This is a genomic window from Desulfosporosinus meridiei DSM 13257 (genome assembly GCF_000231385.2).
Classification (GTDB): domain Bacteria; phylum Bacillota; class Desulfitobacteriia; order Desulfitobacteriales; family Desulfitobacteriaceae; genus Desulfosporosinus; species Desulfosporosinus meridiei.
On sequence record NC_018515.1, the window covers coordinates 1,413,186 to 1,630,000 of the forward strand.

Consider the following 216,815-nt stretch of genomic DNA (forward strand, 5'->3'; position numbering starts at 1 on the left):
CCGGACGGATAGCTTCTTGCTTTTAGAGAACGAACTCCTGCTGGTGGAAGCCTATGTAGAAATTGAAAAGGCCAGATTTGGAGACCGCCTCACGGTTTTGTACGATGTAGATCCCAATGCTTTGCAGAAGAAGATCCTGCCCCTGACCATCCAGCCTTTAGTGGAGAATGCCATCCGCCATGGGGTGATGAAGCAGGAGGAAGGAGGAACCGTTCGCCTGACTATTCGCTTGGAAGGAGATATGGTCCAGGTTGAGGTATGGGACAATGGAATCGGAATCAGTCCCCAGCAATTAGAGACTTTGCGGCACAGGGATAGTTCCTCTGCCCAGAGACAGGGAGTGGGTCTGGTCAATATCCGGCGCAGGTTGCTGCACTTCTGCACAGAAGAATTGAAGGTGACCAGTCAGGAAGGTGAAGGCACCAGAGTGCAGTTTCGCTTTCAAGGATGACCTTGCTACTGAACTTTTCCGGGCGCGCCAGGCCAATCTTATGAAAAAGAGTAACCCGGGGGTGAATAAGTAATTATGATACGGATTGTGGCCGTCGATGATGAAATGCATGTTCTGGAGCGATTCAGGGGAATTGTGGCGGAGTTTAAAGAGCTTGAGCTATGTGGGCAGTTTAACACGGGTAAACAATTATTAGCATATATAAAAGAGCATCCGGTAGATGCTGTTTTTCTGGATATTGAAATGCCGGGTGTTAACGGTCTTCAGCTTTCCGGGCAGATCCTGGATCTTAATGAGAATATCAACGTTGTTTTCGTCACTGCTTTTAATCAATATGCGGTTGAGGCTTTTGAATTACAGGCCATGGACTATATCATGAAGCCTTTAACCGAAGAACGGCTGGGTAAAACGGTAACTCGGCTTTTGAAAAGCAAAAAAGCGGTTCAGCATCAGGGCAAACCTTTTATTCAGTGCTTTGGGGACTTTGAAGTTTTCCAGGAGGGGAAGGCACTGGCCTGGAAAAACACCAAGGCCAAGGAAGTATTGGCCTTTTTGGTTCACAAAGAGGGTGTGCCGGTTGACTGGGAAAAGATCAGTGATGCGGTTTGGCCGGAATATAATTCAGAAAAAGCCCAGACGAATTTTCACGCGACAACCTATTTGCTGCGCAAAAAATTGACGGAGGCCGGACTGTCTCACATCCTGGAAAGCGGTCGGGGTAATTACCGGATTAACAAAGATCAGGTTATTTGTGATCTCTATCAACTGGAAGGGGCGGTCAGGGGCATACGGCACCCTGGCAATGAAGAGACTCGCTTGCTTGAGCAGTTGAAGCAAAGGGGTTATATGGAAGGGAGCGGCTATAGATGGGCCTATGCCAAAGCTGCTGAACTTGATGGAATATGTAAAAAGCTCTTGAGAATTTATTAATTTGAAAATATTTTTGGTTTAATTGTTTTATGTTTATATAAAAGGTCAAAAAACGTTGATTTATCAGGGTTTAAGCAAGTGCTCCCCAGGACTGATACAGTCCTGGGGAGCACTTTTCATTTAGGGTTCATTTAGGCAGGGGTGTCTAAGATAGAATTTATAAAAAAAAGCGCGAAGATTAGGGGAGGATTTAAAACGTGAGAGTGTTTAGAAAATCAGTAAGTCTATTGATGATTTTGGCATTGGCCTTGACCCTGTTTCCTTTAGGGAATAAAGCAGCACTGGCGGGTACGGCATCAGCTTTCCGGCCGTTTATTCCCGCTCAGCAATGGTTTTTTGAGTCCCCGAAAGCCGTAGCTGTTGACGGCAGCGATATTTACGTCGGTACTTCTGCCGGCGATATTAGTCCCTACCAGATCACCAAAGTAAGCTCCACCGGCGAGCTTCTGGAGTCCTGGGGAATTCAGGGCAGTGAAAATGGTCAAATTGATGAATTAACGGACATCGCTGTAGACGGGGACGGCAATGTCTATGTTGCGGATTCGGGCAATAACCGAGTTCAGAAGTTCAGTTCAGCCGGTGATTTCATCATGATGCTGGAGAGCAGCGGAAATGCTGAATACCCTATGTCTCCCAGAGGGGTTGCGGCGGACAGTGATGGAAACATCTATGTCACCTATGAAACCGATAATCGGGTTGAAAAGTTTGATTCGTCAGGGCAAGTGGACAGTGATTGGTGGAATCAGGCCGCTGGAGATTATCAATTCAGCCAGCCAACGGACATCGCTGTGGACAAGGACGGCAATGTTTATGTTGCGGATACCGACATGGGTCGAATCGTCCAATTTACTTCAGCCGGCGATCTTTTGCTGATGTTTGGCGAAGAAGATGAAGATGGAGAAGACCAGCTTATTGAGCCGATAGGTGTTGCGGTGGACAGCAGCGGAAATGTATATGCAGTGGATGCTCATACTAAGCAAATTCTGAAATTCAATGCTTCAGGCAATCTGCTATTGAACTGGGGAGGCGAAGGCCGGGATGATGACCAGTTTGACGATCCCTGCAGTATTGCGGTGGATAGTGGGGATCAGATTTATGTTGCGGATAGTGAGAACAACCGAATTCAAAAATTTGCTTCATCAGGCGACTTCCTGAAAAAATGGGGCAGGGGCGGCAGCGCTGACGGCGAATTTTCACTGCCCTTTGGAATCGCCAGGGACAGTGAGGGCAATATCTATGTTTCCGATACGACTAATAACCGGATCGAGAAATTTGATTCTACAGGTGCGTTTGTGACAACCTGGGGCAGCTTCGGCAAGGATAATCACCAGTTAGATATGCCCATGGGTATTGTGGTGGATCCAGACGACAATGTCTATGTTGCCGATATGAATAATAACAGAATTCAGAAGTTTGATGCTTCAGGCGGTTACTTAGCAACCATTGAGAGCTCGGAAGAAACGGACTTGAGCATCAATAAGCCAATGGGTTTGGCGGCGGATGGCAGCGGTATTTTTGTCACTGAGCTGATGAACCATCGGGTGCAAAAATTCGCTTCTTCAGGCGCTTCCCTGGGGACCCTGGGAGGGACCGATCCCGGTACCGGCCCCGGCGAGTTTGCCGCTCCCGGCAGTGTAGCTGTGGACAGTGCTGGCAATATCTATGTGCTTGATACCCAAAACAGCCGGGTCCAGAAGTTCAGGGAGTTTAGTGCTGAAGGTTTTGAGAGAGAGTGGGGGAGCTTTGGCAGCGAGGACGGCCAGTTTATAAACCCCAATGGCATTGCCGTGGACAGTGCGGGCAATGTCTATGTTTCCGATGGCGGTAACTATCGGATACAAAAGTTCAGTTCCTCAGGGGAATTCCTTGAAAAATGGGGCAGCCCTGGAGTTGATGCCGGCCAGTTTCTTATGCCAGGTTCTGTAATGGTTGACGGCAATAATAGCATTTATGTTGTGGACAGCGGCAACAACCGAATTCAAAAGCTGGGGGGAACGGCTCCAATCCGGTATAGGGTGACCTTCGACAGCAATGGCGGCAGTACCGTTGCAGCAATCGGTGATATTGCGGCCAATGGAACAGTAACCTTGCCCGCAGCGCCAACGAAGGCAGGCTTCACCTTTGCCGGCTGGTACACCGACAATGGAGCATTTGCCCATGGGTTTACCTCATCGACTCCGGTAACCGGAAATATAACGGTTTATGCAAAATGGACGGCGGTTCCGGCACCCAGCGGCTTTATACCGATCATTCCCAACGGACAATGGTTCTTTGACGTTCCAAGAGCTGCAGCGGTGGATAGCAGCAGCAATATCTATATTGTCGATTCCAATCGGCATCAGATCAAGAAATTAAGTTCGATGGGGGAAATTCTGGCCACATGGGGCAGCTATGGCAATGAAAATGGCCAGATGAATGTTCCGGGTCATATTGCCCTGGACAGTGAAGACAATGTCTATGTCGCTGATACGGGGAATAATCGGATACAAAAGTTCAGTTCCACAGGGGAATACTTGATGAAGTTTGGCAGCAGCGGCAGCGGTGAGGGACAATTTAGGAATCCCAAAAGTGTGACCGTGGACAGCGCCGGGAATATCTATGTTGCAGATACTACGAACAAGCGGATTCAAAAATTTGATTCCGATGGTGCTTTTATTCTGGAATGGGAGACTAGTCCGGCCAGTGGAGATTACCAGCTTAATCAGTTAACCGATATTGCGGTGGATATCCACGACTATGTCTATGTGGTTGATGCCAACGACCAACGGGTGCATAAATTTACCTCTGCCGGCGTTTATGTAGGGGCAATCGGGGGACCGGGCGGTACCGGCGACCCACTGAACCTTCCGCTGGGTTTGACCGTGGATCAAGAGGGATACATCTATGTTGCCGATGCACTTAACTACCAGATTCAAAAGTACAGTGCGGAAGGGGAGTTTCTGGCTAAGTGGGGAAGTCAGGGGGTGGGGAATGTTCAGTTTGGCGCCCCGCAAGATGTTGCGACAGACAGCAGCGGTAATGTTTATGTGGTGGATAGCGGGAATAAGCGGATTCAAAAATTTGACTCATCAGGCAGCTTCCTGAAGAAGTGGGGAAGCAACGGTTCGGATCAAGGGGAATTCAATCGTCCGCAAGGAATTGCTGTGGACAGTGAGGGCAATATCTATGTCGCGGACAGTAATAATCACAGGATTCAAAAATTCAATGCCGCGGGTGCGTTTATGACAACCTGGGGGAGCTTCGGCACTGAGCTGGGTCAGTTTAACTCGCCTAAGGGAATCGCCGTGGACAGTAACGGCAATGTTTACGTTGCCGACGTCGAAAACGATCGCGTTCAGAAGTTTGACTCGATGGGGGGAAATCCGCAAGGGTTTGGCAGCACCGGTACAGACGAAGGAGAATTTAAAAAGCCATCAGGAGTCGCGGTGGATAGTGACGGCAACATATATGTGGTTGAAGCCATGAATCATCGGATGCAGAAGTTCGATTCTGCATTCCAGCCCCAATATACGTGGGGGGGAACCGGTTACGGCAATGGTGATGGTCAGTTTAACAGCCCAAGTGGTGTAACCGTTGACAGCAGCGGCAATATCTATGTGCTTGATAACAATAACAATCGGGTGCAAAAGTTTGATGCCAATGGCGAATTTGTCTTAAAGTGGGGGAGTCCGGGAGCCGGTGACAGCCAGTTTTTATTCCCCCATGGAATTGCCGTAGACAGTGCCGGCAATGTTTATGTTGCAGACACCAGCGCCAATTGGATTAGAAAGTACACTCCTGAAGGTACTTTGTTGGCAAAATGGGGAACCCGCGGGAACAGTGCCGGTCAGTTTGACAATCCGTATGGCATAGCGGCGGATAGTGCCGGCAACGTTTATGTGGCCGATACCAATAACAATAGAATTCAAAAACTGGCACCCGCCTACACTGTGACCTTTGACAGCAACGGAGGCAGTCCGGTTGCAGCAATCAGCAATGTGACAGCCAACGCCACAGTAACCTTACCGGCAGCTCCAACCAAAGAAGGCTACACTTTTGCCGGCTGGTACACAGATAATGGAGTCTTCGCTCAGGCCTTTACGGCAGCGACACCGGTGACAGGCAATCTAACAGTCTATGCCAAGTGGACGGCGGCTTCGGCAACCCATACGGTGACTTTTGACAGCAACGGAGGCAGCCCGGTTGTAGCAATCAGCAATGTGACCGCTAACGCCACAGTAACCTTACCAGTGGCTCCAACCAAAGAAGGCTACACTTTTGCCGGCTGGTACACAGATAATGGAGTCTTCGCTCAGGCCTTTACGGCATCGACACCGGTGACAGGCAGTATAACAGTCTATGCCAAGTGGACGGCGGCTTCGGCAACCCATACGGTGACCTTCAACAGCAACGGCGGCAGTCCAGTTGCAGCAATCAGCAATGTGACAGCCAACGCCACAGTAACCTTACCGGCAGCTCCAACCAAAGAAGGCTACACTTTTGCCGGCTGGTACACAGATAATGGAGTCTTCGCTCAGGCCTTTACGGCATCGACTCCAGTGACAGCAGACCTGACAGTCTATGCGAAATGGACACGGAATTCATCGGGCGGTAACGATGGCGGCGGTGGCAGCGGCGGCTCCACCTCAACCCCCACCCCTGCCACTGTTACCGGAAACGTTAAAAATAGCAGTAACGGCAGCACCGTAGCCAATATAACCGCTGCGGTTACCCGGGACAGCAAAAACCGGCTGACCCTTACCATGCCGGCAGACCAGCTCGTCGTTGTCAAACAGCCCAATGGCACAACCACTCCCTTAATCGATGATGTGTCTAAGGTTTCAATTGTCGGCGAAAATGGGACTGCCCTCACCGTCTCGGCCAAGGGTACCCTTCAGGTCTCCGGCCTGGCACAGGGCACAGACCACACCTATACGATCAGTTATGATTTTGGGAAGGGCCAGAAAATTAACCTGGGCACTCTGGCCATAAAAATTGACAAAAAGGGCAATGTGTCGGAGCTTACCGTCACCTTGATTGACCCCTATGGCATTCTCACAGACGGAGCAACCGGCGAAGTGATTGCCGGAGCCCAGGTGACCCTTTACTATGCGGATACCGCCAGAAATAAAGCTGCAGACAAAACCCCGGGAGCCCTGGTGGAGCTTCCTGTTCTGAAAGATTTTGAGCCCAACAACAACAAAAATCCTCAGATCAGTGATGAGAACGGAGCCTATGGGTTCATGGTTTACCCCACCACGGATTACTACCTGGTGGCCGGCAAAGAGGGGTATGAAGAGTATAAGAGTCCCACCATCAGCGTAGAACAAGACCTCGTCAAATGGGATATTCAAATGATAAAAGCCAGCACAGGAGTCAACCGGTTAGCCGGCTTAAATCAAGTGGATACGGCCTTGGCAATTGCCCAAGCAACCTTCCCCGGGAAACTGAACCAGGTTGTCTTAGCCACTGCGGATAATTATCCGGATGCCTTAGCAGGAAGCGTTCTGGCCTACCAATTGAATGCGCCCATACTCTTAGTGGGAAGTCAAGAAGCTGACCAAGAGAAGGTCATGGAGTACCTTAATAACAGTTTAAATCTAACAGGAGAAGTCTATATCCTGGGAGGTACAGCGGTGGTCAGCAGGGATATGGAAGCCAAAATCCAGGCCGGGGGTTTCAGCCGTATCACCCGTCTCGCCGGAATAGACCGCTATGAAACGGCACTTAAAATCGCGGAGCACCTGGGAGTCAAGTCGGGAACCCCGGTTATCTTGGCCTATGGAGAAAGTTATCCGGATGCCCTGTCGGTCAGCAGTATCGCGGCAAGAATGCAGAGTCCGATTTTCCTGGTGCCCCAGGATGGGCTCAGCGGCGACATTAAGGAAGCCATCGCCAGGATTATGCCCTCCAAAGTCTATATTATCGGCGGCACAGCAGTGGTCAGCCCGGCGGTGGAAGCTCAGGCAGCAGAGCTTACTTCATTAGATAAAACAAAGATCGTGAGAATCGGAGGACAAGATGCCTATGAAACTTCTCTGGCCGTAGCAAACTACTTCAATGAATCGGGAAGCAGCCTTTGCCTAGCCACGGGCAACAACTTCCCTGATGCCTTAACGGGAAGTGTCTATGCCGCTAAGCACAATGCTCCTATTATTTTAGTGGATAGCAGTTTGTCAAACAGTTTTATCGAGTATATAAAGACCCGGAAGTTGAGGGGAATGACCTTATTCGGCGGTACGGCCGTGGTTAATACAGGCATTGAGGAACAGCTCAGGTCTTTGCTTGAGAAGTAGTCCTTCGAGAGCGTCGCCTCAGCTGGATTAAAGAGAGAATCCTTCTCACTAAAGTGAGGGGGATTCTTTACGAGAGAACCACCGAAAATTCCCTCGGGGTGAGGTTATATTCTTTAAAATGGCTAATTTATTATTGTTCTTGGTTTATTAAGACAAAAGGTTTTAAGTTTGTAAAGTAATTGTCATACCCCTAAAGGAGGATATACCAGCGTGAGAATGTTCAAAAAATCAATAAGTCTCTTGATAGTATTAGTATTTGTATTTGCTCTGCTTCCTTTGGGCAGCAAACAAGCGTTAGCTGCAACGAAAGATTTCCGGACCATCGTTCCCGATCAGCAGTGGTTTTTCTTCCCCAACTCTGTAGCCGCGGACGACAGTGGGAATTTTTACGTTGCCGATACCAGCAGCCACCGGATTCTGAAATATGATCCTAGCGGCGTCCTTTTGGAAAACTGGGGACCGTATGGTACCGGTGCGGGCAAGTTTTATTCTCCGGCAGGTGTTGCGGTGGACGGTGCCGGTAACGTCTATGTAGCTGATACCAGTAACCATCGGATTCAAAAGCGCAATGCCGGCACCGGTGTATGGACAACCTGGGGGAGCAGCGGCAGCGGCAATAAGCAGTTCAGTTCTCCGTCAGGAGTTGCAGTGGATGCCGATGGCAATGTCTACGTGGCAGATACTTTCAACTCCCGGATACAAAAGTTTGACTCTAACGGCAACTACCTGACCCAATGGGGGAGCCTAGGTAGCGATGAGGGCCAGTTAAAGTATCCCTTTGATCTAGCCGTAAGCAGCAATGGCACAGTTTATGTGGCTGATCAGAATAACTCCCGGATCCAAATGTTCAGTACATCAGGCACGCCTCAGGGGATGTGGGGAGAAAAAGGCAGCGGTGAGGGTCAGTTTAACATTCCTGCCAGCATAGATATTGACAGCAATGGAGATGTCTATGTCCTTGATAGTGCTAATAGCAGAGTTCAAAAATTCCAACCTGACGGCAGTTTTCTGCAACAATGGGGAAGCGGGGGGCTCAGTGACGGTCAGTTTTTTTCTCCCCGAGGTATCGCGGTAAGCAGCAGTGGCAGCGTTTTTGTGGCTGATACTCAAAATAAAAGGATTCAAAAATTCACTTCTTCGGGCACTTTCCTGGCGAAATGGGGAAGCTACGGGAACAACGACGGTGAACTGTATGCGCCGGTTGGCTTAGCGGTGGATGGTGATGGGAAAATCTATGTTGGCGATTCAAATACCAGAATTTCGAAATTCAATTCTGCGGGTGCATTTGAGATGAAGTGGGGAAGTAGTGGTTACGGCGATGAACAATTTTCCAGCATAAGAAATGTGGCGGTTGATAGCAATGGTAACCTTTATATTTCGAATCTAGGTACGAATTCGATTAAAAAATATGATCCTACGGGCGGATATCTGGGAACGCCGATCAGAGGCGGTACGAATAACGTTGCCCAGCTTTGGAATCCAATGGGGATAGCCTTTGACCATAACGGCAATATGTATGTCTGCAGCAGCAGTAAGTATTTGGTTTTAAAATTTGATTCTAATTATAACTTGGTAAGGTCTTGGGGGAGCCAAGGCAGCGGTAATGGCCAATTTGACAATATGAACGGCATAGGGGTGGACAGCAGTGGAAATGTCTATGTCGCGGATACCAATAATTCCCGGATTCAAAAGTTTACCTCTGAAGGCGGCTATCTAACGCAGTGGGGAAGCGCCGGGAGCACCGACGGCAAGTTTTATAGTCCACGCGGTATAGCAGTGGACAGCCAGGACAATGTTTATGTCGGGGACGGCAACCGGGTTCAAAAGTTCAGTTCTGCAGGAGTCTTTCAGGCCACATGGGGGAGTAGTGGCAACGGTGATGGTCAGTTTTCCGGTATATATAGTTTAGCAGTGGACAGGAATGACAATATCTATGTTGCAGACTCACAAAACCACCGGATTCAAAGGCTGACGAATCTTTATACCGTAACCTTTGACAGCAACGAAGGCAGCCCGGTTGCAGCAATCAGCAATGTGACCGCCAATGCGACTGTCACCTTGCCGGAGGATCCTGAGAAGGAAGGATACACCTTTGCCGGCTGGTACACCGATAATGGAGACTTTGAGAATGAGTTTACAGGATCCACTCCGGTGACAGGGGACCTGACGGTCTACGCCAAGTGGACGGAGCTTTCGCCCAACACGTATACGGTGAGCTTTGACAGCAACGAGGGCAGCCCGGTTGCAGCAATCAGCAATGTGACCGCCAATGCGACTGTCACCTTGCCGGAGGATCCTGAGAAGGAAGGATACACCTTTGCCGGCTGGTACACCGATAATGGAGACTTTGAGAATGAGTTTACAGGATCCACTCCGGTGACAGGGGACCTGACGGTCTACGCCAAGTGGACGGAGCTTTCGCCCAACACGTATACGGTGAGCTTTGACAGCAACGAAGGCAGCCCAGTTGCAGCAATCAGCAATGTGACCGCCAATGCGACTGTAACCTTGCCGGAGGCTCCTGATAAGGAAGGGTACACCTTTGCCGGCTGGTACACCGATAATGAAACCTTTGAGAATGAGTTTACAGGATCCACTCCGGTGACAGGGGACCTGACGGTCTACGCCAAGTGGACGGAGCTTCCGCCCAACACCTATAGGGTAACCTTTGACAGCAACGAGGGCAGCCCGGTTGCAGCAATCAGCAATGTGACCGCCAATACCACAGTAACCTTGCCAGAGGCTCCTGATAAGGAAGGGTACACCTTTGCCGGCTGGTACACCGATAATGGAACCTTTGAGAATGAGTTTACAGGATCCACTCCGGTGACAGGGGACCTGACGGTCTACGCCAAGTGGACGCTGCTCCAGCCCAACACCTATAGGGTAACCTTTGACAGCAACGAAGGCAGCCCGGTTGCAGCAATCAGCAATGTGACCGCCAATGCGACTGTCACCTTGCCGGAGGATCCTGAGAAGGAAGGGTACACCTTTGCCGGCTGGTACACCGATAATGGAGACTTTGAGAATGAGTTTACAGGATCCACTCCGGTGACAGGGGACCTGACGGTCTACGCCAAGTGGACGGAGCTTTCGCCCAACACGTATACGGTGAGCTTTGACAGCAACGAAGGCAGCCCGGTTGCAGCAATCAGCAATGTGACCGCCAATGCGACTGTCACCTTGCCGGAGGCTCCTGAGAAGGAAGGATACACCTTTGCCGGCTGGTACACCGATAATGGAGACTTTGAGAATGAGTTTACAGGATCCACTCCAGTGACAGGGGACCTGACGGTCTACGCCAAGTGGACGGAGCTTCCGCCCAACACCTATAGGGTAACCTTTGACAGCAACGAGGGCAGCCCGGTTGCAGCAATCAGCAATGTGACCGCCAATACCACAGTAACCTTGCCAGAGGCTCCTGATAAGGAAGGGTACACCTTTGCCGGCTGGTACACCGATAATGGAACCTTTGAGAATGAGTTTACAGGATCCACTCCGGTGACAGGGGACCTGACCGTCTATGCCAAGTGGACGGAGCTTCCGCCCAACACCTATAGGGTAACCTTTGACAGCAACGAGGGCAGCCCGGTTGCAGCAATCAGCAATGTGACCGCCAATACCACAGTAACCTTGCCAGAGGCTCCTGATAAGGAAGGGTACACCTTTGCCGGCTGGTACACCGATAATGGAACCTTTGAGAATGAGTTTACAGGATCCACTCCGGTGACAGGGGACCTGACGGTCTACGCCAAGTGGACGCTGCTCCAGCCCAACACCTATAGGGTAACCTTTGATAGCAACGAAGGCAGCCCAGTTGCAGCAATCAGCAATGTGACCGCCAATGCGACTGTAACCTTGCCGGAGGCTCCTGATAAGGAAGGGTACACCTTTGCCGGCTGGTACACCGATAATGAAACCTTTGAGAATGAGTTTACAGGATCCACTCCAGTGACAGGGGACCTGACGGTCTACGCCAAGTGGACGGAGCTTCCGCCCAACACCTATAGGGTAACCTTTGACAGCAACGAGGGCAGCCCGGTTGCAGCAATCAGCAATGTGACCGCCAATGCGACTGTCACCTTGCCGGAGGCTCCTGAGAAGGAAGGATACACCTTTGCCGGCTGGTACACCGATAATGGAGACTTTGAGAATGAGTTTACAGGATCCACTCCGGTGACAGGGGACCTGACCGTCTACGCCAAGTGGACGGAGCTTTCGCCCAACACGTATACGGTGAGCTTTGACAGCAACGAAGGCAGCCCGGTTGCAGCAATCAGCAATGTGACCGCCAATGCGACTGTCACCTTGCCGGAGGATCCTGAGAAGGAAGGATACACCTTTGCCGGCTGGTACACCGATAATGGAGACTTTGAGAATGAGTTTACAGGATCCACTCCAGTGACAGGGAACGTGACGGTCTATGCCAAGTGGACACGGAATTCACCGGGCGGTAATAATGGCAGCGGTGGCGGCTCCAATTCTTCAAAGCCACCCACTACACCATCTGCCACCGTTACCGGTGACGTTAAAAATGGAACCACCGGCAGCACCGTAGCCAATATAACCGCTGCCGTTACCAAGGACAGCAAAAACCGTCTGACTCTCACCATGCCGGCAGGCCAGCTCGTCGTTGCCAAACAGCCCGACGGCAAAGTGACTCCCTTAATAGATGATGTGTCTAAGGTTTCGATTACCGGCGAAGATGGGACTGCCTTCACTGTCTCGGCTAAGGGTACCCTTCAGGTCTCCGGCCTGGCACAGGGCACAGACCACACCTATACGATCAGTTATGATTTTGGGAAGGGCCAGAAAATTAACCTGGGCACTCTGGCCGTCAAAATTGACAAAAAGGGCAATGTGACGAAGTTGAATGTCACCTTAATCGACCCTTATGGAATTTTGACCGACGGTACCACGGGAAAAGTGATTGCCGGGGCCCAGGTGACCCTTTACTATGCGGATACCGCCAGAAATAAAGCTGCAGGCAAAACCCCGGGAGCCCTGGTGGAGCTTCCTGTTCTGAAAGATTTTGAGCCCAACAACAATAAAAATCCTCAGATCAGTGATGAGAACGGAGCCTATGGGTTCATGGTCTACCCCACCACGGATTACTACCTGGTGGCCGGCAAAGAGGGGTATGAAGAGTATAAGAGTCCCACCATCAGCGTAGAACAAGACCTCGTCAAATGGGATATTCAAATGATGAAAGCCAGCACAGGAGTCAACCGGTTAGCCGGCTTAAATCAGGTGGATACGGCCTTGGCAATTGCCCAAGCAACCTTCCCCGGGAAATTAAACAGGGTTGTCTTAGCCACTGGGGATAATTATCCGGATGCCTTAGCAGGAAGCGTTCTGGCTTACCAATTGAATGCGCCCATACTCTTAGTGGGAAGTCAAGAAGCTGACCAAGAGAAGGTCATGGAGTACCTTAATAACAGCTTAAATCAAACAGGAGAAGTCTATATCCTGGGAGGCACAGCAGTGGTCAGCGGGGATATGGAAGCCAAAATCCAGGCCAGGGGTTTCAGCCGTATCACCCGGCTCGCCGGAATAGACCGCTATGAAACGGCGCTTAAAATCGCGGAGCACCTGGGAGTCAAGACGGGAACCCCGGTTATCTTGGCCTATGGAGAAAGTTATCCGGATGCCCTGTCGGTGAGCAGTATCGCGGCAAGAATGGAGAGTCCGATTTTCCTGGTGCCCCAGGATGGGCTCAGCAGCGACCTTAAGGAAGCCATCGCCAGAATTATGCCCTCCAAAGTCTATATTATCGGCGGCACAGCAGTGGTCAGCTCGGCGGTGGAAGCTCAGACAGCACAGCTTACTTCATTAGATAAAACAAAGATCGTGAGAATCGGAGGACAAGATGCCTATGAAACTTCTCTGGCCGTAGCAAACTACTTCAATGAATCGGGAAGCAGCCTTTGCCTAGCCACGGGCGACAACTTCCCCGATGCCTTAACGGGAAGTGTCTATGCAGCTAAGCACAATGCTCCCATCCTACTGGTGGGCAGCAGCTTGTCAAACAGTTTTATCGAGTATATCAAGACCCGGAAGTTGAGGGGAATGACCTTATTCGGCGGTACGGCCGTGGTTAATACAGGCATTGAGGAACAGCTCAGGTCTTTGCTTGAGAAATAGGTTCTTAGCGAATTACTGATTTAGTTGGATTAAAGACAGAAGGGGCTGTTGCAATAAGACAGCTTAACAAGAAGAAAAGACAGCTTCTGGCTTCAGCCTAACGGGTTCCGTTTTGAGGTGCACAGTCCCAAAATGTCATGTGTTTTGACGACCCAATTGACAAAGCAATTAAACAAATTTATTGCAAAAATAAGGATTGGCATTGAATTTGCCAATCCTTATTATTTTAGTTCCTCAGTAAGCGCCACTCAACCATACACTTTTAGATTATTGATTTTCTTGTACTTTTCAAAGGTCTCAGTGAAGCTTAAGTTATCCTCCTCATCATGAGGGCGCACGAGCGGTAATGTTCCCTCCGTACGTGTCTTGAATTCTGATTGCGTAGGAGACTCAAAATTCCCGCTTATCATAATACGCGAGTGATGTCTGATACGATATGACCATTAGCCCGAGCCATAAAATTGCGCCAAACAAAACCGCTATTAGCGGGTTTGCCGCGAACCATTCAAAAAAATCGGCTACCTGTTCTATTGAGAAGGTGTCTTTTAGGAATTTAGTTAATACCAAAATCACCAAGGGAAACCCGACAAACGGTAAATAGGAAAAAAACTTTGCTTTCGTGTATCCGAGCTTGAAAAAGATCGGAAGCTGAATAGCCTGTAAGACGCTGTATACCAAAAACATAACAAGCGTGATTAGCAAAGATTCCCAAGCATTGAAGCCTTCTTGCAGTACAGTGAATAATGCAAAGGATAAGATATAGGCGAATAATCCAGAGCATATATCAACGACTAAAGCAAATAAATATCTGCCTAAAACTACCGTGCTTCGCTTGATGGAAAGCGTGGTATATAATGCGTCGATACCATTTTTCTCGCCCACAGCAAACGGATAGGTAACGTACAGAGATGAATACACCATAAGTATACCGATGGCCGCCGCGCTCACGCCTGAATTGATAATCATAATGAGAGCAACAACGATAAAAATAATAAGGTTTTTCAAGGTTAGGTAAGGTTTAACTGTAATAAAGTCCAGCCGGATAAAAGACAGAGCTTTATTCATGTAATTTCGCCCCCTTGCTCATGTAAATAATAATGTCATCAAGCGTGACCGGCTCAATAAGCAAGTCTTTAGGAAGCCTGCCGATACTTTCAGACTCCGCTATCCCCTCAAAGCCGGTGCCATGTTCACGCAGACCGATAATCAGCTTTCTCTGTTCGGGATTTATTTCCCGCAGGCCTCCTTTTACCAACACATATTTTTCAAGCAGATTTTCTTTCAAGCCGCTGAAAACAATGCGCCCGTTCAATATAAAAGTGATATAATCCGCGATTTTTTCAAGGTCAGCCGTTATATGAGTGGAAAACAAAATGCTTTTGTTTTGATCGATGACAAAATCAGCGAGCATATCGCAAAGCTCGTCACGCGCTACAGGGTCAAGCCCGCTCGTTGGTTCGTCAAGTATAAGCAGTTTCGCCTCATGTGATAGGGCGACGGCTATCATTAGCTTGACTTTCAAGCCGCGGGACAGCTCTTTTACCTTTTTCTTTTTCTCAATCTCAAATCTCTTTAACAGCTCGGCGTATTTTTTACTGTCCCAGTGCCGGTAAAAGGGCGATACCGCCGTTTCCACGTCGGACATCGTCCAATCCTCCACATAAAGCGGCGAATCCATAACTACCCCTATCTGCTCGTTTATCAGAGCCGCTTTGTCCTTGCTGTCCATTTCGAACAGCCTTACCTCGCCCGACTGATAGTGTATCATATTGAGAATGGATTTTATCGTCGTGGTTTTGCCTGCACCATTCGGACCGATAAATCCCATGATGTAGCCTTTGGGAATCTTAAACGACACGTCTTTAAGCGAAAAGGTATCATAGCTTTTGTTAAGGCCGCAGACTTCTAAAACATTATTCATAATTATCCTCCTTGTATAGCACGTTCAGCATTTCGGCAACTTCATCTTTTGCGATCCCGCCAGCTTTTGCGGCGGCAATAGCGTCGGTCAGACCAAGCTCAACCTTGCGAAGCGCATTTTCCCGCGCCATTTCTTTATTTTGAGGCAGTACATAACAACCCTTGCCCTGCACGCTGACGATAAAGCCTTCTTCTTCCAAGTCATTGTACGCCCGTGTCGTTGTAATAACGCTGATTTTCAAATCTTTCGCAAGCTGCCGGATAGATGGAAGCAAATCATCTTCCTGAAGCTCGCCGGAGAAAATCGCCTCTTTAATCTGTGCTTTTATTTGTTCGTATATCGGAACCCCCGAACGATTCGATACTATGATTTTCAAATAACCACCACCAATCATATACACATATATACAGTATAATCACTAATTTCAGTTATGTCTAGAGGTTTTAAAGCAAATCATACCTCTTTAACAGTGCCAATTTGGAGGGGACGAGGGCTTAAAACCTTGATATATAAGGAAAATGGCGTGCAAAAATTGTTGTCAATTTGCACGCCATTTTATGCCATTTTGCCTTTGGCACCTCAAAACTAAACTTGTTAGCTATCAGCCAGTTGCTGTCTTTTCTTCTTTTCTATTGCCGAAGTTCCTTGCCCGTTTGACGGGAATTAAGCTAGCTTATTGAAAGACAGAAAAAACCAAACCTCAAACCTCCCTTTCTCCATGAAAGCCGCCGCTGTCTCTGCGGATGGTATGTTATAGAGTCTGTTATCAATGCCGCCATCATGATAGCTCAAGCCTGCATTGTTCCCCAGATACCAAAGGTCATATCCCTCACAAAAACTGCATCTGCATTTTGCCGTTCACTGTTCAGTCTTTCTTCCAATAAATCAATATCGATTTCTTTCTGAGTAGCAGTACCCGATTGGATGATCCGGGGCAGCATCATCTTTACCACCCACGCAAGATCGCTGCCTGTTTCAGGTGTTTGTAAAACGGCTTCCGCCCTTACCTGGGCAATCGTTAATCCAGCCTGCTTAAATACGCAATATAGATTTGAGCCAATATGAACATTACCGCCTTCTTTTGCCACGGTATCCCAAATCCAGGCTTGAGCTTGGGTATGTAGCGGTAAATCCATATTCTTAAATGATCCCATTGAATCGCTCTCCTGAAAAACAACCAACCCATTTGTTTTCAGGTAGGGTAGAAGACTCTTAACACTGTGAGTTGCATCTGGTTGATACATCAGAACTCTGCGTCCAATAATCGCATCAAACCTTCCAATGTCTTGCGGCAATCCGCCAATTTCGGCCTTAACAAATTTTGCATTAATGATGCGCCTTTCGGCAGCGGCATTTCGAGCTATGTCAAGTGCTGCCTCGTTTGTATCAAAGCCAATTACTTCACCGTCAGCGCCCACAATTTCTGCTGCCAATAAAGTTACATCTCCGGAACCGCAGCCTACATCCAGTATCCGGAACCCTTTTTTAATACCAGCATCCATTAAAAGCCGATAAGTAAAATCTTCGCGCTGATTTATCATAATTGCCTTCAATCCCTTCGCATTCATTATGCTCTCGTTTATAATAATAAGAAATATCGCTTAAATATTCAAATGCCCATTTGAGACGGCATTCATTGCAGCAGAGCAGGACGTATTGACTACAGATAAAGCAATCCATGTTCGGCTCTATTATGTTCTTGTCCTAAATTACACTAGGGTACCGTGACTAATCTAATTAAGAGAGGAGAATCTTCATGTTGTTAGTTACAGCAATTTTGTTTCTTACAATCGGTTTATGGTGTGTACTAAAACCAGAAATTGTTGGAATGTTTGATGGGTTTAAAATCAAACCCTCAACTAATCAGTATTATCATAATTACATTAAACGTTATGGTCTGGCCTTATTTATAGTAGGAATTGGCATGTTAGTGTATGGTTTGTTACCGATTATTTGGGCAGTTCAAATTGGTCACTGGTGACCAATTTAGAAAGGGTTCCAGAACACCTAGGTCTGCAGTAATCATATGCCTGATTTTGGTGTTTTTGAGGTTTGGATATGTTTCGAACTTAACATAACGAGGGGGAAAAATATGACCCGAAAAAGAAAATATATCATAGGGATATTATTAATTATTTGGTTTGCTTTTTTACTTACAGACTTCTATTTAGCAAAAGCAAGTAAATCTCCTGTTTTCGCAATCCCGATAGTGGTGTACAAAGATGGCGGTTCAACAGAATACTATGGATTGGGGTACAAGATTATAAAATATGTCAATCTAACTGTGGAGAGGGGCACAGAGGTAACGAAAATGGATTTTGGAACTTGGTTTATGAGATTTTCACCTGTTATTAACTGAAACTGTTTGGGTGTTTAAACGATTTGCTGGAAGAATTGCTGTAACCAAAAAGAGAAGAGAGAGATGAAAAATGACTGATTCCTTTAGAGCTATTCCGGATCAAGCATTTGGTATCAAACCAATTGTACGCATCAGAGACATTGATGCCGTAGTCGACAATTACCTGTTATTTAAGAATAAGGCGGAGAAAACCAATTCTATTTGTGCCGCCGTCTTAAAAGCAGAAGTTCATGGACTGCAAATGATTGATGTGGCTCCGGCTTTATACAATGTCGGCGCGAGGTATTTCTTTGTTGCCGAACTCTATGAGGCGATAAGCTTAAGAGAAATCTTGCCTCAAAAGGATGCCCAAATATATACTCTGGCCGGAATTCTTAGCAATGAAGAACAATACTTCAAAGAATATAACATTATTCCTTGTGTGAATTGTTTAGAGCAACTGTCCAGATGGAATAAATTTTGCCGGGACAATGGGAAAGGCTCAGTAATCATCCATCTTGATACTCATATGAACCGCCTTGGCTTACTTGATGATGAGATCGAAATTTTAAGCAATAATTATCACGAATATCTTTCCGATCTCGAAGTACATTTTTACATGAGTCACTTTTATGATATCAAAGGAAATGATTTCACTAATTGCCATAAGCAAATTGAGATCCTGAAAAACTATCTGGCCAAACTTCCCAAAGCGCCAATTACCTTTGCCTGCACTGATAGCGTTATATTGTTGGACAATCAACAAGTAAACTTTGATATGATCCGACCAGGGATTGGATTGGTGGGGGGAGCGCCCAATGCGGCTCATCCTATCTCACCTGAAGCAAAGCACACTATAGAAATTTACGCCAAAATATCACAGATCAAGAAGATTCCGAAAGGACAAACCGTGGGATATGGAGGGGCATTTGTAACTAAAAGAGATACGAAGATGGCTCTGGTTCATATTGGGTATAAGGACGGTTACTTAAGAACGTTAAGTGAGCTTGATAGCGATCCCAAAGGGGTGTACATGTGCATCGATGGTTACAGGACTCCCGTGATGGGAAAAATATCCCTGGATGCCTCAACCATTGATGTAACCGATGTCCCAGCGGATGTTTTAGCAAATGCCAAGTATGCGGAAGTTGTGGGGCCTAATGTAGACCTGAAGGTTCTGGCTGATAAATCTGGGTGTTACGAAATTCTTGTAGCTTTGGGCAGAGAAAATAAAAAAGTAAATGATTATACGGTAAAAGAGTTTAAGCGGATTTTTGGCTGAAATTTTCTGGATTATGCCCTTTAGATCAAATTGTAGCCAAAATATGAACTGAGATTGTTTCTTTCAAAATGCAAATTATTCGTTATAAAAAATACGTCGTAATATAATACTGGCTGCAAAAGCAAAAAGTTGGTTGATCTGACCACCCGCGCTCTTTTGATGCCGTGGTTGCCAATCCTCCTTATTCTGCTCATTGGGACAATAGCGAAACGAAATTAAAAGATCCGCGTTTTCGGGACTATGGTAAACTCGCTCCGAAAACTAAGGCGGATTATGCCTTCATTTTACACAGTTTATATCACCTGAATGAGAGGGGAATAATGGCCATTGTCTTGCCTCACGGTGTCTTGTTCCGTGGTGCGGCGGAAGGTGCCATTCGTCAAACCATCATTGAAAAAAACTACCTGGATACAGTGATTGGGTTGCCTGCCAACTTGTTTTACGGTGTAGGAATTCCAACCACGATTTTAGTATTCAAGAAAAATCGTAAAACAAAAGATATCTTCTTTATCGATGCCAGCAACGAATTTGAAAAAGGTAAGAATCAAAATAAACTTACTCATGAAAACATCAATAAGATTATTGCAACTTACAAAAATCGTGGGGATGTTGATAAATACGCGCATGTGGCATCACTTGAAGAAATCAAAGAAAACGAGTTTAACTTAAATATTCCTCGTTATGTGGATACCTCAGAAGAAGAACAAGTCATTGATCTTGATGAGGTGAATAAGCAGCTAGAGCAAGATAAACAAGAAATCGCCGAGCTTGAAGCAAAGATCAATGAACAGTTGAAATTTTTGGGAATTAATGTGTAGGAATTTGCTTGGAAGGTTCAAGGATATGGTTTCTTAACTCTTTTCCATTGATGTTGCGTAGGGAAATTCTCTTCAACCAAGGAACGGGTAGGGCCTCGCGACAAATCATCAGAGCGAGAAGTTCATAAGGCGAAGGTGGCGCGTTTCGTCCTGATCTTCAGAAAATGACGTTTCATTGCTATGAAAATAGGAATATCGTTTGGGTGAAAACCTTACAGGAAAGGACCACGGTATAACCATCTTCGCTTGGGTAAAAGCAAGCGGGGTAAATTAATTTCACCTTAAAATCATCTTTCATATATTATTATTTCTATACTAAGCTCCTTTCTGTCTTTCCCTACCGAAACGTCAATGAATTAGTAGAGGATATGGATAATGCATAATCGGATTGTTGTTGTAAATTCTACACCGATTATTGCCTTGTCAGTAATTAATCAATTACTTCTATATTAAAAACCTTTATGGTGAGATAATTATTCCAAAAGCTGTACAAGATGAGGTAATGGCTAAAGAGGATTCTATCACACGGCTTGCGCTTGAAGAAGCAGAAGCTTGGATAATAACAAAAACGGTTACAAACATTGCGGCAAAGAAATTCTTCAAGGTACAGCTACATGAAGGTGAGGTTGAAGTGATGCTGCTTGGGAAGGAATTAGAGGCCGATTTACTTGTGATAGATGATTATATAGCACGGGAATACGCCAAATACCTCGACTTTAAGATAACCGGGACATTGGGTGTCATTTTAAGAGCTAAAGAGAACGGAATTATTAAAAAGGTTAAGCCATTAGTGTTAGATTTAATAGACCATGGAATTTATATAAGTGACAAACTGTATATAGATATCCTAAAAATGGCTGAGGAAAATTAGAAACTGTCATCCACACCTGAAATTGCAAAAATGGCATGTGGAAGCCATAGCTTTGTTTTGGAAATTGACAGTAACGGATTATTCATGATAACATGACTTGAACTTAGTTACTTAATTATAAGGAGGACATTTTATCTATGCATTCGATTCGTTTAAGATAAGCTGGCAATAAAGAAGCGGTAAGATCATCCATGGTGGGCTTTTTTGTTGTGCTTATTTTGCGAATTGAGACATAGATGGGGAGAAGTGTAACCATTTGAGGTTATACCTTTTGGCCAATGTCTCTTTGTCGTGATAGGCAGACTAAAGCCCGCACTGCGGATTTTAGTCTGTTTTTTTATTGCCCTATATGGAATTGCCGTATTTTTATAAGATGGAGGAACATTTATGGATTACATTTTCATCTAGTCCTTCCTGCTCAAATCGCAGGCTTTTCCTGCGAACAGGTAAACGAAAAGATGCGATTTTCGACAGGAGGAAAGATCATGGAATTAATAGTAAAAGCAAAAGACATTCGTTTGGAATATACAGGCCGTGATGTTTTGGATATCGATGAATTGGAATTATACGAATACGACCGCATTGGTTTGGTGGGAGCAAATGGCGCAGGCAAGAGCTCCTTACTCAAGGTGCTCTTAGGGGAATTAACCCTGCCAGGCTGTAAAATCAATCGTCTGGGCAGGCTGGCCTATATCCCTCAGTTAGAGGAAGCCATTTTAGAAGAGGTCAAAGATTTTGCCCTCATAGGTAAACTGGGTGCTAGTCAGATAGCAGTACAGACCATGAGCGGCGGTGAAGAAACAAGGCTTAAAATAGCCCAGGCTCTTTCGGAACAGGTGCATGGCATCTTGGCAGATGAACCAACCAGTCATTTGGACCGTGAAGGAATGGATTTTTTAATCGGACAGCTGAAATATTTCTCCGGTGCTCTACTCATCATCAGCCATGACCGCTATTTCCTTGATGAGGTGGTTGATAAAATATGGGAACTGAAAGAGGGAAAAATTACGGAGTACTGGGGTAACTATTCTGATTATCTTCGCCACAAAGGGGAAGAACGCCAAAGCCAGGCTGCAAGATACGAACAATTGGTTGCCGAACGGGGTAGATTAGAACGAGCTGCTGAAGAAAAGCGCAAGCAGGCACGTAAACTAGATCAAAAAGCTAAAGGCGCGGCAAAGAAGAATAGTTCCGAAAGCGGCGGACGCCTTGGGCATCAGAAAACCATGGGCAGCAAGCAAAAAACACTGTTTAATGCTGCTAAGGCCATGGAACACAGGCTTGCAGCTTTAGGGGAGGCGGAAGCTCCGGAGAGCATCCGCACCATGCGTTTTCGACAGAGTAAAACTCTTGAACTTCATAACCCCTATCCGATTATGGGTACGGAAATCAAGAAAAGCTTTGGAGATAAGGTAATATTGGAAAAGACAGCTTTCAGCATCCCCCTGGGGGCGAAAGCAGCACTGACAGGGGGTAATGGTGCAGGGAAGACAACTTTAATCCAAATGATCTTAAACCGTGAAGAGGGTATCTCAATTTCGCCTAAAGCTGAAATAGGTTACTTTGCCCAAACCGGTTACAAGTACAACCGCAATCAGGAAGTCATGGAATTTATGCAGGAGGATTGTGATTACAATATCTCAGAAATCCGTTCCGTTCTGGCCTCCCTGGGCTTTATCCAACATGATCTTGGCAAAAGGTTAGCTGTTTTAAGCGGCGGCGAAATGATCAAATTGCAGCTGGCTAAAATGCTCATGGGCAGGTATAATATCCTGTTAATGGACGAACCCAGCAACTTTCTTGATCTGCCGGGCATAGAGGCTTTGGAGGTACTGATGAAGGGATATGCGGGAACTATTGTGTTTATCACCCATGACCAACGGCTGCTTGATAATGTGGCGGACATGATTTATGAAATCAAGGATAATAGATTGAACTTAATCCGCTAAACTGATTTATCTAAGTTTATGGGATTTGAAAAAGGAGGAAGATTCTATGGCCGGGCCGGATAAGAAACAACTTTATCCCAATGAAGCGATCAAGACGGTTTGCTATATAAGTAATCTGCCTAAAAGACCTAATGTCGAGATTGGAGACTATACCTATTATAGCGATAATAAAAAATCTCCGGAGAAGTTTTATGATAATATCGAACACCACTACGAATTCCTGGGGGATAAGCTGATCATAGGCAAGTTCTGTGCCATTGCCGAGGGTGTCAAGTTTATCATGAATGGAGCAAACACTTAACTAAAAAGCAACTTAAATAAATCTGCCTCTGGTAAAATGGCAGTAACAATGAGACTGCCGGCAGCGCCATAGTTGCCGGCAGTCGGTTTTTCTGCTGAAAAGCTATAAGCCTCTGAAATAGAGCTGTCCAATGGTAATAACAATTGTCCCCTTTGCTATTACCCGTATCCTGTATCTTTTCACTCTTTGGATAATTTACGCAGCTTAGGGATATCCCTTCCGGTTGAGGCTCCGAAAAAGCTGCTGTAATCACGGTAAACTGAGAATCACTGATATACCCTACCATTCTGCAGGCGGTTGCTGTATCCATTTGACGGGATGGCATCAGGCGTCTTGCCAGTGCATTAATCATACCGGCATCGGCATTCACTGCATAACCGGCACTCCATTGCTTCACGGGAGGGAGTCCCTGAAGATAGACCTTAAAATCAGCTCAGCAATCCTTTGCGGATCTAGGTCCAGCCGGACAGTTAAGAGCGGTTCGGTCTCGCTTGCCTCGATTACCTTCAGGGCAACGGGCAAAGCAACGGCTTTAAGGATACTAATATTATCTCACGGAGTTTACTATTAAAGGTCTGACCGGCGCTGTAAAACAAGACGAGGATTAAATCATGAGAGAGAATAAAACTATGAAGGAGGCATTATTGCACAGTCTTAAAGGAATCACCGGCAGCTTTAATGAGGAGATTAAAAATTCGGCGGTTTTGAGGCTGACTAATTTAGATTAGTCCAGCTCAAAACCGCCGAATTTTTAAAAAGTTAACATATTCCGCTTGCTAATTCCCGTTTGATCTCTAAAATCTTTTCCAATGATAAGCCGGTAATATCAGCAACATCTTCCGGAGTGATTCCCTTCAGCAAGGCATTGCGGACCGTCTCAAGTTTGCCTTTCATTTCTCCCTCTTTTAAACCCTCTTTTAAGCCTTCTTTTAGGCCTTCTTCCCGGCCTTCTTCTCTTAGCCACTGTTCAATCTGGGTCATGCGTAACACCTCCAGTAATCTTTTCTTGTACTCTTCGGGAAGGAATCTGTCTGTAATTGCCACAATAGCTCCAATAGCGAAGTTTGTGTAGTTACCCGCTGCTGCCTTAGCAAGTTCTGCAGCCTGTATAGCCATCTCGGCTTCCGTTTGCCGGATCTTCATTAAAGGCAGAAAGATTAGTTTTAACAAGTCTGCTTCCTGCAGCGGTTCGAATCGCTCAACTTTTGTCTTGATCCTCTGATATTCCTTGTCTCCATCCATACCTTTAAAATAGACATTGGTAACTCGATAGGTTAAGGATCCCTTCTGCAATACAGCGGGAGCATTTTCAATCCGTCCTGAATATATGATGGCCGTGTTTACCTCACGGTTATGTCTTTCAACTATTCTAGCCCCATAGTAGGCTACCCGGCGCAGGATATCTTCCGGAACCGTAGTCTGAAACTCCAAGTGCAACAGAGTCTCATCTGCCAACAGGAAAACAAAGTCAAGTCTCTTTTCCCGCGCTTCTACTATCGGCAGTACCGTGGGCATGATATCTAGAATTTTTGCCGTCTTCAGGCCAAACGCTTCCAAGGTCTGCTCCTTGAAGATTTCTGCGGTAGCTTTCAAGATGATGTCTTTATTATGTCGGCTAATCTGTGTTTCCAGAGTTATCACCTGCCTTCCTGTAAATATTATACTATAAGAAAAGCGGGGAAACTAACCTTTTCTTCGTTTTATGCAATTGCCTTTATTATGAACAATTCCGGTATTGGCACTTCCGGCCCTGCATGGAAAGTACTTGATCCTTGCCCTCATAGACCAGAAGGGCCGGCTTGTATACTTAGCTGATTGACAAAGAAAAGTTTCTTGGATAATATTATGTTATGCGATATATCGCGATGCATGATATTAAGGAGAGGGATAATGTGTCCTATTCAGGGGGTCCGATGACGGAGGCAATGTATTATATACTCTTAGCCTTAATGAATCCTAATCATGGCTATCAGCTAATGGCAGCCATTGAACAAGTATCCAATGGGCGGATAAAAATGGGGCCGGGAACGTTGTATGGCGTTCTCACAAGACTGCAGAAAGATAATCTCATTGAAATCTTAAGTGATGACGGCAGAAGGAAGACCTACGCTATTAAGGAAGAAGGCCGGGCTGCCCTCAAAGCAGACTATGAAAGGTTAAAAGACATGATTCGGGATGGAAGGCTATTGGAAGAGGGGTGATTAGAGATGGGCAAGATTGTAAAAAGACTGATGCTTGACGATATCTATGCTATCGGCCGGAATGAAAGCTGGTTTTCCGGTATGGCAAGTCAAGGCCTGCATTTAAAGAAATTTGGGCGTCTGTTTGTTGACTTCGAAAAAGGAGAAGCAAAGGAAACCAACTATCGAATCGATTATCTTAAGGAAGCCCCTGCCCAGGAACAACTTGATGTTTATCATGACTGCGGTTGGAATTTTATTGCTAATAACGGTTACTTCTATGTCTTTTTTGCCGATGAGAAAGCATACACCACTGAACTGCATACTGACCCGGTTGAGCAAGGTTTTACCCTGTCGGAATTAAACCAACGGATTAAGAATAATTTAATCATTCTATCCATTGCTATGTTGCTTTTTTTAGGAATGATGATCAGCATCTATTCATTCAATGATGAGCCCTTTTTATTGATGATGGAAGGTCAATTTGTCCAGCAGATATTTCTTGTGCTTGTTGAACTGTACCTTTTTTATTCGATAATACGCAACTATAGAGTAGTTCGCAATCTCAAACAATCGCTGCTTCGGGGTACGGAAATTGATCATAATCAGGATTATAGAAAAGCCAGATTGTGGGGAGGTATATTGGCAGGCATATTTTTACCCATGGCCTTATTTACAATAATCATACCAGTTGTTGAGATTGCTCAAACCAAAGACTATACGCTTCCGGAAGGCAATACGAATCTGCCGATTATCAGGCTGGCGGAAATAGAGAAAAGCCCTGGTTTTCGCCGCGAAACAGATTTTAGCGGTAATAATCTGGACCGGGCAAATCGGGTTAGCTGCGATTGGAGTCTGCTGGCGCCTGTTCAATATGAAATCGATGAACATGGAGTTGTCAACGGCGAAGTGTGGGAAGATAACGGCGGCGTATATTCTCCGAGTATAACCACCCGATACTATAAATTGACCTTTGGCAGCATGGCAGAAAACCTTACTCTTAATCTTATTAATCGCTATGTTTGGCGTGATAACGCCGAAGTTAAGGAGGTTAATCAGCGGTCCTTTGATAAACTGTATATGGTAGAGGATGGTAGCCGCAAACAGATCTTTGCCTATTGGGATAATCAAGTAATCCATGTTACCTATTACGGAAAAGAGCGCATAGAGGATATTATACCGCCGCTTGCGCAAAAGATAAGCTGAAGAGAGTGAATCAAGGTGGAGGTGATCAGCGGATGAGGCGAGTGAGATACCAGGTCGCATGTAGCCTGGATGGCTACATCGCGGGACCGATGGATGACTTTAATTGGATTACGCCAGAGCCCTCGTTTGACTTTGAGGCGCTTTATACGCAATTTGACACGTTACTGATGGGGCGGCGCACCTACGAGATCGTAAGCGCAACGGGCGAGAGCTTTCGAGGGAAGCAAGTGATCGTCGCCTCGAAGTCCCTGCGGCCAGAGGATCATCCTGAGGTCGAGGTCGTCAGCGAGGGCCTTGAAGCACGAGTTCGAGAGCTTCGTGCACAACCTGGTCGAGATATCTGGCTCTACGGCGGAGGGGAGCTCTTCTCCCAACTTCTCACCTGGAATCTGGTTGATACAGTCGAACCGGCGATCATACCGATTCTTTTGGGAGGTGGGGTGCAGTTGCTCCCCCCGCTCGGGGTACGCCGGAATTTGGCCCTGGTCGGGCACCGCGCCTATCCCGGTGGCATGATTCTCCTTGAGTACGAGGTGCAACAGGCTGCGAACCTCCCCCAGGGTAATCAAAGAGCTCAGCTCGCTACGAGCTGACAGAGATAACAGCATAGACTTCCCCTTTGGCGATAATATCATACGCGCTCATAAAAGTGGTGTGAAATATATCGCACAACCAGGCGGGTCTATCAGAGATGATAACGTTATTGATATCTGTGACAAATATAATATGGTAATGCTTTACTGGAATCCGATTATTCCATCATTGATGGGAGGCAATTATCATTCGAAACATAAATTTGCTAAAATGGGTCAGGTATAATAATATAGTAAAATTTCAGGTGAATGAATTTAAAAGCAACAGGAGGCTTTTATGAGTGAATTTTTGAGATTGGAAGATTTGATCATGGGCTGTTCAGAAACTGGCTACGAAGAAGCAGTTGTAAAGCTTTTACAAGACAATGGAATAGCTGTTGATGACTTTGAGCACGTCGGAAAGTGTGATTCAGAGTGCCCAAATTGTGGGGTGGAAAACTTCAGCATTTGGCAAAGGAATATAGGCTTCATAAACAACAATGAAATGGTTACCCTCGATTTAGACAAAGCGGATAACATTTTGGAATTTGAGATATATTTATGTAATAATTGCGGAAAGTGGACTACTTATATTGAGTAATGTGACAGGACCGGCAGCTTACTCATAGCTCCTAGCATATTTTCGAAGTTTACAATGATAACAAAGAGATAAAATCAGGGGCCTGTCGCAAAACGTTTATATATGAACGTCTTGCGACAGGCCCGTTTCAAGGTTTGACGATATTGCCTGTTTTGACGGAAATTAAGCTAGCTTACTGAAAGGCGGAAAAGCCCAAATCTCCAAATTAGCTCAAGCCTGCAATGATCTCTACTGTTATCGCCTACAATTTCTGGTACCAATAAAGTAACATCTCTGGAACCCCAGCTATATCCGGTATCGGAACCATTTTTGAATCTGTATCCTTTAAAGGCCGAAAAGTAAAATCTTCGTGCTGATTCAGCATAAATGTATTTGATCCCTTCTCATTCATTTACTCACTCGTTTATAATAGGAAATATCCCTTTAATAATTTAAACTATTGATTCTATGAAAATCGGATTGATATCGTTTGGGTGAAAACCATACAGGAAAGGAAAATGCTTCTGTGAAAAAATTAAATGATTATTTATACTCAGGCGATACCGTTCTTAAGATATTACAGAGATATGCTGAGGATTTGAAACAGTCGGCGAAAGAAACTCATAATCAGATTGATCTTTTGCACTGTAATTTTCTGCTTCAAATTGCAGAACTCTTGCAGCACAACGAATTTCTGACTTCCCAGTCTCAGCGGATTCGGGAATTCTATAAACTTATGGCAAATGAATATCCTTTTCTGGCCTTTACTTTTAAGGGCCGAATTAAATCTCTGATACGCGCGGAAGCAAAATTTAACGGATACATAGTAGAATATATTTACGAGTATTATATTAAACATGGCAATTATCCGTCTCTTCCTGAACTGAAAAACTATTTAAGCTGTTTTCGGGACCTGATTGCCTACCGAATCGTGATTTCTCTTCCCAAATGTCATTTAAAAGAAGGTGAGATTTGCGCGGATGAAGAAAATAAATATCTATATGATGTTGCCAACAAGTTGCTTGGTTTCCTTGAGGAACGCGGATTTACCGCAGAACTGTCTTCATTTACGGGTCGGAAAAAATCGCCCTTCTTAAAAGAGAGCGTAAGCCCATACTATAGAGATTACGTTGCAAATCCAGAGTCTAGTGGCTATCGTTCGCTGCATATAACATTTTATGATAATATTGCCCGTTGTTATGTGGAAGTACAACTTCGTACCAAAGAAATGGACGATTTTGCTGAAATTGGTCCTGCCAATCATTTAGGTTACGAAAAGCGACAGGAAAGTGAAAGAGTTAAACGAGATGCAATTCCCAAAGGAGAAAATATTTATTTTGATGATGCTTATGAAAGAGGTATCATGTTGCAGCAGCTTGAATTGTCAAAATTGGATGTAAATATGTTTTCGGCAATGAATAATTCCCTGATTAACGATGGTTGCGGCCTCTACCGTGGCAGACTTATTCTTCCCTACGAGCATCTTTCAAAATACCAAAATGATCTTATTGATTAATTAATTAATTGTTGAGCAAGTTTAACTAGATCAATCAGCGTTTTTAGGCAATAAAAAAGCAGCCGGTTAGGCTGCTGAAATTATTTTTATTACGAAATACCCAGCTGATCTTTGAGGGCGCTTTGCAGAACCTGAGAGAAGTTTACATTATTCTCCTCAGCAATAGTGTTTAACCAAGCGGGGATTGTAAGGGTTTTCTTTACAGCTTTATGTCCGTGCTTTTGGGAGTATTCGTCTAAGTCAACACCAATGAGACTAACGAAACCATTCTCATACTCGTTAGGGATTACATTTTTAATATTTGTAGCTTTAGGCAATTGCTTATTTTCCTCAACTTCGCCTAACAGCCAACCAGAAGCTGCGTCGATAGCCATATCCATAGCTTCAGGTAAAGTATCGCCTTCGGTTACGCATCCTGGTAAATCAGGAAAGACCACAGTATAACCATCTTCGCTTGGGTAAAAGCAAGCAGGATAAATAAGTCTCATTGCTTATTCCGCCTTTCGTCTAGTTAATTATTTTCAGCTTCTATGCTTATCGTAAACTTTAGGCAAGGGGGCTTATTTCAGCCCCTCTTGTTTTAGGATAGAGTTTACTGTTTTGGTTTTTAAATCTTTCCCGTGAAATGGGATTGTAACTTTTCCCGGTTTTGAGGGATGTTTATAATGTTTGTGAGAACCTTTGGTGTCAGTGTATTGCCATCCATCGGCTTTAACTATGTTTTCAAGTTCCCGGGGTTTCATTCGTAAACCTCCTCTCAATGTGTTTATTATAACACGTATAGCACGTGTAATAAAGAGCTGTTTGAATAAAATTATAGGAGTGTAGTCTTCCATTACTAATAGGAGGGAGAACATGGCCAGGAGAATGTGGATTTAGTCGGTTTTCATCTGAGTTTTACCGCGTTTTCAGATATGAACAGCCTTTTTCCGATACCTTTGTTTGAATAGCACTCGGTTGTAAGTCTCATCAATTTCTCGTTTTTTGAAAAATATCTTTGAGACTGCTGAGCCCGATAAAAAAGTGGTTAGTGCAGAAATTGCACATGCCGCTTGTCACACATCCTGGGGCAGGCACATATAGTGTAGTGTGGGTGTTAGAAATATATCATTTGGCTATAAGCAGAAACCTGGTGAGATAGGGCACCGGGTTTCTGCTTTTTTGGAATATTGCCAACATCATGGGAGGAAATCTGGGAAAGATGTGGAAATTCATGATTGATGTTCAACAGACAAACGGATGATATTAGTTTCACAAAAGAGATTCTTTTGGAAAGGGTGTTTGCTATGCGTTATGAAGGTATTGTTTACCGACCGCCCAGCGAGGCCGACAGTTTGCTTATCCAGGCGACGATTGGTTGCCCGCATAACCGCTGCACTTTCTGCGGAATGTATAGGACTAAGAAATTCAAGATTCGTCCTGTAGCAGATATCAAAGAGGACCTGAAAAGGGCCCAAGAACTGTACGGAAATGATGTAGAGAGCATCTTTTTCCCGGATGGCAATACGATAGTTATGAAAACTGAGCAATTGGCAGAAATTCTGGAATATGCCGGCCGGTTGTTTCCCCGTCTTTTCCGGATGACAATGTATGGCTCCGCTAAGTTCCTGAAACTGAAAACTTTGGCGGAATTGCAGCGGTTGCGGGCGGCTGGCCTGACTAGGATTCACTCCGGTCTGGAAAGTGGAGACGATATCGTGCTGGCGAATATTCAAAAGGGTTTTACGGCGGCAGAGATGATTGAGAATGGGCGAAAAGTGAAAGAAGCGGGTATAGAATTGAGTGAATACATTTTAATTGGGATTGGCGGACATGAGCGTTCCCAGGAACATGCCCTGGAAAGCGCCCGGGTACTAAACGCCATCGCCCCGGATTTTACACGTTTACGCACATATAATCCGGCAGAAGGAACGCCTTTGGGTGAAGAATACCAGCAGGGTAAATTCCGGCTGCTGAGTCCCCATGCCGCAATCAGGGAGACTCGCCTCCTTGTCGAGAATTTACGGGGACCTGGTCGGCTTATGAGTGACCATATTTCCAACTTTGCCTGGATCAACGGTGAGCTGCCGGCAGATAAACCCACCATGCTTGCTGAACTCGACCGGTTACTTAATGTTTCAGAAGACAGTTTTACGCGGGCTGATCCCCGTTATTTGTAATCACGTGGTATTCACATACATCTGTTGAGAGATAATCAGCACACCGGTTGCGCCTTGCTAAGTTCGATGAACAGTTGAGAATTTTGGGAATTAGTATGTGGGAAATTGATAAACTAATCACGGATAATCCCGTAACTGTTTCCAATAAGCACTTCTTTACCGTGTTGAGTTTTGTAAAAGGATTTTATTGCAACTTCGATATACTAACCTAAACTTGATAGTGGTATATGGGGGCATTTAGGAAAGAATTAATACGGGTATTGCAAGAAACATGAACACAGGAGATGTGGAATATGAAGATCAAGAGAATAGATCATGTGAGTGTAAACGTAAATGATCTTTCAGCAGCTAAAGCGTTTTTTCTCGATTTGGGACTTGAAGTGCAAGGTGAATGGGAAATGGAAGGAGAGTGGTTGGGTCAGGTAGTTGGGCTTACTGACGTTAAAACAGCATGTGTAGGATTGCGAACGCCAGACGGTCAGGCCTGGATAGAGCTAGTCAAATTTCACACGCCGTCAGATGAACAAGATTTCCTGAAACCCTTAGCAAATACGCTAGGTATCCGACATATTGCCTTTGCTGTGGAAGATATTGAAGCTGTTGTTGCCAAATTGAAAACGAAGGGTACGGAAATCTTTAGTGAGATACACCAATATGAAGAAAGTTATAAGTTATGCTACGTTCGTGGGCCAGAGGGAATTATTTTGGAGTTGGCTGAGGAAATCAAATAAATAATAAGGGTAACTTTGATCTGGAGTGCTTGTCAAAGAGAGACTATCCTAATCATTCGGCTCTCATCGAAACGGTGGGGGCCTTTTCTATGGAATTTCTGAATATAACTGAAGAGGAAAAAAGATAATGCGTGCCAGGTAATTATCCTCCTGGGAATTCCCCTGACAGATTGATGGAAATTGCATATGATATTCCAGCATCTCAAAATCAGGAGGAGTGAACTCAGGCCATGCTGTTTGAACGGGAAGACTGGAAATTATTCAGGAATATTGAAACCCTGCCCCAAAAGGCGGGGGTGCCCAAAGATAAGCTGTCACTGCTGGTTTGCAAAGAACTCACGGACAATGCCCTGGATGTGTGCGGTGAGTGTGAAATCGGCTTTGAAGACGGCTTTTTTTATATCAAAGATCAGGGGCCCGGCATGGATCCCGGCTTGTTTGCCATCAACAGGCCCCTTAAATCCTCCAAATACTTGCGCCTGCCCACCCGGGGAGCACTGGGGAACGGCCTGCGGGTGGTGGCCGGGGCGGTGGCGGCCACAGGCGGCCGGCTTTTGGTTGCCACCGGGGGGGAAAACTACCGGATCCATTGCCAAAAGGACGGTTCGGCCCTGACGGAAAGTTTAGGCCCGTACTACGAAGAGGGGACTAAAATCAGCGTTTCCCTGGGCCAAATGGAGATCGATCCGGCCTGGGCCAACTTGGCGCTGCAATATGCCCGAGGTCAAACCTACCAGGGGAAGACATCCCCTTATTGGTATACCAGCGAAAACTTCTTTGAATTGTTTCAGGCCTACAGCGGGCCGGTCCGGGAACTGATTGCCCAATTTGACGGCTGCAGTAAGAAAGCCGGGAAACTATCCCGCAGGTATCCCTATGGGGCCGCCGCCGCTTCCCTGACCTTCGCCGACACGGAAGCACTGCTGGCTGAGCTCAGGACCCTGGTCACGAAAACGAACCCGGAGAGGCTGGGGCGGATCGGTGAGCTGGAGTACTGGAAAGGCTATTACAGAAGCTGCGGCACCTTTACGGTGGGATCCGTCAGAGGGGTCCATGAGGCAGAAATCCCCTTTGTGGTCGAAACATATGCCGACTTTGCCGACGAACCCCAGATCACGGTTCTGCTCAATAAGTCCCCGGTGACGGGAGAGGTTCACATCTTCTGTAATAAAAGTGAGCTGAAGATTTTCGGCTGCGGCTTCAGACATTATTTTAAGGCCAAACCCGCTAGGCTTTTAATCAATGTCATGACGCCTTATGTGCCAATTGTAACGGACGGCAAAGAACCGGACCTGGGAGTGATGACCGAGACTATCGGCACCAGTATTACCAAGGCAGTGAACAAAGTGAAAAAGTCCCTCCCCGCCGCCCAGGCGAGAATGAGGTCTCAGAAAGAAATCGTCGCCGCCTGCCTGGAGGAAGCCATTGCCAAAGCCGGCGGCAATGGGGAATACCGCTTCAGCCTGCGCCAGCTCTATTACGCCGTTCGGCCTTATGTGATCAGGGAACTGGGCAAAGAACCGGATTACGCCTATTTCTGCAAAGACCTGATCGGCGGTTATGAAACGGAGCACGGCGACATCCCAATGATGTACAGGGATGACCGGGGAACTCTGTATCATCCCCATGAAGGCCGGGATATCCCTATCGGCACCATTGCCGTGGAGAATTACCGCAAGCCCGCCTGGACCTTCAACAAGGTTTTGTATATTGAAAAAGAAGGCTTCTTCAATGTACTTAAAGAGAAGAAGCTTCCGGAGAAATACGATATGGCACTCCTCACCAGCAAGGGCTACGCCAGCCGGGCAGTCAAGGATTTGCTGGACGCCCTGGGGGAGGACGGGGAAGAAATCACTTTTTTCTGCATTCACGATGCGGATGCCTACGGCACAACCATCTACGATACCCTGCAAAATGAAACCAAAGCCAGACCGGGCCGCAAGGTGAAGATCATCAATCTCGGCCTGGAGCCGGAAGAAGCGGTGCTCATGGGGCTGGAGGTGGAAAAAGTGGAAGTATCAAGCCGCCAGAGAGGCGTGGCCGGCTATATTAGTCCTGCTTGGAAAGACTGGCTGCAAGAATATCGCGTGGAACTGAACGCCATGAGTACGCCCCAATTCATTGCCTGGCTGGAGGGCAAAATCCGCGCCTATGATCAGGGCAAGGTGATCCCGCCGGAAAAGGTCATGACGGAGTACCTGGACGGCAAGCTGCTGGCCGAACTCAAGGAGCGGATTGCCGACCGGATACTTTTGAAAAATAACCATGAGGCTCAGGCAGCGGCAGCCTTCCGGGAGGTTAAACAAAGCTTCAGTGACCGGCAAATCCGTTTAACGGAGATCGTGCCGGCTGAATTGGCCCGGCAGCCTGTGCAGCTCTGGCGGGAGGTCGTTGCGGAAGTGGGTGGCGAGGTTTTGCGAAATTGCCCTTTTTGACGGGGATTAAGCTAGCTTACTGAAAGGCGGAACAGCCCGAATTTCCAAATCTCCCTTTCCGGAGGCATTGAAAGGCATATATGAGCAGCCACTTGAAACCGGAACTCTCTGGGCCTCACCGGCACGCAAATTTATTATGACATCGGACAGACTTTTTAGAACTCGTTAAACGAACCGCCAGATGAAGATTCCGCACATGACGATACCAATAATCCAAAAAATTACGTACATTACGCTAGCAGTGGAGGAGATTGCACTAACTTTGCATCTCAAATGCTTGCGGCAGGTGGAATGACTATGCAGGGGCAGGGTTATAATACGAGAGATTCATCTTGGTATTGGTCAAATGATGGTATAACTAGATCTTCCTTCCTATTCATGGCTCTTGGTAACTAATTTCATGAAACACTGGGCGAATTACAATGGTTCGGGTTATCAAAGGGCATATAGTTTTAAAACTTACTCACTGTCAGTCGCTATGTCAGAAGATGAATATAATCAAGTATTTAAGGATTTATAGAAGGCGGTTGTCAAGATAGTTGTCGCATTTGACTAAGATTTAACATAAGGACCAATCCCTTGTTTGACGTGTTCCGGATGACAGGCCTTCGCAGTCTCATAGAGCTTGTGCCGGTTCTCAGGTATCTCATCGCACTAATGTAGATTTCATATAGTTATTAGGTTTTAAGTATGGTAAATAAACTCAGGGGCCGTGAGGTCCCTTTTTTCGTTGCATCTTATATCCTGAGTTCCCGGAATTTATAACGAGGGTGCATCTACGCCTAAGGCTTTGTAGATGCCTTCTTGTTTTTTAGTCACCTCACCTAAGATCCGCCCATGCCCGGGAGCTTCAAACAGCTCAATTGTATCCAGTTCATCCAACAGGCCCTGCATGGTCCATGTTTCAAAAAAGTCTTGCATCCTGCATTTTCTTTTTTACATCGGATAGATAAATGAGTGCAATAAACTCAAAAAAAAGCTTGCCGTTTAGAGATAATTCGGATGGAACCTGCATTCTACGGAAATTCAATCTCTCCTTTAGATTACCAAAGGCCTTCTCGACAATGTCCTTGCTTCGGTAAAGGGACAACGCTTCATAGGGGTCTTTAACTTCATTAGAAAGCAAGGCAAAATAGCCGTAATTCTTTGCTTCCTCGCGCATCACATCTTCTTTTGGCTTTACTTTACGACCTCTCTTGGGTGTCTCGGTGACTTCAAAATATTTGGTATAGTCCTTTGCACAGTAATCTCGTAGATTCCCTTCTTTAAGGTCATTATATAGACTTGTTAGATACTCGTTGGTGTCTATCTGATCCTTGGCAGCTTTCTCGGGATTGTAATATAACAACAGGTAGGCTCTTCTTTTATCTTTGATGACATCGCCTTTGTAGGGGCGCTCTTGCTCGTAGTTCCACTCGATTGTCCGACACAACCCGTAGGCACCGAACTGAGTCTGCAGGTTTGACCAAAGTTTTAGGTTTTCTCGGTCTTCATCCAAGACTTCTTTCACATACTTAAGTCCTAACTTTACGCCAATGACGAACTTCTGATGATTCTTATACAGTTCATCAATGTTGCTTTTGCTGTAGAATCCTCTATCCAGAACTACACTGACTTTTCTGTAACCCATGACGTCGAATTCATGCATCAGTTGTTTGACGGTCTTCACATCCGTAATATTGCCGGGGAGTTTCCGATAATAAAATGGAAGTCCTGATTCTTCTCCGAAAAGAAGGGCCAGATTGATCTGGGGCAATCGATCATTTTCCTTATTTTTGCCCTTTTTAACCTGTTTGAGTACCTCGGAATAACTGGAGATTGTCGTGATGTCGAATGCCCAATATTCCTTTTCAATGCGTCGCTTTCCTTGCTTTTCGAAAAAAGATATGCGCTCTTTTTTGCTGATGGATTGAAACAGTTCACTGCTTCTCTGTGATGCAATGTCCTTACCATAAGGATGAATGTGTAACTTTTGCCAATGGGAGAAACGGCTGAGCGAGTTGTTTTCTTCGAGAATCAGATAGTAAGCCAATGACAGGATTTTCTTATACGTATCAGGAAAGCAGGCTTTCAAATCGGCTTCGACACCAGTTCGCCTACCGATTTGATCCAACAAATAGCATGCTCCGAAGAAACTTCGCTGTATCTTTGTCATAGGTATGGGTCCGGGTTTGAGAGAGTTTGTTTCAGCTGTTCCCTTGCTCTTCTTATAGGCTCGTGTTGGAATAATCTCTCCGGTTTCGGGATCGACTTTCCCAATCAAGGTTCTCTTTGCTCTGGACTGTTGTTTTTCTTTGTCCCAAAAAGCTTGGTTCTCATAAGCATATGTAATCCCAGTCGTTTTATTGATTTGATAGATAATGGACAGAACAACCATCTCCTCGTTATATTTTATAATACATAACGAGGAGAAACTCTATATAATTGGGCTAAAACTCTTTGTTTTTCGGCGATTCAACACTTTTCATCGTTAGACTTTTCGGGGACTCAGGTTATATTTTGTAAAAAAGGCTTGTGGTGACCACAAAAGAATTGCGGTATCTTGCAGCATGATTTTCGGTGCAAAAGTATTTAGATTATTGTATAGTAATTTGCAGAAGATGGTTATGTTTTCCAAGAGAGTTGATCTGAGGATATTGGTGTTCATATATGCTGATATCCGGTGGTGCGTCGAGTAGACTTTATTGTATTTAATTGGCTTCGCCATTTAAATAATGACGCCTCCAAATCATCAATACCCGCAAAGTAACAAATGATCTAAAGGCGTTCGCCCCTACACAAATAGTAAGTGTTTTTATATTACACCTACTGGGATATTTGTGAAGGGAGATTTAGAAAAGGAGAGTAATATGTTTTCGTATCCCCAAAAACTATTTTTTAGTCGTTCTATGATTCAATAGGATTTAGCAAGGATTTTGCTATCTTATTCTGTGAATTCCTAATTAAATATAAGTGAGCATTCCTGTAGTAGTCAAAAATGAGCTTTGTCAAAAAGAAGACCTCACGTTACAATTTGAAAGGACTGTTGGCCAACAGAATCCAATCAAAATAACGGAGGTCATCCCAAATGAATTTTACACAAAACGAGAAACTAAATCAACTTTCCGAAAGAAGTATTATTATCGGAGTGGACATCGCCAGCGAGCTTCATTACGCCAGGGCTTTCGACTGGCGAGGAGTCGAGCTCGGCAAGGTATTCAAGTTTGAAAACAGTGCCGAAGGATTCAAGGACTTCTATACATGGATTGAACGGTTGAAAAGGCAAGCCGAAAAGGACTGTATAGTGGTAGGCGCAGAACCAACCGGACATTACTGGTTCGGGCTGGCATCATACCTAAAAGAGCAAAGCATTAAACTAGTCCTCGTAAACCCATTCCATGTAAAACGAAGCAAGGAACTTGATGACAATCACCCCAGTAAAACGGATGCTAAGGACCCCAAAACAATCGCTAAGCTGGTCATCGAAGGTAGATACAATGAGCCCTATATACCGGAGGGGATCTATGCAGAACTGCGAATAGCGATGGCTTGCAGGATGCGCAACCAAAAAGAAATGAGCAGTATAAAAAATCGCATTCAACGGTGGCTCAAAATCTATTTTCCCGAGCATGAAACGGTGTTTGGAAAGTTTGATGCTACGAGTAACATGCTGGTGTTGCAAGTTGCACCGCTACCTAGGGATATTGAAAGACTAGGAGCAGAAGGAATAAATCAGATTTGGAGAGACAACTGTTCAAAGTTCTTATTCGAGTTGGTCTAATTGGGGGTTCAGAACCACACATTTGCTCCTAACTCGACGTTAATCGAGGAATGGCAATACAAGATGCTTCGTACTGATGTTCTCTAATATACGAACCGAGATTATATTTGGAATATGGGGATCTGGATGAGTTATGTAACATAAACAAATTTTACCGATGATGGGTTTTTGGCTACTTTATCATAGTGTTAATTACTGGACTCAACCCCAAATTTAGAAGTTGTTACCTATGTTTTTAAGAATACTAATTATATTGATGCTAAAGAATTCGACAGTATTTACCATGAAATTTGGTATTTTAATGAAAATTTTTTATATAGTGGAAAATAAGCAAGCGGGAGGATTGCTACAAGTTTGGTATAAGGAAACGCTTGTCCCAACAGGAGTTTGGTGAACGATGAGAGTCAATAAAAACACAAGGGGGATATTCAAATGAAAAGGTTATGCTTCTTACTAGCAGTATTATTACTTACTTCAATAGGTACATGCCCAAGTGCACTCGCCGTAAGTTATGAATTTACAAATTCAAATCCAAATGTAAATTCTGAACTAAATAGAGGAAATGCGGCCGATTATGCGGTAGATTTTGCAAGAAAACCGGGGAATACAGACGACTATGCAAGTTACGGAAGTGGTACATTAGGTGGGGATTGTACAAATTTTGTCTCTCAGGTACTAAGAGGAGGGGGGATGAACTTCCACGGAACAAAAGGAAGTAACATATTTACCCAAGATTGGTATTATTACGGGCCTAATATTCCGCCTGCTACACAACCAAGAACTTCAACATGGACTGGAGCACACGAGTTTAGAAAACACTGGGGCACCGTAGATGGAGTTGGAGGCAAAAAAGCCTATCAAATGGTGAAATATACCAATCTTGAAGCAAGTAATAATTTTGACAGTATATATACTGAACTTTGGCCTGGTGATATAATACAATTTACTGACGCTAATGGTTTGACTGGTCATTCAATTGTTATCTGGAAATATGGTATGGTTGATGGTGTGAAAACAATGAATTATGCTCAACATTCTACCGATAATGGGACTTGGGATTGGGCACTTGACTTGAGAACAAGGCTTTCGAATAACAAAAATAATCCTGGCTTTACCTATACTTTAAAAATGAGAAATGGTTCATAATATAATATCATTATGTAAGAATAGTTATACTAATAGGAGGCTTTAAAAATGAAAATTAAATTAAAAGTATTATCAATAGTTACGGTATCAGCAATCTTGCTTAGTCTTAGTTCCTATGCGGCTTTTGCAATAAAATCAGACATTGAAGCTAAAAAAGAAAAACTTGAAAATTATCAAATTGAATACAGGGATAAGCAACGTAAAATTGAGGCAGAAATTAGATCTATGCCCAGAAACTCTGAGGAAGACTGGGAAAAAATTAGGGAGGCTGAACGTAAACTCAAAGATATGCCTATGTCACCAGAAGCTGATCAGTTAGTACGTGAATTATCAACACCAAGCCCTGAACAACCCAAAAAAGACCTAGAAATTAGAATTTTTTATTCAAGAGACAGCCTAGAGACTGCACCAAATTATGCAGGCCTTGCAAAACTTGAAAAAGATCCCGTGAATAAAGAAAAATACGAAAAGTCTGCTAAAATTATGGAGCAGAAAAAACTTCTACTCGATCAAGTAGAAAAAGATTTTAAAGAAGGTAAAGGAACTTTTGAAGAATGGAATAAGCGTATTGATGAATTAATGGCAATTGATCAGTGCCGCTAAAAATTCAATTTTAAAAAATATAACGCTACTACTAAGACATGGCTTTTTGTGACTTGAGTTTTTTAATAACTACGATTATATAGTTAATATATTAATCTATTTAAAATTAATAGCATCAGTAGCGTTCATTTGAACTGAGACCTATATCCCAGACACAACAATTAAAAGCCTTCCCATGGTAGAATTAATCTACTGAGGGAGGGCAATTTTATGGGAAAAAAGGCGAGAAATAAGTTAGTTATCCTCCAGAAATCATACTTGAGGCCATACGGCTTCATTTTGAGGAAGGCATACCTAACTATTAATGGAATAACTAGTGACGTCATTAATGCCTGGTTAAGAGAGTATTAAAGGGAAGAAGAGATTTTTCCACTGATAAGAGTCAATCTCGACTAACATATACGCCGGAAATCAAGTTGAAAGCTGCAAGGTTACATGTGGAAATGTGCCTTAGAGCACATAAACTAATCCTTGTATAAACAATTCCCGTTTATTATGTGGCAAACAGTCAATGTCTGCTTTATCCACTATAAACTAATGCGAGGATGTGTTTATGCTCAAAATTGTTTTTCCTATTTGCTGTGGAGTTGATGTCCACAAGAAGTTTGTTGTCGCAACGATTGGTACTACGAACAAATCGGGGGTTACGGATTACCAAACGAGGCAATTTTCAACCTTTACCGAAAATTTATCACCAACTTTTAGATTGGTTGAAAGCTCAAGCTTGTAAACATGTCTGTATGGAGTCTACAGGCAAGTACTGGCACCCAGTTTTCAATGTTTTGGAAGACTACTGTGATGTTGTCGTTGTCAATCCAAAGTATCTCCCAATCGATTAGTTATTTAATTTTAATTATATATAAAATTCCGACTTATTGGATATGCATTGGTAGAATTTTTGTTAAGTAGAATAAGAGAACTTTACAAAATAATGGATAGAGATAGTTAAATCTTATGCCCCGTCAGATGAACAAGATATTTAGAAACCCGTTGCAAATACGCTAGGTATCCGACACATATTGCCTTTGCTGTTGAAGAAGATTATTGTGTTATTATTGGAGGTAGATAATGAATCGCATTTAATCGCAGAGGATGGAAGAAAAAATGAGTGAGTTTTCGATTACAGATGGGCTGGAGGGTTTAAGTTCCAATGAACTCATAAAGTTAATCATGAATCTCACCCAAAGAGACAGACAGGTAAGATTGCATGTGCTAGAATGGCTCGGAGAAAATTGTGCTACCAATAAGAAAGCTTCAAATTCAAACAAGAAAAGTAAAGCTCCCGAAATTCATGATGAGTTATTATATAGAATATTGGCGCAATTCCCGGAGCATAATTTCTGAATTTAATTGCTACGGAGGAGGACCTGAGGAGGAAGAAGAGGAGGCTTATGAATGGTTAGAGAAGATTTCTGGCTTGATAAGGGAAAATAAGATTACACCTGAAGCAAAGCGCCGTTTTATGGATGAAGCGTTTATTGAATACGATGCAGGTAATTCCGGTTTTGACGACAGTCTGATGGATCTGTTTTTTGAATTGTGCAAAGAAAAGGATGAATGGGAATTTCTTGTGCAAAAGCTTAATAGAGGGAAGTCTGATTGGGGAAAGAAGCTTGTCATGGAGATTTACAGGGATCATCTGAAGGATGATTCCAGGTACTTGGAGGAGAGACTTAAAAACCTTCAATATGGGATGGATTATTGGGATTTAGTTCAATACTATACCGACAAAGGAAATGAGGAATTGGCGCTTGAAATAGCGCATAAGGGCATCAAGCATTGGAAAAGGAAGACTAACCGAGCTGTATGATTATCTTATTGACCATTATTCGCAGCTGCGGGACAAGGACCGGTTGGAATCAATTGCTGAAACCGCAATGCAAAGAGAAAATGATGAAAGCTATGTTTTGGAAAGACTATTTACATTTTATAAGGATGATGACTACGAAAAGGCGAAAGAAAAGTTGATTCTGGTATATAAAACGACCAATCACAAAAAGTATTTTGAAGAATATAAGAGAATGAAAAATTTTCTATCTGAATTGGATTGGGAGAAAATAGAACCGGAGATTGTTAATGAGGCCCAAAAAAATAACATGCATGACTATTTAAGTATTTGTCTTCAAAAGGGAATGAAGGACATTGTTCTTAAAACTATCATATCCCCGCCGGTGAACCAATGGGGATATGCCGGCTTTTCTGATTTCGACATATTCGCGCAAAAGCTTGAAAAAGAACACCCAAAAGAAATTCTGGAGTACTATTACAACAAAGCATATGCTAGAATTCCAAATGGTAATAGAAATACCTACAAAGAAGCTGTAGAATATCTTGGGAAAGTTAAAGTAATTTATTTAAAGCATTTTAAGGACGAGGATAGCTGGACCCATATGCTCAGTAAACTGCTTATGGAGTTTAAGAAAAGACCCGCATTTATTGATGAGATTAGGAAGAGTAAGTTATAAGAGAATGGGTTCAAAAGCTATTGAAAGGCATATGAAACCGGAACTCCCTGGGCCTCACCGGCCCGTAAATTTATTTTGACATCAGACAGACTTTTTTAAACTCGTTAAACGAACCGCCAGATGAAGATCCCGCACAATGTATTATTTTGCCAAGGCATAAATTACTTTCCCCCGCTGAGTCTCTCTTCTGACCTTGCCCATACCTTCCAAATATTTGAGATGAGCAATCGCTTCCCCTGTTGCAAACCATTTCTGCGTAACCGGAAACATCTCCCATGACTCATATGTCATATCCCAAGTCATCTGAGCAGCGACTTGGTAACCATTCAAATCCCCTCTGCTTAATATAGCAAGAATCTCATTCACCCGTTCCTGATGGTGCAGCTTAAGTTCCTGAATTCTTTCCCTGCAGGAGGTAATGATCCCTCTGTGACCTGGTAAAACAAGTTCCACGTCGAGGATACTCACTTTGTCTAAACTTTCTAGATAAACACCTAAAGGATCCCAATCATCGCCCCAAAGGGAAATGTTTGGGGTTATGTTGCTAAGAATATGGTCCCCTGACACAAGAATTTTTTTACTTGAGTCGTAGAGGCACATGTGTCCGGGAGAATGTCCCGGAGTCTCAATACACTTAAAGCTGTAGTCACCGATGCTCAAAACGTCATCCTGCTTAAGGATTTCAAAGTCTACCTTTTTGGTATTGCCGTATTTAAAACCAGGATGCATTGCAATGGCCGCTTCAAGTTCATCTTCGGGAAACCCGAATATCTTAGCGTAGTGTTTCTCTTCTTCCCAAGATGGGAATTTTATCAACTCGGCATCGGGCCCGTTAAAGTATATTTTTGATGTAGAAGAGGCCAAGTTGGACACAAGACCTAAATGATCTGCATGAAGGTGGGTAATAAAGAAGTCAGTGACATTCAGATTCACTGACAGCTCAATTAAGCCAGCCTGCATTGCCTTAAGACATTCTTCCCGGTTCATCCCTGTATCGATAATGAGATTACGTTCCGGCCCCTTGATCACATAGGAATTTAGAGCCTTAAGTGGATTTTTCGGCAGTGGAATTTCTATTCTAAACAAATTGGGTCGTATTTCTTGACACATGGGTTATGCCCTCCTTTAATGCTGTTGGAAGATAATTCATATTCACATTATAGCAGTACTACAGAGGCAAATATAGTAATTTGTTTGAGTATTCAGAACAAATTACTATATTTGAGCTGTATCTAATTTTCTATAGAAGGGGGCGAACCCGTGGCCTTACTCCAATGTATTTAGGGCTAAATGTTTCCGCAGACGGGGCACGTTGGTGTTACTTCAGTGAAGGTTTTTGAGCCAAATGGTCTTGAGCGACCATTTGGATGGGTTAAAAAAACCAACATTATCAAAATGATTGATATGCTGGTTTTGTGTATTTTGAGATATTTTAGGTATATTTTTATAATCCCAAGGGTATCAATACAATATTGCAAACTTCAACATAGTGTAGCTAATTTACAGCATTTGTTTCGCAGATGACACAGTTATCTCTAATACTGCTCGAACCCAAGAGAATTTTTCTTTCATACCCTCAAAGTCTTCACCTGATTTTAGAAAACGGGTAGTTCCTTTCAGGATAAAGCCTGTACCCTTAGCCTTGTAACCCTGGATTTCCTTGCTGGCAATGGAAAGAGTAACCTCGTTATGAACGCTTAGATTCTTTTCCGTTTTGTTATATCCGTAAGCTGGAATTAATAGTTTATCCTCAGGAGTAACCACAACATAGCTATTCCAGGTATTTACTAAATGCGGACCGTCGTCACCGTTGGTCACGATAGAGATGGCTCCGTCTGTGGGATGAGAAAGTACCTCCAATAATTTTTCATTAAGCATAAGAATACATCCTTTCTGTTTTGAAGAAGTGTTAGATAACTCATACTTGGCCACTGGTTGACACAATTATTGTGTCCTCTATTACTGCAATGCACTCAATGAATTTCGAATTACCATCTGCACAAAGTAATCGATGTGTTAGCCACCGGACACCCAGATTATAAGATATAATCCCCCCTAAACACAGGGGCAATTTTCAAATTAAGTATAGGGGCAGTTACCTTTGGCGCAATTTTCCTGAGCCTTGACGCTAGGTATTACCCTATATATAATGGCGGTAATTAAGATCCTACATATAAAGGATTAGGTGAGAGCAATGTTTATATTGGACGGTCAGGGTCGTCAGCCGTTGCATAATAAAATTTATAACCAAATTAAAAATCAAATATTAACAGGGGAATTGCCCCCAACTACCAAGCTTCCATCTATTAAAAACTTATCTAGTGAATTATCGGTAAGTCGTAATACTGTGGAGTATGCCTATCAACAGTTATATGCAGAAGGGTATATACACAGCAAGCCAAGAAGCGGATACTTTGTTTCAGCAATAGACCCTGAATTCCGCCCGGCGCCTCTCCCTCAAGTAGGCACGTCGCTGAAAGAAAGCTCTGAAGACGAAAAATCATTTGCCTTTGATTTTCATCCGGCTCGTCTTTCTCCAGGCAGTTTCCCTGTTAACCTGTGGCGTAAACTTTATATTGATTGTTTAAAGGACGATCAAAATCACCTTGCTTCCGATGGGAATCAGCAAGGTGATTTTGATTTGCGTTGCGAGATTCAAAGATATCTGTCGCGCTCTCGTGGTGTTTCTTGTGATCCTGAACAAATCGTTATTTGCTCGGGACTTCAAGATAGTCTTTCTATCTTAGCGCCCATATTGAAAGAAGATCATTCGAAATTGGCTGTAGAAGATCCTGGCTATTTCGTTCCAAAAGCTGTTTTCCGAAATCATTCCTTTTCTATCGCGACTGTATCTGTAAATTCGGATGGTCTGGACTTGGAGTGTCTACAGAACACCAAGAGTACTGTTGTATATGTCACACCTTCCCATCAATTTCCATTAGGCTATGTTATGCCTGTGACAAAACGATTAAAATTAATTGATTGGGCAGAATCTGTCGGGGGAGTCATCATTGAAGACGACTATGATAGCGAACTGAGGTACTTCGGCAAACCAATTCCTGCGTTACAAGGATTACATCCGCTAGGGAATATAGTCTATGTAGGTACTTTTTCTAAGGTATTATCTCCTGCGCTTCGAATAAGTTATATGGTTCTGCCTCATCGATTACTAACTGTCTATCGTAGGTTATTCAGCGAATATTTTACGAATGTATCTCTATTAGAACAGAGAACACTGCAAAAGTTCATGGAACTAGGGTACTGGGAACGGCATTTGCGTAAAATGCGAACAGTTTATAAAGAAAAGCACGACGCACTTCTACAATCGATTCACCGTCATTTCGGCACTCAAGTTAAAATCATTGGTCAAGGAGCGGGGCTCCACGTTGTTATAGAGCTAGTTGATAATCCTCTCAGTGAAGAGGAGCTTATCAAGCGTGCTGTGGAGAGCGAAGTCCGACTATTCCCGCTCTCTAGGACTTTTCTTCACAAAAACGGTAATAGATCTCAGATAATGATTGGGTTTGGCGGCATGAGTATTGAAGAAATTGACCGAGGAATTGAACTATTATATCGTACTTGGCTGCAGGAAGTACCTTAATAGCATGCCTGGAAAATCAAAAAGGCCTTGAAGTCAGGAGGCGTATATATGCCACCTATACGGATTATAACGGGAATCCCAGCCTACCTACTTTTTTATCAACACACTCTATGTTTTGCTTCAATGTACTTATTTAATTTTAAATAACCCCAGGTCGCCAAAGAAAACCAAAATGTGAAATTAGCCAATCTTAAGAGAAAATTAGGCTCAATAAACATCCCTAAGTTGACTAATACTCTTGAGTAGATCATGCTCATAACTATCCCTGACACAGGAAAGACATATACTAACGGCTTATGTTTAGGCAAAAGATAGAAATACATAATGTAAAATGCGCACCAAGATATTGGTGAGTCTATTGGCAAATAACCATAGCCGAAAGGACCAAAATTAATCCACCTAAAAACGTTTGTTAGATGACCAATTGTGAGTCCTATTACATCATACATGCTACCAAATGTAATTCCATATACAGCAAGACGACGGATTTCGGCTCTCGGAACAAGTACAATAAGTGCGAGAAGAAATATTGATAATTTTATCAGATGCATAAAGTAAACTGACATCAATTTTAAATCTCCTTAATTGGACTTCCTATATTCTGAGGGGGGTTAGATACGATAAAACCAACCTTCGTTTCTTACTCTATTAACCGAATACTCAGTTATTGTATCCAGTACTTATGAAATGATGTAAGTGACTGAATTATTTTAAACAGAGGGTTTTTCCCTGACTTCCATAGTTTACTTGATTAATGAGTTGAATTAACCGCACTTCACTTCACATACCTTCTAGAAATTTATGAGGTTCCTTAAAGAGAAAAAGCTATTTTCAACGCCCTTAAAAAGCAACTGCCACGCGGCTTTTATAACAAAGTGATCTCTAATCACAAATCTTTATAGTTTTTTATTTTTGCTTTATTTATGTTTGCTATGATATAAAGGAAAGCAAAGTAAAGAAGTTGGTGAATAGCTGTGGAAAAGACGATTTTAGTAGTCGATGACGATCCAGACATTGTCAAGCTGATCACGAAAAGTTTACGGCTTGAACAATTTGAAGTGATCGCTGCCCATTCCGGGCCGGAGGCGTTAGCGGTACTTAAAGAAAATCCGGTGGATTTTATTGTCCTGGACATTATGATGCCCCAAATGGACGGTCTGGAAGTCTGCCGAAACATCAGAAACAATTACAGTATTCCCATTCTGTTTTTAAGCGCCCGGGATAGGGACATTGACAAAATTATTGGCCTGGAGATTGGTGCTGACGACTATATGACCAAACCCTTCAGTGTTCAAGAGCTTACTTCAAGGATTAAGGCCCATTTCAGAAAGTTTGACCGATTGTACAACGAATGGAAAGGACTTAGGCAGGAGGTCGAGCCACAGAGATTTCCTTCTCCTTCCCCCCTGATTTTAAATCAAAAGACCTTTGAGGCATACTTAGACCAGGAGAAGATTGAGCTGTCCACCAAGGAATTTCAAATCTTGTCCTTTCTCATGCATCACCCCAATAACGTTCTGACCCGGGAGCAAATCTATGAAAATGTTTGGGCAGGGGAATATGGTGAGATAAATACTGTCACGGTGCATATCAAAAACATTCGCAAAAAACTTGGCAGCAAGTATGACTTTATTAAGACAATCTGGGGTATCGGCTACAAATATACGGAAGGGTAGGAAGGGCTATGAAGTTAAAGATCAAGCTACCGCTGCTGTTCATGTTGGTTTTTGTGCTGATCATCTTTCCGGGGGCAGTATTTATCAAAAATTTCATGCCGGAAAAGCCAAAAATCTTAAAATTACCCATAATGCCCGTGCAATTAGAAGTGGCCTTTTATTTGCTGATTCTCACCGGGATGGTGTTTGCCATTTTAGCCATCTATTTACATTTCAACATTACAAAACCCCTTCAGTTGCTTAATACCCGGCTGAAAAGGGTCAACATAAGCCGGCCCGTGATCTTAAGTTCAAAAAGACGGGATGAAATCGGAGAGCTATACAATCACTTTAATGAAATGGAAGACAGGCTTTATCAAGCCCACAAGGAACAGATCGGGATGATTGCCGCCATGGCTCATGACCTAAAGACTCCCTTGACGACTATCAATGGCTTTGTGGAATTGTTAGCCCTGCAGAAAAATCTTTCTGAAAAGGAAACCCAGGAATATTATGAGCTGATCCTCAAGAAAACCAAGCATATTGCCGAGCTGATTAACACCTTTTCTTCCTATACTAAGGGGGAGGTGGAATTGGATGCCCTGGATATGAAATCCGTCCCGGCCCAGAAGTTATTTGCCAGCATTGCCACTGAATATGAGACGGAATTATCCGGTTTTGATTTCGAACTGGCTTGGGAAAATAGCTTCAAAGCCAACCAGCCCATTATGATTGACGAACACATGATCCGCCGGGTTTTCGGGAATCTCTTCAGCAATGCCGTGAGGTATGGGGAGAGAAAAGACTTAAAGGTCTATATGCGGGGCTATGTCCGCGGCGAGTATGTCTTTTTTCAGGTGGAGGATAATGGTGCAGGTGTGCCGGAAAAGGAACTGCCTCTGCTGTTTCAGAAATTCTTTACTGTGGATAAATCCAGACAGAACCAAAACGGGGGGATGGGATTAGGTCTGGCCAGCTGCAAATCGATTATCGAGCATCATGGCGGTGAAATATCTGCCTTTCACTCCCATTACGGAGGATTGGGCATCCGCTTTGCCTTACCCCTTGTGAAGTGACCGGAAAAGGTCACTTCATTATTTTTTAGATTTGCTTTACAGATAATTATTTTCTCTTTAGCTGGATTTTACCTTTGCCTTGTATAATTCCATTAAAACCAAGGGAAGAGGTACATAATCATGAGTATTACTGAGTTATCGGTAAAGAGGCCTTCGGCAGTCTTTGTCTTGCTGGCCTTATTTATTGGTATCGGTATTTTCGGCTATAAGAGTCTGGGCGCGGATTTATACCCCTCTATCAACGTACCCATCATCACTGTCACCACCGTTTATAACGGTGCAGGTGCCGAAGAGATAGAAGAGGACGTTGTCAAGCCTATTGAAGATGCAGTTTCCGGGATCAGTGGAATTGATACCCTTAAGTCAATATCTAAAGAAGGTATTGGACAAACAATTATAACCTTCACGATGGAAACGGATATGAATTCAGCCTTTTTAGACGTTCAAAAGGCAGTAGATGGCGCCTCAGGCAAATTGCCGGAGGATGTCAATTCCCCGATTCTCAGGAAGATTGACGCGGATGCCCAGTCTGTCCTGACTCTGGGCCTCACCGGCACGATCCCCTATTACCAACTCCAAAATGAAGCGGAAAAGATTAAAGAGGATTTAGCGAAGATACCCGGCATTGGCCAGGTCAGCCTTCAGGGTGCCGAGGATAAGCAGCTGGCCATTCGCTTAGACAAAACGGCCATGGATTATTACCGAATTAATGTCAATAGCTTGCTGACAAAGCTAAAGACGGAAAACAGCAATCTTCCTGCCGGCCGGATAAGTCTGGATACCAGCGACCAAGCCGTTAAGGTAGTGGGACAGTTTAAAGATATCGATGAAATTAAGAATTTGTTAATTCCCAACTCGGAAGGAGGGACTGTTCGGCTGGCAGATATTGCCCAGATCCAGCTGGAATATCCCGACCAAGAACAAATCTTAACCTTGAATGGAACCAATGCCTTGGGCATCAGCATTCAAAAGCAAAGTGATGCCAATGTTGTCGAGGCTGTGAATAATGTCAAAGCTGAATTGCTGAAGATTCAAGCACAGCTGCCGGCAGGAGTAAGTGTCACAGTAACCACGGATAGTACTACTTTTATCAACGATTCTCTGGAGGATGTTAAATCCAGCCTTGTGGAAGGAGTCATTACAACAGCTCTTGTACTCTTGCTGTTTCTGCGGAGCTGGCAGTCATCCTTAGTGGTTCTGGTTGCCATTCCCACCTCCTTGGTTTCCACCTTCTTTATGATGTATGCCTTTGATTTCACCTTGAATATGATGACCCTCATGGCTTTATCCTTGAGTATCGGTATTCTGGTGGATGATTCCATTGTGGTTCTGGAGAATATTCAGAGACATTTAGGCATGGGGAAAAACCCGAAACAGGCAGCCATCCAAGGGCGCCGGGAGATAGGTATGGCAGCAATCGCCATAACTCTCTGTGATGTGGTTATCTTTATCCCCGTAGCCTTTATGTCGGGAATGGTGGGCCAGTTCTTTAAAGAATTTGGCCTCACGGTTGCCGTGGCATCCCTCTTTTCCCTTTTAGTCTCCTTTACGGTAACCCCCATGCTGGCTTCCCTATTTCTGAAAAAGAAGAATCCGGAAGAAGCTGGAGAGCTTCAGCCGGAAACTAAAAAACCAAGAAGATTTCCCCCCGTCTTGGACCGGGCAACCGAACTATATAAGAAGCTATTAATCTGGTCCCTGGATCACAGGTGGAAAGTTGTCAGTCTGTTAATTGCCGGCTGTATTCTGGCTGTCTCCTTACTGCCCCTGGGTTTTATTAAAACTGAGTTTACCCCCCAAAGTGATCAAAGCCAGATCTCCATTGAGCTGAATCTTACTTCGGGTTCCGGTTTAAAACAAACAGAGGACAAGGTCAGCCTGGTTGAAAATCAATTGCAGACTATGGCTGAAGTGAAGGATTATCTCACCACTGTGGGATATAACTCAGATAAATCCTCAGCCAATATTATCGTCAAGCTGGTGGACAAAAGTGAACGGCAAAAGAGCCAGACTGAAATTGCCACAGAAATGCGCCAGTGGGGGAATACGCTGCCGGGTGTTCAATTCAGCGTTTCTGAATCTCAATCCGCCGGTGGAAACGGCAAACCCGTTCAGCTAGTCATCAGTGGAGAGGACCCGGCTGTTTTAAAAGAGTTGTCCTACAAAGTAGAGGATATTGTCAAAGCCACCCCGGGGACGGCGGACGTCACTAATTCCGAGCGAACCAGTGAGAGCGAGATCCAGGTGAAGGTTGACAGGCTGGCGGCAGTTCAATACGGAGTAAATACCCCGGATATTTCTACGGTTCTCAGAACCGGACTGCAGGGATCGAAGGCCGGTATCTACCGGCAGAACGGGAATGAATATGATATTGTCCTCCGGTTTATGGATAACCAGATCAAAACTCCCGCTGATTTAGGTGCGGTCAAGGTTCAAAATTCTGCCGGAGAGCAGATTGCCCTGAATCAGGTAGCAGCCATTGAGTACGCCGAAAGCCCCTTGAAACTATCCAGGGAGGATAGAGAGAACATCGTAACCATCTCAGCAAATTTACAAAACAGTCTCCTGGGAGATGTGACTAAGCTCATTGAAAACCAACTGGAGGGCTTTAGTCTGCCTGATGGTTACACGATAGAATTCGGCGGCAGTCAGGAAAACATGGCCGAGAGCTTCAGCGCCCTGATTCAGGCCCTGATTGTGGCGATTGTTCTGGTCTATGCCATTCTGATCATTTTGTATGAATCCTTTTTAACTCCCTTTATTAGAATGCTTTCCTTGCCTTGTGCAATTATCGGGGCCTTTGGCTTGCTGGCTTTATCCGGGGAATCCTTGAATATCCTTTCCATGATCGGCCTGATTTTGCTGGACGGTTTGGCATCCAAGAACGGAACCTTGTTGATTGACTATACTCAAACCTTGATGAAACAAGGAATGCCCCTGCGAGAAGCCCTGATCGAATCGGGAACCACTCGCTTAAGACCCATCCTGATGACTTCAGCAACCATGATTGTCGGCATGCTGCCCTCGGCACTATCCAGCGGGGCCGGGAGTGAAATGAGGAGCGGAATGGCCATCATAATTATCGGGGGTATGATTACTTCGACAGTTCTATCCCCCATTGTTCTGCCGGTAGTTTATACCATGATGGATGATGCCCGGCAGTATCTGGCGAAACGAAAGAAGCCAATTCTAACGATCAGAGAGGTAGAAGATTATGAAGCATATTAAAGGGCTGGGCCTAGGCTTAGGGGTAGTGATCTCCGGAATAATCTTGGTTGCCTTAATATCCGGTTTCGGAAATAAAGAAGCAGAAGTTGTGCCGTCAATTAAAAATGTCACAACAGTGACAGCAAGTGAAGCCACCCTGACAACGGAAGTGGAATATGCCAGTATTCTGAAGCCGGTTCAAGAGGTGACCGTTTCCTCCAAAATAGCGGGCAGGGTTGCGACAGTTCAGGTTGAGGCCGGTGATAGAGTGGAAAAAGGTCAGGTGCTGTTCACCTTAGACTCGGGGGACTTACAAGCTCAGCTTCAGCAGCAGCAGGCCAATCTGGAGGTAAGCGAGGCCAATCTGGCCAAGACCGCAGGCTCCGCTTATGATCAGCAAGTCCTGCAAGCCGAGCAAACCGTGCAAAATAAACAAATCACTTATGAGGATGCCAAGAAAAAATATGATCTGAATCAACAATTGTATGCTAGCGGAGTCATCGCCAAACTGACTCTGGATGACTTCCAAAAACAATACGCCAGTGCAGAGGTTGATTTAAAAACAGCCCAGGATAATCTGAAACTCCTCAAAGAAAAATCCGGGCCGGATTCGGTCAGCGTGGCTTCAGCCCAAGTAAAGCAAGCTGCCGCCGGAGTGAATTATGCTTCTGAGCAGCTAAAAAATACGGTGATTACCGCACCCATTTCAGGAGTAGTCTCCGGGCGGAATGTAGATGAAGGGGAGATCATCTCCGGTTCCACCGCTGCTTTGACAATCATTGATACAGATACCATGATGGCCGAAATCAGTGTACCGGATAAAGTGGTGGCTAAGATTGAAAAAGGAGAAATTATTTCTCTGAAAATGAATGCTCTGGGAAACAAGCTGGTAGAGGGAGTGGTCGACTATATAAGCCCTAATGCGGACAGCAAGTCCAAGGCTTATACGATCAAGATTCTGCTCAATACTACGGATGACTTAAAATCAGGTATGTTTGCCAGAGTTATCTTGCCTGAAGCCGTAAAAGAAAATGTCCTGACCGTACCTAATGAGGCCATTAAAATTGAAAACAGTGGGTCAGTTGTTTATCTGGTTGCAGAGGGTAGTGTGAAAAAAGTCCAAGTGACCACCGGGCTGGCTAATGACAGGTTTACGGAGATTATCGATGGCTTGAAAGCCGGTGATGAGGTCATTACTGAAGGACAGATTTTTCTCAATGAAGGGGAGAAGGTTAATGTGGTGAGTGGTCAGTAGGGGTTGAGCGGGGGTTGGAGTGGTATGGGAATAAGAAATCAAAAAGGTGGGAGGACTGTCGGAGCATCCTGGAATTGGTGTGCCGCTATCTTCTGTAGGAGATATTCAGACTGACTATCGGTTTCTTGTCTGTGCAAATCACCTTATATTTTACAGGTGCGAAGATGGAGTTGTTTTCGTGTCGAGGATCTTGTACTTCCGGCGGGATTGTATGCGGATACTGTTCAATGATTTACAGAAGAGTGAAAAATTGAATACATTGGGGCGACATTTTTTGTTGGTAATGTAATTTTTTGGAGTGAATTTGTTTTGGGCTTACAGGCAAAGGTGCATGAATATTTATTGTAAAGTTTTTTCTATCATTGTAGAATGATGGTAGAGAGGAGATGTTTAATTTGACAAAAAGTAAAAACAATCAAAATGATAAAATGAAGAGACGGACAAACACAGAAATAATGTTGTTTAGTCTCGTTGCAAGTAAACCTAATTTTGGAAAAACATATCAGCCTAATATGAACACTTCACCTGTAAGTTGTTCAACAATACAAACCGATAATGCTACCGCTACAACATGTGCATCAACTACAAACACCGAACAAGAAAATGGTGATGGAGGTGATTAATGTTAAATGGGCGATATTGTTAAAGAGCTAATTAATGGCTTGCCACAAATTGTACAATTCTTCGTTCCAGGTGCGATTTTCTTATCTGTTTTTTATTTTATTACATATACAAAAGTAAAACAGGATGACTCGAAATACTTTATTTTTAAAAGCATAATAGCAAGCTACATAATATTTAGTACTACGAATTTCCTTTCTCAACTAATCTTTAATATATTCAAAATACATATATTGGGGAGTTTTTACCAATTAGTTAGTGCTATTATCATAGGCTATTTAGTAGCAAAATTTTATGAAAGTGTATTGTTTGATAAAATATTGAAGTTCTTAAAAATAGCTAGGAATATTCAGTCTGATTTTTGGAAGGATGTTGTTGATTATAAAAATGGAACATACATAAAAGTATTCCCAAAGAATGATGATAAGGTATATTATGGATATGTATTCAAGGTGGAAGAATCAGAAGGAAGTAGATATATATTGTTAAAAGACTGTGATATTTTTGATAATGGAAATAAACTAAATAATGGTAACAGTGAAGAAGCAGGAGTGATATTTAATACAAGTGATCTTAGTAAAATTGAAATTGAATATTCACCTAATAGCTATAAGAAGAGCCGATAAAAAGGCTCTTTTTCCTTTGAGGAGGTGAGATGAATATGGGTACAAAAGTAAAAATAATACGAAGTGACTGACCAATGTATTTCCACGTTTGTCTGAGATTCGAGACTGGTGCATGAAAGGCAAAATCAATGAAGAGATGTGTGTGCTTTTAAGCATAAGTCCTGACAGTTGGCACACATATATGTACTCCGGCGGAACGTCTAACAGGCTGTCATATATTGTCGTTCCGCGCAGGTTCCAGGTGCCTATGCGAAACGACAATATATGACAACGCTCAAGCATGTTTCGCCGAATAGGGATAATATTATAGGCTGTTTGATGTTCCCTTGGACTAGTAATCCAAGGGAACTTTTGTATAGGGGGGGCGCACTATTACGCGTATATAAACAAATGCGCATAAATAACATATTATTAAAAATTAGGCAAAACGACCCTCCTACGAATTAAATTGCTTCGGTTCTCACATTGAGACCGTGGCAGTGCTATATCGGGGTTGAGTGGAAGACTTGGTATAGGCGGGTTTGAGGAGTGCATGTTCGTTTCGGAGTGACTGAGTGTTTGGGGGAATATACTGGGCCCAATCGCAAGGGCATTTTTTGTTGGATTATCTTTTTATCGCGGGAGGAATTTTTGGAAAGGTGTGGAAAGTGTTAGGAGTGAATTATTCAATGATTTTCAAAACTACTAACACGGATTCAGTTTAATTCGAGAGAAAAGTTAATACAAGAAATTTAACTAATTACATTCCTCCAGGCGAATATCAAAAAGAAAATGATCCTCGAGCACTGTTCAGAGGCGTTGGTGTAAGGGCCAATAAACGGACAAATCGTAAAAGGATTCGTTTTTAATGGATTTTGGAGAATGGCTCTGCTAAAATAGGAGGCAAGCTGAACACTTGACCTTTTTGTGAGTGGTTGTTTAGTAATAATTTTTTTTGCTAGAATAAAAGGTTGTTGTTTGTTTATCATGTATGATCGCTATACCCGTTAAAGTCGAAACTATGAGGAGTGTAAAATAATGGATCAAGTATTAGCAGACAAAACTGAGCAATTGGAAAAGGAAGTTTCTGATGAACGAGCTCGACTCTCAAGTGATAGAATGGATATTTCTTTTGGGGAATTGATTAACTTATATCGTAATAAAGAATTGATAATACGACCAGAGTATCAAAGACTATTTAGATGGTCTTCAATACAGAAAACAGCCTTGATTGAATCAATTCTAGTATCTATACCTATTCCACCAATTTTTGTTGCAGAAGATGAAGATGGTGTGTGGGAATTAGTCGACGGCTTACAAAGAGTTGCGACTTTTATAAGTTTTTTTGGAGAATTAGATGCTGATGTTTCGAAATTGTCATATCAACTTTTAGATAATGAAGACGGCGGTGATGATTCGGAAGATATTGATAGTACGGATGATGAAAAACAGGTTGCCATAGGTAATAAATGGAGATTAGAAGCTGGAGGATTAATTAAGAACCTAGAAGGATTCGATATTGACACTCTTCCCAGTAAGTATAAGATAAATTTAAAAAGAGCTGTATGTAGAGTTGAAATACTAAGAGGCCAAAGTAATACAGCAATGAAGTATGAGTTATTTAAGAGATTAAATTCAGGTGGTTCAAAATTGACACCACAAGAAATTCGTAATGCTATTTATAGAGGTATAAATCCAAAAATCAATGAGTTAATCTTGGAATTAAGCCAAAATGAGATATTCCAAAAGTTAACTGCCCTAAGTAAACAAAAGAAGCAAGAACTTTATGAACAAGAGCTGGTTTTAAGAATTATCGCTTTTCTAAATAGGCTTGATAAAATAAATGACAATACTGAAAATTTCTTAAACTCTTTTATGGAAGAAGCCGTGAAGGATGACGAATTTAATTCAGAATATTACAGAGTAATATTCAATGATGTTATAAATATGATAAATGAAATCAATGATGAAAAAGTCTTTAGAAATTCAAGCAATTTGTTTGTTCCTGCTTATTTTGAAGGTATATTAATTGGCTTAGCTCACAATATAGATTTCTATAGAAATAACATTGAATTGCTGAAATCAAAAATACTTGAACTTAAAAGTGACATTAATTTTAAAAGATTCTCTGGTTCGGCTTCAAATAGTAAAAGTAGAATAAGGACACGGCTTAATAGAGCAAATGAAATATTTGCTTCAGTAAGCGAAGAAGGATAATTATTTATGGAAGATTTTGAGAATAAGCTCTTATTTATGATAGAAGAAAGACAAAGAGTTCTTTTTGAAATAGAAAGAGTATTATTTACTAAGAGATATCATCTTTCACAAAAACATTTAGATATTTTTATGGTTCAGTCAATTACAATGATTTATTCAATTTGGGAAGGTTATATTCAACAATCTTTTCGAATGTATATAAATTTCTTAAACTCATTGAATATTAACTTCAAAGATTATAGTGATGATATTGTGACTTTTCATATGGAAAATACTTTTAAGCAACTTAATGATTATCCCAAAAAAAATAGTAGAAAAATTTATTATTATACAAAGCTAGAAGAACATTTTTCCCAGCAGCGTCACGAGTTGTATTCTTCTGTAAATACTGATAGTAATGTAAGCTTTGATACCCTAAACAGAATATTATGCACCTTTTCCTTAGAACCATTTACCGCATATTGGGAAAACTATATTCACCCCAGTCCTAATTTAGAAGAAACTTTAAGGACTTTTCTAAGATACAGAAACGGAGTTGCCCATGGTGGAGATATCTCTTCTGAAGAGAAAGTTACTAAAGAAGTATTTGAAAAATATAAAAACCTCGTGATTGATCTAATGTATGGTGTGCATTCAAAGATGATGAAAGGCATTAGTGAAAAAACTTATTTAAACAACAGGAATATAAATAATCCTGCATAAATAATTCATCAATTGGAATTGGTATAGGGGGAAAGAAGGTTACTATTGAGGTTGGAATGGAACAAGTAGAGTTGAATAATCCACTTAGATTAAAGATATGAAAGTGGCATCTGATAACCCGTTGCCACAATCTCGTCAAATTCATCCAGCTTTTTCTGATGATGGGGTGGTATAAACTTCTATGCATCGTCTTTGTCATTTTTTCCCGCTACACTTTCTCCCATACCTTGCAATCCCCGGCAAAAAAGCTATAATTAGAAATAGGTGGAAATTGAAAAGTCGCCGTGACCTGAAAGTGTTACCAGCACTTCCAGGCACGAGCAGGTGAGTTGGCACCTACACGTAACAGACTGTCCACGACGACATTTTTATTATACAATGCTGCCCGTTTATGCACAAGCAAGGTGCTTGTACTGCAGGTGAAGTGAGTGTAATGGGGACGTCGGTAGGGAGCAGACTGTGCGGCTTCACGCAGCAGGAGATTCAGCCTATTCCTGACCCAGGCAGCAAGGAACTGTTCGCGTATCGGTTATGCGGACTGCTTTTCTGTTCACAGTCGGTTTGCTTCCGGTTGATGGGGGTTAGGTGTTTGGGATTCAGCAAATAACGAAGCTTAGCGCATGTGTAGGGTGAAAAAAACCTCGCATGCGCTTTTTGATTTCCCCTATAAAAGCAAGACGGCAGGATCGGGTAATGACTTGGAGCTTTGCCGTTGCTTGAAATAGGGGGGATAAATTAGGATGCCTGATTTTAAAACTATGTATTTTCAGCTTGCGGCTAGAGTCGCAGATGCCCTGGATATCCTTTTAAAAGCACAGCGGGATGGAGAAGGGGAATTCATGGATGAAGAGCCGTCTCCTGGGCTCAAAGTCATTGCCATTAAAGATGAAAGCAGTGATTCTGAATAGGGAAATTCAAAGATATTGGAGGAGATTGCAATGCAAGACCCAGTGTTGAATCAAGCGATGGACAAATGGGAAAAGTCAAGCGATGATCCAAAGATACGCGAAGAATATTATGATAGGCGCAAGGCGATCCTGGATGAAATGGCTGCGGTTAGAGAAGCTGAACTGAGGTTACGAGAGGCAATAAGGCAAAGTGAAAAAGAAGGCAGAGAAGAAGGTAGAGAAGAAGAAAAAAAGAAAGTAACAAAAAAACTTCTTGAGAAGGGTATGGATTTTAAGTCAATCTCCGACATTACAGGTATGTCCGAAGAGGAGATAAAGAATTTAAGATGACACCAATCCATGACAGTTTAGACCGAAGAGCGCTCAATTAAGGGTGCTCTTTTTCTACTCAGCGGAACGTCTAACAGGCTGTCATATATTGTCGCTCCGGGTACCGTCAAGAGTTTTTCGCAAATTAGTTTCCGCTTGGTATGATAGCAAGGTCTATCTCCCGTGACCCAATAGCTGACTTGACATGGGGGCGAGGATGCTACCCTTAATCAAGGGATGGGGCTTACCCAAAAGAAATACATCCTATGAGCCTCAGCCCTCGACCCATTGAAGCATCCGAGCAGGGTCCCATGTCAAGTCGACCCCAGAGATTCAATCGTCAATTAACCGGCTATTTGGTTTTTTTCTTTGTTCATTTCTTCAAGATGTTTCATGCTCATATACATTTTTGTTCCCCAAGCTTTACTGGCTACATGTCGCAATCTAGCGCACACAAGCATCAATGCCGAGTTTCCGTCAGGAAATGTACCAACGACTCGAGTTCTCCGACGAATTTCCCGATTTAATCGTTCGATGACATTGTTACTCCGCAGCTTTGTCCAGTGTACTTGTGGAAAATCCATGTAGGTTAGTGTTTCTACGATACTGTCTTCGACCTTCTTTGCCGCTTCTTTCAGCTTCATGTCTTTGAGTTTGACTACAACTGCTGCTGCCTTTTCTTTGGCCGCAGCTTTATCCTCCTGAGCATGAATTGCCTTCAACATAGCTGCGACTTCCTTCGTCTTCGATCGAGGTGTTACTGAAAACACATTTCGATAAAAATGGACATTACATCGCTGGAATTTTGCTTCAGGAAAGGTTTCATTCACTGCCTCCAGGAGTCCCAGGCATTTGTCTCCAATCACCAATTGGACTCCGGAAAGGCCACGCTCTTTTAAGCTTTTAAGGAACTAATGCCAACTGGCCTTGTCTTCTTTCATTCCTTCGGAGGCACCAATGACTTCTCGATAACCGTCTTCATTGACTGCCATAGCAATTAAGATAGCCACATTCTCATACTCTCCGCCCCAGTTGCGTTTGAGGTAGATACCATCAACATAGACATAGGGATACTTACCCTGCAGAGGCCGTTTACGCCACGTGTCTATGTGCCCATAGACTTTTTTATTAAGCTGGCTGACTGTCCCGGCGGATACTTTAGTTCCCCACAGGGCTTCAGTGATGTCCTCAACTCGACGAACTGAAACACCGGCTAAATACATCTCAATCAAAGCTTCTTCAACGGAGCTTTCTCGTCGGCGGTATCGTTCGATAATGGCTGTTTCAAAGGCAACTCCTTTAAGCTTAGGCATTTTCAACTTAACCTCCCCAGAGGTAGTGGTTAGATTTCGCTCGTAATGACCCGATCGGTACCCTTTACGATCCTCAGTACGTTCATATCGACCGGCATTCGTCAGCTCATTAGCTTCCTGATCCAGAAGGTTATTAAGAGTTTCCTCAACACTATGACGGACTAGTTCCTTTAACTCCTGCTTTATGACGCCTTCGTTTAGGTGTATAATTTTCTCAGACATAGTCGCAACCCCTTTCTTGGTAGATTTGGTGTGGTAACTTTATCTTTCCAAGCGGTTGCTTCTATGTCCTTCTTTTTTGGGAACATAATTTTCTATTTGCGAAATTTATAATACCTTATCTCGCTCCGCGCAGGTTCCAGGTATCTATGCGAAACGACAATATATGACGGCCCTCAAGCATGTTTCGCCGAATCGAAGCTTTAAGTGGTGGGAAGCTGTTAACCAAGTATCAGACCTCGAGTATGTGGATGACAGCATGCAGAAGCCTTATGAAGATGATTTTTAACAGCAGACACCCGATGAGAACTGGGATATTTGATATGGAGGAATTTAACCAACAGCTCAAGGTTCCTCAAAAATAACCTTGATATAGACCATCAAATAGATTAAATCGTATATGTTTGGAGGAAAATAAAATTCCTAGCCAAAATAAATTTTTATAAAGTTTTTAAAATTGCTTTATAGTATATTTAAAACTATGAATTAAAATAAACACATCAGAACAGCAAGAGCGGTTTATGATAAAGGGAAAAACAATGTTAAAAATTATCAAGGAAGAAGGTGAACAAAGTTGAGATCAAACCATGATTTTCGTAAGTTTTATCAGCGGCTTCATCAAGAAAAGTTGCATCATGAGAAATATCGTCATTTGAAGCACGGGGAATTCCCGGACTGGAATTACGAGGAATTCCGCAGCATGCGCAGATCCATGAAGTTTTTCCGCCCCATCGGTTTCCTTTTAACTCTGTTTCTTTTATTCCTGCTGTACTATTGGATGGGTCTGAAGGCCATCGGTGTAATTTTTGCACTTATCCTTATTACCAAGGAAATGGTCCACTTTATCCTTTACCAGCGCTTGGAAAAGAAGGTCTTTAAGCCGATCGAACAGCTGAAGAATGTATTCACCGAAATCGGCCAAGGCAATTATAATGTGTCGATTCAGCCAGAGGTTCAAAATGAGTTTGCGCAGTTAATTCATTCATTTAATGAGATGGCCCTTAAACTCCAGGAAAGCGAACGAATCAATCAGGAGTATGAGGAAAACAGAAAGAATTTGGTCGCGAACATTTCTCATGATTTAAAAACGCCCATCACGTCGATTCAGGGCTACCTGGAAATGATCATGGAGGGATATGTTACCCAGCCGGGGCAACTGAATCCGTATCTGAAGACCATTTACAGTAATACCGTGTATATGAACAAGCTGATTGATGACCTGTTTTTATTCTCTAAACTGGATATGGACAAATTAAATATGAATTATGAAATCCTGAACATCCAAGCCTACCTGGAAGATTTGGCAATTGAACTGAAGTTTGAATTTGAAGAAAAGCAACTTGAGTTTTCCTACCGGGATCAGACAGATCAGGATTATCCGGTCAGGATTGACGGAAAACGGGTCTATCAGGCAATCAGGAATATCGTGGACAATGCTGTGAAATATGGTCCGGAGCAGGATTTAAAAGTGGTCATGGAGTTATCTGAGCAGGAGGAGTATGTTTGCATCAATATCGCAGACAATGGTCCGGGAATTCCGGCCGACCGGCTTCCGCACATCTTTGACCGATTTTACCGGATTGACCTTGAACGTTCCAAGGATTTTGTGAGTACAGGGCTGGGGCTGGCGATTGCCAAAGAGCTGATTGAGGCCCAAGGAGGAAAAATAACAGTTGTCAGTATCAGCGGGGAAGGGTCCCGTTTTACAATCAAGCTGCCTGTTCAGAAATAGAGGTCATGAAAGTGGGTAGGAGATCATGAAAAGTGTCCTGATCGTTGAGGATGATTTAAATATTGCAGAGATGGAGCGGGATTATCTGCAGCTAAACGGCTATAAGGTGGATATCGTTATGGATGGGGAGGCAGGGCTACAGAAAGCTCTCACCGGGGTCTATGACATTCTGATAGTGGATTTGATGCTGCCGCAAAAAGATGGTTTTACGATTATCAAAGAAGTCCGGCGGAAGCTGGAGATTCCGATTATCGTTCTGTCGGCCAGGAGTGAGGATATTGATAAAATCAGGGGACTGGATTATGGGGCCGATGATTATCTGACCAAGCCTTTCAGTCCAGCGGAGCTTATGGCCCGCATCAAATCCCATTTAAACCGCTATGAACGCTTGACGGGCAGGAATTCAGCTTTGGAAATCATCAATTACCGCGGGCTGGAAATCAATACAGCCGCCCATAAAGTCTATGTCAACGGCAAAGAAGTGCAGCTCACGGCCAAGGAATACGAACTCTTGCTCTTTTTCGCCTCCAATCCCAACCTGGTGTTCAGTAAGGAGCACCTTTTCGATAAGCTTTGGAGTGCGGAATACTATGGTGATCTGGCAACTGTGGCCGTTCATATCCAAAAGATCAGGAAGAAGATTGAAAAAGATCCGGCCAATCCGGAATATATAGAGACCCTCTGGGGAACCGGTTACCGCTTTAATTCCTGAAGACTTATAAGTTCAAGTTATCAATCATGCATCTAATGAGCATTAAAAGAAAAGTGCAAAGTAGTCAGAGGAGTGTTGATTTATGAGTGTAAACGTTAATTTGAATCGCTGCGATGGCTGCGGTGTCTGTGTCAGCAAATGCCCGGCTAAGGTACTGGCCTTAAAAGAAATCAAGCAGGAGGACTATGACCGGCTTGGTATGTTTGGGAGATTGAAAATCAAAGTCAAGGGTAAATCAAGAGCTTATGTCATCAAGGCATCGGCCTGCACCCAGTGTGGAAAATGTCAGATTAACTGCCATGAGCGGGCGATTAAAGTTGGGTGAATCTCCTAACACCTAATGTCAAAGGAGCATGTGCGCCTATGTAACCATGAGGCTCAGGCAGCGGCAGTCTTCCGGGAGGTTAATCAAAGCCTCAGTGACCGGCAAATCCGGTTAACGGAGATCGTGCCGGCAGAATTGGCCCGGCAGCCTGTGCAGCTCTGGCGGGAGGTCGTTGCGGAAGTGGGGGGCGAGGTTTTGCGAAATTGCCCTTTTTGACGGGGATTAAGCTAGCTTACCGAAAGGCAGAAAAGCCCGAATTTCCAAACCTCCCTTTCCCTAGGCATTGAAAGACATATATGAGCAGCCATTTGAAACAGGAACTCCCCGTGCCTCACCGGCACGAATTTATTTTGACGTCGGACAGACTTTTTAGAACTCGTTAAAAACGGCAGAGCAAACATTTTTTGGTTTTTGGCAATCAATTCGGCTCAAATGCTCTTTAATGTCTCTTTGGCTGCTCCCGATCAGATCGTTTGTACCTATAGCCTGCGACACCCTCATGAATGCCGAGGAGATAAATGCCCCTATTATAAGCAAACGGATAAGGCAACAGAAATTCTTAGCATTTTACTTTCACGCTAAATGTGAAAAAATATGTAATCTTGCGTCTCAATCCTATATAATGATACCAAGAATCCTAGGAAATAAAGATGAATTTTTGAATAACCCAGAGTTAATTATTTATGATATAAATTGTAAATATTTGCAAGATGAAATAAATTGATCTTTGGGGAGGGGCTAGTATGACTTTAGCTCAAAAGATTGAGCAAATCTTAAAAGGTGAATTAAAACCGGAAAGTATTAAAACGATTATAGATTTAGCAGAATTTTTAAAGGTTAGAGATAGCCAAAACAAATGGGATCAAATTAATGAGTCCGAACATGAATTTATTACTGCTGAAGAACAGTCCTATCTTGAAGAAGTAAAAGCGAAAGGTCAATTTATTGATCAAGATGAACTTCTAAAAGAATTGGGGATAAACAAAGATGAGATACAATATTAAGTATGAAAAAGATTGCCTTAAATACTTAAAGAAATTGGACAGAAATACACAAGTTAGAATAATTAATGCTATAAACCAACTTCCGGTTGGTGATGTTAAAAAATTGTAAGAAAGTATTGACAACTACAGATTAAGAGTTGGTAATTACAGAATTGTATTTAGCAAAGATGATGAAAACATAGTAATTAGTATCATCAAAATTGGTCCTCGCGGAGAAGTTTATAAGAAATTATAAGAGACCTGAAGAGGGTCTTTTTTATTGCGCTAAAATAGCATTCTTCCAATGGGACTAGAGAATGATCAACATGAATTTGCCATGATAAAGTCTTACAAACATTGGTAGATTTTCGATGGGAATAAATAATCCGCATAAAAACATCATTGGAAAAAGGAAAAAATTCTAAAATGTTTGTGCTTCGAAAACTTCGCCAACTGTCAATCTCCGACATTACAGGTATGTCCGAAGAGGAGATAAAGAATTTAAGATGACACCAATCCATGACAGTTTAGACCGGAGAGCGCTCAAATAAGGGTGCTCTTTTTTCGATTTAATGATTCGCAATTGTAGTGACATACCTGAGTTAAAGAGAACTTACATTATTCGAAGGTATGAATACTGGTGCAAGGGTCGTTTTTCAAGACGAAATATCTATTTTCCCGGTCAATTATATTAGCAGCTTTAAACTCTTTAAGTGCCTGAATGACCATAACACGCGAAGAGCCGATCATATCAGCTAATTCTTGCTGGGTGATTTTTAGATCTATCAAAGTCGAGGTCGGCCTTTCTTGTCCATATTGTTCAGCTAAACGATAAAAAAGCTGTAACAGTCTCTCTTTAACGGGTAATCCAGATTCTTTTCCTGATTTCAACATGGTTTCATAACGTTTTTGCCCTAAGTAGCCAATAATCCTTAGGGCAAACGAAGGATCTTGTTTGATTAACCCTTCAAATTGGAGTTTACTGAAACAGCATATGCAAACCTCTTCCATAGCTATGGCGCTTGAGTACTCATTTTGTTCTTGATAAAAGGACAATTCACCTAAGACTTCACCGGGGCCGCATACATCCAGTATTGTTTCATGGCCATCCTCGGCAGTTTGTACGAGTTTCAGCTTACCCGATTTTATTAGGTATATGGTACTTGTTGCCTCTCCTTGATGAAAAAGGTAGTGTCCTCTGGACAATCTCTTTCTATTTGTACATTGACACAAGTTAGTAAATTGATCTCGTTCTAGTCCCTGAAATAGGTCCAATTGCTGCAGACAGATAATGCAGTGCTTCATGCTTTTCCTCCTCATGCATAATAACGGTTTGCTAAAATAGAGTGTATCAGAAAAATGCCCAACAATACTAAAACCTGAAATGCACAATAATCCCGCCTGTCATAAGCGGGATTATTGTGCATTCAGGAGATTCTACAGAAGCACCTCTGCCTTTTCTGCCTTAAATAAAACCAGTTTCTCTTCTATGCATGCTTTGCCTGTGAGCCTGTAGCCTTTGGGGCCACCTTCCATGGTTGCTATTACAACCTGCATCATTCCGTTGTCTTTGATGTTTTGTTGAGTGACCTCCATCTTGTAGATACCAAACCCTAGTATATCAGCTTCTCTTATTTCTGCTACTTTTCCTACTACGATCATGTGCGGTTCTCCATGGACAGAAGCAGTAGTGATAGGAATAAACGGAGCCTTTGATATTACATCTTTAATTTCTTGAGTTATAACCATTAAATTCACTCCTTAAACTTTTTTTGCGTATTTAACCGATGTTAGTAAGAATTTTCTTGCCTAATGCTTTCTCTAGCGTTTCAACCACACTCTTTTTAAAAACTGTCAAATCAATATTTTCAATTTCGATTGGTACCTGTGTATATTCGAAAAAATCCAAGATATCCTCATCATTGAACTCGGATACACCAGTGTCTAGGAGCAAGATTTTGTCGTAGAAACCAAAATTCTGCCTAGCATCAATTTCGTCCCAGCCTTGTCCCTGACTAAAAATTTCCCGCCAGTTTTGCAACCAACCTTGAGTAATGTAAAATATCTTATCCGATTTTTCTAGCTCATTCTGCCTCTCCTTACCTAAAATCAATTCAATACAATTCTTAGGTTCCAACTTGACAACATTGTATTCTTCTATGAACTCGTTCATCTCAGGATGGCACATAGAGCCGAAAAAGAGGACTACTTTTTCTTCGGGCGTATTATTATCTAAAGCCTGGGTGATGCCATCTTTCAGTTTATCAAAGTCTACATGCAGAGCCGGAGCTGTGTAGATAACTTTAAACTCAGCATCAGATTCACATTTAGTTCTTATTTCCTCTAGAACTCGCTCAAGTTCCAGTTGGAATATGCCGCAGGCAACTATACGCACCTCCATATTAATATCACCTCTTCTCTGAGCTACGTTATCCTCTAGTCATTAGATCCAACAAGTTATCTCGTCTTATGTAATCTTAACATGGAATAAAAAAGAAGAATGTTAAATAATTAACAAAAATCAAAATAGTTGAATAGTCTTGGCAAAGAGCGTAAAAGTGAAAACAAACAAGAGTATGTCGCTTTTATAGATGGGAATTAGAGATACATTGGTCATGGGAGGCTCTTTTTTGATTTAAAGATTTGTAATTGGAGAACATTCAGTGAATATTTAAAAATAGTTTACCGGAAAATGAACTAATTAGGTAAGATAGAACTCATAGGTATAGAAGTGAGGGGAAAAGCTTTGGAGAATGAGTTTATTCAGATGATAGAACGAGCAAAAAAGGGGGATAAAGAAGTACTGATTGAACTCATTATGCGGCAAAAACAGGATTATTATCGCCTTGCCTATATCTATATGAAGAACCCAGACGAGGCCTTAGATGCCATGGAAGATATGATTCTTAAAGTCTATGAAAATATAAAGAGGCTGAAGGATAGTACTGCTTTTTATAGTTGGAGCAAGACGATTTTAGTTAATTGCTGCAAAAATAACCTAAGAAGAAAGAACAGAGTAATTTTAAGCGGGAGTATTCCCGAAGGTACTTATGCAGACGTCTTTCAGATGAAAGATGAACAACTGGATATTGAGAAACACATGGGGAAAATCAATTACAAGTTCCGGGAAATTCTAAAGCTAAGATATTACCTTGATCTGGAGTATGAAGCTATAGCTGCAATCTTAAAAATCCCTTTAGGAACAGTCAAATCAAGAATTCACACCGGGCTTATAAAATTAAAAGAAAGCATGGGAGTGAGTGAAGAATGAACCAAATTGAAGAAATTCTTAAAGCCAAGAAGTTACAGGTCAGTGAAATGGAAGTTCCCGAAGAGTTAGAGGGGCGACTTCGCAACGCCTTAAACAAGCAAAAACAATTTAGATTTGGAAATAGATTTAGAGTTTATACAGCAGCTATGGCCATGGTTTTCATTTTACTATTATCTTTAAACTATGATGTGGTTGCTTTCTATAGCAAACAACTCCTGGGGTACGATCAAGTTATGAATGCATCATTAAAGCAATTGAGTGCACTCGGCAAAGGACAACCTATAGGTAAGAGTTTTACATTTGACAATGGAATCTCTTTGACCGTGGATTACGTAATGTTAGATGAGAATCAACTTTTATTGTTCTATACCATAAAAGATCCCTCAGGGCACGTGGATAAAAACGATATAACGGCTTTTATGTCCTTAAAGGCTTTCTGGGGCGAATACAATCATCAGAGTTCCCAAGGAATCATTAATGAAGAAAATACAGAAATTAAATATCTTGCCAGTTTTGAGCCACCCAAACTTTTTGAAAAAAACTTAACGTTAAAGTTTTCTCGAATTTTCAAGGGAGGAGAAGATTCTGCTGAGATAAGTTTTACTTTAAATAGGAATACTGCCATGGGACATACTTTAAAAAAGACTCTCAATGAAACGATTGAAGTCGATAAAACCAAACTGAAAATCACTTCAATTCTGGCATCCCCTACAAAAACTGTCATCGAGGGTTCAATTCAAAATATATTCGAATTGGCTAAAGATCAGTTGAATGGAGAGAGATTACGAGCAACTGACCTTACGCTAAAGCTTATTGCCAATGGAAAAGAGGTGGCAAGACAAGGGGGCGGCATGAGTACAGATATGAAAGGGATGACCTTTCATTGTGATTATGATCCATTACCCACAGATTTAGAGGAGCTACAACTAGAACTGGTGAGCTTTGGAGCAGACCATGATATAAACCAACAGTTCAAGTTAATAAATGATGGTGAGAAACAGAGCTTAAATATTCAAGGACAAAAGGTGGAGATCAATAAAATTGAAAAAGTACAGGGGGAGACGCAAATTACATTTAGCAGTAAGGAAGGACTTATCTTAAGTCGAGTTTATTTATGGATTGACGGACAGAAGGTTTCTCTCGAACAAACCATCATGGACGATTATGATAAGTTGCAGGATGGCACCATCATTCATACTAGAACCATGCGTTTCTCAGGTACTGGAGATGTGTTAAAACTCGATGTCCAAAGAATGACTTATACAACAAGCTATGACAAAGTGCTTGAGATTCCGATAAATTAGTGGGGTGTGAATTAACCGAAGCTTGAGATACACTTCAGAGAATGAAGAAATTTTAAAGACATTGGAGGAGATTGCAATGCAAGACCCAGTGTTGAATCAAGCGATGGAAGAATATACAAGGGAGGAAAGAAATGAAAAAAATCTGTAATCAATGTCAAACTGAAATGATAGAGGATTTGACTATTAATGTTGAGTTCGACACATTAGGAATCAAAATTAAGAAGAAAGGTAAAGGACTATTTAATAATATTTCTGCCAAACCTAAAGCAGCGGTATGTCCAAATTGTGGTTGTTTAATTTTCTATATTGATGAATACAAAGAGTTTAGTAAGTAATAAGTAATCAGAAATAACTGGATACAGTTATAAATAAAATGGACTAATATTCTTAAAAGATGGGGTAAGGGAACTCGGGAATGAGTTCCCTTACCCCATCTTCGACCATTGTTTTATTTCTGCAATTTCCTTTTTTGAAAGGCCAAGAGTTTCAAGAAATATTGAATGCTCGGATGGCGAGATCTGTTCGAATTGTACGTGCCACTTTCGCGATGATTTATCATCGAATCCGGATGAATGCATCAGATTATTCCAAGTGCCTTTACTTATTAACTCTGAAGTCCTAAGAAGTTCATTATTTTTAAGCATACTGGCAATACAGCTTTGTTGGTTCCTTAAGTCCTGTATTTCTTGGTTAATTTGATTAAATCTTTGGCTTAATATCGTGTTGTAGCTTGATTCTTCAAAATCCAGTAACTGTTTGATTTCTTCCAATGAAATCCCTGCTCTTCTGAAATTACATATTCTCTCAAGTCGTGATGAATCCTCATCTGTATAAAGACGATAATCTGCATCTGACCTTATACGACATTTAAGAAGTCCGATGGAATCATAATAGAGCAGCGTACTCCTAGATAAATTATATTTCTTACATAGCTCACTTATCTTGAACATAGGGATATTACTCCTTTCACATATTAGGTTGACCTGTCTATAACTTTATAGTTTACACTTAATGCATACAAGTTGAAAGGAGAATCAATATGAAGAATTCATTGAGAAAAGAGTACATCCACAAAATTGATATCCGGGGAGATAACATGACTATTTTCAAATTGTTTTGCCCCATTGCTGAAAAAGACTGGGTTCCAGGCTGGGAATGCAATATGCTCTATTCAGAATCAGGAATAGCAGAAAAAAACTGCGTCTTTACAACGAAACATCAGGCCAATATGACAGATGACATTTGGCTATGTAGTATTTATAATCCAGGTGTGGAGGTAGAATATGTAAGAACAACTCCGGAATATTTTGTGACCGTAATAAATATCAAAACATTACACTTAAACGATGTTACTGAATGCACTGTTAAGTATACACACACCGCCCTTACAGAAGGTGGTGCTATTTTTATTGAAAACCATTTTACTGAAGAAATGTTTATTAAGCAGATTGTTTCTTGGCAAGATGAAATCTCCGCGTATTTGAAATCACAGATAGTTGAGTGTATATAGTTGCCGGACCTCATCTGTGATAAAGCAAAAATTGATGATAAAGGATGCAACGGAGCACCAGATATGATCATTGAGGTCATTTCTCCTTCATCGATAAAAATGGATAGAGTGGTAAAGTTCAATAAATATGAAAAAGCTGGTGTTAAAGAATATTGGATTGTCGAGCCAGATCAGAAACTCGTTAGTGTATTCGTCTTACAAATTAACCTGATTGTCTCTGTTCCAGGCAGGATTAGTACCCAGGTTGGACAACTTCGCTTTGGGCGATGATGGCGACTTCTTGTAGTTCGTCCTGCATAGGCATAGTCAAAAAGGTGAAAGTCCCTAAGACGCCCTGACGGTTACTAATCAGAGATATCTAAATAAAAGTCGAAAGTAATCGACAAAAAGAAGAAAACACTCTTGATTTATAATTAGATTAATTATAAAATATACCCATATTAATATTCTCACAAGATTAAGAAAATAAGACTGGGGGAGGAAAAAGTTATGAAAAAATATCAATGTTCGGTTTGCGGTTATGTCTATGATCCTGTTGTGGGTGATCCGGACTCTGGAATAGCACCGGGTACTTCCTTTGAAGATATTCCGGAAGACTGGGTTTGTCCAACCTGTAGTGTGGGGAAAGAAGACTTTGAACCTGTTGATTAAGGGGCGCTAACCTATTTTCCGGAGGAAGGGGAGAGAATGATGAGCCAAGAACTTCAGAAAGACCTGGAAAAATTACCGAAATCCTATCAAGATTTCTGGGAAGAGGCAGCCTGCTTTATCCCGGCTAATCGGCGATTTTGTGACCCGTTACATACTTTGGCATATGGTATAGATGCCAGTTTTTATCGTTTGATCCCTAAAATTGTGCTGAAAGTTCGCTCTCCCGAAGAGATCACCAAGATTATCAAGATCTCCCGCCAATTTAAAGTCCCTCTAACTTTTCGAACAGCCGGTACTAGTCTTTCCGGTCAAGCTGTCACAGATTCGGTTCTGGTAGTCTTGCAAGGGGCTTGGAAAGGGCACGCTATCCTGGAGCGGGGAGAAAAGATCGTCCTGGAACCGGGAATTATCGGTGCCGAGGCCAATCGCTTTTTAAAAAACTATGCCCGTAAGATCGGACCTGATCCTGCCTCCATTGATCACGCCATGATCGGGGGTATTGCAGCCAATAATGCCAGTGGAATGTGTTGTGGCACCGCCGATAACAGCTATCAAACCGTTGCCGACCTGAAAATCATTTTAGGTGACGGAACCTTGTTGGATACCGGGGATTCCTCCTCATGTTCTGACTTTGCCGCTTCTCACGGAGAGCTTATCCAAGAAATCCTGAAGATCCGGGCTGAAATCATCTCTGACCCTCAGTTGACAGAATCAATTCGACGCAAATATAAAATCAAGAATACCACAGGCTATAGCCTCAATGCTTTTGTGGATTTTGAAGACCCTCTGGAGATTATTAAACATCTGATGATCGGTTCTGAGGGAACTTTGGGCTTTATCTCTGAAATCACTTATCATACTGTGATAGAACATAGCCATAAGGCTTCAGCCTTGATCATCTATCCGGATATGGAACAAGCCTGCTTGGCAGTGCAAAAATTAGATCGGGAAACTGTAGCGGCTGCTGAATTGATGGACAGAATTTCCTTACAAACCATGGAAGAGAAGCCCGGAATGCCCCCTTACTTGAAGACCCTTTCGGCCACAGCCACAGCCCTGCTGGTAGAAGTTCGCGGAGTGGATGCCGAAACTCTCCAGGGAAAAATTGCCCAAGTTGAAGAACTCCTCCGTGAAATACCCACGGTACTGCCCCTGAGCTTTACAGCGGTAAAATCGGAGTATGAGAACCTCTGGAATATTCGCAAAGGGATTTTTCCGGCAGTTGGAGCGATCAGAGCTTTGGGAACGGGGGTTATCATCGAAGATGTGGCCTTTCCTAAAGAAAATTTGGCAGAAGCAACTTTAGCCCTCAGAGAGATTATGGACAAATACTCCTATGGAGATGGAATTATCTATGGCCATGCTTTAGATGGCAATCTTCATTTTGTTTTTACCCAAGATTTTGGCCGAGCCGAGGATCTGCCCCGGTATGAAGGGCTAATGCAGGATGTCAGCGAGCTGGTGGTAGCACGTTTTGGCGGCTCTCTGAAAGCTGAGCATGGAACAGGCCGCAATATGGCGCCTTTTGTAGAATTTGAATGGGGTAAAAAGGCCTATGTCTTAATGAAACGCCTCAAGGCAATCTTTGATCCGGAAAGCTTGCTTAATCCGGGAGTAATCATCAATGACAATCCCCAAGCTTATTTAGAGAACTTAAAGAACATGCCTCAGGCTCATCAAATAGTCGATACCTGTACCAACTGTGGTTTCTGTCAAAATATTTGCACCTCGAAAAATCTAACCTTAACCCCTCGGCAAAGGATTGTCATTCAGCGGGAAATTCAAGAATTGAAACGAACCGGGGATGATCCGGAGCGGCTGTCTCGTCTGGAAAAAGATTTTCTCTATCCGGGCAATGTCACCTGTGCCGTAGATGGGTTATGTGCAACCACTTGTCCTTTAGGGATAAACACGGGAGATTATGTTAAATTCCTGCGTTCACAATCCGTTACCCCTGTCAAACGCTGGGTTGCGGACAGCCTGGCAAATCATATGGGCGGAGTTACCGGAGTTATGCGTTTGGGCTTGGGGGCAGTGAATGGAGTGCATGGTCTTCTGGGTACTAAAGTGATGAAGAATTTAGCCTTGGGTGCCCGAAAAATCTCCGGAGATACTATCCCTCTGTGGAATCCCTGGATGCCCAAAGGGGGGAAAGTTCCTGCACCTTCGAGGGCTGCTAACTCATCAGCTCCTTTGAAAGTTGTTTATTTCCCAAGTTGTATCAGCCGCTCCATGGGGGCAGCGAAAAACGATTTGGATCAAAGAAGTTTAAGTGAAGCGACCCTGTCTGTGTTAAAAAAAGCCGGGTATGAAGTGATCATACCGCCCAAAATTGACTGCCTCTGTTGCGGTATGCCTTGGGAAAGTAAGGGCTTTTTCGAAACCGCGGATAAAAAGAGTGCTGAACTGGAGAAAGTTTTGTTTACGGTCAGTGAAGGCGGCAAATATCCCGTCCTTTGTGACACCAGTCCCTGTCTATATAGAATGAAGCGGGTTATGCACTCCGTAAAGCTTTATGAACCGGTAGAATTCATTCACGACTTTCTGCTGCAACACCTCAGCTTTCAACAATTGCCGGAAACAGTTGCAATTCATGTAACTTGCAGCTCCGTAAAAATGAACTTAAAAGACAAGTTTTATAATGTGGCCCAGGCTTGCGCAGAAAATGTCATTATGCCCAGTGATGTTCACTGTTGTGGTTTTGCAGGGGACCGTGGATTCACTGTTCCGGAATTAAATACCTCGGCCTTAGCCTCGCTCAAAGATGCGCTGCCGGAGAGCTGCCATTCAGGATATTCCAACAGTCGTACCTGTGAGATTGGCTTGTCACTGCATAGCGGTCTTAGCTATCAATCCATTGTTTACTTGGTAGATAAGTGTACCACTGCAAAAATATAATTGAAAATTATATATGGTTGGCAGCTAACAGGGAAATTGGAACACCCATATAGAAGTGGTATATGGAATTGATAAACATAAGTTACCATAACCTTACCCCATAGATTGATCAGCCAAATAAATCTATGGGGTCGTTTTTTATTTGAAGTTGGAGGCCAAGCGCTCTGCTTCCCCGGGCATTCCAGGTTTTTAATTTTAGGCAGCATTTGTAGTATAATGTCTGCAGAGATTTACTAAAGTGATGGTTCAAAAAGGAGAATGAGACAATGTGGATTGACCTTAGAAGCGATACGGTGACGCAGCCAACAAAGGAGATGCGTCAAGCAATGGCCCTGGCAGAGGTAGGGGATGATGTCTATGGTGATGACCCAACAGTAAATAAGTTGGAACTATTAGCAAGCGAGCTATTAGGAAAAGAAGCTGCGCTTTTTGTTCCATCAGGGACTTTCGGTAATCAATTGGCAATCATGTCTCATACTCAAAGAGGTGATGAGATACTGGTGGGGGAAGAATGTCATATTCTTATGCACGAAGTAGGGGCTGCGGCAGTATTGGCAGGAGTACAAACTCGTTCTTTTCCCACAGATAAGGGGCGCGCAGATCTGAAGAAGCTGGAAAAAATGATACGTAGCCAGGATATACATTTCCCCAATACAGGGCTAATCTGCCTGGAAAACGCTCATTCATCAGGAACGGCTGTCCCGTTAGATAATATGAAGGCAGTCTACCATTTGGCTAAGTCTAAGGATATTCCTGTTCATATTGATGGAGCACGTATTTTCAATGCGGCGGCTGCCCTTGGAGTAGAAGTGAAGGAGATTGCAGCTTGTGCAGATTCTATAAATGTCTGTCTATCCAAAGGTCTATGTGCACCGGTTGGATCGATTTTGGTTGGCGGCAATGACTTTATCGTTAAAGCCCGGAAAAATAGAAAACTGATGGGGGGTGGGCTTCGCCAAGCTGGCATTTTGGCAGCGGCAGGAGTCATTGCCCTAACTGAAATGACCTCAAGACTAGGCGAAGATCACAAAAATGCCCGTTATCTGGCAAATCGGCTGGAAGAAATTGAGTCCTGTCATGTTCTCCGCGATCGTTTGGATATAAATATGGTCTTCTTCACCTTGCCGGAGGTAATAATAAGTGAGTCAGCGCTTATTGCAGGTTTGAATAATAAAAAAATCAAGATAAACGGTCAGGAGGATGGTGAGTACCGCTTTGTCACTAATTATGGCGTGTCTATAGAGGACATAGACAAAGTTGTTCAAACTATAAAAGATATTATTGTTAATAAGGAGACGCGGTCATGATAGATAAAGTGGATATAAGTGAAAAAATGAGCTTGTTTAACGAGTATTGGAGCCCTAAAATTGTTGGAGAACTCAATAATTCTTATGTTAAGGTTGCGAAGCTAAAAGGAGAATTTATCTGGCATAGTCACGAGAATGAAGATGAACTGTTTTGGATTGTTAAAGGTACACTATTAATCAAATTTCGTGATAAAGATGTGCTCCTTAAAGCAGGTGAGTTCCTGATAATTCCAAAAGGCGTGGAACATTTGCCTGTGGCTGAAGAGGAAGTAGAGGTTGTTTTGATTGAACCTAAGTCAACACTGAATACGGGGGATATTATTTCCGACAGAACTGTTGAGAATCCGATTAAAATATGAGATTAAAGAAGACCTAGTAATAATCATAGTAGTCATAAGGGCGTTCCTGTCTATAAAAACAGGGACGCCTAGTTTTATTTATTGCCGGATCAATGGACATAATTATTTTAGTTTGTCATTTGCGTGTTGAAGAGGACTGAGCAAAAAAAATATTGAGACTAGGAGAACCTTCGATTATAATAAGTAAGTGTTAATTACTAAAGATAACATATTAGTGATGAATTGAGCTTCTAACTAATTCTCGTAAGGGACACAGATAAACGAAGGGCAGGTTGAAACCATGCGAAAAGTAACCACTCCTGTAATAACAATAATAGTCATAGCCATTTGTTTATTTTTGGCCGGCTGTTCTCAGGCTCAGAATAAAAGTGATCCTGCCGCTGCCGCCACTTCAACAGATCTCTTAAAGGCCAATTGGGATGAGGTGGCAAGCCAGGCTAAAGGGCAAACAGTTAACATGTATATGTGGGGTGGAAGTGAATCAATCAACCGTTACATGGATGAATGGGTTGCCCCCCGGTTAAAAGAGGATTACGAAGTTACCTTGCATCGTGCACCGGTCAATGATATTAACGACACTGTCAATAAGCTGCTTGCCGAAAAGCAGGTCAACAAAAAAGAGGGCAGTGTGGATCTGATCTGGATCAACGGTGAGAATTTTAAAAATGCTAAGGAACAGGATCTGCTCTGGGGTTCTTTCGATAAGCAGCTGCCTAATTTTAATCAATATATTGATGCTAATGCCCCGGATATAAAAGATGATTTCGGCTTACCTACGGAGGGCTTAGAAGCACCCTGGGGTAAAGCTCAATTTGTCTTTATTTATGATTCCAATAAAATAAAGACTCCTCCAACTTCCCTGGCTCAGCTCGCTGATTGGGTTAAGCAAAACCCAGGCAAGTTTACTTATCCTGCTCCTCCCGATTTTACGGGGAGCGCCTTTATACGTCAGGCCTTATATGAAACGACAGGTGGTTATCAGCAATACATGAAACCCCTGGACGCGGATAGCCTTACCCCTAAACTCTCCCCTCTCTGGAATTACCTGAACTCCATGGAGACTTCTTTATGGAGAGAAGGAAAGACTTATCCGGAAAGCTTAGCCAAACTGGATCAGCTTTATGCCAATGGCGAGGTCTGGATGACCATGGGATATGATCCGGCTAGGGCATCTAATGAGATTAAGAAGGGAACCTTCCCGGCGTCCACCCGTACCTTTGTGCTTGAAGCAGGTACACTGGCCAATACCCATTATCTATCCATCCCTTTTAACTCCACCCACCAAGCGGGGGCAATGGTGGCCATCAATTTTATGCTTTCTCCTGAAGCCCAAATTGCCAAATTCGACCCGCTTAATTGGGGGGAAGATATGTCCTTGGACCTCGAGAAACTATCTCCGGAAGACCAAAGACTAGTTTCCGAGATTGATCGAGGGATTGCTACTTTACCGGCAGGAGAATTGGCCAGTCATCGCCTCCCTGAGTTACCCAGCGCCTATGTAGATGTTCTTGACAATGGTTGGCTGGAATATGTGGCAAAATAGTAAGCCCTATTGGCTGGTTCTTCCTACGGTGAGCGTGATTGTGATCTTGTTTTTTGGCGGTCTTGTGGAAGGGTTGGCCCACAGCTTGGGATATTTTCCGGCTGCGGGTCAATTAGATTTTTCTACTCGGGCCTATCATAAATTATTAAACTCTAAGGACTTCTGGTTGTCCCTTTGGCTCACCCTAAGGATTTCCTTATTAGCCACTCTTTTCTCGGGGATTCTTGGTGTGGGAATCTCCCTTTTCTTTTTGAGAAATCAGCAGAGAAAATCAAGGATTTGCCTCTGGCTAGAGGGTTTGTTAAATCTCCCTTTAGTCATTCCGCACTTTGTGGGAGCCTATATTATTGTGCTTTTGTTCATGCAGAGTGGTTATCTGGCGCGCTTACTTTATGCCTTAGGTTTGATTCAGCAGTTTGAAGTTTTTCCTGTCTTAACCAATGACCCCAGAGGGTGGGGGATTATCTTAGCCTATACCTGGAAAGAAGCCCCATTTATAGCCTTGATGCTCTACCCGGTATTAAAAAATATATACTCTAATTGGCTGGAAGTCGCTAAAGTATATGGTGCCAAACCTTGGCAGTTTTTTATAGAAGTAGTGGTTCCCCTGCTCTTGCCGGCCTGGACTTCAAGTTGTTTCATAGTGTTTGCCTTTACCTTTTCAGCTTTTGAAGTGCCCTATTTATTGGGGGTCACCTACCCCCAGATGCTGCCGGTATTATCTTATACTCTCTATACTAATGGAGGGTGGGAACGAATGCCCGAAGCTATGGCGATCAACGTAGTTTTGACTGTTATCACGGCATTATTAGGGATCATGGCTTACAAACTCAGCCGCCGGTGGGGAATGCCGGGAGGGAGAAGTTGATGGAGAAGTTAACCATTAAAGGTCTTAGACATTACCTAGGGTTTCTGATGGGTTTGCTCCTGGCTTTTACCCTGGCGCTTCCCATTATCGCCTTACTGGTCAATAGTCTTTCCGTTGGCTGGCGCTGGCCGGATCTATTTCCCCAAGCTTTAACCAATAGGGCTTGGAGTTATGTTCTGTCATCGACTTCGGGAACTTATGCTTCCATAGGACTTAGCTTGGAAATTGCTTTAGTAGTTACAATTATTAACTTAATTCTGGGAATGCCGGGTGCCTATGCACTAGCTCGCTATAGCTTCAGAGGAAAAATGCTAGTTGAGGGAATCGTCTATGCGCCGATTATCGTTCCCGCCTTTGTTTCGACTATGGGAATTCAGCTGACTTTTCTCAGGCTAGGGTTAACCGAATCTGTTTTAGGTGTTATCTTGGCGCATTTAGCGCCGACCCTACCCTATATGGTCAGAGCCTTAATTATAAGCTTTCAGACACTGGAGCCTTCCCTGGAAGATCAGGCCAGAACCTTAGGAGCCGGTTGGTGGCAGTGTTTTTGGCAGATCAGCTTACCCCATCTTGTTCCCGGCATGGTCGCCGGAGCAAGCTTAAGTATCCTTATCTCACTAAGCCAATATCTGATTACCTTCTTGATAGGAGGTGGTCAGGTGGTAACCTTACCCTTACTCATGTTTCCGTTTATTAATGGGGGGGACTTGGCTATCGGAAGTGCTTACGCCATCCTTTTTTCAGGGATGGCTGGTCTGGCCCTTTATGTAATGAGTTGGGTGCTTAAACATTATTACGGAAAAAGACTGGATTTTCATATCTAAATAGGAATTCACACAATCAGTTCAAGCAGAACAGAAATAACAACAATAACAACAACAGTTGCACTGGAATGGTAGGAAAACCATCCACTGAGCAGGCTTATAGATAGCTTTAAGGAGCAAGACATGAATCATCTTTGTTTAAAGGGAGTCGAAAAAGGTTATTACCACTCCGACTCAGATTCTTTTGAGTTGAATATACCCCAATTGACCATCCAAGAAGGAGAGCTTTTAGCCTTGCTGGGCCCTTCCGGCTGCGGGAAGACAACTCTGCTCAAGGTGGTTGCCGGCTTGCTGGAACCGGATAGGGGGGAGGTCTTGCTTGGTGATCAAACTATCAGTAAGATCCCGACAGAAAAAAGGGGCTTGGGAATGGTTTTCCAACAAGCTTTGCTTTTCCCCCATATGAGGGTGGAGGAGAACGTTGCTTTTGGTTTGAAAATGAAAGGCATCCCTAAAGGTGTTCGACTGGAAAAGGCCAGATTGATGCTTAAAGCAGTTGGACTTTCCGGTTTTGGAGATCGCTTTCCTTCCGAGTTAAGCGGAGGGCAGCAACAGCGTGTATCTTTGGCCAGAGCAATGGTGAGCTGCCCCCAGGTGCTTTTACTGGATGAACCCTTTAGTTCCCTTGATCCGGAACTGCGGGAGGAGATGCGGGATTTGCTCAAAGGATTACAACAAGACTATAAGTTAACCACCTTGTTGGTAACCCATGATGTTAATGAAGCTTTTGTTCTGGCTGATAAGATCGGAATTATGAAGCAGGGGCGAATATTGCAAATGGATCAACCTCAGATACTCTATGAAAACCCCAATAGCCCGGAGATCGCTTTATTTTTAGGGGCTAGAAATGTTATCTATGGGCAACTATCCCAAGGGGTATTCCGAGCAGGTTCATTTAAATTAGCAGTTCCGGGAAAAGAGGAACTCTACCAACAGTCGGGTTGGATCGTGCTTCGACCCGAGAACTTGAAATTATGCTCTGTCCCGGCAAGCACTAAATCCAGTCCAACAAACAGGGATTTAATTCTGAGAGGCAGCGTCGAAAAATCTGTTTTTTCTCAAGGGTCTTATCATGTGACGGTTCAGATAGAATCACAATCAGTAAACCTTAGCTTCCCGGCAGATCAGAGTTCAAAGCCAGGTTTAGGAGAAGCTCTTGAGTTAACCTACGATCCACAGTCATTAGTTTTTATCCCGGAATACTGACCTAAAGGAGATCATTATGCTTGATACACATGCTAGAAGATATATACAGCCGATTATTGATCTGACTGCAGATTTTCTTGATCGCTTAAAGATCACGGCCAATCAGGTGACTATAGCAGCTTTTGTGATGGGGATTGCTTCAGGATTTGCCATTCTCTTGGAGCAGCCGATTTTAGCAGTTTCCTTGCTCTGGTTTTCCGGCTTCTTAGATGCTGTCGATGGTTCGATTGCCCGGAAACATAACGCTGCCAGTCCGTGGGGGACCTTAATGGATATTACCTTTGATAGACTTGTCGAGCTTTCAGTAATCTTAGGACTGGCTTGGTGTTATCCCGGAGTTCGGTTTTTGCTGCTTCTGTTAACCGCGGGAATCATTTTTTCCATGACGGTTTTTTTAACCGTTGGGGCATTGGTTGAAAAAACGGGTATTAAATCATTTTACTATCAGGCAGGACTGGCGGAGCGAACAGAAGGATTTATATTTCTTTCTCTTATGACTTTATTTCCCGGAAGGATCAATATCTTTACAAGCTTGTTCATTCTTGCTGTGACTTTTACGGCTCTGCAAAGATTGAGGGAAGCAAAGAGAATATTATAACTTTTTGCTAAGATCCCTCAATTAATCATAACAAAAATATTATTTGAATATATTATGGTCAGGTTATATAATGATGGATGTTGTGGTTAATACAAGATTAAAGGGAGGTGAAGAATTGTCAATAAATAAGAAAAAATACACAGCTCTCCTGATTGCGGTCTTATCCTTAATCTTCATTGGATTGTATTTATTAATCCCTTCCCTGTCAGAACAACTGAATAAGTCAGTAAGTCTTCTTTCCCGTGCCGACATTAATGGTATGAGAGACTATTTAAGAGGTTTTGGTATCTGGGCACCGATAGTTTCCATGGCTCTAATGGTGTTTCAAGCCCTAGCCGCTCCCTTGCCGGCATTTGTAATTACTTTCGCTAATGCCTGGATTTTCGGTTGGGTTATGGGTGCTCTTTACTCCTGGACTGGAGCAATGATCGGGGCCTCCCTTTGTTATGTCATCGCCAAAGCTTTTGGGCGACCTGTCATTGAGAGAATGGTTGGCAAAAAGAGTTTGGAAACGACGGATAAATTTTTTGAAAAGTATGGTAAGCATTCCGTCATGATTGCCCGCTTATTACCGATTGTTCCATTTGATATTATCTCTTATGCAGCAGGCTTAACAACCATGGGGTTTTGGGAGTTTTTCTGGGCCACAGGCTTGGGTCAATTGCCGGCAACTATCGTTTATTCTTGGCTGGGAGAGAATATGTCTCCCACGGCCAAATACTCACTATGGGCTCTTTGTGGGTTTATGATACTCTTAATTATTAGTCTAGCCATTAAGAAAAGGTTTGATCAAAAGCTCACAGGAGATAATCATGCTTAATAAAAACTTGAAGCTGTTGCTTAAAGTGCTCTTTTCCATAGCTCTTATAGGTTGGTTTATTAAAGCTTTTAATTGGTCTGAGATTATTCTTGTACTCTCAGGAGTTAAACTGGGCTGGCTGGCCGCCGCTGTAGGGTGGATCGTTTTGGCTATGGTCGTCAGTACAGTCAAGTGGCATGCCATAACAAAAGCACTAGGACTTAAACTCAGTTATAGAGAGTTGTGGCGCATTTATTGGGTAGGGATATTTTTTAACAATTTCCTTCCCTCCAGTATTGGTGGAGATGCGCTGCGGATACTTTGGGCAGCAAAATTGAGTGGAGACTCTCCCGGAGCCACATCTTCCGTAGTAATCGAAAGAATTTTGGCGACAACAGGGCTGGCTCTTTTAGGACTACTGGGGTGTATGTTTGTTGACAATCCCGATCAGAAGCTGATTTTCTTGTTTTGTCTGTTGATTATCCTGACTGCTGGCTTATTAGCTTTGGTAATTGGCGGGAAGGCTCCGAAATTTATCTTGGCCAGCCAAAATAAGCTTTGTCTATTCCTAGCCGGAATGACCAAGCATGGTCTGAAAGCTAAAAAGAATCCGCTTATCCTCGTCAGTGCGTTAGGATGGTCGGTAATATTTCAACTTTGTATCGTTGGCACGAACTACGCCCTGTTTCAAGGTCTTTCTCTGAACATGATCGATGTGTTTAAGTCGGTCTATGTCATCCCGGCAACCTCAGTAGCCTCTATGCTGCCTTTAGGAATCAATGGCTATGGCCTGCGCGAGGGCGCCTATGTTATGCTCTTAACACCTTTTGGAGTGCCCAAAGCGGGAGCTTTTAGTGCTTCAGTTATATTTGCTTTCTTAGTTAGCGCTTGTAGCCTTTGGGGCGGTTGGATCTGGTTTACCTCAAGAGAAAAGAAACAACTATATAAATCAGAATCCACAACAGTCTAAATTAAATTTAATAACGAGGAGAGATTTTCAAGATGAAATTCATGTCAAAAAGAACACTAAAAATGAGTAAGGTTTTATTATCCGCGGTTCTTTCAGTCGGTATTATCGCTTCCCTTAGTGGCTGTGGTTCAAATGAATCTGCAAAAAATGCTGCTACCCCCCCGGTGGATTCCTCTAGCTCTAACTTAACAGTAAGCCAAGCGAATCCGATTGTTATTGATAAAGAAGCTAAAACCGTTAAGGTATACACAGAAGTGAATGGCAAATACTTTGTTGAACCAACCCGTCATGGCGTGGTATTTAAAGATGGTTCAAACGGCTCAAAATCTGTGTTAAAAGCTTGGGGAAATCAAAACGACTTCTATAACGGCTTAGTCGATATCGGGGGCAAACCGGGAAATAATTTAAAGCTTGATTCCGTTGGAGTAGCTGTCGAAGGCCAGCCCCTGGATGTTTCTATCACCTGGGCCGGAGCCGGAAAAGAAATTCCTTTTGGAGATGCAATTATCGATTCAACTAAAAAAGATTTTGATTTCCGTTTTGGTGGCAATCAAGAAAATGCTAAGGCGAAAAACACGGGTTGTATTCTCTGCTTAGATAGTTGTCCCGTGGGTATCACCAGTAATGCTGCTCATCCTACTAAGGATTTCGACAACAAAATTGCTGAATTTAAAGGAAACCAAGAGGTTCTGCCGGCAGATGGAACGCCTGTAGTTGTGACCTTTAAGCTTAAATAGGTGAGAATACACTATGAATGTTAAACAAAGGAAATGGTTAAATGTCCTGGGCTCTGGACTGGTAGGATTTAATTTTGGGTTTGTTGCTGCACTTCTCCTGGCTCAATGGACTTGGTTGGAGCTTAGGTGTAACACGGGTTTAGCAATTCTGGTAGGAGTAGGGATCGGCTTAGGCATCGGCTTGTTTAGAACTGTCAAACACCCTTTAGTCGTAGAAGGTATTTCCCTGCTGGCTATGCTTATTTCTACGTTAGCTATCGCCGATGCTCAACTTTCAGCCCTCAAGATCCTCGCTGGGTATACCATCAGGGAAGGGCTTTTAATGCCTGATTTATCCTTGCAAGTTGCTAATATTATCTTTAGCCTCATAACTTTAGGGAGTCTTTTAGTTGCTTTTGTCCTCAATCGCAATAAACCCTTAAACTTTAATGATGGTGAGTATTAGATGATGGGGGAGAGGTCTTTGCAAGAATCTAGAGCACAGGAAAGCAGGGTACATGGACTAAGCGGGCCGGATATAGCTAGAGAGGCCATGCAGCGAGGTCTTAATTGTTGTGAATCCGTTTTAACCGCCGCTAATGAAGTATGGAATCTTAATCTAAGCTCAGACATGTTTTTTGCAGCTAAACTATTTAAAGAAGGAATGGGCAATGGCTGTACCTGTGGGGCTCTTGTGGGAATTGTTCTGGCCTCGGGAGTTATTCGAGAAAGATATGGCTTACCAGAAGATGAAGACCTGGCTAAACGGTTACACTCAAGTTTTAAACAAGAGTACAAGTCTTCTTGTTGTGCTGTATTGCGAAAAAAACAATCGTTTTTTGATCGAATCAGCAAAAAGGGATGCATCCGTGTCACCGAAGGTGCAACTGCCATACTCGTTAAAGAGTGGGAAAACTTGCATCCATTAAAAGAAAAAATAACTTAATATTTATACCAGAAAGAAATACCTCCCGAGGCTTAGCCACGGGAGGTATTTGTTATTTACTTGGCAACGTCATATTTAGCTTCTTGCCAGGTAGTGATGCCACCGGGTAGTCTATATACCTCGTTAAAGCCCTGTTGTTTAGCGAGAACTGCTCCTACGTCGCTTCTGGCACAAGCAACGTATCCACAGTATACAACAACGGTTTTACTCTTATCTTCTCCCAGCAGCTTGATAAAAGCTGCTTTTTGCTCATCGGTTGCATCTGCAAGTGTGGTCTTAGGAAGCTCGGCATTGACGGCCCCGGGGATATGTCCTTTCGCAAAGCTGTCCGCAGGCATGGTATCAATAATTATCAAAGCTTTCTTTTCATTAACCCATTTGTTCAAGTCCTCAGTAGAAACAAGTTTATAGCCGCCGGCTTGAGTATCTTTCATGAACTTCATAGTAGCTTTTTCAATAGCGATTTCACTTCCATCAGGTGCCGTGCCTACCTTGCTGGCAGTTGGGGAGCATCCTGTAAAAGCAAAGATTGAGAGAATAAGTACAATCATTAACCCAAGGGATTTCCGTTTCATCAAATAACCTCCTCTTTTTTTGACAAGTCTCTTTCCTAGTACATTATACATAAGGTGTAAACAAATTCCAATATGTTATTCAATATTTATTATGAATTTACATAACTAATAATGAATAAATAAGTTGCTTTCTTCCACATAACTGAGCCTGACGACTTCACTTCTGTTTTTTTATATAAAATGTTTCGGCTAGATTTCATACGGAAGCTATTGTTTGACCACGTGTTTCGAAATTCGTTCTAATTGGACACTGTTATTAATTAAAAGTTAATAATACTGTGCTCCTTTCGACACACTTCACTACTTCAACATGAGATAATTAGCGAGACCAGAATTGAAGGAGGTATTGAATGAGCAAAAAGATAGTTGCCTTGATCCTTATTTTATGCAGCTGTATTATGTTTGGCAGACCGGGATATGCAGTTGCAATTGAGCAGGATTCAGGCGCTGAAGAATCAGAAAGAGCCGAAGTGGACAGGCTGTCTGGGCTAACAAAATTTGAGACTGCTAAGATAATCTCTGAATATTATTGCAGTGGTAAAGCTAAGAACGTAATACTCTCAACGGGCAATGATTTTGCAGATGCATTATCTGCAAGTGTCTTAGCTCACGAGAAGGAGGCCCCTATACTCTTAGTTGATTATGCAGTGGAAAACTCGAAAGATGCTTTTGATTTCTGCACAGAACATCTTGATAAAAGCGGTACGGTTTATATTATTGGTGGTACCGGAATTATAGGGGAAGAATTCGAAGCTAAACTTAGCGAACTTGGATTTACGAAGGTGATCAGAATTGCTGGACTGGACAGATATGATACATCTTATCAGATTGCCTGTTCTCTTAATAAGGTAATGTCCACAGTAGTTATAACCTCCGGCGAACAATATGCCGATGCCTTAAGTATATCTAGCTTTGCGGCAAATAAAGGATGGCCGATTCTCTTATCCCCCCATGGTGAACTGCCTCAAGAGATAAAGACATTCCTGCAAGAAAAAAAACCTTTGCAAGTATACATAGCTGGGGGAGCAGGGGTGATCTCTGATAATGTTAAATCGGAAATAGAAAGTGTCCTGCCCCAAGCGAGTATCCAACGATTGATGGGAGAAACTAGGTTTGATACAAATGTGGCTATTGCAGAAACCTTCGCACCAAATCCATCAACCATCTACCTAGCAACTGGGTACGGGTTTGCCGATGCTCTAGCTGGGAGTATCGTAGCAGCCAAGTCGGGAAATCCTATTATATTTATCGACCCTTCAGTCCCCACACTGCCTAGATCAACTGCGAGTTACTTTGCGAAACTTTATGCAAATATCCAAAACCCCAGGCTGGTCTCTTTTGGCGGCAGCGGAGTTGTAAAGGATGAGATAATAAAAAGTTCAAGAGACTTGATTTGGGGTGCTGCCAGAGAGACGAGTATCTATTCTATAGATGATATTTCTGCTGCCGTTACTCAAAAGGAAGAGTATTCTTTGCCAACTACCCTTCAAGCAAGGTTATACAACAGTGAAGTTATTGAGGTGCCTGTTCAGTGGAATCCTAACTTCGTGGATACTGGCAAAATAGGATTGCTAATCTATGAAGGAATTGTTGATGGTTATAGTAAAAACATTAAACTTAATTTTACGGTCAAAGAACCGGTGTCAATCCCAATAGCCCAATACACTACTTATTTTGATGCCGCTCATCTAAATCGGACAGAGAACCTTCGCCTCGCTGCCAAGGCTCTTGATGGTAAACTACTAGCTCCCGGAGAACGTTTTTCTTTTAACGAAAGTGTCGGTGAGCGGACAGTCCAAGCGGGTTATAAAGAGGCTATGGTTATCGTGGGAGATGCTTTTGTTCCAGGGCTTGGGGGCGGAGTATGCCAAGTTTCTTCGACACTATATAATGCTGTTACTCTAGCCAATTTGCAAATTATTGAAAGGCACCCTCATTCTCTACCCGTCGATTATGTTCCTCCTGGTCATGATGCAACTGTTAGTTATCCAATCCTTGATTTAAAGTTTAGAAACAATAGAAAGGTTCCTATTCTGATTCGCAGTATCGTTGCTGAAAATACCCTAACCTTTCAACTCTATGAAAAGAGCGAAAAATAATGCAAATCGGCCGTAAAATACGGCCGATTTGCTGTGTTTAAGATTATCCGGTTTTTGCCTCTCCCCTAGCTATTCTATAGTATTTATTTAGTTCTTCATCGAGATCCTGACTTAACTTAATAACGGAGGGATCGGAGATGCTTTTACCTTGCCTCACAGTGTAGCATAGTTCTTTACGCAGATCCTCAATAGTCGCCAGTAAAATCTTCAGATCTTTTGATATTTTCATCCCCTCCTCTTTTAAGGAGATAATAGCAGAAATTGGATGTGGAAAGTGTGACTCAAATCTCAATTTAGCTGTGTTAATTTCATCAAAGTTGTTGGAATATATTAACTAATCCCTTTCAAATAGTTTTCAGCTATTTAGCAAAAGCTAAGCGTAAAGTATTGAAAGGAGCAAGTAAAATGAAAGTACTTGATAATCTTAATAGGGTTGCAAGGTATATGAATGTTAGCAGAAATATGAAAGATTCTATCCCTGTTGGTTTCTTAAGTGGTCTGGTGGGAACACTTGCTATGGATCTTAGCAACATAATCTTTAAGAAATCCGGGGTCAGCGAAAAGACCTATGCTCAATATGCCGGATCTGTCATGATAAGTCCTTTTAGACTATTATTTAAGGAAAATCGAATTTTAGGGCAGATCCTCCACTTGATTACAGGCTCAATTATGGGTATTCCCTTATTTACTGTTCTGAAAAAAACCGGAAAGGATAATTATCTTTTCAAAGGTGCCATATATGGTACATTTACTTGGGAACTTCTCTATTCATTTGGGCTAAGGTATAGAGTTTTCAGAACAAAGGCCTATTCTACGAGAACCCACATGACTACATTAATTGACAACCTGGTATATGGCTTTTCCTCTGCGGCAACTATGGTTTTTTTAACAGATAAGTCAGTTTTCCCACATGCCAGCAAAAAGCAAATGGAGACACGACAAATAAGTGAATTATCCCAGAGCAGCATTGATCCCAGGGATGAATTTTTAGATGATTATAGTGATGAAGTAAGACTTCATTAATGGTTTGCGCTCCTTCAGCCAGTTTGTTGGGAGTGGAAGCAGAACTAATGAAATCAGATACCTCAAACTGAGGTATCTGATTTTATTTAGCCGATATCTTTTGCCAATCTCGAACCCCAGTGTCCTCAATGATTCCTAAGGTAACATCTGTAACATCCTCGGAACTTAACAGTAAATCTCGTATTTTTAGCTTAATATCATCTGCTTGGGCCAGGGTTAAGCCAGGTACTAATTCAACGTAGCTTTCGACATGATAAAAACGTCCCTCCTGGAGGATGCGCATTTTATTAATATCCGTTACTTCCGGAACAGAAAAGATAATCTGAGATACTTTGTCTTCTACTTCTTTTGGAGCGGATACTCCAATGAGTCCGACCATATTGTCGTAGCCAACTCGGAAGGCCACGCCCCCCATCATCAGTCCAATGATAATGGCTGCAATACCATCCAGGACTTTAATTGGAGTAAAGTGGGAGACAAGAATTGCCGCTAAGGCCAGTATGGCCCCGGATGTGGCGACCAGGTCTTCATAAAAAACCAGACGAGTTGCAGGAGAGGCACGATTGACGCCTTTAAGGGCATTGGCGATTATGCCGAATCCCTTTCCTTCAGCTCGAGTTTCTTTAAGAATCTCATGCATTGCTTTAAATAAGACATATCCATCGATGGCGATTGAAACTCCCAGACTAAGAACAATAAGCCATAGGCCCCCAATGGACACTGGGTTACGAATCAAACGAACTCCTTCAAGAATGGTTTCGTAGGCCAGGATAGTAATGATAATTACCGCACCCATACAAAATACATTAATGACCCGGCCGAAACCGGATGGAAAGCGGGTAGTCGGCTTGCGCTCGGCTAAAATACTGCCGATAAATACAAATAATTGGTTAACTGCGTCTGCCCCCGTATGCATCGCTTCGGCAAACATCGCCCCACTGCCGCTTAAGAAGGCAGCTATTCCTTTGAAAACTACCAAGAAGAGGTTGCCTAATACAGCGTATAGAGAGGAGGCGTTTCCCTTTTTAATGAGTTCCAAAAACTTCTTCATATAATCCTCACCATTCATTGCTTTTCGCATTATCTTCCCATAAAGTTCAAAGGTTTATTCTTAAAGTCGTGACAGAGAAGAATAAGCGAACATACCCTATTAATAATTCGATTCTAAGTATTGAAAGCGGTGATCTTATTGAAGTTATATCTGGCTTTAGGGGATTCAATAACGGCTGGGTATGGAGTTGAAAGTCCCTTTTCTTTCCCTATGGTATACGCTAGTTTCCTGCGCAGGCATAATCCGAACTTAAAACTTCTTAATTTTGGCATAAATGGTCTGACAACAAGTGGTTTGCTTAACCAATTGCGTACTAATCAGAACCTGAGAACATCGATTAGGCATGCCTTCTTAATTACACTAACTATCGGCTCTAACGATCTGCTCCGGCTTATTGGTAATCCCAATCAACCTATAAAGACATCTCAGCTGCCCATTATTCAGAGAACTATGAGCAGAACTCTTATGCAAATCGGACAAGAACTTCGGAGTCTCAATCCATATGCAATTATAAAAGTAGCGACTCTCTATAATCCCTTGCCAGCAGGCCCCTATGCCAATTATTACTCTCTTGTCCAAGGAATCATCGACACTGCCAATGCTATGATTGTGATGTGGGCAAAAAGTTATGGATTTATTGTTGTGAATTTAGATCGTGAGATTAAGGGCAAGGAACTGTTATTTATTAGCAGAGATCATGCCCATCCCAATGCGGCAGGTTATCAGATGATTGCTAAAGCCTTTGCAAGGTACTAATTATTCCGAAGTATCTTCTTTAAAACGATTAGCAGAGAAATAGAAATAGAGGCTGGCTAATCCAAAAATTAGAACGCCAATCAATATGGCTAACAAAAAACGGCTGGGGTTTTTAGATATCTGCCAAAAGTCATGACCAATCCATGATTCCCAAACAATCATAGGAATTTTTCCGAGAACCGAGGCAAGAAAAAACCTTGGAAAAGTCATTAAGGATAATCCTGCAGCATAGTTGACTGCAGCTGAGGGTAGAATGGGAATTAGTCGGGATATTAGGATAATGGAAAAGCTATTTCCTTCAATTAAGTTAGCCCATTTCCCTAGCTTCGCAATTTTAGGCTGGGCCCATTCTTGTCCTAGATTGCGGGATAAATAGAAACCCAGTGAGGCTCCCAGCAAACTTCCGACCAGAGAGAGGAGAAAACCGTTAACCCAACCAAAAATGAGGGTGTTCCCCCCCGCGATTAAGGCAAAGGGAGTTATAGGAAAGAGGGCCAGAAGCATTAAGATGAATAGGTCAACAAAGATACTAACCCATCCCCATTGGGTAACAAGCATCTGAAAAGCAGAGGGATTCTGGAGTTCAGGATACAGTAAAACGACAAAGGTTAAGGAGACTGCCAGAGTAAAGAATGAAAAAAATTTCTTGGTCAAGACTTCACCTTCCTTAAACCAAACGGCATGCTATCAAAGGCATGCCGTAATTATACTAATCTGAAAGCATAACGTTTCGGTGCATACTGCAAAAAGGCTAATTCGTGCGAAGACAGCGTCTTCGTGGAGCAGCCGAGTTTCTACCCACTAATAATAATTGGACTAAGTAAATGCTGTTGGCAATTTTTTTGCACTCTACGCTAATGGGGCCTCGTAGGTGACGTTTTCAGGCGAAGGAGCTTACCATGTTTGATAAGGTGAAGAGAGGTGTATCTCTCAGAGGGGGGGAGTTGCCTCTTGAATTTACAGCGAAATTCTTGAATAGAGGCTATCTTATCAGCGAACATAACCAGAAAAGCTTCTTTACTGCGGGGTAGGCGGAGAGTAAGGGGCCACATATGACTTAAAATGATGTCCTTTTCCTTATCACTGAGTTCGAAACACCGTTCTGCATTCTGACAGGCAATTCTTGGATGACGAAAACCATGCCATCTGGATCCATCCGGTCTGAGTTTATGCCAATCGTACAAGAAGAAGTCGTGAAGGAGGGCTCCCCGAGTGACAGCACAGGTATCCAGATTTACTTTGTCTTCCAGTCGGATAGACCAATTATAGGCTATTTGGGCAACCCGGAGAGAATGTTCAAGAGTAGTAAAAGGCCTATGATGGGTGAATTGCCCTAACTGTTGATATTCCTCATGGTTTAAAATGTCTTCCACCTGCTTAGATAGACTCAATGACTTCACCTTCCTAGTCAAGTGAGTGAGTATTGTTTTCACTATCTGGGTTGTAGAATTTATTGCGCTGAAGCTTTAGAAAGTGTTCCATGGCTTCTTGCTTAGCATAGAGTAAGGCCATCTTCTCATGTAAAGTGTGACGCATTTTTGGATAGGTATGCAGTAGTCGATAAAAGGGAGAGCAGGCAATATGGAAGGTTGGTAATTCCAATCGTTCATAACGTTCTTGAAAGGCGGTAACAAAGTGCTCTAAACGGCGTAATAACAAAGAAGAGTGAATTAAATCCCAAATCACATAGACAGACATGATTAGAGCAAAAGCAGTACGAACCGGAAAAGGGGTGAGTTGAATTTGCAGTTGAACCGTCGGATTAATGATATGATAAAACACAAGTCCTAATCCCCCCCAGATCAAACTGAAAGGAAGGGCAATTCGTCCCTGTAAATTAAAAGGAATAGAGTGATAATCCCAGAGTTGCAAGTGATAGAAACGCTCGAAGAACCAACCGGCTACATATTCCAGCAAGGTCGATAAAAAGACAAACCATAGAAATTGTAGAGGTAAGGAGACGCCGCTTATCAGTTCAGAAGTCCAAATTACCAAAGTAGAAAAGAATCCATAAATGGGGAGAAAAGGGCCGCTCAGAAATCCGGGATTTACGAGCCTGCGTTGGTTGGAGGAACGATATAGAGTTTCCATAACCCAGCCTGCAAAGGCATAAATAGAAAAAGTCAGGATAAAATCCGTTAACATACAGATCTTAACCCCCCTGCATTTGATTATGTATAGTTTATCGTATATTAGTAGGGTTGGCAAAATTATATATGGATAAAGGAGATATCCTAACGATAGTTTATGTGCAGGATATCCTCAACAAGATAATCAACTCCTATGGCAGGGCTAGGAATTTGAAATCCTAATGTTTGCAACAGAGCCAGCATAAAAGTTAAGGAGAAGAGGACTGAAAATACCACTAATTCTCGCCAATATTTGTTTCTAATTAAATTCGGGACTTCATAGAGGACAACCCCTAAAAAAGCAGATATTAATAATAAAAGCATGGCAGTTAATTCCTTCCGTTATTTTGGGGTAGTTTTCTTAGTTTCGCTACAATTAAAGACATAAAAGGAAGAACAAGATAAAAATGTAAGCTAACGATGGGTGTATTATACATGATTGAATAGCTTAATTGCATTTTTGATTGATAGGATATAAGAGCTAAAACAATGCTCAGGACACCAATTATTACAACCAGAGGCTGATAGGTGCGGAGTTTTGTCATCTGGGCTATACTCAAAACCGTCGCATAATAAAAAATACACGATAATACAAATAATAATAGGATTTGAGCCATTGCCACGAATATTTCCAGCCTAGTTAATATCTTACCGATATTAATCAAGCGTACTGATTCCATTGAAGGAGAAGTCACTACTGGACTAAGAGGGCCGAGTGTTGCTATGTTGCGTATGGTACCTAATACTAATATAAGTCCCGCACTAATCATTCCTAAGAGAATTGGTTTCTTGGCCTTGCGTTTTTCATCTACTGAGGGAAGAATCATCAAAAAGACAAATACTTGAGAAAATGAAATATGGGTGATTATATGTGTGCTCTGAATCAAATCTCCTATAGGTATCTCCAAAATTGGTAAGAAATTTGTAAACTTCATATCTTTTAAAAGCATGGCAAAGGTTATGAAGACAATTATTGCCGGGATAAAAGCAATCACTACAGACATTCTGGCGATTACTTCAATTCCTTGCCGTACTGCCCAAGCACAGATGAAAGCAAACATGATCATAATGAAGCTCATGGGAGTTTCCGGCATAATAAAGGTCAGGACGAAATCGCCAATAAACCAAAGATATCCGGACAAGGTTATTAGAAAGAAAAGGCTGTATTGTAAAGAGATAAACTTACCCAGATAGGAACCGTAAATAAGATCGTTAATTTGGACAAAGTTCTTGCCGGGAAATAAATTGGCAAGTGAAATATAGACTAAAGCTATTACGGTACCGATAATCATAGCCGCTATCACTGCCAACCAGGTATCGTGCTTAGAAATTGGGTAAGCAAAGGTCAAAGGCAAGAGTGCCCCTTGTATAAAACAATTAACCAAGAAGAACAATTGAAGGCTGGATATTACTCCTTTTTCAAGTCTCATTAAGGTCTATTGCTCCTTTTCTGGTGTTGCAGGTCGCCCGATCAATCCGGATCTGCGTATTTTGGCTTGGACAGTAATTTCTACATCAAGATTGGAGTAGATTTCATCCCAATCATCTTTCATCTGTGTCCACTCCTTCAGGTGTCTTTGGTGGAATATATCCCCAAATCCAAAGATATCTGCTTTAAGCTTTTGGGACTTTTTCAAAGCTGATTCTACTTCGTCGAGGATAGCCTTTTCTGCTTGCTTGGTCAACTTTTCAGCGGCATCAGGGGCTACTAAGTTTGCATCGCAAGATTGATCGCCAATATTGCCTTCTTCTTCGATTTCAATTGTGATCGAGGGCTTACTGTCAATTATTTGAGAGGTGATTTTGCCTTTAGAGCGGATGATTTCTAAACTCGCTATTCCTTGGCAGTCGGGACACCTGACCTTAATGATTCCACTCTTTACCTTATTTATTGCCCATAACAGTCCTCGAGTTTCTTCCTTGGTAAGTTGACCAATCAATTTGTCCTTTTTAAAGACAGCAGTACCTTCCACAGACAACTCGCTGTTAGCCCCTTGGCCCTCTATTTTTATAATAGGTGCGATAGGAGCTGTTGTGGGGCTCATTAAACGGGTGACAAACTCGTTAAGTTGCGTGACACATGTTTGCGAGTTTGCGGACTGCGATTCCATTAATTCTGATATACCCACTGCAGGGATTTTTTCCAGCTTTGGTTGAAAATCTAGGATTTCGCTTGCTTTGTCTTGGGCGACAAGCATATACACCTCCAGACGAGTTTCCTGATCCCGGACAAAGAAATCCAGGTATTCTTGGATGCCTTGTTCGGCCAGAGAATGCCCAAAGATTATCACCTGATTATGAGGCCAGTATAATTTACGGCTTGATTTATGGGTAAAACCTCTAATTGTTGCAAACATACCTTCTCCCGTGTTTTGCAGATTCCAATACGCTCTGGAGTCTCCGCTTCCTCCGCCACCCCCCTCCCCAGTACCCCCAGAATTGAGCTCGGAAGTTTTGATCAGTTGGGCCGTGACCTCTAATTTACCGGAATCCTCGTTCTTATCCAGCCCAGCCCCCATGACAATTCCTAGATTGGGCAATTCACGACGATTCCAACAGCCGGTAGTACCTAAAGAAAGAATTAAGATTGTTGTCAGTAGGGCTGCCGCTTTCTTTACGCTTTTCATCACTACTCCTAAATTATAATTATTCAGATTGACTTTCTTTTTCCGAGGGAGGACTGGGTTTTAGACGAAAATCCTTGCGCTGAGTATCTTCACTGCCCATAAAGCTGGGACGAGTTATCATTGCCCATAAAGGTGCTCTGATAAAGGAATCTTTTAAATCGGCAGCACTAAGGGGAGCTATCGGGGAAAGAAATGGAGTGCCAAAGGATCTCAAAGATGTTAGATGAATGAAGAGCCCGATAAGACCGATGATAATACCAAAACCACCGGAAAACCCAGCCAGGGTGACAAAGACTATCCGCAATATTCCACCGGAGTCTGTTTGAGCCGGCACGACAAAACTAGCGACGGCAGTTAAGGCTACTACAATAACCATAGGTGCTCCGATTAAGCCTGCGGTTACCGCAGACTGGCCAATAACCAGAGCGCCGACAATACTTACTGCTTGCCCCACAGGTCGAGGCAATCTAACCCCTGCTTCTCTAAGAATCTCAAATACAACGCCCATACCTACGGCTTCCACAATTGCCGGAAAAGGTACGCCTTCCTGAGCCGAGGCCATACTAAATAGCAGTGGGGTTGGAATTAACTCTTGATGATAGGTAGTTAAGGCTACATAAGTAGCCGGTGCTAGGATACTAATCAGATAAGCCATAAATCTAATTAAGCGAATGAAGCTGACGAAATAAGGTCTGGAGTAATAATCTTCAGCGCTTTGAAAGTTTTCAAATAAAAGCAAGGGAACAGTAAGCACAAAAGGAGTACCATCTACAAAAATTGCAGCTCTCCCTTCCAGAATTTTAGCCGCCACAGAGTCGGGTTTTTCTGTGTTGCCCACGGTAGAAAAAATTGAGAAAGGAGCGTCTTCAATGAATTGCTCAATATAACCCGACTCTAAGATCGAATCGGTTTTAATGTTGTTAAGTCTGCGCTTGATTTCTTCAATGAGTGAGGGGTTGGCAAGGCCTTTTATATAAGCAATACAAACACTTGTCTTGGTTCGTTGACCTATCTTCATAGTTTCTAGGATTAAATCCGGGTTTTTTATTTTGCGCCTTAATAAGGTAGTGTTCGTTAAGATATTTTCAATAAAACCCTCCCGGGGTCCGCGAACGACAGATTCAGTTTTTGGCTCGTCCACACTGCGGGCTTTCCAGTCGGCTGTCATTATTAATAAGGCCTCAGGGCACCCATCAACTAATAGAATACTTGTACCAGCCATACAATTATCAACGAGATCGTTAATGGAATTGGATTTGCTTACTTCTCCCACTGAAAGCATGGTGGTTCTGATAATTTCGATAATATCAAGTTTTGATGCAAGTGTGGTCTTGTCCAACTGTGATTCAAACATTAAGGGCTTAAGGATACTGTCATTAACTATTTTTGGATCTGTCATCCCTGTAAGATATAGCAATGCCGCATCGACTTGTTTTGGCAGATTAATCGTGAACTCTCTGATGACAACATCATAATTATTACCTAGGGATTCTCTGAAAAGATCCAGGTTGTTTTTAAGACTTGCGGAAAGGTGACTGGTGGTGCTTTTTTCGTCTTTGTCTTTAGAAGCTGTAGAGTTACTTTGGCTCAATTTATAGTTTTGTCCAAGCAGCTTCAGATATTTCAGTCTGCTAAGCAGATAACTGAGCATAACCCCCATCCCTTTCCATACTAGTCAGAAAGTGGTACAGTGCAGTACATACTTTCTGGAAGTTTCTTTCTCACAGATTCAAGGGCCTATGATTCTGAGAAGCCAACTCAGTTGCCTAAGCCCTTAGTTAATATTAACCATTATATCCAAACTTATTTATGGCTTGGGAATGGAGCTAGTTATGAAAATAAAAAGCGTAAGATTTCGGGGACAAAGTCCCTAAACCTTAACGCTTCTATATCTGTTTCTGTATAAGCATTCTAATCGCTGTAGTAACGTACCGGGAAAAATTAGTTCCGTCCTTGAAGAATCACCTAAGGAAGGGAAAAGCCACTAACAAGCAGATAACTTCAGATAGTTCAATAAATGCTCCATAGAGATCCCCGGTTAATCCCCCTAAGAGCGCAGAAATTCTCGAAGACATGAGAGTGATTATTAAGGCCGATACTCCAAAGGCAACCGGGCCGGCTAAACCAAGAAGGTAAAAGGATAGGCCGAATATGACTGCCCCGCCAAGCAGGAAAGTAACCCACTGAGAAGCTTCGTGAAATCCTTTGCCCAGTCCCTGAGAACGAGCATAGGGAAAGGCAATAACCCCTATCTGAAAGACCCAGCGTGCGAGCATAGGCATTATAATCAAAATAGTTAACATTGAGGGAGTCAGGCTGGCAAGTAAGCTGAACTTTAAGAGCAGCAAGCCCACCAAAGCCATGGAGGCATGAGCGCCAACTCGGCTGTCCTTCATGATTTCTAAAATCCTCTCGGGGCTTCGAGCGGATAATAAGCCATCCATGCTGTCCATGAAACCATCTAGGTGAATTCCTCCGGTGAGCATTAACTCAGCACCTAACAAGATAGCCCCTATAACCAAAGGTGGAAAATATGGAATAAGGGCTTTGGCCAACAGCCAGAGGAGCAGACCAATGATCAACCCCACTAGGGGATAGAAGCGATAGCTTCGTGTGAATTCTTCTGTTGTGATGTCTTGGGGAACAGGTAAAGGGATGCGAGTGAAAAAAGTCAGAGCAATCAGAAGCCCGCGCATTTATAATCACTCCTTGTGCAGAGAAGCAAGCAGCTTCTCGCCGGAGGTTTTCAAATCCATAGGTAAACCGGCGATAACCATATACACATGGTCAGCACTTCTGGCCAATATCTGATTGCTTCGTCCGGCTAAATCCCTGTAGGCCCGAGCTAAGGGGTTTTCGGGGACTATCCCTTGTCCTACTTCGTTGCTGACAAAGATGACCTTCGGTTTAATCTCTTGAGCAAGACCTGCAACTTCTTTAACCGCAGCCAAGACTTTCGGCTCTACATGGTTATAAAGATGGGAGTGATCTGGGGAATCGGGAGTTGATTCTGATTCATATGCTTCCTGACTTGAGTGTTCGGCTTGTCCGGCTAGGAGCATATTTGTAAGCCAAAGAGTGACACAATCAAGAAGGATGACTCCCTCCTCATCTTTAAGTTGAGTTAAGGTTTGCCCAATTTCCAAGGGCTCTTCGATGAGCCGCCAAGAGGAGGGACGCTGCTGTTGGTGTTTTTTAACCCGAATAGCCATTTCCCCATCCCAGATTTGGGCTGTTGCAATGTAAATGACCGGACGATTGTCCTGAGCAGCAAGAAGTTCTGCAAAAGAGCTCTTGCCGCTCCGAGCACCACCTGTGATGAGTGTAAACTGAGACATAGGTTCATCGACTCCCCGTAGTTAATATTAGCTGGATTTTTCGCTAACTCCCGCATCGGCGAAGGTAGCCATTTCCTCGATGATACGAAGAGCTGCTTCTACGAAATAAAAGGTCAAGGCTGCACCTGTTCCTTCGCCAAGCCTCATATTAAGGTTGAGCACAGGATCGAGGCCCAGACCGGCCAAAGCTTTACGGTGGCCTATTTCCATTGAACCGTGAGAAGGGATCATATAAGCAATGGATTGTGGAGCAAGTTTAGCCGCAATGAGTGCCCCAGCAGTGGAGATAAAGCCATCAATGACAATGGGAACATGGCTGGCAGCAGCTTGCAGGATGGAACCGGCAATTGCGGCGATTTCTAAGCCCCCGACTTTGCTAAGAACATCTAGAGCATCCGAGGTGTCCGGCTGATTGACCTCAATGGCTTTTTCAATAGCCCGGCGTTTTCTTATGATTCCCTCATCGTCAATGCCTGTCCCCCGTCCGACAACTTCTTCGATAGGAGAATTAGTTAATAAAGCAACAATGGCAGAACTGGGGGTAGTATTGCCAATTCCCAGTTCCCCGGTGGCAAAGAGGTTATAGCCTTCACGAATCTTTTCCTCCGCCACTGAGGCACCGGCCAGGAGAGCTTGCAAAGCTTCATAACGTGACATAGCCGGACCTTTAGTCATGTTTTTGGTGCCATTGGCTACGCGTTTTTGAATAAGTTGTCCCTCTATCGGGAAGGCAATACCTACATCTGTTAAAAAGACCTCGGCATTTGCCTGCCGCGCTAAGACATTGATGGCTGCGCCGCCATTCATAATGTTATAGGCCATCTGAGGAGTTACTTCTTGGGGAAAGGCACTTACTCCTTCTTCAACGACACCGTGATCTCCTGCCATTGTGAGAACGGCTTTCTTTTGAATTATCGGCTTGGAGGTTCGTTGAATCCCACCAAGTTGCTTGGCAATATGTTCTAACTGGCCCAGACTTCCTTGGGGCTTTGTGAGAGAATCTAAACGCCCTTGAATTTGATCCATTGCTTCTTGGTCCAGACCTTTGATGTCCGAAATTAGTTTTTGTAATTGAGTGTAGAGTTGTTCTTCGGTGAAGCTTTCCATATAATTTCCTCCCCCTATTTTATAATAATTTTCAAAATAGAAAAGTCCCGACCACAAATAAACTGTAGTCGGGACTTTACCGTCATCACCGCTGCTTCCCATAAAATAATGAAAAGACATAAACATCTTTAGGCAGGTCTCCTGGCTATCGATTCATCGCTTTGCTCGTCAACCTTCCCGGAAAAACCAGTGGTTCACGAAGCTCATCGAATACAGTGGTGGGTCCGCGTCGGATTTGTTATAGTATAACTTACCGAACTTCCCTATTCTCCCTTAGGGGCACCTAAAATGTAGGGTATTAATTTATTTTAGAATAGCACAACTTTTTTTGAATCTCAAGGAAAATATTAGAGAATTCTTTGACACAGATTTTTACAAGAGAGTTTCCTTCGTATATAATGGTAGGTATTAGTAAGCACGTACTTTTTCAATTTTTATAGACTGTTTTATAGAAAATAGACTGTTATTGGACGAATAGGAGGAACCGGTGTGTTTGAAAGTGATATCCTAGTAGCTGGAGCGGATCCTGGATTTGGAGCGATTAAACTAGATACAGGTGAAACAAAGGTTTTATTTCCCGCTGTCATTTGTAAAGGCAATGAACGAATTTTTTCAACATTAGGTAATACCTTAATTGGTAAGGGGTCTGATTTACAAACTCAAATAGCATCCTTGGACGTGATTGTTAAGAATAACTCCACGGGTGTAGAGAAGCATTATTTTATGGGGAGTTTAGCGGAAAGCTTAAATCCCAACGAAGCCCATTATTGTTGGGACGAGGACAAATCCTCGGATGAAGAAGCTACTGCCTTATTGGTGGTCGCTTTAGCCCTTGCTCAAAAGAGTCCCAAAGCGAATGTCTACCTGGGAACCGGCGTTCCTGTTAAATACTATGCATCCCTAAAGGACAAATATGAAGCTGAGTTGAAAGGCTCTTTTTCAGTCATGTTCCGTTCCGGGCCCTTGGAAGGAATGACCCGTCAGCTCAACATTTTGCGCTCTCGTGTACTTCCCCAAAGTTATGGCGTTTTTATTAAGGAAACTCTTAATGATTACGGAATCCCAACTAGTCCTAAGTTGTTTAGCGGGTACGTTGTGGTCATTGATCCGGGGTTTAGAACTACGGATATTGCTACTTTCTATGATGGAGTTATGCTCGATCCTCCGAACTCCTTTAGTATTGAAAAAGGGTTAAAGTGGGCTTATATTGGTGTGGCTGAAAAGCTCAAAGAACTGACCAGCAGTCATGCTAATCCCCTTGAAACAGATGATAAAGAGCTGGATAAAATTTTCAGGGTTAATGGCGGCCTGTATCCCTGGAATAATGGAACCATCAATCTTAATCCGATTATGAAGAGTATGCTGACCCAGTTGGGAACGGATATTACTCGCGAAGTGAAAAAGGCATTAAAACCGATGCTCGGTAAAATGCATACTGTAATTGTTGCCGGAAAAGTCGGTGAAATGGTTTATGAATATATTCAGATGGAAAATAAAAATCTAATCGAAGATCCTCAATTTGGCAATGCTACAGGCTTTCGGATTATGGCTGCCACTTTGGTCAATAATATTACCAAGAAATCGGACGTACCAGAATAATGCCGTTTCAGCCCTTATTTATACCTCTGTATTTTGATAAATCTTCAGAGGAGGATCTTTGGCTGGCTTTACAACAAATTGATCCGGAGAAGAGGAGCTCTTTTATCAAGGAGACCTTAAAACAAGTATTAGTTCAAAAAGAGCCTTTTAATACTTCTCATCATACCTTATCAGTAGATGTGCCTGAATTTGAGAACATGGATTCCTTGAAGGAGGAACCACAAATCGATAAGCAAGAGGTTGAGGCTGAACCAGAACCAGAACCAGAATCAGAATTAGAATCAGAATTAGAATCAGAATTAGAATCAGAATTAGAATCAGAATTAGAATTAGAATTAGAACTAGAACCGTCACTAGACCTAGAACCTGAACCAGCAATAATGTTTTCTTTAGAAGAATTATTTTTTACTCCTGAGAGTTCAACTACTGAGGATAAACCGGCCGGTTCAATTAACAGCCAAGTGAGTACTTCAATCTCAGGATACGAGTATATGATGAAGCATATCATCGGCATTGAAGAGGACGAAACCGTTCTGAATTTTTTAAGAGGAAAAGAGAAACGGGAAGAAAATCCGTAAATAAGCATGATAATGTATTCCCCCTCTTAATTTAGCATAAGTACAAATAACCGTAATAGATAATAATAGATATAATTAGGTTTTCAGATATTTAAAGGAGGAGAAAAATCATAGACGGTCTGCTCTGGAGTGGCATAAAGGTCTTAATTGCTTTATTGTTAGTCGGATTAAACGGTGTTTTCGTAGCAGCTGAATTTGCAATGGTCAAAGTTCGCAAGACCCGTTTGGCAGAACTTGCAGATAACGGCTCACGTAGAGCAAAGAGTGCCCTTGATGTCACTGCACAACTGGATGCTTATCTATCAGCCTGCCAATTGGGAATTACATTGGCATCTTTAGGTTTAGGTTGGCTGGGTGAACCTGCAATTGCAACTCTGATTGAACCTTTATTTGTTAAAGTTGCCGGCTGGAATACTATTTACACTCATTCTGTGGCTATAGCAATATCTTTTATATTCATCTCGTTTTTACACATTGTGCTTGGAGAACTGGTGCCTAAATCATTGGCCATTCAAAAAGCAGAAAGTATTGCCCTGGCAAGTGCAGGCTTCTTGAAATTCTTTTATTGGTTATTCTATCCAATAATTTGGACCCTTAATAGCATCGCCAATATCGTGCTGCGCATTTGGGGAATTGAACCTGCTAATGAGGCTGATTTGTCCCATAGTGAAGAAGAACTTCGAATGTTAGTCGATGCTAGTCAGAAGCATGGATATTTAGATAAATTAGAAGGTAAGCTGCTGGACAATGTCTTTGAATTTTCAGATCGGATTGCCAGTGAGGTTATGATTCCTCGCCAGGATATGGTTTGCATCTTTATTCAAGATACTTTTGAGGAAATTCTTCAAGTAGTTAAGGAACACGGGCATACCAGATACCCTCTATGTGATGACGATAAAGATCATGTCCTGGGTTTAGTGCATATGCGAGACATTATTTGTTTGCAGGAAAAGACCGGTGTAAAAGATATTGCTCAGATTAAGCGGGATATCCTGGCAGTTCCTGAGGGTATGCCGATTTCTCATCTTGTCCAGAGAATGCGCAGTCAACGGACGCATATGGCAGTAGTAGTGGATGAATTTGGCGGATCAGCGGGACTGGTTACCCTGGAAGACATGTTGGAAGAGTTAGTTGGCGAAATCTATGACGAATTTGAATCAGAACAACCGCCAATCGAAAAAATCGACGAAAACGAATACGTACTCAACGGACGGGTTCTCATGGAAGAGGTCTCGGAAATGTTAGGCATTCAGTTAGAGGAAGAAACAGTTTCAACTATTGGAGGGTATGTTTTTTCTAGAATTGGCAGAAAGCCAGTTAAAGGGGATGTCATATATTTTGATGGCTTCCATTTCGAAGTTATGGAGGTTTTAGGCTTTAGAATCACAAAAGTCCTTGTGAAGAGAAAGCTTCCGGAGACTAAGATGAGTGAGTTGCCGGATGTGCACGAGGCAGTTTAGTCGAAAACGGGTCGCTCGGGGCAGGGAGGCTTCGACCACATCCGTGCAAGACTAGCTAATTCGTGCGACGAAGACACCGTCTTCGCACGGGTTAACACAGCCGAAAAGCGCTCCGCCTCAGAGCCTGACAGAATCGTCCCCTGTCTACCCAGGAGGTTTTTTGATAGTCTCATAATCAGCCTAAATAAATGTGTATAATAGCTGCAATATTTAAGAAAAATAAGTGAAGAAATTTTTTTGTTTTTGAAATTTAAAGGAGGAAATCAATCATCGACGGTCTGCTTTGGAGTATCATAATGATTTTAATCGCATTTTTGTTAGTGGGTTTAAATGGGCTGTTTGTGGCGGCAGAATTTTCTTTGGTCAAAGTAAGAAAGACACGTTTGGCTGAACTCGCTGAGAATGGTTCCCCGAGAGCTCAAACTGCCCTGGATGTTACTTCTCAACTGGATGCTTATCTTTCAGCTTGTCAGTTGGGCATTACCCTCTCATCTTTAGGTTTAGGCTGGATTGGTGAACCGGCAATCGCAGCGTTAATTGAACCATTGTTTACTGGGATAGCTGGTTGGAATATGCTCTATACTCATACCATCTCAATAGCGATTGCTTTTTCAATCATTTCTTTATTGCACATTGTTTTAGGAGAACTTGTTCCAAAATCATTGGCCATCCAAAAGGCTGAATCTACTGCCCTTGCTACCGCGGGGTTTCTCAAAGCCTTTTATTGGATCTGTTATCCTGTTATTCGCTCCCTGAATGGCTTAGCTAATCTTGTGTTGCGCATCTGGAAAATCGAACCTGCCAATGAGGCTGATTTATCCCATAGTGAAGAGGAATTAAGAATGCTGGTTGATGCCAGTCAAAAACACGGCTATTTAGATAAACTCGAAGGAAAACTACTGGATAATGTCTTTGAATTCTCAGATCGAAATGCTAGTGAAGTAATGGTTCCCCGCCAGGATATGGTATGCGTATTTCTCCAGGACACATTTGAGGAAATTATTCAAACCATTAAAGACTATGGACACACTCGATATTTGCTGTGTGATGATGATAAAGATAATGTGGTTGGCTTAGTCCATATGAGAGATATCCTCCGACTGCAAGAGTCGGGAGAGAAGGATATTTTGCTGATTAAGCGAGATGTTCTGGCAGTACCTGAGGGTATGCCAATTTCACATCTTGTCCAGAGAATGAGGAGTCAGCACACTCATATGGCTGTGGTTGTGGATGAGTTCGGAGGAAGTGCAGGGCTGGTCACGATTGAAGATATGTTGGAAGAATTAGTGGGAGAAATATATGATGAGTTTGAGTCGGAACAACCCTCCATTCAAAAGCTAGCTGAAAATGAGTATCTGATTAATGGACGTGTATTAATGGAAGAAGTATCTGAAATGCTCGATATTGAGTTAGAGGAAGAAACTGTTACTACCATTGGTGGATACATCTTCTCCAGGTTAGGGCGTAAGCCCGTCAAGGGAGATAAGATTAGTTTTGAGGGTGTTGTCTTTGAAGTAATGGAGGTTATCGGATTTCGAATAACTAAAGTTAAGGCTTTCCGAAAGTCTGTTGAGATAAAAGGCTAAAATCAAATGGTGCATCGATGCACCATTTGGCCTCTGGACCCTTGCCGGATTGCCCAAAGTCCCAGTTAGATATTAAGGTTATTAAGGTGGAAAAATCGTAAAATTCTGGTTGCCTATGAGAAAAAAAGAAGTAGGTTAGAAAGTTCTATTTAGGAAGGGCCTGTAAGTTATTGCAGGCCCTTCTATTCTATTAACCTACTGCTCTTAGCGGAACTGGATTTTGTTCTCTTTTAACCAGAAATTGGTCTGGATTAGATAGGCAAAAAGCTGGGGAATATCCATTAATTGACCGAACCAAGGGCGACCGGAGGGAATTGTATCCGAGAGCTTCATTAAACTTCTTAGTTCTGAGAGATTGAGAAACGGAAGAATGGGGGAGGTGCTGTCTTCAATAATTTCTTGGAGCCAAGTGCGAACAGAGGATAAATAGTTGGGATGATGGGTTTTTGGATAAGGACTTTTACGGCGCCAGAGTACATCTTCGGGTAAGATGCCCGTCAGCGCATGTCTAAGGAGTCCTTTTTCTCTGCCTTCGATCGCCTTCATCTCCCAAGGAATATTCCAGGCGTATTCAACTAACCTATGGTCACAGAAGGGGACACGCACCTCCAGGCCCGTAGCCATGGTCATGCGGTCTTTGCGATCGAGAAGCGTTGGCATGAAACGAGTTATGGTCAAATAGCTGATTTCCCGAATTCGGGCTTCCCGTTGTAGTTCTCCGGATAAAGTTCTGCTGTCTTGATGAATCGTGCCAGAGCCCGGCAAATTTGGAATTTCTGACAGTGCCTCCTCATAACGTTTCTTTAAGTAGCTATGAGGTTGGAGACGATCAATCAGCTCAGGGGATAGTACCTGCAATCTGTTTTCTACGTGAAGAGCCCAGGGAAAGGTTTGGGCCTCCAGGGATTCTTGCCGATGAAACCAGGGGTAGCCTCCGAAGATTTCGTCGGCACATTCTCCGGATAAGCCCACGGTAATTCTTTGCTTGATTTCTCGGGAAAAGAGCAGTAAAGAGGCATCCACATCGGCCATCCCAGGCAGATCTCGGGCCAGGGTAGAGTCTTTGAGGGACTCAACCAGTTCCGGTATATTAAATTTACAATTTGTGTGCTGAGTGTTAAAGGCCTGGGACATTCTTTCAATCCAAGGTCCATCGGCACCGGGCTGAAAGGCATTAGGCAGAAAATATTTGTCATTATCAGCATAGTCAACCGAGAAGGTGGGCAGTGATCCTTTTTGATTTTCTGCTTGAGCCACTGCGGCTATGGCTGTAATGGCGCTGGAATCTAAGCCTCCCGATAGTAGGGTTCCAATAGGGACATCTGAAACTAGTTGACGTTTTACTGTATCGAGAAAAAGCTCGCGAATTTTTTGGGTCGTAGTATTTAAATCGTCTTCATGGATATTATTAGGTAAGGCCCAATACCTATAAATACTTAGACCATTGGCCGAATATTTAAGTGCATGACCAGGTTTTAACTCGGAAATGCCCTCAAAAACACCTACCCCGGGACTGCGGGCTGGGCCAACGAGAAAGATCTCAGATAAGCCTTCTTGCCCTAAGGTGGGGGAAATATCCGGGTGTTTCAATAAAGCTTTTAGTTCGGAGGCGAAAATAAGAGAGCCGGCCTTTTCAGAGTAAAAGAGGGGTTTAACCCCTAAGCGGTCCCGCGTAACAAATAAGTTTTGCTCTCTGCTGTCCCAAATTCCAAAGGCGAAGATTCCATTGAGACGTTCCACGCAAGAAGGCCCCCACTCCATATAGGACAATAATACTGCCTCTGTATCGGAATGGCCTTCAAAGGAGTAACCACGACTTAAAAGTTCCTGACGAATCTCAGGTGTATTATAGAGCTCACCGTTATAGATCAGTGTATACGTATGTTCTCCCCGTTGACGAATCATGGGTTGAAGACCTCCCTGGGGATCCACCACGATTAGTCGTCTATGTCCAAACGCTGCACGAGGGGAAAGCCAATACCCTTCTGCATCAGGTCCACGAGGAATTAGGGTATTAGTCATACTGACTAGGACCTCTTTTTGTTGAGTTAGATCCTGCCTCCAATTTACCATACCAACGATACCACACATGTTATATGTCCTCCTTTTGTCTGATAACCATTATCAACTACAACCAATCTATGTCTTTGAGGGATAAAGGGTTCCAGCCTTCTATAATCATATTAAGTTTTTTAAGTTTTGTGATGAATTAGAGCTATAAAACAACAATAGCTACTATAGTATTAACAGAATCTTAAACTTCAAAAGCAAGGCTTTTTTGGAGAGACATCAGTGAACTGGTTCAGCTAAAGCTGACCCAAAAATACACCTTGAATTCTTACCTATAAAGTGGTAGCATGAGTGCAAGTACATACTTGCACTCATGCTACCACTTTATAGGAGGTCTAGCTCGTGGAAAATCCTGAACTTAAGAATCCTCAAGATAATACTCTAAGCCTGAACATAATTGAAGCAGCCAGACAATTATTCATGGAGAATGGTTTTAAAGGAACCACTACAAAAATGATTGCTAAAACAGCAGGTGTCAATGAAGCCACCCTCTTTAGGCATTTTAAAAGCAAAGAAGGCATCTTTCTGGAAATATCCAAGGAAATTACTAATTATAGTCACTCAAGACTTAAGAGCATTGTTCAAAGTCAACTTTCTCCGGAAGAAATGTTCTTTCAATTTGGTATGGAACTCTATCAACGCATTGTCGAGAGTAAAGGGGTATTAATAGTTGCAATTATAGAATCCAAAAAGAGATCCGAATTAAGCAGGAATGTAACAAAAACCCTAAAAACGGTGATCGAGATTCTCGAAGAAAAACTCACAGAATTATATAACCAAGGAATACTGAAAGAAAATGACTTCTTTATTGCGGCGCTTATGTACGTTGAATCTCTTATTGGTCTTTTTGTGGTTCAGAGCAGACTCGAAGGAGAGCTGATTCCAGTAGAGATTGAGAGGTTGTGCAGAAGTGCCGCCAAGATCTTTTTAGAGGGATTATTAAACCCTAAAGCTACATAACCTGTTTCACGATCCTTCTTTATTCTTTGCAGGGACATTATTTTGTCAAATGCCTAATCTCTATGTATAGAAGAGCCTTACTATCATTAAAAGAGGTGGATTTTGTGAAAAAAATGATTTATTCCTGCGTTTTAATTTTTTCTTTACTTAACTTTACCGTGGGATGTTCTAATCTTCACAACGAAGAATCTGAAACAGGTTCAAGTATAAAAAACGTAGAAACGGAAAAAGCAAAATTGGTTGAAGTTGAGGATAAGCTTGAGCTTTCTGGAATGTTGCAGCCTATAGAGGAGGCAATTTTATCCTTTGAAGTACCGGGCAGAATTGTTGCTTTAGAAAAACAGGAGAGTGATAACTTAGCAGGTGGGGACGTTATTGCCAGTTTAGACCCCAGTCAATATCAAATTAATACAGAAATTGCCGGTGCTTCTCTTGAACAGGCCAGAGCGAATCTTAACCAAGCCTTAAATGGGGCGAGAGATCAAGAAAAGGAAACGGCTAAAGCGGCCTTTGACAAAGCGAATGCAGTCTATCAAAAAGCATTTAATGACTTAAAGAGAGTGGAAGCTTTGTTCCAGGCCGGGGCAGTTTCCCAAAGTGATTATGAAAAGGCGCAAATGAGCCTTAGTGTATCAGAAAGCGATCTTAGAACAGCTAAAGCTGCCTATGACATGGCCCTTGAAGGTGCCCGGGCCGAACTTAAGGAAGCAGCCCTAGCCGGGTACAAGCTGGCGGAAGAAAACACTAACCAAGCAAAGTTGGCTTTGGAAAAGACTGTCCTCAAGGCTCCCTTTAAAGGGACGGTGTTAAATAAATTGGCCTCCAATGGTCAGCTCGTAGCAGCAGGCACCCCGGTTCTTCGTTTCGGGAATATTGATTTACTCAAGTTGACACTTCCCGTCCCAGACAGCAGCATTGGAGACTGGAAAAAGGGGGATACGGTAACCGTTAGTCTATATGGCCAAAAGAAGCAAGGCACTGTAACTAATATCTTTTCGGCTACCAATGTTCTCACAGGAACAATCGGAGTTGAAGTGACCATAGAAAACAAAGAGCATGATTGGGTTCCGGGTCAGGTAGCCGTTTGCAACCATGTTACCCAAACTCGACAATCTATATTTTTGCCCGTGGAATCCCTTCGAAGCTTAAACGGAAAAAACCCCTATGTATTTATTATTAATGATGGGAAAAGTATCAAGCAAGAAGTGACTGTTGGAGAGATGAAAGATAATAAAATTCAAATTCTCTCACCCCTCAGTGAAGGTACAGAGGTGATCATTAGTGGAGTAGATGACCTTTTTGATGGGGCTCAGGTTAAGGTAACCGGGGGTGGGGATCAGTGATTGAGTATTTGATCAAAAAACGAAAGATCACCCTGCTTTTCTTTATAATGCTGGTGGTCTATGGATTTATAACCTTTTTTCAATTAGCCCATCAAGAACAACCGGATATTGTGGTTGACACGGCAATGGTTCTTACGGTGTACCCAGGCGCTTCACCGGAGAAAGTCGAACAGACGGTTACCAAAAAGATTGAAGAGAAAATTAATGAAATACAAGGACTAAAGTCCATAACTTCACAGTCCAATCCTCAATACTCTAAAATCGTTGTTCAACTTCAAGAAGGGGTGGATCCCAAAGAAAAATGGAATGAGCTGCGCAATAAAGTTAAAGATGTAGAAAGCAGTCTTCCGTCAGACTGTAAACAACCGGAAATTAACGATGATTTAAGCAAAACCTTTATTGAGACCTTTACGGTAACGGCAGACTCTTATCAAGAGGTCTATGCTCTGAGAGATACCTTAAAGGTCTGGAAGGATCAACTTCGAACTCTCCCCAATGTGGCAGATGTAAGCATAATGGGCCTGCCGGACCAAGAAATAAGAATTGATGTAGATACTCACAAAATAAATCAATTGGAAATTCCCTGGACTCAAGTCGCCGGAGCTATAAAAAAGGAGAACGAGCGGACTCCCTTAGGAGACCTGGAGCAGGGAGACAGGCTTTATCAGCTCAAAATCAAAGATACTCATGACCCGGAAGCACTCTATAATACAGTTATCTCTATGAATAACCAAGGTGTTCCCGTATACTTGAGGGATGTTGCGACAATCACTGTTGCTTGCGAAAAAGAGGAGTCCTTAGTCAGTTTTAATGGCCAGCCGGCAATTTCCATCAGCGTCCAAGGAGAAATCGGTAGTGACGTTCCCGGTATGCAGAAAAATGTTGATGAAATGATGAAAGAATTAGAGAAACAACTACCCTCAGGAGCTCAGCTTAATCATGTCTATTCTCAAAATGAACGGATAGAGGATCTTTTCTCAGATCTTACTCTAGAGGTATTGCTGGCTGTTGCTGCTGTGCTCTTAGTGTGCTCTTTAGGCTTGAACTTTGTAACCTCCTGTATCATAGCTATGGCGATTCCCATCTCCCTTTCCATGGGCTTAATGCTGACTCCAAACCTGAATATTACCATGAACTTAGTATCTGTGGCTGCTTTAATCATCGTCTTGGGTATCCTAGTGGATGATGCCGTAGTGGTTAACGACAATATTGAAAGAAGACTTATCGAGCTGGGGGAACCTCCCTTACAGGCAGTTGTGAAGGGAACTAACGAGGTGTTCATCTCGATTCTTACTGCGACTGCCGCAACTATATTTGCCTTTGGTCCTATTGCTTTCTTGCAAGGCAATGTCGGTCAATTTATTAGACCTCTGCCAATTATTATTAGCCTCTCCATGATTTCTTCAATGGCCATGTCTCTGACAATTGTACCCATTTTTAGGCATTGGAGAGCTGAAAAGTTGTCCGTATTTCCAGCTCGGCATTCAAAAAGTAACGGTTTTTTAGGAAAGCAGCTGGACAGATTGGCCCTGTGGTATTCAGAGAAACTCATGCCCCGAATCTTAAGAAAGCCCTTAAAGGTCGGTTTAATGGCAGTGCTAATCAGTACCCTGGCCTACGGCTTATTTCCTTTGCTTCCGGTACAGCTTTTTCCTAATTCCGTGCGGGGGGAAATGTTGATTGATGTAAGAATGCCAAAAGGGGAAAGTTTGGATGGTACCAATCAAAAGGTTCAGGAAATCGCCTCCTGGGTTCAAAAACAAGAGGGAATCACTCTGGTAAACACTTATGCTGGAGATAGTGCACCGTCCATGTTTCGGGGAGATCTTTCGATAGGTAAAGGAAATAACCTAGGGCAAATTGTCGTCAAGATCAATACTGAACAAAAACGCACTGAAGAACTAGTGCCGGAGTGGAATGCTAAGTTTAGTGAAATGTATCCTGGAATTCGTGTCCTGGCTAAAGAAATAAAGTTCGGACCGCCAATCGGTGCTCCTATAGATATTCGCATCTACGGGGAAGATCTATACGTTCTGCAAACCCTGGAAAACGAAGTAAAGGAGAGTTTGCTAAAATATCCCGGAGCCGTTAACATTAATGGCTCCATTGGTCAAGATAAAACAGGGATAGAATTAACCATCAATAAAGCTCAGATGGATCAGAACCTGGTTAAATATGATGACCTGACCAAAACTCTAAGATTAGCCACAGAAGGAATTGAGGTCAGTGAATTTGACAATGGCAAGGACTTGATCAACATTGTAATGTACTCCGATAAGTCAAGCCCAGACCCTAGGTTGGTATTTGACAGGTTATATGTTCCTAATGCCAGTGGAAAGCTGATTCCTTTGAAGGAAGTAGCTCAAATGGAGCCGTCCTTTAGCATTAATACCGTGCCCAGGAGAAATTTGAGCAGACTGGCAGAGGTGACCTCTGATTTAGATGGGGTGACGGCAACGGAAGCTATGGAAAAAATCAGACCGCTGATGGCAGGGATCAAACTTCCTGCCGGGTATACACTGGAGTTTGGCGGGGAAACCTCGGAGCAGACAGACATCTTTACAGATATGGGCAGGCTAATGATTGTGGCGATTTTCTTAATTTTAATTGTCATCGCCATGCAGTTTTACTCTCTAAGTCTGCCAATTCTCGTGATGAGTACTGTTTATCTGGCTTTCGCCGGCAGTATGATAGGACTTCTGATTACCAGGACACCTTTCGGCTTCGGTTCCGTTATGGGTTTAATATGTCTGGTAGGGATTGTGGTCAGGAATGGGATAGTATTAATCGAATTCATCGAGAATGAACGACATGCTGGGGTTGCTTTAGAGCAGGCGGTTATTAATGCAGGAAGAGCGCGGTTAAAGCCCGTTTTATTAACGGCAGGAACCGCTATAGCCGGCTTATTATCTCTGGCAACGGGTAAAGAGCTTATGTTCAGAGCTTTAGCAATCACGATTATTGCGGGACTTTTCTATTCCACAGTTATGACCTTAGTGGTTGTCCCGTCATTCTATACTGTTTTGACTAAATGGAAGGAAAAACGCAGGCTGAGTCGGCAGACTAATAACTTTAATGTTTAATGGTTACTGGTCTGGTTCGGCTTCGTGAAAAGAACTTTCAAGGGTCCCACATATTAATGATTCTAGCAAAGACTTACAAAGAGTCAGCGGGAATTTCTCATATAAGGAGTGAAGCAGCTATGTATATTATTGATCGGTTTGAAGGAGAGTGGGCCGTTATAGAAACGGACAACCGCGTAATGTTCAATTTCCCTCGCAGTGGTTTGCCCCTTGATCTAAAAGAAGGAGATGTAATTAACATCCAGATTCACATAAATCCAGAGGCTACACTACGCCGTCACCAGAAAGCCGAAAGCCTTCTAAATAATTTCTTCGATGAATAAGAAAGGGAGTCTTCATCCAGTGTTAAACCGCATAAAAGAATTTTATATGCCAATTATCATGTTCCTAATCATACTTCTTTCAGGCTGCGGCGCAGTGGTAAATAATCCTGCAGATACTGCTACCAACGCTGGCGCCGGAAGGCTGCAGGTTCACTTCCTTGACGTCGGTCAGGCAGATAGTGCCCTAATAATTCCCCCCAGCGGGCAGTCAATTCTCATTGATGGCGGAAATAATGAAGATGGAGAAAAAATAGTCAACTATTTAAAATCTAAGGGCATCAATGAGTTATCCGCTATTGTTGCTACTCATCCCCATGAAGACCATATCGGCGGCTTAGATGTGGTGATGCAAAGCATACCGACTAAAAAGGTTTACCTGCCTAATGCTGCCTCCAGTTCCAGAACCTTTGAGGACTTTATTGCTGCTGTTAAAAGCAGTGGAGCTAAAAAAATCGAAGCTAAAGCGGGGGTGAAACTCGAAGTTCCTGATTTAAAAGGGATATTTCTGGCACCTAATAGCGGCAGTTATGAAGAACTGAATAATTACAGTGCAGTCCTCAAACTTACTTATGGCCAAGTATCATTTCTTTTCGAAGGAGACGCGGAAGATATTTCTGAAGCGGAAATGATAAAAAGTGGGCAAGACTTAAAGGCAACTGTCCTTAAAATAGGTCATCATGGCAGTAAAAGTTCGACAACGGATGAATTCTTAAAGGCTGTGTCACCAGAAAATGCTATTATTTCTGTTGGTTCGGATAATGATTACGGTCACCCGGCACCTAGCGTCATCAATAAATTGATCAAGGCTGGAGTCGCAGTCTATAGGACGGATCAATCAGGGACGATTGTAGTTACCACTGATGGGACGTCAATAGAAATTGATAAGAATGCATCGGTTCCATCTAATGGATCAGCTTCTACTAAATCCTCTGCTGCTGATCTCACAGCTAAAAGTACTGTAGAACTGTCAAACATTGATTTAAGCGGTGAAATAGTGAGCATAATAAACTCAAGTAATTCAACCGTCGATCTAACGGGTTGGAAATTAGTGAGTGAGGTTGGCAATCAAACCTATACATTTCCGGCAGGTACAACCTTGGCTGGTGGTGGAACCCTAAAAGTTGTCAGCGGAGAAAAAGCGCAATCCGGAGCAGGTATCCTTGTTTGGACCCAATCAAATATCTGGAATAATGACGGTGATCCGGGAGCTTTATTTAATGCCGAGGGGCAGCTGGTATCTAAAAGATAAAGCTTGAGTTTTGAGCCTTGATACAATAGTTTAGAACTTCAGACAAATACCTTCGATTATGGTACAATATAGTAATAATTTCGGAACGAATTTATAATTCTGGAAAACTAAAGCTAAAAGGAGTGATTTCATGAAGGTCAAGGATGTTATGCAAACCAATGTCATAACCATTCGAACGGATATGGAAATCAAGGAAGTAGCTAAGATCTTGTATGATCATCAAATTTCCGGTGCACCGGTGGTGGATTCTGAGGGGAAGCTTGTAGGAATTGTTAGTGAAGGAGACTTGTTACATAAAGAGACAAATCCTCAGATTCCGGGAGTCGTGGGAATTTTAGGTGCACTTATATATTACCGTGGTGTAAGGCAATACCAGTCAGATTTAAAGAAACTAATTGCCTTGCAAGCCTCGGAAATCATGACTTCTCAGGTGGTAAAGATTAATAAAGAAGCATCTATTGAAGAGGCAGCATCTTTAATGGTGAGTAAAAAAATCAAACGCTTACCTGTTATCGAGGATGGCAAAATTGTTGGGATTATAACCCGGATGGATATTATTAAGACACTTATAGATGATTAGAAGAAGGCTTGTCTTTCGCAGAGTTTGTTTTCAAAAAAGCATATAAAGTAAAAAAATGAAAAGTAGGATTCCAATCACTGGAATCCTACTTTTCGACATTATCACCAACATACACCAATGATATCTGATATAATGATAATATTATTCTGCATATAAGCAAATGCTTGTCTCTAATAAATGTCTACGGAAAGGAGGATTGTAATGGATATTCATGGGGTGCAAAAACTACAATCTGGATTACTAAGGATAATTGCCGAAGGGGCTGGAGTAGCGGATATAGCTGAAGCCTTAACAAAGGTGATAGATGCACCAGTGATTGTGACTAATGAATTTCACAAAATTATTGCTTCTACTCATGAAGCTTATCCAAGACACTCCTTCATCAGAAGCAATCAGATTGAAAGGTCAAATAATCCGGGATTGTGTCGGATAAACTTGGGAAGCAATATCAATGAAGCCTATTCGTTTCCGAGTTATATTAAAAATGAAACCTTGGGTTTTTTATATATAATTGAAGAGAAAGCTGATTCAGATTCAACGACCATACAAAGGGTTGGCGAAGCTGCTTCACTTGTTTTTGCAGTTCAGTTAGCTAAAGAAAAGGAGTTCTCCTTATCAGAGAAACGCTATATTGACGCATTTCTCTTTGACCTGCTCTATGGAAATATGGAATCAGGGAAGGATATTATCTCTCGAGGAGAACTTTGGGGATGGGACTTAAGTCAACCGCAATGTGTTTTAGTCTTTGAATTCGATGATTATGACTATTTTTCCGGTGATAAGGAATTAATTGAGGTACTTTTTGACAGCGTACAATCTGTAATGAACGAGTTGGGCGAAAAACCTGTTTTAACTAAGAAAAAGGGAGAGGTTATAGCCATTCTCTTTAAGTCGAAAGACAGCTATCAAGAACAAAGTGACTACACCAAGTTATTAACAGACAAGGTGAAAAATCTTGTTCAAACAAGAATCCCTTCTCGAACTTTGCGCTTAGGGATTGGAAGAATCTATAAAAACCCTAAAGAGATCTTTCGGAGTTACCAAGAAGCAAAGGTAGCCCTGGAACTTGGCAAGTTAATGGATTCTCGCTTAAGAACTCCCTTTTTTGATAAGTTAGGAGTGACCAAGATCCTCTATAACCATGACCGTCAAGAGTTAGCCGAACTTTACAAAGAAACTTTAGGAGATTTAGAACGCTATGATCTTGTGCAGAAAACGGATTTGCTGAAAACCCTGGAAACCTTCCTGGCAAACCGCTGTGATTTGAAGGAGACTGCTAAAGTTAGTTATGTACATCCGAATACCTTGCGCTATCGCTTGAAGAAAATTGAGGAGATATTGGCTATAAATTTGGATGATTTCGATACCAAGTTGGATCTTATGGTGGCCTTTAAGATAAAGTACTTGAAAGCATCAGAAATAGAAAAGTAACCCGATCTCTGAAGCAGGGGGATAGGAGAAGGTATTATGATGGATGATCTTAAGATACATAGGAATGTATGCCCTCGAAATTGTTACAATACCTGTGCTATGCTTTCCCATGTTGTTAACGGCAAATTGATTAAACTAGAGGGAGACCCTGCCCACGGTTATTGTCAGGGACGCTTATGCGCTAAAGGATATGCTTATACACGTTATGTTTATAGTCCCGAGCGGCTAAGATATCCTTTGAGACAATATCCCAGAGGCTCAGGAAATTGGGTGCGGATTACTTGGGATGAGGCCTTAAGTCAAATAGCTGAGAAAATAATTGAGTTGAATCAGCGTTATGGCTCAAATTTTTCTCTCTCCTATAATAAATTCTCGGGCAATGTTGGCTTCATGCATTATGCTACTGAAGGAATGTTTAATAGCTTTGGTTCCCATACTAAGTTAAGAGGCAACGCCTGTATGTCTGCCGGCCTGGATGCAATCGCCTATAGTTCAGGGGAGGGAAGAAACCCTGATCCCGAATCCATGTCAGATTCTAAGTTAATCGTGATTTGGGGGGCTAATCCTGCCTGGACTGCCATCCATCAGTTAAACTTTATAAATCAGGCCAGAGATAAGGGGGCAGTGCTGGTTGTTATTGACCCAGTGTATACTGCTACAGCGGTTCTGGCCGATCATTATATTCAAGTGCGACCAGGATCAGACGGTTTACTGGCCTTAGGGATCTCTAAAATCTTGGTTGAAAAGGGCAAGTTTGATGCCTCCTTTGTTGAGAATCATGTTGAAGGCTGGGATAGTTTTCGCAGATATCTTCATGAGATAGTACGCATTGAAGAAGTATGCAGTCTAACCGGAGTTGAGGAACGCACCCTGCAATTCCTCGCGGACCTGCTTTGGCAATATGATCCCGTGGCTACGTGGTGTGGATATGGCTTACAGCGGTATCAAAACGGAGGACAAAATGTAAGAGCAATCTATGCCTTAAGTGCGATAACCGGGAATGTGGGAAAAGTCGGAGGTGGTTTTTACTACTTCCATCCCGGCATAGATCTATTTCCCTTAAATTTATTAAATCATTCTGGGCCGAATGATGGACAAGTATCGAGAAGCGTTGATATTAATTATTTTCCGTCTCAAGTATTATCTTTGACTGATCCCCCAGTTAGGTTTTTATGGATTGCAGGAAGAAATCCCTTGAGTCAGGATCAAGAGGTTCAAAAGTGGACGTGTTTAATCAACGAACTGGAAATGGTCGTAACCGTTGATTTATTTATGACTAAAACCGGAGAAATGTCTGACATAGTCTTACCTGCGGCAAGTCATTTTGAGGACTTTGACTTGAATATTAGTTATTGGCATCAGTGGTTGGCTCTTAATGAACCAGCCATCCCGCCCTATTTTGAGGCCAAAAGCGACTTGGAAATCGCCCGCCAATTAACTCGCAGGTTAAATGAATTGAGGCCCGACTTTTCTAATTTTCCCTCTGATCGGACAGCAGAGGAGTGGATTGAGAGAGAGTTTACACCTGAAGTCTTGAGACATTACGGCTTATTAAGCTGGAGAGATTTATCTGCAGGGCCGGCAAAATTACTTGAGCAGAACAATCCTTGGTGGGATTTTAACTTTAAAACTAAATCAGGAAAGTTCGAGATCTTCTCTAAAGATGCTAAAGAGGATCAACTACCGGCCCTGCCTAAATATAGAAATGAAAAGAATGACTCCTCTTTTCCGCTGCGCTTATTAACTCCGCAAAATATTACAGGAATACATTCACAGAATTGGGCCCGGGAGTGGCTAGGCAGAGATGAGAGAGAAGATGTGTTAACTATTAATCCTCTTGATGCAGCCGAGAGAGGGATTAAGGATGAGGATGGGGTCATAATCTATAATGGACAGGGTAAGGTCACTCGGAAGGCCAGGATCAATTCCGAACTAGTGCCCGGGATAGTTCTGCTTTACCAAGGCGGCAAGGAGCCTGTCAATAAACTTCTTTCCGGATTATCAGCGGATATGGGAAAAAGGAATAGCGGCAGTGCCGGTGCTGCACTTTATAATGCATTTGTCGAAGTGAAAAAGATCGAGAGGGATTGAGGATGACAGAGCAAATAGGTTTTTTGTTTAACGCCGATCGCTGTGTAGGGTGCAAGTCCTGCGAGATGGCTTGTAAAAATGAGAACTCAACACCTCTTAATGTTAACTGGCGCAGAGTGTCTTCTCTTAAAGCGGGGAAAAATATATCGATATCCTGTAATCATTGTGAAAGCCCGGAGTGCTTTAGGGTTTGCACCCGGAGAGCCTATGTTAAACGCCGGGACGGCATTGTGATGATTGATGTTAACCGTTGCGACGGATGTATGGACTGCGTCTCTGCCTGTCCGTATAATGCGCCTCAATTTGACATCGAAAAAAACAAAGCCAGTAAATGTACATTTTGCTTGCCCCGCAGAGAAGTCGGGCTGCTGCCGGCTTGTGTCAACGCCTGTCATACAGGTGCGCTAAGCACTATTAATATGGAACAGTACCCTAAAGACACGGTTGCCACTATCGAAGGATTCCCGAATATCCGACTAACCAAACCTTCAATTCGTTTTTATCCGGTTAAAGAAAAATTAAAGTATTGGATAAAGACTTAAAGTGGATTTGTTTTTGTAAAATGTCCCAAAGATTCCCTAGTGCTTAAGCTGATGCTTAAAATCGACTTAAACACTAGGGGATTTGCTTATATTTAGCGGCGTTCAGTTCACAGTCTTTTGTTCAATTGAATTTAGTTAGCGAAGTTCCCTTTTTATTAAGTTTCTTTTGTAATTCTGTACAAAAAAACAAGCCAATACATGTACGCCTGTACAAATCAAAATATGTAATAATACCATATGTGGAGGTGATTTGTATGTTAGACAGCATAACGACTCAAACGACAACAAACCAACCGGTTAGTGAAGGTGTATTAGCCCTAATTGAGCTAAGGGCCTACGCTTACGACGTCTTGAGGAGGACATTTGCTTCAGAACCGTCACAAGAGTACCTAGAGTTGATGAAGAATACCATCGTACAATTCCCTTTTGCCTCGGAAAGTGAAGATATTCTCAAAGGAATTAAGGCCGTCGATTCCTCACTCAACCGAAGTTCTGGGCTAAGCAGGCAAGACGTGGATGGGCTGCAGTGGGATTATACCCGCCTGTTTATCGGTCCCGACCAGTTGGCGGCACCGCCCTGGGAGTCGGCTTATGCTAATGAAGATAAACTTCTTTTCCAAAAGGAGACCCTGGAGGTAAGAGGAGCTTATCTAAAGCATTTATTTCTCCCCGCTCAATTTCAGCAGGAAGCAGATGACCATATCGGCTTGGAACTGGATTTTATGTATCAGCTATGTCTGGAGCTTTATGAAAAAGCGAAATCCGGTGAGAGTTTTCAGGAGGTTCTGGAAGATCAACAAAGCTTTCTCCAGCAACACCTGCTAAAGTGGGTACCTCGCTTTGGCCGGGATATTATCAATAATTCCACCACTGATTTCTACAAAGGAATGGCAAGTATCCTTATGGGGTATTTGTCTTTAGATCTAGGGGCTGTTGAGGAACTCTTAACAGTTAACTCTGCAAACTAAAGGTTTTAATTTCTATGGAGGTGAAATCCACTATGGCCAATTTGGTCGAGAAAGCAATTAACCACAAGTTAAACAGAAGGTCGTTTCTTGGTTTATCTGCAGGGGCAGTTGCCGCCGTCACTCTGCCTGGTTGCGGGTTGCAAAAGGTTGACGCAGATAAGGCGGCGGAGTTATCTCAAAAGCAAGGTGAATGGATTACCGCGGCTTGCTGGCATAACTGCGGAGGCCGCTGTCTTAACAAAGCCTATGTTGTCGAAGGGGTTGTTATTCGGCAGAAAACCGATGACACTCATCCCGATAGCCCAGACTTTCCCCAGCAAAGGGGCTGTGCCCGGGGACGTTCCCACCGAAAGATGGTGCTGGGAGCGGATCGTCTGAAATACCCCATGAAACGAAAGAACTGGGAACCCGGCGGCGGCAACAAAGAGCTGCGTGGTAAGGACGAGTGGGTCCGGATCAGTTGGGATGAAGCCTTGGATATTATGGCCAGTGAAATAATGCGGATCAAGGATAAGTATGGAAATGCCAGTTTCTTTGCGCCTGCCGGTGGTTCCGGCGGTGGAATGGAACCCCAACGTCTCTTGAATGCTTATGGAGGCTGTACTGAGCGCTGGGGGAATGTTTCCTGGGGATCATGGCCTGATGTTTATAGTACTGTGACAGGTCTGCCCAACAATGGTGCCTCTTCAGGAAATGACCGCTTTAGATTGCGTGATTCCAAACTCATCATCCTCTGGGGGGCTAACCCTGCTCAATCCAGTCAAGGCTTACCCACCTACAACTATTTACAAGCTAAAAAGGCCGGAGCGAAGTTTATTGTTATTGACCCTCTTTATACTGAATCTGCCCGAACCTTGGGAGATCAATGGATTCCCGTTCGTCCGGCAACAGATACTACCTTGCTCTTAGGTATGGCCCATTATATCATTACCAACAATTTACTCGACCAGAGTTTCTTAGATAATTGCACCATTGGCTTTGATGCTGATCATATGCCCGCAGGTGCAGACCCTAAAGAAAACTTTAAGGATTATGTGCTGGGAACCTTTGACGGAACACCAAAGACTCCGGAATGGGCTTCGGAAATTTGTGGTGTCGGCGTGGACATTATTAAGAAGTTTGCTCATGAATATGCCACAACTAAGCCGGCAGCTATCATTTCCGGAGGAGCACCAGCCCGAATTAATAATGGTGAACACTTGCCTCATGCCATGATGACTTTAGCTTATATGACAGGAAATATTGGGATTCCGGGTGCCGGGGTAAGTCCTAATATGCATAATTCGGCAACGAATGCCGGTCCGGCTTTAGTTCAGCCGGGAGGCAATGGCATTCCTAAAGTTAATAACCCCATCGCGAAAAGTCGAATCAATAGCGGGGAAATGTGGGATGCAGTTCTCGATGGTCAATTTACGGAAAGTAAAGGCAAGAAGGTCGACGTTAATATCCAGATGATCTGGAACTGGTTTAGTCATACCTTGAATCAGAGGGCTGGTGCAACCAGAGGGATTGAAGCTCATAAAAAGGTTGAATTTGCCGTTGCTCAGAATCTATTCTTGACCACTGACGCTAGGTACTCTGATCTGGTATTGCCGGTTACCTCCCAGTGGGAGAGACTTGGCGGGTTACTGACCGGAAACCGGGAAATCCTCATTTACCATACCCAAGTAATCAAGCCTCTATTTGAAGCCAAAAGTGATATGTGGATTGTTGCAGAAATCGCTAAGCGCTTAGGGGTAGACACTAAAATAGTTGACCCAGTTTCAGAGGAACAACAATTATATAATCAGATCGCCGGAGCTACAGTTATGAAAGCTGATGGATCGGGCTATGAAAAACTGGTTACCTTTACCGCTGAAGATATTCAAGCTCTGGGAGCGAAAGGAGCACCCCAGACTGGGCGCATTTCTTATCAGGAATTCAAAGAAAAGGGAATTTACCAAGTTCCCAGATCTCGCGGAGATAAATTGGAATTTACGAGTTTTGAGGATTTTCTGGCTGACCCCGTTGGCAAAAAACTAGCTACTCCCAGCGGTAAATTTGAAATCTATTGTGACACACTCTCTAAGAAGATTGATAAAATCGGCTTTTCAACAAAATCTCCCATCCCGAAATATGATCCGCCTCGTGAAGGATATGAAGATGGGGTCAAAGACGGCTATCCTTTCCAGATTGTAACCATCCACTATTACAGACGATCCCATTCCACCCTGGATAATGTTCCTTGGCTTAGAGAAGCTTTCCCCCAAGAATTCTGGATGAATGCCGGCGATGCGGCGAAATTAGGGATTAAGACTAATGATATTGTTAAGGTCACTAGCCGTCACGGAGTGGTAATCCGTCCTGCCTATGTCACAGAACGTATTATGCCGGGGGTTGTAGCCCTGGGAGAAGGGGCTTGGGTTGAGATGGACGAGCAAGCCGGGGTGGACAAAGCCGGAAGTACTGGGATCATTAATGGACACATTGCCACTGGTCAAGGCCATTCGGGATATAATTCATGTAATGTCAAGGTTGAAAAGTACGATAAGCCCCTTGAGCCAGATTACAAATGGCCTCAACGAATTATTTTCTAAGAGAGGTGAACAAGAATGGCACAACTAGGATTTTATTATGATATGACGATTTGCACCAGCTGCAAAGTATGTCAAATTGCCTGTAGTGATAAGAATGATTTGGAAGTAGGGACACTTTTCCGCAAGGTTTACAATTTTGAAGGGGGAGAGTTTCCCAACCCCTGGGCTTATAATCTCTCGATTGCCTGCAATCATTGTGCAGAACCTAAGTGTACAAAGAATTGTCCTACCGGGGCGCTGTACAAAAGGGAAAAAGACGGGATCGTCATGTTCGACGAAGGAAAATGTATCGGCTGTAAGATGTGCACTTGGTCTTGCCCTTACGGTCAACCTAAATATATTGAATCCAAAGGCAAATCCGGAAAGTGTAATTTCTGTGTGGATCTGATTGACGCCGGGGAAGTGCCTGCTTGTGTAGCAGCTTGTCAAATGAGAGCTCTTGAATTTGGGGATATCGAAGAACTGCGTAAAAAGTATGGCAATACAGCAGACATCAAAGGATTACCCGACTCAGGAATTACCAAGCCGCATTTGACTATTCATCCCAATAAAGAAGCTATGAAGTAGTTCAAGCAAGTGATAAAGGAGGCCTGATCAATGTTTGCTGAAGAATGGCCCTTAATGATGTTTACTCTAATCAGTCAACTAGCAATTGGAAGTTTTATTCTGCTAGTGCTCGTGCGTTCCCTGTTAGCCCCAAAAGATGCCTTGGCAGCTCGAAATCTTACGAATTTCGGCATTGGAGCAGTCGGTCCACTCATGGCCCTGGCTCTAATCTTCTCCCTCTTTCACCTGGGTACCCCATTTGGTGCCTATCGATCTCTCTTGAACTTAGGATCGTCATGGTTAAGTCGTGAAATACTCACAGCCGGAGGATTTTTAGTTCTATGGTTTTTCACTTACAAGGCTTATCAGAAAGAAAGTTCAGGCAACAGTCTGGGGTGGCTTACTTCTTTTGTCGGACTATTAACCATCCTTAGCATGGCAAGTATCTATAGCAATTCCATCCGTCCTGCCTGGTCTAATGCCCATACCTATATTGCCTTCTTTGGCGCTACCTTCGTGTTGGGATGTGCCGGGGCCATAGCTCTGATTGGGCATATAGCCAAAGGACAGACTTTATCCTCGGAGGCCATGGCCGTCCTTAAAAAGGTCTGTTATGTAGGTGCTGTGGCTTTGATTATACCGCTGATCTACCTGCCGGTTTTCCTTGGCAGCCTGAACAGTGGTGACCCAGCTGCCCAAGCATCAAGCATGCTCTTAACCGGCAGTTACCTGATTCCCTTAATCATCAGATGGGCATTCTCACTCGTCGGAGTTATTATGCTTACAAACCTTGTGTTAAAGCAAAGCAAAGCAGGAAGAATTCTGTCTGCAAACAGTATTCTCTTAGCAGTGGCCTTAATTCTTGTCGGAGAATTTATTGGCAGATATGTATTCTATGCTTCGGCAGTATCAATTATGGTCGGCTAATTAAAGAGATTAATAACTAATAATCAAGGACTGCAACAAACTGGAATTCAGTTTGCTGCAGTCCTTTTTTGCTGAAGTAAATTAATATCCTGGTGTGAAGTAGAGTAACTTTTAGCTCCCATTCGCAATAGAATCTTGTTGCAAGTATGAAAAGTATGATGTATCATACTTATAGAGGTGGTAAGAATGATGCATCATGGTAAGTTCTATGGCTCGACAGTTATGGGAGAACGCGGACAAGTTGTTATTCCTGCCGAGGCCAGAGAAGAGATCGGTATCGTACCCGGTGAGAAGTTAATCGTGCTTGGCAACAAAAGAAGAGGGATCGTAATCTTATTTAAATCGGATGTTATGACCAGATTTGCTGACATGATGTTCAGAAAAAGTAGGTTCTTTGAAGAGCTGTTTAATTCTTGCGAAAAGGATTCGGATCCGAATAAAACCAAAGAATAAGGCCTAATCAGGGCATTACCGGGAGGAAGAGGAAGGTTTAAAGTCTGACTCAACTTAAGTAAACATAAAAGTGCAAGGTTGTAACTAGGAGGAATTAGATGCCGATCATTATTAGATTTTTCAAGGATAAACGCTTGCGAAGGATTATCTCCATGTTCCTCCAATTTGTATTTCAGCTCTGGTGGATAAATAAAAAAAAGAGATTTCTGAGTGACGAAAACTATCAGAAGCAAATCAAAGGGGTATATGGGAAACAAGCTTCTGTATTTACAGAGACCGCGACGGAACTGGGTGGGCTGCTTATCAAACTGGGGCAGTTTTTTAGTGCCAGGGTTGATGTTCTGCCAGAGGAATACACCAATGAACTTTCCAAGCTGCAGGACGCTGTTAAGCCGGTAGGTACTGAGGAAATTATTAAGCGAATTGAAGAGGAATATGGCAAACCGATTTCTGAAGTTTTTTTGAATTTTTCCAGAGAAGCGATTGCTTCTGCTTCCTTGGGGCAAGTTCATGTCGCTGAGATTCAGGGACAGAATAAAGTAGCGATTAAGGTCTTGCGACCTGGGATTGAGAAAATCATTCAGACAGACTTCAACGCCCTTCGCTTTATGGTGACCTTTGCCAAGCGCTACCCCAAGATAAGTGCTGCGGTGGATTTGGAGCAGATCTATAATGAGTTCGTAGAAACTACTCAGGATGAACTGGATTACACCAAGGAAGGTCAACACGCGGATATCTTCCGGGCAAATTTCTCAGGGGACTCGAGAATTAGTGTACCTGAAGTCTATTGGGAATACACGACTCAGCATGTCTTAGTGATGGAATACGTCACAGGCTGTAAGGTGAACGATTACGAGAACCTAGCCCGGGCAGGAATTGACAGGGCAGAACTGGCAGATACTTTGATTTCGGCCTATGTTCAACAATTACTCTCTGATGCATTTTTTCATGCTGATCCCCATCCCGGAAATTTACTAGTTAAAGAGGATGGTACTCTTATATTCATAGATTTTGGAATGGTAGGGCGGATTGAAAAAGGCATGCGGGAAGAATTGATGGCCTTTATTCTAGCCGTATTTAAGAAAGATACAGATCAGATGATAACTGTTTTTGAAAACTTGGGATTTCTTCGATCCCATGCTGACAAACAGACTTTGGCGAAGGGGCTAAAATTGATCTTAGCTAATGTCTTTGAAGATCCTAATCTGAGAAACGTCAATTCTGAAGAATTGCTGTTGGAGCTGCGAGAGTTTATGTATTCTCAACCTTTTCAAATTCCGGCCCAGACCCTGTTTTTAGGAAAGTCCCTGTTAACTATCATGGGGATTTGCGGAGGACTGAATCCGCAGCTTGATCTTATTAAGACCCTTCGACCCTATGCAGAAGAGTTGTTGACCGGGGAAGCAGCGGGAAACGGCCCTACAGGCTTTATTATTGACCAGGCCAAAAAAACCCTGACAGAGGTTGTTACTCTCCCCGAAAAATTAAATCGGCTCATTGCCGGTCTCGAAGGCGGCGAGATCAGACTTCATCCTTCTAGGAGTTTTGAGTCGAATCTTTTACAGAGCCAGATGGACCAGACAAGCCGGATTGTGAGGGCGATTATGAGCAGTGGGTTCTTGATTTCAGGAACTGTTTTGCTTGAGGGTTCCTATTTTAAGGTGGGATTAATGCTAATTATTCTTGCCGGGCTTACCTTCGCTTCCTTTCTGAAATCCAACTCAGGTTCCTCGGGAAGAAAGAGAATGGGGCATGGTGGCAGGAGCAGGGGTGCATCTTCAGGATTTCAAAAGCCTCGTTTTCATCCCTAAGCAACAATGTCTGCGCTGAATAGGAGTGGTTCCAATTAGAATGAGGTTCATATCCATTAAAATATAACATTTTAAAAGGAGTGCTTATCAATGAGTCTAGAGAACTTTGAGTTCAGCTTTACTGAAAACGATGAAGGCTTCACAGTGACCCTCAAGGGCAACAAAGAGAAACTAAGAGGGAAATTAGAAGCCTTTGAAGCCTTCCTGAATTTTAGAGAGAAAGCTAAACAAGCCGGGTTCGAACATGCCGGCGGCGAATCCCCGATTCATCAGTTTTTTAAAGTAATGCATAAACATCATGCTCATCATGGCGGAGGGCATGGGCATTGCCAGCATGGACACCATGGATATCATGGAAATCCCCCAAAGAGTGAAACTACAGTAAGTCAGAGCGAGGAAAAGAAAACAGCAGAGTAATCAGATGTCATAAAAAAGTTAAATGCCGACACAAAAGGCCTCTTCCCATAAATGTGGGAAAAGGCCTTTTTATATTCGCTCAATGAGGTTAGTTTTTTGATTTCTTCATAAGAAACTCTTGCATGGCATGAATTGAATCATTGCTGATGACATGCTCAATTGCACAAGCGTCCCGATCTGCAATGGTTATGTCAACTTTTAGGATCTGGGTAAAAAACTGTTCGATGACTTGGTGTTTTTTTGAGGTGAACTCTGCGAACTCACGTCCGGTAGGAGTTAGAAATATTTCCTTATATTTTTCATTGATGATCAATCCTTTTTCTGAAAGGGTCGACATAGCACTGTTGGCGCTGGCCTTTGTGACCCCTAATCGTTCAGCAATATCAGAAATTCTTGCTCCTGTTCCGTCGGTTGACAGTTCATATATCGCTTCTAAATAGTTTTCCATAGCAAATGTTAACTTTCCCATTAAACATTCTCCTTTAAGAGTATGAGCTACTATTATAGTTTTTCATATTTCTTTATAAAAATCAACCTTAAGCTTTAGGATAACTTTATGTTTAAGGTGAGTTTTTTTCGCTCTTGAAAAACGAATAGCGGATATGTAACCCTATTCTACCAGTGCTAACAAAAGATTGTTGGAAAATGTAGTTATCCGATCAACTATTATGCCAGGCAAAATCAGAAGGGAAGAATCAGATTTTGTGCTCTCACGAATTGATTCTCATTACAGAATAATTGCCAGACAAGACAGAGAACCGGAACACGGACAATCCTCGTCGTAATCATTACACTTCACAAGCTCGTTAAAGTTGAATTAGGAATCAATACCCTGAGGCTAGCTTAGTTTAATACTATTTAAAACCATCTCAGAAGCCAAGACAAAAACTATAATTGGATATTGACTTTCATTATCAATTGGGATAAAATTAGTCTACAAAAACAAACTCAAATAGTGTTAATAAGGCAGATCAGTAAGTCGTGTACTTAGTCTAATCTGACTTACGAAGGAGATGAGCATGATGTCTTTATCGAGAGGAAAGTTAAATACAGCTTATACAGTGAACAGTGTTAATACTGATCATGAAGATATTCGTGAATTTTTATTTACACTAGGTTGTTATCCCGGTGAAAAAGTTACAATTATTTCAAAACTAGCATCAAATTTTATTATTACCATCAAAGATGCCAGGTATAGCATAGATGAGGATTTAGCAAAGGCTATTATGGTATAAATATGAATAAATATATTTAAATATATTTATTCATTGTATCTTTACTATAAGCAAACTATTAATAAAAAGTTAGATTAGACTAACTATTGAAGGAGGAACTCATGAAAATTGCTTTAGCTGGAAACCCTAATAGTGGAAAAACTACCTTGTTTAATGCTATTACAGGTAAAATCGAGCAAGTAGGAAACTGGGCTGGGGTCACAGTGGAGAAAAAAGAAGGGGACGTTAAACAGAATCTTAACCCCAAGAACGAGGACTTGGTTGTGGTGGATTTACCCGGTGCTTACTCAATGTCACCTTACACCAGTGAAGAGTCGATAACCAGAGACTTCGTGCAAAATGAAAAACCAGATGTTATCATTAACATAGTTGACTCGACCAATTTAAGCAGAAGCTTGTTCTTTACTACACAATTGCTGGAACTGGGTATTCCCGTCGTTGTTGCTTTAAATAAAGGTGATTTGACAGAGAAAAAAGGCAACACTATCGATATACCGGCGTTGAGTGATGCACTTAAGTGTCCCGTAATTCTAACTGTATCGACAAAATCAACCAACAACGGTTTGCTTGAACTGATGAATGCTGTAATAGCTGTTGGTAAATCCAACAAAAAGCAAATCCCTCCTAATATTGGTGGTGCTAAAAAAGCTTCAACGAAAGAAGAGTTTGAAAAAGCTGATAAAAAACGCTTTGCTTTTGTAAATAACATCGTAAGTGAAGTCGAGAGAAGAAAGGTAAGCTCGGAAAAGCAAACCATACAAGATCAGATCGATAGGATAGTCGCTCACAAATGGTTAGGGATTCCCATCTTCGCGGCAATTATCTGGTTGGTGTTTTCCATTTCCCAGTCTTGGGTTGGACCTTGGCTGGCAGATATTTTTGTCGGCTGGATAGACTTATTGAATGAAGGTGTAGCCTCCCTCTTAGGGGCAGACGTAAACCCGGTTGTTGCTGCCTTGCTTCTGGATGGGATCATTGGTGGTGTAGGTGCGGTGATTGGATTCCTGCCCCTGATTATGGTATTGTTTTTCTGCTTAGCTCTATTGGAAGACTGCGGCTATATGGCTCGGGTTGCTGTGGTTATGGACAGATTCTTTAAGAAAGTCGGCTTATCCGGCAAATCTATTATACCGATGATTGTAGGTACCGGTTGTGGCATCCCGGGAATTATGGCCACCAGAACTATTAAAAACGAAAGACAAAGACGCACCACTGCTATGTTAGCCCCCTTTATGCCTTGTGGTGCAAAACTCCCCATCATTGCTCTTTTCGCGGGTGTTTTCTTCGGGGATAATGCCTGGGTGGGAACTTCCATGTATTTCTTAGGAATAATTGTAATCATTATGAGTGCCTTGATTATCAGACGTATTACCGGAGACTTTTCCAAATCCTATTTTATTATGGAACTTCCGGAATACAGAATGCCCAGCATTAAGAGAGCAATCATTTCCATGTTCATGAGAGCTAAGGCGTTTATCATTAAAGCGGGAACAATTATTCTGGTTTGCAACGCTGTAGTACAAATATTACAAACTTTCGATTGGCAATTGCAAGTCGTTGCTGAGACTGCCCCGGAGACAAGTATCTTAGCCAGCATTGCCTCACCTTTGGCAGTACTGTTCATTCCCCTGGGCTTCGGCCTCTGGCAGTTTGCTGCTGCAGCGGTAACAGGATTTATTGCTAAAGAAAACGTCGTTGGAACATTAGCTGTTTGCTTTAGTATAACGAACTTTATTGATGTTGAAGAATTAGCCCTTGTCGGTGGGAGTGCAGAAGTGAGCTCAATATTTGGTATCAGCGCCGTAGCTGCACTTTCTTATCTGGTATTTAACCTCTTTACACCTCCATGCTTCGCAGCGATAGGTGCCATGAACTCCGAAATGGAATCTCGCAAGTGGTTATTTGGTGCGGTAGGTTTCCAACTAGGAATGGGTTATACGCTGGCTTTCCTAATCTATCAAATTGGTACTTTAGCAACTACAGGAACCCTTGGCGCAGGATTCTTGGGAGGACTCGTAGCTGTGGCTCTTATAGTCGGTTGCGTTGTTTATTTGATGAAAAAGGGCGGTAACAGCACCCAAATGGCTAGCAAAATACAGTCGGTGAAAGCATGAGCACAATTGATTTTATTGTAATAGCTGTAATAGCTGCAATTATAGCCCTAGCCTTGTACAAAATTGTCAAAGATAAAAAGAAGGGCGTCAGGTGTTCGGGATGCAGTGGATGCTGCGGATGCTCCGATGATAAGCTACTTCAAATAGAAGACAAGAACCTTCTCTAAGGAATTAGAAAGAAATGCAATTTAATTCTAGTAGTCAATATAGGCTGTTTGCCCATTTTAATGGGCAAACAGCCTATATAAATTAGTCGAATGCTTGGCAGAAATATAACATTAACATTCTAGATTTTGAGGGGGGTTATTTGCAGAAGATATTAAAGAAAAAGCGCAGCAACTCGCCGGGCTAATTCCCGGTAGGCTGGCAGCATCTTTGCCGGCTCCTCCCGGAGTTAAAACTATCCTTTGAAGATTTAGTGGCCCTGGACACTTATACTGCTGCGGTTACCGGAGTTAGGAGGATTTATTAAAGTCTGAAAGACTTGTAAGAATGGTGCTTGGGTATTTATCTGAAGAGGTCAACAGGACTAAATATCGGACTTTTGGTCAAAAAGCTTCGGCGAGGTCAAATCAAGTTTCAATTCTCTGAGAAAAGTTTCATCTTCGCGTTTTTCCATTACATTGTAAGAGATCCCTATTTCAATCTCCAACTTCTTGAGATCTTTAATCCTTTCTACATGAAACTCCAGAAATTGATAGTCTTCATTAAGGATATAATTAGTATTATGGAGCTTTCTAAAGACCTTGAGGACTTTAGAAATGTCCTCGCCGAACACCTTGGCAGACTTATAAAAGTAATCCTTATTAGAGAAAAACTGGGTCTTAGCTACTCGCTGATCAAGATTCTGCTGATAGATTTGAGCCGTATGCTTGTTTTCTAAAGAACAATACTGGGCACCGAGACTTAGTTTCTCATCGAGGATGAATTCCAAAAGCTGAAGACACTCTATTTCACTGCGGGAGATGGGCAGCCCGCCGGCATACCAGTAGTCATAGAGAACCCGATAGGGAGGATTTTTAATTTGGAAGTTGTTTTTCTGAAAAACCTCCACATTGTTCAAGGGGAAACAGAATTCCAAGAGATTAATCCCAAATATACCTAGAGAATCCAGCTTTAATAGTAAGTCTTTCATTACCTCTAAGGTTCCGGGGATGACGGGCATTTCCACCATTACAGCGGGGATAAAGTTCTTGGCTAAGGACATCTTGGCCAAGATATCCTCCTTTAAGCTTTGCGGATCATCTACTTTAATACTAAAACGAATCTCGTCAAGATGAGTTTCTTGAAGATCCTTTAGAAGAGTCTCATCAATTAAATCCCCGGATGTGTATAAACGTGTATAAACCCGGGGGAATTTTTCCTTGGCTCGCCGAAAGAATTCGACAGTTTCAGGCTTGTGGAGCAAGGGCTCGCCGCCGGTTAGTCCTAAGTGGGCCAGTTTGCCCCCCTGCTGATGGAGGGAGTCCAGTTCTTTCAGGCAGCTTCGCTTATGTTGGGAAAACTCCTCGTAATTATCTTGGTTTTTGTTAAAGCAAAAATAACAATCACGGTGACACATCAGGGAAATAAATAAAGAGACGCTGCCAACCCCTTTTTGACAGGCAACGCAAGCAGGAGATATCTGATTAACATAGATACTTTTATTATCGTTTCTAAACAGGGCCCCTTTAGTGCGGAGACTTTTGAGGAGTGCTGCCGTTTCTTCGGATAGGTCTTTATCCAGGATCAGCCCTGTCTGGTTAACCCAGTCCTTAAATCGATCTGCGATTGAAAGATAGATTTGCCCATATTCTTTGAAAGTAGGGTTTTTTATCCTTGTCAGTTGTTCCGGAGATAAATTTATGAGCATTCTATAAGCCCCTCTCGTGTTTAGCTGGTTATTTTGAGCATTAAGGATGGTGGTATTTCGGCAAGCAATAGTTTAGAAAAGGGTGAACTGATGGCGAAGAGAACTGCCGCCAAAACTGCGGAAAAATCCCTTGGTTTGTTGCTTTCCAGTGACCATCTCAGCAGAAATTATTCTATGTTATAGTTCGTAACAGCTGTACAATAAATTCCCTAGTGAGGATATTTTATAGTATATCGTTAATATTTTTAAATTACAATTTTCAGTGGCTACTGATCATGAAGGGAGCAGCTAATTTGCATTTAACCTTTCGAGGATTAATATGCTATAATAAAGTTAGATTAACCTAACTTTATTATAGCAAGCAAAGTAAAAGGACAGGAGAAAAACATATGAGTATTAAGCAACATCAGTCACCGAATTGTTCCAGCCATAGCTGCAGCTGCCACAGTCATTCTACCGATTCAGAAAAAGACTGCTCTCATGCTCACGACCCTCTCACCTTCACCAAAGGGGAAATAGCGGTTTTGCAGGATCTTGTGCGAAACAGTTACTTGCCCGTCAGCCGCTTTGTCATGAGTAGCAGTAAAGAGAAAGAGGCCAGATTTGCTTCTCTCGCGCCGGTGTATATAAATGCTATTGATGACAGTCTGGAAAAGGTGAAAGAGATCGGAGGGGTTTTGTCAGGGCTTGAGAAAAAACGGCTTATCTCTCTCGACTATGATATTCCCCTCCAGAACTATGACTACACCCTGCATACGAACTCGGTTCTTTTTGCCTACTTCACTGAAACGGTTAATGAGGGAAAGAAAAAACCAAGCTTTCTTTGCGATACTGCAGAAATTGAGCTTGGCAGCATAGCCCTCACTGAGTTGGGGGAGAAAGTCTGGGCCCAGATTAGGCATGAGTATGACTCTGCCGATAAAGCAAATCTGTAATGGTGTGATTGAATTTCATTAATCGAATATCTTGACCAGTGCTTGCTGAGCTGCAAGAGTAGATTGAGGTACTTATCCTAGAGATTGGTTAGTTTGCTAATCACCTCTAGGATTTTTTGTGGATGAATGACTATTATCAGCGAAGAAAATCAGATCCGTTCATAAGGAAGATTAACAAAATTGATAATACTCTGCGAGAAATCTTAGAGGAGTTAAGATTAAGAAACAAAGATATTGAATAATATATTGAACTGTACAGATTTGCCGTAAAGGGGCAGAGAGGGAGGGAGTTATGTGTCTAGCTATTTTTACATGGCAATTTTATGTGCCGTAAACTTATACATAATGGTACGGGAAATTTACAGGTTCAGTAAAGGAAAATATTACACATACTTTACCTGGAACAAAACAGACAGTTTTAAGAAAAAAGTGCTGGATATTTGTTTGCTTATAGTGGTTTGGGTCAGTATTTATAATCTGCCGCCTGAAACTATGCCTAATTTTCTTCCGGCATTCATTCTTATAGCCCTTTGCTTGGTATTTAGTACTTTAAATTATTTAACCTATGTAAAAATTCGAGATTCGAAAATTTTTATTCATGCACTTATCTTGGATATATTAGTTATAGCTCTTTTTTTAATAATTGAATTGATGTGAATTTACCGATCAGACATCCCCAAAGTGGAGAGTGATAATCCCTCTTGACAGAAATATGTGAGGTTAGATAAAAGGTTCTTTCCTTTATTAAGAGGAAAGAACCTTTTATCAATTGACCTGAGTAAGGCTTAACCAGGAATTACTGCGGGAACATATACTCGTTGGGCCAGTTCATTGTCGATCATAAACAGTCCGGCACCATCCCCCTTGATAAGCTTGAGTTTATTTAAAACGCGGCTTACATTTTCCTCTTCTTCCGCCTGTTCAGTAATAAACCACTGGACGAAAATTTCTGTAGTATGGTCTCTGACTTCTCGGGCTATGTCCATGAGAGAGTAGATTGATTGAGTAACGGTTTGCTCATGGGCTAAGGTTAATTCGAATACCTCTAGAGGATCGGAAAATTCGCTTTGTGGTTTTTGTATCTCAGCAAAGGTGAGTTTTCCGCCAATTTTATTGATGTAATTGAAAAAACCCAGAGCATGATCTCGTTCTTCTTGAACTTGAACGCGGAAAAAATTAGCGAATCCGTCCAGGTTAAGTGATGAGAAATAAGCTTGCATCGCAAGATAAAAATAAGCGGAAAAGAGTTCTTTGTTTACTTGGTCATTAAGGGCTTTAACCATTTTTTCGTTATTCAATATCTTCACCTATCCTTTTATACAGAATTATTTATTTCCATTGATCTATACATCTCCCTCCTGTGTCAGGGTTCCTTCTTATTCCCTTCATGGTTTTTATTGTTAACTTCTAAGAAGATGTTGTTTGGGTTAGGATTTAGCTGTGACGTTTTTGTTATTGGCGCTTCGTCATAACCAATGCTTTGTTTGATCAGAGATAATTCATTCATGATTATGATGAAATCTTCCTTTGTTATGGGTTTCTTGTTTTCTTTTAATTCATATCCCAACTGGCCACTAACTTCAATGGTAGCGTATTGAATATCTTCTAGGGATGGTATTCCAGCCTGTCTTACGCGAGTTTCAAGTTTATCAAGAGACAACCGAATTTTTTTTAGATTATTAAGAATGGGTTTGCCATTTTCAATAACCATTACAGCTTTACCTGTAAAGAGTGTCTCCAAAATGTCAATCTTTAGTGAAAGATATTCACTGAAGATCATTAATACTGTCAACAATAAGGCTGCGGCGAAGGTAACAAAAAGGCCATGACCAGCAACGGGTTGAATTAGCAAAGATCCTAATCCAATCATTACGATAGTTTGGGATATGGTCATTTGCGAGATTGATTTTCGCCCGCCAATTCTTAAGATGAATGTTCCTATAAAGAATATTAGAATTACTTCCCAGATCCAATGTAACTCCACTTGTACCTCCAAAGTATAAGCTCATGTAATTAGCATTCAGATTCACTGGAATATGAGCTATAGTGGCATAACCTTCAGCTTGAACCAGTAATTAGGATGCCCTTAATATCTAAACTTAACACTTGAAACTATAAAATTTATCCGATGACTACCAGTAGTAAGACTTCCATCTTCTACAAGTACGAAAGCATCCAGTGACGAAACCCGGGTGAGGGTTTCGCCAAGCCGCCTGCACCCAAGAAAAGCATAACGGCGCAGGTTGCTTTCGCCGAACCGCAAACTCCATCTGAAGCTAAGAATCACTTGATACAATGAGGGAAATAGTTCTTAGATCAATGGATATAAAATGAACTATTGAAAAAAATAAAGAGTGCCCCCCTTTTGTTTTAAACTTTCAAAAAGGAGACTCTTGAAAATGAATGTAATCGAGATTAATGGTCTAACCAAGTATTACGGAAAAGAACGCGGAATTATTGATATTAATTTTAATGTAGAGGAGAAAGAGATCTTTGGCTTTATTGGTCCTAACGGTGCGGGAAAGTCAACGACTCTACGTACTTTATTGGCCCTTCTTTATCCCACAAGCGGAAGTGCCAAAATATTTGGGAAGGACTGTATAAAACATGGCCCGGAAATAAAAAAAGAAATTGGCTACTTACCCTCTGAAGTATTCTATTATGACAAAATGAAAGTTATTGATCTCTTAAACTATTCGGCAAGTTTCTATAAAAAGGATTGTCGTAAAAGGATAAAAGAGTTAGCTGAAATCATGGATCTCAATCTTAACAAAAGGATTGACGACTTATCCTTTGGCAATAAAAAGAAAGTTGGCATCGTGCAAGGGCTCCTCCATGAGCCAAAACTAATTATTCTTGATGAGCCGACAAGTGGTCTGGATCCTCTTATGCAACAAAGGTTCTTCGAACTATTACAAGAGGAAAACAGAAAGGGTTCAACTATTTTGTTTTCTTCTCATATTTTAGGTGAGGTTCAGAGAATGTGTAACCGGGTTGCCATTATTAAGGAAGGGAAAATCATTCAGCTGGAAAAGATCAGTGCTTTACAAGAGAATAACTATAAAAAAATCAGAGTTCAGTTAAATGCTGATTTAGAGCAGGATTATTTCAATATCGAAGGAGTAAGTAATTTAGAGGCAAAGGGAAATGTCATCAGTTTTTTATTCAGAGGGAATATAAATTTGATGCTGAAAAAACTTTCGGAAATCGAGATAGCCAATGTCTGGGTCGAGGAACCTGATCTTGAAGAAATCTTTTTGCATTTCTATGAAAAAGGGGCCTAAGAGTATGAATATGCTTCTACATGAGTTAAAGGTCTATAAAAAGAATACAATAATCTGGTCGGTGACTTTATCAGGATTGGTTCTTCTTTTCCTCTCCATGTTTCCGTCCATTTCCAGAGAAGCAGATGAGTTTAAAAGGTTGATGGAGGGTTTTCCGGAGGCTATCAGAATGGCTTTAGGGATTTCTGTGGAGAATATTGGTTCAATTTTAGGATTCTATTCCTATGTCTTCTTGTATATATCCCTTTTCGGAGCAATCCAAGGAATGCTCTTGGGCATGTCAATCTTATCTAAAGAAGTGAGGGAAAAAACTGCGGATTTCCTATTAACCAAGCCCGTTACCCGCAATCAAATCGTTACTTCCAAGATATTAGCGGCCTTTCTCTCCTTAGTATTCACAAACATTCTTTACTTAGGAGCAGCAACTCTTATGGCCTCTTATGTCGAAACAAATGAGTTCAGTATTAAAATATTTTTGCTGTTGTCGTTAACTTTATTCTACCTGCAGCTTATTTTCCTGGCCTTGGGGATTCTTGTTTCCTTGTTAATCCCTAAGCTCAAATCAGTCCTATCTGTTTCCTTGGGTATGGTCTTTGCTTTTTTTATGATAGGAGCTTTTGCTTCAACAACTGAGGATGTTGCCTTACGTTATCTTACGCCTTTTAAATACTTTGACTTTACCTATATTATTCAAAATTCAGGTTATGAACCTTCATTTATCTTCGTAGCGCTAGGTTTTATAGTGATTGCCATCTTAGCTAGCTATTATATATATGCCAAGCGCGACATCCATGCAGTATAGCAAGGAAAGGATATCTGTTGATGTAAACGGGAGGAGGCTTAACTATGAACGTTTTTGTTCGTGAAATGAGAGCTAACCGAAAAGCTCTGATTATTTGGTGCATTGGTGTCGCACTGTTAATCTCAAGTAGTATGGGCAAATATGCAGGACTTTCGGCCTCAGGTCAATCAATCAATGACCTGTTAAACCAGATGCCCCACTCCCTAAAAGTGGTTATGGGTATGGGCAGCTTTGATTTAACAACGGCTGTAGGATACTATGGAGTTCTTTTTATCTACTTAGCAGTAATGGCTACTATTCATGCAGCTATGTTAGGAGCAAACATAATCTCTAAGGAAGAACGAGACAAAACCGCAGAGTTTTTGTTCGTAAAACCAGTTTCCAGAAACACAATTATCACGTCCAAACTACTGGCCGCTCTCGTTAACATAGTAGTCTTTAATCTTGTGACCTATGCCAGCTCAATCCTCATGGTGCAGCAATTCAGCCAAGGGGCAGGGGGCAGCGGGGAGATAACCAGACTTATGATTGGAATGTTTGTCTTACAATTGCTTTTTCTGGTTGTCGGTTCTGCGATTGCCGCTAAGAGTAAGCATCCTAAGACTGCTCCTGCCCTTGCCACAGGAATACTATTATTTAGTTTTATATTATCGATTGCCATTGATCTTAATAACAAGCTCGAGTTCTTGAGGTTTTTTACACCCTTTAAATATTATGACGCCAAAAATCTTATGTATGACAGAGGTTTTGAGACAGTTTATGTCCTTATATCAGTAGGGGTTATTGCTGTGTCGTTGATGGCGACTTATGCTTTCTATAAAAATAGGGATCTGAAAGTCTAATAGACTAGTGAATATTCGAGAGCCTAAACTAGTTGTTTTCGTAGAGAATCTAGCAGCCAGCTAGCTTTGAACAGATTTTTTCCTGACATTTCTTAATGAGAATACTGTAATTGTTTATAAACTCTTGAAAAGGTTTAAGCCGGAAACGTCATTATTAAACGTTCCGGCTTAAACTTTTTCAAGAATCGAATCCTATTCAGTTTAATCATCCGTATATCACTCAAGCTACACACTTTCCAAAGTGTTTGTAATAATATTTCTATCCTTAATAAAGAGCACACAGCCAAAAATTAGACCGTGACTTTATCCATCCAGCTGAATTCATCAGGGACGCTGCCATACTGAACACCTGTGACGAAATCAAAGAGTTTTTTGGCGAATTCACCTGTTTGATTATTATTAATGTTAATCTTTTGGCCCTTCCAGGAAAGCTCGCCCACAGGGGAAATGACTGCAGCAGTGCCTGTACCAAAGACCTCTTGAAGTTCTCCTTTGGCATGAGCCTCATACACTTCTTCTATTGAAATTTGGCGCTCAGTTGTTTTTAATCCCCAGTTTTGGGCTAATTCCAGCACAGTTTGACGGGTTATGCCACCTAAGATACTCCCACTTAACTCAGGAGTAATAATCTCGTCGTTGATCTTAAAGAAGATATTCATGGTGCCAACCTCTTCAACATACTTTCGATGTACTGCATCCAACCATAATACCTGATCAAACCCTTGCTCATGGGCTTCGGCTTGAGCGTTAAGACTCATGGCATAATTGGCCGGAGTTTTGGCTTGACCCAAGCCGCCTTTAGTAGCCCGGACATACTTATCCTCTACTTTGATGCTGACAGGATTAAAACCATTAGAGTAATAGGCACCTACAGGAGAGAGAATTATAAACAATTTATAAGTACTGGAAACCTTAACCCCTATGTAGCCGTCAGTAGAAACGATAAAGGGTCTTATATAAAGAGAAGTACCAAGTTTACTGGGTACCCATGCTTTGTCCAATTCTAAGAGCTGGAATAAACCTGCTTTTACTTCTTCAACATTAATCTGAGGAATACAGAGATGACTAGCTGATCTATTGAAGCGATTCAGATAATGATTAGCTCTAAATACAGCTATCTGATCGTTTGACGTTCGGAAGGCCTTCATCCCTTCGAAGATTGCTTGCCCATAATGAAAAACTATGGTTGCAGGAAGGAATGAAAACTCACCGTAAGGAACTATCCGTGGGGAATGCCATCCTTTACCCTCCTCGTAGTCCATTATGAACATATGATCCGTAAAAATCTTTCCAAAACCCAATTGATCATCGGTGGGTAATACTCCGGCCTGTTCTACTTTGCTTACAGAAATCTCAGTCATAACTATGCCTCCAAAACTCATTTATGTACCTACTAAATCATAATCCTTGAAAGTTAGTTCTTCAATACCAGAGGAGCAGGAATTTTGCTGAAACACAATGTATATTGTGTACATGTTGATTGTTTAGTGTATCAAATTCTTGAATTATCTTTGCAACAATCCTGCTAGAGTCTAGCTTGGAAAATTTTACTTGCTAAAAATAGTTTATCAGATTTTGGCGAAGGAAGCGAATAGTATTATTTATTGGCGATTAGTTCCCTGATAAGTTATACCATGACGTTATCACTGATCAACAACAAGTATGTAATCTTTGCTTGACAGATTCTCTATAACAGGATAGAATTTCTTAAACATAAAACCTTTGAACAAGAGAAGTACGAGAAGTTGGGTGTATTCAGAGAGTTGCAGGCGGTGAGATTGCAGCAGCATAGATTTTTCCGAATGGGCTTGTGAGGGCAACTTGAAACTGCTGGGCAGGAGTAGACGTTGACGGGAACCCCGTCCGTTATCAGTGGGGTGCATATGATGGTATGCAAAATGAGTGGGCGATTCTTTGGGTCGTCAACTAGGGTGGTATCGCAGAAGTTTAAAAGCTTTTGTCCCTTTATGGGGACAGAAGCTTTTTTGTTTTTTTTCGAGCCAACACTCATACAGCTAACCGTCACCTATTAGGAATGAGAAACGAATTTTAGGAGTTGAAAGGAGTTTTCACATTGTTAGGAAGAGGTGAGAGTGGATGGTCTTTGTACTAAAGCAGAATGTTTCGCCAGAGCAGATAAACCTGTTCGTTGAAAAGATTGAAGCAGAGGGATATTCCACCTTTATAAGCACAGGAACGGAGCATACTGTCGTATGTCTGATTGGCAACACTGCCAAAATCGATTTGGATTTTATTGTTCAAACTAACGAAATTGTGGAATACGGAAAGCGGGTGACTGAGCCCTATAAGGCTGTGAATCGTACCGTCCATCCGGAGGATACTCTGGTTAAAGTAGGCAATATAACCTTGGGAGAGGGATTTTTTCAAGTTATATCCGGTCCCTGTTCAGTTGAGAGTGAGGAACAGATCGTCCAAATTGCCAAAGCTGTTAAGGAAAGTGGGGCGACATTATTAAGGGGAGGTGCCTTTAAACCTCGAACCTCCCCTTATGCCTTCCAGGGACTACAAGAGACAGGTATTAAGTTTCTGCTGACTGCTAAGCAGGAAACTGGGTTGCCTATTGTTACAGAGATCATGAATCAGACACAATTGCCTTTGTTTGAAGATGTAGACGTCATTCAGATTGGTGCCCGTAATATGCAAAATTTCGATCTGCTCAAGGAAGTCGGACGGTCAAAAAAGCCGGTTTTGTTGAAAAGAGGCTTATGTAATACCATTGAGGAATTCTTAATGAGTGCAGAATATATTATGTCTGAAGGAAACTCACAGATCATATTATGTGAAAGAGGAATACGCACCTACGAAACCATGACAAGAAATACTTTGGATATTTCTGCAGTACCACTTTTAAAACAGAAATCACATCTGCCTGTAATTATTGACCCCAGCCATGCAGCGGGAATCCGAAGTTTGGTAGCCCCCTTATCTAAGGCTGCCCTTGCCGTTGGTGCCGACGGTGTTATGATCGAGACCCATTATAACCCTTCCAAAGCCTTAAGTGATGGTGCTCAGACCCTTGATTTAGAACAGTTTGCCTCTCTGATGAAGGATCTTAAGAAGAGAGCTGCCTTTGAAGGAAAGGCAGGCATCTAAACGTAAAAACTTAAATAGAGCTACAAACCATTGAGGCGGAGATAACGTTATTACGTGCCCTTACAGAGAGCAGGAGAAGCTGAGAACCTGCAGAACGCAGTATAGCAAATGGACCGCTGAGGGCGCAATGAAACGGACTTTTCCGGAGTACCCTGCGACGCAGCACAAGCGTTAAGATGTGAGGAATATGATAGTATTCTTTGAAGATTGCCGACGAAATGTCGGCAAAGCAAGGTGGTACCGTGAGTCAGTAATTTGCTCGCCCTTGACAACAATTGTCAAGGGTGAGTTTTTTTATTCGGTCAAACTCATCTAAGCAAAGATTAGCAAAGAAAGGAGTCAATCATATGTTAAGACCAAGCTTAGAGCAAGCAAAAATCATCGCTCCAGGGTATACAATAATCCCCGTATCCCGAGAAATATATGCCGATATTAAAACTCCCATCGCCTTATTAAAAGCTATCAATTCGATCAGTCACCGTTATTATCTCTTGGAAAGTGTTGAGGGGGGTGAGGTTTGGGGCAGATACTCTTTTTTAGGGTTTGACCCAGTGACTCAGGTAACTTGCAAGGATAATAATATCGAAATTGACAATGGAACGATTATTAAGCTCAGGGGATCAGACCCAACCACAGTCGTCAGGGAAATCTTGGCCCAGTATAAATCCCCCAGCTTTGACTTTTTACCACCCTTTACTGGCGGATTTGTGGGCTATTTTGCTTATGATTATATCAAATACTTCGAAAAGACCCTGCAACCTAAAAACAGGGATGAAGATCACTTTAATGACCTGGAATTAATGCTTTTTGATAAGGTCATTGCCTATGATCACTTGAAACAAAAGATCAATATCATCATTAATATTCGAACAGATGCTTTAGAAGAAGGTTATCGCAAAGCCAGCTTTGAAATCGATAACATTATTAAATTAATTAAGCAAAACGTTACTGAAGTCCTTAATAAGCCTGTCTTAAAGTCGGAGATTCAACCGGATATCACGCGAAGTGAATATCAAGAGATGGTCAGAAAAGCGCAAGAGTATATCATTGATGGGGATATCTTCCAAGTAGTATTGTCCAGGCGTTTTAAAGCTGAAATGACTGGCAGCCTGATGGATACCTACAGAGTATTGAGAACGACGAATCCTTCTCCCTATATGTTTTTTATTAAAACCAAAGATATTGAGATAGCCGGGACATCGCCGGAAACTCTGGTCAAGCTTCAAAATGGAAAATTGGCTACTTTTCCCTTAGCCGGAACCAGGCCCAGAGGAGCTACTGAGGAAGAAGATAAACAGATTGAGCAGGAATTGATGGAGGATGAAAAAGAACTTAGTGAGCACAACATGTTAGTCGATTTGGGGAGAAACGATTTAGGCCGGATCAGCAAATTTGGCAGTGTCAAAGTGAACAGCTATCTTAAAATTTTACGCTTCTCCCATGTTATGCATATTGCTTCTGAAGTGAACAGCGAGATAAGAGAGGACAAAGACGCCATGGATGCGATTATGTCGGTTCTGCCAGCCGGGACTCTTTCCGGAGCTCCGAAAATCCGGGCCTGTGAGATCATCGACGAACTAGAGAATACTCGCCGGGGAATCTATGGTGGCGCTATAGGCTATATCGACTTTTCCGGAAACATGGACACTTGTATCGCTATCAGAATGGCTGTAAAAAAAGAGGATAAAGTATACGTGCAGGCTGGAGCAGGTATCGTTGCAGACAGTGTACCGGAAAACGAAAGTCTCGAGTGTGAAAATAAAGCCCTGGCAGTGATAAACGCCCTGAAGCTCTCTCAGGAGGTGATGGATTAATGATTTTATTAATCGACAACTATGACAGCTTTTCCTATAATCTCTTTCAACTAATCGGAGAAATAGATGAGGATATAAAAGTAGTGCGCAATGATGAGCTTAGTGTTCAGGAAATAAAGGCCTTAAAACCCACCCACATCGTTATTTCACCCGGTCCGGGTTTTCCTGCTGAAGCAGGGATCTGTGAGGAAGTTGTTAGTCAGCTAAAAGAAAGCACCCCAATCCTGGGAGTATGTTTGGGTCACCAAGCGATCTGCGAGGCCTTTGGAGCCAGAATAATTCACGCCCGGAAGGTTATGCACGGCAAAAAGAGCACAATCCACATCGCCAATGGCAATGAGATTTTCAGAGGCCTGCCTCCGATCATCGAAGCAGCCAGATATCACTCCCTAATTGCCGAAAAATCGGGTATTCCGGATGAGCTTTTAGTGATCGCAGAGGATAAGAATGGTGAAATTATGGGGGTTAAACATCGGGATTATGAAGTTTATGGCGTCCAGTTTCATCCGGAATCTATCCTGACACCCAAAGGGAAAGTAATTATAGCCAACTTTCTTGGCCTAGGGGGCAGAGAATAATGATTACAAACGCTATCTATAAAATAGTTAACGGACAAGATTTGGATCTGGAAACCACGAAAGCTGTTATGGAGCAAATCATGAACGGCGAGGCTACCAATGCCCAAATAGGATCATTTCTGACAGCTATGAGAATGAAAGGGGAAAGTATCGAGGAAATTACAGCCAGTGCCATGGTCATGCGCGAAAAGTGCACAAAGCTCAAAACAGAAATGGATGTCCTGGATATTGTGGGAACCGGGGGAGACGAAGCTAATACTTTTAATATCTCTACAATAAGTGCTCTGATCGTATCTGCTGCCGGAGTGCCTGTTGCTAAACACGGAGGACGATCTGTCTCCAGCAAATGCGGAAGTGCGGATTTATTGGAAGCTTTAGGTGTCAAGATTGACATCAGCGCAGAAAAGAGCGAAGAAATACTGCGCAAGATTGGCTTATGCTTCATGTTTGCTCCCACATACCATGCCTCCATGAAATACGCAGCACCGGTTCGGCGGGAATTAGCCATTAGAACTCTCTTCAATATCTTAGGCCCCTTAGCAAACCCTGCCGGAGCCAATACTCAACTGCTGGGGGTTTATGACGAAAATTTAGTGGAGCCTTTAGCCAGAGTGCTTTTAAATCTGGGGGTAAAGAGAGCTATGGTAGTGCATGGACATGACGGTCTGGATGAGGTTACCTTATGCAGCACAACCACTGTTTGTGAAGTCTTTGCAGGGAGGTTAAACAGCTTCTTTCTTGACCCGGAACAATTAGGATTTACAAAGTGTTCACCCGCAGAGCTTGTGGGAGGAAATCCTGAAGAAAACGCTCAAATTGCCCGGGATATCTTAAATGGACAAAAGGGCCCTAAGCGGGACATTGTCTTACTAAACACTGCCCTCTGTCTGTATATGTTTCATAGTCATAGGACTCTCCGCGATTGTGTCAGGCTGGCCGCAGAAATTATCGACAGTGGAAAAGCAAAAGCACAGTTGGAAAAATTTATTACTCTGTCTAATGAGGTAGTGCTATGATACTGGATGAAATTGCCCTCTATACCATTGAAAGAGTCAAAACATTAAGAGCAAGTAAGTCATTTGAGGAGATAAGGGAAGCAGCCCTGGCTATTAAGTCTGAAAAGCCTTTTGCCTTTGAAAAAGGACTAGTCAATCCAGACATTGCTTTCATTTGCGAGGTGAAAAAAGCCTCCCCGTCTAAGGGGATAATTAGTGGGTCCTTTGATTATGTAGGTATAGCTGAGGAATATGAAAAAGCCGGCGCGAACGCAATTTCTGTACTGACAGAACCAAAATTCTTCTTGGGCAGTGATAAATATTTAACAGAAATTAAAGATCGAGTGAAAATACCTCTACTCCGCAAAGATTTTGTGATTGATAGTTACCAAATTTATGAGGCGAAAATCATTGGTGCGGCGGCAGTTCTGTTAATCTGCAGCTTACTTGATACGAACAAACTACGGGAATATATCCGGATTTCTGATAGTTTAGGTCTCTCAGCCCTGGTAGAAACCCATACTGAAGCGGAGATTAAGTCAGCTCTGCAAGCCGGTGCCAGAATTATCGGTATTAATAATCGGAACTTAAAGACATTTGAAGTTGATTTGCAAACAACCATCTCCCTCCGGCATCTGGTACCGAAAGAAGTGATACTTGTCTCGGAAAGTGGGATTCAAACAATAGAGGATATAAAAATGCTGGGCCAAAGTAAGGTCAATGCCGTATTGATTGGCGAAGCATTTATGAGAAGTGATAATAAGGCTGAAGTTATGAGGGAGCTAAAGGGTTAGGCGTTAAGAGTTAAGGGGTGATTTGCCTGGTGACCAAAATAAAAATATGCGGACTAACCAGAGAGTGTGACATAGAGGCGGTTAATGAGGTGAGACCAGACTACGTGGGCTTTGTGTTTGCTGAGAGTAAACGTAAGATTACACCGCAAAAGGCTTATAGTTTGAAGAATCTTCTCGATAAAGAAATCCAAACCGTAGGGGTTTTTGTGGATGAGAGCATTCACTATATCCTAGATATCTGTTCCAAGGGTATCATTGATCTGATCCAACTTCATGGCAAGGAAAATAAGACCTATATCGAACAACTTAGGGCGAAAAGCTTAAAACCGGTTATCAAAGCAGTCCGAGTGCGTTCCCAATCTGATCTTAAGGCAGTGGAGACAATGGACTGCAAATACCTCTTGTTTGATACCTATTCCGATAAAAGCCCAGGGGGAACGGGAGAAACATTTGATTGGACAATTATCGAGGGAGTCAAAGCCCCATTTTTTCTGGCCGGTGGCTTAAACTGCACTAATGTTTTGCAGGCCATAAAGACTGTCGATCCCTTTGGAGTGGACATTAGCAGTGGGGTTGAAAGCGCTGGATTTAAGGATAAAGCCAAAATACGAGAAATCGTCTCATTGATTAGGAAAAGAGATTAGGAAAAGAGCCTAAGCATACCAGACAAACAGGAATGACTACAACTCATGGATAAGTGGTTGTTTAGGAGATAATCAGACTTACCAGGTCAAAGCATAAGTAAGCACGCCGAATATTTATTTCGGCGTGCTTTTGTAAAACAACTATACTATTATTTGAAATAACGGTCGAGCAATCCTTTAAACGCTTTGCCATGTCGTGCTTCATCTTTACACATTTCATGAACAGTATCATGAATTGCATCTAAATTGAGCTTTTTAGCTAAAGTAGCAAGATCTTTCTTTCCTTGAGTTGCTCCATATTCTGCATCAACTCGTACCTGAAGATTTTTCTTGGTGTCAGCATCCACAACTTCACCTAGTAGTTCAGCAAATTTGGCGGCATGCTCGGCTTCTTCCCAGGCAATTCGTTTGTAAGCTTCAGCAACTTCGGGAAAACCTTCTCTATCCGCTTGACGGCTCATAGCTAGGTACATACCAACTTCTGTACATTCGCCAACGAAATTAGCTCTTAAACCTTCGATGACTTCCGGGTCTACTCCTTGAGCTATTCCTACTTTATGCTCATCAGCCCATTGCAGGACTCCTTCGACTTTTTCTGAAAACTTATCTTTTTGAGCCTTACATTGTGGGCAATTGTCAGGAGCCTCATTTCCCTCATGGATGTAACCGCAGATACCGCATACAAATTTTTTCATTATTAAATTCCTCTCCTTTTTAAATGTTTTTATCTTTATTGTGTGTTAATCGCTTGCGCTCTTTACATTTATTATTATATTATAATTATTATAAAAGTCAAGGGTTTTTCTAAAAAGTTTTAAATCTTTTTTGGTCGGGCTTGCCAATGCACTTCAAGAGATGATTTTCTTGATCAGAAAGGATAGATTTGGGAGCTTTAATTCTTAGTGGGTTATCGATGAGCGAATGCTATAATAATATTTGACGCCATGAAATATTACCAGTTCCATAGGCAGATTATAAAGTGCCAAAAGCATGATAAGAAAATCTCCATATTAATATTAAAAACCTTTGCTTATCTAACTAAAGATAATAACAAAGGTTTTTGTCTACAAGAATTGTTTTTACAGAGTTATACGCTTCTAATCTCGCTGATTGTAGTGTCTGCACCGCAACTAGGGCATATGTAGTGATACCCTGGGATACTCATTTCGATTGATTCAATGTCATTGTCACTAAAATCGTTGATTTTATTTTGCCCCAATTCTTTTAAGGTGACTGAGTCCCACTCTATTCCGCTGTGGACAGTATGGCAGTAGGGACATTTGTAATTCATCCTTAACACTCACTTTCTTATGGCATTCTTTTGTCCGTCATGATCAATATGCTCGGCTAGTGCTCTCATCATACGACGAGCTTTTCGGTAGCTTTCATAGACTTCATTTGAAGGTCTTTCCTCCCCATAAATCCGCCACCCTTGTGTCCTTGTATAAGGAAGGGGTTGAAGTCCCATGAACCCTAAAACGTCTTTTAACGGATAGCCTAAGAAAACCCCGATTTCATGAGGGAATTTACCTGATACGATCCTATCCTTCAAGACTTGCAAATAGTTGTCTAATGAATATTGGGTTGGATAGCTTAAAGATCGCAGGAATTGTTGAATAGCTCTTTGACTCAATACGGAATCCAAGAGATCCTTTTGATAAAACATTACTTGAAGCTGTCCATTAAGTTTCCGAATTTCTCTAATCTCCAGTGCCTTAGGACGAGTAAATAGAATCTTGAATTTACTCCAGTCCACTTCATCATTATAGGACACGTTCATAAGTACTGAAGGTTTTATTCCCATGACAAGAGGGGCAAGATTTTCTATGAGAAAAAGGCGCTTTTTCTGAGTAGCGTTTTCGTTAGCCCAGGCAATGAGGTCAGTCAGATGTGTGATATCCCGATGTTCTAACTGCTCCAGCATGTCGATCTCCTTTGAATAGTATTTCCTGATCCATACATTAAAGTCCTAGACTATAGCGTTTGCCGACATGCCTTATTTATTCGTCTACTTTGAAAATCGATCTATTTCTTGAATTTGGATCTAATAGAGGATTAAGGCAAGTAATCTCGAAATAATAATAAGGAATTTGTGATTATTGAACTAAAATATATACCATACTAACACTAGAATAACTCAAAGGGGCGCTATCAATGGAAGAAGTCTTAATTAAAACGAATCAATTAACCAAACGGTATGGCCCTGTGTCTGTCGTTAAAGGCCTTAATCTGGAAGTTAAAAGCGGTGAGATATTCGGATTTCTGGGGCCGAATGGTGCCGGTAAAACAACAACCATTAAAATGCTAACGGGCCTCCTGGATCCCAGTGAAGGAGAAGCTTATATTGGCAATTATGAAATCAGCAAGCAGCCTACCCAAGCCAAAGCGCTGATGGCTTATGTGCCAGATCAGCCTAAGTTATATGGTAAGCTTTCGGCACGAGAGTTCTTGTACCTTATTTCTGCACTTTATCGTGTACCTAAAAATGTAATGAAGGAAAGAGCTGACCAACTGCTGGAGTTGTTTGGGCTCAAAGGCCGGGCTGATGAATTGTTAGAAGGATACTCTCATGGTATGCGCCAGAAAGTAGTGTTAGCTTCAGCGCTTATCCATCAGCCTAAAGTGATTCTTCTTGATGAGCCTACTGTAGGTCTTGACCCGGCAAGTGCCCGCCTGTTGAAGGATGTATTGCAGGAGATGGCCAGGCAGGGGGCGGCAGTTTTTGTCTCTACTCATATTTTGGAAATTGCCGAGAGAATGTGTCATCGTGTCGCGATTCTGAAGGAAGGTCAACTCATTGCTCAAGGAAGCCCCGAAGAACTTCGCCGGAAGGTGGGGCATGGAGGAGAAAGCTTGGAAGATATCTTCCTGGAGCTGACAGGTGGTCATGAAAACGCTGAACTTATTAAAAGCCTAGAGGAGGGTTAAACCAATGAAAATAATTTTACCCCCACCTTTGGCAGATCCCCCAGCGGGTCAATCCTTTAGACAAGATTTCGTCTTGCTGCTTAAAAACCAAATGCGTGTTAGTTGGAATAAGATGAGGCATCGGCCAATTGGTGCCTTACTGGGTATGGCTGTTCTGGTATTAGGACTAATCGCTTTGCTTAGCTCCTTAGGCTATTTTGCTTATGGTGCTTTGAAAACAATGCCTCCTCAGACGGTTAAAGGGTTTCTTTCACTGTTATTTATGGGTGGATTAGCAAGTCAGGTTTTTTTCGGAATTACTGCTGCTTTTGCAGCCCTTTATATGTCCGAGGATTTAGAGCTTTTGTTTATGGCGCCGGTCTCAATTAAAGCTGTTTTTGCCGTCAAATCATTAGCTGTTGTTGGAAGTAATTTTCTGACGGCATTGTTATTTGCCTTCTTACCCGGGGTTTTTTATGGATTGCTCTTTCAAGCGGGAGCATCATTTTACATTCTCGTCGCCTTGGTGGGTCTTGGAATTTGGGCATTGGGTACGGCAATTGCTGAGCTGATTAATCTGTTGATCATGAGAATTGTCCCCCCCCATCGAAGCAAAGAAGCTGTAGGTTTTATCGGGGCTTTGGCAGGAATTTTGATAGCAATAGTTTTTCAAATTCCCAATATGTTAATTAACAGCGAGGAAGAATTGAATCTGGGTGCCTGGATAGCCGGGCAGGAGCAAATGCTGGGGATTATGGACTACTTTCCATGGGGGTGGGGTTCACTTGCCTTAGTTTCAGGGATATCCGGGGACTTTATTGCTGGATTGGGTTGGAGTTTACTAATAATGGTTGTCGGAGTACTTCTTTTTCTCCTTGCCTTTAATCTGGTCGAACGGGGTTTTCGCCGGGGATTTATTTCCCTTAGCCAAGGCGAAGGTGGCAGACGGCGCCGAAAAGGGATTTCTGCAGAGCAAGGAAAAGTCCATCCTCAACGAGAGCTTGTTTCATACTCTCTATTCGAAAAAGAAGTCAGCCATACTGCTCCGCCCTGGTTTGGAATGTGGGCGGTGGCTAAGAAAGATTTGCTTTCCATGAAGCGTGATACGCGTGAATGGTTCGGTTATTTAGTGCCCTTAATCATCATGCTGTTTTTTGTTGGGCAATTTCTTTTTTCTCAGGTAAAATCCAGCCAAGCTTCTTTGATAACTGTATTAATCATGTACACAGTTATGTTCAGTGGGAATTTGGCATTGCAGTCTTTTGGCAGAGAAGGAGAATCAGACTGGCTGTTGAATAGTGTTCCCCTTGCCGGTTGGCCTGTGGTCTGGGGGAAATTATTGGCAGCTATTCTGCCGACATTATTGTTAATGGAAACTTTGTTAGTTGGCACTGCCTTAGCTATAGGGGTTTCGACAAGTTTGATCTTTGCCCTGGCATTTGGAGCTGTGCTACTGTCTTTGGGATCAAGCGCCATTGGTCTCTTTTATTCCATCAACAATTGTCGCTATAATCCAGACACTCCACAACAGCGTATTTCTCCGGGTGCCTCCTTGTTTATGTATCTCATTAACCTGTTTTTTATCCTCTTGTTAGCCTTAGGTCTGATCTATGTGTTTCTACCTGAAGAGCTAATAGTCATGCTTAGGGATCTTCCGCCGGTAACCTTTAAAGGAGGTTTTTTATCAGGGTTAAGCTATGTTCTTTATCTTTTGAGCAGGCCGCTTCTCTGGACCACATCATTACGAATAATTTTGGGGATAGTCGTCACCAGTGGGGTGTGGTCGTTAATGTTTTTTGGGTTTATGGCTGCTACAGTTCGGCAAAGCAGGAAAGGTTTTCGAGTTGAATTGGTCACGGGTAGTAAGAAGAAAAAGCTTTGGAAAAAGCGTAAAACACAAATAAGCTAAACGAAAATTTGGAATGAACCCACAGGGAAATGTCCTGTTTAGGTTGGTAGGAATTAAATCAGGGTTCCGCCTGTTTGCTTCTAATAGTTGGCCCCCTAGAAGGATTAAAGCCATTATTTTTAGTGGCTTTACAGTCTCAAATGGCTAAACTTTAATCTTGTTACTATGTGAAAGCCAGATAAAATAAGCTATAATTAGAGAAACACTTTCTCAAAACAAACCAGAGGCACCTGCCAAAAACAAGGGATCTATGTGCTGGTTATTCGTTATACCAAAGATGGTGTTTTTCTAAAAACGAGGTGCTTGTACTGAGCAATGATGATTACTTAACTTTAAAACTGGAATGGGCGAAACTGCGAATCGAGAAATTGGATGAAATTGAAGCAAAACTCCGCAAAATGAAAGAACTTGCTGAGTTTGCCAGAGATTATAAACTTAGTAAGAAGCAAATTGATTTGGTTAACGCGAAGATCCATAAATTTCAGCAGGAAATTCTAGATTTAGATGAACAAAGCCGAACTTTTTGGCTTGATGCTCATTAATTATTATAAGGAGGGAACAAGTTTGGACATAGCTGCCATGTCAATTATCCTTAATCAAAATAAAGTTCAAGAACAATCCAGTCTAGCGGTTATGAAAATGGCCATGGATGTTGCTGCTAATCAGAGTGAATCAATCATTGCGATGGATGGTGGCATGACTAAGGCCATGGAGACATCTATTCAGCCTTTCTTAGGAGCAAACTTAGATATTAAAGCTTAAGAAGGAAAAATTGTATATATTGCATACAAGAGGACATGTAAGCTGATTTGGTAAGTTGACCCTATGTTTAAGAATAATTTAAAAAGAGGCTAAAGAAGGATACCTTCATATCATAAATGTGATGTGAGGGTATTCTTTTCCATTAGAGTGATTAGTGCTTACATAACATCAGTGATTTTGGATAATAATAGCATTGAGAATTAGAACTTAGGAGGTAATATTAATGGATATTAACAATCAACAAGAGGCCCAAAAATTTGAACAACAAGCTCAACAGGCTCAAGATGGTATGCAAAAAGCTGAAAGCTTTGATTCAAAAGATATGAACCAAGGTTCACAGCAGGTACAATCTCAACAGTTCCAAAATGCCCAACAGCTTAATCAAAATATGACACAGGAAGAAATGAATCGGAGACAGCAAGCTTTCCAACAAAGCCAAAATCAACAGAATTTAAGTTAATTACACAAAGGCAAGGGTTAAAACAGCTTGCTATGAATAATGGACAGGTAAAGCTTTGGGGAAAGAAGCCCAAAGCTTTACCTGTCCATTTCTATGTAAAACTAGAATATTTATTAATATCCAGGCTATAATATCTCACATCAAGGAGGGATGATATTTTGAAAGATAGAGTTTACCAAGGATTTATCGGAGGGGTGCTTGGGGCAATTGTCATGAATCTTATTGATTGGACATTGTATCTGATTGGATTCCATAAAGAACGATTGTTTGATTGGGCTTCTATAGTTGTATTCGGTAGACTACAGTCTGGGATAGGGGAATTAATTTTTGCTCAGATAGCGCAAGTTTTTTTCTCGGGATTTATTGGCATTCTCTTTTTTTACCTAATAGTCAATAAGCATAAACTCTTGTTTAAGGGCTGGGTTTTTAGCGTTTTGGTTTGGTTTTTCTTATACGGTTTAGCAATTGGATTCGAAATACCACATCTAAAAGACCGGACTTTGCCGGCAGGTATATCGCATTTTATCTCTGCTTCTGCTTTTGGGTTAACGCTTAGTTATTACCGAATTAGAGCAATGGTTTAAGATTAGCTAAAAATATGAAAGAAAAGAAAAATGATAAAAATATCGAATTGTAGATGAATCTGTAATGTTGTGATAAACTGTGCGAGGTAAAAATAGAAGCCAATGAAAGATGGCAAAAAAATTTTCAGGGTTAATTGAAGGAGAGGGTATCTTATTAAAGAAGTAATGGAAATCAGAGAAAGTTCAATAGCTGACCCAGGGCCCCTGGGGTTAGCAGCCTTTGCACTCACAACCTTTATTCTTAGTATGTCGAATGCTCACTTTGTTCCTAGTGAGATGGGGGCTTTGTTTGTTCCCCTAGGTCTGTTTTATGGAGGAATGTGTCAAGTCTTAGCTGGGATGTGGGAATTCAAAAAGAACAATACTTTTGGTGCTACAGCATTTACAACCTATGGTGCATTTTGGATAGGATTAAGTACTACGGTACTTCTTGAGACACTAGATGTTCTAAATTTCGGTTCTTTTGGGCATGAAGCAATCGGGCTGTATTTGATAGCCTTTACAGTCTTCAATACCTACATGTTAATCGGAACTTTTAGAATTAGTAATGCTTTAGTCGCAGTTTTTGCCTGTCTCGAAGTGACCTTTATTCTGTTAGATTTAGCAGAATTCGGAATTATATCCAGCGTTCCCGGAGGGGTATTTGGTTTAATTACCGCTGCCTGCGCCTGGTATGCCTCGGCAGCAGGCGTTCTCAATCCTTTATACGGACGAGCACTTTTACCTACTGGACCGAGGGGTCAGCTGCCCGGAAAAAATAAGCTGTAGGATATTTAGGTTCATTTATTTGCCTATATAGAACCCCAGGCACGCCTTGGGGTTCTTTTCTTATCCCTTCGGGACAAGAAAACGTTAACAATTGTCGAATAATGTATCTCTCTGAGATAATAGATAGTATTTTCTTTATTAATTATAATATAGTAGAATTCATGTCGTAATTTTTCTACTAGAATAATATAAAAAAATTGGGTAGTGAGGTGCCAGAGTTGTTTTTATTTCGCAAAATGCCGAATGAATCACGTAAGGGACAACATAAAGATTACGAAAAAGATTGCGAGAAATTTTATCAGAGTTTAAGGGAATATGATTTTAACAGTAAGCTGAATGTTGACATCCATTCGTCTAGCCCAATACACCCTATTGTGGAAATCATAAATCGAGTCATGGCTGAACGCCAAGGGGCTATTAAGCTATCCTTGGAAGAGCTCGATAAAACGGTTCAAGACCTTACCAGTATGACATCTATTCGTGAGATGCTAATGCAATTAAATGAACAGACTATTCAACTTGCAAATCTTTCCGAACAAGCTGAACAATTAGGTGCGGCAGCCAATGAGGTTGCAGAATCGTCAACGAACTCTTCGGAATTTGTTGAACAAGCTACAAGGGCGGCTGCCTCTAGTGGAGAAAAAATTGAACAGGCCATTCAATTTGTAGAACTGTCTTTTGATGAGTTTGGAATAGTAAGTCAGAAAGTTCAAGAAGTGTTAAGTTCAATGGAGGAGATAGAGCAAATTGTAGGGGTAATCTCTGGAGTTGCTGATCAAACCAACCTTTTGGCTCTTAATGCTGCTATTGAGGCAGCCCGTGCCGCTGAACATGGACGAGGATTTGCAGTTGTTGCAGATGAAGTGCGTAAATTGGCAGAGTATACAAAAGGCTCCGTCTCAGATATTAGTCGCAAAATTTCTGCATTAAGCAGTAATTCTATAGAAACTACCAATAAAATTCAAGCCCTTTCTCAGACTATGCAGAATGGAAAGGCAGTTATGCAGGAGTCTGCAGAATCAATGCAAAGTATCATTCAAAGCTTCAATGCGGTAACTCAAGATATACATAGTATTGCTGCCGGCAGTGAAGAGCAAAGTGCATCAATTGAGGAGTCCTCCAGAAGTATAACAGGAACTTCTAAGGCATCAGAAGAGATCAATCAGATTGCCAAGAAGACGGGTCAAGGAATTTATAATATCAGCAAATCATTGCAAAAAATAAGGCTTCGGGAGATTACAAGAATTCCTGAACTGGACACACATCAGGCTTTGGAACTGTGCAAAACCGATCATCTCCTTTGGACTTGGCGAATCTATAATATGATATTGGGGTTTGAGAATATCAAGGCAAGTGAGGTTGGCGATCATCATGAATGTCGGCTAGGTAAATGGGTAGATAGTCTTGATACCCAGAAACTTAGCAGCTTGACCTCGCTTAAACGTCTGGAGTCTCCCCACGAAAAAGTTCATAGTTTTGCCCGCCAAGCTGCTCTAGAGTATGAAAAAGGGAATATGGAAAAGGTCGAACAGATTCTAGTTGAAATGACTCAAGCATCCGAAGAGGTTGTGGCTTTGTTAAATCAACTTCAGAACGAGTGCAAATAGGTGACTGTTATAGATGAGAAATGAGAATGGATTAACCTCCATTCTCATTTTTTGCTTTAGGCAGGAAGATTATGACTATTTAAATTTTCAATATTGTTTTAAATAACTTGCTAACAGCTAAAAGGTATTAGGTATTAAATGTCGAATCATAGTGCTAAATGTAGATGCCGTCAAGAGGGGTAAAAATATGACTAGGGCAATTGAGCATAATACTATAAATCAATCTCACATAACGGATAAAACTCAGACTCAGAAAGAACTGAAAGATCACAATGAGCGTTTAGAGTTGGTACTTGAGGCAACGGGAGCAGGTGTTTGGGATTACGACTTGGTCAATAATAGTAATTATATAGACAAACGATGCAAGGCAATTTTGGGCTATGAAGAGAATGAGATAACTGACGAACTAGAAGAATGGAGAAGTCGTTGGCACGTCGAAGACAGCGAAAAAATAGCTGAAGCAATACGCTTATGTGAAGAAGGCAAGACTGATCAATTTGATCTGGAATATCGCCTGCAGCACAAAAATGGCTCATATCTTTGGGTAAGGTCAATTGGGAGATTTATTTATAATGAGCAATTTGAACCGATTCGGGCGGTAGGTACAATTTCTGATATAACTAAATATAAAGAAGCCGAAGACCGGATTATTGAAAGTAAGAACAAGTTAAAAGACTTTGCCCGAGCAATTCCTGATGTGAGCGCAATTGTTGATGAGGATGGGCGATATATTGAGGTCTTTGGTAATAAGAAGCATACTCTTATGCCTAACCTAGAAATGGTGGGTTGTACATTCCACGAACTATTTCCCGCTGAGCTAGCGGATTTAATGCTTGAAGATATCCGACTGGTTATTGCAACTGGGGAGAATCGAAGCATGATTCGCGAAATGGATATTGGGTCAGTGAAGCGCTATTTTGAGGGGCGTACAGCTCCGATGCAATATCAAGTAAATGGGAAGAAGACCGCAGTTGTTGTTGTATCTGACATAACCGAGCGCTATGAAGTTGAGCGCATGTTGAAATTTACCTATGAACTGCAGCGTAAAAGTGACTTTATTAATGATATTCTTAGTGGAAACATAAGCTTAACTGAAAAAACCCTTGGAATGGCTGAAAAATTGAAGATTAATTTCCGGGGTTCTTTATGTTGTTTCTTGATCAATGTCCTTGGACATAGCGATAAAGATCAAAAGGATCAGCGAATAAATGACCATTCTAAGCAGATGGTGAATCGACTTATTTATCTGATTAGTAATAATACTAACTATTTGGTCTGGAATAATTGCGACAAGATTGGAGTGTTGTGGGAAGGTAATTTGATTAACGCTAGCAATACTCCTAAAGATTTGACTCAAAGTAGTATTTTGACAGCATCCGAACTCAAAGCATTTTTAAGCAATGCTGAGCCTGGTCTGACTATTTCAATTGGGATAAGTGATTTCCATTCAGGTATTGACTGTATAAAAAATAGTTATAAAGAGGCCTGGAACACGCTTATTTCAGCCCAATGTCAAATGCACAAGGATGGCGGAATCTTTCATTATAAGGATGTTGGTTTATTCCAGATATTGTCGTTAATCTATGAACAAGATTATTCGTCAGATTTTGTTCGAAAAATGATAGGTTGTATAATAGATTATGACAAAGAAAAAGGGTCCGATTTATTGATTACCTTAGAAGAGATTCTGCAAAGCAACAACTTGAAAGATGCTGCTAACAGATTATATATACACTATAAAACATTGGTTTTCCGCAAACGACGTATTGAAGAGATTCTTGGAGTATCACTGGAGAGTGTTGATACCAGGTTAGCGCTTGCGGCTGCTATCAAATTGTATAGATTGATTAACACATCAATCAGCCTACTTAAAAGAACTCCTGAAAGAGGAGGGTAGAATCGGTAATGACTACACTGACAATTAACAATTACTCTATTCCCTATGAAGAGCGCAGGAGTTCACGTTATCGAAGAATAACTCTTAGTATTTTTGATGACAGAGTTCGTATTTCAGCTCCTGCCAATGTATCTCTTAAGCAACTAAATGACTTGTTAGCTTCTAAGCAAGAATGGATTCTAAAACATTGGCTGGCTAAACAAGCCGCCCTGAAACCGCCGGCTAAGTATATCGATGGGGAGTACTTCTTGTATCGCGGGAATAGAATCGAATTAAAACTTAAGAGGCATACTGGGAAAATGATGAGAGTTTGTCTAGAGGAACAGCTTCTTGTCGTCAATTTACCTCAAGATTTACCCCAACAGGATGCTGAATTGAATATTAAGACGGCTTTGATATCGTGGTATAAAGCTCAAGCCCGCAAGGTTCTAAAGGAGAGACTAGATTGGCATGCCAAACAAATGCAGGTATCCTATAAGGATTTTCGGCTCAAGGATCAAAAAACCAGTTGGGGAAGCTGTTCAAGTAAAGGTAATATTAATTTGAATTGGCGAATTATTATGGCCCCAGATACAGCGATTGATTACATTATAATTCATGAATTGGCCCACTTGACTTATCTTAATCATTCCAAACAGTTCTGGCAAAGGGTTGAGGATTATATGCGGGACTACACAGTGTGGAAATTGTGGTTTAAGACTAATGGACAAAAATTAAGACTTTAATGCAATTAATCGGTCTGATCAAAAGCAAGTAAAGACAGGCTTATTTGTCTGGAATATTCCAGAATCTAAATTATAAATGTGAGGTCTGGATCCTATGAAAAAGCATAGAAAAGACTTAAAGAACTGAGGCGTAGACATTGTTGTCTACGCCTTAGTTGATGGTCTCCATACATTCTTATCGTCCAACAAACATTTGTACAAAAACTTTTCCATAGACAGGGCTGGGTACTATGCCTATACCTATATAGTTAAAGCTGGCATTCAAGATATTCTTACGGTGTCCTTCAGATTGCATTAGAGCATTATGAGCGGCTTCTACAGATGAATTCCCGGCAATATTTTCGGCAGCACTCTTATAGGTAATCCTAAATTTATTTAACATATCAAAGGGAGAACCGTAAGTAGGAGAAGTGTGGGAAAAATAATTGTTATCCACCATGTCCTCTGCTTTTAGCTTAGCAACTTTCATCAGCTCAATATCTGCGCTTAAAGGTTTGACCCCTACTTTTGAGCGCTCTTGGTTAATTAAATCAAGCATCTTTTGTTCTTCTGTTCCGATAGTCGGCTTTTCAGGGGTTGGCTCTGGAGCCGGAGCCGGAGCTGGAGCAGGAGCCGGAGTAGGAGCTGGAGCCGGAGTAGGAGCAGGAGTAGGAGCAGGGGGAGGAGTCGGCATTGGTTCTGGGGCGGGAGTAGGCGGATAATAGGCCTTAGCATAATTAGCTGAAATTAATCCTACAGTGTCATTTTCTAAGTGCACAACCCACCAAGAACCAATCTTGCCAATGCAATCTACTATTTGATCTTTATACAGTATTCCGACTTTAATTTTGTCAACGGAGGGTCCTGATCTTACATTGAGTGAGGCTGCAGTTACCTTAACTTGTGCTGGGATATTTGTTCTACTGAATGGTGTTTGAGCAATAAGATTTGTAGTTAAGACTGTAGCAACTAATACTAGACTTATTACAGGTGCTATTAGAAACTTAATGTGCTTAGAATTCATTGTTTTCCTCCTGAATTTACTTACTCTAGAAACATACTATTTAGTCTTAACAAAGACGTAATTTTTATGTTGTTGAGTTAAGTTAATCTACGGCAAGAAAATAATTTTCCTAACGGTTTTCTGAAATTGAGTTTATGAAATAAAAGGAGCAAAGCTATTTCTAACTTTGCTTCCTTAGGCTTAGCCCAGTGTTAACTTGTCCAAGGTTATTTGAAAAAAACTTGACCATCTTTCAACGCGTCAATCATCGCTAACGATTCTATCTGAACCCCTTTTTCTTCAACGACTTTTCGGCCGCCTTGAAAGGTTTTTTCAATGACAATCCCTACTCCACCTATTTCCGCACCGCTTTGATTAACTAAACTAACCAACCCCAAGAGTGCGCTGCCGCTTGCCAGAAAATCATCGATGATTAAGACTTTATCATTAGCAGACAGGAAGGCTTTGGATACTTTAATGGTATATTCCTGATTCTTTGTGTAAGAAAAAACCTTGGCCTCGTAAACATCAGGGTTCATATTGAGGCCGGCATGTTTTTTGGCAAAAACTACGGGTATATTGTCGAAATATTGAGCGGTTATACAGGCAATAGCGATGCCAGAGGTTTCGATTGTGATAATTTTTGTTATTTCTTTATCAGCAAACCTCCGTTTGAATTCCTTACCTATTTCGTTGAATAAGGAAATATCCAATTGATGATTTAAAAAATTATCTACTTGAATTATTCGATCCTCGCTAATTCTTGCAGTATCACGAATCTTGTTTTTTAAGAGTTCCATAGTGGTATAATACTCCCTTCTCAGTGCGGTGAATGAATATATGTCATTTTGTCACAACAAAATAAAGACATACTTATATAATGTATAGAATATCTTGCTAGGCTCAAAAAATCAATTGAATTATGTAGATAATCGTAGAATTTAATCGTTTGAGTCGATTAATATAGCTGGCTCTTACTTAAGTCTAGGAAAAAAGTAGTTGAGTTCTCTTCTTAGGGTATTCAACGAAGGGAATAATAATGAGTACATTGCTAATGCTAGTTGATAACACTTGCCAATGCTAGGCACTTTTGAGCATATTGTTGTATGCTGTATAACTGCTGCCAAAAGGGGTTTAGGGACAGGAGAAAACCTTTTGATTGTCGAAGTATAAAAACATTGGATTTTAGGATCAGTCCTAGATATTCAAGGAGGTATACTAAGGAGGAAACAGAACCGTGCAGAAAATTCAGATGAAGACCCCGTTAGTTGAAATGGATGGAGATGAGATGACTAGAATCATCTGGAAATCCATTAAAGAAATCTTATTACAACCCTACATTGATTTAAAAACAGAGTACTTTGATCTTGGTTTGCGGAAACGGGATGACACAGAGGATCAAATAACTATTGATTCAGCGAAAGCTACCCAGAAATATGGCGTTGCTGTAAAGTGTGCGACAATTACTCCGAATGCTCAAAGAGTAGAAGAGTATAATCTTAAGGAAATGTGGAAAAGCCCTAATGGCACCATTAGAGCGATTCTTGATGGAACGGTGTTTCGAGCGCCTATTATTGCCGAAGGTATTCGACCATTGGTGCCTACCTGGAAAAAACCTATTATTATTGCACGTCATGCTTATGGAGATGTCTATAGAAATGTAGAGTATAGAGTAAGCGAGCCGGGTAAGGCCGAGCTGGTATTCACCAATGAAAAAGGGGAAGTGTCTCGTCAAACGATTTTTGAATATAAAGATAAGGGTGTTCTCATGGGAATGCACAATCTTGATAGTTCAATCGAAAGCTTTGCCCGCTCCTGTTTTAATTATGCCCTGGATTTGAAGCAGGATTTATGGTTTTCTACTAAAGATACGATTTCAAAGCAGTATGACCACACCTTTAAAGATATTTTTCAAGATATTTATGACCGGGAGTATAAGGAGAAATTTGAAGAGGCCCAGATAGAGTACTTCTATACCCTAATTGATGATGCAGTTGCTCGCGTGATTCGTTCTGAGGGAGGGTACATATGGGCCTGCAAAAACTACGATGGTGATGTCATGTCAGATATGATAGCTACGGCTTTTGGTAGCTTGGCAATGATGACCTCAGTATTAGTTTCCCCGGAGGGAAATTTTGAGTATGAAGCAGCCCATGGCACTGTAACCCGGCATTATTACAAACATCTGAAAGGTGAGGAAACCTCGACAAACTCCATGGCGACGATCTTTGCTTGGTCCGGGGCCTTGAGAAAGCGGGGAGAACTTGACGGCTTGAATGAGCTGGTTGAATTTGCGAATCAATTGGAGGAGGCTTCCTTGAAAACTATTGAATCGGGGATTATGACAAAGGACTTGGCGCTGATCTCCGAACTTCCTAATAAGAAAACAGTCAGTACGGAGCAATTCCTAGTAGAGATTAAGCAGACCTTAGATAGTATTCGCGGTTAATTAAGAGCCAGCTGAGGAAGTAGATACTACTTTCAGCTGGCTTTATTTATTTATCCGATGATTGCCAGCCGTAAGACTCACCTTCTACAAGTACGAAAGCATCCAGTGATGAAACCCGGGTGAGGGTACATAGAACAACTTTAGCGGTGAGGATGAGATACATCTGAAGCTATAAGAACTTGACTTACTTAAAGTACCATTGTAAAAAAGAGCCTAAAGATGTTAGAATATTCTTTAAGTAGGGGGTGATAAAGAGTAACCTGTTTAATAGGTCGGAGCAATCTTGTAAATTCCAAATTCTTTATAGCCTAAGCTCTCCGCTTTGGTTCGGCGTCCATTTGACACAGAAATAATCTCTTCAAATATTCGATTTCCGACTTGCTCAATGGTTTCTTCACCAGAGATAATAGGAGATGCATCTAGGTCAATGTTGTCTTCCATTAGCTCAAATGTCCGTGGATTCGCTGTGATCTTAATAACAGGGGCTATGGGGGAACCGGTGGGAGTTCCTCGGCCTGTGGTAAAGATTACAATGGTAGCGCCTCCGGCTAGCATTCCCGTTATAGATTCAATATCTTGACCGGGGGTGTCCATAACATACAGACCTTTTCCCTTGGGGATTTCTCCGTACTGAAGGACGTCTTGGATGGGAGCATGACCGGCTTTATAGATACAACCTAAGGACTTTTCTTCTATTGAAGTAATACCGCCGGCAATATTGCCCGGTGTAGGTTGACCGTCACGAATGTCGATATTCAAATACTTGGCGCGTTCTTCACAGTCATGGACTATTTTGAATAGCTTTTCCGCAACTTCCGGAGTCTTGGCGCGACGGGCCAGAACATGTTCTGCACCAATAAATTCGGTGGTTTCGGACAGCATGACATTGCCCCCGGCTGCAACTAACAGATCGGCAGCGATTCCTACTGCAGGGTTTGAAGCGAGGCCTGAAGTGAAGTCTGATCCCCCGCATTCAATGGCTAAACTTAACTCACTGATATCAACTTTTGCCGGTTGCTGATGAGAGACTTGACGTACTAATTCACTGGCTTTACGTAAGCCTTCGGCTTCAGCTTTTAAAGTGCCGCCAATTTCCTGGATAATCACCACTTCAATCGGTTTTCCGGAGGCTGCTATTTCTGCGGCGGTTTCCTGTATAGGTATTCCCTCACAGCCTAAGCCAACTACTAAAACTGCTGCGACATTTGGATTCTTGCCAAACCCAACAAGGGTTCGAAGGGTTTGCAGGTGATCTGGGCCTATTTGACAGCAGCCGTGTTGATTGGGAAGGGCAACGGCATCGGGGATTTGGCGGGCGATATTTGCAGCAACGGTGCTTGCACAGACGGATGTAGGGATTATTAAAATATGATTACGTATTCCTACTTTGCCATCGGGACGTCGATAACCTAGAATCTCCATGTATACAGCCTCCTAAGATCAATGATCCTTCACTTCGGAAGTTATCTAACTTTGCTTTACTTATCCTTGCGTCCACGAAGACTTTCCATATTGTGGACGTGAACATGCCGGCCTGGCTGGATTAATTCAGTGGCAGCCCCAATGCTTTCAGCATATTTGATGATATCTTGTCCGGCCTGTATTTCTTGAATAGCAATTTTGTGCCCGAGAGGAATGTCTTCCAGGAGTGTAAGTGCGTGTTCAGTGTGATCAATGAAAAAATGGACAGTTGAATTAGCTGATAAGTCAGCTACAACTGTGGCAACATTATCCTTAGGGTTTATCACTACAGCTTGTTTCTTCAAAGTTCTACCTCCTCTATACGACGGCTTTAAGGGAAAGTAATGAATATGATCTTACCTTAGAATAAGGGCAACAAGGGGGTATTGTAAATAATCAATATCACCAAAAAGAGGCGAGATTTACGGAAATAGTTTATAATAGATGACTATAGTAGCAAACTATAAGAAAAAACAGAGGGACTGCCTCCCTTTAGGAAAGAGGGTTTATATTGCTTACGGTAAACCAGTTAGTGGAAAAATTTAATTTTGAGGTCTTAGCAGGGCATGTGGGATTGGACAAGGAAATTACGGAATATAGCTTGAAACGTCCGAGTGCTGAATTAGCCGGATATTTAGAACACTTGACACCTCAGCGTATTCAAGTATACGGCAGAACTGAATTAGGACTACTTCAGCAATTTGATGATTCAGTACGTCGTTCAAAACTCTCTCAAGTTATGCTTTCGGAAGTACCTTGTGTTATTATTACCCGCGGTTTAACAATTCCACTAGAGTTTATCGAGTTAGCTAGTGAACGGAAGATTCCTCTTTTAACAACTCCTCGCTCTTCAACTCAACTATTTTACCTGCTAATTCGTTACCTAATTAATCAGTTGGCTCCCAGTACCAATGTTCAGGGGGTGTTAGTTGATGTTTATGGAGTAGGATTAATGATCACCGGGGAGAGAGGCATTGGAAAAAGCGAGGCAGCTTTAGAGCTTATAAAGAGAGGCCATTTATTAGTGGCCGCTGATGTCGTCAAAGTTCGCCGAGTGGACGAAGAAAGATTGTTGGGTACTGCTCCTAAACGAATTCGAAATCAGCTTGAAGTGCGGGGCTTAGGAATACTTGATGTAACCACTCTTTTTGGGGCGGGTTCAGTGAGAGAAGAAAAAGTCATTAATTTTATTGTGCATTTAGAAGAATGGCAGCAAGATAAGGATTATGACCGAATTGGACTTGAACCACCTAAAACAAGACAGATTTTAGGAATTTCGGTTCCAGAAATTTTAATCCCTGTGCGACCGGGACGAAACTTAGCTACTCTGATTGAAGTAGCGGTAATTCAAAACTGGAATCATAATTTTAGAGTGCATGTCTCCCCACCGTTAAGGGACTAATAGCAGGGAAATACTTATTACCGTATTACGAAAGCGGGTGTATAACATATTAAAAGTTATACACCCGCTTTAAGATTATTCTGTTGTAAGGTAAGGATAACCTTACTCCAAGATTACAATACTCGTTTTGCTCCGACGTAGGCGGATTGCCAATAGGTTCCCAAAGTATAGATCGTAACCCCTTTAGAACTTGCGGCATTAATAAATTGACCGTTCCCAATATAAATACCCTCATGGTCTACGACTCCGTTTTTAGCCAATGAGAAGAATACTAAATCTCCCGGTTGTAGATTACTATAGGAGACGGAGGTTCCAATTTTATACTGATCCCTAGAAACCCTAGGCAAAGTAATTCCATGCTTAGCAAAAACATATTGGACGAAACCTGAACAGTCAAATCCTGCCGGCGTAGTACCACCATAGACATATTTTACCCCCAGGTATTGTTTGCCGGTTGATATAATGGCACTGGCTTTTGTGGGTTGAGTGGTTGCTTTGGCAGCAGTAGTTTTACTGGTAGTACTGCTGGTACTAGTCGATCTGCTTGTCTGTGGCTGAGCTGTCTTGACTGGAGTACTTGTCGGTGCCGGTGTAGAACTGGAAATTGAAGTAGGGGTATTTGGATTTGGGGTGTTAACAGTTGATTGAGGTTCTGAGGTTGGTTGTTGTTCAGCTGCATTCTTTGGCACTTCTGTTGTCGAGACGGCTATAGTTTGAATTTCTTCTGTATCCATTTTTTCAGTGATTGTTAAAGGTGCGGCTGTGAGAATAGTCACAAACAAAGATGTAGAAAAGATGGGGACTAGAATCAGAGACCACCATTTATTGTTTTTTAAAGTTTTCACACAGTTCATTCCTTCCATTTCAATTTTAATTGATTCGTTTTTGTACAGGACTTTGTATATGGTTACATGGGTGAGAGGGCCGACCGTATTCTTAATTTAGTACTTTGATTCCAACTAAACTGGGTGAAGGGATTAGGCTGACTCACAACCATATGCGCTGACTTAAGTTGTTTCCTTAGTATAACTGATAATTATCAGCTTGTCCTTGGTAGATGTTGGATTATAAGACAATTGAAATGAGTCCATTTAAATATTATTTCAAGAACTAATAAATAAGTTATACCATTTTTGTAAACAATCATTAGTGTAATAAAGATATTAAGAGTTATAATAAAAGGAATAATAATTCAAATAAGGTTCAAAAAGTAAGGAGGAGATGTGGTTGTGAAAGACCTTATCAAAAAGGGCTTGTCCTTGGGTTTAGGACTAGCGGTAGTAAGTAAAGAACAAATTGAAAAGCTAGTAGATGAATTGGTTAAAAAAGGTGAAGTGTCAACTGCTGAATCCAAGGATCTAATCAATGAGCTGTTAGAGAAGGGGGAAGCTGAGCATAAGCAACTGAATGCTCGAATTCATGAGCAATTAGAAAAAGTGCTTAAAGATCTCAATATTCCTAACAAAGCTGATCTGGAGCGTTTGGAAAAGCGAATTCAAGAGCTCGAAAATAAACAGTAATTAGAATCGGTAAAACACCCGGAGAGCGGGACTCAGTTGGGAAAATTTTAGGGCCTGAATAATTCAGGCCCTCTATATATTCTGCACCTATGAATCACGCACTAAGAATAAAGGGGACGAATTCTTATGATTGGGAAAAGAATACGCCATATTAAGCGCTATCGAGATGTTGCTAAGGTCTTAGCTCGCCACGGTTTTGGTTTTTTTGTGGAGGAGATGGGGCTTTTACATATGCTTTCTTTACCTAAGCGACTTTTCACAGACACAGAAGAGATAGATCCGCTGTCAATAGGAGAGAGGATACGCTTAGTTATTGAAGAATTAGGTCCTACATACATAAAAATCGGTCAGATTGCCAGCACCCGAGCTGATATCTTCCCCCAGGAAATACTTTGTGAACTGGAAAAGTTGCAAGAAAATGTCCCGTCCTTCTCCTTCGAGGAAGTAACGACTATTATTGAGGAAGAATTAGGCTCACCTCTATCTGATATCTTCTCATCCTTTGATAAAACAGTAATTGCTGCGGCGTCAATTGGACAGGTACATCGTGCTCGTCTCAGATCTACCGGAGAGCAGGTTGCGGTTAAGGTGCAGCGGCCCCGCATCAAAACAATGATTGAAACTGACCTGGAGATACTTCTTGACCTAGCCACATTGGCAGAACACCGTATGAAACGAATGGAACGTCTTCAACTGCGAGATGTGGTAGAAGAATTTGCTAAGTCATTGCGCAACGAGTTGGATTATTCCATAGAAGGCAGAAATGCGGAGAAGATAGCTAAGCAGTTTAAAAATAATAAAGGTGTTCACATCCCTTCGATTTATTGGGATTATTCCACTCGAAAAGTACTTACCTTGGAATTTGTAGAGGGCTTGAGGCTTAATCAGTTTGAAGCTCTGGAGCAGAATGGGTATGATCATAAAATTTTGGCAGAAAAGCTCGTCCAGGCGCTTTTTCATCAGATTTTAATTGCAGGTTTTTTTCATGCCGACCCTCATCCCGGGAATATATTTCTCCTGAAGGGGGGAGTTATTTCTTTCATTGATTTTGGCATGGTTGGAAGACTTACTTTAGATATGAAACATAATTTTGCTTCCTTAATTATTGCCATGATGCGTCAGAACACAGAAGCTATGATTAAGGCAGTCTTGCGCATCGGCATCGTTCCGGAGGATGTTAATTTACTTTTGCTGAGTAATGATGTGGATGAATTGCGAGAAAAGTATATGGATGTCCCTATGAGTCGGATTAGCCTGGGAGAAGCGATCAGCGATCTTTTTGAGGTTGCCTTTCGCCATCAGATTCGCATTCCTTCGGATTTTACCATGGTTGCCAAATGCCTGCTTATTCTTGAAGGGATTGTGGAAAAGTTAGATCCTCAGCTGAGTATTATGGACATGGCAGAACCTTTTGGGATTCAGCTTTTAAAGGAACGCTACAGGCCAAGTACTATTGCCGGCAGGCTATGGCATAATGTCTCGGATTATGGTGATCTTCTGGTAGAGCTGCCTAAACAAATGAAGGATTTGATGGGGAATCTAGTGCGAGGGCGTATTCGCCTGGAAGTCAGTGTCCCGGAGCTGGATGTTTTTCTGCGAAAATTGGATCGAATTACAAATCAGATTTCGTTTAGTATTGTATTATTGTCCTTTAGCATTGTGATGGCGGGGATTATTGTAGCATCTGCCTTGGGCCAGGAGCCGATTATGTTTTGGCAGATCTCTGTGATTGAGATTGGTGCTGCCATGGCCGGGCTGATGTTACTTTGGCTTTTTGTTTCAATTTTTAAGTCCGGTAAGTTTTAGTTGGGCGCTCTTAGGGTAACCTAAGCCTGAGGTGAAGAAAAATGTCGCTAGAATTCAGACCTACCCGGGTCTTTTACGAGCCAAGTGCCCTGGATTATCCCCTAGGAAAATCCTTAGTAGAACAGTTTCGGAGCCAAGGAGTGCCGATCAAACCTACTTCCTCTCATAATCGTATAACCGGAATTCCCGGGGATACTCCTGCTGCCCAATATGGCGAGGCCAAGAGGACATTAGTGATCGGCGTCCGTCGCAGCGAGAAGTTTCAATCCTGTAAACCCTCTGCTCATTATCAACTGCCTCTGGTCACCAGCTGTCCTGGTATGTGTGAATACTGCTATCTGGCTACTACCCTAGGGAAAAAGCCTTATATCAGAGTCTATGTGAATTTAGAAGAGATTTTAGATATTGCCGCCAAACTGATAGAGGAGCGACTTCCGGAGATTACTCAGTTTGAAGGAGCGGCAACCTCTGATCCGGTTCCGGTGGAGCGTTATACCGGGTCTTTAAAGCGAGCCATTGAATTCTTCGGACGGGAGACTAACGGACGTTTTCGCTTTGTCACAAAGTACACAGATATTCAAAGCTTGCTTGATGCTAAACATGAAGGACATACCCGCTTTCGCTTTAGTTTGAATTGTGATGAGGTTGTGGAGAAGTATGAACACGGAACTCCTGCTCCGGAGCAGCGGATTATTGCCGCGGGTAAAGTTTTAAAAGCTGACTATCCCTTAGGCTTTATTATCGCTCCGATTTTCCGATTTCCGGGCTGGCAGGAAGCGTATCAAAAGCTTATGGAACGGTCAGCTGAAGAACTGGTAAAAAGGGCTCCCTCCGGTTGGTCTGCTCAACAATTATCCCTGGAATTTATCTCTCATCGCTTTACTGCGAGGGCTAAGACAAATATCTTAGATATCTTCCCGAAATCATCCTTACCTATGAACGAGGAAGAACGCAAGTTTAAATATGGTCAGTTTGGTTACGGAAAGTATCTCTATCAACCGGAAGAAATGATCGAGATGAAAGAGTTTTTTCTGGAGCAGGTTAAGAACTACTTCCCCTTAGCTCAAGTTGAGTATTTCGTCTAATGGTCGATAACTATGACATAGACTTCAATCGGTCCGTGTACGCCAATGGATAGATCCATCTCAATATCCGAGGTGCGGCTGGGGCCTGAGATCATTTCAATAGCAGCGGGTGGACTTCCTAAAGCGGCAACCTCTTCAAGGACATTGAAGAGGTTGTCCTGTATCTTGGTACTTTCGATGAAGGAAAGATGCCTGGGGGGAAGCAAACTTATGGCCCGGCCTCTGAAAGGATCACTTTTCACTACAACTGTGCCGGAAAGTGAGATTCCCCAATCAGAACCGGTAATTCCAAGTTCGGCATTGGCTGCGATGGAGTAGCGGTGGTGAGGATCAAAGGCTGATTGACTATAACGAGTAAGAGGCCAATTCAAGGAAGAAAAGGCTGACTCAGCGACGGTGGGGAGTGTATCCCAGGCCAGTAGAGCTTGAGAATTCTCCTTAAACCAAGCAATCGGCTGCTCACCGAACCATTCTTTGAGACACTGAAGAGTTTCGTCGGCAGATCTAACGATGGCTCCTTTACCTCCAAGGGCTTGCCAATTCTGCATAAAAATTGAGACTCGTTCTGCTGTGTTGGATAACCGATACTGAGGTACAGAGAGTTCAACTTGCGGAGGAGGCTCAGTAGGGGTAGGCCGCCCCAGTTTTGCTGCCAAGTTACTGATAAAATCACTGGTATTGCTCATTGCGTTCACCTCTTATTCTTTAAATCAGCCCATAGTTGCATAAAGGGTTTAGGTGCCACCATTGGCAGAGTGCGGCTATTGGTCCAGTTGGAAAGTGGCGGCGGGCCGCCGGTAATTCTCTGATTTCGGACAAAGGGCCACTGCAGACGCGCGCCCAGCCGAAGTGCTCGGCGCAGGGTTTTCTCACGAGTGAAGAAATAACGATAAGCTTTAAAAATCTGGCGCTCAACTTGAGGAGTGTGACCGCTCTGGGTTTTGCGCATTCTTAGCTTGACTAAGAGATCGTGGAGAGGGATGCGGACGGGACAGGCTTCTGAACAAGCTCCGCATAAGGAAGAGAAATAGGGCAGATGCCCCCACTTTTTCCAGTCTTTCTCCAATAAAGGCGTGATCACTGAGCCAATTGGCCCGGAATAGACAGAACCATAAGCATGTCCGCCAAGTTGCCGATAGACTGGGCATACATTGAAGCATGCTCCGCAGCGTATACAGTTTAAGGATGAGCGGAAGAGTTTATCCCCCAAAATCTCGGAACGGTTATGATCCAGAATTACCAGGTGATATTCTTCTGGGCCGTCTGGGTCTGCTTTATCCTTGGGGGGAGTAAGGATGGTTGTATAACTTGAGAGACGCTGTCCTGTGGCACTGCGAGCAAGTAGATTAAGTAAGATGTCTAACTCCCGAAAGGAAGGTACGATACGCTCCATGCCCATGAGGGTAATCTGAACTCGGGGAAGAGTACTGACCATTCTCCCATTTCCTTCGTTAGTCACCATCACAATGCTCCCTGTACTGGCTACGGCAAAGTTACAGCCGGTGATTCCAATATCTCCCCGGAGAAACTTTTCCCTCATTTGGGTGCGTACGAATCGAGTGAGGGTAGGGGTGTCAGAGCTTAAGGCATGACCGGCGATAGGCTCGAATAAATCAGCAACTTGTTGGCGGGTTTTATGCATTGCCGGCACAATGATATGGGAAGGGGGTTCGCTGGCAATTTGGATGATGTACTCTCCTAAATCTGTTTCGACAACCTCCACACCATCCTCCTCTAAAGCATGATTAAGGTGGATTTCTTCAGAGATCATGGATTTTGATTTGAGGACATTTTTGGCATTATGCTCACGAACTATCTTACGTACCACGGCCACAGCGTCTGCCGGAGTTTTCGCCAGATGCACATGAACTCCTCGTTTTTCCATTTGTTCGATGAGTTGATTCAAATAATAATCGAGATTAGAGATGACATTTTTGCGAATTGCTTCACCCGCTGCCCGCCATTCTTCCCAATTTCCCAGTTCGTCAGCTGCCTTATACTTATTGTTTCTTAAACGATCAGTGGCCCGGCGAGTGGCTTGTCGTAAAAAGCTATTGGCGAGGGCCTTATCCACCCTTTCATCGGTGGTTTGGTTGTACATGGTCATGATTTCATCCCCTCCCCGAGTAACTGAATGATGTGCATAGTCTTGACGGGCTTGTTAATCTTCTCCAAGTAACCGGAAATATTCATTAGACAGCCCATGTCAAGCCCCAGGAGAATATCTGCTCCGGAATCCAGAACATGCTGTGCCTTTTCAGCAACCATTGCCTCTGAGATCTTGGGCATTTTAACGGAGAAAGTACCTCCAAACCCGCAGCAAAGCCGGGCTTCAGGTAACGGGAGCAGTTCTAGCCCTTTTACGTGTTGAAGCAATTTTAGAGGCGCCTCTCCAATTCCTAAGAGCCTTGTGGCATGGCAAGAGGGATGGTAAGTGGCTTTAGCTTTGTAGTGTGCTCCCAGATCCGGTTTCTTCAAGACATCGACAACAAACTGGGTGAATTCATAACTTTTATGGATCAGGTCTTCCACCTTTTTAAGGTAAGCAGGTTCGTTCTCAAATAAAGTAGGGTAATAGTGATGAATCATGGCGATACAGGAACCGCTGGGGCCTACTACTACTTCGCTGCGTTCAAAAGAATCGATCAGAGTTCGGGCAACCTCTCGGGCATCATCAACATAGCCCGAATTAAAAGCTATTTGTCCGCAACAGACTTGTCCTTCAGGTACGTCAACGGTATGGCCTAAATGTTTTAGTATTTTGGCCATTGTTAGATCCACATCAGGGTACAAGGCATTCGTAAGGCAGGTTGCAAAAAGTGAAACCTTCATAAACACCATCCTTTTGGAAATGCAAGAATCCTTGCTTAGTTGTCTTAGTATTTCCTAATAAATTGGATTTTGATGCGGGTTAATAGATATATAGGGAAGTGGCTAATTACTTGTCTTTAAAGTGCTTTTGAATGGCCCCCTACTTGTTTATCAAGTTTAGTGGCTTGAGCTGAATGAGTTCTCTCAGGATTAGCTTCTATGGGGTTTTAGACTCTCTTGTCAGATAGTTGCAGGAGCTTAATCAGTTCGTCCATCTTCTGTAAGACTTCTTTATCATTGAGCGCTTTACGCTTGAGAAACTGACTGGCTTTCACCATCATGTAAACAATGAATCCAACGAAAACAAAACTTCCCAGGGAGAAAATTAGGAATAATAATAACTGATAATCAATTATGATGTGGTCGCCCATTATTTGTACCTCATTCATCTCAGTTCAGATTAACTGTGGATTAGTATCTCACTCTAGTCGATAATCATGAATAGTTTCCAATCTTCCTAACTAAAAGGGATCGTCGCTAACCACTTTAAAGTAGCTAGGCGACAATCCCTTTTGGTCGTAAGAAACAGCTCTTAGCCGAGAATCGGCACATTGGGTTCATCATACCAAATCGAGAGAACAGTGGACGCTCCGGTGCTCTGGGTAATATTAAGCACCTTGATCCAATTATTATTCTCTAACCATTGGTTGACTTCCTTTTCTAAGAGACGAGAATCCGGGGAACTGAAAATCCTTACTTTCAACCTATTCATCCTTTCACTGGCTAGTGTTAAAAAGATCGCAGATCACTCTTCGGGGTTTATATAGTAATCATACGACAGCATAAATGTTTGTCAAGAATCAAGAACCGACAGACGCCATTCTTAAAAATACCCTTGTTTCTGCAATAGACCATATTGTCAGAAAAATATTGTGCAGTGATTAAAAATAAAAAGCTTAAAGATTTAATTACTTGTAACCTTTTACCCTCCTTTTATACTCTATATTTTAGAATAATGAAAGGGGCAATATACAATGAAAAAACTTATACCTGTACTTTTAACTATCTTTATGGCACTTGGGTGCCAAGTTGCGCTAGGGGCTGTGGTAAGTACGGAAAGCGCAAGTGGCATAGTAAAACCAGCAGCCTACGAAACCATTTCAGGAGGACAATGTAAAATAGTTAATAACGGCAATGGTACAATAAACATATCGGGATCAACTTCAACCTACAATCCAGTTAAGCAAATAGGGTTAAAGTTAAACTTACAATATTTATCTAGCGGCACATGGCGTACAGTTGATAGCTATAGTTACTCTAAATCCAATTCATCTTTTATATCTGGTGGGGAGCAATTAAGTGTATCAAGTGGGTATTATAGGGTATATGCACAACATACTTCGTTAACCGGCACCATGAGTGAAAGTGGTCAATCCTACTCAGAAGCACTATATATTCAATAGTTGTTCAATCACTACTAAATCTATGAACTAAAAGCAATCTCCCTACCTCAAACCACGGTTGAATAAACCGTGGTATTTCTATTTGATAGAATTTCCGATTTTTATTATTTCTTCTTCTGCTATTTCTCCTGTAATTTGTAGCAAAAGACCTCGTATTTGCCAATTCAATGTATTGAGTCCGTTCTTACTTGCAAATAACATAGCCGGGCTACCATTAACTATTAAATCTTTTGTAACCGTATCGTCCGTATCATATAAAGATCCACGTGAAGTTCCATTAGCACTATTTTGTTGTCTTAAAACAATTACTTTATCACTAAAATTATATTCAATAGAAATCTCATAAACGTCTGCACCTAGCGATGTAAGTGTAACTCGTCCAACATTAGTTTCAGTGGGGAGATAGCTAGGAATAGCTAACTTAAATGGAACCTCAGCCTGAGCTTGATCTAGAGTAACTTCTTTTTCTATATTAGAACCTAGATTCTTTATCTTTGGCATATCTGGATCGTTTACCTGTTTGTAAGTTTCAGTTTGATTTTGCGTTGTTTTTCCAACGATATAGGCAAAAAACTCACCTATCTTCCCACCTAAAGCATTTGCATTATGTGGGTATAGGAAGTTGATTGAACCGATTGAAATGAGGATTGTTGCCGCAACAACAATTCTTTTTCGATTTGAGAAAGGTTTTGCTGTTGTTGGGATACTTTCTGTTTCTAATATCTGCTGCTTTATCTTCTGCCACTGATCATCTATATTTGGAACTTCAATAGCGGCATCTAACTCTTTTGATAAATGACTTTTAATTATTCGCTCAAGTTCTTTTTCTGATAAGGCCATTGAAGATCCACCTCCTGATTTTGATTAATTTCTTGATTTATTAGTTTTCTAAATGCATCCTTTGCCCTATGTAATCTTACTTTGGTATTCGATAGGTTAATGCCTAATAAGTCGGATATTTGCTGCAAGGTTAAGTCAGCATAGTACTTTAGGACTAAGAATTGATTATCATGATGCTTTAATTTAGTTAAAGTATTATTTACATCTTCTTTAAGAATAATATCGTCTTCTTCACTATATAAAAGAGGTTCTATATGAAAATCTGTTATTGATGTGATCTTTTTATTATTTTTATTCTTTAAAATATGTTTTGCCTCATTCAGGGCAATTGAAGTAACCCATGATGCAAATTTATCCTTAGAATTTAGTTGATTTAGTTTACTATAGGCTATTGCAAACGCCTGCTGAACCGCATCTTCTGATACATATTTATCTTTGGTATAGAAGTATATAGTTTTGTATACTTTTTCATAATTTTGCTTAACTAGAATTTCAAACATATCCATTTTTTCCTGATATAACTCCATTATTTTACTCACCTTCTTATACAGATAATTCGAGGCCTCGTTACAAAAACCTGCCTGAACAAAAAAAATGAAATATGGTGTAACCTTTTACCCTGTTCTAGATCTCTATATAGTGAATGGGGACAAATTTATTGAAAGGAGGATCAATAAAATAGCAATGTTTAAAAGCTCTCTGTTCAAAAATTTTAGGGGAGGTTTATTATTATGAAAAAGCTAATCTCAGTTGTTTTAACACTTGTTCTTATGCTGTCATTTACTACAAGTGTTTTTGCCTCAGAATCAAAAATTACGAAAAAAAATGGGTTTGAAATGGAAACTATTGATGACACCAAAGAACACCAAAAAATAAAATTCACTAACTTAGAAACTGGTGAAGTAGAATATGTTGAATCAATTTTAGAAAATGGTAAATACGTATACTTCTCTACTAATGATGAAGGTAAACAAAAAATAGAATCTGTAAATGGAACAATCAAAATAACCGACCAAGAAACAAAAGAGGTTAAATATTTAAAACCTATTAAAAGTACTATTAAGGATGATATAAAAGTTGAAGATGCATCTTCACTTGCTGCGGCATGGTGGGAACAAGTTAATATGTATCGTAGTAGCTATGCGATAGATACTGCTAAGTTATCTTTAGTTGCAGGTATACTTGCAAGCATTTATGGAGGCCCAGTAACAGGAGTAATTACCAGTATTGCGTCTTATTTGATTTCAATAAATGCGCCAAATGTATGGTATATAGTTCGCCAATACCAGGATCAATATGATTTAAACCATTGGATGGATGAAACATACTATTACGCAGACCCAAATTACTCCAATTTCAGAGGTGTAGAAGACCGCATCTATTATACTGATTACAATTATTAAAAATTACAAAATAGAGAAGGAGCGACCATAATTGGACGCTTCTTCTTAAATATTTATTGAGATAGGCAAAAACACTTAACTAATTGAATCATAAACTGATATTATTGGAACATGAACCGAAAAATAAGATAATAGAAACATAACGCAAACTTGATTTTGAAGATTTAATCATGCATCCTATTTGTTGTTATGGGAGGGATATCAATATGATAAGAACCAAAATCTTTGAGTGGCTGGGTTTTTTAATAATTATCTTTTCAGTATTAGCTTATAATTTATTACGATCTAAAGGTTATTCCCAGACTTTTTGGTTTAACATTTCTATCGCTATCGGCGCAACTATCTCTTTTATTTCCTTTTTTATAAGAAAAAGTAGAAAATAATAAATTCATCTATAGATTCAAACAAATTATTTAGGTCGTAGCTCGACTAATCCAGTAGAATGAGTAGCAGACTAGGCCTAGGTTCAACGAAGCTGTCACCAGGGGCAAAGTAGATGAATAGTATTAGCTGATTTTCAGGTTGTAGTTCCTGGGCGTTAAAAGTCACTATATTTCATATACACTTCTGATAAGGAAGAGATTTGACAAAAGCATTGGTTGTTGCATCCCTGCGGATACAATTTCCAGTGCTTTTATTCTAGGCTTACGGAAAAGTATATGTAATCTGAAATCTTTGGAATGAGTATTTTGCGAGTGCCTAACTATGTAACGCACTACTGTGATAACTTTAATTGATTAAAATGGCACTGGTTTTTATATCTGGTTCAGAATCCCTTTTTTATAGCAGCTACAAGATCTGATTTGAAAAAAATTTGTACAAGGTTCTGAAAAATCTATTTATTTTTTTAGGAGGCTATGATATGATAGTCTCACTGAATGGTGATTCATTCATTTCCATTACAAATAGTAAGAGGTGAGGTGCAGGTCCTATGGACGCGCAGCGCGAGGGTAAGTTTCAAAGGATTCTCGATGCTGCCATTGAAGCTTTTGCAGAATCCGGCTTTCACCATTGTCAGGTAAACAAGATAGCCCGCTTAGCAGGAGTCGCCGATGGTACGATCTACTTATACTTCAAAAGTAAAGAAGATGTTCTGATTCGAGTTTTTCAGGAACGCATGGGGGATTTCATTGCCGGTGTAAGCCGGGAACTCTCCCAGTGTAAGACGACGGAAGCGCGCTTAAGGACAATTGTTAAAACCCATTTTACTTATATGGAGCAGAACAGATCAGTTGCAATCGTGACCCAACTTGAGCTTAGGCAATCCGATCCGCGGGTGCGGCTACCCATTAATAGTACTGTATCAGATTATTTCAACCTTATTGAGGGGGTGATCCAGCAAGGGATACAGAGTGGAGAGGTTCCTAAAATCGATACACGCGTAGCTCGTCAAATGATCTTCGGATCCTTAGATGAGGCCACAACCGATTGGGTTATGGCTCGAAGTCCACGGACTTTAACCAGTGGTATAGAGCCAATGCTAGCTTTATTTGAGGGTGCACTTCAGGTAAGAAAAAGTGAGACCAAATAGAAAGAAGTGCTGTTGAACCGAAACGAGAGGAGGATGGAAATGCAGATTCATAAAGTAGCGGTAATAGGATCAGGGGTGATGGGAAGCACCATCGCAGCGCACTTGGCCAATGCCGGAATCCCGAGCCTGTTGTTGGATATTGTTCCTTCCAAACTATCGGCTAAAGAAGAAGCAGCCGGATTGACATTGGAGGATCCCAAGGTACGAAATAGTATCGCAGAAGGTAATAAGACAAAGTTATTAAAAATGAATCCCGCTCCACTATTAGTCCCAGAATTTGCAGAACGCATTGAAGTTGGTAACCTAAGTGACGATTTAGGTCTCTTGAGCGAAGTAGATTGGGTGATCGAGGTTGTCGTTGAACGTTTAGATATTAAGGTGGATTTATTCAAGAAAATTGCTGCTATTGTACGCCCGGGAACAATCGTAAGTTCAAATACTTCGGGAATTTCGTTACAAGCTATGGTGAGTGATTTGCCCGAAAGCTTTACTCGCTATTTCTTAGGCACCCATTTCTTTAACCCACCCCGTTATATGAAACTCTTAGAAATCATTCCCGGACCTAATACAGATCCGGAAATAATGACCTTTATTTCCGAGTTCGGAGAAAGGGTTCTAGGCAAGGGAGTTGTCGTAGCAAAAGATACTCCGAATTTTATTGCCAATCGTATTGGTGTTTTTGGTCTCGCTGTTACGCTTCAGGAAATGCTGCGGTCCGGCTTATCCGTGGATGAAGTTGATGCTCTCACTGGCCCTGTAATGGGACGTCCAAAGAGTGCTTCTTTTAGAACAGTTGACCTCGTCGGCTTAGATACTTTTATCCATACTGCTAACACCGTAGCAGTTGGGGTGCCAGCCGAAAAAGATAATTTCACCTTACCGGAATTTATGCAAACAATGCTGGCCAATGGTTGGCTTGGAGATAAAACTAAACAAGGATTTTACAAAAAGTCTAAAGGACCTCAAGGTAAAGTGGTTGAAGTCCTTGATCCCCATACCATGACCTATGTTCCCAAGAAAAGTGTTAAATTTGCTTCTTTAGAAAAAGCCAAAGCTGCAGGTGGTTTAACGGAAAAGATTCGTACCTTAGTGAATGGCAAAGATGCAGGAGCAGAGTTCGCTTGGAATGTCTTAAAGCCGGTTCTGCTTTACGCAGCAACCATCTCCAATGACATTGCGGATAATATTTCCGGAATCGACGAAGGCATGCGCTGGGGCTTTAATTGGCAAATGGGTCCTTTTGAAATCTGGGATGCCTTGGGAGTCAAAACAATTGCTGATCGCGTAATTGCCGAAGGTGGAACCTTGCCGCCTCTGGTAGAAGAGTTGCTGGCAAAAGGGAATGAACGTTTCTATCAAAAGAGTGAATCCGGAGAAGTCTCCTATTTCCAAGCTGGAGAGTATCACAAAAAAGCCTCAAGTCCTTATGCGATTTCTCTGAAGCAAGCACATAAAGATGGCAAGAAAATCTTAGGCAATGCCGGAGCAAGCCTGATTGACTTGGGAGATGGGGTAGTTTGCTTAGAATTCCACTCTCCCAGCAATTCCATAGGTGCGGATATTTTGACCATGATTCATAAGTCATTAGAAGAAGTCGATAAAAACTATTTGGGCATGGTTATCGGGAATCAAGGCAAGAATTTCTGCGTAGGTGCTAACCTGATGCAGATTCTGCTGGAGGCAGAAGAAGAGAACTGGGATGATCTCGATTACATGGTTCGTCAATTCCAGAACGGCACCATGGCTTTGAAATATGCTAAAAAACCTGTCGTAGCAGCTCCCTTTGGCATGACCCTGGGCGGAGGATGTGAAGTTTGCCTGCATTCTCATGCTATTCAAGCTTCATCTGAAACTTACATGGGCTTAGTTGAAGTTGGGGTTGGCTTAATCCCTGGCGGCGGCGGAACTAAGGAAATGGCTATACGAGCTATGGAAGGTATTCTTCCAGGAATCCAGGTAGCCCCGGATTATTTCTTTGCCAAACGATTTGAAATAGTGGCTATGGCTCAGGTTTCTAACAGTGCAGAAAAGGCTCGTCAGCTTGGTTTCTTACGGGCGGATGATCGTTACAGCATGAATCCTGACCATGTCATCTTGGATGCCAAGGCCAGAGTCATTGACTTAGCCCGCAGCTTCAGACCTAATTTGCCCAAGAAATATAAAGTTGGTGGGCCCGGAGTTCGAGCAACTTTAGAATTGGCTTTGTATGGAATGCGTGAGGGAAATTATATCTCGGAATATGATCAGCACATTGGTAAGAAAGTAGCTTATGCTATAACCGGCGGAGACCGTCCGGCGGGAATGCTCGTAGATGAGCAATATCTCTTAGATATTGAACGTGAAGCCTTTATGAGTTTAGTAGGCGAACCGAAAACCCAGGATCGTATCCGCCATATGCTCGCCAAAGGCAAGCCGTTACGGAATTAGGGGGGGAAAAGCATGCAAGAAGCCTTTATTATCCAGTCTAAGCGGACGGCTATCGGCAAATCAGGCAAAGGTGGCTTGGCTCAGGTACGTCCGGATGACTTAGGTGCTTATGTTATACAGGATATTCTTAAAAGAGTTCCATCATTTAATCCTGCAGAAATTGATGATTGCGTTATAGGCTGCTCATTTCCTGAGGCAGAGCAGGGAATGAATATGGCCCGAATCATGACACTGCGCGCCGGCCTCCCGATTGACGTGGCTGGAGTAACTATCAATCGTTTTTGCTCTTCCGGATTGCAGGCAATTTCCATGGCCGCCGATCGGATTCGCTTAGGCGAGGCAGATGCGATGATCGCCGGAGGAGCGGAAAGCATGTCGATGGTTCCAATGGGTGGGGCTAAACCGGCACCGAACCCCTACTTGGTTCAGCATGCTCCGCAGGCCTATGTTTCAATGGGCATCACCGCTGAGAATGTGGCTATGAAATATGAGATAACTCGTGAGCAACAAGATACCTTTGCTGCTTCAAGTCATCAAAAAGCTTGGGCAGCACAAAGCAGCGGGCGTTTTGAGGATGAGATAGTACCCATTCCGCTTCCCATGTATGGAAAACCCGGTGAAAAGTGGTTCGCAAAAGATGAAGGAATTCGTCCGGAGACCACTCCGGAGTCCCTTGCTAAATTAAGAACAGCCTTTAAAGCAGGAGGTACGGTTACGGCTGGGAACTCGTCTCAGACCAGTGATGGTGCTGCAATGACTCTGCTTATGTCAGAACAAAAAGTTAAGGCCCTTGATCTAAAACCTGTTGCTGTTTGGCGAGGCTATGCAGTTGCCGGCGTCGAACCGGAATTGATGGGTATCGGTCCAATCAAGGCAATTCCTAAAGTTTTAAAGCAAGTGGGATTAACCCTGGATCAAATCGATTTATTTGAGCTTAATGAGGCTTTTGCTTCTCAATCCCTGGCGATCCTAAAAACTCTGGAGATAGATCCAGCAAAAGTGAATGTTAATGGTGGAGCTATTGCTTTCGGACACCCACTGGGTTGTACCGGTGCTAAGCTTACAGCAACACTCTTAAGTGAAATGACTAAGCGGAAGTTGAAGTATGGCATGGTGACAATGTGTATCGGCGGCGGTATGGGGGCAGCTGGGATTTTCGAGCTGCTATAGGGTCTGTGAAAGTAAGGGGCAAATTGGGGTCTTGTGAAAGTAAGGGTCAAATTGCCCTGTTTACACACGTTACGTTCACTGGCTCGTTGGATGCTGAAGGAATTGCGCCAACCTCTGGGTCGCTCAAGGGAGTGAACCTGGGCGCAATTGGGCCTTCAGCATCGGCACTCGCTTTAGCGTGAACTTCACTAAAGTGTTCACTGTGCAATTGGCCCCTTAGTTTCTGGCGACGGGGCTGGGAACGGGGGAGTGTGAAAGTATGGGGCAAATTGCCCTGTTCACGGGCGAGTGGGCTGGGAACCTGGGAAGGACGGTCTGGCTACTTCCGGGAGTTGGGAGCAGGTAAAGTGAAGTCTATTTTTATTAAAGTTTGAAGATAAGATACGTGGTGCGAAGGCGGGAAATTCAGGTTAAATGTTTTGACGTTTAAACTAAACGTCTCTATTCGAACCTCGAGACTCGAACTTCGTACCTCGATTAAGAGGAGGATGTTATATGGAATTAGCATTGCGCGGAGGCGGATTTTTACTGACTGAAGTCGCTCCTGATCAAATATTTGTACGTGAGGAGATCAACGAAGACCATAAGCAGCTGAAGAGAATGGCCCATAATTTTATGACCAAAGAAGTTGCTCCTAAGATTGAGGAGATGGAGGAGCAAAAAGATGGTGTTGTTCGAGAGTTTATGCGTCAAGCAGGGGAATTGGGATTACTGGGGTTAGAAATTCCGGAGGAATTTGAAGGATTATCCATGGATAAATATGCGACGGTAGTAGTTGGCGAAGAGGTTCCTCGTGGAGGGTCCTTTGCCGTTGCTTATGCCGCTCACACGGGAATCGGAACTTTACCAATCGTTTATTTTGGTACACCTGAGCAAAAGGCAAAATATCTTCCCGGGCTTGCTAATGGTTCAAAGGTTGCTGCCTATTGTTTGACTGAACCTGGTTCAGGATCGGATGCCCTGGGTGCCAAAGCTACAGCTGTTCTTAATCCAGAGGGAACCCACTATATACTTAACGGTACCAAACAATTTATTACTAATGCCGGGTTTGCAGATGTATTCTTGGTCTACGCTAAAGTAGATGGAAAAATGACAAACTTCATTGTAGAACGTGACTATCCTGGTTTTTCTCTGGGACCTGAAGAGCAAAAAATGGGTATTAAAGGATCTTCAACCCGTCAAGTCATCTTAGAAGATGTCATGGTTCCTGTGGAAAATGTCGTTGGTGAACTCGGACGTGGTCACGTCGTAGCTTTCAATATCTTGAATGTTGGCCGCTTTAAGCTGGCTGCCGGTGCCATCGGAAGTGTCCAAGTCGTTTTAGAGACTGCTTTAAAATATGCTTCTGAGCGTAAACAATTTGGCGTAGCACTTAATACTTTTGGAGCAATTCAGAACAAGATTGCTGAAATTGCTACTCGGGCATATATGGCAGAAAGTGTTGTTTACAGAACAGCCGGTTTGATGGAGAGCGGATTCCATGATCTTGATCTGACAGGTGACTGCCGCAAGGAAGCCGGTAAGGCCTTAGAAGAGTACGCTATCGAGTGCTCTTTGAACAAGGTCTATGCCTCTGAAGTGCTGGATTTTGCAGTAGACGAAGGGGTTCAGATTCATGGTGGATACGGTTTTATTAAGGAATATCCCATTGAACGTATGTATCGTGATTCTCGTATTAATCGCCTATTTGAAGGAACTAATGAAATCAACCGCCTGCTTGTCCCGGGCACACTTTTGAAAAGGGCTATGACCGGTGAACTACCTTTGCTCCAAGCAGCTCAAGCTGTTAGCAGAGATTTGGTTTCTGTCGGAATGGGCGGAAATGCAGAAGGCTTAGAAGCACTCAACCAAATGACTCAGAAAGCAAAGAAACTTTGCTTAATGGCTGCAGGATTAGCAGCACAAAACTTAGGTATGGCTTTAAAAGACAATCAGTTTGTCTTAACGGGAATGGCAGAGATGGTCAACCAAGTCTACGCTATGGAAAGTGCCGTTCTGCGTGCTCAGAAAGTCCAAACTCTTGATGTTTCCGCTGAGCACAAAGTATTTGTCGAGAAGGCCGCTACTTTAGGAGCCTATGCTGCCTTTAATATTCTTGAGATTCAAGCGAAAGAAGTTCTGTGTGCCGTGGAGAAGGGAGATTCTCTGAGCACAGTCTTGGCCGGAATGCGTAAGCTTGTTAAACGGCCGAACGTTGATATGATTGGCATGCGCCAGGAGATTGCTAAATATATTATTGAAAAAGAGGGCTACCCTGTTAACTACTAATTTTCAAAATGTAGTTAAACTTTAAAGAGTACTCACACTTTTAAGAAAGAAGTGGGAGTACTCTCGGGTGTTGTTCCAACACAAAAGGCCATAGTCTGTAGGACATGGCCTTTTAATGTAAATATTTTGTTTTTGATTTGTTCAGTTGGTATAGGGCTCAATAGTTTCCTCAGTACATTTATCACAAAGGACGGAGATTGTCTCGCCCTTTTCCTCACCCTGATAAAATAAGGTTTTGTGACACCGCTCGCAGACTACCCGATACTGAATAGGACTTTCTTGTAGGGAAGTTAGAGTTGTATTCATTGATTAAAATCCTCCTAATAGTTCTTCGTTTTTTTTAAAACTTGGATAGCGCCTGAATACACTTAGATTATGAATCCTTTACTGCTTACTTATTCAATTGTACTCCATTATTAAATCAATAACAATGAATGTTCATTCATTTCCGGAGGTTTTTTGTTATGATCAATATTAAAGAAGTAGCTGATAATGTGTTTATGTTGAAAATTCCCGTTCCGATCAATGTGGATGCAGTTAACTTGTATTTATTTGCCGGAGAAATTCCTACATTATTGGATGCCGGAACTAATACTCCCGAGGTTCTTGAAGCGGTTCATGCAGGAATGAAGAAGGTTGGGATAAAGAAGCTAGAACAAGTCCTGATTTCCCATTGGCATGTTGATCATGCCGGAGCAGCAAACTCCTTGGCCCAGGAAGGAGCAAGCGTATTTGCCGGTGCACGAGATTACCAAGAGTGGACTAGTTTTGTTCAGGGGGAGGCCTTTACCCGACTTAATCAATGGGCAACTCGAGAGTGGGGAGTGCCGGAAAACGTGATTCCAGGAATGCTTAAGATATCTAAAAGATTACAAACCTTTACAGCCTTGCCCGATCAGGTAAATTTGCTCGAACCCTATCAAACAATTCAGGCTGGAGATAGTCTCTTGCAGGTGATACCTACACCAGGTCATACAGCAGGACATCTTTCATTCTACGCAGCTAAGGACTCTGTTTTATTTTCTGGGGATATGCTTCTACCCGATGAGATTCCCTACCCAGGAATATGGGAACAAGAAGGGATTGTAGTAAGCGGGATGCCTAGTTATCTGGAAAGCCTTAATAGGATAGAAAATTTACCAAGTAGGGTATATTTGCCGGGACATGGTATACCCAGCAATAACTTGAAAGCACGTTGTCAAGAAATTAGAGGCAAATTGAATAAGCAAATGCTTAGACATAGCCCAGCTGAGTCTGTATATGCAAGTGCTTCAAGTCTGGGTGGTGAAGCAATACATCCTGGTTTACTTTTCATACAATTGCATTATGTCTATGGTTGGGAGCAACTTAAGAAAAAGGTGGGCTAATGTAGCGGGCGACAAGACAAAAATGTAGAAGTTCTTATCCGTCCCATAGACAAAGAGGAGTTAAGATTGAATGAATATACAAAATATTCATAATTGATATGTTATGAATTGTCAGCGAATAGAGTCTATACCTAAGGAGGTATTCTGGTATGGAAGCCGTTAGTGAGACGATTGAACGCAAACAGACAATTAGTTTGGTGAAGTATATAAGTCAAACTTTAGTTACAGTGGTTCCTATGGTATCTGTTATGGGTCTTATAATTACTTATCTTATGAATCTTAATCGCGCAAATTCAATCATACTGTTTTCGTGTTTTTTAGTATCCGGTATAGTAATTGGGATATTTGCCTCATTGAAAAACTATGTTCAATTTCTGAAGCCTATTTATGTTATGCAGGAAAAAATCATTCAGGTAGCCCAGGGGGACTTAACCCAAAGAATTAGTTTCTCCCCAAAGAGTGAAGTGGCTGAGTTGGGAAAGGCTTTTAACCACATGATGCTTAACTTTGGAGCCATGATTCATGAAATCCGTGAGATGGCTAAAGCTTGGGTTGTTTCGTCAGAGGAGTTATCAGCCAGTTCAGAGGAAGTAACAGCTACCAACAGTGATGTTGCCGATTATACAACCCACATGGCCAGCGAGGCTCGAGAACAAGCCCAAACTCAAAACCAGATGAAAGTTATGGTTATCGAACTTGAAAAAGCCGCTCAAATGATTGCAGAAAAGGCTACATCCGTTGCTTTTGAAGCGGTAAAATCTGAGCAGCATTCAGAAGAGGGCTTAGTAAAGCTTTCCCAGATAGTAACGACAATGGCTGAAACCAACCAAACAGTCAACAAATCTGTACTGATCATTGAAGAGCTGGCCGAACAATCAAATCGCATCGGTTTGATCACTGAAACCATTGCGCAAGTAGCCCGTCAAACTAATCTCTTAGCACTTAATGCCGCTATTGAGGCTGCCCGGGCTGGCGAACATGGCAAGGGCTTTGCTGTGGTAGCTGATGAAATCCACAAACTTGCCGAGGATGTAGCCTCATCAACGCGGGATGTAACAGAGATCACAACCCTAATTCAAAAAAGTATCGGCCAGGCAGTTAAGGGGATGATGCTCACAGATTCGCAAGTAAAAGATAGTGTAATATCAATACGCGAGGCTCAGGAGGCGTTAGGGGTGATTGCCGAGGCGACTAAAGATGTTTCTGGCAATATTTCGGATATTGCTGCTTCCAGCGAAGAAATGCTGGGCAGTATGGAAGAAATGAATCGCTATGTTGATAGAGTCAAGGAAGTCTCTGAAGAGTCGGTCAAAAAAGCCGAAACTATTGAGGCTTCAACAAAGGAAGTTTCAGCATCTATGCATATTGTTGCCACAACTGCCCAATCTCTAGCGCAAAATGCTAATCAGCTGCAAAGTGCCGTTGAGAAATTTAGGGTTTAACCGAATACAAGAATAATCAAATCGAAGGTATTAGTAAAGAAAACCCGATTATTAAGAAAAAGCTCGATCCATGCATAGAATCAAAGTTATCGACAACAATATAAAGCATAATAAGGAGGTGCTTTATATGACAATTCAATTTTCACAAAAAGAGAAATCTCTGTTAATGGATCAAAAAGAACACGAGGAAAGCTGCGTCGACAAATATGCAAAATATGCTAATCAAGCACAAGACGCTGAGTTAAAGCAGTTATTTACTTCATACTCAGCTCAGGAACAAGAACACCTGAATTCTATTAATCAGATGCTAGCTGGGCAGATACCTGCTATGGGAGGGCAACAGAAGCAAGGGCAACAGGCTCAGCAACAACAAGCCTCTGGTGGCAGCCAAGGTCAAATGCAAGGAAATTACAATCAAGAAGATGCAAAACTTTGTAAAGATATGCTGATGACGGAAAAGTATGTATCAGGTGCCTATAATACTGCAATTTTCGAATTTAGAGATACTAATGTCCGACAAGTCCTGAACCATATTCAAAAGGAAGAACAGGAACATGGCGAAGGAATATTCCAATACATGCAAAGCAAAGGTATGTATCAGGTTCAATAGTTTTATTTACTATTTACTATAATGAATAAAGCATAGCTTCTTAAATAATTGGAATACCGACTTTAAAGGTCGGTGTTTCAATTTTGTTTTGAAGTGAAAAAAGACCATACCCAAAATTAATTTTAGCTAATAAACTGTATTTTGGATTGCCGGGATACGGTATTTTATTTTGTTGTTTTAACCCTATGAAGGTCTTTAGAAAGTATTGATAAATAATCGATTTCTGTTATAATTACATATGAACATATAAACATATGTAAGGAGGTTCCTGCTATGACTCCCGATATAAATGAACATAATAAAAATCCAGAATCGATAACCCAGCCCACGGATAGCCTTGTATGTGATACTTTATGTATTCACACTGATTTGATTGAATCAGCTCGCCAAACTCTCATACCTGCCGGACAGATCCATCAATTGGCTGAGTTATTTAAAACCCTTGGAGATCCTACTCGAGTGAGAATTATGGATGTCTTAGCCAAAAATGAATTCTGTGTGTGCGATTTAGCTGAGCTATTAGAGTTAAGTCAATCAGCTACTTCACATCAATTACGTGTACTTCGCAGCAATCATCTGGTGAAATATCGCAGAGAGGGAAAGATGGTATATTACTCCTTAGATGATGACCATGTAATGGGACTTTATCGTGAGGGTCTTGAGCATATTTCCGAAGGGCATAGATAGAGAAGATAATAAGCATCTCTGAGTGATAATTTGACTAGGTGCCTCGGACCTAGACAGCATTGGATTATTATTGATAGTAGGTTGGAGGAAAAAAGATGAGTATAGATATACAAAGCCAAGAGAAGCTTAAATACCGTTTAGAAGGACTGAGTTGTGCCAACTGTGCCCTGAAAATAGAAAAAGCATTCAGTTCAGAGGTAACGATTGGAGAAACCAGCCTTAACTTTGCAACCCAAACTGTTTATTTGCCTCCTGCTGCTTTAGAAGTAGCTCAACGTATCATTGATCGGATTGAGCCAGGGGTAATCTTAAGACCAATCAATCAATCAAGTAAGAGCCTTGAACAAGAAGAGAATTCCTCAGATGTAAAATGGAAGAAAATAAGAATGTTGGGGGCAGGGATGTTGCTTGCAATAGGCCTAATATTGCCTGTGCTGAATATTAATTTGCCCTTGGCTCTGGAATACACGGTATTTTTAACCGCTTATTTTCTCGTTGGTTATGAGGTGCTTTATACTGCCCTGAGAAATATAACTAAAGGGGCCTTGTTTGACGAGAACTTTCTAATGGCCTTAGGTACCATTGGAGCTATAGCCATCAAGCAACTTCCTGAAGCAGTTGGGGTAATGCTATTTTATACAGTCGGCGAATATATCCAGGACTTAGCGGTTAATCGTTCACGACGCTCTATTCAAGCTTTAATGGATATTAGGCCGGACTATGCAAACTTGGTTCATCAATTAGATGTCCAGAAAGTTGCCCCGGAAGATGTCCAAGTAGGGCAATTAATCTTAGTACGTCCGGGTGAAAAAGTTCCCCTAGATGGAGAAGTGGTAAACGGTTCTTCATTTGTAGATACTTCTGCCTTGACTGGAGAATCAGTCCCGAGAAATATGGAAAAAGGGGATACCATTTTGGCAGGGATGGTCAATTCCAGCGGTGTGCTCACCGTTCGGGTTACTCGGCCTTTTGCAGAGTCTTCAATTCAAAAAATTCTCGATCTGGTGGAAAATGCCAGCTCGCGCAAAGCACCCACAGAAAAGTTTATCACTACTTTTTCGCGCTATTATACTCCGGCGGTAGTGTTCATCGCCTTAGGAATCGCGATAATTCCACCGCTTATCGGAATGGGAACCTTCAGTGAATGGGTTTATCGTGCCCTGACAATCCTAGTAATTTCCTGCCCCTGCGCCTTAGTGATTTCAGTTCCCTTGGGGTATTTTGGCGGAATTGGCGGAGCTTCTCGGCAGGGAATTCTGGTCAAAGGGGCCAACTATCTTGAAGCCCTGACTAAAGTTAAGACCGTTGTTTTTGATAAAACCGGAACCTTAACTCAAGGGGTATTTGATGTAGTAAAAATAAACCCGGCAAAGGGTTTTGAAGCGGAATTCCTTATGGAGATAACAGCCGCCGCGGAAGCTCATTCCAGTCACCCGATAGCTAAGTCGATTCGTGAGAGTTACGGATCCGCCATTGACCAGGGTGACATTGAGGACTATGAAGAAGTCAGCGGGAAGGGGATTAGAGCTAGAATTAAAGGGTACGATGTTCTGGTTGGCAAGGCCGTACTCTTAAAAGATTCAGGAATTCTTATTCCTGACGAGGAACATGGTATTAAGGGAACTTTAGTATATGTAGCAATTTCGGGAAAATATGCGGGGCAGATTTTGATTTCAGATCGCCTCAAGTTCGGCGCTAAAGAGACCATAAGAGCTTTAGAAAACTCTGGCGTTAAAACAGTGATGTTGACGGGAGATCATCAAACCGTAGCCGAAAGTGTGGCCCAAGACTTAGGAGTAGGGGAATTCCATGCTGATTTATTGCCTCAGGATAAGGTTGCTTGGGTAGAAAAACTGATGAATGGGGATAGCCAAGGGAAAGTTGTCTTTGTTGGGGATGGGATTAATGATGCTCCCGTCCTGATGCGAGCGGATGTAGGGATAGCTATGGGGGGATTAGGATCAGATGCAGCTATTGAAGCCGCTGATGTAGTGCTAATGGAAGATCAGCCGGCTAAACTTTTAACGGCTATTGAAATCGCATTTTTTACTAAGAAAATCATCTGGCAGAATATCTTCTTTGCCTTAGGAATAAAACTAGGCTTTGTCTTCTTGGGGGCAATTGGCATTGCCACAATGTGGGAAGCAGTATTCGCTGATGTAGGTGTTGCCCTTTTAGCAGTTTTAAATGCGACTCGAGTTAATAGGCACACAAGTTTAGAGAGCTAAATCATCCCTAAACCACTCAACCTGGTCTTTGTTGATCAACGGATAATACAAGCTCTTTTTAATGGTGCCCAAGGATTACTTTGTTATAGGGGATACGTCTATGTTTAATCTGAAAAATAGTCTTTCATTTTTCTTATTTTTGGTGTTTCTGTTTTCATATTTGTCCAAACTATTACTTCTAAAAAAAAGGTATAGAATTGACGCCAATGTCCTCAGTAAAGGCAGGAAGGATTCGCCCATAAGAGTGGTAGAAGCATTTGTTAAATTCACGACATTTCTTTGGGGTGTTGTTTGGTTGATGCTTTCCTTATTCGAACCTCTAATTTCCCAGTGGAGTGTTCCTTTCGTTAGTAATAGTTATCTCAGCGGTTTAGGCCTTCTTATCAATACAGTAGGGTTAGGAATATTTCTTGTAGCGATGATTACCATGAAAACCTCCTGGCGGGTAGGTATTGATAAAAGTGTCAAAACCTCCCTGGTAACTGACGGGATCTATCAATTTTCCAGAAATCCTGCCTTTGTTGGCTTTGACTTAATGTTTATGGGTCTTTTCCTTACTTACCCTAGTCTTCTAACCTTAGCACTAGCCCTCACCAATAGCTTGGCCATCCATTTATTAATCCTCCAGGAAGAAGTCCATCTCAAAGCAACTTTTCAGGAGGACTATTTAAAGTATTACAGAACTACTGGTCGCTATTTCATCCTTTAACGCCGGTGATCGATCGGATTTGATTACTATTTAAGAAGTTTCTCTTGAAGGATAGTTGTTTCTCGTCTATGATAAGAGTAGGGTCAGCTATTAATAATGAGTACACCAGCTGACATAGATAATAGAATGCTTAGGTTGAATCAGGGGGCTATCATGTTACATTTTTCATCATTAGGAAAAACGGCCTTACTGATTGCAATGGCCGAAGGATCTGAGACTGACGACTACGTTTCTCAGGCTCGATTAAAGGGCTTTGAGGTTGTTACGGGTAAGGTCGGTTCCATGGATGTCCAAAAAATTATTGCTGCAGTGGAAACGGCCGCCAAACGGGCGGGACTCACGGATGAGAGTTATCGTTCCCAGCATGCTCTTTATCACGCCATTCTTGATGCCTTGCAGGGTTTGGGTCGAGGGCCGCTTCAACTGGGGAATATTTTGCGCACAGTGGGACTTCGCTTTGCAGTGGTCAAAGGGCCGCGAACTCTGGAAGATTCAGATGATCTTTGGATTGCTGTCAGCATGTATGGAATGATAGGTGCCCCGATTAAAGGACATGAACATGAGGTTTGTGGTTTAGGAATTAACCATCTCTAAAGATTTGAATTAATAAAGTGCATGTATTTTCGAAAGTTGCAATAAAATAGGGTATGCTCAGAGTTATTAGATGTTAGAGGGCTAAGCTATAGACGAAAGTCTATGGCTTAATCCTCTTTTTTGTACAATCCAGAAAGTATAAAACTTTGTTATTATACTATCTATGCATAAGGGCAACTAAGGCTGCCGCCGCGCCTGCGGCTGCAAGATCGTTAACTCGTGCGAAGACAGTGTCTGCGAGCGCCAGCCAAGTTTTCTTTACTCTAAAAGGAGGACAAAAACATGAGCGTAGTATTAGCAGAAAAGTCTAAAGTTACTTTGGATGGAGAAAACCTGACCTTAGAGCAAGTGGTTGCCGTGGCACGCTTTGGTGCTAAAGTAGAATTACACCCCTTAGCTAAGGAAAAAGTCGTAAAATCCAGAGAATACGTGGATCAATTAATTGCAGGTAATAAAACCGTCTATGGCATTACTACCGGTTTCGGCAAGTTTAGTGATGTTTTTATTTCCAAAGAGGATGCCAAGACATTGCAACGTAACCTTATTATGAGTCATGCAACAGGTGTTGGAGAACCTCTAGCCTCGGAAGTAGTAAGAGGAATTTTACTGCTGCGGGCCAATGCTTTAGCCAAAGGATTTTCCGGGATTCGTCTCTCCACTCTTCAGACCTTAATTAATGTCTTAAATGCAGGAATCGTTCCTGTCGTCCCTGAGAAAGGATCCCTTGGGGCAAGTGGGGATTTGGCACCGTTGTCCCATATGGTTTTAGTTTTACTCGGTGAGGGAGAAGCCTTTTATAAAGATCGTCGGATGAGTGGGCGGGATGCCTTGGCTCAAGCGGGTATAGAACCTGTGGTTTTGGAAGGCAAAGAAGGTTTAGCTCTGATTAACGGCACTCAGGTAATGACAGCCATAGCGGCTTTATCGGTCTGGGATGCTGAGATCTTATGTGAATCAGCAAATATTACCTCAGCTTTGACGCTGGAAGCCTTAGAAGGGATTTTGGCAGCCTTTGATCCCAAAATCCATGCCGTCCGTCCTCATACTGGGCAAATTGAGACAGCGAAAAAAATCCGCCAGCTTACAGAAGGTAGTACTTTCCTTGCTGATGAACATCATCCCCGAGTGCAAGATGCCTATGCTCTGCGCTGCATTTCCCAAGTCCATGGTCCCTCGGGGGATGCGGTTGCCTACGTCAAAAAGGTTGTAGAAACAGAAATTAACTCCGCGACGGATAACCCTTTAATTTTCCCTGATCAAGATTCAGTACTGTCCGGGGGGAATTTCCATGGTCAGCCCATAGCCTTAGCTATGGATTTTCTGGGAATTGCCATGGCAGAGCTGGCTAATATTTCTGAACGGCGTTTAGAGCGCTTAGTTAATCCAAACCTAAGCGGGCTGCCGGCATTTCTGACCCCTAACGGTGGGTTGAATTCAGGCTTTATGATTGTGCAGTATTCTGCCGCGTCTTTGGTGTCGGAGAATAAGGTCTTAGCTCATCCGGCAAGTGTAGACTCCATCCCTTCCTCAGCTAATCAAGAAGACCATGTGAGTATGGGGACAATTGCCGCCCGCAAGGCCCGAAGTATCATTGAAAACACAGGCCATGTTCTGGGAATGGAGCTATTAGCAGCCTGTCAAGGCTTGGATCTGAGATCCGGCAAAGAAAACCTAACTCTTGGCAAGGGAAGTGAGAGTGCTTATCGGCTGGTGCGTTCCAAGGTAGCTACCCTCAAAGAAGATCGGGTTATGTATATGGATATTAATCAGGCCAAAGAACTGGTGATATCCGGTAAACTTGCTAATGCTGTCAAATTTGAATTGGATCGTAAGGGAATTCCACTAGCTTAAAATAGCTTCTGAGAAAATATCAGGCACCTGCTTCAATTGCTGAAGTGGGTGTCTGATTATTTGTTAACGGTGAGCTATCATTTGAACTGAACCCAGTCAGTTCAAATGATGGCTCAGGATAGCAGAGGACTATTTAGGAATACTAAGGGATAATTGTTAAACAGTAAGACTTGACATAAGGGGTAGGGGGGTATACTATATTGATTAGAGGTGATTTACATGGATTTTGATGACAAGCAGACCCAGACCTGTTCAGTTTGCGGTGGTGATTCACAAGGACAAGGAGAGCGGAGGAGTCATCATGATGATAAGACAATTAAAGAACTTGTAACGCGAATGAACCGCATCGAAGGGCAAATTCGCGGCATTAAAGGGATGATAGAGCGTCACGTTTATTGTGATGATATCTTAAATCAAATTTCCTCAGCTCAATCTGCTCTTGATGGAGCCTCTCGATTGCTTCTGGAAAAGCATATGAAATCATGTGTCAAAGAAAGACTGCAAGGGAATGATGATCAAGTTGTTGATGAAGTCCTAAAGACCATCTTTCGCATGATGCGTTAGTAGTGACTATGTTTGGGGGATATAAATGATGGAACAAGCAAACCGCGAAGGTAAAGAGATTAAGATATATGGCATGAGCTGTCAGCATTGTGTCAACCATGTCACCAAGATTCTGGAGAAATTCCCAAGTGTGGAACAGGTTCAGGTATCTTTAGCTGATTCCAAGGCCACTTTTACCTGGGAACCCAGTCAGGTCAACCTAGAGGATGTTCAAAAGGAGATTGAGGAAGGCGGTTATTCCTTAGAACCCCTTGCAGTTGAACTTGAACCGGAAGACCCAGACGATTTAGAGCAGATAAAGCCAGGCAACTCTGCGAGGGATGATGAACACAAGGAGTCTGTGGAGACTAAGGGTGAGTCTTCGATTATAGATCCAAAGCTGCAGTTTAGAATAACGGGCATGACTTGTGCGAATTGTGCTTTAACTATTGAAAAGGGTCTGCGGAATTTACCAGGGGTAAAATCAGCAGCTGTCAATTTTGCCTCGGAAAAGCTCACTGTAGAAGCGGATCCTAAGGTGTTTAAAGACGAGGATCTTTTGGCCAAGATCAAAGATCTGGGGTATAGTGCTCAAAGTGCAGATGAAGGGAAACAACAATTTAAAGTAAGTGGTATGACCTGTGCCAACTGCGCCTTGGCAATCGAAAAAAAACTCAAGGGTACCAGTGGTGTTTACAGTGTGGCTGTCAACTTGGCAAGTGAAACAGTGACGGTAGAGTTCGATTCCAGTGCAGTAACTTTGCAAGAAATTTTTGCCCAGGTAAGAGATGCTGGATATACGCCTATTGAGAATCCGGATGAGAATCAAGATGATCGCACTGCCCTCAGGCAGCGTAATTGGCTCTTTTTCAGTGCAATCCTTTCCCTGCCCATTATGCCCCTCATGTTTTTGCCAATGTCCAGACCAATCATGTATACCATGCTCATCTTGGCGACAATAGTTCAGTTTACTGCCGGTTGGACATTTTATCGGGGAGCATACCATGCCTTAAAGAATCGCTCAGCTAATATGGATGTCTTGGTGGCGCTTGGGATTACTGCTGCCTACGGATATAGTTTGATGACCACCATTCATATGTTTATCCCGGCTGTTTTTTTCGAAGGCCCCAACTTTTTTGATACTTCGGCTTTGTTAATTACTTTTGTTCGCTTTGGAAAGTATCTTGAAGCGAAAGCTAAGGGCAGGGCAGGGCAGGCTCTGAAGAAACTTCTGGAGCTCCAGGCAGATAAAGCCCATTTATGGGTGGATGGCGTGGTTAAAGAAGTGTCGGCTTCGGATTTAAAAATCGGGGATATCACATTAGTGAAATCCGGAGAAAGAATACCCCTTGATGGTGAAATAATTGAGGGCCAAGCAAGTATTGATGAGTCAATGCTGACCGGGGAATCTATTCCCATTGACAAAAGTGTTGGAGACCAAGTGATTGGGGCAACAATTAATCGTTCGGGAAGTATTAAAGTTAGAACCACTAAAACAGGTAAAGACACGGTTCTTTCCGGAATTATTAGAATGGTAGAAGATGCCCAAGGGGTTAAGCCACCGATTCAGAGGCTGGCGGATGTTATTTCAAACTACTTTGTCCCGACTGTGGTTGGCTTATCACTCCTTACCTTTGTTATTTGGTATGTGATTTTCCAGAGTACCTTTGTCTTTGCCTTTACCGCTGCCATAGCTGTCTTAGTTATTGCTTGCCCCTGCGCTTTAGGTCTGGCAACTCCTACAGCTATTATGGTTGGAAGCGGAGTAGGATTAAATCGAGGTATCTTGTTCAAAACAGCGGCAGTTCTCGAAGGAATCGCCAAGCTGCAGGCTATTGGTTTTGATAAAACGGGAACCTTAACTAAGGGTACTCCGGAAGTAACGGATATTGTGGCCTATGGGGATTTTACAGAGAAAGATATTCTTAGGATTGCAGCTGCCGGTGAAAATCCTTCCATTCATCCCTTGGCTCAGGCGGTTGTGGCCAAGAGTAAGCTTGAGGAACTGAAAATTGAAAATGTCGAGAACTATCGGGAAGAGGCAGGCTATGGAGTAACTTGTTCATACCAAGGGAAAACCTTATTGATTGGGAATATTAAATTGATGGATTTACAAGGTGTGGATATTGGCGAATCGGAGCAAGACTTTAGGCGTCTGGCGGAATCCGGCCGAACCACAAGCTTTATTGCCCTTGATGGTAAAGTTATAGGTCTTATAGCTTTGGCCGATGTCATTAAAGAAAGCACTATTGAAGCTATTAAGCGTTTGCACAACTTAGGTTTAAAGACCTTTATGATTACCGGTGACAATAAAAAAGTGGCTAACGTGGTTGGTGAACAGGTGGGGATCGATGAAGTTATTGCTGAAATTTTGCCCCAAGATAAGATTAGTATTATTAAGAAATATCAGGATCAGGGTTATAAAGTGGCCATGGTGGGGGATGGGATTAATGACGCTCCAGCCCTTGCTCAAGCCGATATCGGAATTGCCATTGGCTCTGGAACTGATGTTGCCAAGGAAACTGGGGATGTAGTCTTAGTCCGCAATGACCTGCTGGATGTGGAGAGAGCAATTCGTTTAGGGCGAAAAACTCTGGGCAAGATAAAGCAAAACCTTTTCTGGGCTTTAATCTACAATGTCATCGGGATTCCCATTGCCGCAGGTGTCCTTTATCCGATTACCGGTGAGCTTCTGCCACCTGAATGGGCTGGACTGGCAATGGCCTTTTCCTCGGTTTCAGTAGTGACAAGTTCTATTCTTTTAAGACGATTTGATCGTCAACTTGAGGGTTAGACTACCAGCCGTAAGACTCCATTGTCTATAAGTACGAAAGCATCTATTGACGAAACCCGGGTGAGGGTTTCGAGAACAACTTTAGCGGTGAGGATGAGATAACGGCTGCTACGTCCCTAGATAAGTTCTTCTAAGCTTTAGCTGGAGTAAGTATTCCTCTTAGGCAAACTCTATCTGAGGCTAAGAATTGCTTGATTAAAGTTAGATTTCATCTGAGCTCTGACTTTGATCTCTGACTTCTGAATAAGCGAGGTGATAAGGATGAGTCAAACTATTCTAAAGGTTGAAGGGATGACCTGCAACCACTGTAAAATGAGAGCAGAAAAAGCTTTACAGGCAGTGAGTGGTGTAGAAAGCGTAAAAGTTGATCTTGCGGCTAAGGAAGCGGTTGTAACTGGTGAGGCTAAGCGCGAGAATTTGGTTAAAGCAATCGTAGATGCTGGGTATACTGTCGTTGAATAAGGTGAAAGGGGCCGTTAAGCGGCCCCTTTAGTATTGCTTTACAAAATCCAAAAAAATTGAAGAATAGCTGATTCCTTAACTTCGGAAATTATTATCTCGGATGAATACCTTATCTTTGGATAAACTATTTACTGAGGTGATGAAAAAATGCCCAGAAATGATGGCAACAAGTATAAGAATGAGGAATTAAAGAAGATTGAATTAACTCTCCGCAACATTCATAAGAATGAAGAGTTTCTATTAGAGAATGCTGAAGAGTTAAGTGCTCATCAAATTAAAGATGTAAAAGAGCACTTGGCTTCAAAGAAAAAATTCCTTGAGGAAACAGATGGAACGATTAAATAGGAGCTTTAAAGCTCCTTTTATATTTAATCAGGTTTAATTGCTAAGCTATTAGTTTGGTATGTGAAAGATAGTATGAGTATGTGAAAGTTTTGAAAGAATTTTTTGCCCTTATAAGCTAATACTAGGCATAAAAAATAGTAAGAAGGATATCTTTCGATATCCTTCTTAAGTCTAACAACATTGTTTGAAGTTAGATTTTGCTTCCGCCTTTAAGATGTTCCTCAGCAAACTGAATCATACGTTTGGTCATCATACCGCCGACAGAACCGTTTTCGCGGCTGGTACGGTCACCGCCTAATTGAAGGCCCATTTCATTTGCCACTTCATATTTGAATTGATCCAATTGTTGTGAAGCGCCCTTAGCTGCTGGTTGATTACTGTTTCTTTCTCCTGCCATGATAGGTACCCTCCTTTAAAATTGTGTGTTGTATTTGTGTACTGGAACATTCTTATTATGGTTTTTAATCGATTTTATTACTCAGGTAATTATTTCTACAATATAGAAGGCTTTCCTTTTGGTTCGGGAGCCGGATTGTTATTGATTTTATAGATCGTAAGGTTTAGAATTAAATTACTTAGACTTAGGGGAGGCTTTCAGATGTTTTTAAAGATGAAGGAACCGGTAAACACCTGGACACATTTTGTATTGTTTATGGCTGCAATCGTGGGACTGGTGTTTCTTATTATCCTAAGTAAAAATAATATCTCAAAGCTCATTACAATGACGGTATATGGAGTTAGTATGATCTTGCTTTATGGTGCCAGCTCACTTTACCATTGGGTAAGAACAACTCCTCAGAAAGAACTTCTCCTTAAAAAGGTGGATCATATAGCGATTTATTTATTAATTGCCGGTTCCTATACACCAGTATTTTATTATGGTTTGGAAGGGGCATGGCGTTGGGCGATGCTAAGTGTGGTTTGGGCTCTGGCGTTCATAGGGATGCTATTGAAAATTTGGTTTATTCATGCTCCTCGCTATGTATCTTCAGCTTTTTATGTGTCACTGGGCTGGATAGCTTTAATTCCTTTCCTGCAGCTTGTTAAGAATCTGCCTATGGGTGCAATTATTCTCATGGCGGTCGGTGGTGTCACCTATACCGTTGGGGCCATTATATATGCAACTAAGATTTTTGATTTCTTTCCGAAACGTTTCGGTTTCCATGAGATATTTCATATATTCATTGGGGCGGGAAGTATTGTTCATTACATAATGATTTTGATCTATATTATGCCTATGGCTGAGTAGCTTAGGGTATGAACATTAAAAGGGTTGTCACATAATGAAAACATTCATTATGTGACAACCCTTTTAATAATATTAACTATCTTCAATGCAAAAAGCGACGGCTTCTTCGGCACTGTAATCCCCATATACCAGCTTCATTAAGCCTGGGTAATAAGTATCAAATCCTAATACCCCGTTCCAGACAACATTTAGTATTTGATCTTGAGAGGGTTTGGCGTCAGCAAGATCTAGGTATGTACGGTACCTTATCTCACCGTTATCCATGTCCATTTCAAAGTTGCCATTGACTAACTCGTAATTAACCCGACTCATGAAATCACATACTTCAAGTCTTTTAGAAGGAGGGATTTTTTGATTAATATGGGTATTGCAAAGCAGTGATTCTTGCTCTTCGTCTACAAAAAGAAAAGCGTTAAAATCTGTATTTATGCCTCGAATCTCCAGCCGAATGATTTCGTTTTTATTGTCAAAATCAAACTCCCAACCGTTTTGACTCAGAATCTCATAGAGCACCTTAAATAAGGACATGTTTATCCCTCCTAAACCGGACTGATTTTCAAATAAGTTCAACGCGATAAAGGTAAAATCCTTCCAATTATGGAATAAAAATAAATTGATTAATGGGTAGAGAGGTTTTTATTGGATAGATCCCGAATTAAATGAAAGTATAATTTATCTCCGAGGAGGAGTTTCTTTGCACTCACTAAAACATCAAATTATTATACTTCTGCTGGGGTCGCTAATTGTCCTCGCGACGAGCTTGATTTTTGGCTTAGGTTGGCATTTGAAGCATCGTGCAGTGGATGCTGCTATTGTCAAAGCTAAAACTGATTTAACAACATGCATGGAAATTATTGATTTAAAGACCCCAGGTTCTTGGCAAGTAAAAGAGGGACTTCTGTACAAAGGAGATACTCAAATATCCCATCAAACAGAACTTGTCGATTATTTAGCAGAACTAACCGGCGACACCGTGACTTTATTTCTCGGCGATACTCGAGTCGCTACAACTGTACGCAGTACCAATGGGGAGAGAGCGATAGGGACAAAAGTCTCGGATGCAGTGGCCCAGACTGTCTTGAAAGATGGGCAGATCTACTTGGGTGAAGCGAATGTTGTTGGTCAGCTTTATCAAACGGCTTATGAACCCATTCGTGATAGCAATGGAGATATTGTTGGGATTTTTTATGTGGGCATTTCAAAAAACTATACTCAAGCCTTCATTGTTAATTCGCTAACCTTGTTAGCAGGGTTTGGCTTAGGAATTACTTCCATTGTTGCCTTAGCGACTTGGTTCTTTATCCAAAGAGTAATTATTAATCCACTCCGTGACATAACCCTGGCCACACGTGATGTGGCTACCGGGCACGCTGCCGAGAAAGTTGATATCACCGGCCCCAAAGAGATTGGAGATCTGGCAGTTGCCTTTAACCAAATGGTTGAAAGACTAGGGGATATCGCAGATGAAATGAGTAAAGCCACCATGTCTAGAGACTTACAAGTTGATAATTCTTCTGCGCTAAATAAGGCGGATGAGCCAGAATTAAATATGACTGAAGATCCAAAGAATAGCTGGAAATTTGATCAACAAAGTTTACCTAAAGGACTAAATCAACTTACTTTAATGCAAATCCTTTCATTTATGTGCGAGACAAGGGAACTGGTATCGGCTGAAAACGTCGCCGAAGGGGTAAACCTAACAAGAGTAACTGTTCGAAGATACTTAGAGTTTCTAGAACAACATGGAGCTTTGACAACAGAGTTAAAATACGGAACAGTGGGAAGACCTGTAAAATTATTTCAACCGGTACCTAATCTAAGTGTTACTGATATTGATTAATTAGTTACCTATAACAACTCAGAATAGTAAGGAGTTAGCGTACTTTATATTTACAGAATATTTTCTTTATTTACTTAATTATTTTGGTGATGACTAAAGCGAGAAAGGGTTGTAAGCTTATAATGTGTTGATTCAGAAAATTCTTTCTAATTACTTAATTAAGTCCTCATCCAATTTGTGTCATTCATACCTTACTTGTTAGTTGTAGAACTGATACCAACACATAGGCATGTTATGAACATTTAAAGAGGGAGGAAAAAAGATGGATGTTTCGCGTCGGAATTTCTTGAAACTTTCTGGGCTTTCCATCGCTGCTTTGGCAGCTGGTTTAGGGTTTGACCCTGCAGTAGCTGAGGCCAAGGGATATGTATTGAAGCTGGAGGGAAGTAAAAAGATTCCTAGTATTTGTCACTTCTGCTCTGGTGGCTGTGGGATGCTCTTATATGTCAAAGATGGTAAGCTTATTCATCTTGAAGGTGATCCCGATCATCCAACCAATGAAGGGACTCTATGTCCAAAAGCTGCAAGTTTACTCAGTGTTGCCAATTCGCCGGATCGTGTGATCAGGCCAAGACGGCGGGCTCCCGGGGCCGATCATTGGGAAGAAATTTCCTGGGAAGAAGCCTTGGACATTGTGGCCAAGAAAACTAAAGAAGTCAGGGATGCCAGCTGGAAAGCTGCCGATGAGATTGTGAATGCTAAAACCGGACTACCGGAGAGCTTATTAGTAAACCGTGCAGAGGGAATCGCCTTTTTGGGATCAGCGGAAGTTGATAATGAAGAGTCATATCTAATTTCAAAATTCAGTCGCTTGATCGGCACTCCATATAATGAACATCAGGCCCGGATCTGACACGCTCCCACGGTGGCAAGTTTGTCACCTTCATTTGGGCGTGGTGCCATGACGAATTCCTGGTCTGATCTGAAAAATTCTGAAGTCTTTTTAATTGCTGGCAGTAACTGTGCCGAAAACCATCCTATTGCCATGAAGTGGATAAATCGGGCTAAAGAAAAGGGTGCGAAAATAATCGTCGTCGATCCACGCTTTACACGGACAGCTGCTAAAGCTGATATCTTCGCTCAAATTCGTCCGGGAACGGATATCGCCTATCTCGGCGCAATTATAAATTATATTATTAATCAGAAATTGTACGATGAGAAGTATGTGTTAAATTACACCAATGCTCTGATGATGGTCAGCAAAGATTATAAGTTAGAAGATGGTATCTTCTCCGGTTATAACGAGAAGACCAGAAAATATGCAACCACCAGCTGGGCTTATCAACTTGGGCCGGATAATAAGCCTCTGAAAGCTGAAAGTCTGGAGGATCCTGATTGCGTATTTGCCAAGCTTAAAGTCCACTATGCAAGATATACCTTTGCAACAGCGGAAAACATTTCCGGAATTCCTGCTGCCAAAATCAAGGAAATTGCTGAGGCCTTCTGTAAAGGAAAACCAGGAAGCATTCTCTATGCTCTGGGAATGACTCAACATACTACCGGCGTACAAGGAATTCGAGCGTACGCTATTATCCAACTGTTATTGGGTAACATCGGAAAAGCCGGCGGCGGCATCAATGCTTTACGAGGAGAGCCCAATGTTCAGGGCTCGACGGATATGGCCAACCTGGTCAGTAACTTGCCGGGCTATTTGCCCTACCCGATTAATACAGATAAGACCTTGCGGGATTATCTGGTGCGCAATGGCTCATTTTATGAGAAACATCTGGTTGCCCTGCTTAAAGCTTGGTATGGTGCCAACGCCACTAAAGAAAACAATTATGGATTTAACTATTTACCCAAGACCAATCCTTCAGTGAATGCAACCATGGTCAAAATCTTTGAGATGATGAATAAAGGACAGTTTAAGCTTCTCTTCAATGTTGGCTCTAACTCTCTCGTTTCTATTCCGGATCGCAAGTTAGTCCGTTCGGGTTTAGCTAAACTTGATATGCTCGTGGTATCTGACCTTTTCGAGATTGAGACAGCCCAGTTTTGGCGTGAACCCGGGGTGAACCCGGGGGATATTAAGACTGAAGTTATCATGTTCCCTGCAGCCTTTGTTTATGAGAAAGCAGGAAGTATGTCCAATTCCTCCCGCTGGATTCAGTGGAAAGAGGCGGCGATTAAGCCCCTCGGGGAATCAAAACCGGATCTCGATCTGCTGGATCACCTTTTCAAGAAAATCAGAAAGTTATATGAAGGCAGCACGGATGTCAAGGATGCCCCAATACTCAAGGCCCGTTGGGATTATGGTGAGGGAGAGCCCAGCGCTCTGAAAGTGCTTCAAGAGTTGAGCGGTTATGACGAGACCACCGGAAAACTGCTGCCCACAATTGGGGATTATCTTAAGGCACCAATCGGGACAGCTTCTACAGGCTGTTGGATTTACGCCGGCGTGACAGGGAATGGAAATCTGGCTGCCCGCCGTAAAAATGACGATCCTACAGGATTAGGATTGTTCAGAGACTGGAGTTTTGCTTGGCCTGGAAATGTCCGGATTCTCTATAACCGAGCTTCCTGTGATGAAGCAGGACGACCGGTTGACGCTAAACGTCAGCTTATTTGGTGGGATAGTGCGGCTGAGGTCTGGGCAGGAAACGATGGAGCAGATGTTGTCGATAAAACAAAGGGTCCGAATACACCGGAAGGGAAGCAAAGTTTCCGCATGAATCCCGAGGGGGTAGGCAGGCTATTTGCTGCCACTTATATGAGCGGGTTACCCGTAGCCCCCCCTACAGACGGTTTGCCACCCATCGGGATTCGTCCCGGAGGTCTCTGCGTAGACGGCCCCATGCCGGAATACTACGAACCCACGGAAAGCCCTACGACAAACATCTTACATCCTAAGGTTTCCATCAGCCCAGTGGCTCTGGTTGTCTCAACTCAGCTGGGTAAGTCGGAAGAGTATCCCCATGTGCTGACCACTTACGGAGTGGTGGAGCATTTCTGCGCCGGTGGGATTACCCGCAATATTCCTTGGTTGAATGAAATCATGCCGGAACCCTTTGCTGAGATCAGTAAAAACCTAGGGGAAAAGATTGGAGTTAAAGAAGGGGATATGGTCGAAGTTGCTTCAGCTCGGGGCAAAATCACTGTGCGGGCCTTAGTTACTGATCGCCTGCAGACCTACAAAGTTAACGGAAAAGACACCGAAACCATCGGAATGCCCTGGAGCTGGGGTTTTGCCTCCTTAAGTCCCGGTCCCAGTACCAATGAACTGACCATCGCAGCATTAGATCCTGGAGCCGGTACTCCGGAGTATAAGGTTTGCCTGGTCAAGATAAGGAGGGCATAGCCATGACAAGAAAAATGGTTTTTGTCGACACTTCCAAATGTACTGGGTGCAAAGCTTGCACTGTGGCCTGCAAGGAATGGAACGAGCTTCCGGCGGAGAAAACCCAACTGCTTACCAGTTATCAAACTCAAAAAAATTTCACTTCGAAGACCTGGACGTACATGACCTTTATCGAAAAGTATGAAAACGAAACAATGAATTGGTTAATGCGTAAGGCTCAATGCTTCCACTGCGCAGACCCTGCTTGTCTGAAGGCCTGTTCTTCCGGTGCTATTACTCAGACGGAATCCGGGTATGTGGTGATTAATCAGGATAAATGTATCGGCTGTGGTTATTGTGTGGAGAACTGTCCCTTTGGGGTACCGAAGGTCGACCCTGTCAAGAAAAAATCCTCCAAATGTACGGGGTGTATTGATCGGGTTGAAAATAATTTGTTGCCGGCCTGTGTGCAGACCTGTCAACCGGGTGCCTTAGCTTTTGGAGAACGTGATGCTATGTTGGTTCAAGGAAAGAAGCGTCTTGCCGAGGTTCAAAAAACCCATCCTAAGGCCCAGTTCTATGGGGAAAAGGAAATGGGCGGCATGACCTATCTTTATTTATTGCTGGACAGTCCTGAGGTTTACGGTCTCCCAGCTAACCCAACGGTTCCCCTCTCTCTAACCCTCTGGAAAGATGTGGTTCGTCCAGTAGGGAGTGTGGCAGTGGGTGGCGCGGCAGCGGCAGTAGTCCTCGGAGTTTTTGCTAACCTCTTGAGGGGAAATTATAAAGAAGGAGGGAAAGACTAATGGCTCCTAAAACTGAAGCAGGAAATCAAGCACCTCCAAGAATTGTTGGAGACCGGGTTTTGCGATTTAGTAAAGGTGAACGCCTGAGTCATTGGGTTCATGCCGTTTCTTTCTTTGTTTTGCTTTTTACCGGACTGGGAGTTTACAGTTCTTTATTTCAACCTGCCATGGCTATTGTCGGGGGAATACATGTTGCTCAGGTGATTCACCGAATATCAGCTGTTTTCTTTGTAGTGGTGGTGGGATTACTTTTCTTTGTCGGAAACCCAAGATTTCATTGGCGTTGGTTAAAATTTACCTTTAATTTTACAAAATCAGATTTGCAACATGTTAGTGCCTTCCCTAGAGAGTTTTTCGGCGGGCACGGCAACTATCCGGCCCAAGATAAGTACAATGGAGGAGAAAAAATTAATTCCTTGATCACCATCTTTGGTACCATATTCGTGACTCTTAGTGGGGTTGTCATGTGGTGGGCACCACATTTTCCGCCCAGCTTAGTCCGATGGGCTTACCCGGTTCATGATCTTTCGGTGTTTATCATGACGGCCGCTGCCATCGGACATATATACTTAGGCCTCTTACATCCGGATTCCCGAGTTGCTATGTCCGGCATGCTCAATGGTTATGTATCCAAAAGGTTTGCCAAGGCACATCATGCTCAGTGGTATGAAAGACTGAAAAATGAGCAGCAGAATCTCTGATAGATGATAAGGAGAGATCTATTATGAACAACAAAATTACTTTAAAGCCGGCAGGAGGAGATAGTATGATGGATAACACCTGGCAGATGTATAGCCTCCTTAAGCAAGAAGTCAAGCGATGGCAAGCCGAGCGAGGTTCTTTTTGGAGCGAAAAGCTCAGCCCAGCTCAAGCACCTCCGTACTATCCGATTAATGAACTGCCTGAGGAAGCAATTCTAGAATTATGTCAAAGGTTAAATCGAGTAAGTAATATTATGACCACGGAGCCTGAGTTATTGGAAGCTTGGCACAGGTTTAAAACTTTTCAACTTGTGACAAACCCAGAGCTCTTAAGCCGTCTGCAGCTTGCCTTATGTGGTGTAGCACAGCTGTTTCGCGAGATGTTGGTCACAACCAAAAATAATTTGGGGGATAACCAAGTTAAGGATTATATTGGACTGGCTGCCACTCAAAGTATGGGTTGTCCGATCTGTGGAGAGTTAGCCGCCGTATCAGTTCTTTCTTCACCGATTGGTAAACGATTCTTACATTGTTCGACCTGCGGACATGAATGGTTAGCAAAGCGCGTGGGTTGCATTCGCTGTGGAATTCAGGAAGCTTCAAAATTGAACTATCTTAAGTCAGAGGAGTACCCGAGGCTGGAGGTGGTTATCTGCCAAGCTTGTAGGCAGTATTTTAAAGAATATGATTTACGCGTAAGGAATGTAGAGGATTTGGATTGGGAAAACATCAGAACTCTCCCCCTGGATTATGCGGCAGAAAAATGGTTGGCTGACCATGCTCACAAATTCACCTTTCACCAGCAGGTTGAACTGAACTGAGACTTAGCCCGGAATTGCCGGCCAAGTCAGACTTGACCGGCAATTTGCTGTTTTTATAAACGTTACTCCTCAATCAGCCGGAAATTTTTCCTCAACTGCACGTCCACCAGCTGCTGTTCCGACAGGCTGAATAAGGCCTGAGCCACATCGTAAAGGTCTGCTTCGGTGGCATCGGCCCGCACATAGCTCAGGCTTTTTTGCCTGGTTACCGGGGTTCCAGTGGGAGTCGATCCGGTTTGATAAATTGCTATCAGTGCGGAATTCAAAGATTCGGATATAATGGGCATTTTTATCCTCCTTTCTGATCTTTTTGACAAACCGGCTGTTTCGGCATGTCCCTATATTCTATGAGGTTGTACCCCGGGGGGTTACAATCTCAGTCAGAACTCTTAAAGTCTCCGCTGTAGACATTGCCAAGCCTTCACCATACGAGACCCGTCTACGTATGCTGTATTAAAGCAATTAAAAAGGCGGGAATCAAATGAACGAACTCAGCAAGGAACGTAATCCGCTGGTAATCGCGGCTGAAATTAATAAGATCAAACAAGAGACTTGTAAAATCATGCTTACCAATGCCCTGGAGATCGGCAGGCGCCTGAAGGAGGCCAAGGATCTGCTCCCCCATGGAGAATGGGGAAAATGGCTGGTGGAATCAGTGAGCTATTCCCAGCGCACAGCCAACAGGCTGATGCAGCTCTTTGAAGAATATGGAGACAAACTATTTGCAGTTGACTCTGAGGTTAGCAGGTCAAATTCGTCAGTACTGACGAATTTGACCTACTACCAGGCTCTTCTTCTGCTGGGGATTACGGAAGATGAGCGGGAGAAATTTATCCTGGAGCATGATGTTAAGAATATGACCACTGGAGAGCTAGAACGAGCGCTCAAAGAACAGAAGCAAGCCCCTCCGGAGAAAGAACAGGCCAAAATTACGCCATTGTCCAATTATCCCGAGGATTTAAAAATAGAATATCTAACAGTCAAAAAAACCGAAAAGCCAACAAGCAGGCCAAAAACTGCAGCCTCCCCAACCTTTACTACGAAGTATGAAGAAAGATGCACCGCTTGCTGCCAAACTATTGCTGATAAATTCCAGGAATTGCTGGAAGCCCTTGGCCAGTTGGCCAGACTTGATCCGGCGGTGAAGGAGAAATGCAGTAAAGACGCGAGCGGGCTGGCAGAATATATGGTGGAAAGGCTTAAAGAGTGGCCGCCTGTGCCCACGACGAATATGAAGACGGTTGAAACCTATGCCACCCATGAAAGGTGGTAAATTATTCTCACATGAAAAGCGTTTCTTAGGAGGCGGGTTCTGTATTGGACGGACTTGAGTGTCTAGAATATAGGGCCGACTTCTTTTTTTGTTGAACATAACTTTAATGACTGGAATGACATTATGGAGTATACTAAATTTACGTAATTTTACTTAAATGAGAAGAAATAATAGTTGACTCGTTTAGTTGTTAAAACTGGATACCACAATGACTACCGCGGTGCTTACAACCCTCCCGCAGAACATAACCTGCTCGACAGTTGAGATTAAAGTGAATTTTATCAAACCGGTCAGTGCTGAAAGTAAACTAATACGCTGTGAGGCTAGGATCATCCGTATAGGACGAAAACTAGCCACTGTAGAATGACGCATTAAGGACGGAAATGATGAATTATATGCTCATGGGGTGAGCACCTGCCTGATTTTTAAAGTGGGATAACATTTGTCTTCAAGTTTAAAGAGGGGATGAACAGTGAAATTTTTCATAAAACATTTGGAGCCCGGTGCGGCAATTCCGCACTCCGGGATCTATGCGGGGGGGGCGAAAGTTGCTAGATCATGTCTCTTTAGACGGGTAATAATTAGAAAGAATAGAGTTGAAAAAGGAGTGGATCTGCTTGGGCACTTCGCAAATACCTGGCGATCGGCACGCACTACAAATTCCATACACCAAACGCGAAATTAAAGTTGAGATAGTTGCTGGAATTGGGGTTGTCTTGATAGTAATTATGCCATTTCTTTGGTGGGGAAAAACACCGGATCTTTTTCCAACTAATTTTGGTATGAGTGGAAAGGTTGATTGGGAAGGAAAGGGATCCCTTGTGTTACTTACTGGGATCGGTATTGGGTTATACGTATTGTTAACGTATATCAGTAGATTTCCAAATATGGTTAATCATCTTTGGGTGATAACTCCAATAAATGCCGAAAAACAGTACCGTATTAGAAGACTAACGATCAATTGTATCAAAGTCGAAAGTGTTTGGCTATTTGTTTACTTAACCTGGAACACCATACAAGTAGCTATGAGTAAGGCAATTGGTGAAGAAATGAAACTCCTAAATCAAAAGAACTCCATGCATGCAGTAGCGTTTGTTTATAAGGAAGCTTTATTTGGAATTGAATTTTTACCAATAGTATTCCTAGTGATGGTGGTCACAATCTGTGCAGGTGTTTACTATGGAAACAAGGCAAAACAGCTGAGTGGGTAAAGTCACCCCAAACTTCTGATAACAGAGGGTTTCGCGACATCGGAGAGAATATGAAAGTAGTAACCCGACGTCGCAAACCCTGGGACGCTATATAAAATCGCGCGGGGGTGGCCGCGTCTTGCGGCGATTTTTGCTGAGGATTTTCTTATTGAGTTAATGGGGGGAAATATGAAAGCAAGAAAAGTCTTTAAATGCATGTTGATTGTACTGAGCATTATTCTACTTATAGCAATTATTCAATATATTCCTGCTTTATTTTTACAAACACCCGATATGCAAATTAAAGAAGGAAAGTATGTATGTGTTTATTTTCAAAAGGGCGATGAAAAAGGAGCTCAGGAAGTATTTGACTTATTAGAATTAACATCCAAAGATATTAGGCAAAAGCTTGGGTTTACATCATCGGCATATAAAACGAAGATGTATATTTATAAAAGCCAATCTACCTTTCAAATGAGGAAATTTGGACTTGTAACATTAATTTTTGCACCAAAATGGTATATAGGTGATAACAAGGATGAAATAGCTTTAATGGTCTCACCCTATGCAAAAGTAGAAGTACATGACCATGATGGGATTTTATCAGCTGCTCCACATGAGATGATACATACGATTAACTATCTGATAAATCCTAGACTCTCATATTGGATTGATAATGGTGTTGCAGGATATTTGTCAAATCAAGTGCCACAGAGTGAGAGAATTAGCAGAAAAAGAGTTCCGGCTTTTCAAGATATTCAAACAGAAAATGAAATTAAGTTTGGAACCATTGGTGGATATGATTATTCGTATTCCTACATCGAGTATCTGGACAAAACTTATGGCTGGGATAAGGTAGTAGAAATCGTTAAGGGTGGATCATATCAGGACGCTTTTTCTAAATCAGAAAAAGAAATTTATGATGGATGGGTAAAGTATTTGAAATAAATATGTAAAACTAGTCATCCTAATGTGAATTTAGGGGCCGACGTCCTGTCGGTCTCTGAATCTGGGGGCGTACGTCTATCGTCCTTGCGGAGAAGGGAAGTGGTTTAGTGGAAAAAGTTCTATTAGAATTATTGGTCTTAACTTTTGTAATCCACCTTATTGATACTCTTTCTTATTCGGTTAGGTTGAACTCGGTAAAAAGCGGACAGTTTGCCTTGTCATTTTCTTTGTTCAACCTATTCGTACTTGTCTCACGAACGGCCAATACTTTTCAAGCCCCATTAATTGGTAGCATTATCGACAAAAGCCTTTTCTATGGTATTGACCCAATTAATGACATGCGTAAGGTAATTTTCGCTTCAACAATAGGTTCATTATTTGGTATTCTTCTGATTCCAACATTTCTCAGGGTATTTGATGTTGCAGTAAAACGGCTAGAAACCACTGGATCCATTCCGTCTTTAGTGGTTGAAGCATTGCAAGTAAGCAACCTCAAGCGAATGATGAAAAGTGCAACTAGACCAACTAAAACGATGTTGCAGAGACTCAGGTATCGCGAAATTCCGAAGAGACTGCTTATCATCAATGCATTGGTTACAGGAATATATACAGTAGGGGTTCTTGCAGCGAGCTATTCTGCAATATTGGTTACTGAGCACCAGAGGATAGCAGCTGTTGGTTCATCGGGAATGATTAATGGACTAGCTACAATTTTATTAACCTTGTTCATTGACCCTAAATCCGCTATGATCACTGACCAGGCGTTAAGAGGAAACAGACCGTATGAAGACGTAAAGGCTCTAGTAATTTTACTCATTGCAACTAAACTAATTGGCACATTACTTGGACAGATAATGTTTTTGCCAGCAGCAAAAGTTATAGCTAGTTTTTACGGGTCGTGACGACAGTATCTAACTTCTAGAGGTTTATCAACGTCAATAGCTAAACGGGAATAAACTTGAAGTACGGAAAGCACACCCTCATGAATCTCATGTTGTACTGAACCGACTGCCGAGCAAGCGCAAAGTACACACTATCCTTGGCGCGAACTAAAAGAATTTAAAGTATTTCTTCTAAGGTGCAAGATTTTACGTAGCTGTAGGTAGGATATTAATAGATAATTTTAACGTCTGAGAGGGATATACATGAATCTAAAGTCAATAGGCATTCCGGCATTGCTTCTTTTAATAGTTTTTTTCATGTCTAGCACTATAGGAGTTGGTATAACTACACTGATTTTTGCAGTTGTCTTTTTGGCACAGGCTATCTTATTTAGTATTAAAATAGAATACTACGATAAGTTTCTAAGTTTTACGAATCCTGGATTCTACAGTGCATACAGTGAAAAAGGTAGTGACTTCATAAGGAAAAAGCGAAAGACGAATATTATAAGTTATTATCTCCTCTCTGCCATCACGGGATTTAATGCATACACGCAAATAAGGTTAATGAATAAGTTCGATACTAGGTCTTTATTTAGCTTGAGGCAATCTTTGCCCTTAGTACTAGTAATTGTGGGTGTTATTTTCCTCATGAATTATATTACCATTTTAGTAATGAAGAAGTCCAAAACTGCTAATGAAGATTTAGGGTGGAATATAATCATAGGGATATTATTTACTATTATTTTAGGTGGCATAGTAAGCTTTTATATATTTCACTCGATACTTTGAGGTTCGCTAACAGGTTACATAATGCTAACAGTGATTTGATTTGAAACATTCTTATTTTGCGAATTAGAGGCATTGTAGGTAAAATTCAGGGCAGCGCCGTACATGGCGTTGTCTGAGTCTGGGGACACGATACGACGTACAACTTCGGGATTCTCGACACTTAGAGGATGATGAATGTGGTGTGGCGCGTTGGGAATCCAACACGAGCAGTTTCACTTTGGACACCTTGGGAGGGGAGGTGTTTGTTACATACTAGATGGAAAGGGTGTATCCCCCCAAATAGGATAAATGTGTAGTTTCTAAGGTTCTTGACAGAAATAATATTAGAATTGAGATTTGGGAACGGGGAGAAGGTTATACTTTGGCATCCGGCAGTAGTAGCTGTGCGGCAGCAAGCGCTGCATATAAGTTAGGCTTAGTTGATAATCAAGTGAAGGTACATATGCCTGGTGGAGTCATTGATATAGACACTAATACTGACGGACACGTTCATATGACCGGTAAGGTTTCAAGTATCGCAAGTGGTGCATTTTCAGACGAAATTTGGCAGCGTTTGGGGTAAAGGTGTTACGTTTGTAAAAAGATCCACCATCAAATCCTAATTCTTGCAATGGTTAGTTGATTATAAAATGATACTGGGCATGCTTCCTGTTTCAAGACATTCTCAAATGTGATTAAAAGGAGTGATAGTCTTGAAAAAAAGAAACATCTTAATTGTTTGTTTAGTGATGGTATATCTATTAACAGTTTTAAAAGGCCTAAATTATGATTTGTTTGAAATTAAGATTAGTACAAAAGCACTGTTAAGACAGAATCTTTCTTTGGAAGAAATGAAAAGATCGAGCATTTATAAAGCCTATAACCATATAGAAAATGATACAACAGTAGAGGAAATAGACAATCTTCTTAATAAGAAAAGCAAAAATATCTATAATTTTCTTGAAACATGGTATTATCCTTACGGTTATGTAAGTATAAGGTATGATAGAAACAAGGAATCGAGAGTATTGCATAAGCTTGTTAGTTTCGAATCTCCATACGTGTTAAAACTTAGTGATGAGGAATTATATTCTGTGTTTGAATGTAATTCCCTTGAAAAGATAATCAGCCTTCTTGGAGAACCTACAACACTTGGAAAAGATTATAATACAAATGGAGAAGCTGCTGATTATTATAGTTGGGGGATAAAAACCAGCTACTCCAAGGAATTTATAAAAGATATCGAAAAAAAATACAATGAATATGTGAACGTTACTAAATATGATGAATCCGTTGCTCAACCTATAAATTCGCCTAAAATTGGGGGGAGGTCTGATTTAAGTGTGACAATAAAAGCTGATAATAAGATTGAAGGATATTCACTATTTGAATCACATTAACCTTCAACCAGTACCTTCCCATTGACAATTCTGGTCTATAGTTATAGACTAATCAAAAAGTCTATAACTATAGACCCGAAGGAGGCGTTAACCTTGAACCAGCTTAAACTCTGTGAAAGTGAATATCGTTTTGCGGCCATTGTTTGGCAAAATGAACCCCTTGGCTCCGGCGAGTTGGTGACTCTCTGCGACCAACAGCTGGGCTGGAAGAAGTCCACCACCTATACTGTCCTGAAAAAGCTCTGTGAGCGGGGGATTCTAAAAAACGAAAATGCCCTGGTGACAGCTCTTGTTCCCCAAGCCCAAGTACAGAAGTTTGAAAGCGAACAGTTGATTAACCGTACCTTTGGCGGCTCTTTACCCGGCTTTATTACAGCCTTTATGAATGAGAAAAAATTAAGTTGGCAAGAGGCTGAGCAGCTAAAGAAGCTCATCGACAGCTATAAGGAGGAGTAGGCTATGGAACAATTCCTGCAAGATGTATTCCTAGCTGTTTTGAACATGAGCATTACCGCCGGCTATGCTATCCTCTTTGTTTTGCTGGCCCGGTTATTGTTAAGGAAAGCCTCCAAAATTTTCTCCTATTGCTTGTGGGGAGTGGTGCTGTTTCGCTTAATCAGTCCCGTTTCCTTCTCCTTTGCCTGGAGTTTTTTTGGCTTTATGAAAAAGGATACCATGGAACATATTCCGGCCGGTATTGGGATGATGGCCCAGCCTCAAGTTGATTTAGGGGTTGGTTATGTCAGCCAGGTCGTTACATCCTCTCTGCCTGGGGCAACCCCCATGGCCAGTGCTAACCCCCTGCAGATTATTATTTTTGTGGCTTCCCTGGTCTGGGTGTTGGGCTTTATCAGCTTATTGGCCTATAGCCTGATTTCCTATGGACTGCTGAAAAGAAAAGTCAGCCAGGCGATCCTTCTCAGAGATAATATTTGGGAGTGTCACTCCATCCGGTCTCCGTTTGTGTTAGGCTTTCTTAAGCCTATGATCTATTTGCCGCCGGGCTTTTCCGAAGGGGAAAAAAGCTATATCCTTAAGCATGAGGAAATACATATTCGACGTTATGATTATCTGATTAAGCCCTTGGCCTATTTTGTGCTCTGCCTTCACTGGTTCAATCCCCTGGTCTGGCTGAGTTTTATCCTGATGACTAAAGATATGGAAATGTCTTGTGACGAGCAGGTTCTTAAGGAAATGGGTCAGGGAATTAAGCAGGACTACAGCCGTTCCCTTCTAGCCCTGGCTCTCAGTCACAGGATGATGGTTGGAAGCCCCCTGGCCTTTGGCGAAAGCAGCGTTAAAAGCCGGATTAAGAATGTCCTAAATTATAAGCGGCCCACTTTTTGGGGAATCCTCGCCGGGGCGGCAGGGATTTTAATTCTTTCTTTAGGTTTAATCTCCAATCCGGAAAATTCCCAATCCGCTATGGCAAATTTAACGATCACTGGCAGCAGCCAGGAATCACAAAAGGAGCCTTCACCGGGAGCTCAGACTCAGAAAATCGCCCAACTTATTGAAGACAATCTGCAGACCATTATGTCCTCCCCCGGGCAGTCCTCTAATCCTGACGATTATATCAAAGCTCACGATATGGCTTATGAGAGTATCCTTAAATATGGGGGGGAGAATGCCTTGCTCTATGTTTTAGCTCAGTTTGAAGCAGGAAATGCTGAGGGACTGCGGGGGCAAATCCTAATGAGGCTTGGTAAGGAATTGTTGGGGGTGAGAAATAATGTCAGCGATGAAACCTTATCCCCTCAGGAGTGGTACAGCCGACTTCAGATTCGCCGAGAAGTTAGCTTGCCCGACTTTGCTTACCAAGGGAATGACTCCGTGGCCCAGCTTGTCTATCAGACGGAAGTTCAAAAGCATAAGGGACGGCAGGGCGGATTTTGCGTTGTGGCCCCCCATATCTTTACCAGCTACCGGGAAGACGGCAAACTTAAGGTTTTCGTGACAACCTTTGCTCAAAGCTATCGCTTGTATGACAATGTTCTGAGCGAAGAAGGGGGAGGGATTATTCCGGCGGCCATCACCTATCGAGAAGGTCCTGCCGGGAACTACACTTTGGAAAGCTATGAACAGGCAAAAGACGGGGCTTACTTCGCCTCTTCCATTCGAGAATATTGTGTCATGCCCGGTTCGGGAAAAAAGATTGAGGGGCTGGCAGAAGAAATACTCTCTCACTACGGAGATTATAGTGACATCATTAAGCTGCAGCGGGAAAACTTAACGGAGCATTTGCAAAGGCATAACCGTTCTCGCGTTTTTCTCCATCAGTCTCATTATCAAAAACCGACGGAATTAATTCCTATCACTTAAGAGAAACGACGGATGGAATGTTTTGGGTGAAATACGCCATTATCACTGCCAAGGGGAGGATTTTCCGGCAAGCGGCTTGTGGTCAAGCTAATTCTATTGAGTAACTCAATAGAGGGGAGATTAATGCATTGAAGTATTTTACTAAAGAGTGGTATCAAACATGTCAAAAGACTAGTTTTCATTTGTCTCTGGAGGAAGATAAACAAGCAGAAACTTTCTCGGAAGAATACTTTCACCAGTTATATGATCAAAAATTAAAGGAATGGTTGTCTTTCATGGAACAAATGCCACCTGAACTTATTGAGGAGAGTATGTCTGAAGCTGAAATATTATCTCAACAAGTCTTCTACGCAACAGATCATGAAGAAGTCGAAAATTTCCACAATATATTCATGGATAATCAAGAACGAATTCAGAAAACATTGCCCGAAGCAATTTTGAAGATAATTGCGGACATTAGAGTCTTTGTGTTAGATAAGGCATCAAGTGAAGTTATAGCTGCTGTTACTCAATATTGTGAGGATAATATGAGGTCGGTTAAAAGGGCTATTGAACAGTATCAAAAGCATCTAAAAAATGTATCTAACTCCTTTCAACGAAACATACTTGAAAAGCATAATTTTCATGATTGTAAAGTCACTGGAATAAAGCGAACCGAAGATTCTTTACTTATCTTATTAGATTCAGGCGGTTTTACAGAGATAAAAGAAGTCCTATTTGAGATTTATAAGATAATAAAACAAGACTCTTTATTAGAAAATTCCTGGTGGCTTTATGATGAAATTTATGATGTTGACGGTAGATATGAATGGCATGTGTTACTTCAGGATGAGAATTTGGAATTAGCTGATTTTATTATTTCTGCCGAAAATATTACTTTTAGCCATTAAAACAGTATCAGATACTAAATGCTGCTTCAGATTATTCATAGCCAGCGAATACAGCATGGGAGGTCTTGATGACATCTACTTATGAAAGATATCTTAAACTGAATATTGACAGCTCACGAGTTGGCTTGGAGCACGGCGAGAGTGAAAGCAGCTACTTCTGCGCGCTCTGCTTTTCCTTGGACAAAGAAACGCAAACAGCAAAAAAATGAACTTAATGTAGGGGTGAGCTTTAAATGGACCTAAACTTTTTTGATGAGTTAAAGAAGTCGCAAATAATTCCCGGAGCTTACAAGGAATGGAGTAGTTTTAGATATCAAGTAACAGAATATATTATTTCTAATACTACAGACTTTGAAAGTATTGCAATATTTGGTGCAGGTAAATGTAATGATATTGATTTGAACATTCTTGAATCTAAATTTAATAAGGTAATTTTAATTGATATAGATATGTCTTCTATGAAAGAGGGTATATACCAGTATTCACTAGAAAATAGCAAAAAAATTGAGTTGATAGCTTGTGACTTTTTGGGTATAGAGGATAGCGACTATAGAGAGTATGAATATTTAGTAAGGAAATACTTTTTTACTAGTACGAATAATTTAAATAGTCGACGAAAGATTTTAAGTCTCCTCGATAATCTAACTGATAAAATAGACAAATATCCATTAGTTTTCGGAAAAGATGCTTATAAAAATAGTGTTTTAATAGGAGTCCATAGTCAGTTAAATGTTTATTTACAGCAGATTTGGTCAATATGTCTACAGATAACTGGGAAGACAGATAATCTGGCTCTCGACAAGATGAAAAAGATGAATGAAATTATAGCAAAAAAGCTCAATGCTGCAGTCATAGAAAGCACTGAAGATAAAGTATTTATTGGATATGAGATGGGGATAGAAGGACAGTATGGTGGAATTGAAGGGGCTATTCAAGCTGAAAATGACTTAGAATTAAGATTGGAAAGTGGTTTGATAAATATTAGTTCGGAGTTTAAATTAGTATGGCCTTTTAAGCCTGATTGTAAATATGATATGAGGGTTACATGTATTTGTAAAAATAAAGCATAGTAAAATGAGTGAATTTCCCCAGAATCTATAAAAATCAGGAGGGAACTGACGGGATTGCGCGAATTTATATCGTATCTGGGAATATCTCAGATCATGGAGGCTCACCTCCGGAAAGGATAGTAGGATGTCGAAGAAATATATTATGTTAAGACCTGAAGAAGAAGCCGCAGCGGAAGGGAAATCAACCATTAAAGATATGTTTTGCTTTGGGGAAAACTCCAGCAATTACCGCTTTCCGGATGTGGAGGTTAATGCTGAAAATCAAAACAAATTGCAGGAGCTGGTCAATGAATACAGCGCCCTGATTGAGCAGGAAGAGAACAAGGATCTGGATCTGAAGACCTTCTTCGCAGGGAATCAAATCAACATCGAGCATGTGGATGAATTTGAGGAGCCGCGGGATGTCTTCATCTTGCTGGTCTATTTTAAAGAGATTTGCAAGCTTAGGGATTTTGAGCCTGTAGCCGTTATGGAGACATGAAAACTCTTGACAATGGTAGTTTTTCATATGGTCTGACAATTGAGGATATATACAATATCGTGTATAATTAACTCTTATACTAATTGAAAAACAATTGAACCTTCGAATATGATGTATGACAAAAGATTAGTTTAAGGAGTTAAAACATTGAGTCACACGGATTTAAAATCAGAAATTAATTCTCGTAAAACCTTTGCGATTATTTCCCATCCGGATGCAGGAAAAACAACCTTAACCGAAAAGCTGCTTCTTTTTGGCGGAGCAATTCGTGAAGCTGGTTCAGTAAAAGCAAGGAAAGCAGAACGCTATGCTACTTCGGATTGGATGGAACTAGAGAGACAGCGTGGGATTTCCATTACGTCCAGTGCCCTGCAATTTAAGTACCAAGGATTTGTAATTAATATCCTTGATACACCTGGGCACCAGGATTTTAGTGAGGATACCTACCGAACTCTGACTGCGGCGGATAGTGCAGTGATGCTGATTGACGCAGCAAAAGGGGTTGAGACCCAGACCAAGAAATTATTTGAGGTCTGCCGTCAGCGTGGGATTCCGATTTTTACCTTTATCAATAAATTTGACCGCAATGCTAAGGATCCACTCGATTTGATGGATGAAGTAGAGAAGGTACTGGGAATTGAATCTTATGCGATGAATTGGCCCATCGGGATGGGTCAAGATTTTAAGGGGATTTATGACCGCAAAACCGGACAAGTGGAACGTTTTGTTGAGGGAAGTGCAAAATCCAGCGCTAAGCCACCTATATCTGGTGCTTTTAGTGATCCCTTGGTGCAGGATGGTATCGGTGAAGGTCTAGTCAAACAATTAACCGAGGAGATTGAACTTCTCGACTTAGCTGGAAATGACTTTTCTCAAGAACGGGTAGATCGTGGAGAAGTGACACCGGTATTTTTCGGGAGTGCCCTAAATAACTTTGGTGTGCCTAATTTTCTGCAATATTTCTTGGAACTGGCTCCTGCACCACAACCCAGAAACACAAATTTAGGAGAGCTAGATCCGGAAACACCGAGTTTTTCCGGGTATATCTTCAAAATTCAAGCTAATATGAATTCCCAGCATCGGGATAGAATTGCTTTCATCCGTATCTGTACCGGTCGCTATGAGCGGGGGATGAATGTGATTCACACTCGCTCACATCGACGTCTTCGTCTCGCTCAACCCCAACAGCTGTTCGCTCAAGAAAGAACGATTCTCGATGAAGCCTTTGCAGGCGACATTATCGGGGTACATGATAGCGGGCTTTTGAGGATTGGGGATGTCCTAACCGAAAAAGATGGACTTCAATTTGAAGCAATGCCTTTTTTTAGTCCTGAAAACTTTGCCCGGATAAATATTGCCAATGCCTTAAAGCGCAAACAATTCATTAAAGGAATTCAGGAACTGCAAGAAGAGGGTGCGATTCATGTGTTTCGTGACCTCCACGTGGGGGTAGAAGCTCCGATTATTGGTGTAGTAGGTCAATTACAGTTTGAAGTTTTAGAATACAGGTTGCGTGAAGAGTATGGGGTAAACGTCAATATTCAACACCTGCCCTTTGAAATTGTGCGCTGGGTTGAAAAAGACGAAAAGACGGTTAAACTGCTTACAGAGTCAAGTATGAGCACTGTAGTGATGGATAAAGATGATAACTATGCAGTGTTGTTATTGGATCAATGGAAAGCAAATTGGTTAAGCGAACGTTATGAAATTAAATTTTATAATCAACCCTTTTAGACTCCAAATTGAGCAGTAAAAGTACGATCTAAAAGAATATGACCGCCAATAGAGTCGCCAAATTCTCCATTGACAAGAATGCGAACTCCGGTGATACCTGGGATTTGTGTCACAGACCAGATGATCGATCGAATGGTCATATTTTCCCCCGAAGCACCTCCTGTGAAATCATCTCTAATCTCTTCACTAAAGTTGATTGTCGCTAAGCCATTCTGAGTTGTTACTGAAATTAATTTAGTTGTCGGCGCAATAGTCGGTGATAATTTGCTGGAAACTGGGCCTTGTATGAGCTTACTCATGACAAGGCTCGTTTTTTGCGAAAGATCAAGTCGAGACCATTCGGATCGATTTATATGGCGTATTTCAGGCACAAGACTATCTAAACTATCATCTGAAAAGTAGAGTTTAAATGAGTTTTCACTAATCATAGGAGGACCTTCTTGGGCAACAGTGGGTAAATTTTCTCGTACCCCCTGCGGATAGGCATCAAAATATTTCTCTACCCCTGTTCCGATAGCATTAGCCACTTGATTGCGGTAGTCATCGGAGGATAATAGTTTCCTTTCTCGGGCGTTTGATATAAATCCAACCTCAACTATGACTGAGGGCATTTCAGCTTGGTTAATTAAATAGTAATCTCCGGCTTTGGCCGTACGCTTATTATCAGGTTGAACTTGGCTGAGCTGCTCGTGAATTACTTCAGCAAGTGCTTTTCCGGATGAAGATTTCAGATGGTAATAGGTTTCCATTCCATAAGAATTCCGTTGAGGAAAGCTGTTTGCATGAATACTAATAAATAGATCAGCATTATTTTCTGAGGCAATTTGAATTCTTTGGTTTAGCTCAGCTCTTTTAGCCATTCGACCTTTTACAAAGCCAGGAAGAAAATAATCTTTATCTGTTTCCCGCGTTAGAATAACTTTGCACCCCTTAGACTCTAAAACTTTACCTAGACGTAATGAAATATCTAGATTTATATCTTTTTCTTTAAGTCCTGAATTCTGGGCCCCAGGGTCAGCTCCTCCGTGCCCTGGGTCAATCACAATAACCTTATCCTTTAAAACGGAAGAAAATACGGACGTTAATTTTAATGCGCTGGCTCCCATCAAAAAAATGATTAACGCAATGATACCCGTAATAATAAAGGG

General features: G+C 42.2%; 202 protein-coding genes, 9 pseudogenes, 1 riboswitch and 1 other annotated feature (2 of these 213 cut by a window edge). Of the genes and pseudogenes, 155 read left to right on the plus strand and 56 right to left on the minus strand.

The window, feature by feature from the left end; genetic code table 11:
• The 4 genes from DESMER_RS06495 to DESMER_RS24325 form a co-directional block, all read left to right on the plus strand.
• Window positions 1-451 carry the 3' end of a hybrid sensor histidine kinase/response regulator gene (locus tag DESMER_RS06495; RefSeq protein ID WP_042333457.1) on the plus strand. It extends 2,603 nt beyond the left edge of the window, so only the last 451 of its 3,054 coding nucleotides appear in the window; its start codon lies beyond the left edge, outside the window; its stop codon occupies window positions 449-451.
• A gap of 75 nt (window positions 452-526) precedes the next feature.
• On the plus strand, window positions 527-1,381 hold the full coding sequence (locus DESMER_RS06500) for a response regulator (protein ID WP_014902272.1): 855 nt from the start codon (window positions 527-529) through the stop codon (window positions 1,379-1,381).
• A 197-nt stretch (window positions 1,382-1,578) separates the two neighbouring features.
• Window positions 1,579-7,656: an InlB B-repeat-containing protein gene (locus tag DESMER_RS06505; protein ID WP_014902273.1), complete on the plus strand. Its 6,078-nt coding sequence runs from the start codon at window positions 1,579-1,581 to the stop codon at window positions 7,654-7,656.
• A gap of 216 nt (window positions 7,657-7,872) precedes the next feature.
• Window positions 7,873-13,800, plus strand: coding sequence for an InlB B-repeat-containing protein (locus DESMER_RS24325; RefSeq protein WP_242831098.1), 5,928 nt, complete (start codon window positions 7,873-7,875; stop codon window positions 13,798-13,800).
• A 390-nt stretch (window positions 13,801-14,190) separates the two neighbouring features.
• On the opposite strand, the gene DESMER_RS22555 is transcribed toward DESMER_RS24325, so the two are convergent.
• From DESMER_RS22555 to DESMER_RS06530, 4 genes are all read right to left on the minus strand, one after another.
• The gene (locus DESMER_RS22555; RefSeq protein ID WP_014902275.1) at window positions 14,191-14,865 is read right to left on the minus strand and encodes an ABC-2 transporter permease; all 675 of its coding nucleotides are present in this window, start codon (window positions 14,863-14,865) and stop codon (window positions 14,191-14,193) included.
• Window positions 14,858-15,721: an ABC transporter ATP-binding protein gene (locus DESMER_RS06520; protein ID WP_014902276.1), complete on the minus strand. Its 864-nt coding sequence runs from the start codon at window positions 15,719-15,721 to the stop codon at window positions 14,858-14,860. The genes DESMER_RS22555 and DESMER_RS06520 overlap by 8 nt, the downstream gene beginning before the upstream one ends.
• Complete coding sequence (locus DESMER_RS06525) at window positions 15,714-16,097, minus strand: GntR family transcriptional regulator (protein WP_014902277.1); 384 nt, start codon at window positions 16,095-16,097, stop codon at window positions 15,714-15,716. The genes DESMER_RS06520 and DESMER_RS06525 overlap by 8 nt, the downstream gene beginning before the upstream one ends.
• Before the next feature lie 412 nt (window positions 16,098-16,509).
• Window positions 16,510-17,262: a methyltransferase domain-containing protein gene (locus DESMER_RS06530; protein WP_042334331.1), complete on the minus strand. Its 753-nt coding sequence runs from the start codon at window positions 17,260-17,262 to the stop codon at window positions 16,510-16,512.
• A 215-nt stretch (window positions 17,263-17,477) separates the two neighbouring features.
• Between DESMER_RS06530 and DESMER_RS06535 the strand changes: the two genes are divergently transcribed.
• From DESMER_RS06535 to DESMER_RS06565, 7 genes and pseudogenes are all read left to right on the plus strand, one after another.
• The gene (locus DESMER_RS06535) at window positions 17,478-17,702 is read left to right on the plus strand and encodes a hypothetical protein (protein WP_014902279.1); all 225 of its coding nucleotides are present in this window, start codon (window positions 17,478-17,480) and stop codon (window positions 17,700-17,702) included.
• 111 nt (window positions 17,703-17,813) lie between these two features.
• Window positions 17,814-18,080, plus strand: coding sequence for a hypothetical protein (locus tag DESMER_RS06540; protein ID WP_014902280.1), 267 nt, complete (start codon window positions 17,814-17,816; stop codon window positions 18,078-18,080).
• A gap of 70 nt (window positions 18,081-18,150) precedes the next feature.
• A complete protein-coding gene (alr, locus tag DESMER_RS06545) occupies window positions 18,151-19,341 on the plus strand; it encodes an alanine racemase (RefSeq protein WP_014902281.1) in 1,191 nt (396 codons plus the stop codon).
• A gap of 140 nt (window positions 19,342-19,481) precedes the next feature.
• Window positions 19,482-20,159, plus strand: a pseudogene (locus DESMER_RS06550) (N-6 DNA methylase); the annotation flags it as partial.
• 448 nt (window positions 20,160-20,607) lie between these two features.
• Window positions 20,608-21,030 (plus strand): PIN domain-containing protein, encoded by a 423-nt coding sequence (locus DESMER_RS06555; protein WP_486598924.1) that lies wholly within the window; start codon window positions 20,608-20,610, stop codon window positions 21,028-21,030.
• A 485-nt stretch (window positions 21,031-21,515) separates the two neighbouring features.
• Window positions 21,516-22,979 (plus strand): Msr family ABC-F type ribosomal protection protein, encoded by a 1,464-nt coding sequence (locus tag DESMER_RS06560; protein ID WP_014902282.1) that lies wholly within the window; start codon window positions 21,516-21,518, stop codon window positions 22,977-22,979.
• A gap of 46 nt (window positions 22,980-23,025) precedes the next feature.
• A pseudogene (locus tag DESMER_RS06565) lies at window positions 23,026-23,274 on the plus strand (acetyltransferase); the annotation flags it as partial.
• Here DESMER_RS06565 and DESMER_RS24330 read toward each other — a convergent pair.
• The 3 genes from DESMER_RS24330 to DESMER_RS06575 form a co-directional block, all read right to left on the minus strand.
• Window positions 23,258-23,677 carry a hypothetical protein gene (locus DESMER_RS24330; protein WP_042333461.1) on the minus strand — a complete coding sequence of 140 codons (420 nt, stop codon included), beginning with the start codon at window positions 23,675-23,677 and terminating at the stop codon, window positions 23,258-23,260. The pseudogene DESMER_RS06565 and the gene DESMER_RS24330 sit on opposite strands and share 17 nt — an antisense overlap.
• The gene (locus DESMER_RS24900) at window positions 23,674-23,802 is read right to left on the minus strand and encodes an AraC family transcriptional regulator N-terminal domain-containing protein (RefSeq protein WP_427854270.1); all 129 of its coding nucleotides are present in this window, start codon (window positions 23,800-23,802) and stop codon (window positions 23,674-23,676) included. Before DESMER_RS24900 ends, DESMER_RS24330 begins: the two co-directional genes overlap by 4 nt.
• 237 nt (window positions 23,803-24,039) lie before the next feature.
• The gene (locus tag DESMER_RS06575; protein WP_014902285.1) at window positions 24,040-24,921 is read right to left on the minus strand and encodes an RpnC/YadD family protein; all 882 of its coding nucleotides are present in this window, start codon (window positions 24,919-24,921) and stop codon (window positions 24,040-24,042) included.
• Between the two features lie 251 nt (window positions 24,922-25,172).
• Here DESMER_RS06575 and DESMER_RS06580 point away from each other — a divergent pair, with 251 nt between their 5' ends.
• The 6 genes and pseudogenes from DESMER_RS06580 (at window position 25,173) to DESMER_RS06600 (ending at window position 29,334) form a co-directional block, all read left to right on the plus strand.
• Window positions 25,173-25,481: a PadR family transcriptional regulator gene (locus DESMER_RS06580; protein ID WP_042333463.1), complete on the plus strand. Its 309-nt coding sequence runs from the start codon at window positions 25,173-25,175 to the stop codon at window positions 25,479-25,481.
• A gap of 6 nt (window positions 25,482-25,487) precedes the next feature.
• Window positions 25,488-26,666, plus strand: coding sequence for a DUF2812 domain-containing protein (locus DESMER_RS06585; protein WP_014902287.1), 1,179 nt, complete (start codon window positions 25,488-25,490; stop codon window positions 26,664-26,666).
• Window positions 26,667-26,698: 32 nt separating this feature from the next.
• Window positions 26,699-27,259: a dihydrofolate reductase family protein gene (locus DESMER_RS06590; RefSeq protein WP_014902288.1), complete on the plus strand. Its 561-nt coding sequence runs from the start codon at window positions 26,699-26,701 to the stop codon at window positions 27,257-27,259.
• Between the two features lie 19 nt (window positions 27,260-27,278).
• Window positions 27,279-27,432, plus strand: a pseudogene (locus DESMER_RS23515) (phosphoribosylaminoimidazolecarboxamide formyltransferase); the annotation flags it as partial.
• 104 nt (window positions 27,433-27,536) lie between these two features.
• Window positions 27,537-27,839: a hypothetical protein gene (locus tag DESMER_RS06595; RefSeq protein WP_014902289.1), complete on the plus strand. Its 303-nt coding sequence runs from the start codon at window positions 27,537-27,539 to the stop codon at window positions 27,837-27,839.
• Window positions 27,840-28,344: 505 nt separating this feature from the next.
• Window positions 28,345-29,334 (plus strand): nucleotidyltransferase family protein, encoded by a 990-nt coding sequence (locus tag DESMER_RS06600; RefSeq protein WP_042333465.1) that lies wholly within the window; start codon window positions 28,345-28,347, stop codon window positions 29,332-29,334.
• Window positions 29,335-29,423: 89 nt separating this feature from the next.
• On the opposite strand, the gene DESMER_RS06605 is transcribed toward DESMER_RS06600, so the two are convergent.
• Both DESMER_RS06605 and DESMER_RS06610 read right to left on the minus strand, forming a co-directional pair.
• Entirely contained in the window at window positions 29,424-29,822 is a 399-nt protein-coding gene (locus DESMER_RS06605) for a type II toxin-antitoxin system HicB family antitoxin (protein WP_014902292.1), read from the minus strand.
• A gap of 72 nt (window positions 29,823-29,894) precedes the next feature.
• The gene (locus DESMER_RS06610; RefSeq protein ID WP_014902293.1) at window positions 29,895-30,077 is read right to left on the minus strand and encodes a type II toxin-antitoxin system HicA family toxin; all 183 of its coding nucleotides are present in this window, start codon (window positions 30,075-30,077) and stop codon (window positions 29,895-29,897) included.
• Between the two features lie 477 nt (window positions 30,078-30,554).
• Here DESMER_RS06610 and DESMER_RS06615 point away from each other — a divergent pair, with 477 nt between their 5' ends.
• The 4 genes and pseudogenes from DESMER_RS06615 to DESMER_RS24905 form a co-directional block, all read left to right on the plus strand.
• Complete coding sequence (locus DESMER_RS06615; protein WP_014902294.1) at window positions 30,555-31,493, plus strand: radical SAM protein; 939 nt, start codon at window positions 30,555-30,557, stop codon at window positions 31,491-31,493.
• Window positions 31,494-31,786: 293 nt separating this feature from the next.
• The gene (locus DESMER_RS06620; RefSeq protein ID WP_014902295.1) at window positions 31,787-32,224 is read left to right on the plus strand and encodes a VOC family protein; all 438 of its coding nucleotides are present in this window, start codon (window positions 31,787-31,789) and stop codon (window positions 32,222-32,224) included.
• A gap of 230 nt (window positions 32,225-32,454) precedes the next feature.
• Window positions 32,455-34,659, plus strand: a complete 2,205-nt coding sequence (locus tag DESMER_RS06625; protein ID WP_014902296.1) for a hypothetical protein — start codon at window positions 32,455-32,457, stop codon at window positions 34,657-34,659.
• A 207-nt stretch (window positions 34,660-34,866) separates the two neighbouring features.
• Window positions 34,867-35,055: pseudogene (locus DESMER_RS24905) on the plus strand (amidase domain-containing protein); the annotation flags it as partial.
• A gap of 363 nt (window positions 35,056-35,418) precedes the next feature.
• On the opposite strand, the pseudogene DESMER_RS06630 reads toward DESMER_RS24905, so the two are convergent.
• Window positions 35,419-37,027: pseudogene (locus tag DESMER_RS06630) on the minus strand (IS1634 family transposase).
• 699 nt (window positions 37,028-37,726) lie between these two features.
• Here DESMER_RS06630 and DESMER_RS06640 point away from each other — a divergent pair.
• The 6 genes and pseudogenes from DESMER_RS06640 to DESMER_RS06665 all read left to right on the plus strand — a co-directional run.
• Window positions 37,727-38,389, plus strand: a pseudogene (locus DESMER_RS06640) (IS110 family transposase); the annotation flags it as partial.
• A 462-nt stretch (window positions 38,390-38,851) separates the two neighbouring features.
• Window positions 38,852-39,565, plus strand: a complete 714-nt coding sequence (locus DESMER_RS06645) for an amidase domain-containing protein (protein ID WP_014902298.1) — start codon at window positions 38,852-38,854, stop codon at window positions 39,563-39,565.
• Window positions 39,566-39,613: 48 nt separating this feature from the next.
• Window positions 39,614-40,168 (plus strand): hypothetical protein, encoded by a 555-nt coding sequence (locus tag DESMER_RS06650; RefSeq protein WP_014902299.1) that lies wholly within the window; start codon window positions 39,614-39,616, stop codon window positions 40,166-40,168.
• Window positions 40,169-41,272: 1,104 nt separating this feature from the next.
• Window positions 41,273-41,512 (plus strand): hypothetical protein, encoded by a 240-nt coding sequence (locus tag DESMER_RS06655; RefSeq protein ID WP_148275262.1) that lies wholly within the window; start codon window positions 41,273-41,275, stop codon window positions 41,510-41,512.
• 73 nt (window positions 41,513-41,585) lie between these two features.
• Window positions 41,586-41,978 carry a hypothetical protein gene (locus tag DESMER_RS06660; RefSeq protein WP_042333473.1) on the plus strand — a complete coding sequence of 131 codons (393 nt, stop codon included), beginning with the start codon at window positions 41,586-41,588 and terminating at the stop codon, window positions 41,976-41,978.
• Window positions 41,979-42,021: 43 nt separating this feature from the next.
• Window positions 42,022-42,633: a hypothetical protein gene (locus DESMER_RS06665; protein ID WP_042333475.1), complete on the plus strand. Its 612-nt coding sequence runs from the start codon at window positions 42,022-42,024 to the stop codon at window positions 42,631-42,633.
• 141 nt (window positions 42,634-42,774) lie between these two features.
• Here DESMER_RS06665 and DESMER_RS06670 read toward each other — a convergent pair whose 3' ends face one another.
• The gene (locus tag DESMER_RS06670) at window positions 42,775-43,743 is read right to left on the minus strand and encodes an MBL fold metallo-hydrolase (RefSeq protein WP_014902301.1); all 969 of its coding nucleotides are present in this window, start codon (window positions 43,741-43,743) and stop codon (window positions 42,775-42,777) included.
• A gap of 390 nt (window positions 43,744-44,133) precedes the next feature.
• Window positions 44,134-44,511 carry an FMN-binding protein gene (locus tag DESMER_RS06675; RefSeq protein ID WP_014902302.1) on the minus strand — a complete coding sequence of 126 codons (378 nt, stop codon included), beginning with the start codon at window positions 44,509-44,511 and terminating at the stop codon, window positions 44,134-44,136.
• A gap of 316 nt (window positions 44,512-44,827) precedes the next feature.
• Here DESMER_RS06675 and pdxR point away from each other — a divergent pair, with 316 nt between their 5' ends.
• The 11 genes from pdxR to DESMER_RS23355 all read left to right on the plus strand — a co-directional run bounded on the left by pdxR (window position 44,828) and on the right by DESMER_RS23355 (window position 58,810).
• A complete protein-coding gene (gene pdxR, locus DESMER_RS06680; RefSeq protein ID WP_014902303.1) occupies window positions 44,828-46,234 on the plus strand; it encodes a MocR-like pyridoxine biosynthesis transcription factor PdxR in 1,407 nt (468 codons plus the stop codon).
• 974 nt (window positions 46,235-47,208) lie between these two features.
• Window positions 47,209-47,910, plus strand: a complete 702-nt coding sequence (locus DESMER_RS06690; RefSeq protein WP_014902305.1) for a response regulator transcription factor — start codon at window positions 47,209-47,211, stop codon at window positions 47,908-47,910.
• 8 nt (window positions 47,911-47,918) lie between these two features.
• Window positions 47,919-48,965, plus strand: a complete 1,047-nt coding sequence (locus DESMER_RS06695) for a sensor histidine kinase (RefSeq protein WP_014902306.1) — start codon at window positions 47,919-47,921, stop codon at window positions 48,963-48,965.
• Between the two features lie 120 nt (window positions 48,966-49,085).
• Window positions 49,086-52,193, plus strand: coding sequence for an efflux RND transporter permease subunit (locus DESMER_RS06700; protein ID WP_014902307.1), 3,108 nt, complete (start codon window positions 49,086-49,088; stop codon window positions 52,191-52,193).
• Window positions 52,180-53,427, plus strand: a complete 1,248-nt coding sequence (locus DESMER_RS06705) for an efflux RND transporter periplasmic adaptor subunit (RefSeq protein ID WP_014902308.1) — start codon at window positions 52,180-52,182, stop codon at window positions 53,425-53,427. The genes DESMER_RS06700 and DESMER_RS06705 overlap by 14 nt, the downstream gene beginning before the upstream one ends.
• Window positions 53,428-53,822: 395 nt before the next feature.
• On the plus strand, window positions 53,823-54,050 hold the full coding sequence (locus DESMER_RS06710) for a hypothetical protein (protein ID WP_014902309.1): 228 nt from the start codon (window positions 53,823-53,825) through the stop codon (window positions 54,048-54,050).
• A gap of 6 nt (window positions 54,051-54,056) precedes the next feature.
• Window positions 54,057-54,674 (plus strand): hypothetical protein, encoded by a 618-nt coding sequence (locus DESMER_RS06715; RefSeq protein ID WP_014902310.1) that lies wholly within the window; start codon window positions 54,057-54,059, stop codon window positions 54,672-54,674.
• A 1,017-nt stretch (window positions 54,675-55,691) separates the two neighbouring features.
• Window positions 55,692-56,870 (plus strand): DUF262 domain-containing protein, encoded by a 1,179-nt coding sequence (locus DESMER_RS06720; protein ID WP_014902311.1) that lies wholly within the window; start codon window positions 55,692-55,694, stop codon window positions 56,868-56,870.
• 6 nt (window positions 56,871-56,876) lie between these two features.
• Window positions 56,877-57,572 (plus strand): MAE_28990/MAE_18760 family HEPN-like nuclease, encoded by a 696-nt coding sequence (locus DESMER_RS06725; protein WP_014902312.1) that lies wholly within the window; start codon window positions 56,877-56,879, stop codon window positions 57,570-57,572.
• 740 nt (window positions 57,573-58,312) lie between these two features.
• Window positions 58,313-58,480, plus strand: a complete 168-nt coding sequence (locus tag DESMER_RS23920; protein ID WP_014902313.1) for a hypothetical protein — start codon at window positions 58,313-58,315, stop codon at window positions 58,478-58,480.
• A gap of 15 nt (window positions 58,481-58,495) precedes the next feature.
• The gene (locus tag DESMER_RS23355; protein ID WP_282433057.1) at window positions 58,496-58,810 is read left to right on the plus strand and encodes an Rpn family recombination-promoting nuclease/putative transposase; all 315 of its coding nucleotides are present in this window, start codon (window positions 58,496-58,498) and stop codon (window positions 58,808-58,810) included.
• A 323-nt stretch (window positions 58,811-59,133) separates the two neighbouring features.
• On the opposite strand, the pseudogene DESMER_RS06735 reads toward DESMER_RS23355, so the two are convergent.
• Window positions 59,134-60,324, minus strand: a pseudogene (locus DESMER_RS06735) (IS256 family transposase).
• A gap of 571 nt (window positions 60,325-60,895) precedes the next feature.
• On the opposite strand from DESMER_RS06735, the gene DESMER_RS06740 reads away from it, so the two are divergent.
• The 7 genes and pseudogenes from DESMER_RS06740 (at window position 60,896) to DESMER_RS24340 (ending at window position 64,329) form a co-directional block, all read left to right on the plus strand.
• The gene (locus tag DESMER_RS06740; protein WP_014902314.1) at window positions 60,896-62,053 is read left to right on the plus strand and encodes a HAMP domain-containing sensor histidine kinase; all 1,158 of its coding nucleotides are present in this window, start codon (window positions 60,896-60,898) and stop codon (window positions 62,051-62,053) included.
• 25 nt (window positions 62,054-62,078) lie between these two features.
• Window positions 62,079-62,765, plus strand: a complete 687-nt coding sequence (locus DESMER_RS06745; RefSeq protein WP_014902315.1) for a response regulator transcription factor — start codon at window positions 62,079-62,081, stop codon at window positions 62,763-62,765.
• Window positions 62,766-62,847: 82 nt separating this feature from the next.
• The gene (locus DESMER_RS06750; protein ID WP_014902316.1) at window positions 62,848-63,090 is read left to right on the plus strand and encodes a 4Fe-4S dicluster domain-containing protein; all 243 of its coding nucleotides are present in this window, start codon (window positions 62,848-62,850) and stop codon (window positions 63,088-63,090) included.
• A 30-nt stretch (window positions 63,091-63,120) separates the two neighbouring features.
• Window positions 63,121-63,306: a hypothetical protein gene (locus tag DESMER_RS06755; RefSeq protein ID WP_042333482.1), complete on the plus strand. Its 186-nt coding sequence runs from the start codon at window positions 63,121-63,123 to the stop codon at window positions 63,304-63,306.
• A 207-nt stretch (window positions 63,307-63,513) separates the two neighbouring features.
• Window positions 63,514-63,657, plus strand: a pseudogene (locus DESMER_RS24910) (metal-binding double selenoprotein MbdU); the annotation flags it as partial.
• A gap of 176 nt (window positions 63,658-63,833) precedes the next feature.
• Complete coding sequence (locus DESMER_RS06760; RefSeq protein WP_014902317.1) at window positions 63,834-64,094, plus strand: hypothetical protein; 261 nt, start codon at window positions 63,834-63,836, stop codon at window positions 64,092-64,094.
• A gap of 115 nt (window positions 64,095-64,209) precedes the next feature.
• Window positions 64,210-64,329, plus strand: coding sequence for a type II toxin-antitoxin system RelE family toxin (locus DESMER_RS24340; protein ID WP_282433076.1), 120 nt, complete (start codon window positions 64,210-64,212; stop codon window positions 64,327-64,329).
• A 362-nt stretch (window positions 64,330-64,691) separates the two neighbouring features.
• Here DESMER_RS24340 and DESMER_RS06770 read toward each other — a convergent pair whose 3' ends face one another.
• The 3 genes from DESMER_RS06770 to DESMER_RS06780 all read right to left on the minus strand — a co-directional run bounded on the left by DESMER_RS06770 (window position 64,692) and on the right by DESMER_RS06780 (window position 66,474).
• Window positions 64,692-65,378: a Crp/Fnr family transcriptional regulator gene (locus tag DESMER_RS06770; protein ID WP_014902318.1), complete on the minus strand. Its 687-nt coding sequence runs from the start codon at window positions 65,376-65,378 to the stop codon at window positions 64,692-64,694.
• A gap of 132 nt (window positions 65,379-65,510) precedes the next feature.
• On the minus strand, window positions 65,511-65,822 hold the full coding sequence (locus DESMER_RS06775; protein ID WP_014902319.1) for a pyridoxamine 5'-phosphate oxidase family protein: 312 nt from the start codon (window positions 65,820-65,822) through the stop codon (window positions 65,511-65,513).
• A 31-nt stretch (window positions 65,823-65,853) separates the two neighbouring features.
• Entirely contained in the window at window positions 65,854-66,474 is a 621-nt protein-coding gene (locus DESMER_RS06780) for a DUF1638 domain-containing protein (RefSeq protein ID WP_014902320.1), read from the minus strand.
• A 345-nt stretch (window positions 66,475-66,819) separates the two neighbouring features.
• Between DESMER_RS06780 and DESMER_RS06785 the strand changes: the two genes are divergently transcribed.
• The 3 genes from DESMER_RS06785 (at window position 66,820) to DESMER_RS06795 (ending at window position 68,983) form a co-directional block, all read left to right on the plus strand.
• Window positions 66,820-67,344, plus strand: coding sequence for an RNA polymerase sigma factor (locus tag DESMER_RS06785; RefSeq protein WP_014902321.1), 525 nt, complete (start codon window positions 66,820-66,822; stop codon window positions 67,342-67,344).
• Window positions 67,341-68,648 carry a DUF4179 domain-containing protein gene (locus DESMER_RS06790; protein ID WP_014902322.1) on the plus strand — a complete coding sequence of 436 codons (1,308 nt, stop codon included), beginning with the start codon at window positions 67,341-67,343 and terminating at the stop codon, window positions 68,646-68,648. Before DESMER_RS06785 ends, DESMER_RS06790 begins: the two co-directional genes overlap by 4 nt.
• A 131-nt stretch (window positions 68,649-68,779) precedes the next feature.
• The gene (locus tag DESMER_RS06795; RefSeq protein WP_014902323.1) at window positions 68,780-68,983 is read left to right on the plus strand and encodes a hypothetical protein; all 204 of its coding nucleotides are present in this window, start codon (window positions 68,780-68,782) and stop codon (window positions 68,981-68,983) included.
• 90 nt (window positions 68,984-69,073) lie between these two features.
• Here the strand turns inward: DESMER_RS06795 and DESMER_RS06800 are convergent, their stop codons facing one another.
• Window positions 69,074-69,598, minus strand: a complete 525-nt coding sequence (locus DESMER_RS06800; protein ID WP_014902324.1) for a MerR family transcriptional regulator — start codon at window positions 69,596-69,598, stop codon at window positions 69,074-69,076.
• Window positions 69,599-69,687: 89 nt separating this feature from the next.
• On the opposite strand from DESMER_RS06800, the gene DESMER_RS24345 reads away from it, so the two are divergent.
• From DESMER_RS24345 to DESMER_RS06875, 16 genes and pseudogenes are all read left to right on the plus strand, one after another.
• Window positions 69,688-70,158, plus strand: a complete 471-nt coding sequence (locus tag DESMER_RS24345) for a hypothetical protein (RefSeq protein ID WP_014902325.1) — start codon at window positions 69,688-69,690, stop codon at window positions 70,156-70,158.
• Between the two features lie 9 nt (window positions 70,159-70,167).
• Window positions 70,168-70,365: pseudogene (locus DESMER_RS24350) on the plus strand (Uma2 family endonuclease); the annotation flags it as partial.
• Window positions 70,366-70,647: 282 nt separating this feature from the next.
• Window positions 70,648-70,809 carry a rubredoxin gene (gene rd / locus DESMER_RS06810; RefSeq protein ID WP_014902326.1) on the plus strand — a complete coding sequence of 54 codons (162 nt, stop codon included), beginning with the start codon at window positions 70,648-70,650 and terminating at the stop codon, window positions 70,807-70,809.
• A gap of 36 nt (window positions 70,810-70,845) precedes the next feature.
• Window positions 70,846-73,707: an FAD-binding and (Fe-S)-binding domain-containing protein gene (locus DESMER_RS06815; protein WP_014902327.1), complete on the plus strand. Its 2,862-nt coding sequence runs from the start codon at window positions 70,846-70,848 to the stop codon at window positions 73,705-73,707.
• 266 nt (window positions 73,708-73,973) lie between these two features.
• Window positions 73,974-75,014 (plus strand): low-specificity L-threonine aldolase, encoded by a 1,041-nt coding sequence (ltaE, locus tag DESMER_RS06820; RefSeq protein WP_014902328.1) that lies wholly within the window; start codon window positions 73,974-73,976, stop codon window positions 75,012-75,014.
• On the plus strand, window positions 75,011-75,373 hold the full coding sequence (locus tag DESMER_RS06825) for a cupin domain-containing protein (RefSeq protein WP_014902329.1): 363 nt from the start codon (window positions 75,011-75,013) through the stop codon (window positions 75,371-75,373). Before ltaE ends, DESMER_RS06825 begins: the two co-directional genes overlap by 4 nt.
• A gap of 280 nt (window positions 75,374-75,653) precedes the next feature.
• The gene (locus tag DESMER_RS06830; protein ID WP_014902330.1) at window positions 75,654-76,916 is read left to right on the plus strand and encodes an ABC transporter substrate-binding protein; all 1,263 of its coding nucleotides are present in this window, start codon (window positions 75,654-75,656) and stop codon (window positions 76,914-76,916) included.
• Complete coding sequence (locus DESMER_RS06835; RefSeq protein ID WP_014902331.1) at window positions 76,903-77,784, plus strand: ABC transporter permease; 882 nt, start codon at window positions 76,903-76,905, stop codon at window positions 77,782-77,784. Before DESMER_RS06830 ends, DESMER_RS06835 begins: the two co-directional genes overlap by 14 nt.
• Window positions 77,784-78,608 (plus strand): ABC transporter permease, encoded by an 825-nt coding sequence (locus DESMER_RS06840; RefSeq protein WP_014902332.1) that lies wholly within the window; start codon window positions 77,784-77,786, stop codon window positions 78,606-78,608. The genes DESMER_RS06835 and DESMER_RS06840 overlap by 1 nt, the downstream gene beginning before the upstream one ends.
• Before the next feature lie 123 nt (window positions 78,609-78,731).
• On the plus strand, window positions 78,732-79,814 hold the full coding sequence (locus DESMER_RS06845; RefSeq protein ID WP_014902333.1) for an ABC transporter ATP-binding protein: 1,083 nt from the start codon (window positions 78,732-78,734) through the stop codon (window positions 79,812-79,814).
• 16 nt (window positions 79,815-79,830) lie between these two features.
• The gene (locus tag DESMER_RS06850; protein WP_014902334.1) at window positions 79,831-80,412 is read left to right on the plus strand and encodes a CDP-alcohol phosphatidyltransferase family protein; all 582 of its coding nucleotides are present in this window, start codon (window positions 79,831-79,833) and stop codon (window positions 80,410-80,412) included.
• 121 nt (window positions 80,413-80,533) lie between these two features.
• Window positions 80,534-81,232, plus strand: coding sequence for a TVP38/TMEM64 family protein (locus tag DESMER_RS06855; protein WP_042334342.1), 699 nt, complete (start codon window positions 80,534-80,536; stop codon window positions 81,230-81,232).
• Window positions 81,225-82,181 (plus strand): lysylphosphatidylglycerol synthase transmembrane domain-containing protein, encoded by a 957-nt coding sequence (locus DESMER_RS06860; RefSeq protein WP_014902336.1) that lies wholly within the window; start codon window positions 81,225-81,227, stop codon window positions 82,179-82,181. Before DESMER_RS06855 ends, DESMER_RS06860 begins: the two co-directional genes overlap by 8 nt.
• A gap of 32 nt (window positions 82,182-82,213) precedes the next feature.
• A complete protein-coding gene (locus DESMER_RS06865; protein WP_014902337.1) occupies window positions 82,214-82,918 on the plus strand; it encodes a YdjY domain-containing protein in 705 nt (234 codons plus the stop codon).
• A 13-nt stretch (window positions 82,919-82,931) separates the two neighbouring features.
• Window positions 82,932-83,363 (plus strand): hypothetical protein, encoded by a 432-nt coding sequence (locus tag DESMER_RS06870; RefSeq protein WP_014902338.1) that lies wholly within the window; start codon window positions 82,932-82,934, stop codon window positions 83,361-83,363.
• Window positions 83,364-83,381: 18 nt separating this feature from the next.
• Window positions 83,382-83,843, plus strand: coding sequence for a C-GCAxxG-C-C family protein (locus tag DESMER_RS06875; protein ID WP_014902339.1), 462 nt, complete (start codon window positions 83,382-83,384; stop codon window positions 83,841-83,843).
• Window positions 83,844-83,899: 56 nt separating this feature from the next.
• On the opposite strand, the gene DESMER_RS06880 is transcribed toward DESMER_RS06875, so the two are convergent.
• On the minus strand, window positions 83,900-84,418 hold the full coding sequence (locus tag DESMER_RS06880; protein WP_014902340.1) for a rhodanese-like domain-containing protein: 519 nt from the start codon (window positions 84,416-84,418) through the stop codon (window positions 83,900-83,902).
• A gap of 350 nt (window positions 84,419-84,768) precedes the next feature.
• On the opposite strand from DESMER_RS06880, the gene DESMER_RS06885 reads away from it, so the two are divergent.
• A complete protein-coding gene (locus DESMER_RS06885; protein WP_014902341.1) occupies window positions 84,769-86,517 on the plus strand; it encodes a cell wall-binding repeat-containing protein in 1,749 nt (582 codons plus the stop codon).
• Window positions 86,518-86,560: 43 nt separating this feature from the next.
• On the opposite strand, the gene DESMER_RS06890 is transcribed toward DESMER_RS06885, so the two are convergent.
• Window positions 86,561-86,746 carry an aspartyl-phosphate phosphatase Spo0E family protein gene (locus DESMER_RS06890; RefSeq protein WP_014902342.1) on the minus strand — a complete coding sequence of 62 codons (186 nt, stop codon included), beginning with the start codon at window positions 86,744-86,746 and terminating at the stop codon, window positions 86,561-86,563.
• A gap of 176 nt (window positions 86,747-86,922) precedes the next feature.
• On the opposite strand from DESMER_RS06890, the gene DESMER_RS06895 reads away from it, so the two are divergent.
• On the plus strand, window positions 86,923-87,540 hold the full coding sequence (locus DESMER_RS06895; protein ID WP_014902343.1) for a DUF6789 family protein: 618 nt from the start codon (window positions 86,923-86,925) through the stop codon (window positions 87,538-87,540).
• A gap of 82 nt (window positions 87,541-87,622) precedes the next feature.
• Here DESMER_RS06895 and DESMER_RS06900 read toward each other — a convergent pair whose 3' ends face one another.
• Window positions 87,623-88,591 (minus strand): cation diffusion facilitator family transporter, encoded by a 969-nt coding sequence (locus DESMER_RS06900; RefSeq protein WP_042334347.1) that lies wholly within the window; start codon window positions 88,589-88,591, stop codon window positions 87,623-87,625.
• A gap of 129 nt (window positions 88,592-88,720) precedes the next feature.
• Here DESMER_RS06900 and DESMER_RS06905 point away from each other — a divergent pair, with 129 nt between their 5' ends.
• On the plus strand, window positions 88,721-89,347 hold the full coding sequence (locus tag DESMER_RS06905) for an SGNH/GDSL hydrolase family protein (RefSeq protein ID WP_014902345.1): 627 nt from the start codon (window positions 88,721-88,723) through the stop codon (window positions 89,345-89,347).
• On the opposite strand, the gene DESMER_RS06910 is transcribed toward DESMER_RS06905, so the two are convergent.
• The 10 genes from DESMER_RS06910 to cobT form a co-directional block, all read right to left on the minus strand.
• Complete coding sequence (locus DESMER_RS06910) at window positions 89,348-90,001, minus strand: TVP38/TMEM64 family protein (RefSeq protein WP_014902346.1); 654 nt, start codon at window positions 89,999-90,001, stop codon at window positions 89,348-89,350.
• Window positions 90,002-90,201: 200 nt separating this feature from the next.
• Window positions 90,202-90,747, minus strand: coding sequence for an HD domain-containing protein (locus tag DESMER_RS06915; RefSeq protein ID WP_242831060.1), 546 nt, complete (start codon window positions 90,745-90,747; stop codon window positions 90,202-90,204).
• Between the two features lie 4 nt (window positions 90,748-90,751).
• On the minus strand, window positions 90,752-91,492 hold the full coding sequence (locus DESMER_RS06920; protein WP_014902348.1) for a putative ABC transporter permease: 741 nt from the start codon (window positions 91,490-91,492) through the stop codon (window positions 90,752-90,754).
• Window positions 91,493-91,581: 89 nt separating this feature from the next.
• On the minus strand, window positions 91,582-91,800 hold the full coding sequence (locus DESMER_RS06925; RefSeq protein ID WP_014902349.1) for a hypothetical protein: 219 nt from the start codon (window positions 91,798-91,800) through the stop codon (window positions 91,582-91,584).
• Window positions 91,801-91,805: 5 nt separating this feature from the next.
• On the minus strand, window positions 91,806-92,906 hold the full coding sequence (locus tag DESMER_RS06930) for a GerAB/ArcD/ProY family transporter (protein WP_014902350.1): 1,101 nt from the start codon (window positions 92,904-92,906) through the stop codon (window positions 91,806-91,808).
• Between the two features lie 6 nt (window positions 92,907-92,912).
• Entirely contained in the window at window positions 92,913-94,103 is a 1,191-nt protein-coding gene (locus DESMER_RS06935) for a Ger(x)C family spore germination protein (protein WP_014902351.1), read from the minus strand.
• A 19-nt stretch (window positions 94,104-94,122) separates the two neighbouring features.
• Complete coding sequence (locus tag DESMER_RS06940) at window positions 94,123-95,754, minus strand: spore germination protein (protein WP_042333493.1); 1,632 nt, start codon at window positions 95,752-95,754, stop codon at window positions 94,123-94,125.
• A 310-nt stretch (window positions 95,755-96,064) separates the two neighbouring features.
• The gene (gene cobS / locus DESMER_RS06950) at window positions 96,065-96,799 is read right to left on the minus strand and encodes an adenosylcobinamide-GDP ribazoletransferase (RefSeq protein WP_014902353.1); all 735 of its coding nucleotides are present in this window, start codon (window positions 96,797-96,799) and stop codon (window positions 96,065-96,067) included.
• A gap of 6 nt (window positions 96,800-96,805) precedes the next feature.
• Window positions 96,806-97,441, minus strand: a complete 636-nt coding sequence (gene cobU, locus DESMER_RS06955; protein ID WP_014902354.1) for a bifunctional adenosylcobinamide kinase/adenosylcobinamide-phosphate guanylyltransferase — start codon at window positions 97,439-97,441, stop codon at window positions 96,806-96,808.
• A gap of 27 nt (window positions 97,442-97,468) precedes the next feature.
• Window positions 97,469-98,548 (minus strand): nicotinate-nucleotide--dimethylbenzimidazole phosphoribosyltransferase, encoded by a 1,080-nt coding sequence (cobT, locus tag DESMER_RS06960; protein ID WP_042334350.1) that lies wholly within the window; start codon window positions 98,546-98,548, stop codon window positions 97,469-97,471.
• Window positions 98,549-98,662: 114 nt separating this feature from the next.
• Window positions 98,663-98,849: riboswitch (cobalamin riboswitch) on the minus strand.
• Between the two features lie 188 nt (window positions 98,850-99,037).
• Here cobT and DESMER_RS06965 point away from each other — a divergent pair.
• The 4 genes from DESMER_RS06965 to DESMER_RS06980 all read left to right on the plus strand — a co-directional run bounded on the left by DESMER_RS06965 (window position 99,038) and on the right by DESMER_RS06980 (window position 103,771).
• Window positions 99,038-100,147 carry a ParM/StbA family protein gene (locus DESMER_RS06965; protein WP_014902356.1) on the plus strand — a complete coding sequence of 370 codons (1,110 nt, stop codon included), beginning with the start codon at window positions 99,038-99,040 and terminating at the stop codon, window positions 100,145-100,147.
• A complete protein-coding gene (locus tag DESMER_RS23740) occupies window positions 100,147-100,725 on the plus strand; it encodes a hypothetical protein (protein WP_014902357.1) in 579 nt (192 codons plus the stop codon). The genes DESMER_RS06965 and DESMER_RS23740 overlap by 1 nt, the downstream gene beginning before the upstream one ends.
• A gap of 155 nt (window positions 100,726-100,880) precedes the next feature.
• Window positions 100,881-102,185: a hemolysin family protein gene (locus DESMER_RS06975; RefSeq protein WP_014902358.1), complete on the plus strand. Its 1,305-nt coding sequence runs from the start codon at window positions 100,881-100,883 to the stop codon at window positions 102,183-102,185.
• 296 nt (window positions 102,186-102,481) lie between these two features.
• Window positions 102,482-103,771, plus strand: a complete 1,290-nt coding sequence (locus tag DESMER_RS06980; RefSeq protein WP_014902359.1) for a hemolysin family protein — start codon at window positions 102,482-102,484, stop codon at window positions 103,769-103,771.
• A gap of 204 nt (window positions 103,772-103,975) precedes the next feature.
• Here the strand turns inward: DESMER_RS06980 and asnB are convergent, their stop codons facing one another.
• Complete coding sequence (asnB, locus tag DESMER_RS06985) at window positions 103,976-105,862, minus strand: asparagine synthase (glutamine-hydrolyzing) (RefSeq protein ID WP_014902360.1); 1,887 nt, start codon at window positions 105,860-105,862, stop codon at window positions 103,976-103,978.
• A gap of 321 nt (window positions 105,863-106,183) precedes the next feature.
• Here asnB and DESMER_RS06990 point away from each other — a divergent pair, with 321 nt between their 5' ends.
• From DESMER_RS06990 to DESMER_RS07065, 16 genes are all read left to right on the plus strand, one after another.
• Complete coding sequence (locus DESMER_RS06990) at window positions 106,184-106,801, plus strand: TetR/AcrR family transcriptional regulator (protein WP_014902361.1); 618 nt, start codon at window positions 106,184-106,186, stop codon at window positions 106,799-106,801.
• A gap of 113 nt (window positions 106,802-106,914) precedes the next feature.
• Window positions 106,915-108,144 (plus strand): efflux RND transporter periplasmic adaptor subunit, encoded by a 1,230-nt coding sequence (locus DESMER_RS06995; RefSeq protein WP_242831100.1) that lies wholly within the window; start codon window positions 106,915-106,917, stop codon window positions 108,142-108,144.
• The gene (locus DESMER_RS07000; protein ID WP_014902363.1) at window positions 108,141-111,227 is read left to right on the plus strand and encodes an efflux RND transporter permease subunit; all 3,087 of its coding nucleotides are present in this window, start codon (window positions 108,141-108,143) and stop codon (window positions 111,225-111,227) included. The genes DESMER_RS06995 and DESMER_RS07000 overlap by 4 nt, the downstream gene beginning before the upstream one ends.
• 56 nt (window positions 111,228-111,283) lie before the next feature.
• Window positions 111,284-111,550, plus strand: a complete 267-nt coding sequence (locus DESMER_RS07005) for a DUF3006 domain-containing protein (protein ID WP_345787937.1) — start codon at window positions 111,284-111,286, stop codon at window positions 111,548-111,550.
• 19 nt (window positions 111,551-111,569) lie between these two features.
• A complete protein-coding gene (locus DESMER_RS07010) occupies window positions 111,570-112,799 on the plus strand; it encodes an MBL fold metallo-hydrolase (RefSeq protein ID WP_014902365.1) in 1,230 nt (409 codons plus the stop codon).
• A 130-nt stretch (window positions 112,800-112,929) separates the two neighbouring features.
• On the plus strand, window positions 112,930-113,379 hold the full coding sequence (locus DESMER_RS07015) for a CBS domain-containing protein (RefSeq protein ID WP_014902366.1): 450 nt from the start codon (window positions 112,930-112,932) through the stop codon (window positions 113,377-113,379).
• Window positions 113,380-113,580: 201 nt separating this feature from the next.
• The gene (locus DESMER_RS07020; RefSeq protein ID WP_014902367.1) at window positions 113,581-114,810 is read left to right on the plus strand and encodes a PucR family transcriptional regulator; all 1,230 of its coding nucleotides are present in this window, start codon (window positions 113,581-113,583) and stop codon (window positions 114,808-114,810) included.
• A gap of 36 nt (window positions 114,811-114,846) precedes the next feature.
• A complete protein-coding gene (locus DESMER_RS07025; RefSeq protein ID WP_014902368.1) occupies window positions 114,847-116,901 on the plus strand; it encodes a molybdopterin-dependent oxidoreductase in 2,055 nt (684 codons plus the stop codon).
• Window positions 116,902-116,903: 2 nt separating this feature from the next.
• Complete coding sequence (locus tag DESMER_RS07030; RefSeq protein ID WP_014902369.1) at window positions 116,904-117,443, plus strand: 4Fe-4S dicluster domain-containing protein; 540 nt, start codon at window positions 116,904-116,906, stop codon at window positions 117,441-117,443.
• A gap of 254 nt (window positions 117,444-117,697) precedes the next feature.
• Window positions 117,698-118,411 carry a TorD/DmsD family molecular chaperone gene (locus DESMER_RS07035; RefSeq protein ID WP_014902370.1) on the plus strand — a complete coding sequence of 238 codons (714 nt, stop codon included), beginning with the start codon at window positions 117,698-117,700 and terminating at the stop codon, window positions 118,409-118,411.
• A gap of 32 nt (window positions 118,412-118,443) precedes the next feature.
• A complete protein-coding gene (locus DESMER_RS07040; RefSeq protein WP_014902371.1) occupies window positions 118,444-120,987 on the plus strand; it encodes a molybdopterin-dependent oxidoreductase in 2,544 nt (847 codons plus the stop codon).
• Window positions 120,988-121,002: 15 nt separating this feature from the next.
• Window positions 121,003-121,554 (plus strand): DMSO/selenate family reductase complex B subunit, encoded by a 552-nt coding sequence (locus DESMER_RS07045; protein WP_014902372.1) that lies wholly within the window; start codon window positions 121,003-121,005, stop codon window positions 121,552-121,554.
• 30 nt (window positions 121,555-121,584) lie between these two features.
• Window positions 121,585-122,460, plus strand: a complete 876-nt coding sequence (locus DESMER_RS07050) for a dimethyl sulfoxide reductase anchor subunit family protein (RefSeq protein ID WP_014902373.1) — start codon at window positions 121,585-121,587, stop codon at window positions 122,458-122,460.
• A gap of 186 nt (window positions 122,461-122,646) precedes the next feature.
• The gene (locus DESMER_RS07055; protein WP_242831061.1) at window positions 122,647-122,913 is read left to right on the plus strand and encodes an AbrB/MazE/SpoVT family DNA-binding domain-containing protein; all 267 of its coding nucleotides are present in this window, start codon (window positions 122,647-122,649) and stop codon (window positions 122,911-122,913) included.
• 98 nt (window positions 122,914-123,011) lie between these two features.
• Window positions 123,012-124,724, plus strand: coding sequence for an ABC1 kinase family protein (locus DESMER_RS07060; RefSeq protein ID WP_014902375.1), 1,713 nt, complete (start codon window positions 123,012-123,014; stop codon window positions 124,722-124,724).
• A gap of 90 nt (window positions 124,725-124,814) precedes the next feature.
• Window positions 124,815-125,141: a hypothetical protein gene (locus tag DESMER_RS07065; RefSeq protein ID WP_014902376.1), complete on the plus strand. Its 327-nt coding sequence runs from the start codon at window positions 124,815-124,817 to the stop codon at window positions 125,139-125,141.
• 88 nt (window positions 125,142-125,229) lie between these two features.
• On the opposite strand, the gene DESMER_RS07070 is transcribed toward DESMER_RS07065, so the two are convergent.
• Window positions 125,230-125,610 carry a metal-dependent transcriptional regulator gene (locus tag DESMER_RS07070; RefSeq protein ID WP_014902377.1) on the minus strand — a complete coding sequence of 127 codons (381 nt, stop codon included), beginning with the start codon at window positions 125,608-125,610 and terminating at the stop codon, window positions 125,230-125,232.
• Window positions 125,611-126,160: 550 nt separating this feature from the next.
• On the opposite strand from DESMER_RS07070, the gene DESMER_RS07075 reads away from it, so the two are divergent.
• The 3 genes from DESMER_RS07075 (at window position 126,161) to DESMER_RS22940 (ending at window position 128,657) form a co-directional block, all read left to right on the plus strand.
• Window positions 126,161-126,376: a FeoA family protein gene (locus DESMER_RS07075; RefSeq protein WP_014902378.1), complete on the plus strand. Its 216-nt coding sequence runs from the start codon at window positions 126,161-126,163 to the stop codon at window positions 126,374-126,376.
• A gap of 101 nt (window positions 126,377-126,477) precedes the next feature.
• The gene (gene feoB / locus DESMER_RS07080) at window positions 126,478-128,490 is read left to right on the plus strand and encodes a ferrous iron transporter B (protein ID WP_014902379.1); all 2,013 of its coding nucleotides are present in this window, start codon (window positions 126,478-126,480) and stop codon (window positions 128,488-128,490) included.
• A complete protein-coding gene (locus DESMER_RS22940) occupies window positions 128,487-128,657 on the plus strand; it encodes a FeoB-associated Cys-rich membrane protein (protein WP_014902380.1) in 171 nt (56 codons plus the stop codon). The genes feoB and DESMER_RS22940 overlap by 4 nt, the downstream gene beginning before the upstream one ends.
• Before the next feature lie 362 nt (window positions 128,658-129,019).
• Here the strand turns inward: DESMER_RS22940 and DESMER_RS07085 are convergent, their stop codons facing one another.
• Window positions 129,020-130,342, minus strand: a complete 1,323-nt coding sequence (locus DESMER_RS07085) for a radical SAM protein (protein ID WP_014902381.1) — start codon at window positions 130,340-130,342, stop codon at window positions 129,020-129,022.
• A 33-nt stretch (window positions 130,343-130,375) separates the two neighbouring features.
• Between DESMER_RS07085 and DESMER_RS23745 the strand changes: the two genes are divergently transcribed.
• The 3 genes from DESMER_RS23745 (at window position 130,376) to DESMER_RS07095 (ending at window position 131,934) form a co-directional block, all read left to right on the plus strand.
• On the plus strand, window positions 130,376-130,525 hold the full coding sequence (locus DESMER_RS23745; protein WP_158405960.1) for a hypothetical protein: 150 nt from the start codon (window positions 130,376-130,378) through the stop codon (window positions 130,523-130,525).
• Between the two features lie 206 nt (window positions 130,526-130,731).
• On the plus strand, window positions 130,732-131,277 hold the full coding sequence (locus DESMER_RS07090) for a hypothetical protein (RefSeq protein WP_014902382.1): 546 nt from the start codon (window positions 130,732-130,734) through the stop codon (window positions 131,275-131,277).
• A gap of 294 nt (window positions 131,278-131,571) precedes the next feature.
• Window positions 131,572-131,934: a hypothetical protein gene (locus DESMER_RS07095; protein WP_014902383.1), complete on the plus strand. Its 363-nt coding sequence runs from the start codon at window positions 131,572-131,574 to the stop codon at window positions 131,932-131,934.
• Between the two features lie 128 nt (window positions 131,935-132,062).
• On the opposite strand, the gene DESMER_RS07100 is transcribed toward DESMER_RS07095, so the two are convergent.
• Together DESMER_RS07100 and DESMER_RS07105 are read right to left on the minus strand one after the other, a co-directional pair.
• Entirely contained in the window at window positions 132,063-132,575 is a 513-nt protein-coding gene (locus DESMER_RS07100; protein WP_014902384.1) for a ferritin, read from the minus strand.
• A gap of 65 nt (window positions 132,576-132,640) precedes the next feature.
• Window positions 132,641-133,261 (minus strand): DUF421 domain-containing protein, encoded by a 621-nt coding sequence (locus DESMER_RS07105; protein WP_014902385.1) that lies wholly within the window; start codon window positions 133,259-133,261, stop codon window positions 132,641-132,643.
• 415 nt (window positions 133,262-133,676) lie between these two features.
• Between DESMER_RS07105 and DESMER_RS07110 the strand changes: the two genes are divergently transcribed.
• The 3 genes from DESMER_RS07110 to DESMER_RS07120 are packed head-to-tail and all read left to right on the plus strand — an operon-like array spanning window position 133,677 to window position 136,205.
• On the plus strand, window positions 133,677-134,561 hold the full coding sequence (locus tag DESMER_RS07110; RefSeq protein WP_014902386.1) for an ABC transporter ATP-binding protein: 885 nt from the start codon (window positions 133,677-133,679) through the stop codon (window positions 134,559-134,561).
• Window positions 134,562-134,565: 4 nt separating this feature from the next.
• Entirely contained in the window at window positions 134,566-135,363 is a 798-nt protein-coding gene (locus DESMER_RS07115) for an ABC transporter permease subunit (protein WP_014902387.1), read from the plus strand.
• Window positions 135,364-135,407: 44 nt separating this feature from the next.
• Entirely contained in the window at window positions 135,408-136,205 is a 798-nt protein-coding gene (locus DESMER_RS07120; RefSeq protein WP_014902388.1) for an ABC transporter permease subunit, read from the plus strand.
• A 290-nt stretch (window positions 136,206-136,495) separates the two neighbouring features.
• On the opposite strand, the gene DESMER_RS07125 is transcribed toward DESMER_RS07120, so the two are convergent.
• A complete protein-coding gene (locus tag DESMER_RS07125; protein WP_042333503.1) occupies window positions 136,496-137,566 on the minus strand; it encodes a branched-chain amino acid aminotransferase in 1,071 nt (356 codons plus the stop codon).
• Window positions 137,567-137,918: 352 nt separating this feature from the next.
• Window positions 137,919-138,173 (plus strand) — a binding site (T-box leader).
• Window positions 138,174-138,302: 129 nt separating this feature from the next.
• On the opposite strand from DESMER_RS07125, the gene aroF reads away from it, so the two are divergent.
• The 6 genes from aroF (at window position 138,303) to DESMER_RS07155 (ending at window position 144,144) form a co-directional block, all read left to right on the plus strand.
• Window positions 138,303-139,319, plus strand: coding sequence for a 3-deoxy-7-phosphoheptulonate synthase (aroF, locus tag DESMER_RS07130; RefSeq protein ID WP_014902390.1), 1,017 nt, complete (start codon window positions 138,303-138,305; stop codon window positions 139,317-139,319).
• Window positions 139,320-139,666: 347 nt separating this feature from the next.
• Window positions 139,667-141,133, plus strand: a complete 1,467-nt coding sequence (gene trpE, locus DESMER_RS07135) for an anthranilate synthase component I (RefSeq protein ID WP_014902391.1) — start codon at window positions 139,667-139,669, stop codon at window positions 141,131-141,133.
• On the plus strand, window positions 141,133-141,711 hold the full coding sequence (locus DESMER_RS07140) for an anthranilate synthase component II (RefSeq protein ID WP_014902392.1): 579 nt from the start codon (window positions 141,133-141,135) through the stop codon (window positions 141,709-141,711). The genes trpE and DESMER_RS07140 overlap by 1 nt, the downstream gene beginning before the upstream one ends.
• Window positions 141,711-142,727 carry an anthranilate phosphoribosyltransferase gene (trpD, locus tag DESMER_RS07145; protein WP_014902393.1) on the plus strand — a complete coding sequence of 339 codons (1,017 nt, stop codon included), beginning with the start codon at window positions 141,711-141,713 and terminating at the stop codon, window positions 142,725-142,727. The genes DESMER_RS07140 and trpD overlap by 1 nt, the downstream gene beginning before the upstream one ends.
• A complete protein-coding gene (gene trpC, locus DESMER_RS07150; protein WP_014902394.1) occupies window positions 142,724-143,500 on the plus strand; it encodes an indole-3-glycerol phosphate synthase TrpC in 777 nt (258 codons plus the stop codon). Before trpD ends, trpC begins: the two co-directional genes overlap by 4 nt.
• Window positions 143,501-143,529: 29 nt before the next feature.
• Entirely contained in the window at window positions 143,530-144,144 is a 615-nt protein-coding gene (locus tag DESMER_RS07155; protein WP_042333505.1) for a phosphoribosylanthranilate isomerase, read from the plus strand.
• 149 nt (window positions 144,145-144,293) lie between these two features.
• Here the strand turns inward: DESMER_RS07155 and DESMER_RS07160 are convergent, their stop codons facing one another.
• From DESMER_RS07160 to DESMER_RS07165, 3 genes are all read right to left on the minus strand, one after another.
• The gene (locus DESMER_RS07160; protein WP_014902396.1) at window positions 144,294-144,839 is read right to left on the minus strand and encodes an NADH peroxidase; all 546 of its coding nucleotides are present in this window, start codon (window positions 144,837-144,839) and stop codon (window positions 144,294-144,296) included.
• Window positions 144,840-145,231: 392 nt separating this feature from the next.
• Window positions 145,232-145,435 (minus strand): hypothetical protein, encoded by a 204-nt coding sequence (locus DESMER_RS22945; protein ID WP_083856465.1) that lies wholly within the window; start codon window positions 145,433-145,435, stop codon window positions 145,232-145,234.
• A 9-nt stretch (window positions 145,436-145,444) separates the two neighbouring features.
• A complete protein-coding gene (locus tag DESMER_RS07165) occupies window positions 145,445-146,068 on the minus strand; it encodes a DUF3793 family protein (RefSeq protein WP_014902397.1) in 624 nt (207 codons plus the stop codon).
• Window positions 146,069-146,298: 230 nt separating this feature from the next.
• Here DESMER_RS07165 and DESMER_RS07170 point away from each other — a divergent pair, with 230 nt between their 5' ends.
• The 10 genes from DESMER_RS07170 (at window position 146,299) to DESMER_RS07215 (ending at window position 155,763) form a co-directional block, all read left to right on the plus strand.
• On the plus strand, window positions 146,299-147,072 hold the full coding sequence (locus DESMER_RS07170; protein WP_014902398.1) for an ABC transporter ATP-binding protein: 774 nt from the start codon (window positions 146,299-146,301) through the stop codon (window positions 147,070-147,072).
• A gap of 4 nt (window positions 147,073-147,076) precedes the next feature.
• Window positions 147,077-148,960 (plus strand): putative ABC transporter permease subunit, encoded by a 1,884-nt coding sequence (locus DESMER_RS07175; protein ID WP_014902399.1) that lies wholly within the window; start codon window positions 147,077-147,079, stop codon window positions 148,958-148,960.
• 368 nt (window positions 148,961-149,328) lie between these two features.
• On the plus strand, window positions 149,329-149,502 hold the full coding sequence (locus tag DESMER_RS07180; RefSeq protein WP_242831062.1) for a hypothetical protein: 174 nt from the start codon (window positions 149,329-149,331) through the stop codon (window positions 149,500-149,502).
• 22 nt (window positions 149,503-149,524) lie between these two features.
• Window positions 149,525-149,722, plus strand: a complete 198-nt coding sequence (locus tag DESMER_RS07185) for a YjfB family protein (protein WP_042333506.1) — start codon at window positions 149,525-149,527, stop codon at window positions 149,720-149,722.
• 223 nt (window positions 149,723-149,945) lie between these two features.
• On the plus strand, window positions 149,946-150,182 hold the full coding sequence (locus tag DESMER_RS07190) for a hypothetical protein (protein ID WP_014902402.1): 237 nt from the start codon (window positions 149,946-149,948) through the stop codon (window positions 150,180-150,182).
• A gap of 158 nt (window positions 150,183-150,340) precedes the next feature.
• A complete protein-coding gene (locus DESMER_RS07195) occupies window positions 150,341-150,766 on the plus strand; it encodes a hypothetical protein (protein WP_014902403.1) in 426 nt (141 codons plus the stop codon).
• 165 nt (window positions 150,767-150,931) lie between these two features.
• Window positions 150,932-151,534: an acetate uptake transporter gene (locus tag DESMER_RS07200; protein ID WP_014902404.1), complete on the plus strand. Its 603-nt coding sequence runs from the start codon at window positions 150,932-150,934 to the stop codon at window positions 151,532-151,534.
• A gap of 218 nt (window positions 151,535-151,752) precedes the next feature.
• A complete protein-coding gene (locus DESMER_RS07205; protein ID WP_014902405.1) occupies window positions 151,753-153,141 on the plus strand; it encodes a methyl-accepting chemotaxis protein in 1,389 nt (462 codons plus the stop codon).
• A gap of 187 nt (window positions 153,142-153,328) precedes the next feature.
• On the plus strand, window positions 153,329-155,038 hold the full coding sequence (locus DESMER_RS07210; RefSeq protein ID WP_014902406.1) for a PAS domain-containing protein: 1,710 nt from the start codon (window positions 153,329-153,331) through the stop codon (window positions 155,036-155,038).
• A gap of 8 nt (window positions 155,039-155,046) precedes the next feature.
• Complete coding sequence (locus DESMER_RS07215; protein ID WP_014902407.1) at window positions 155,047-155,763, plus strand: M48 family metallopeptidase; 717 nt, start codon at window positions 155,047-155,049, stop codon at window positions 155,761-155,763.
• 175 nt (window positions 155,764-155,938) lie between these two features.
• On the opposite strand, the gene DESMER_RS07220 is transcribed toward DESMER_RS07215, so the two are convergent.
• The gene (locus DESMER_RS07220; RefSeq protein WP_014902408.1) at window positions 155,939-156,766 is read right to left on the minus strand and encodes a CAP domain-containing protein; all 828 of its coding nucleotides are present in this window, start codon (window positions 156,764-156,766) and stop codon (window positions 155,939-155,941) included.
• A gap of 206 nt (window positions 156,767-156,972) precedes the next feature.
• Entirely contained in the window at window positions 156,973-157,545 is a 573-nt protein-coding gene (locus DESMER_RS07225) for a xanthine phosphoribosyltransferase (RefSeq protein WP_014902409.1), read from the minus strand.
• 437 nt (window positions 157,546-157,982) lie between these two features.
• Here DESMER_RS07225 and DESMER_RS07230 point away from each other — a divergent pair, with 437 nt between their 5' ends.
• Window positions 157,983-159,194 (plus strand): NADP-dependent isocitrate dehydrogenase, encoded by a 1,212-nt coding sequence (locus tag DESMER_RS07230; RefSeq protein ID WP_014902410.1) that lies wholly within the window; start codon window positions 157,983-157,985, stop codon window positions 159,192-159,194.
• Window positions 159,195-159,458: 264 nt separating this feature from the next.
• Here the strand turns inward: DESMER_RS07230 and DESMER_RS07235 are convergent, their stop codons facing one another.
• Together DESMER_RS07235 and DESMER_RS07240 are read right to left on the minus strand one after the other, a co-directional pair.
• Window positions 159,459-160,616: a UxaA family hydrolase gene (locus tag DESMER_RS07235; protein ID WP_014902411.1), complete on the minus strand. Its 1,158-nt coding sequence runs from the start codon at window positions 160,614-160,616 to the stop codon at window positions 159,459-159,461.
• Between the two features lie 56 nt (window positions 160,617-160,672).
• Window positions 160,673-160,960: a UxaA family hydrolase gene (locus DESMER_RS07240; protein WP_014902412.1), complete on the minus strand. Its 288-nt coding sequence runs from the start codon at window positions 160,958-160,960 to the stop codon at window positions 160,673-160,675.
• Window positions 160,961-161,166: 206 nt separating this feature from the next.
• Here DESMER_RS07240 and hprK point away from each other — a divergent pair, with 206 nt between their 5' ends.
• Complete coding sequence (hprK, locus tag DESMER_RS07245) at window positions 161,167-162,057, plus strand: HPr(Ser) kinase/phosphatase (RefSeq protein ID WP_014902413.1); 891 nt, start codon at window positions 161,167-161,169, stop codon at window positions 162,055-162,057.
• Window positions 162,058-162,170: 113 nt separating this feature from the next.
• Here the strand turns inward: hprK and DESMER_RS07250 are convergent, their stop codons facing one another.
• Window positions 162,171-162,902 carry a C40 family peptidase gene (locus tag DESMER_RS07250; RefSeq protein ID WP_014902414.1) on the minus strand — a complete coding sequence of 244 codons (732 nt, stop codon included), beginning with the start codon at window positions 162,900-162,902 and terminating at the stop codon, window positions 162,171-162,173.
• Between the two features lie 384 nt (window positions 162,903-163,286).
• On the opposite strand from DESMER_RS07250, the gene DESMER_RS07255 reads away from it, so the two are divergent.
• The 3 genes from DESMER_RS07255 (at window position 163,287) to splB (ending at window position 166,468) form a co-directional block, all read left to right on the plus strand.
• Window positions 163,287-163,577 carry a phasin family protein gene (locus tag DESMER_RS07255; protein ID WP_014902415.1) on the plus strand — a complete coding sequence of 97 codons (291 nt, stop codon included), beginning with the start codon at window positions 163,287-163,289 and terminating at the stop codon, window positions 163,575-163,577.
• 126 nt (window positions 163,578-163,703) lie between these two features.
• Window positions 163,704-165,383, plus strand: a complete 1,680-nt coding sequence (locus DESMER_RS07260) for an ABC1 kinase family protein (protein ID WP_014902416.1) — start codon at window positions 163,704-163,706, stop codon at window positions 165,381-165,383.
• Between the two features lie 41 nt (window positions 165,384-165,424).
• Entirely contained in the window at window positions 165,425-166,468 is a 1,044-nt protein-coding gene (splB, locus tag DESMER_RS07265) for a spore photoproduct lyase (RefSeq protein ID WP_014902417.1), read from the plus strand.
• Here the strand turns inward: splB and DESMER_RS07270 are convergent.
• The 5 genes from DESMER_RS07270 to DESMER_RS23925 all read right to left on the minus strand — a co-directional run bounded on the left by DESMER_RS07270 (window position 166,465) and on the right by DESMER_RS23925 (window position 170,042).
• A complete protein-coding gene (locus DESMER_RS07270; RefSeq protein ID WP_014902418.1) occupies window positions 166,465-167,154 on the minus strand; it encodes a LutC/YkgG family protein in 690 nt (229 codons plus the stop codon). The genes splB and DESMER_RS07270 overlap by 4 nt on opposite strands.
• Before the next feature lie 5 nt (window positions 167,155-167,159).
• Complete coding sequence (locus tag DESMER_RS07275) at window positions 167,160-168,575, minus strand: LutB/LldF family L-lactate oxidation iron-sulfur protein (RefSeq protein WP_014902419.1); 1,416 nt, start codon at window positions 168,573-168,575, stop codon at window positions 167,160-167,162.
• A complete protein-coding gene (locus DESMER_RS07280; protein WP_014902420.1) occupies window positions 168,572-169,300 on the minus strand; it encodes a (Fe-S)-binding protein in 729 nt (242 codons plus the stop codon). The genes DESMER_RS07275 and DESMER_RS07280 overlap by 4 nt, the downstream gene beginning before the upstream one ends.
• A 206-nt stretch (window positions 169,301-169,506) precedes the next feature.
• Window positions 169,507-169,710, minus strand: coding sequence for a hypothetical protein (locus tag DESMER_RS07285; RefSeq protein WP_014902421.1), 204 nt, complete (start codon window positions 169,708-169,710; stop codon window positions 169,507-169,509).
• A 161-nt stretch (window positions 169,711-169,871) separates the two neighbouring features.
• A complete protein-coding gene (locus tag DESMER_RS23925; protein WP_169315534.1) occupies window positions 169,872-170,042 on the minus strand; it encodes a hypothetical protein in 171 nt (56 codons plus the stop codon).
• 271 nt (window positions 170,043-170,313) lie between these two features.
• Here DESMER_RS23925 and DESMER_RS07290 point away from each other — a divergent pair, with 271 nt between their 5' ends.
• A complete protein-coding gene (locus DESMER_RS07290) occupies window positions 170,314-170,742 on the plus strand; it encodes a hypothetical protein (protein ID WP_014902422.1) in 429 nt (142 codons plus the stop codon).
• Between the two features lie 78 nt (window positions 170,743-170,820).
• Here the strand turns inward: DESMER_RS07290 and DESMER_RS07295 are convergent, their stop codons facing one another.
• Complete coding sequence (locus tag DESMER_RS07295; RefSeq protein WP_014902423.1) at window positions 170,821-171,582, minus strand: DUF4367 domain-containing protein; 762 nt, start codon at window positions 171,580-171,582, stop codon at window positions 170,821-170,823.
• A complete protein-coding gene (locus tag DESMER_RS07300) occupies window positions 171,549-172,109 on the minus strand; it encodes an RNA polymerase sigma factor (protein ID WP_014902424.1) in 561 nt (186 codons plus the stop codon). The genes DESMER_RS07295 and DESMER_RS07300 overlap by 34 nt, the downstream gene beginning before the upstream one ends.
• Window positions 172,110-172,313: 204 nt before the next feature.
• Between DESMER_RS07300 and DESMER_RS07305 the strand changes: the two genes are divergently transcribed.
• The 5 genes from DESMER_RS07305 to DESMER_RS07325 all read left to right on the plus strand — a co-directional run bounded on the left by DESMER_RS07305 (window position 172,314) and on the right by DESMER_RS07325 (window position 180,381).
• Window positions 172,314-172,985: a hypothetical protein gene (locus tag DESMER_RS07305; protein WP_014902425.1), complete on the plus strand. Its 672-nt coding sequence runs from the start codon at window positions 172,314-172,316 to the stop codon at window positions 172,983-172,985.
• A gap of 931 nt (window positions 172,986-173,916) precedes the next feature.
• On the plus strand, window positions 173,917-174,516 hold the full coding sequence (gene fadR / locus DESMER_RS07310) for a fatty acid metabolism transcriptional regulator FadR (protein WP_014902427.1): 600 nt from the start codon (window positions 173,917-173,919) through the stop codon (window positions 174,514-174,516).
• 39 nt (window positions 174,517-174,555) lie between these two features.
• Window positions 174,556-176,943 (plus strand): 3-hydroxyacyl-CoA dehydrogenase/enoyl-CoA hydratase family protein, encoded by a 2,388-nt coding sequence (locus DESMER_RS07315; RefSeq protein WP_014902428.1) that lies wholly within the window; start codon window positions 174,556-174,558, stop codon window positions 176,941-176,943.
• A gap of 12 nt (window positions 176,944-176,955) precedes the next feature.
• Window positions 176,956-178,113 (plus strand): thiolase family protein, encoded by a 1,158-nt coding sequence (locus DESMER_RS07320; RefSeq protein WP_014902429.1) that lies wholly within the window; start codon window positions 176,956-176,958, stop codon window positions 178,111-178,113.
• Between the two features lie 495 nt (window positions 178,114-178,608).
• On the plus strand, window positions 178,609-180,381 hold the full coding sequence (locus DESMER_RS07325) for an acyl-CoA dehydrogenase family protein (RefSeq protein ID WP_014902430.1): 1,773 nt from the start codon (window positions 178,609-178,611) through the stop codon (window positions 180,379-180,381).
• Between the two features lie 141 nt (window positions 180,382-180,522).
• On the opposite strand, the gene DESMER_RS23930 is transcribed toward DESMER_RS07325, so the two are convergent.
• Window positions 180,523-180,687, minus strand: coding sequence for a hypothetical protein (locus DESMER_RS23930; RefSeq protein ID WP_014902431.1), 165 nt, complete (start codon window positions 180,685-180,687; stop codon window positions 180,523-180,525).
• A gap of 158 nt (window positions 180,688-180,845) precedes the next feature.
• On the opposite strand from DESMER_RS23930, the gene DESMER_RS07330 reads away from it, so the two are divergent.
• The 12 genes from DESMER_RS07330 to DESMER_RS07385 all read left to right on the plus strand — a co-directional run bounded on the left by DESMER_RS07330 (window position 180,846) and on the right by DESMER_RS07385 (window position 194,013).
• Window positions 180,846-181,748 carry an MBL fold metallo-hydrolase gene (locus tag DESMER_RS07330; protein WP_014902432.1) on the plus strand — a complete coding sequence of 301 codons (903 nt, stop codon included), beginning with the start codon at window positions 180,846-180,848 and terminating at the stop codon, window positions 181,746-181,748.
• A 149-nt stretch (window positions 181,749-181,897) separates the two neighbouring features.
• Window positions 181,898-183,190, plus strand: a complete 1,293-nt coding sequence (locus DESMER_RS07335; RefSeq protein ID WP_014902433.1) for a methyl-accepting chemotaxis protein — start codon at window positions 181,898-181,900, stop codon at window positions 183,188-183,190.
• A gap of 127 nt (window positions 183,191-183,317) precedes the next feature.
• Entirely contained in the window at window positions 183,318-183,800 is a 483-nt protein-coding gene (locus DESMER_RS07340; protein WP_014902434.1) for a spore coat protein, read from the plus strand.
• A 273-nt stretch (window positions 183,801-184,073) separates the two neighbouring features.
• A complete protein-coding gene (locus DESMER_RS07345) occupies window positions 184,074-184,487 on the plus strand; it encodes an ArsR/SmtB family transcription factor (protein WP_014902435.1) in 414 nt (137 codons plus the stop codon).
• A 95-nt stretch (window positions 184,488-184,582) separates the two neighbouring features.
• Entirely contained in the window at window positions 184,583-186,715 is a 2,133-nt protein-coding gene (locus DESMER_RS07350) for a heavy metal translocating P-type ATPase (RefSeq protein ID WP_014902436.1), read from the plus strand.
• A 100-nt stretch (window positions 186,716-186,815) separates the two neighbouring features.
• On the plus strand, window positions 186,816-187,424 hold the full coding sequence (locus DESMER_RS07355; protein WP_014902437.1) for a methyltransferase family protein: 609 nt from the start codon (window positions 186,816-186,818) through the stop codon (window positions 187,422-187,424).
• A gap of 153 nt (window positions 187,425-187,577) precedes the next feature.
• Window positions 187,578-188,018: a histidine utilization transcription antiterminator HutP gene (gene hutP / locus DESMER_RS07360; protein ID WP_014902438.1), complete on the plus strand. Its 441-nt coding sequence runs from the start codon at window positions 187,578-187,580 to the stop codon at window positions 188,016-188,018.
• Window positions 188,019-188,300: 282 nt separating this feature from the next.
• Entirely contained in the window at window positions 188,301-189,869 is a 1,569-nt protein-coding gene (hutH, locus tag DESMER_RS07365) for a histidine ammonia-lyase (protein ID WP_014902439.1), read from the plus strand.
• A gap of 219 nt (window positions 189,870-190,088) precedes the next feature.
• A complete protein-coding gene (locus DESMER_RS07370; RefSeq protein ID WP_014902440.1) occupies window positions 190,089-190,433 on the plus strand; it encodes a metal-sensitive transcriptional regulator in 345 nt (114 codons plus the stop codon).
• Between the two features lie 25 nt (window positions 190,434-190,458).
• Complete coding sequence (locus DESMER_RS07375; protein WP_014902441.1) at window positions 190,459-193,206, plus strand: heavy metal translocating P-type ATPase; 2,748 nt, start codon at window positions 190,459-190,461, stop codon at window positions 193,204-193,206.
• Window positions 193,207-193,467: 261 nt separating this feature from the next.
• On the plus strand, window positions 193,468-193,668 hold the full coding sequence (locus tag DESMER_RS07380; RefSeq protein WP_014902442.1) for a CopZ family metallochaperone: 201 nt from the start codon (window positions 193,468-193,470) through the stop codon (window positions 193,666-193,668).
• A 147-nt stretch (window positions 193,669-193,815) separates the two neighbouring features.
• Window positions 193,816-194,013: a hypothetical protein gene (locus DESMER_RS07385; protein WP_014902443.1), complete on the plus strand. Its 198-nt coding sequence runs from the start codon at window positions 193,816-193,818 to the stop codon at window positions 194,011-194,013.
• Between the two features lie 190 nt (window positions 194,014-194,203).
• Here DESMER_RS07385 and DESMER_RS07390 read toward each other — a convergent pair whose 3' ends face one another.
• A complete protein-coding gene (locus DESMER_RS07390; protein WP_014902444.1) occupies window positions 194,204-194,410 on the minus strand; it encodes an alpha/beta-type small acid-soluble spore protein in 207 nt (68 codons plus the stop codon).
• 201 nt (window positions 194,411-194,611) lie between these two features.
• Between DESMER_RS07390 and trhA the strand changes: the two genes are divergently transcribed.
• Window positions 194,612-195,262, plus strand: a complete 651-nt coding sequence (gene trhA, locus DESMER_RS07395) for a PAQR family membrane homeostasis protein TrhA (protein ID WP_014902445.1) — start codon at window positions 194,612-194,614, stop codon at window positions 195,260-195,262.
• A gap of 72 nt (window positions 195,263-195,334) precedes the next feature.
• Here trhA and DESMER_RS07400 read toward each other — a convergent pair whose 3' ends face one another.
• A complete protein-coding gene (locus tag DESMER_RS07400; RefSeq protein ID WP_014902446.1) occupies window positions 195,335-195,790 on the minus strand; it encodes a YbjN domain-containing protein in 456 nt (151 codons plus the stop codon).
• Between the two features lie 166 nt (window positions 195,791-195,956).
• Between DESMER_RS07400 and DESMER_RS07405 the strand changes: the two genes are divergently transcribed.
• From DESMER_RS07405 to DESMER_RS07430, 5 genes are all read left to right on the plus strand, one after another.
• Entirely contained in the window at window positions 195,957-197,102 is a 1,146-nt protein-coding gene (locus tag DESMER_RS07405) for a cache domain-containing protein (RefSeq protein WP_014902447.1), read from the plus strand.
• Window positions 197,103-197,364: 262 nt separating this feature from the next.
• On the plus strand, window positions 197,365-200,400 hold the full coding sequence (gene fdnG, locus DESMER_RS07415; RefSeq protein WP_014902448.1) for a formate dehydrogenase-N subunit alpha: 3,036 nt from the start codon (window positions 197,365-197,367) through the stop codon (window positions 200,398-200,400).
• A 2-nt stretch (window positions 200,401-200,402) separates the two neighbouring features.
• On the plus strand, window positions 200,403-201,185 hold the full coding sequence (locus DESMER_RS07420) for a 4Fe-4S dicluster domain-containing protein (RefSeq protein WP_014902449.1): 783 nt from the start codon (window positions 200,403-200,405) through the stop codon (window positions 201,183-201,185).
• Window positions 201,185-201,886, plus strand: coding sequence for a formate dehydrogenase subunit gamma (locus tag DESMER_RS07425; protein ID WP_014902450.1), 702 nt, complete (start codon window positions 201,185-201,187; stop codon window positions 201,884-201,886). Before DESMER_RS07420 ends, DESMER_RS07425 begins: the two co-directional genes overlap by 1 nt.
• A gap of 23 nt (window positions 201,887-201,909) precedes the next feature.
• A complete protein-coding gene (locus tag DESMER_RS07430) occupies window positions 201,910-202,707 on the plus strand; it encodes a formate dehydrogenase accessory protein FdhE domain-containing protein (RefSeq protein WP_014902451.1) in 798 nt (265 codons plus the stop codon).
• Between the two features lie 62 nt (window positions 202,708-202,769).
• Here the strand turns inward: DESMER_RS07430 and DESMER_RS07435 are convergent, their stop codons facing one another.
• Window positions 202,770-202,994, minus strand: a complete 225-nt coding sequence (locus DESMER_RS07435) for a DUF1659 domain-containing protein (RefSeq protein ID WP_014902452.1) — start codon at window positions 202,992-202,994, stop codon at window positions 202,770-202,772.
• 194 nt (window positions 202,995-203,188) lie between these two features.
• Here DESMER_RS07435 and DESMER_RS07440 point away from each other — a divergent pair, with 194 nt between their 5' ends.
• The 14 genes from DESMER_RS07440 to DESMER_RS07500 all read left to right on the plus strand — a co-directional run bounded on the left by DESMER_RS07440 (window position 203,189) and on the right by DESMER_RS07500 (window position 215,667).
• Window positions 203,189-203,980 (plus strand): DUF3102 domain-containing protein, encoded by a 792-nt coding sequence (locus DESMER_RS07440; RefSeq protein ID WP_014902453.1) that lies wholly within the window; start codon window positions 203,189-203,191, stop codon window positions 203,978-203,980.
• 208 nt (window positions 203,981-204,188) lie between these two features.
• The gene (locus DESMER_RS22950) at window positions 204,189-204,347 is read left to right on the plus strand and encodes a PaaI family thioesterase (protein WP_242831063.1); all 159 of its coding nucleotides are present in this window, start codon (window positions 204,189-204,191) and stop codon (window positions 204,345-204,347) included.
• 229 nt (window positions 204,348-204,576) lie between these two features.
• The gene (locus DESMER_RS07445; RefSeq protein ID WP_148275265.1) at window positions 204,577-205,191 is read left to right on the plus strand and encodes a hypothetical protein; all 615 of its coding nucleotides are present in this window, start codon (window positions 204,577-204,579) and stop codon (window positions 205,189-205,191) included.
• A 168-nt stretch (window positions 205,192-205,359) separates the two neighbouring features.
• Entirely contained in the window at window positions 205,360-206,118 is a 759-nt protein-coding gene (locus tag DESMER_RS07450; RefSeq protein ID WP_014902455.1) for a hypothetical protein, read from the plus strand.
• A gap of 107 nt (window positions 206,119-206,225) precedes the next feature.
• A complete protein-coding gene (locus DESMER_RS07455) occupies window positions 206,226-207,020 on the plus strand; it encodes a lipid II flippase Amj family protein (RefSeq protein WP_014902456.1) in 795 nt (264 codons plus the stop codon).
• Between the two features lie 243 nt (window positions 207,021-207,263).
• Complete coding sequence (locus DESMER_RS07460) at window positions 207,264-207,791, plus strand: hypothetical protein (protein ID WP_014902457.1); 528 nt, start codon at window positions 207,264-207,266, stop codon at window positions 207,789-207,791.
• Window positions 207,792-208,152: 361 nt separating this feature from the next.
• Window positions 208,153-208,353, plus strand: coding sequence for a hypothetical protein (locus tag DESMER_RS07465; RefSeq protein ID WP_042333519.1), 201 nt, complete (start codon window positions 208,153-208,155; stop codon window positions 208,351-208,353).
• 130 nt (window positions 208,354-208,483) lie between these two features.
• Window positions 208,484-209,170: a hypothetical protein gene (locus DESMER_RS07470; protein ID WP_014902458.1), complete on the plus strand. Its 687-nt coding sequence runs from the start codon at window positions 208,484-208,486 to the stop codon at window positions 209,168-209,170.
• 93 nt (window positions 209,171-209,263) lie between these two features.
• Window positions 209,264-209,626, plus strand: a complete 363-nt coding sequence (locus tag DESMER_RS07475; RefSeq protein ID WP_014902459.1) for a BlaI/MecI/CopY family transcriptional regulator — start codon at window positions 209,264-209,266, stop codon at window positions 209,624-209,626.
• 3 nt (window positions 209,627-209,629) lie between these two features.
• A complete protein-coding gene (locus tag DESMER_RS07480; protein ID WP_014902460.1) occupies window positions 209,630-211,492 on the plus strand; it encodes a M56 family metallopeptidase in 1,863 nt (620 codons plus the stop codon).
• A 128-nt stretch (window positions 211,493-211,620) separates the two neighbouring features.
• Window positions 211,621-212,382 (plus strand): DUF4085 family protein, encoded by a 762-nt coding sequence (locus DESMER_RS07485; protein ID WP_014902461.1) that lies wholly within the window; start codon window positions 211,621-211,623, stop codon window positions 212,380-212,382.
• Window positions 212,383-212,615: 233 nt separating this feature from the next.
• A complete protein-coding gene (locus DESMER_RS07490) occupies window positions 212,616-213,452 on the plus strand; it encodes a hypothetical protein (protein ID WP_014902462.1) in 837 nt (278 codons plus the stop codon).
• Between the two features lie 124 nt (window positions 213,453-213,576).
• Window positions 213,577-213,933: a hypothetical protein gene (locus DESMER_RS07495; protein WP_014902463.1), complete on the plus strand. Its 357-nt coding sequence runs from the start codon at window positions 213,577-213,579 to the stop codon at window positions 213,931-213,933.
• Between the two features lie 147 nt (window positions 213,934-214,080).
• Window positions 214,081-215,667: a peptide chain release factor 3 gene (locus DESMER_RS07500; protein WP_014902464.1), complete on the plus strand. Its 1,587-nt coding sequence runs from the start codon at window positions 214,081-214,083 to the stop codon at window positions 215,665-215,667.
• Here the strand turns inward: DESMER_RS07500 and DESMER_RS07505 are convergent.
• Window positions 215,664-216,815, minus strand: the 3' portion of a protein-coding gene (locus DESMER_RS07505; RefSeq protein ID WP_014902465.1) for an N-acetylmuramoyl-L-alanine amidase. 36 nt of this gene lie beyond the right edge of the window; 1,152 of the gene's 1,188 nt are visible here — the last part of the coding sequence; its start codon lies off the right edge, out of view; the stop codon is at window positions 215,664-215,666. The two genes, DESMER_RS07500 and DESMER_RS07505, sit on opposite strands and share 4 nt — an antisense overlap.

Coding starts and splice junctions, on each gene's coding strand:
- DESMER_RS07495 (WP_014902463.1), top strand. CDS start 213,577: ATGTCGAAGAAATATATTATGTTAAGACCTGAAGAAGAAGCCGCAGCG.
- DESMER_RS06795 (WP_014902323.1), top strand. CDS start 68,780: ATGAAAAAAATCTGTAATCAATGTCAAACTGAAATGATAGAGGATTTG.
- DESMER_RS06715 (WP_014902310.1), top strand. CDS start 54,057: ATGGGCGATATTGTTAAAGAGCTAATTAATGGCTTGCCACAAATTGTA.
- DESMER_RS22555 (WP_014902275.1), bottom strand. CDS start 14,865: ATGAATAAAGCTCTGTCTTTTATCCGGCTGGACTTTATTACAGTTAAA.
- DESMER_RS06845 (WP_014902333.1), top strand. CDS start 78,732: ATGAATCATCTTTGTTTAAAGGGAGTCGAAAAAGGTTATTACCACTCC.
- DESMER_RS07370 (WP_014902440.1), top strand. CDS start 190,089: ATGGATTTTGATGACAAGCAGACCCAGACCTGTTCAGTTTGCGGTGGT.
- DESMER_RS06775 (WP_014902319.1), bottom strand. CDS start 65,822: ATGGTTATAACTCAAGAAATTAAAGATGTAATATCAAAGGCTCCGTTT.
- DESMER_RS06650 (WP_014902299.1), top strand. CDS start 39,614: ATGAAAATTAAATTAAAAGTATTATCAATAGTTACGGTATCAGCAATC.
- DESMER_RS07030 (WP_014902369.1), top strand. CDS start 116,904: ATGACAGAGCAAATAGGTTTTTTGTTTAACGCCGATCGCTGTGTAGGG.
- DESMER_RS07140 (WP_014902392.1), top strand. CDS start 141,133: ATGATTTTATTAATCGACAACTATGACAGCTTTTCCTATAATCTCTTT.
- DESMER_RS06830 (WP_014902330.1), top strand. CDS start 75,654: ATGCGAAAAGTAACCACTCCTGTAATAACAATAATAGTCATAGCCATT.
- DESMER_RS07065 (WP_014902376.1), top strand. CDS start 124,815: ATGAGTCTAGAGAACTTTGAGTTCAGCTTTACTGAAAACGATGAAGGC.
- DESMER_RS07190 (WP_014902402.1), top strand. CDS start 149,946: ATGGATATTAACAATCAACAAGAGGCCCAAAAATTTGAACAACAAGCT.
- DESMER_RS07440 (WP_014902453.1), top strand. CDS start 203,189: ATGAACGAACTCAGCAAGGAACGTAATCCGCTGGTAATCGCGGCTGAA.
- hutH (WP_014902439.1), top strand. CDS start 188,301: ATGAGCGTAGTATTAGCAGAAAAGTCTAAAGTTACTTTGGATGGAGAA.
- DESMER_RS07300 (WP_014902424.1), bottom strand. CDS start 172,109: ATGGAGTTATATCAGGAAAAAATGGATATGTTTGAAATTCTAGTTAAG.
- trpE (WP_014902391.1), top strand. CDS start 139,667: ATGTTAAGACCAAGCTTAGAGCAAGCAAAAATCATCGCTCCAGGGTAT.
- DESMER_RS06850 (WP_014902334.1), top strand. CDS start 79,831: ATGCTTGATACACATGCTAGAAGATATATACAGCCGATTATTGATCTG.
- DESMER_RS07120 (WP_014902388.1), top strand. CDS start 135,408: ATGAACGTTTTTGTTCGTGAAATGAGAGCTAACCGAAAAGCTCTGATT.
- DESMER_RS06835 (WP_014902331.1), top strand. CDS start 76,903: ATGTGGCAAAATAGTAAGCCCTATTGGCTGGTTCTTCCTACGGTGAGC.
- DESMER_RS24325 (WP_242831098.1), top strand. CDS start 7,873: ATGTTCAAAAAATCAATAAGTCTCTTGATAGTATTAGTATTTGTATTT.
- DESMER_RS06980 (WP_014902359.1), top strand. CDS start 102,482: ATGATTTTAATCGCATTTTTGTTAGTGGGTTTAAATGGGCTGTTTGTG.
- DESMER_RS07275 (WP_014902419.1), bottom strand. CDS start 168,575: ATGACCATGTACAACCAAACCACCGATGAAAGGGTGGATAAGGCCCTC.
- DESMER_RS07375 (WP_014902441.1), top strand. CDS start 190,459: ATGATGGAACAAGCAAACCGCGAAGGTAAAGAGATTAAGATATATGGC.
- DESMER_RS06930 (WP_014902350.1), bottom strand. CDS start 92,906: ATGAGACTTGAAAAAGGAGTAATATCCAGCCTTCAATTGTTCTTCTTG.
- DESMER_RS06675 (WP_014902302.1), bottom strand. CDS start 44,511: ATGCTTAATGAAAAATTATTGGAGGTACTTTCTCATCCCACAGACGGA.
- DESMER_RS06940 (WP_042333493.1), bottom strand. CDS start 95,754: ATGCTCAGTTATCTGCTTAGCAGACTGAAATATCTGAAGCTGCTTGGA.
- DESMER_RS06745 (WP_014902315.1), top strand. CDS start 62,079: ATGAAAAGTGTCCTGATCGTTGAGGATGATTTAAATATTGCAGAGATG.
- DESMER_RS06535 (WP_014902279.1), top strand. CDS start 17,478: ATGTTGTTAGTTACAGCAATTTTGTTTCTTACAATCGGTTTATGGTGT.
- DESMER_RS07055 (WP_242831061.1), top strand. CDS start 122,647: ATGATGCATCATGGTAAGTTCTATGGCTCGACAGTTATGGGAGAACGC.
- cobT (WP_042334350.1), bottom strand. CDS start 98,548: ATGGAAAGCTTCACCGAAGAACAACTCTACACTCAATTACAAAAACTA.
- fadR (WP_014902427.1), top strand. CDS start 173,917: ATGGACGCGCAGCGCGAGGGTAAGTTTCAAAGGATTCTCGATGCTGCC.
- DESMER_RS07035 (WP_014902370.1), top strand. CDS start 117,698: ATGTTAGACAGCATAACGACTCAAACGACAACAAACCAACCGGTTAGT.
- DESMER_RS07450 (WP_014902455.1), top strand. CDS start 205,360: ATGAAAGCAAGAAAAGTCTTTAAATGCATGTTGATTGTACTGAGCATT.
- DESMER_RS06900 (WP_042334347.1), bottom strand. CDS start 88,591: ATGAAGAAGTTTTTGGAACTCATTAAAAAGGGAAACGCCTCCTCTCTA.
- DESMER_RS06895 (WP_014902343.1), top strand. CDS start 86,923: ATGAAAGTACTTGATAATCTTAATAGGGTTGCAAGGTATATGAATGTT.
- DESMER_RS07070 (WP_014902377.1), bottom strand. CDS start 125,610: ATGGGAAAGTTAACATTTGCTATGGAAAACTATTTAGAAGCGATATAT.
- DESMER_RS07320 (WP_014902429.1), top strand. CDS start 176,956: ATGCAAGAAGCCTTTATTATCCAGTCTAAGCGGACGGCTATCGGCAAA.
- DESMER_RS06840 (WP_014902332.1), top strand. CDS start 77,784: ATGGAGAAGTTAACCATTAAAGGTCTTAGACATTACCTAGGGTTTCTG.
- DESMER_RS07005 (WP_345787937.1), top strand. CDS start 111,284: ATGATTCTAGCAAAGACTTACAAAGAGTCAGCGGGAATTTCTCATATA.
- DESMER_RS07115 (WP_014902387.1), top strand. CDS start 134,566: ATGAATATGCTTCTACATGAGTTAAAGGTCTATAAAAAGAATACAATA.
- DESMER_RS06760 (WP_014902317.1), top strand. CDS start 63,834: ATGACTTTAGCTCAAAAGATTGAGCAAATCTTAAAAGGTGAATTAAAA.
- rd (WP_014902326.1), top strand. CDS start 70,648: ATGAAAAAATATCAATGTTCGGTTTGCGGTTATGTCTATGATCCTGTT.
- DESMER_RS06620 (WP_014902295.1), top strand. CDS start 31,787: ATGAAGATCAAGAGAATAGATCATGTGAGTGTAAACGTAAATGATCTT.
- DESMER_RS07200 (WP_014902404.1), top strand. CDS start 150,932: ATGGAAATCAGAGAAAGTTCAATAGCTGACCCAGGGCCCCTGGGGTTA.
- DESMER_RS07335 (WP_014902433.1), top strand. CDS start 181,898: ATGGAAGCCGTTAGTGAGACGATTGAACGCAAACAGACAATTAGTTTG.
- DESMER_RS07425 (WP_014902450.1), top strand. CDS start 201,185: ATGGCTCCTAAAACTGAAGCAGGAAATCAAGCACCTCCAAGAATTGTT.
- DESMER_RS23920 (WP_014902313.1), top strand. CDS start 58,313: ATGCCTGATTTTAAAACTATGTATTTTCAGCTTGCGGCTAGAGTCGCA.
- DESMER_RS07270 (WP_014902418.1), bottom strand. CDS start 167,154: ATGAGCAATACCAGTGATTTTATCAGTAACTTGGCAGCAAAACTGGGG.
- DESMER_RS06725 (WP_014902312.1), top strand. CDS start 56,877: ATGGAAGATTTTGAGAATAAGCTCTTATTTATGATAGAAGAAAGACAA.
- DESMER_RS06860 (WP_014902336.1), top strand. CDS start 81,225: ATGCTTAATAAAAACTTGAAGCTGTTGCTTAAAGTGCTCTTTTCCATA.
- DESMER_RS07215 (WP_014902407.1), top strand. CDS start 155,047: ATGACTACACTGACAATTAACAATTACTCTATTCCCTATGAAGAGCGC.
- DESMER_RS06585 (WP_014902287.1), top strand. CDS start 25,488: ATGGGCAAGATTGTAAAAAGACTGATGCTTGACGATATCTATGCTATC.
- DESMER_RS06520 (WP_014902276.1), bottom strand. CDS start 15,721: ATGAATAATGTTTTAGAAGTCTGCGGCCTTAACAAAAGCTATGATACC.
- DESMER_RS22940 (WP_014902380.1), top strand. CDS start 128,487: ATGAGCACAATTGATTTTATTGTAATAGCTGTAATAGCTGCAATTATA.
- DESMER_RS07330 (WP_014902432.1), top strand. CDS start 180,846: ATGATCAATATTAAAGAAGTAGCTGATAATGTGTTTATGTTGAAAATT.
- DESMER_RS07390 (WP_014902444.1), bottom strand. CDS start 194,410: ATGGCAGGAGAAAGAAACAGTAATCAACCAGCAGCTAAGGGCGCTTCA.
- DESMER_RS07040 (WP_014902371.1), top strand. CDS start 118,444: ATGGCCAATTTGGTCGAGAAAGCAATTAACCACAAGTTAAACAGAAGG.
- DESMER_RS07400 (WP_014902446.1), bottom strand. CDS start 195,790: ATGTCCTTATTTAAGGTGCTCTATGAGATTCTGAGTCAAAACGGTTGG.
- trhA (WP_014902445.1), top strand. CDS start 194,612: ATGTTTTTAAAGATGAAGGAACCGGTAAACACCTGGACACATTTTGTA.
- aroF (WP_014902390.1), top strand. CDS start 138,303: ATGGTCTTTGTACTAAAGCAGAATGTTTCGCCAGAGCAGATAAACCTG.
- DESMER_RS23740 (WP_014902357.1), top strand. CDS start 100,147: ATGCCGTTTCAGCCCTTATTTATACCTCTGTATTTTGATAAATCTTCA.
- DESMER_RS07435 (WP_014902452.1), bottom strand. CDS start 202,994: ATGCCCATTATATCCGAATCTTTGAATTCCGCACTGATAGCAATTTAT.
- DESMER_RS07075 (WP_014902378.1), top strand. CDS start 126,161: ATGATGTCTTTATCGAGAGGAAAGTTAAATACAGCTTATACAGTGAAC.
- DESMER_RS06615 (WP_014902294.1), top strand. CDS start 30,555: ATGTTCAACAGACAAACGGATGATATTAGTTTCACAAAAGAGATTCTT.
- DESMER_RS06890 (WP_014902342.1), bottom strand. CDS start 86,746: ATGAAAATATCAAAAGATCTGAAGATTTTACTGGCGACTATTGAGGAT.
- DESMER_RS06790 (WP_014902322.1), top strand. CDS start 67,341: ATGAACCAAATTGAAGAAATTCTTAAAGCCAAGAAGTTACAGGTCAGT.
- DESMER_RS07125 (WP_042333503.1), bottom strand. CDS start 137,566: ATGACTGAGATTTCTGTAAGCAAAGTAGAACAGGCCGGAGTATTACCC.
- DESMER_RS07305 (WP_014902425.1), top strand. CDS start 172,314: ATGAAAAAGCTAATCTCAGTTGTTTTAACACTTGTTCTTATGCTGTCA.
- DESMER_RS06610 (WP_014902293.1), bottom strand. CDS start 30,077: ATGAAACCCCGGGAACTTGAAAACATAGTTAAAGCCGATGGATGGCAA.
- DESMER_RS07160 (WP_014902396.1), bottom strand. CDS start 144,839: ATGAAAAAATTTGTATGCGGTATCTGCGGTTACATCCATGAGGGAAAT.
- DESMER_RS07085 (WP_014902381.1), bottom strand. CDS start 130,342: ATGCTCATAAATTTATCTCCGGAACAACTGACAAGGATAAAAAACCCT.
- DESMER_RS07285 (WP_014902421.1), bottom strand. CDS start 169,710: ATGGGCGACCACATCATAATTGATTATCAGTTATTATTATTCCTAATT.
- DESMER_RS06770 (WP_014902318.1), bottom strand. CDS start 65,378: ATGAAGCACTGCATTATCTGTCTGCAGCAATTGGACCTATTTCAGGGA.
- DESMER_RS07175 (WP_014902399.1), top strand. CDS start 147,077: ATGAAAATAATTTTACCCCCACCTTTGGCAGATCCCCCAGCGGGTCAA.
- DESMER_RS07380 (WP_014902442.1), top strand. CDS start 193,468: ATGAGTCAAACTATTCTAAAGGTTGAAGGGATGACCTGCAACCACTGT.
- DESMER_RS07260 (WP_014902416.1), top strand. CDS start 163,704: ATGATTGGGAAAAGAATACGCCATATTAAGCGCTATCGAGATGTTGCT.
- DESMER_RS07235 (WP_014902411.1), bottom strand. CDS start 160,616: ATGGAGATTCTAGGTTATCGACGTCCCGATGGCAAAGTAGGAATACGT.
- alr (WP_014902281.1), top strand. CDS start 18,151: ATGACTGATTCCTTTAGAGCTATTCCGGATCAAGCATTTGGTATCAAA.
- cobU (WP_014902354.1), bottom strand. CDS start 97,441: ATGTCTCAGTTTACACTCATCACAGGTGGTGCTCGGAGCGGCAAGAGC.
- DESMER_RS07490 (WP_014902462.1), top strand. CDS start 212,616: ATGGACCTAAACTTTTTTGATGAGTTAAAGAAGTCGCAAATAATTCCC.
- DESMER_RS06590 (WP_014902288.1), top strand. CDS start 26,699: ATGAGGCGAGTGAGATACCAGGTCGCATGTAGCCTGGATGGCTACATC.
- DESMER_RS07480 (WP_014902460.1), top strand. CDS start 209,630: ATGGAACAATTCCTGCAAGATGTATTCCTAGCTGTTTTGAACATGAGC.
- DESMER_RS07015 (WP_014902366.1), top strand. CDS start 112,930: ATGAAGGTCAAGGATGTTATGCAAACCAATGTCATAACCATTCGAACG.
- DESMER_RS06750 (WP_014902316.1), top strand. CDS start 62,848: ATGAGTGTAAACGTTAATTTGAATCGCTGCGATGGCTGCGGTGTCTGT.
- DESMER_RS06800 (WP_014902324.1), bottom strand. CDS start 69,598: ATGTTCAAGATAAGTGAGCTATGTAAGAAATATAATTTATCTAGGAGT.
- DESMER_RS07385 (WP_014902443.1), top strand. CDS start 193,816: ATGCCCAGAAATGATGGCAACAAGTATAAGAATGAGGAATTAAAGAAG.
- DESMER_RS22945 (WP_083856465.1), bottom strand. CDS start 145,435: ATGAATTACAAATGTCCCTACTGCCATACTGTCCACAGCGGAATAGAG.
- DESMER_RS07025 (WP_014902368.1), top strand. CDS start 114,847: ATGATGGATGATCTTAAGATACATAGGAATGTATGCCCTCGAAATTGT.
- DESMER_RS24345 (WP_014902325.1), top strand. CDS start 69,688: ATGAAGAATTCATTGAGAAAAGAGTACATCCACAAAATTGATATCCGG.
- splB (WP_014902417.1), top strand. CDS start 165,425: ATGTCGCTAGAATTCAGACCTACCCGGGTCTTTTACGAGCCAAGTGCC.
- hutP (WP_014902438.1), top strand. CDS start 187,578: ATGTTACATTTTTCATCATTAGGAAAAACGGCCTTACTGATTGCAATG.
- DESMER_RS07170 (WP_014902398.1), top strand. CDS start 146,299: ATGGAAGAAGTCTTAATTAAAACGAATCAATTAACCAAACGGTATGGC.
- DESMER_RS07210 (WP_014902406.1), top strand. CDS start 153,329: ATGACTAGGGCAATTGAGCATAATACTATAAATCAATCTCACATAACG.
- DESMER_RS06705 (WP_014902308.1), top strand. CDS start 52,180: ATGAAGCATATTAAAGGGCTGGGCCTAGGCTTAGGGGTAGTGATCTCC.
- DESMER_RS06605 (WP_014902292.1), bottom strand. CDS start 29,822: ATGAGACTTATTTATCCTGCTTGCTTTTACCCAAGCGAAGATGGTTAT.
- DESMER_RS07225 (WP_014902409.1), bottom strand. CDS start 157,545: ATGGAACTCTTAAAAAACAAGATTCGTGATACTGCAAGAATTAGCGAG.
- DESMER_RS06645 (WP_014902298.1), top strand. CDS start 38,852: ATGAAAAGGTTATGCTTCTTACTAGCAGTATTATTACTTACTTCAATA.
- DESMER_RS07280 (WP_014902420.1), bottom strand. CDS start 169,300: ATGAAGGTTTCACTTTTTGCAACCTGCCTTACGAATGCCTTGTACCCT.
- DESMER_RS06530 (WP_042334331.1), bottom strand. CDS start 17,262: ATGATAAATCAGCGCGAAGATTTTACTTATCGGCTTTTAATGGATGCT.
- DESMER_RS07020 (WP_014902367.1), top strand. CDS start 113,581: ATGGATATTCATGGGGTGCAAAAACTACAATCTGGATTACTAAGGATA.
- DESMER_RS07295 (WP_014902423.1), bottom strand. CDS start 171,582: ATGGCCTTATCAGAAAAAGAACTTGAGCGAATAATTAAAAGTCATTTA.
- DESMER_RS07350 (WP_014902436.1), top strand. CDS start 184,583: ATGAGTATAGATATACAAAGCCAAGAGAAGCTTAAATACCGTTTAGAA.
- DESMER_RS06780 (WP_014902320.1), bottom strand. CDS start 66,474: ATGGAGGTGCGTATAGTTGCCTGCGGCATATTCCAACTGGAACTTGAG.
- DESMER_RS07325 (WP_014902430.1), top strand. CDS start 178,609: ATGGAATTAGCATTGCGCGGAGGCGGATTTTTACTGACTGAAGTCGCT.
- DESMER_RS06995 (WP_242831100.1), top strand. CDS start 106,915: ATGATTTATTCCTGCGTTTTAATTTTTTCTTTACTTAACTTTACCGTG.
- cobS (WP_014902353.1), bottom strand. CDS start 96,799: ATGCGCGGGCTTCTGATTGCTCTGACTTTTTTCACTCGCATCCCTTTA.
- DESMER_RS23930 (WP_014902431.1), bottom strand. CDS start 180,687: ATGAATACAACTCTAACTTCCCTACAAGAAAGTCCTATTCAGTATCGG.
- DESMER_RS06870 (WP_014902338.1), top strand. CDS start 82,932: ATGAATGTTAAACAAAGGAAATGGTTAAATGTCCTGGGCTCTGGACTG.
- DESMER_RS07110 (WP_014902386.1), top strand. CDS start 133,677: ATGAATGTAATCGAGATTAATGGTCTAACCAAGTATTACGGAAAAGAA.
- DESMER_RS06935 (WP_014902351.1), bottom strand. CDS start 94,103: ATGAAAAGCGTAAAGAAAGCGGCAGCCCTACTGACAACAATCTTAATT.
- DESMER_RS06625 (WP_014902296.1), top strand. CDS start 32,455: ATGCTGTTTGAACGGGAAGACTGGAAATTATTCAGGAATATTGAAACC.
- DESMER_RS07165 (WP_014902397.1), bottom strand. CDS start 146,068: ATGCTGGAGCAGTTAGAACATCGGGATATCACACATCTGACTGACCTC.
- DESMER_RS06885 (WP_014902341.1), top strand. CDS start 84,769: ATGAGCAAAAAGATAGTTGCCTTGATCCTTATTTTATGCAGCTGTATT.
- DESMER_RS06920 (WP_014902348.1), bottom strand. CDS start 91,492: ATGTTAACGGATTTTATCCTGACTTTTTCTATTTATGCCTTTGCAGGC.
- DESMER_RS06695 (WP_014902306.1), top strand. CDS start 47,919: ATGAAGTTAAAGATCAAGCTACCGCTGCTGTTCATGTTGGTTTTTGTG.
- DESMER_RS07090 (WP_014902382.1), top strand. CDS start 130,732: ATGAGTATTAAGCAACATCAGTCACCGAATTGTTCCAGCCATAGCTGC.
- asnB (WP_014902360.1), bottom strand. CDS start 105,862: ATGTGTGGTATCGTTGGTATGGTAAATTGGAGGCAGGATCTAACTCAA.
- DESMER_RS06670 (WP_014902301.1), bottom strand. CDS start 43,743: ATGTGTCAAGAAATACGACCCAATTTGTTTAGAATAGAAATTCCACTG.
- DESMER_RS07340 (WP_014902434.1), top strand. CDS start 183,318: ATGACAATTCAATTTTCACAAAAAGAGAAATCTCTGTTAATGGATCAA.
- DESMER_RS06925 (WP_014902349.1), bottom strand. CDS start 91,800: ATGCTTTTATTATTAATATCTGCTTTTTTAGGGGTTGTCCTCTATGAA.
- ltaE (WP_014902328.1), top strand. CDS start 73,974: ATGTGGATTGACCTTAGAAGCGATACGGTGACGCAGCCAACAAAGGAG.
- DESMER_RS22950 (WP_242831063.1), top strand. CDS start 204,189: ATGACTACCGCGGTGCTTACAACCCTCCCGCAGAACATAACCTGCTCG.
- DESMER_RS06720 (WP_014902311.1), top strand. CDS start 55,692: ATGGATCAAGTATTAGCAGACAAAACTGAGCAATTGGAAAAGGAAGTT.
- DESMER_RS07045 (WP_014902372.1), top strand. CDS start 121,003: ATGGCACAACTAGGATTTTATTATGATATGACGATTTGCACCAGCTGC.
- DESMER_RS07420 (WP_014902449.1), top strand. CDS start 200,403: ATGACAAGAAAAATGGTTTTTGTCGACACTTCCAAATGTACTGGGTGC.
- DESMER_RS07315 (WP_014902428.1), top strand. CDS start 174,556: ATGCAGATTCATAAAGTAGCGGTAATAGGATCAGGGGTGATGGGAAGC.
- DESMER_RS06815 (WP_014902327.1), top strand. CDS start 70,846: ATGATGAGCCAAGAACTTCAGAAAGACCTGGAAAAATTACCGAAATCC.
- DESMER_RS06500 (WP_014902272.1), top strand. CDS start 527: ATGATACGGATTGTGGCCGTCGATGATGAAATGCATGTTCTGGAGCGA.
- DESMER_RS07430 (WP_014902451.1), top strand. CDS start 201,910: ATGAACAACAAAATTACTTTAAAGCCGGCAGGAGGAGATAGTATGATG.
- DESMER_RS06825 (WP_014902329.1), top strand. CDS start 75,011: ATGATAGATAAAGTGGATATAAGTGAAAAAATGAGCTTGTTTAACGAG.
- DESMER_RS06700 (WP_014902307.1), top strand. CDS start 49,086: ATGAGTATTACTGAGTTATCGGTAAAGAGGCCTTCGGCAGTCTTTGTC.
- DESMER_RS06655 (WP_148275262.1), top strand. CDS start 41,273: ATGAGTGAGTTTTCGATTACAGATGGGCTGGAGGGTTTAAGTTCCAAT.
- DESMER_RS07050 (WP_014902373.1), top strand. CDS start 121,585: ATGTTTGCTGAAGAATGGCCCTTAATGATGTTTACTCTAATCAGTCAA.
- DESMER_RS07060 (WP_014902375.1), top strand. CDS start 123,012: ATGCCGATCATTATTAGATTTTTCAAGGATAAACGCTTGCGAAGGATT.
- DESMER_RS07220 (WP_014902408.1), bottom strand. CDS start 156,766: ATGAATTCTAAGCACATTAAGTTTCTAATAGCACCTGTAATAAGTCTA.
- DESMER_RS06865 (WP_014902337.1), top strand. CDS start 82,214: ATGAAATTCATGTCAAAAAGAACACTAAAAATGAGTAAGGTTTTATTA.
- DESMER_RS07290 (WP_014902422.1), top strand. CDS start 170,314: ATGAAAAAACTTATACCTGTACTTTTAACTATCTTTATGGCACTTGGG.
- DESMER_RS07345 (WP_014902435.1), top strand. CDS start 184,074: ATGACTCCCGATATAAATGAACATAATAAAAATCCAGAATCGATAACC.
- DESMER_RS07355 (WP_014902437.1), top strand. CDS start 186,816: ATGTTTAATCTGAAAAATAGTCTTTCATTTTTCTTATTTTTGGTGTTT.
- trpD (WP_014902393.1), top strand. CDS start 141,711: ATGATTACAAACGCTATCTATAAAATAGTTAACGGACAAGATTTGGAT.
- DESMER_RS06560 (WP_014902282.1), top strand. CDS start 21,516: ATGGAATTAATAGTAAAAGCAAAAGACATTCGTTTGGAATATACAGGC.
- feoB (WP_014902379.1), top strand. CDS start 126,478: ATGAAAATTGCTTTAGCTGGAAACCCTAATAGTGGAAAAACTACCTTG.
- DESMER_RS07460 (WP_014902457.1), top strand. CDS start 207,264: ATGAATCTAAAGTCAATAGGCATTCCGGCATTGCTTCTTTTAATAGTT.
- DESMER_RS06880 (WP_014902340.1), bottom strand. CDS start 84,418: ATGAAACGGAAATCCCTTGGGTTAATGATTGTACTTATTCTCTCAATC.
- DESMER_RS06540 (WP_014902280.1), top strand. CDS start 17,814: ATGACCCGAAAAAGAAAATATATCATAGGGATATTATTAATTATTTGG.
- DESMER_RS06595 (WP_014902289.1), top strand. CDS start 27,537: ATGAGTGAATTTTTGAGATTGGAAGATTTGATCATGGGCTGTTCAGAA.
- pdxR (WP_014902303.1), top strand. CDS start 44,828: ATGTTTATATTGGACGGTCAGGGTCGTCAGCCGTTGCATAATAAAATT.
- trpC (WP_014902394.1), top strand. CDS start 142,724: ATGATACTGGATGAAATTGCCCTCTATACCATTGAAAGAGTCAAAACA.